Below are 176,434 nucleotides of genomic sequence, written 5' to 3'. Positions count from 1 at the left end.
CTTGAATCCGTGGGCCGCCGCGACGGGCCATCCATGGCCCAACACGGCTAACCCGGCGTCCTGCCGGGTTACCCACGGATTCAAGCCTGCGTTCGGCCAGCGTGGTTGACGGGGCCTGTCAGATCAAAGTCAAAAGCAGATCAAAAGCAGAGCACGGCGGCCTGGTAGCCGACCTGAGTGGTTGAAGCAAAAGCACAGCAACACACCTCTATCTGATGCACTGCGATCCAAATGTGGGAGCGGGCTTGCTCGCGAAGGCGGTGTGTCAGCTACACATGAGTTGACTGACCCACCGCCTTCGCGAGCAAGCCCGCTCCCACAAGTTGACCGAGTGCAGCTGCCAGCATCGCAGTGCTTGGCTTTTCTGTGGGAGCTGGCTTGCCTGCGATGCAGACAACTCGGTGTGTCAGGCACACCGGGTTGATGCCATCGCAGGCAAGCCAGCTCCCACATTTGTTTGAGTCCCAGCTTCCAAAATCAGGTCGCCTCGCTTTCGCTTTTGATCTAACCACAAGGCCGCCGTAAGAGCGGAATCCCTATCCGCCATTACCAAAAAGCCGGATATCCCCCGACCTCAAAAAACCATAACAAGCCTAAATCCCCCACCGCCTGGTGCGTCTCCAGAACATGAAATCCGCGCGCGCGCGGATCGCCAGTTTGGTCACCCCACCCGCGTATTGAGGGATCGAGAGATGTCAGTCGCTACCAGCCGTATCGAAGACGCCCCCGTGCACGCCAGCCCGGCGTCCGCAGAAACACTCTACCAATTCGAAGAAACCCCGATACTGGCCCGGCAACGCCAGCAGGAATCCAACGCCCGCAGCTACCCTCGGCGTATCCCGCTGGCGCTCAAGCGCGCCAAGGGCATCTATGTGGAAGATGTCGAAGGCCGCAGTTTTATCGACTGCCTGGCCGGCGCTGGCACCCTGGCGTTGGGCCACAACCACCCGGTGGTGATCGACGCCATTCAGCAGGTACTGAGCGACGAACTGCCGCTGCACACCCTCGACCTGACCACTCCGGTGAAAGACCAGTTCGTGCAAGACCTGTTCGGCCTGCTACCCACCGAACTGGCACGTGAAGCAAAAATTCAGTTCTGCGGCCCCACCGGTACCGATGCCGTCGAAGCCGCACTGAAGCTGGTGCGCACCGCCACCGGGCGCAGCACCGTATTGTCTTTCCAGGGCGGTTATCACGGCATGAGCCAGGGCGCGCTGAGCCTGATGGGCAGCCTGGGGCCGAAAAAGCCCTTGGGCGCTTTGCTCGGCAATGGCGTGCAATTTCTGCCTTATCCTTACGACTACCGTTGCCCCTTCGGCCTGGGCGGCGCCGAAGGCGTGCGGGTCAACCTGCATTATCTGCAAAACCTGCTCACCGACCCGGAAGGCGGCGTGTTGTTGCCGGCGGCAGTGATTGTCGAAGTGGTGCAGGGTGAAGGCGGCGTGATTCCGGCCGATCTCGACTGGCTGCGCGGCCTGCGCCGCATCACCGAGCAAGCCGGTGTGGCGCTGATCGTCGATGAAATCCAGAGCGGCTTCGGGCGCACCGGCAAGATGTTTGCCTTCGAGCACGCCGGCATCATCCCGGATGTGGTGGTGATGTCCAAAGCCATCGGCGGCAGCTTGCCACTGGCGGTGGTGGTGTATCGCGACTGGCTCGACACTTGGTTGCCGGGCGCACACGCCGGAACATTCCGTGGCAACCAGATGGCGATGGCGGCGGGCTCGGCGGTGATGCGCTACCTCAAGCAACACGACCTGGCCGGCCACGCCGCCGCCATGGGCGAACGCCTGGGCGAGCACCTGCGCATTCTGCAGCGCGACTTCCCGCAGTTGGGGGATATTCGTGGGCGTGGGCTGATGCTCGGCGTGGAACTGGTAGACCCGAGCGGCGCAGTCGATATCCAGGGCCATCCGCCTGTGCATCGCCAACTGGCGCCGCTGGTGCAGCGCGAATGCCTCAAGCGTGGCCTGATTCTGGAGCTGGGCGGCCGGCACGGCAGTGTGGTGCGCTTCCTGCCGCCGCTGGTGATTACCGCCGCCGAAATCGACCGCGTTGCCGAGATCTTCGGCCGCGCCCTGGCGGCAGCGGTCGCCACCCTCTAATTTTTCGCACGCTTGGTACGTTTCTACAGATATCAGCGCTGCGCGTGGTGCGCAGCCAGTTCTATGAGCGATGGAGAACAGCAATGACCTCAGTATTTGACCGCGACGACATCCTGTTTCAGGTAGTGGTCAACCACGAAGAGCAGTATTCCATCTGGCCCGACTACAAGGCCGTGCCGGAAGGCTGGCGCACCGTGGGCAAGAGCGGCATGAAGAAAGAGTGCCTGGCTTACATCGAGGAAGTCTGGACCGACATGCGCCCGCTGAGCCTGCGCCAGAAGATGGATGGCGCTGCGCTGGCAGGCTGACCCGCTGCAAATCCAATGTGGGAGCGGGCTTGCTCGCGAATGCGGTGTATCAGCTGGCCCATTCGGTGACTGGCCTGCCGCATTCGCGAGCAAGCCCGCTCCCACATAAAGCGTTATTGCGGTGGGTTGGTGTACAGGTAATCCGTCGCCAACGACGCCAACGTCCGTACCCCCACCACCAGCGCCGACTCATCCACAAAGAAGCCCGGATTATGATTCGGCGCCGCTTTGCTCATGTCCTGATCCCTCGGCGTCACCCCCAGAAACACAAACAGCCCCGGCGCTTGCTTGGCATAAAACGAAAAGTCCTCCGCGCCGCCCACCAATGGGGCCTGCACCACATCATCCCTGGCCGCCCAGCGCAGGCTTGGCAGCATGCGCTCGGTCAGCGCCGGGTTATTGATGGTCGGGTCGTACTTCTCGATGATCGTGACTTCGGCCTTGGCGCCGCCACTCTCGGCGATTTTCTCTACCGTCTGGCGCACGTCGGCGTGCAGCTTCTGACGAATGCCGTAGTCGTAGGAGCGAATGGTGCCGCTCATGTCCACCGACTCGGGAATGATGTTGTAGCGCGTGCCGCCGTTGATGGTGCCAATGCTCACCACCGATGGAAATGACGAGATGTCGGTGCGACGGCTGACCACGGTTTGCAGGCCGACAATGGTCTGCGCGCCGACGGTGATCGGGTCGATGCCGTCCCACGGGCGGCCGGCGTGGGTCTGTTTGCCGAGGATCTTGATGCGCAGGTCATCGGAGCTGGCCAGGGTCGGGCCCGGGCGGTAGGCGATTTGCCCGGCAGGCACGCCGGCCCACACATGCAGGCCGAACACGGCGTCGGGCTTGGGCGCTTGCATCACGCCTTCCTGCACCATCATCTTCGCGCCCCAGGTGTTTTTGCCATCGGGGATAAAGTCGCTTGGGCCTTCTTCGGCCGGCTGGAAGTAAAACACCACCGTGCCCGGCAGACGGTCGCGCATGCCAGTGAGAATCTTCGCCGTGCTCAGCAGGATTGCGGTGTGGGCGTCGTGGCCGCAGGCGTGCATCACGTCGACTTCCTTGCCCAGGTAGGTGCCCTTGGCTGTGGAGGCGAAGGGCAGGTCGGCGACCTCCTTGACCGGCAGCGCGTCCATGTCGGCGCGCAGGGCGACGGTGGGGCCGGGCAGTGCACCTTTGAGGACGGCGACGACGCCGGTGCGGGCCACGCCGGTTTTTACCTCAAGGCCCAAGTCGCGCAGTTGCTTGGCAACCAATTGGGCCGTGCGCGTTTCGGTGTTGCCCAATTCGGGGTGGGCGTGGATATCGCGGCGCGTTTCCAGCAGGGCCGGTTCGAGGATTTTGGCCTGGGCGGCGATTTCCTCCCGGGCACTGTCCTGGCCGCTGCTGGCGGCAATCACGGCGCTGCTGGCGACCGCGCACAGTGCACCGAAAACCCAGGGGTGTGTCAGACCATTCAAACGCATAAGCAGCTCTTCCTTTTTATTGTTGTGGATCTTTCTCCTGCACGGAGCCTGCGGTCACCACCTGCACGCTCAAGCGCGGCGTGGCCAGATCCAGCCCGGCCTCGTCCAGATGGCGCTTGAGCGACAGGTTGAAGGCCCGCGAGACTTCCCACTGCTTGATCGGCGCAGTCTTGAAGCGCGCCCGCAGGATCGCGCTGCCGGATTCAAAGCTTTCCACGCCTTGAATCTCCAGCGGCGACCAGATGTTGCGGCGTTGCAGTGGGTCGTTGCGCATTTTTTGGCCGACATCGCGCATCAACTTGATCGCGTCGTCGATTTCCATGTTGTAGGGGATCGCCACGCGGAAGATCGCGTAGCCGAATTCACGCGAGTAGTTCTTGATGCTCTTGATTTCGCTGAACGGGATGGTGTGCACGATGCCGTCGATGTCGCGCAGGCGCACGGTGCGGATGGTCAGGCCTTCGACCGTGCCGAGGTGGCCGCCGACGTCCACGTAGTCATCAATCGCCAGGGAGTCCTCGATGATGATGAACAGGCCGGTGATCAAGTCCGCCACCAGCGACTGCGCACCGAAACCGATGGCCAGGCCGATCACACCGGCACCGGCCAGCAAGGGCGTGACGTTCATGCCCATGTTCGCCAGCGCGACGATGGCGGCAATGATAAAGATGGTCACGAACAGCACGTTGCGGATCAGCGGCATCATGGTCTGCGCGCGAGCGTTGGCCAGGCCTTTTCGCGAACGGGTCAGGGCGTGGTGGATGGCGGTGTCGCTGAGGATCCAGATCAGCCAGGCAAACAGCAGCGTGCCGCCGAGGCCGAACAGCTTGACGCTGATTTCATGGCCGTCACCTTCGGTAAACCGGATCAGCGACAAGCCCCATACGCGCAGGCCCAGTTCGATAAACACCAGCCACACCACCAGATGGGCCAGGGTATAAACGAAGCTTTTCAGGCGCTCGGAGTACAGCGCATGGCGCTTGTGCCCACGCTGCGGCTTGAGCGCGTGACGACGCACCAGGCCGTTGATCACCATGCACAACACCAGCAACACCGTGCACAACAATGACTGACGCAGGGCCGTGCTGGTGTCGCCGGCGGACAGGAAGGTGGCAAACAGCGAGATGCCCACCAGCAGCAGCGCCGGCAAATACCAGAAGCTGCCGATGATCGAGAGTGTGTCGGTGAGGGCACGACGCGTCAGGCGGCGCGACAATGGCTGGTTGCGGATCAGGTGCGCGATGGGCCGGCGGAACCGCAGGATAAACACGCCGGTGGACAGCGCGGCCATCACATTGGCGATGGTCGCCGCCGTGTGGGCGAGATGCTGACCGAGGGCCTGCATCATCCGCGGGTCGCTCAGCGCCTCGCCAAAAGCGGCAAAGCTGCCGATCAGCCACAGCGGGCGGAAGGCCTGATGACGCAGGATGTACAGCGCGCGGTGGCGGTGCGGGCCGTCGAGTACCGAAAAGGCAATCACGCAGATGGCCGAGAAGCAGGTACCGACCACCAACGCGTAAGCCAGCACCATCGCCAAGGATTTACCCAGCGAAGAAGGCAGGGCGTAACTCAGGTACACCGTGATCACCAGCGCGATCAACCACGGCCCCAGTTTGCGCAGGGCGAAGCGCAGCATGTCCCAGGTGCGCGGGTGTTGCGGCAGTTCCTCGGGCAGCCCGAAGCGCTCGCGCACACGGTGGCTGAGCCAGATCAGCGCCGCGGCCAACAGGCTCCACACCGCCAGGATCACGGCAAAACCGAAAATGATTGGTAGCCATTCACTGGCGGGCAGCATCAGGGCGCCGAGTTCATCCTTGGCCAGGTCGACCTCGTTGGACCATCGTTGCACCGGGCTGTCGGCGCCGGAGAACTGCTGCTCGAGGCCGGACAGCGTGCTGCCGATCAACCCGAGCACGCCTTGTTCGGCGGCGGGTTGGGCTTTTTGCGTGGCTTCGCGCAGTTTCTTCAGGTCGCTCAACAGCTGGGTGCGCTGCTGGTCGTTTTCGAGGGTCTTGATCACTTCGTCCAGCGACTGCCCCAGCGGCACATCGGCCTGGGGTGGAGTCTTGTTGGCGCTGCCAAGCAGGCCGGGCAAGCCCACGGCTTGGGCAGGCGCTATTGGCAGCAACATCAGCAGGGCGATCAGGCAGTAAGAGGGCAGAGCAAAAAGACGCGAGAGCACGAGGCGGTCAACCTTGAAAACGACGAATTGACGGAGTGTACGAGGCCGTTATGCCCAATGCGAGTGCATTTGTCATTCCGCCAGTTTGGCGAGGATCTTGTACACCACGGTGCCGAGGATCAGCAGCATGCCAATCCACATGCCAAACACGCCGACCGGCTTGTCGCGAAAGTTGAAGCCGACGGTCAGCAGGATCATGCCGATGATGATCGGGATGAGCATGGCGTGGAAGGAGGACATGGAGATCATGGGGCGACGGCCTTGTCAGAGTGGGAATACTGACAAGTCTAGGTCGGATTGCTAGAAGTGGGCGTGATATGGGTCAGGTTTGTGCCTGACCAAATGTGGGAGTGGGCTTGCGCGCGAATGCGCAGCGTCAGTCACTGAATCTGTTGACTGATGTACCGCATTCGCGAGCAAGCCTGCTCCCACATTTTTGACTGCGTTCAGCCTTTCAGATCAGGGCAGATCGCGGCTCGCATAGAACGCGCCCAGCACCTTCACCAGGTGCGCCAGGTCGTGGCTGCCGCACAGTTCACGGATCGAGTGCATGGCAAACGTCGGCAGGCCGATGTCTACAGTGCGCACGCCCAGGTGGCTGGCGGTGATCGGGCCGATGGTCGAGCCGCAGCCCATGTCGCTGCGCACCACGAAGCTCTGCACCGGGACTTCCTGGGCCATGCACAGGTGGCGGAAGAAGCCGGCGGTTTCGCTGTTGGTGGCGTAACGCTGGTTGCTGTTGACCTTGATCACCGGACCCGCGTTGAGTTTCGGGCCGTGGTTGGCGTCGTGTTTCTCGGCGTAGTTGGGGTGTACACCGTGAGCATTGTCCGCTGACACCAATAGTGATTTCTGAATGGTGCGTACGAATTCATCACCCTCAGGCAACAGGCGGCGCAATGTCTGTTCCAGCATCGGGCCATCGGCACCGCACGCCGAGCAGGAGCCGACTTCTTCGTGGTCGTTGCACACCAGCACGCAGGTTTCGTCGGTTTCGCTGGTGAGCAAGGCTTGCAGGCCGGCGTAGCACGACAGCAGGTTGTCCAGGCGCGCACCGGCGATGAAGTCACCATTGAGGCCAATCACCGCGGCGCTCTGGGTGTCGTAGAAGCTCAGCTCGTAGTCGAGCACCACGTCGGCGTTCAAACCATGTTCACGCGCCAGTTGCTCGGTGAGCACGGCGCGAAAGTCCACGCGTTCGTCACCGGCAAATTGCGCGAGGATCGGTGGCAGCTCGGTCTGCGCATTGATCGCCCAGCCCTGGTTGGCTTCACGGTTCAGGTGAATGGCCAGGTTGGGGATGATGGCAATGGGCAGCTTGAAGTCGATCAGTTGGCTTTCGACTTTGCCGTCACGGCGGAAGGTCACGCGGCCGGCCAGCGACAGGTCGCGGTCGAACCACGGCGCCAGCAGCGCGCCGCCGTAGACTTCCACGCCCAATTGCCAGAAGCCTTGGCGTTGCAGCTCCGGCTGGGGCTTGACGCGCAGGCACGGGCTGTCGGTGTGGGCGCCGACCAGGCGAATCCCGCCTTGCAGCGGCGAATGACGACCGAGCTTGAAGGCGATGATCGACGAATCGTTACGGGTCACGTAGTAACGGCCGTTGGCCTCGGTGGTCCAGGTTTCGCGCTCGTCGAGACGCTGATAACCGGCCGCTTCCAGGCGCTGGGCGAGGGCGGCAGTGGCATGAAAAGGAGTAGGGGAGGCCTTGAGGAAGTCGATCAGGCCTTGATTCAACGCTTCGCGCATAAATAGCTCCAGACAGCAATGCGCGGAGTTTACCGTTCGATGGCGAGAACTGCACATAACAAATGTGGCAGCGGGCGTGCTCGCGAATGCGGTGTGTCAGTCACTGAATGTGTATCTGATACACCGCATTCGCGAGCAAGCCCGCTCCCACATTTAATGCATTGCCGACTTTAGAACGGTGCAGGGCACTCGAAGCGCAAACGCTCGCCGCTCTGTGGATGGGTAAAGCTCAACATGCTCGCATGCAGGCACAAGCGCGGCCAGGCGGCCAGGGCTTGCTCATGGGCGTACAGGCCATCACCCAGCAGCGGGTGGCCGATCGACAGCATGTGCACGCGCAACTGATGCGAACGCCCGGTGATCGGCGTCAGCTCGACGCGGCACCAGTCGCCGCAACGCTCCAATACCTTCCAGAAGGTCAGCGCGTGTTTACCGAACTCGTGGTCGACCACATGGCGGGGTTTGGTCGGCGGGTCGTAGCGCAGGGGCAGGTCGATGCTGCCGCTGTCCAGTGCCGGCTGGCCCCACGCCAGGGCGGTGTAGGCCTTTTCGGTTTCGCGGTCGTGAAACTGGCGCGACAGTTCGCGGTGGCTATCGGCGTCCCGCGCGAGCAGGATGATCCCCGAGGTTTCCCAGTCCAGGCGATGGACAATACGGGCTTCGGGGTAGCCGTTTTCCTGCAGCCGGGTGATCAGGCAGTCCTTGTTGTCATCGGCACGGCCGGGCACCGAGAGCAGCAGGGTCGGCTTGTTCACCACCAGGACAGCGTCGTCCTGGTGCAGGATATGGATAGTGGACAGCGGCATTAAACAGCCTCGTAACAAACGCCAACGGCGGCTCGCCCACCCGGCTCCCCAACAGGGATCAAGGTGACCGAGCCGCCGTGGCGGCCGCCTGTTCGATTAACGATCAGGCAGGGTGATATTGAGTTCCAGAATCGAGCAGCTGCCGTCGTTTTCCAGGGCGACATGCACGTCATCGTTGCCGATATTGACGTACTTGCGGATCACCTCGACCAGTTCCTTCTGCAAGGCTGGCAGGTAGTCCGGGGTGCTGCGTTGGCCGCGTTCGTGCGCCACGATGATCTGTAGACGCTCTTTCGCTACCGACGCGGTACTTGGCTTTTTGTTGGCGCGAAAGAAGTCGAGAAATTTCATTGTTTAGTTGCCTCCAAAGATACGCTCGAAGAATCCCTTCTTCTTAACATCGAGGAAGCGATGTTCCACGGTCTTGCCCAGCAAGCGATCAACGGCATCGCTGTACGCCTGGCCGGCGTCGCTCTGGTCGTCAAGAATCACCGGAACGCCCTGGTTGGAAGCCTTCAGGACGGCCTGGGATTCCGGGATCACGCCCAGCAGGGTCACTGCGAGGATTTCCTTCACGTCTTCAACGCCAAGCATTTCGCCGTTACTGACGCGCTCAGGGTTGTAGCGGGTGAGCAGCAAGTGCTCCTTGATCGGGTCCTGGCCTTCTTCGGCGCGCTTGGACTTGCTGGCCAACAGGCCCAGCATGCGGTCCGAGTCACGTACCGAGGAGACTTCCGGGTTGGTCACCACGATGGCTTCATCGGCAAAGTACATCGCCAGGTGAGCACCGGTTTCGATACCGGCCGGCGAGTCACATACCACGTATTCGAAAGTTTCTTTGAGTTCGGCGAGTACTTTGCCTACGCCTTCTTTGGTCAGCGCGTCTTTGTCGCGGGTCTGGCTGGCGGCCAGTACGTACAGGTTCTCAAGGCGCTTGTCCTTGATCAAAGCCTGTTGCAGGTTGGCTTCGCCGTTCACCACGTTGACGAAGTCGTACACCACGCGGCGTTCGCAGCCCATGATCAGGTCGAGGTTACGCAAACCGACGTCGAAGTCGACGATGACTGTCTTGTGGCCGCGCAGAGCGAGGCCGGTACCGATAGCGGCGCTGGTGGTGGTCTTACCCACACCACCCTTGCCGGATGTAACCACGAGAATCTTGGCCAAGGTGTTTCACCCCTAAGGAAAAAGGACTTTTCAGCCCCTGAAAAACATCTCTTGGAACTCGCTGCAGGCGGACAGCCTTTGTAGGAAAAGATGTGGTTTCCCAAGGGGAAACGCCAACTTCGAATATTCCTACGCAAATCTTGCCGGTTTCGCTGTGCTATCAGAGTCTAGAGATGCTTGGAAAATGCGGCAGTATCCGTTAAAGACGGATGATGTTCAACACATCGCCCGACAGGCTGACTTGTACCCCGGCCCCCCACAGCGGATCACGGCGCAAATCTTCTGAAACCTTGTACTGGCCTGCGATGGACACTAGCTCAGCGGTCAACTGCTGGCAAAAAATACGCGCCTTGGTATCACCCTTGATGCCGGCGAGGGCACGTCCGCGCATCGGGCCGTATACATGGATGTTGCCATCGGCGAGAAGTTCCGCGCCCGGACTGACAGGCGCGATCACCACCAGGTCGCCGCCCTGGGCGTAAATCTGCTGCCCGCCGCGTACGGGAGAGGTGATGATCTTTGTAGGCTTGACGGTGGGCTCCGGCGGTTTCTCCGGTTTTTTCTTCACTTCACCTTCGCTCGGGTCCAGCGGTCGCTCGCGGGCACCCGACGGCGGCAGTACTGGCAGTTCAATAGCGATTGCCGCAGCGATGTCTTCAATACGGCTGGCGCGAATCGCCAGGGTGCGCAAACCATGCGAGCGGCAAACGCGCATCAGCCCGGGCAAATCAATCGCGCCCTGGCCGGCCGGGAGTTTGTCCAGGGCCAATACCAGCGGGGCATTGTTGAAGAAGTTCGGCGCCAGGGCGACCTTGGCGGCCAGTTGGCGGTCCAGGGCATTGAGGTCATTGCGGGCCAGTTCCAGCACGGTAATGGCGAGCATGCTGCCTTTCAGCTGGAACACGGGATCTTGGTCTAGCGGTTCGGTTTGGCTCATGGTCGGCAAAAGCGGCTTGTCACGAAAAGTGTCGAGACTTATAACGAGAACATCCACGGGCCGCAAGCCGAGTCGAACGTTGTAGAATGCGCGGCCCTGTCTTTACCGGAATCTGTAATGGATCGCCCGCGTTTTCGAGCTGTATTTTTTCACCCGCGTTTTTGGCTGCTATGGCTGGGGCTCGGCCTGCTGTGGCTGATCACCCAGTTGCCATACCGCGCGTTGTTGACCATTGGTCGTTTATTAGGCGCGGGCATGTACCGCGTGGCTGGCGAACGCCGCCGCATCGCCGCGCGCAACCTGGAACTGTGCTTTCCGGAAAAATCCGCCAAAGAGCGCAAGAAGCTGCTCAAGGAAAATTTCGCCTCCACCGGCATCGCGTTTTTCGAGATGGCCATGAGCTGGTGGTGGTCACGTCAGCGCCTGGCACGCCTGGCCCATGTCGAAGGGCTGGAGCACCTCAAGCAGGCGCAGCTGGATGGCAAGGGTGTGATTCTTATGGCCCTGCACTTCACCACGTTGGAAATCGGCGCAGCGCTGCTCGGCCAGAAACACACCATTGATGGCATGTACCGCGAGCACGGCAACCCGCTGTTCGACTTCATTCAGCGCCGTGGCCGCGAGCGGCATAACCTCGATTCCCTGGCGGTAGAACGCGAAGACGTGCGCGGCATGCTCAAGTTGCTGCGCGCCGGCCGCGCCATCTGGTACGCACCGGACCAGGACTACGGCGCCAAGCAAAGTATCTTTGTGCCGCTGTTCGGCATTCAGGCCGCCACCGTCACCGCCACCAGCAAATTTGCCCGCCTGGGCAAGGCGCTGGTGGTGCCGTTCACCCAGGAACGCCTGGCCGATGGCAGTGGTTACCGCCTGGTGATCCACCCGCCGTTGACCGACTTCCCGGGCGAAACCGATCAGATCGACTGCCTGCGCATCAACCAGTGGGTCGAGGCGTCGGTTCGCGAATGCCCTGAGCAATACCTGTGGACCCATCGGCGCTTCAAGAGCCGGCCACCGGGTGAACCCAAGCTGTACGAAAAACGCCGTCGATAACGCTTTCTGCCCCACATGGAGTGATGCAATGCGCCCAACTGAACCGGTCACAGGCTTGATTCTTTCCGGCGGCGGGGCGCGAGCGGCGTATCAGGTGGGGGTTCTGGCAGCGATTGCCGAATTGCTGCCGCCAGGGGCGCCCAATCCCTTTCCGGTGATCGTCGGCACGTCAGCAGGGGCGATCAATGCGGTGAGTCTTGCCAGCGGCGCGACTGATTTCACCGCTGCCATCGAGCGTCTCACGGCCTTCTGGCAGGGCTTTCGCAGCCATCGGGTGTTGCGCAGCGACTGGCCCGGGGTTATCCGCCAGGCCAGTCGTTTCTTGATCCACAGCTTGCTCGGCCTGGGGGCTCAGGTGCCGGTCGCGTTGCTCGACAGCACGCCGTTGCGCGCATTGCTCAAAGACAAACTGCACCTGGACGGCATCGATGCGGCCATCCGTAACAACCACCTGCGCGCGGTCGCGGTCGCGGCTTTCGGCTATGAGTCCGGGCAGGCAGTGACGTTCTATCAGGGCGGCGGCACTATCGATGCGTGGCTGCGCCATCGGCGTATCGGCATGCCCACCCAACTCACGGTTGAACACTTGCTGGCCAGTTCGGCGATCCCTTTGCTGTTTGCTCCGGTCAAACTCGATCAGGAGTATTTCGGCGATGGCGCGGTGCGCCAATCCGCGCCGATCAGCCCGGCCTTGCACCTGGGCGCCAGTCGGGTGCTGGTGGTGGGCGTGAGTGGCAATCCGCGCGGCAATGAGCCTTCCACGCAACGCACCTACACCGGCCAGGAACCGACCCTGGCGCAGATCGGTGGGCACATGCTCAACAGCACGTTCATTGACAGCCTGGAGAGCGATATCGAATTGCTCGAGCGTCTGAACCAGTTCAGCCACGTGTTGCCGGTGGATGCGGCGATCCAGGGCCTGGCCCCGGTGGAGGTGTTGGTGATTGCGCCGAGCCAGCCGATCGACGAGATCGCCGCGCGGCATCGCCAGGAATTGCCGGCGGCGTTGCGCCTGTTCCTGCGCGGGCCGGGTGCGACCAAAACCAGCGGGGCAGGGGTGCTGAGTTACCTGTTGTTCGAGGCGGGGTATTGCAGCGAGTTGATCGAGTTGGGCAGGAAGGATGCGTTGGCCAAGCGCGCGGAACTGTCGAGGTTCTTGGGCCTGTCGCCGCTATAAAGGTGGGAGCGGGCTTGCTCGCGAAGGCAGTGGATCAGCCCGCAGATTGGGTGACTGACACACCGCTTTCGCGAGCAGGCCCGCTCCCACCTTGGTTTTGCCGTGTTATTTAGAAGTGGTACTTGACCAGGAAGCTTGCGGTGTCCTGGTTGGTCTTGAACGCGCCGGAATCTTCAATCCCGTACTTGTTCTTCCAGTAGTCGTATTCAAAACCCACATACAACTGTTTCTCGCCCCAGTGCAGCGCCTTACCCAGGTCGTATTTAACCTGTGGGTTGAAGTGCAGGTTGGCGTGGTAAGTGCCACGGGCGTTCTTGTCGTTGTCCACGACCCAGTCCATGAAGCCGTCGATCAACACGTTGGAGTTGCCCACTGGAAGGGTGTACGACCAGACCGGAGTGATCTGCCAGACGCCATCACCCGGGCGATTGCCTTCGGTTTGACGTTGATAGAAGTTCAACTGGAAGTAGTCGAAACCCGGGATGTTCAAGTCAAAACCCGGGCCCAACAGGTACGACTCGTTATCGCCTTCGCCGAACTCGTAAGTGAAGGCCAGCAATACATCTTTGATCGGGCCGAATGACAAATCCTTGTCGAAAATCTTGCCGAACGACAAACGCGGGCTGAACTCGCCGTAGTAGGTACTTGGGCCGACGTTGCCGTCTTCCTTGCCGTTGTAAAAGATGCGGTCGACGAACAAGAAGTTGTCGCCGTACTTCCAGGCATCGGCATGTTCAAACGTCACGGTCTGCTGAATCTGCGGGTTGACGGTGAAGTTCTTGCCCCATAGATACGTCAGGCTGTTGTTTTGCCACTGCAACAGATCGCCCGCCACGGCTTGGCCACCGGCCAGCAGGGATCCTGCCAGCATCAGGCCTTTCAACATAGGTTTCATTCGGTTGCTCCCGAGTCAAAGTTTTATGGTTGTTTTTCTACGCAGGCGCTCTGGTGTGGCGCCTTTTGGTTCGCTGCAAAAATCGTCTGTCTGGTCAGCTTTAATGCTTTTAGCAAGAGCTGCGCCAAGGTGTTTAAAAAGCCAAAAAATCCCCGTCGGCTGCAGAAACTGCAGTCGAATTCCGGGGACTTTTGCGCACTTTGGCAGCCACTGCGGGGCCGGGATAAGTTGGCCCTGCAGTCAGCTTTTACATTCGCTGTTTTTTTTTGAGTCGATTCGAGCGGGCGCGGAGAATACTGGCTCCCAGGCCTTGGCTCAAGTGCGCTGTTAGAGAGCGCGTGGGGCAAGAATAGGGCGCGGCGTGTGGCCGCCCCCGGGTGGATGGCGTGCATGTGCGTGGTTCCTGTTGTTTATTATTTTTGTTGTTTTTAAAAACAGGTGGAATCAATGCGTGTGGGCGACAACGGGGCGTTCAGCACCTCCCAGAATGTTGAACAGTACATTCAGCGACAGCGCGCTGAGGGTGGCCATGGCAATTCCGCTGTGGGTAATCGGGCTCATCCATAAGGGCAATTGCGCGAAGAACTCCGGACGCACCACCGGAATCAGGCCCATGCCGATACTCACCGCCACCAGCAACTGGTTACGCCGGTCGGTGATATCGGCTTCCTGCAGGATTTTGATCCCGGTCGCCGCGACCATGCCGAACATGGCAATTGCCGCGCCGCCGAGGACCGCCGGTGGAATCGAGGCCACCAGAAAGGCGGCTTTGGGCAACAGGCTGAGCACAATCAAAAACGCGCCGGCCATGATCGTCACCGAGCGGCAACGCACGCCCGTCATCTGCACCAGGCCAATGTTCTGCGCGAACGAGGAATGGGTAAACGTATTGAAGAAGCCGGCAAAAAACGAGGCGCCGGCATCACACAGCAGGCCACGGCGCAGCATTTTTGGGGTGACGTCCTGACCGGTGATTTTGCCCAGGGCGAGGAACATGCCGGTGGACTCGACAAAGATGATGACCACCACCAGGCACATCGACAGGATCGGCGCCAGCTCGAACCGGGGCATGCCGAAATGCAACGGCGTCACCACCTGCACCCACGGCGCCTGGGCCAGGCCGCTGAGGTCAACCATGCCGATCATGCCGCACAGGCCATAGCCGAGCGCCATGCCGATCAGCACCGAGATGTTCACCCAGAAGCCGCGCATGAAACGGTTGATCAGCAGGATGGTGCCCAATACCAGCGCGGCAATCGCCAGGTAGACCGGCGAGCCGAACGTGGCGGCGGCGCTGCCTCCGCCGGCCCAGTTCACGGCCACTGGAAACAGCGACAGGCCGATGGCGGTGATCACGGTGCCGGTCACCAACGGCGGGAAAAAACGCACCACCTTGGACATGAACGGCGCGATCAACAGGCCGAAGAACCCGGCGGCGATGGTTGCGCCGAAGATCCCCTGCAAGCCGATACCGGGCATGCCCGCCATCGCCACCATGCTGCCGACGGCGGCAAAACTGGCGCCCATCATCACCGGCATGCGGATGCCCACCGGGCCGATGCCGAACGACTGCACCAGGGTGGCGATACCGGCAACCAGCAGGTCGGCGTTGATCAGAAAGGCGATTTCTTCACGGCTCAAACCGGCGGCTTGGCCAATGATCAGGGGCACGGCGACGGCGCCGCCGTACATCAGCAAGACGTGTTGCAGGCCTACCAGAATCAGTTGCAAGAGGGGCAGCCGCACCATGGCGGGCGCGGCAGGAGTCTGCGGTTCTAACTGGGACATGCAACACCTCGAATCTTTTTATTTTTGTGTTGTTTGGCATTCAATTGCCATTTGGAACGCGATCGGTAAATCGGCGCAGATCCCCTGTGGGAGCGGGCTTGCTCGCGAAAGCGGTGTGTCATTCAACTCATATGTGACTGAACGATCGCATTCGCGAGCAAGCCCGCTCCCCCATTTGGATCTGCATCAGGCTGTCAGTTTGTGCGCGCCCCCTGATTGATCCAGGTGCCGATCAGGTCGCGCTCCTGCTGAGTCATCTGGGTGATGTTGCCCAGCGGCATGATCTGGCTGGCGACGGCTTGCGCCTGAATGCGCGGGGCCAATTGCTGGATCTGCTGCGGCGTATCAAACATCACGCCCGCCGGCGCGGTACTGAACAAGGGGCTGGTCGGCTTGGCCGAATGGCACACGGCGCAGCGTTCCTGAATCACTCCATGCACCTTGTCAAAATCAATCGATGCCTGGGCCGGTGCTGCTTCGGCGGGGGCCGGTGCGGGTGCCGCTGGCGCAGCCGGTTTGAGCCCGCCACCCACTGCCGTTTCCGGCAGCGGCTGGTACTCGATGGCCGCCGGAGCCTTGGCCACTTCCGGAGCAGTCGACACCGGTTTTGGGCCGGTCACGTACGCCAGGCAAATCATCGCCAATGCGCCAACCGGCAAGGTCCACGCGTACTTCTGGCTGTTATGACGGGTGTTGAAGTAGTGCCGCACCAACACCGCCGCCACCGCGATACCCGCGAGGATCAGCCAGTTGTATTGGCTGCCGTAGGTGCTCGGGAAGTGGTTGCTGATCATGATGAACAGCACCGGCAGGGTGAAGTAGTTGTTGTGCCGTGAGCGCAGCAAGCCTTTGGCGGGCAGCGCCGGGTCCGGCGTGCGGTTTTCCGCAATCGCCGCTACCAGCGCACGCTGGGCCGGCATGATGATGCGGAACACGTTGCCGACCATGATGGTGCCGATCACGGCGCCCACGTGCAGGTACGCACCACGGCCGCTGAACACTTTGCTGAAGCCGTATGCAGCGCCAATCAACAGCACGAACAGGATCAGGCCGAGCAGGGCAGGGCGCTTGCCCAGGGCCGAGTCGCACAGAAAGGAGTAGATGAACCAGCCCGCCAGCAGCGAGCCGAGGCCCAGCAACACACCTTCCGGACCGCTGAGGCTGCTGCCCGGGGCCAGCAGGTACAAGGTCGGGTTGGCGTAGAACACCACGCACAGCAGCGCGATGCCGGACATCCAGGTGAAATAGGCTTCCCATTTGAACCAGTGCAGGTTGTCCGGCATGGTTGGCGGGGCCAGTTTGTATTTTTCCAGGTGGTAGATACCGCCACCGTGGATCGCCCACAAGTCACCGGCGAGGCCGTCCTTGGGGTTGACGCGATTGAGGTTGTTTTCCAGCCAGACGAAGTAGAACGAAGCGCCGATCCAGGCGACGCCGGTGATCATGTGAACCCAGCGCACGCTCAGGTTCAGCCATTCCATCAAATGTGCTTCCACAGTCTTTACCTCTCGCCTGTCACTCTGTTGTCGAGTGATCAGACCTTCTCTTATTGGTGGGGGGCGAGGATCAACCGCTCATCCTCTTTGAAAAAATGCTCATCGCAGTTATTGCCGGTGCCACTGCGATCAACCACCAGGAAGTCATCCCGCTTTTCGATCGTCAGCACCGGGTGGTGCCAGACGCCGCGATGGTAATTAATGCCCTGCCTGCCGTTGGTGACGAAGGCGCGGACCAAGCCCGATACAGGTGCATCGCCAAGTGGCGCGACCACGATCAGAAAGGGGTTGCCGAGCAGCGGAATGAAAGCCTGGCTGCCCAGCGGGTGTCTCTCCAGCATGCACACGGTCAGCGGCATGTCCTGCGCGTCGGCGCGGAAGATGCTGATGATCGCGTTGTCTTCAGGCTGCGCGGTTTCTACCGTTGCCAGCCTGTGAAAGCGCATGGTCGACCCGTTGTTGATCATGAAGTGATCGCTGCCATCGGTTTCGATAACGTCTCCGAAAGGGGCGAAGGCTTCTTTGGTCAGGGGTTCGATCACTAGTGTGCGCATGGCTGTCTTCTTATCCGGATTCTGTGTTGTGTGTTCTGGCGCCTTCGCGAGCAAGCCCGCTCCCACCTGTTGATGTGCGAATACATTCAGATGTGGGAGCTGGCTTGCCTGCGATGGGCTCACCGCTTATTTAGCTACTTTGCCCAAAACCCGCAGGCGGCTCACACCACCATCCGGGAACACATTCAGGCGAATGTGAGTGATCGGGCCCAGCGCCTTGATCTGCTCGGCGAAGGTGTGTTCAGCGTGCATTTCCAGTTTCTGCGCCGGCAGCAGTTCGCGCCAGAACAGCGATTGGGTTTCGATCTGGCTGTCGGTGCCGCCCTTCACGAATGCGCCCTGGATAGAGCACGTGTCCGGGTAGTTGCCCTTGAAGTGCAGGGTGTCGACGATGATTTTTTCGATCTCGCCCGGGTGACCCAGCGCGACGATCACCCAGTCATTGCCTGGCGTGCGACGACGTGCGGTTTCCCAGCCGTCGCCCATGTTGATGCCACGCCCAGGGTTGAGGATGTTGCTCATGCGGCCGAAGTGTTCATCGGAGCAGGCCAGCGCACGACCACCGTTCAAGGCAGCGGCCAGGTCGACTTGTTCGTTGTCGCCCACCGACGACCAGTCGCGGAACGGCACGCCGTAGACGCGCAGACGGGCTACGCCGCCATCCGGGTAGATGTTGAAGCGCAGGTGGCTGAACGCTTTGTCGTTGTTGATCTCGTGGTAGTGGTGGCTGTTGCCTTGCAGCTCGACGGCCGACAGCACTTCCACCCACTGAGTGTTTTCATCAGGATCGCCCGAGGCCAGGAAGCACGCCTCCAGGGACGCCGACGGTGGGAAGTTGCCGGTGAAGAATGAAGTGTCGATGTCCACGCCTTTGATCGAGCCGGGCACGCCCAGTCGGATCACCGCGCTGTCGTAGCCTTCGAAGCGCTTGCGGCGCGACTCCCAGCCGTCCATCCACTTGCCGTTATCATCGAAAACGCCCTCCTTCCACACAGCCGGGGTCGGCTGGAACAGGCGGTTGGCGTCAGCGAACCAGTCATCGGTCACCGAAAGGATCTTGGTGCCCAGACGGGCGTCGGCCAAGTTGACGAACTTCTCGAAAGGTACGGCGTAAGCTTTCATTCTTCTTGTCTGCCTTAAATAGAGTGGCTTGGGATGCTCGCCAGGCCCTGGGCGTCATGAGCGCTCGGGCCAGGTCTGCTAAAGGGTCAGTAATCGGAACAACGCGATTTTGTTGATCTCGGCCAGGGCGCATTTGAATTCGGCGTCTACCGAGTTGTGAATGCGCGTTTCGAACGCGGCGAGGATCTGGTGCCGGTTGCTGCCTTTTACCGCCATGATGAAGGGAAACTTGAACTTGGCCTTGTAGGCATCGTTCAGCTCGGTGAAGCGAGAAAACTCCTCGCTCGAGCATTGGTGAATACCGGCGCCAGCCTGTTCATGGGTGCTGGCTTCGGTCAGTTGGCCCTGGACGGCAGCTTTGCCGGCCAGGTCCGGGTGAGCGTTGATCAGGGCCAACTGGCTGGCATGATCGGCGCTCAACAGGATGTCGCTCATGCGCTGGTGCAGGGTTTCGATCTGGTCGATCGACGCGTCCTGGCCCAGGTCGAAGGCCTTTTCGGCCACCCATGGCGAATGTTCGTAGATGTCGGCGAAGGCTGTCACGAATGCCTCGCGGCTCAGGCTCGACGGTTTCAAGGTTTGGAACGCAGTCATTTCGCCGCTCCCGTGTACGGGTGGGTGTCGTGCCAGTGGCGGGCAATGTCGACGCGGCGGGTGAACCAGACGTGCTCATGGCCCTTGGCGTATTCGAGAAACCGCTTGAGGGCGGCGAGGCGCGCCGGGCGGCCGATCAGGCGGCAATGCAGGCCGATGGAAAGCATTTTCGGTGCGTCGGCGCCTTCGGCATACAGCACGTCGAAGGCATCCTTGAGGTACTCGAAAAAGTCATCGCCCTTGTTGAAACCCTGCACCTGGGTGAAGCGCATGTCGTTGGTGTCCAGGGTGTAGGGGATCACCAGGTGCGGCTTGCCGGTGGGGTTGTTTGGTTCCCAGTAGGGCAGGTCATCGTCATAGGTGTCGCAGTCGTACAGAAAGCCGCCTTCCTCCATTACCAGTCGGCGCGTATTGGGGCCGGTGCGACCGGTGTACCAGCCCAATGGGCGCTCGCCGGTCAGCTCGGTGAGGATGCGGATGGCTTCGAGCATGTGCTCGCGCTCCTGGGCCTCGTCCATGTACTGGTAGTCGATCCAGCGATAACCGTGGCTGCAGATCTCATGGCCGGCGGCGACCATCGCGCGGATCACATCCGGGTGGCGCTGGGCGGCCATGGCCACGGCGAAGATGGTCAGCGGGATGTCGAATTCTTTGAACAATTTGAGGATGCGCCACACGCCGGCACGGCTGCCGTATTCATACAGCGACTCCATGCTCATGTTGCGCTCGCCTTGCAGCGGCTGGGCCGAGACCATCTCCGAAAGGAATGCCTCGGACTCTTTGTCGCCGTGCAAAATGTTGCGCTCACCGCCTTCTTCGTAGTTGAGTACGAAAGACAGCGCGATGCGTGCCTTGCCCGGCCAGTGGGGGTGAGGAGGGTTACTGCCGTAACCGATCAGGTCGCGTGGGTAGTCAGCGCTCACTGCAGTCTTCCTTCTTGTTCGTCGTAGTAGCGATGAGTGATTGTATACAACTTATCGCCGACTTTGTAAGCCCGCATTTCTGCATTTTTTCTGAACGGCTTGCGTTCAAGTTACTGCAAGAAACCTGCCTGACTGGTCAGCTAAACGCTAAAAAGATTTTCTCGGATGCGCAGCGGTGGGCGCTGGCTGGCCGGCGATCGTCTGAATTGGTTTTATCGGCTGCAACGCTGTGGTCGGCGAGCCGGCGGCAGCGAGGCGCGGGATATTTGTTGAATTTATTGTGTACAATTTTTTTAGAAAGTGTCTTAATCAGCCGTCACCGGCTTTTTCACTGCCCTGAAAAAGTGCGGATCACTTTTCTACTGCCTACGGGAGGCGCAAAGACGCCATGGGACGCTTGACCACACACGTTTTGGACGCCGCACATGGCTGCCCCGGCAGCGCAATCAAGGTCGAACTGTACCGCGTCGAGGGCGCGCAGCTGGAACTGGTCGCCACCGCCGTGACCAACAGCGACGGCCGTTGCGACGCGCCTTTGCTGCAAGGTGACGACTACCGCAGCGGTGTGTACCAGGTGCAATTCAGCGCCGGCGATTATTACCGGGCCCGCGGTATGCAGCTTCCCGAGCCGGCTTTTCTGGATGTGGTGGTACTGCGTTTTGGCATCAGCGCCGAACAGGACCATTACCATGTGCCCCTGCTGATTTCGCCTTACAGCTATTCCACCTATCGCGGTAGCTGAGCGTCACCTCGCTTCACACCCCCAAAGCTCTTCGTTGGTTTTTCGCCCGCCCACACTGCGGGCTTTTTTTTGCCTGTTGCGCGTTCAACTATCTAGCCCCTCTGAATGTCGGTGATGCCTAGGCTGGCGTTTTCCTCAGAAGAAAACACAAATGGCCTCGTCCCCAGATCACCCAGGCGTTTTGCCCTCTTTCAGTTCCGTGCCCGATGACGTTGACGCTGTCGTCGCCGCCGAAGCCCAATTGCAGGCCATTCGAGATCAACTGACCCGGCGGATCAACCGGTTTACCCATCCCAGCCGTCTGATCAATCAGCTCGCTCTTGCCGATTGGCGCTTAAGCGAATCGGTGCGCGCACTGGCACAGCTGATAGGGCGCTCGCCCAAAATCCTGCGCGTGATCCGTGCTCAACTGCTCAAAGCATTTGAGATTGAGCCGGACACTCTGCTGTTTACCGAGCCCCAGCGCCCGGGCGCACCGCAGATCATCAACAGCTTGACCGAGCGGGCCCTATCACTGCTGGCGCGGCCCTCGGTGCCTATCAATGTCAATCAGTTCACCACGCTCAGCATAAAAGGGCAGCCAAGCCGTCGGTTGCCCTATACCCCTTTGCAAGCGTTGCAGCGAGTCATCGCGATGCGGCTTTTTGAGCGGCTGGCGCAGGCGGCAGACCACTATTGGGACACATTGGCGCAAGGCTCCTGGCTCACACGCCGCGAGCGCTGGGTTGAGCTGCACGCAGAACTGTTCGCTGACCGGGCCTTCATGGCGCGGCAACTGGATGAGCTATCACCGGCGGGCATGCGCCTGGTGCAGGCGGTGATCGATGCCCCGACCGCGCCTGCACGCCAACGTGCAGGCGGGGATTGGGCCAGCGTACGGGTAGGGCAACTGATGTGGCCCGGCACGCCTGCGGTGGTAATCCCTGGCGTATTGCACCTTTATCGTGAGGGTGATCCCGCACAGTCGCCGCAGGTGGTGTACCTGCCGGGTGTGGCCCGCACGTTCTACGAGTACCCGTCTTTCGCCGCCCTGCAGGAGGGCCTGTTGCGGTTGGACCGTGCGCAGTTGCATGTCCTCTGGCAGTGCTTGGCGTCAGGTCGTCACACGGGGTTATGCCAGCCCGCGCAGTTGTCTGCGGCGAACGGTTTTGTGCGCGGCCTGGAGGTGCTCGACGATGCGTTGGCGCTGGGCGCGCAAGCGTTGTTGCGCGGGCAATGGAACAACGAATTGGCGTGTGCCGTGAGCATCGATCCCCCCTTTGTTTTATCGGCACAACCGCCTCGGCCGGTGGCTGTCGCAGCGTTACTCGCGCAGGTGGAAGGGGAGCGAAAACAATGGGTCGGCAGCACCCGGCTTGGCGCTCTTGCCGAGCCGTTACTCAAATGGGACCAGCAACGACGCAGCGCGGAAATAATTTTTGCCAGTACCTCATCCGGCTTGGCCTTGCGCACCGCGCAGCAGCAGGTCAAGCGTTACGAAAAAGGTCTGCTGGCCTTGCTGGATCCGTATGAACCCGGCACCGAGACCCTCGCTTATCAGCAATTCATCACGCTGAAAGGGCAGCTCGCGGTGCATGCCCAGGCGCTGAATTCGTTGCTGCAGGGTGCAGAGCACCGACTGCTCGACCTGAAATTCTGGGCCGCGCGCCCCGGCGGCGCGCAGACGCCCAGGCGTGCCTGGTTGTTCATGCATGCTCAAACCGAGGCGCTGCGCTGCGAGGTTCAGGTGCAACACCGTCTCAAGCTGCTGGGCACCGCCCACCGCGACCTGATGATCGACGTGCTGGACCCGCCTTCGCCCACGGCGCGCCCGGGCAGTCAAACCCAGGTGCTTTCAATCGCCGTGGGCAGTGAGCCCGATGCTTTTTATCCACTGCATAATGTGTGGCTGGTGACCACAGCGGCCGCGCTGAGGGTGCCGACCCGCCAGCTTCCGGTGGTGCTCTACGCCTTCGGGGAGGAGGGCGGGGTACTCGGTTTTGCCGGGCTGGAGGCCTTGACCCGAAGCGTCAAGGCGAGCCTCGGCAGCCGGGACGGCTCGGTGCTGTGGCGCTGTGTCGAACATGACAAGCGCAGCGATTTGCGCGCACATGCGCTGCGTGAAACCTTGGCTGTGCGCTACGTCCCCATCGACGGCAAGCCTGCACTGGCGGCGTTGAAAAAATTGCTGGGTTGCTACGATCGCCTGCACAAAAACACTGAAGACATCACGCGTATTTTCAGCGAAGTGACGGAGGTCGGGTTCAGTCGCGCGCTGCTGCTGGCGGCGCTGGCGCAACAGCTCAAGGTCCCGGCCAATAATGCCCTGAGCCAGGCCCAGGCGAACATCGAATTACTGCGCAAGGCCGCATCTGACGCGCAAAAATTGCCGGCGGGGTGGGTGGGTGCCACGCGTGCCCAGCGCAAAGACTTCAAACGTTCACAGCGTCTTTACCTCAGCAGTGCGTTGGCCTTCCAGACGCGGCTTGAGCAGCACCTGCCCGATTTGGACACGTTTGCCCGCCGTGCCTTGACCGCCCGTTTGCAGCAGGACGGTGTCCCTGCGTCGTGGCTGATTGACCAGCCTTTTATTGAAATGCCCGACGATGTTCATGGCCGCTTTTGTGGATGGGCAAGCGGCTGCACGGTCGGCAATCGCGGCATTGTCCTCACTGCCACCTCGACGCGTACCTCCTTCAGTCTGCTGCAATTGGCGCTGCACAACCTCGACCCACTGGCACCCTGGACGCAATGGCGATTGAACCGCGCCCGCTTTCTGCGACCTGAATGGCGACACCGGCTCAATGCCGGCTATTTGATCCAGATGGTCGCTTCGCTGGATATCGGCGGGCAGTACGACGTATTGATCAACCGCGCTTTTTATCCGCCTGCCGGCAGCGACCGCGCGCTCAGCGAAGGACGCATCCCGCCCTTATTGAATCGCGCGTTGCACGCAGGCGTTGACCATCACCTGTTCCTGGCGCGGCAAGGCGGGCTGTCGGCGAACGCGCAAAGTGTGTTTAGCACCGCCATGGCGGCCCGCATGCCGCCAGACTTGCTGAAAAACCAGCATGAGTTGCAACTGCACGTGGTGCATCTGGTGGGCCATACGATGCAGCACGACCGCTATGTCGCAGGCATTGTGGTGGTGCAGGACCAGCGTTCCGAATGTTGCGTGGTCTACTGGCCCGATGCCCCGCAAGCCTGGGCCCTCACCGAGTACAGCGACCTGCAACAGGCCCAAGCCGCATTGAACCGTGTCGGCGCATCGGCGGATAACGCCAAAGTGCTCGCGCGACAGGTCGCACCTGGCTGGGCATTTGAGGCAATCACCCATCATCCGGACCGCGCCGATAGCCCAGGCCGCCTGTTCAGCACACTTGATCTGCCGCCTGCATTTTTTATGGTGAAGGGGATTTGGCGGGGGCTCGGCTTTATTCGCTCCTTCAGCATCAAGCATCTGGAGCCGACGGCGTTGCTGGATGAGATTGAAGCCCAGGCCCGTGAGCAGATTGCCAGTGACCCGCAGGGCTGGCTGGCGATTGTCGCCACCTCTCACAGCGACGCTCGCGCATTGCTCTACCACGCCAGCGTGCTTGACCTGCAGCGCCGCACGCAAGCCGCCAGCCATTCTGGCAAGGCGCTGCAGGCTTATCGGGCCCGTCGCCTTGGTGAGCAAAGCGAGTCACGTACGCGGGCGCTGGTGGGTTTTTTCTGCCCGCTGTACGGGATCTTTAATCAATTCCATGAGCTGCTGCTTATGGCGCGGCGCTATCACCGCTTTGGCGACGCCCACGCTGCGGTCGATGTGGGCTTTATGAGCACGTTTCTGGCGATCGATGTGTTGCTTAACTTTATTCCCGGCCCCAAGAGGACGCCGGTGGCGGCGGCCCGAATGGTGCGGCCGGCCACACGGGCTGTGCTGGGGCGTATCCACCGGCTGCGCATGACGGCCCGCGGACTTGAGCGCCTGGCGCCGCCACCGGTGGCTCAACTCAAGGGGCTGGAGCGTTTCAAGATCAACGGGGTGCCTCAAGGGGCCGTGGCATTGAAAGGTGTTGGTGAAAAAGGCGTGTATGTACTGGATGGCGAGCTGTTCGTGGCGGATGACACACACCATTACCCGCTTTACCGGCGTGGCGACGAACACGCGTTGCGCCTGAAAAACCGGCAGGCGCCAGGGCAAGACGAACTGATTGTGCACGTGCACCAGCCCAGGGAATGGCTACTGGGTGCGGATGCGCCTCAGCCGGTGGCGGGGTCGAGCTCGACGGTGCTCAGCCCGTGGCGTGCGCCCGTGCAGGCGCCACCGGACTGGCAGCCACCCACGGTGCGCGCCGCCACGCAAAACCGCATTTATCGGTCACCGGCGCCCAACCCCTATTGGTTCGAGTGGCGTGTTCAGGATGCGACGGGGCACGTGTCCGGCCTCTCGGCGTTCGGCACGTTTCATGTGCACAGGGAGCCGCCGGGCTTTCCCTACGACGCGGTCTACATCGGGCCCCAATATGACAGCCTCGCCGCATCGGGGGCGGGTTATTACAGGGTGCTTCATCAGGGCGACAATGCGCCCTGGAATGGCATCGCGTTCATCACCCGCAATGAGCCGCTGGTTTCGCTGGCCCGTGTTGATATTGAACGTTGGACCAGCACTGCGATGGGCGAACAGCCCATTCCGGTATCACGCAGCGTATCGGGTGAGTGGCAGGTGCATGCCCCATTGTTTGACCGGCCGCTGGAGCAGTCAGTGGGGCAGGCGTTTCCCAGCATGACCCGCCGCAGCCAGACATTGGCCGCCGCAAGGCTGATTGAACTGACCGACTCTTCGCGCTCGGCGACGGCCACGCACCTGCTCAATATCCGCTCGACGCTGGACAATTGGCTGGTTTCGACCCCCAACGGGCCGGGTCAGACCGATGATTTACTGAGAATGTTACGGCCCACCGAAAGGACGGGCAGGTCGCTGCACATCGGTTACGAAGGCAAGGCCCCGGGCTTCACGCGGGTCGACTTCCGGGCCGCGGGGTTGGACGCTGCGTTGCAATCCGGCGGTCGTGAGGTCAAGCCTCGGCGAGTCTTGGCGCAGCGCGCCGCAGTCAAGCGCGCGCTGGAGCAGCAGGGGTTCAACGTGCAGGAGCTGCAACTCAGGCACGGGCGCAAGCCGACGCATGAGTTGATCGCGACCCATCCTTCCTCGCCTTCGAACACGCTGTACTACGTGTCCATCCACTGGATCGAGAAAGGCTCGGTGAGGCTGGAAACCAGGCTGACGGACCGTTGGTTTGACGCCGCAATCAACGCACATCCCCGGTCGGTTGCCTTGATGGGCGTCAAGAGCGCCATGAACGAAAATCGCCTGGCTCGGATCGTTGCCGGCATTCAATGGCCCACCACGCCCGCGGCCCGCCCGAGCGTCTACTTTGTCAAAGTGAGCCCGTCCTCGCCTTGATCAGCGACACCATGCCAGCGGCGCCGAACAGTGCGGCGCTGACGCGGTTGAACCAGCTCTGGCCACTGCCGCTGCGCAGGTAGCGCGCTGCCCCATGGGCGCCCAGGCCATAGGCCAGCTTGCACAGCAAGTCGAGTACGGTCCAGGTGGCAATCATGATCAGCAACTGCGGCAGGAACGCGTGCTCGCTGCTGAGAAACTGCGGCAAGAAGGCGGCAAAGAACAGGATGTCCTTGGGGTTGCTGGCGCCCAGCACAAATGCGCGACCGAACAAGGCGCGAAAACGCGGTGTGGCCACGGCCTGGGGCACCACGGCGCCCTGGGCCGGTTGGCGCGATTGCTGCCAGCTCTGCCAGGCGAGGTAAAACAGGTACAGCGCACCGACAACCTTCAGGGCGCTGAACAACTGCTCCGAGGCCAACAGCAACGCACCCAGCCCCAATGCCGAGGCACTCAACAGGCAGATCGAGGCGAACACGCCGCCCAGAAACGCCGGGTAGGAACGGCGCAGGCCGTAGTTCAGGCTGTTGCTGATCATCAACAGCGACAGCGGGCCGGGGATCAGGATCACGATCAATGCAGCGCCACTGAACAGCAGCCAGGTTTCCAGGGTCATTTACAGTCCTCCATTCGTACAAAAGCCCCACCCGAAGGTGAGGCGGTTTTCGGCCGTTTCCTGCGAACTACAGGAAGATAAACTTCGCGATGAAAATCGCGCACAGCACCCACAGGCTGATGGAAATCTCGCGGTACTTGCCGGTGCCGGCCTTGAGCGCCACATACGTGATGAAGCCCAGTGCGATACCGTCGGCAACCGAGAACGTCAGCGGCATCATGATCGCGGTCACGATGGCGGGGATGCTGTCGGTAGCTTCGTCCCAATTGATATGGGCCATGCTCGCCATCATCAGCATGGCGACGTAAATCAGCGCACCGGCGGTGGCATAGGCGGGAATCATGCCCGCCAAGGGCGCGAAAAACATTGCCGCCACAAACAGCACGCCCACGGTCACGGCGGTCAACCCGGTGCGACCGCCCGCGGCCACACCGGCAGCACTTTCCACATAGCTGGTCACCGGCGGCACGCCGACCATGGCGCCAAACACGCTGGAGGCACTGTCGGCCTTCAGCGCGCGGGACAGGTTGTGAATCTTGCCATCGGCGCCCACCAGCCCGGCGCGTTGCGCAACGCCCATCAGTGTACCGGCAGTGTCGAACATGTGTACAAAAAGAAATGCAAACACGACGCTGATCATGCTGACATTGAATACACCTTTGACGTCCATGGCCATCCACGTCGGCGCCAGGCTGGGCGGGGTAGAGAGGATGCCGTTGTAGTGCACCAGGTCCAGGCCCCAACCGGCCAGGGTGACCGCGATGATGCTGATGAGGATTGCGCCGAACACCCGGTGGTAGCTGAGGATCGCGATCAGCAAAAAGCACACCGCCGCCAGCAGTGGCGCGGGCTGGTGCAGCGACCCCAGCTTGATCAGCGTGGCCGGGCTGTCGACGATGATGCCGGCGGTTTTCAGGCCGATCACCCCCAGAAACAGACCGACACCGGCGCCCATGGCGTGGCGCAGGCTGACGGGAATACTGTTGAGCAGCCACTCACGCACACGGGACAGGGTCAGGCCCATGAACAACACCCCGGAAACAAACACCGCGCCCAGCGCCGTTTCCCAGTGATAGCCCATGGTGCCGACCACGGTGTAGGTGAAAAACGCGTTCAAACCCATGCCCGGCGCCAGGCCCACGGGCCAGTTGGCGTAAAGGCCCATCAACAGGCAACCGAGCGCAGCGGCGATGCACGTGGCCACAAACGCCGCACCGTGGTCGATGCCGGCATCGGCCATGATGTTCGGGTTGACGAAGATAATGTAGGCCATGGTTATGAACGTGGTGAGGCCGGCGATCAGTTCGGTCTTCACTGTGGTGCCATGCAAACGCAGTTTGAACAGGCGTTCGAGCCAGCCGCCGTGCGGCGGGGAGAGGTCCAGCGTTGGGGCTTCGGATTTGCGGCTTTCCACAGCGAGTACTCCTCAAGAGTTTTATTGTTATTTCCAGCGCCGGTCACAGGTGTGGGCAACAGCGCTTTGAGGTACTGGCGGGTTTTTGTTGACCAATAGGTCAGGAACTCGCACGAAGCGAATTATGCTTTTGTATACAAATAAAGCAAATAATGTTTTCGGTTGTGTGTGCGAAACAAGATGAAAGGCTAATTCGCGGCACTCAGCGCCTGATTCACCGCCAGCCATCCCGCCACCGCGTCTTCGCCGGCTTCGCTGAAGGCGCGCTGCAACAATTTCACCTGTTCACGGCGCAAGGACTGCTCGAAGCGCTGGCCTTCCTCGCTCAATTCCAACAGGCGTTTACGCTTGTCAGCCTCGGAGGCCACGCTGTTTACCAAGTGCATTTCCTGCAGCTGTCGCAACGGCATGTTCAACGCCTGCTTGCTCACGCCGAGCAACTCCAGCAGTTGCTTCACGCTCAAGGCAGGGTAGCGCGCGATAAAAAACACGATGCGCTGGTGCACACGGCTCAAGCCTCGGCGCTCGAGCATCTCGTCGGCCTTGGCGGTAAAAGCCTGGTAGCCGAAAAAGAACGCTTCCATGGCTTGTTGCTGGCTGTTCTGGGTTTTAAGGTCAAGCATATTGACGTATCTACTCAAGTCGTCGTAATTTCGGTCAAGCAGTTTGACGTATTTTTCATGCGCTTTGCCACCGGTGACCTTATGGCCTTCTCTGAACGTGTTACACGCCTCAAAAGCTCCTTGATCCGTGAAATCCTTGCCGCGGCCCAGCGCCCGGAAGTGATGTCGTTCGCCGGTGGCCTGCCGGCCGAAGCCATGCTGCCCGCACTGAACTGGGACAGCATGCCGCTCACCATCGGCCAATATGGCATGAGCGAAGGCGAACCGCAGTTGCGCGAACTGCTCGCCGCCCAGGCCCGCGCGTTGGGCGTACCGTGCCAGGCGAGCCAGGTGCTGGTGGTCAGCGGTTCCCAGCAAACCCTGGACCTGGCCGCCAAACTGTATATCGACAAAGGCACCAAGGTTCTGCTGGAAGGCCCGACTTACCTGGCGGCGTTGCAGATCTTCCAACTGTTCGGCGCCGATTGCCTGACCGTGCAACTGGAGGCCGACGGTCCCCACCTGGGCACCTTGCGCACCCTCCTTGAACGCCATCGCCCGGCGTTCATCTATTTGATTCCGACGTTCCAGAACCCTTCGGCCGTACGCTACAGCGAGGCCAAGCGCGCTGCCGTCGCCGCGTTGCTCGATGAGTTCGGCGTCACCCTGATCGAAGACGAACCCTACCGTGAACTGACCTTTGACGGCGCCAGTGCGCAGCCCATCGCCGGGCGCCTGAAAAAAGCCAGCTGGATCTACACCGGCACCGTTTCCAAGACCCTGCTGCCGGGCCTGCGCGTCGGCTACCTGATCGCCAGCCAGGATCTGTTCCCGCATCTGCTCAAGCTCAAGCAATCGGCCGACCTGCACACCAACCGCGTCGGCCAGTGGCAGGCCATGCAGTGGATCGGCACCCAGAAGTACCAGCAGCACCTGGCGGAACTGCGCCGCTTTTACCGCGAGCGCCGCGATGCATTCCAGGCCGCGCTGGAGCGTCATTTTGGCGATCTGGCTGACTGGCAGACGCCTCAGGGCGGATTATTCTTCTGGCTGACCTTGAAACAACCGCTCGACACCCGCACCTTGTTGGCGCAAGCATTGGATCAGGACGTCGCGTTCATGCCTGGTGAACCGTTCTTTTCCGAGCCCGATCAACACTTCGGCTCGTTGCGCCTCAATTTCAGCCATATCGACCCGGCCCGTCTGGACGAAGGTCTCAAGCGCCTGGCCGCGGTGGTCCGTCAAGCACAGCACGCGCAAGCGGCATAAGGGGAGCCCCATGTACAAGGTTTATGGCGATTACAAGTCGGGCAACTGCTACAAGGTCAAGTTGATGCTCAATCTGTTGGGCATCGAGTACCAATGGATTGATGTCGATATTCTCAAGGGCGACACCCAGACCGCTGAATTCCTGGCCAAGAACCCCAATGGCAAGATCCCGGTGCCGGAACTGGAAGATGGCACCTGCCTGTGGGAATCCAACGCGATCCTCAACTTCCTGGCGGACGGCAGCGAGTTTCTGCCGGCTGAGCCGCGCCTGCGTACCCAAGTGCTGCAATGGCAGTTTTTCGAGCAATACAGCCATGAGCCGTATATCGCGGTGGCGCGGTTTATCCAGTTCTACCTGAACATGCCGGAAGACCGGCTGGAGGAATACAAAACCACCCATAAGGGCGGCTACAAGGCCTTGAGGGTGATGGAGCGTCAGTTGCAAGCCACGCCCTACCTGGTGGGCGAGCGATATTCGATTGCCGATATCGCGCTGTATGCCTACACCCACGTGGCCCACGAAGGGGGTTTTGACCTGACGCCATACCCGGCGGTGCAGGCGTGGCTCAAGCGTGTGGCCAGCCATCCAAAACATGTGGCGATGCTGGACTGAACACAGGTCCACAGGTGGGAGCGGGCTTGCTCGCGAAGGGAGGGCAGTCACTGATGATTGGACTGATCCACCGTTTTCGCGAACAAGCCCGCCCCCACCTTTAGCTGTCCCTTGTGGCAGACAGTTGATCCTTCAGCAAGTCAAAACAGCGCTGCGCCGCCGGGCTCAAGCCCATGCCGCTGCGCCTGATCAAGCCGATCTCCCGGTTCACCCCGGGATGATCGATGGTGATGCGCTTTAACCCCTCCAGGCTGTCCGCCGCCGACTCCGGCAACACACTGATGCCCAGCCCTTGGCGCACCAGCGCCAGCACTGTGGACATATAGTTGGCCTCCATGCCGGCGTTCATACTCAGGCGCGTCTCGTCGAACAACGCATCCACCTGCTCACGCACACTGCTGTCGCGTCCAGTAAGAATGATCGGTTGATCCGCCAATTGCTCCAGGGTCAACTGAGGATGGCGGGCGAGGGGATGATCCAGCGGTACAAACGCACACAGCCGATCATTCAACACCGGCTCGAACGCCAGGCCATGGCTTAACCGTGCGCGCACACCGATACCGAAATCCACCTCGCCGGCGCGAACTTCGGCATGAATACGGTGAGCCACCAGGTCATGCAGGCGCACCTCGATGCCGGCGAAGTGCTCGCGAAACTGGCGCAAGGCCGGGGGCAGGGCACCGGCGCACACCGAGGGCAGGGCGGCGATAGTCACTACACCACGGCGCAACGCGGCGAGGTCGCGCGAGCCGGTGACGATGTTGTCCAGGTCCAGCAGCAGTTTTTCCATGGGCCCGCGCGCTTCCTGGCCGGCGGCGGTGATGCTCACGTGGCGCGGGCTGCGGTCGAGCAGGGCGACGCCGAGCCAGTCCTCCAACTGCTGAACTTGTACGGTCAGTGCTGACGCAGACAGATGCAGTTCATTGGCGGCCTTGGTGAAGCTGCCGGTGCGCGCCACGGCCAGGAAAGCCTGAATATGCTGGATGCTGTTTTTCATGGGAGTAGCTTCATTTTGTTTTTCCGAACGTGAGCGGCTGAATATTCCAATTTACAAAGACTAACCCGCTTCCAATACTCCGGGGAAAACAATAACCGGCCATCAAGGCCGCTCTGGAGTAACCCATGCTCGCTACCCTGGGTGTCATTACCATCCTGTGCCTGCTCGCCGCCGTCATGAGCAAACGCCTCTCGCCACTGGTGGCGCTGATCGCCTTGCCGATCATTGCCGCCTTGCTCGGCGGGTTCGGCCTGCAAACCAGCGTCTTCATCATTACCGGTATCAAGAACGTCGCCCCCGTGGTGGGCATGTTTGTGTTCGCGATCCTGTTTTTCGGGATCATGACCGACGCCGGCATGCTCGATCCCATCATCGACCGTATCCTGCGCACAGTCGGGACGCGCCCTACGCGCATTGTCGTCGGCACCGCGACGCTGGCGCTGCTGGTGCACCTGGACGGCTCGGGGGCGGTGACGTTTCTGGTGACCGTGCCGGCGATGCTGCCGCTGTATACACGGCTGGGCATCGACAAACGTATCCTCGCCTGTGTGTGCGCGATGGCCGCCGGGGTCAACTTCCTGCCCTGGACCGGCCCCGTGCTGCGCTCATCGGCCGCCTTGCACGTGCCGGTGGCCGACCTGTTCCAGCCGCTGATCCCGGTGCAGATCGTCGGGCTGATGTTTGTGTTCGCCTGTGCCTGGTGGCTGGGCCGCCGCGAAGAAAAACGCCTGGGCCTGGGTGCCGGTTCCACGGTCGATGCGGTGCCGCAACGCGTGCTCAGCGACGCTGACAGCCTGTTGCGTCGCCCGCGCCTGTTCTGGGTCAACCTGATGCTCACCGTGCTGGTGATGGTGGTGATGATTGCCGGCTGGGTCGACCCGGTGGTGATGTTCATGCTCGGCACCGTGGTGGCACTGTGCATCAACTACCCGAACGTGGACGCCCAGCGCGCACGCATCGATGCGCATGCCAAGACCGCCCTGACCATGGCCAGCATCCTGCTTGCCGCCGGGGTGTTCACCGGCATCATGCAAGGCACAGGCATGCTCAAGGCCATGGCCGAAGTGGCGGTGGCGCAGATTCCAGCCGGCCACGGCAAGTTGATCCCGGCGGTGGTGGGCTTCATTTCCATGCCGCTGAGCCTGCTGTTCGACCCCGATTCCTACTATTTCGGCGTGATGCCGGTGATCGCCGAAGTCGGCAAGGCCCTGGGCGTCGACCCGTTGCAAGTGGCCCAGGCCTCATTGCTGGGCGTGCACACCACCGGCTTTCCGGTCAGCCCGCTGACCCCCGCGACGTTTTTGTTGGTGGGCCTGTGCAAGGTCGAACTGGCCGACCACCAGCGCTTCACCATTCCTTTTCTGTTTGCCGCGTCGGTGTTGATGACCCTGACCGCGTTGCTCCTGGGAGTGATTTGAGATGAAAACCTTGCGCATCGGTTCCGGCGCCGGCTATTCCGGCGACCGTATCGAACCTGCCGTGGAGTTGGCCAGCCGGGGCGACCTGGATTATCTGGTCTTCGAATGCCTGGCCGAGCGCACCATCGCGCTCGCGCAGCAGGTACGTATCAGCGATCCACAGGGCGGTTATGACCCGTTGCTGAGTGAACGCATGCGCCGCGTGCTGCCGTTTGTGGGCCGGCGTGATGGCCAGCGTCGGCTGCGGGTGATCACCAACATGGGCGCCGCCAACCCGGTGTCAGCGGCCATCGAAGTGCGGCGGATTGCCGATGAATTGGGCCTGCACCTCAACGTCGTGGCGGCGGTGGGCGATGACGTGCTGCAGGTTTTGCAGCCCGAGCTAATGCTGGACAACGGCCAGACCCTCGGCTCGTTGGGCGAGCGGCTGATTTCGGCGAATGCCTACTTGGGCGTCGACGCCATACTGGAGGCGCTGCACGCCGATGCCGATGTGGTGATCACCGGACGCGTGGCCGACCCCTCGCTGTTCCTGGCGCCGCAGATGTTCGAGTTCGGCTGGGCCGCGCACGATTGGCAACGCCTGGGCCGCGGTACGCTGGTGGGGCATTTGCTCGAATGCGCGGGTCAGGTCAGCGGCGGTTATTTTGCCGACCCAGGTTTCAAGGACGTGGATGACCTGGCGCGCCTGGGCTTCCCGTTGGCCGAGATCAACGCCGACGGCGAAGCGGTGATCACCAAAGTGGCGGGTTCTGGTGGGCGGGTCAGCCGCGCTACCTGTACTGAGCAACTGATCTATGAAGTGCATGACCCGGCGGCCTACCTGACGCCGGACGTCACTGCCGACTTTTCTCACGTGAGTTTTGTCGAGGAAGGCCTCGACCGCGTGCGCGCCCTGGGCGCCGATGGCCGTGCGCGGCCTGAGCAATTGAAGGTCAGCGTCGGCTATTTGGACGGTTGGATCGGCGAGGGACAGATGTCCTACGGCGGTCCGGGAGCTGTCGCACGGGCGCAGTTGGCGCGGGATATCGTGCTCAAGCGGCTGGAGTTGATGGGCGTCAACATGCAGGAGGTGCGCGCCGAGTTGATCGGCATGGATTCACTGCACGGCCCACGCAGCAACGTCGAACCCTGGGAAGTGCGCCTGCGCGTGGCCGCGCGCTGTGAAGCACGCAGCGACGCGGTGCGGGTCGGCAATGAAGTGGAAACCCTTTACACCAACGGCCCGTCGGGCGGCGGCGGCGCGAGCAAAAGCGTGCGGCAAGTGGTAGCGGTGGCGTCGTTATTGCTGGCGCGAAGCGCGGTCAACCCGAGGATCGAAGCATGAAACTGCACACCCTGGCCCATTCCCGCACCGGCGATAAGGGCGACACCTCGAACATCTCGATCATTGCCTATCGCGCTGAGGATTATCCGCTGCTGTGCGAGCAGCTCACGGCGGAGCGCGTCGCCGAGTTTTTTGCCGGTTTGCGCGAACCCGGCGCGGCGCCGGTGCGGCGTTATGAACTGCCGAATGTGCAGGCGCTGAACTTTGTGTTGCCGGGCATCTTGCGCGGCGGCGTTACCCGCTCGCTGGCGCTGGATGCCCACGGCAAGTGCCTGGGCTCGGCCTTGTTGGCTATCGAATTGGCGATGCCGAACTAATGTGGGCGCTGGCTTGCCTGCGATAGCGTCACCTCGGTATCACTGATAAATCGAGGTGTCTGCATCGCAGGCAAGCCAGCTCCCACATTGACCGCGGTGTTTATCAGACCGCGGCGAACCGCTTGTCGAGGTAGTCAATGATCACTTTGGAGTCATACATCCAAGTGGTCTGGCCATTTTCTTCAATGCGCAGGCACGGCACTTTGATCTTGCCGCCTTGCTCCAGCAGGGTCTGGCGATCTTGCGCATTGTTCTTCGCATCCTTCAACGCCACCGGCACATTCAGGCGGTGCAACGTACGACGGGTCTTCACGCAGAACGGGCAGGCGTGGAACTGATACAGGGTCAGGTTCTTGGCCGCAGCGTTCACCTGCGCCTGTTGTTCGGCGGGGCGCTGCTTTTTGCGTGGGCGGGTAATGAAGTCGCCCGCGATGATGACGTGGCCGAGGCCCACTCGAAGTGCTTTGACGAACATGGCTGAAAACCTCTTGCCCATGAAGAAGGGGCCGCAGCTTACCTGAAATTTGCAGGCGAAAAAAAACCGGCGATGAACGCCGGCTTTTTCCTACGCAGCCTGTTACTTGATCAGGCTGAGAAACTCGCTGCGCGTGGCCGCGTTTTCGCGGAACTCACCCAGCATCACCGAGGTGATCATCGAGGAATTCTGTTTCTCTACACCGCGCATCATCATGCACATGTGCTTGGCTTCGATCACTACGGCCACGCCCAGCGCGCCGGTGACTTGCATCACGGCATCGGCGATCTGACGGCTGAGGTTCTCCTGGATTTGCAGGCGGCGCGCATACATGTCGACAATCCGCGCTACTTTCGACAGGCCCAGCACTTTGCCGCTCGGGATATACGCAACATGCGCTTTACCGATAAACGGCAGCAGGTGGTGTTCGCACAGCGAGTACAGCTCGATGTCCTTGACCAGCACCATTTCGCTGTTGTCGGAGCTGAACAAGGCACCGTTGGTGACTTCTTCGAGTGTCTGTTCATAGCCGCGGCAAAGGTACTGCATCGCCTTGGCGGCACGCTTTGGCGTGTCGAGCAGGCCCTCGCGGGAAACGTCCTCGCCGAGTTGGCCGAGGATCGCGGTGTAATTCTGTTCCAGGGACATGAAACTACCTGTGGGATTTTCGCAAAGCGCAAGGTTACGGTGGCGGACACATCGCTGCAAGCCTGACGATGGCACTTGTTACTCGTCGCGCCCCTCCATCATGGTGCGCTTGAGCATCACATACACCGCGCCCGCGCCGCCGTGGCGGGCCTGGCAGGAGGTAAAACCGAGCACTTGGGAATGCTGGCGCAGCCAGGTGTTCACGTGGCTCTTGATCATCGGCCGCTTGCCATCCAACCGCACGGCCTTGCCATGGGTGACGCGCACGCAGCGGATTTCGAATTTGGTCGCTTCGGCCAGGAAGGCCCAGAGGGTTTCACGGGCTTTTTCGACGTTCATGCCGTGCAGGTCAAGGCTGCCCTCGAACGGGATCTGGCCGGCCTTGAGCTTGCGCATCTGGCTTTCCTGCACGCCGTCGCGGGCCCACATCAACTCGTCTTCGGGGCCTACGTCGATTACGAACTGGTCCGACAGGCCATCCACGGTGGTGGCATCGGTGCGCACGGTCGCAGCCTGGCGCAGCTTGGCGATCTGCGCCCGGTCGGTCTTGGGTTTGCCAGTGTCGGCACGGTCGTGCTTGATCGGCTTGACGCCGCGCAGCTCGTTTTTGAACAGGGAAAAATCGTCGTCTTGCATGTCAGCCTCCGCGAAGGGCGGGCAGTTTACCTAAATCGCGGCGGCCGGGGCGCAGGAAACGCTATCCAAGCGCCATCAGTCGTGCTTTTTCATCAGGTGTGAGGCGATGTTCAGCGACAGCGGCTGACGCATCCGCCGACGGCTGCGACGCCATAACCAGACGCCCAGCCAGAGTACCAACAGGCCGATCACCAACAAAATTGCCGAGCCGCCCGGGCTGGCATTCAGTTCGCCGAGTGCTGGCGAATGACCAAAAAAACCGGCGCCGCCGGCACCTGCCAGCAGCAAACCTACAATGGCCAGCAGCGCGGCAAAGCCCGCCACCAGGCGCAGACGCCAGTTGCTCGGGCCCTTGGGGCGCAAGCGACGAGCGTCAAAACCATCGGATATCTTCATTCCGACCTTTCCTCCAGGGTATCGGCCCTTCGACCGGAAGATACACAGGTTGTTCCTGTACCAGAGGCAATTGCAGAAAATGAAAAGGTTTTGCGGATGAGCGGGGCAATAAACACGCCGCGCCGCTCATCAGAAGGTCGATCAGATCAGATCTTTGGTCAACGCGAGGGTCGCGAAGTTATCGGCCATGATGGCCATCTCGGTCTGTTGCACATGTTCAGCGCTCAGGATGCCGCCTTTGTAAGGCAGGTCGCGCGTGGCGCAGGCGTCTTCCACCAGGGTGCAGCGAAAGCCCAGGTTCTTGGCGGCGCGCACGGTCGTGCTGACGCTGGAGTGGCTCATGAAGCCGCAGACGATGAGGTCCAGGGAACCGAGGTCCTGCAGGTGTTTTTCCAGCCCTGTGCCGTGAAATGCGCTCGGCAGCAGTTTGCCGATGATGGTTTCGTCACCGAGCGGTTCCAGGCCGGGAATGAATTCGCCGCGCTCGCCCTGCGGGTCGAACAGGCCACCGACGGTGCCAAGGTGGCGTACATGCACGATCGGACGCCCGGCATTGCGCGCGGCGGCAACCAACTGCTTGATGTTTTCGACCGCCGCGTCCATGCCCGAGAGGGCGAGTGGACCGCTGAGGTATTCCTTTTGGGCGTCGATGATCACGAGGGTCGCATGGTTCAGGTTGGCTGCTGCGTAACCGCGACCGCTGAGTTGAAACATCGTCTTTGGAACGGACATTCTGGGGCTCCTGTGAGGGGGGCTTTTGCGACATTGTCCACTGGCTGAGCGGTTCTGTGAATCGCTACCATCGTAAGGTACGCCGTTGTTGGCGTGCAGCCATGTCAAGTGGGCGGCTTGTTTAAGCCTGCGATGGCAAATTGGATGAAAACCGACGGATGGCGAAGGGGTTTCGTACATCGTCGGTACAGGCGAAGGCTGTTAGAATCGCCAGTCGTTTTTTCCAGGAGCTTGCCCCCGTGATCACATCCCGCCTGCGCACACTGCGCGACCATATCCGTTGGGCTGTCAGCCGTTTCCATGGGGAAGACCTGTTTTTCGGCCATGGTACCGACAATGCCTGGGACGAAGCCCGGCAATTGGTGCTCGGCGCCTTGCACCTGCCTTGGGAAATTGCCGACAGCTACCTGGACTGCAATCTGGAAGAAGAGGAAATTTCCCACGTGCAGCGCTTGCTGCACCGCCGTATCCATGAGCGCGTACCCACCGCTTACCTGTTGAAGGAAGCCTGGTTCTGCGGGATGTCGTTCATTGTCGACGAGCGTGTGCTGATCCCGCGTTCACCGATTGGCGAACTGATCGAAAACCGCTTCGAACCCTGGCTGGCTCAGCCGCCGGCGCGCATCCTCGACCTGTGCACCGGCTCCGGTTGCATTGGCATCGCGTGCGCCTACGAGTTCCAGGACGCCGAAGTGGTGCTGGGCGACCTGTCCTTCGAGGCGCTGGAGGTGGCCAACCAGAACATCGAGCGCCATGGCGTCGACGAGCGCGTCTACACCGTGCAGGGCGACGGCTTCGACGGTTTGCCGGGTCAGCGGTTTGATCTGATCGTGTCTAACCCGCCGTACGTGGATGCCGAAGACTTCGCCGATATGCCCGACGAATACCAGCACGAGCCGGAGTTGGGCCTGGCCTGCGGCGATGATGGCTTGAACCTGGTGCGACGGATGTTGGCTGAGGCTGCGGACCACCTCACCGAGAAAGGCTTGTTGATTGTCGAGGTTGGCAACAGCCAGGTGCACGTTGAGGCGTTGTACCCGGAAGTCGACTTTGCCTGGCTGGAGTTCCAGCGCGGTGGGCACGGTGTGTTCATGTTGACGGCCGAGCAGTGCCGCGCGCATCAAGCGGTATTTGCTGCTCGGGTGTAAACCGACCCACCTGTAGAAACTGACCCTGAATGTGGGAGCGGGCTTGCCCGCGAATGCGGTATGACAGTCAACTTATCAGTGACTGATACACCGCTTTCGCGAGCAAGCCCGCTTCCACATTTTCATTGCGTTCCAACGGGCTAGCGGTGCGTGGCAATCCAGATCAACAACCCTGCCTGAAACACCGTAAACGCCACCAAACAGGTGATGGTAAAGCGCAGCCCGCTGTCCTCACGCTTGAACTTGGTGACCTTTTCCTCTTCCTTGCGCAGTTTCACTTCCTGCTCGGCCAGGTTCTGCTCGGCCTGTTGCAGCATCTGCGCGGCTTCGAGGATTTCCACGAACTGCACCTTCTCGGTGTTCCAGCTGTCCAGCACTGCGCTGACTTTGCACGGCTGCACGTTGCCTTTGAGGTGTTGCACATCGGCATAGGCCACATCAAAACCCTGGATGCGCAGGAAGTGATCGCGACGCAAGCGCGTGGCTTCGTTCAGCGCGTCTTTATTGGCCAGGTCCACGCCGTCGACGCGGTAGTGTGACCACTTCTTTTTCGCCCACGCCGCGCCTTGAGCGACGAGGAAGCGACCGATTCCCCGGTTGGCCGGTTCGATTTCCAGGCTGTTGCCCGGGCCGAAGTGCACACGGTGCTTATCGTGATCGACCCAGATATCCAAGTGGTTCTGCTCGCGGCGCACCCGCTGGCCCGGCAACTGGATGACCATGCGCAACAGGCTGTGGTGTTTGTCATTGCGTTCGGCATAGCCGAACTGCACGAACCGCAACGGCCGCGCACCGGTGGCACGGTCGGTGGCCAGGGGCGCGAGGCGTAGCATCTTGAAATGTTCGGCCTGCACGTCCGCCCACGGCAGGGCCGCTGCTTCGACGGCCTCGGTTTTTTCAGCCGGGGTGTCGGCAATAGGTTCTGGTGTAGCTTCTGTGGTTGTCATGCGGCGCGATCCTGTCCAAGCCCTGCGGGTCGACAGTCTTTTTACTGTCGACCCTGGGCTTATCGGCCGTTTTTCTCAGGACTGGAGGTAGATAGTCGCTTAACGGGGTTGAAGTCCGTCGATAAAGCGCACGATGCGCTCACCCAGCTCGGCGGCAAGCGGCAGTTTCGGGTCGTTGTAGGAGGCCAGTTGCTCTTTCACGTCCTTGGGCACGATGCGCATGACGTGGTTCATGCCTTCGATCACGGTCAAGTGCGCGTCGGGCTTGGCGTTTTTCAGTTGCCGTGCATCTGCGACGCCGACCTGAATATCGTTGGTGCCCTGGATGATCAGGGCCGGCATGTTCAGCTTGGCGAACGCGGCTGACGGGTCGGCGCGAAACAGGCTGATCAGATAAGGCTGCACGCTGGGTCGGAAAATACCTTCCAGCGGGCCCGGCACATCGGCATCCACTTGGCCGGCCTTGAGGTGGTCGAGGATCTCGTTGCTGCGCAGCAACAGGGCAGGGGGCAGGTGGTCGGCCAACTGCTGGCGGATCACCTGATCCACCGGTCGCGCACTGCCAGACAAAGAAATGACGCCGGCCGGATTCAGTTGCGGTGCGGCGAGCGCGGCAACCAGCGCGCCTTCGCTGTGGCCCAGGACGATCAGCGGACCCATGCGGCTGTCGGCCTTGAGCAGCTTGCCCCAGGCCACGGCATCGGATACGTAGGCGTCCAGGGTCAGGTTGCGTTCATCCGGCGTGGCCGCCAGGCTGGCGGCCACGCCGCGCTTGTCGTAGCGCACGCTGGCAATGTTGTGTCGGGCAAGCACCCAGGCCAGCCGCTTGAGGCTGTCGTTGCGTGCACCGTCGGCGCTGTTGCCGTTACGGTCGGTAGGCCCGGAGCCGGCAATGATCAACACCACCGGCACCGGCTTGTCGGATTGGGGCAGTAAAAGCGAGCCAAACAGCTCGCCGTTGCCGGTGTCCAGGCTGATCGGCCGTTGCAGCACGACAGGGGAGGCGGCGAAGCCCAGGCTGGAAAACAGGGTGAGGGTTAAAAGCAGAACTCGCAGCATCATCGCGCCATCATCAGGAAGGTGCCGGTTGGACCAACGTCTACCGGTAAGGTTTCGAGGATGAACTAGTCGGTTAGCCTGCGTATACTGGCCGCCTTAAGTTATTACGGTTGACTTGATTCAACTGATTTCACGGAGCGCCCTGCATGTCCGGCAATACCTTCGGCAAGCTGTTCACTGTCACCACCGCGGGCGAAAGCCATGGCCCGGCGTTGGTCGCCATTGTCGACGGCTGCCCGCCAGGCCTCGAGCTGTCTGTGGAAGACCTGCAGCGCGACCTCGACCGCCGCAAGCCCGGCACCAGCCGCCACACCACCCAGCGCCAGGAGCCCGATGAAGTCGAAATCCTCTCCGGCGTGTTCGAAGGCCGCACCACCGGTTGCGCCATCGGCCTGCTGATTCGCAATACCGACCAGAAGTCCAAGGACTACTCGGCGATCAAGGACCTGTTCCGCCCGGCACACGCCGACTACACCTACCATCACAAATACGGCGAACGCGACTACCGTGGCGGTGGCCGCAGCTCGGCGCGCGAAACCGCGATGCGTGTGGCCGCCGGTGCCATCGCCAAGAAATATCTGGCCACCCAGGGCATCGTGATCCGCGGCTACATGAGCCAGCTGGGTCCGATCGAGATCCCGTTCAAGACCTGGGACAGCGTCGACGACAACGCTTTCTTCAGCCCCGACCCGGACAAAGTGCCGGAACTGGAAGCCTACATGGACCAGTTGCGCCGCGACCAGGACTCCGTCGGCGCGAAGATTACCGTGGTTGCAGAAGGCGTCAAACCTGGCTTGGGCGAGCCGATCTTCGACCGCCTCGATGCCGAGCTGGCCCATGCGCTGATGAGCATCAACGCGGTGAAGGGCGTGGAAATCGGCGCCGGTTTCGCCTGTGTGTCCCAGCGCGGCACCGAGCACCGCGATGAACTGACCCCGCAGGGTTTCCTCAGCAACAACGCGGGCGGCATCCTGGGCGGTATTTCCTCGGGCCAACCGATCGTTGCGCACCTGGCCCTCAAGGCCACGTCGAGCATCACCACGCCAGGCCGCTCGATTGATGTGCACGGCAATCCGGTGGATGTGATCACCAAGGGCCGTCATGACCCGTGTGTCGGCATCCGTGCCACGCCGATTGCCGAAGCCATGATGGCCATCGTGTTGATGGACCACCTGCTGCGCAACCGCGGGCAAAATGCCGAGGTACGCGTGAATACGCCGGTGCTGGGCCAGCTGTGACAGCCTGTGGCGGGCGGGCGTGCTCAGGCAGGGCCGCGAAGCGGCCCCGTCCATGGTGAGCCCGACCCTCCCGTACTGGCGCCTGTCCAGCTTCTACCTGTTCTACTTCGCCCTGCTCGGGGCGACGGCGCCGTTCCTGGCGCTGTACTTCGATCATCTCGGGTTCTCCAGCGCACGCATTGGTGAGTTGGTGGCTATCCCCATGCTGATGCGCTGCGTGGCGCCCAACCTGTGGGGCTGGCTCGGCGATTACACCGGGCGGCGCCTGGCCATCGTCCGGTTTGGCGCAGTGTGTACGCTGGCCAGCTTTTCACTGATTTTCTTCAGCAAGACCTACGCCTGGCTCGCGCTGGTGATGGCCCTGCATGCGTTCTTCTGGCACGCCGTGTTGCCGCAGTTTGAAGTGATCACCCTGGCCCACCTGCAAAAGCAAACCTCGCGCTACAGCCAGATCCGCCTGTGGGGCTCGATTGGTTTCATCCTCACCGTGGTGATCATGGGCCGCCTGTTCGACTGGCTGAGCCTGGACATTTACCCGGTGGTGGTCGTGGTGATCATGGCCGGCATCATCGGTGCCAGCCTGTGGGTACCGAATGCGCAACCCGCGACCCACGACAATCGCCTGGCCGGTGACGGTTTTCTCAGGCAATTGCGCAGCCCTGGGGTACTGGCGTTTTATGCCTGCGTGGCGCTGATGCAAATGAGCCACGGCCCGTATTACACCTTCCTCACCCTGCACCTCGAACATCTGGGCTACAGCCGTGGCGTGATCGGCATGCTCTGGGCCTTGGGCGTGGTCGCAGAAGTGCTGATGTTTCTGGCCATGAGCCGCATCCTCACGCGCTTTTCGGTGCGACGGGTGCTGCTGGCAAGTTTCCTGTTGGCCGCCGTGCGCTGGTTGCTGCTGGGCTCATTCGCCGAATTTTTCTGGGTGCTGCTGCTGGCGCAGGTGATGCACGCGGCCACCTTTGGCAGTTTTCATGCGGCGGCGATTGCCTTTGTGCAACGCAGCTTCGGCGCCCGCCAGCAAGGCCAGGGCCAGGCGCTGTATGCCGCACTGGCCGGCACTGGCGGCGCATTGGGCGCGCTGTATGCCGGTTATAGCTGGAATCTGTTGGGGCCGACCCTGACCTTCAGCATCGCCAGTGTCGCGGCCCTGGCCGCCGCCCTCATCATTGGCTTTCGATTGCAAGAGCCGAATAAAGGAACCGTGCAATGAGTTATGTCGCTGTTTATCCGCTCGCCACACCCGATACCCCGAACAAGGTGTTGACCCATTTCGACGACATCGTCTCGACCCTGGTTGAGCACGGCGTGGGTTTTGACCGCTGGCAGCCCAGCCCGATTGAAAAAGGCGCCAGTGACGCAGAGATGATCGCCGCGTACCAGTCGCAGATCGATGCCCTCGGCTACGGCTCTGCTCATGTATTGAGCGTAACGGGCGACCATCCGCAGCGCGCCGAGTTGCGCGCTGAAGGCCTCAAGGCGCGTCGCTACAGCGCCGACAACGTGCATTTCTTCATCGCGGGCCAAGGCTTGTTCTGCCTGCTCGTGGGCGAATATGTCTACGCCGTGCGTTGTGAGAAGAATGACGTGCTGGTGGTTCCGGCCGGAATGCCGCATTGGCTCGACGTGGGCGAGAATCCGCACTGTGTGGCGCTACGTTTATTCCATACAGCCGAAGGCTGTGTGCCTCAGTTCACTGACCAGGACAGTGCCGCTGGCTTTCCAGGCTTGGACGATTAAGCGCGAATAGTTAAAGGTTCAATCCCGGCAGGTTGGAAGTTGTTGTGGGAAGGAACTCAATTAAATGTAAGACGTAGCTGTTTATGCGGCGCCTTATGCTTTCAATCCATTCGTTATGTAACTCTCTGCCGACTCAATGTTTATATCACCTGTCAATCGCAGGAATCCGAAAGGTGGTATGGCATCCACTGATACAGGAGAGAGATTGATGAGTGGCCCAGAGCAGCCGTGTCGCGCGCTTGCCGTGCCGAGCGCCGTTGGAAAACGCCTGAGCCTGTGCGGCAAACCCCTGACGCCGACAGAGCTGGAAATCCTGCGCTGGGCCTCGGAAGGCAAGACCGTCTGGGAAATCAGCCAGATTCGCTCCACTTCCCAAGCCACGGTTAAATTCCATCTGCGCAACATCTACCTCAAGCTGCAAGTCACCAACCGCGTGCAGGCGATGAATGCAGCAGCCCGACAGGGGCTTTGTTGAAGGCACAAAAAAAGGCCGCGACGCTCAACGGCGTCGCGGCCTTTTTTGCTCAGATTACTCAGGCCGAATGGTAGGTCGGCAGGGCAAAGCGATTCTGGCTTTGCAGCATCGAGATCTGTGGCAGTTCGCTGGCTTGTTCGGCCAGGTCGCGGCGAATGGCGCTGATGACCCAGGTCAGCTGGTCAGCGGTGTGCAGTTGTTGGTACGAAATCGAACGCTTGACCTGTTTGCCTTCGCTGTTGCGCAGGGTCAACAGGATCCCGCCGTCTGGGCGTGGCTGAGTGGTGACGTCGTATTGGGAGAATACAGAAGCGAATTTATCTTGGATCAGGCTCATGTCTATCAGCTCCGTTGGCTCAAGTTGGCAAGCATGGAGTGATAGGTGCAGTGATTGTGCCAGTATTGGATTGTCTAAAAAATCGTTATAAATCAGGCACTTAAAATTTTTCAGTTTTTTCACTTTCGTGCAATTTGCATGAAAGGCCATCGTGCATCCTGCATTTTGCGCTATCGAGGCCGGGCATTTCGCTCCCTCGTTACAGTTAATGACCGCGTCGGCGCCGCGCAATTCCCTTTTTGATGCTGGGCGGCATGGGATACAAAACTTTTCAAATCCCACATGTACAGCTGAAGAATGGCAGGCGTATTTTCCTGCAAAGCATCCGTCCTCTTCCTACAGGGCCGATGCGGTGTCTGGATCATATGAAGAATAAGAAAAAGGACGTTCCGCCATGAGCCATCCGCACGACGACATGATTACTTGGGGCAAGCTACTGCGTAAGGTGCCGGCGATAGTTCGGGCCCTGCCACGCGTGGTGCGCGGCATGCGCGCCGCGAACGTCACCGATCCCAGCCAGCCCTGCGGCCTGGGGTGGCAATTCGAACAGGCCACCTCTCGTAACCCAGATGGCGCGGCGCTGTTGTATGGCGATAGTGTGCTCAGCTACGCCCAAGCCAACCAGCGTGCCAACCGCATCGCCCATCACCTGCACCAGCAGGGCATCGGCAAGGGGGATGTGGTCGCGTTGTTCATCGAAAACCGCCCCGAACTGCTGTTGAGCGTGCTGGCCGTGGCCAAGCTGGGTGGTATCTGTGCAATGCTCAATACGTCGCAAACCCAGGCGGCGCTGGTGCACAGCCTGAATCTGGTGAGTCCGGTGGCAATCGTGGTGGGCGCAGAGTTGGTAGCGGCCTACACGAGCGTGCGTGAGCACGTGACAATCGCGGCGCACAGGACCTGGTTTGTCGCCGATCAGCAGTCAAGCACGCTGCCTGAAGGCTATACCGACCTGATGGCCGCCAGTGCCGACGGCTCGGTGGACAACCCCGCCAGTACCGGACAAGTGTTCTTCAACGACCCCTGCTTCTATATCTACACCTCCGGCACCACCGGCTTGCCCAAGGCCGGCATCATGAAGCACGGGCGCTGGACCAAAACCGCCGTCAGCTTCGGCAGCATTGCGCTGGACATGGGTCCGGATGACGTCCTCTATTGCACGTTGCCGCTGTACCACGCCACCGGCCTGTGCGTGTGCTGGGGCTCGGCGATTGTCGGGGCTTCGGGCTTTGCCATCCGGCGTAAATTCAGCGCCAGCCAGTTCTGGGACGATGCGCGCAAATTCAACGCAACCACCCTGGGCTATGTCGGCGAGTTGTGCCGCTACCTGCTCGATCAGCCCGCCAGCGCTCAGGATCTCGATAACCGCGTGACCAAGATGGTCGGTAATGGCCTGCGTCCCGGCGTGTGGGCGCAGTTCAAGCAACGTTATGGCGTTGAGCATATCTGCGAACTGTATGCCGCCAGTGACGGCAACATCGGGTTCACCAACGTACTGAATTTCGACAACACCATCGGCTTTTGCCTGCAGCATTGGGCATTGGTGGACTACAACAACGACAGCGGTGAACCGGTGCGCGGCAGCGACGGTTTCATGCGCAAGGTGCAAACAGGCGGGCAGGGGTTGTTACTGGCCAGGATCGATGAAAAGTCACCGTTCGACGGCTACACCGACCCGGAAAAGAACCGCAAAGTGGTGCTGACCGACGTGTTCGAAAAGGGCGACCGCTATTTCAATACCGGCGACTTGTTGCGCAGCATCGGCTTCGGCCATGCGCAATTTGTCGATCGCCTGGGCGATACCTATCGCTGGAAGGGCGAAAACGTGTCGACCACCGAAGTGGAGAACGTGCTGCTGCAACATCCGCAGATTGCCGAAGTGGTGGCCTACGGTGTCGAGATCGAAAACACCAACGGCCGGGCTGGCATGGTCGCCATCACCCCAAGTGAATCCCTGGCCTCGCTGGACATGCGTGAATTGCTGCAATTCGCCCATGGCCAGTTGCCGCATTACGCGGTGCCGTTGTTCCTGCGGATCAAGGTGAAGATGGAAACCACCGGCACCTTCAAGTATCAGAAAGTGCGCCTCAAAGAGGAGGCCTTCGACCCGGGCAAGGCCGGCAATGACCCGGTGTATGCCTGGCTGCCGGGGTCGGATTGCTACGTGCCGGTCACCGGCCACTTGTTGGCGCAGATTCAGGGCGGACATTTCCGCTATTAAAAGCAGCGCTATTGATTCTGCCTATGACCGCTTTCGGCAAAAAAGCCATGACAGTGGGGAACTCCATCGCGACACTGGGCGCCTATAAAGCAACCAGACAAGGAGCCCCACATGTCAGACCAGCCTAAACAAATGACCGAAGACGAAGCCGCTGAATTTGCCGAGCAGGTCTTCGACGTGGCCCGCAAAGGCGATGCCGCCATGCTCGCCGCACTGCTGGCCAAAGGCTTGCCGCCTAACCTGCGCAATCACAATGGCGACACTTTGCTCATGCTCGCGGCCTATCACGGTCACGCCGACGCAGTAAAAGTGCTGCTGGAATTCAAGGCTGACCCGCTGATCGCCAACGACAAGAACCAGCTGCCGATGGCCGGTGCGGCGTTCAAGGGCAACCTGCCCGTGGTCAAGGCGCTGATCGAGGGCGGCGCGCCGGTGGACGGCGCCTCCTCGGACGGCCGCACGGCGTTGATGATGGCCGCGATGTTCAACCGTGTCGAAATGCTCGACTACCTGCTCGGCCAGGGTGCCAACCCCAAAGCCACCGATGCCCAGGGTGCGACCGCACTGGCGGCGGCGCACACCATGGGCGCGGCGGATACGGCGGCGCAGTTGCAAAAACTGGTGTAGGCTACGCGCCCTCAAAAACCAGCTCGCCACAGGACTTTCCCATGCAAACCGCCCTCGTTGAACTCATCAGCAAAATCAGCGCCGGCGTCATGGGCGAGGACGAAGTGGCACGCATCGCCGAGGAAGCGGCCCAGGCCTACGCGGACCCGGCTGCTTTTCTGGCGGCCAACCCGGATATCAACTACGACGACACTTTCCCGATTCCTCTGGGTGAGTGGGTCGTGGTCGGTAGCCTGCCGGACACGGTGCTGTTTCAAGCCGACACCTACGGCGACCTGTTTGCACAGATCGTCGCGTCGTTCGGCCCGGGCGTGGCGTTCACGCTCAAGCCCAAGCAGTTGGCCAAGACTGAAGACCTGACGGCGCTGAACCGCATCCAGATCCAGATGAGCGCGCTGAGCCCGCAAGACGGTGGCTATGTGCTGCTCAACTTCAGTCAGTTGCTGGATGACGAGATTCAGGCGGTGCTGGTCTACGGCAACGACCTGCCGCGCGTGCTGGAACTGTGCGCTGAAGTCGGCATCAAGGCCGAGCCGTCCCTGGAAGCCCTGCGCGTTGCCGTCCACGTCTGAAATAAAACGGAACCCCTGCCAGGGCTGACTATCCTACAAGTGCATGCCCTCACTTAGGAGCGACACCATGGGTTCCACCTTTAATGGCTTGATTGGCCTGATCATCCTGGCGCTGGATATCTGGGCGATCATCAACGTGTTCAAAAGCGGCGCCAGCACCGGTGCCAAAGTGCTGTGGATTTTGCTGATCCTGTTGCTGCCTGTCTTGGGCCTGATCATCTGGGCAATCGCCGGGCCACGCGGTAACGTGCGGATCTGACGACGCCTGGGCCCGCTCTAATCCTGAGTGGGCACGGTAAATGTGGGAGCGGGCTTGCCCGCGATAACGGTTTATCAGCCACAGTTGTGCGGGCTGATACATCGCTGTCGTGGGCAAGCCCGCTCCCACATTCGTTTCCAGGGTATTTAGCGTTTTGTGTGTCGAAAGTATTCGCTGCACGAAATTTTCACATCTTTTCCAAGACAATCCGCCGGCTTTATCACGCTGCCAAGGCTCTATCTCGAGTGCCGTTAAAGGTACAAGCGCGGCGCACGTTCAGTAATTAATGGCGTTGATGCCATTGATCGGGCACCATTTGCGCCACCGCGTTAACCGCCTACCCCAGCCAGCCTGGGCGAGGGACGGACGCCACTGCATTTTTTCGCAACTTAAACTTCCAATGGGTCCTGAAACGACATGGCAAACCCGGACGCCCTGAGTCAGCAGCGAGCTTCAAATCGCCTGCTGCAACCGACCGTCAAATCCCATCTGGCGTACACGCTGCTCTGCGCATTGGTCATGATGGTGATGTTCTCCCTGCTGCGCCTGGCGCTGCTGGTCTACAACCGCGAGATGATCCTCGACACGCCGGCCTCGACGTTCCTGGAAGCGTTCGCCAACGGGCTGCGTTTTGACATACGCCTGGTGATGTACGTGCTGGTCCCGCTGCTGCTGGCCTTGTTCAGCGTACGGGCGATGGCGGCACGCGGGTTCTTCCGTTTGTGGTTGACCGTCGCGTCCAGCATTGCCCTGTTCCTGGGCCTGATGGAAATGGACTTCTACCGCGAATTCCACCAGCGCCTCAACGGCCTGGTCTTCCAGTATGTAAAGGAAGACCCGAAAACCGTGATGAGCATGCTCTGGTACGGTTTCCCGGTTGTGCGTTACCTGCTGGCCTGGGCTGTGGGCACGCTGATCCTGAGCATGGCCTTCAAAGGTGCCGACCGTGCAACGCGCCCCCGCGGCCCGTTCAGCGGCGGCAGCATCGGTACCCGCCAAGTGGCGCCGTGGTACAGCCGCATCGCCGTGTTTGTGGTCTGCCTGTTGATCGCCGTGGTCGCCATCCGCGGCACCTTGCGCCAAGGCCCGCCGCTGCGTTGGGGTGATGTCTACACCACCGAATCGAACTTCGCCAACCAGTTGGGCCTCAACGGCACGCTGTCGCTGATCGCTGCAGCCAAGGCGCGCTTCTCCGAGGAACGCTCTAATATCTGGAAGGCCACCCTGGACCAGCCGCTGGCCACCCAGACCGTGCGTGACATGTTGGTGCTGCCGCAAGAGAAACTGGTGGATACCGACACCGCCGCCGTGCGCCGTGACTATACGCCACCGGCCGAGAAGACCCTGCCGATCAAGAACGTCGTGGTCATCCTGATGGAAAGCTTCGCCGGTCACTCGGTGGGCGCCCTGGGCCGCCCGGGCAATATCACGCCGTACTTCGACAAGTTGTCCAAGGAAGGCTTGCTGTTCGACCGCTTCTTCTCCAACGGCACGCACACCCACCAGGGCATGTTCGCCACCATGGCGTGCTTCCCGAACCTGCCAGGCTTCGAATACCTGATGCAGACCCCGGAAGGCAGCCACAAGCTGTCGGGCCTGCCGCAGTTGCTCAGCGCGCGCAAGTTTGACGACGTGTATGTCTACAACGGCGATTTCGCCTGGGACAACCAGTCGGGCTTCTTCAGCAACCAGGGCATGACCAACTTCATCGGGCGTAATGACTTCGTCAACCCGGTGTTCTCCGACCCGACGTGGGGCGTGTCCGACCAGGACATGTTCAACCGTGGCCTGGAAGAGTTGAAAGCCCGCGAAGGCGGCAAGCCGTTCTACGCACTGCTGCAAACCCTGTCCAACCACACGCCGTACGCGTTGCCGACGCCATTGCCGGTCGAGAAAGTCACCGACCGTGGCAGCCTCAACGAGCATTTGACGGCCATGCGTTACTCCGACTGGGCCTTGGGCCAGTTCTTTGAAAAGGCCCGTAAAGAGCCGTACTTCAAGGAAACCCTGTTCGTGATTGTGGGCGACCATGGTTTTGGCAACGAGCAGCAGATCACCGAAATGGACCTGGGCCGCTTCAACGTGCCGATGCTGATGATTGCGCCGGGCATGCAGGAGAAGTTCGGCGAGCGTGACCACACCGTGGGCACTCAGATCGACATCGTGCCGACCATCATGGGCCGCCTCGGTGGCGACACCCTGCACCAGTGCTGGGGCCGTGACCTGCTGAACCTGCCGGAAGGCGACAAGGGCTTTGGCGTGATCAAGCCGTCGGGTAGCGATCAGACGGTGGCGCTGGTTACCGCAGACCGCATTCTGGTACTGCCCAAGGAGATGCCACCCAAGCTGTGGGAATATGAACTGGGCGCGAACCCGACCGGTAAAGTGATTCCCGAGTCACCGGACGAGGCGGCGCTGAAGCAGAAACTCGAGTCGTTCCTGCAGACGGCCACCAAGAGCCTGTTGGATAACACTGCCGGCGTGATTGACGGCAAGCCGGATTAATTAACCGGGCATAAAAAAAGAGGCCTCAATGAGGCCTCTTTTTTTGTGCGGAATTTATATCCGACCGAGCAGCAACAATACCACCAGCACTACCAGGACAACGCCCAGGATACCCGACGGGCCATAGCCCCAGTTACGCGAGTGCGGGAACACCGGCAGGCCGCCGACCAACAACAGGATCAAGATAATGATCAGAATGAGGCTCATGGTTTTTTTCCTTATAGGGCCTTCTGAAAAGACCGGTTATTAACGACAGGCCCGTGAGTTTAAGTACGGACGCCTTAATAACTCCGACTCTGTCACTTCGAAGAAAATTCCCTGCTTTTTTAAAGCATTTTGCAAAGTTGCTTATTTCTTTTAATGCGTTCGCAATTACGTGCGCTTAGTTGAAAATTATTGAACTTACGCTATACGCCATCCCTCGCACCGGGCCTCAGGTTTTCCCGAGGTATTCATCAATTGGATGGTGCGTGGGTGTCGGAAAAACCTTCGCTACACTGCCGATCACTTCCTACGTGAACCACAAGGCTTATTTCCTATGCAAAATCGCATGATGATCACCGGCGCCGGGTCCGGCCTGGGCCGCGAAATCGCGCTGCGCTGGGCCCGTGAGGGTTGGCAGTTGGCCTTGTCGGATGTCAGCGAGCCGGGCCTGCAGGAAACGCTCAAACTGGTGCGCGAGGCAGGTGGCGATGGGTTTGTGCAGCGCTGCGATGTGCGTGATTACAGCCAGCTCACCGCCTTTGCACAGGCGTGCGAGGTGAAATTGGGCGGTATCGATGTGATCGTCAACAACGCCGGCGTAGCGTCGGGAGGCTTCTTTGCCGAGTTGTCGCTGGAAGATTGGGACTGGCAGATCGCGATTAACCTGATGGGCGTGGTCAAGGGCTGCAAGGCGTTCCTGCCGTTGTTGGAGAAGAGCAGGGGCCGGATCATCAATATTGCCTCGATGGCGGCATTGATGCAGGGGCCGGCCATGAGTAATTACAACGTGGCAAAGGCTGGGGTGGTGGCGTTGTCGGAGAGCTTGCTGGTCGAGCTCAAGCATCAGGAAATTGGCGTGCACGTGGTGTGCCCGTCGTTTTTCCAGACCAACTTGCTGGATTCGTTTCGCGGGCCGACCCCGGCGATGAAGGCGCAGGTGGGCAAGTTGCTGGAGAGTTCGCCCATTTCGGCGGCTGACATTGCCGACTATATCTACCAGCGTGTGGCACAGGGCGAATTCATGATTTTGCCCCACGAGCAGGGGCGCATGGCCTGGGCGTTGAAGCAGAAAAATCCGCAAGTGCTGTATGACGAGATGACCAGCATGGCAGACAAGATGCGGGCCAAGGCTCAGGCGGTTAAGGCTTGAAGTGTTGGGCGTGTACCTAGGCGTTATGCCGGTAGCGGCGCCGCTGGATGGCGCTTCACCCGGCGTCAACCCGGTAACGGATAGGTACCCGGCCAGCCCGATGCAGCTGATGTCTGTCAGGCAAATTACCAGCCCGCGTAGGCCTCGCCTGATTTAGTGGCAAGCCATTGTCGCCCCCCCTCCGAGCGCGCATGGTCAAGGTCCTGTCACTCCAAAAGGACAACCGCCATGCTGGTCTTAAGCCGCGCCGTAGGCGAAATCATTTCCATCGGCGATGACATCGCCTTGCATATCCTCGAGCTGAACGGAACCCAGGTGAAATTCGGCATCCAGGCACCGGTAGGGGTCAATGTGCACCGCGCCGAGGTGTATCAGAAAATCCTCGAGCGCCAAGTCACGCAACCTGAAACCAACCCCTAGAGCTTTCTCAATCGAACAGATGCTTGGGCACATCGTGCTTGAGCATCAACTGGCATTGCTCGCTTTCAGGGTCGAACACAATCAGCGCCTGCCCTTTGGTCAGCGCCTGGCGCACGCGCAGCACGCGGGTCTCCAAGGGCGTTTCATCGCCATTGTCAGTGCCGTCGCGGGTGACGAAGTCTTCGATGAGCCGGGTCAGGGTGTCGACTTCAAGTGCGTCGTAGGGAATCAGCATAAAAGCCTCAGAGGTGGAATCCCGGCGATGCTACTGCGCCGGGACCCGTCTTGCCAGTATCAGGTTGCCAGCCTCAGGACTTCTGACCTACCAGACTGTCCACTGAGGGCACTCGTGTATCGCTCTCCATCTGTGTTTCGTGCTCGATCTGATGACTGAAGCGGTCCAGCGAACCCTGCGCCGGTTGCGCATCGCTGGCAAAGACCGGCGGGCTGAGGATGTACGCGCTCAGCAGGCGACTCAATGCCGCCAGGCTGTCGATGTGCGTGCGCTCGTAGCCGTGGGTTGCATCGCAACCGAACGCCAGCAGGGCGGTGCGAATGTCGTGCCCGGCGGTGACCGCCGAATGCGCATCGCTGAAGTAATAGCGGAACAGGTCGCGACGCACGGGCAGGTCGTTGTCCGAGGCCAGGCGCAACAAATGCCGGGACAGGTGATAGTCGTACGGCCCGCCGGAATCCTGCATCGCCACACTCACTGCGTGTTCGCTCGAATGCTGACCGGGCGCGACCGGAGCGATGTCGATGCCGACAAACTCACTCACGTCCCAAGGCAATGCCGCGGCGGCGCCGCTGCCGGTCTCTTCGGTGATGGTAAACAGCGGGTGACAGTCGATCAGCAACGGTTCGCCGCTGTCGATGATCGCCTTGAGCGCGGCGAGCAGTGCAGCCACGCCGGCTTTATCGTCCAGATGGCGCGCGCTGATGTGGCCGCTGTCGGTGAACTCGGGCAGCGGGTCAAACGCCACGTAGTCACCAATACTGATGCCCAGCGAATCGCAGTCGGCGCGGGTGGCACAGTAGGCGTCCAGGCGCAGTTCGACATGGTCCCAACTCACCGGCATTTCATCCACGGCGGTGTTGAAGGCATGCCCTGAGGCCATCAGCGGCAGCACACTGCCACGGATCACGCCGTTGTCGGTGAACAGGCTGACGCGACTGCCTTCGGCAAAACGGCTGGACCAGCAACCGACGGGCGCCAGGGTCAGGCGGCCGTTGTCCTTGATCGCACGCACGGCGGCGCCGATGGTGTCCAAGTGGGCCGAGACGGCACGGTCGGGGCTGTTTTTCTGGCCCTTGAGGGTGGCGCGAATCGTGCCGCGCCGGGTCATCTCAAAGGGGATCCCCAGTTCTTCCAGGCGCTCGGCGACGTAGCGCACGATGGTGTCGGTGAAGCCGGTAGGGCTGGGAATGGCGAGCATTTCCAGCAGCACCTTCTGCAGGTAGGTGAGATCCGGTTCTGGGATGGTTCGGCTCATAAAGACTCCTGATGAATGGGGGCGAGCGGATTTGTGTGGCGAGCGGGCCTGTTGTGGCGGACGGCTCGTGGCGGCAGCGGGCCTGTCGTGTGGCGGGCGGGCTTGATGTGGCGAGCGGGCTTGCCCTACGAGATCTGCTCGCCACAGGTTATTGGGCGGTCGGCTGACTGTGCGGAAACAGCAAATCCACAAACTTCTCCGCCGTCGGTTGCGGCTCATGGTTGGCCAGCCCGGCCCGTTCGTTGGCTTCGATAAACACATACTCGGGTTGATCGGCGGCAGGCACCATCAGGTCCAGGCCCACCATGGGAATGTCCAGCGCACGCGCCGCACGCACGGCAGCGTCCACCAATGTGGGATGCAAAATCGCCGTGACGTCTTCCAGGCAGCCGCCGGTGTGCAGGTTGGCGGTGCGGCGCACGGCCAGGGTCTGGCCACGCGGCAGGATGCTGCTGTAGTCAAAACCGGCGGCGTGCAGGGTGCGTTGGGTTTCGGCGTCCAGTGGGATCTTGCTTTCACCGTCGGTGGCCGCTTGGCGACGACGGCTTTGGGCTTCGATCAAGGCGCCGATGGAGTGCTGGCCGTCGCCGGTCACCTCGGCCGGGCGCCGAATCGCAGCGGCAACCACTTCAAAACCGATCACCAGAATGCGCAGGTCGAGGCCTTCATGGAAGCTCTCGAGCAACACGCGGCTGTCGAACTGGCGCGCTGTTTCAATGGCTTTCTGCACGTCCTCGATGGTCTGCAGATCCACCGCCACGCCCTGGCCTTGCTCGCCATCCAGCGGCTTGACCACGATGCGCTGATGTTCGTCGAGAAACTCCAGGTTGTCGTCGGCACTGCCCGCCAATTGCTGCGACGGCAGGTTCAAACCAGCGGCTTTGAGCACTTTGTGGGTCAGGCTCTTGTCCTGGCACAAGGTCATGCTGATGGCGCTGGTCAGGTCGCTCAGCGATTCACGGCAACGCACGCGGCGCCCGCCATGGCTGAGGGTGAACAGGCCGGCATCGGCGTCATCCACGTGCACATCGATACCGCGTCGGTGGGCTTCCTCGACAATGATGCGCGCATAGGGATTGAAGCCGGCCTGCGGGCCCGGGCCAAGAAACAGTGGCTGGTTGATGCCGTTTTTGCGTTTGATCGCAAAGGTGGTCAGCGCGCGAAAACCCAGCTTGGCGTAGAGGCTCTTGGCCTGACGGTTATCGTGCAGCACCGACAGGTCGAGATAGCTCAAGCCGCGGCTCATGAAGTGCTCCACCAAGTGGCGCACCAGCACTTCACCCACGCCAGGGCGCGTGCACTGCGGATCAACCGCCAGGCACCAGAGGCTGCAGCCGTTTTCCGGGTCGTGAAAAGCCTTCTGATGGTTCAGGCCCATCACGCTGCCGATCACCGCGCCGCTGTCTTCGTCTTCGGCCAGCCAATACACCGGGCCGCCTTGATGGCGCGGGGTCAGACGTTCAGCGTCGACCGGCAACATGCCGCGCCCCTGGTAGAGCACGTTGACCGCCGCCCAATCAGCTTCGGTCTGCACCCGGCGAATCCGAAAACCGCGAAACACGCGGGTAGCGGGGCGATAGTCGCTGAACCACAGGCGCAGGGTGTCGGAGGGGTCGAGGAACAGCTGCTGCGGGTCGATCCCCAGAATCTGCTGGGGCGCTGCCACGTACAGGGCGATGTCACGCTCGCCAGGCTGTTCCTTGAGCAGTTCCTGGGCCAGGCTTGCCGGGTCCGGGAAGGTATGGCCGATCAACAACCGGCCCCATCCGCAATGCACGGCAATCGGTTCGGCGCCCAACGGGCTGCCATCTTCAGCCAGGCGGGCCTGCAGGCGCTCGTAGGTCGGCGCCTGGCCCTTCAGCAAGCGTTGGCTGTAAGCCGCTGCAAGAGGTTTCATCAATCAGATTCCTTGTTCGCTGAGCCACAGGTTCAGCGCCGCCAGTTGCCACAGCTTTGAACCGCGCAGCGGCGTCAGTTGACCTTGTGGGTCAGTCAGCAGGCGATCCAGCATGGCCGGGTTGAACAGGCCGCGATCCTGGCTTGGGTCCAGCAGCAGTTCACGCACCCAGTTCAAGGTGTCACCCTGCAAGTGCTTGAGGCCCGGCACCGGGAAGTAGCCTTTTTTGCGGTCGATGACTTCACTCGGGATCACGCGGCGCGCGGCTTCTTTCAAGACTTGCTTGCCACCGTCGGGCAATTTGAATTTGCCGGGCACACGGGCTGACAATTCGACAAGGCGGTAGTCCAGAAACGGCGTGCGTGCTTCCAGGCCCCAGGCCATGGTCATGTTGTCGACGCGTTTGACCGGGTCGTCCACCAGCATCACCGTACTGTCCAGGCGCAGGGCCTTGTCCACGGCGGCGTCGGCGCCCGGCATGGCGAAATGCTCGCGCACGAAGTCACCGGCAGCGTCGTTGGCGGTCAGCCATTTGGGGGCGACGGTGGCCGCGTAGTCGTCATAGCTGCGGTCAAAAAAGGCATCGCGGTAGGCGGCATAGGGATCGCTGGCGCCATCCACTTGCGGGTACCAGTGGTAACCGGCGAAGAGCTCATCGGCGCCCTGACCGCTTTGCACCACTTTGCAATGCTTGGCCACTTCCCGCGACAGCAGGTAGAAGGCGATGCAGTCGTGGCTGACCATCGGCTCGCTCATGGCACGAAACGCGGCGGGCAGTTGCTCGATGATCTCGCTTTCGGCGATGCGCAGTTGATGGTGACGGGTGCCGTAGTGCTTGGCGATCAGATCCGAATACTGGAATTCGTCGCCGCGCTCGCCGCCGGCGTCTTCAAAGCCGATGGAGAAGGTCGACAGGTCCTGCACGCCGACTTCACGCAGCAGGCCCACGAGCATGCTCGAATCGACACCGCCGGAGAGCAGCACGCCGACATCCACGGCGGCGCGTTGGCGAATGGCCACGGCTTCGCGGGTGCTGTCGAGCACGCGGTCGGTCCAGTCTTCCAGGGTCAGGTTTTTTTCATCGTCATGGGGACCGTAGGGCAGCGTCCACCAGGTTTTCTGTTCGATCTTGCCGTTGGCGTCAATGCGCATCCAGCTGGCCGGCGGCAGTTTTTCAATGCCTGCCAGCAACGTGCGCGGTGCCGGTACCACAGCGTGGAAGTTCAGGTAGTGATTCAGCGCGACCGGATCAAGCATCGGGTTGATGTCACCGCCCTTGAGCAATGCCGGCAGTGCCGAGGCAAAGCGCAGGCGCTGGCCGGTGCGCGACAGGTACAAAGGCTTAACACCCAGGCGGTCACGGGCGATGAACAGGCGCTGGGCGTCGCGCTCCCAGATGGCAAACGCAAACATGCCATTGAGCTTGGGCAGCAGTGCTTCGCCCCACGCGTGGTAGCCCTTGAGCAGCACTTCGGTGTCGCCACCGGAATAGAAGGCGTAGCCGAGGGCTTCCAGCTCTTCACGCAATTCCGGGAAGTTGTAGATCGCGCCATTGAAGGCCAGGGACAGCCCCAGTTGGGCGTCGACCATCGGTTGGGCCGAGCCGTCCGACAGGTCCATGATTTTCAGGCGTCGATGGCCCAGGGCAATCGGCCCTTGGGCGTGGAAGCCCCACGCGTCAGGACCGCGTGGTGCCAAATGATGGGTGATCCGCTCTACCGCTGCCAAGTCGGCAGGTTGGTGATCAAAACGTAACTCGCCAGCTAATCCGCACATATATTCCTTACCGGTTTTTCCGTTGGGGACAGACAAAAAAGGCACCGCACCAAAAGGGTGGGCACCCAGAGACTGACCCGAGCAGATTCACGGAGTTTTAGAACAATACGTTATAAGGCAAAGAGCCTTGAGTGGCCGCAAGCCACGTCGCGCGCCACGGGGGCGCCCGTCAATGGTCGGTAGATAGGTCAATCACGGATGCAAAAAGTGGGGGAATGCGCCGCGATATCGAGCGCCTATTTGAACCTTTCATTGCCGGCGTGAGGGTTATTGTCCGGGTCATTATCCAACGCAATAAGGACTGTTGCCGATGACCCAACAACCGGCTGTAAGCCAGGCCGCCGCGCCTGTCTCTCAGGAGAAAATCACCGCTGCACTGCTGGAAATCACCGGCGACCTGGACAAGGCCAGGGTGCTGCAGCATACGCTGCCCCCATGGCTGGTAAGTGCCGCCGCCTCAACGCGCCAGGCGCTGGAAGCGGCGCATGCCAGCAGTCAGCAACCCCGCGAGCGGGCCGCGAGCCTGTTGCGCCGTATAACGCCGCTCAGGTCATTTTGTGCCGAGCGACTTAAGGCGCTCCTGGCGGCCAAGGGGCATGCCGGGCTGGATGTCGAACGTGACTGGCTGGAGTTGCCCAATCGGCACTTCGCCGCGTTGACCGTCGGCCGTGGTGTACGGCTGCAGACGATGTCCATGGACAAGCACCACCTGCTGCAGGCGGCCATGCAGAATTTTACCCTGGACCAGGCCGAGGCAGGGGGGCTGCCCGCAGGCGCGGTGATTCGAACGGGCGCGGCAGGCCAAAAGGTGTCAACGCTCAGCGCTGGAGCCTTTGCGCGGTACTGCCGCGAACTGGACCTGGGCGCGGCCTATCAGCGGCACCTGCGTGAGGTGTTCAACCTCGCGGGGAGCGACGACGATGGCGGCGCTGAACGGGCCTACAACCCGGTGGTCGGCGAGGTCGGCCAGTGCAAGATCAAGGACATGCAAATCGACTTGCAGATTGCCCATGGCAAGGGCGATATCAGCGAGTCCGGCTATACCGCGTTGCAAGCCCTGCTCAATGCTCGCTTGCCCGCGCGGAACCTGCAGCATGTGTTGTTCCATGAAAAGCCGCTGATCTGGCAAGGGATGAATGTGCATGGCGCCTGCCTGTGGAGCGTGCTGGTGTTCGGCCATGCCTCCACGCACGGCTTTGCTGAGGGGCCCTTGCTGGTGTACATGCCAGGCGAGCCCGGGCGCCCGTGGTACGAATACCCCACGCTGGGGGACCTGATCGCCTACCTGACGCTCAAGCTTCAGGTGCCGGCCTATCGCAGCTTCTTCACGCGCTACCTGGATGAGGCCGAGCGGTTCGGTTTTTTCCAGCGTTTTGACCAACGCAGGACACTCGAACGCGTGGAGCCCGTGGCGGTGGACACCGGCCTGGAACCGTTCTTTTTCGGCGCCTTGACCCGCAAGATCCAGCTGGACGCCGTTGCATTGGCCGTGCCGACGGCGCAAGTCGATGAGGAGGCGCGGCAGAAACGCCTACAAGGCTATCTGGAGGCGGGCCTGAATATGCTGAACATCGCCGGCCTGATGGTGCCGGTGCTCGGGCAATTAATGTTGGGCGTCGCCGTCGGCCAGATGCTCGCCGAGGTCTTCGAAGGGGTGGATGAATGGACTCACAGCGACCAGGCCGAGGGCCTGGAACATTTGGTCAATGTGGCTGAAAACCTGGCGGCCATGGCCGTGTTCGCGGACGGTGTGAAGGTGGCAGGCAAGGTGTTCAGGGGGGTCAAGTCCAACCCCGCAGAGTTCTTCGAGGCAGTCGAAGCGGTGCAGCTGCCGGATGCCGGTCCTCGCTTGTGGCGTCGGCGGCTCAAGCCTTACGGCCGGACGCTGGATGTCGACGCCCTGACGGTGGCCAATAGCCGTGGGATCTACCAGGTCGGCGGCCATTCCTATGTCAGGATTATGGGAGTGGTGTACGCGGTGGCCTACGATGCGCGGTCGGGTTACTGGCACGCCCTTCACCCGACGCGGACCACGGCCTATCGTCCGCGTCTGCTGCACAACCGCCAGGGCGGTTGGCGGTTTGCGTTCGAACACCCCCAGGAGTGGGGCTCCCCGTCCTACATTCTCACTCGGCTTAACCCGCGCCTGGCCGCGCTGCCCACCGAGCAATTGAAATACGTGGCGAGCATTGTCGACATGCGGCCCTCCCGCCTGCACGCCCTGGCCCTGCAAAACAGGCCGCTGCCGGAGCGCTTCAACGACTGCGTGGCGCGTTTCGCCTTGAACCAGCAAGTTCGCGATCTGATCTGGCAGCTGGAACATCAGCCACGGCCGGATGCAAGCACCGCGCGCGTTCAGTTGCTGGCGTTGCCGCTGATGCCAGGTTGGCCGCCGGGACGGTTTTTCGAGGTGCTGGACCGCCAAGGGGCGCGGCTCGAACGCTTTCCCGGCAGCGCCACATTCGAGCATGGACACTTGAGCATCCACATCACTGAACAGGCGCTCAAAGACGGCGCAGTGATGGCGACGCTGCTCGACGTCCTGCCGCCGGACGAGATCGACACCTTGCTGGGGGGCACGGTAGCGCCAGATGAGCAGGGCGCGGTGCTTGCGCGCCAGTTACTGGCCTCGCTCAAACGCACCCACCGAGAGGTCTTCCAGCAGCTGTATCAGGACGCGGATGGCATTACCCATTCAGATCACGGGTTGCTCAAGGCGCATTTCCCAAACGTGCCCAATCGCATCGCCTGGGAGTTGCTGTCCAAGACGTCAACCGTGCATCGCTGGCAACTGCGCAGTACCCGGCGCGTGCCGCTGTTGCTCGCACAACGGGCACGCGAAGCGTTGGCGGTGCAGGAAGAAGACCAGGCGCTGATCGGCCTTTACCTGCCGGAGCTGGCCAGCGCCCCCTCGCGACGGCTGGCCGTGCACCTGCTGGCGAAGGTCGCGGGATGGCCGCAGGATTTGCACGTGCAGGTACGCCGGGACAGTTTGATCGGCGAGCTGGTAGGCACCTCCGGCAGCCAGCATGCACGGTGGCGGCGCACACTGGTCGAGACCGGCGATGGGGTGCAGGCGTTCGACGATAAAGGTGCGCCGCTGGGCGAAAAGGCGTCAGGCCCTGAAGGGTTTTACCAGGCTCTGCTCGCCACCTTGTCGCCTGCGCAATTGGCAGCACTGAACCTCTCGGGGGCAGAGCGTGCCAGTCGATTGCGCGACGCGCTCCAGGCGTGTGCCGAGCAAGAGCGCCACGTGCTGTCACGCCATCTGTGGCCCGAGCGTGCACTCCCTGAGGCGGCGCCGGAACTATGCGCGCAGGCCATGGTGCGTTCGACGCGGCACCCGGTGGCGCTGGTGCGCAAGGTCAACAGGCTGTATCCCGGTTTTGACGAACGGCAGGTGGCGACGTTCCTGGACGGGCAAGGCCCCGATCACCTGGCGCGCGCCCAGGCCGTGGAGGCGCTGGAGCGACAGTTCGAGGCCCTGCATCGGGCGCTCAAGGCGTGGCGCAATGACGAGACATCCCTCGCCGGTTTACCTCATCCCCAGGCGGATTACCGCCTGGCCCGTCATCAGGCGATGCAGGCCATCGAGGACGGCTGGCGACAGCGGCTCGTGTTGCCCGATGCCAGTGGGGTAAAGGTCCCAAGCCTGGTACTCGATGGCCTGGCCGTGGGCCGACTGCCGACCTTGCCGGCGCCGGTCAGCTTTGCCCATATCCGGCAGTTGTCGTTGAACAGAATGGGGCTCGACGATGACGTGGCGTATTTTCTCAAACACTTCAAGCAGCTCGAGGCGTTGGAACTGCGCAGCAACGAGGTGACACGCCTGCCGGAAGTACTGTCACAGATGCCCGCGCTCAAACGCCTGTACCTCAACGACAACCACCTGCAACTCACCGAACACACCCACGCCAAGCTGGCTGACCTGCGAGGCTTGCAGGTATTGAACCTGAGCAACAACCCGTTGATTGATCCGCCTGCCGTTGGCCATATGTTCGAGTTGCGTGAGCTGATGTTGCGTCATTGTCGCCTGCGCGCGTTTCCTGCTGGGGTACCGCGCTTGCCTTACCTGCATTACCTCGACCTGCGCGACAACGATATCCTCGCTTTGCCTGGCTGGTTGCCCACCGCGCCACGCCCTGTGGCTGAAGCCATCAACCTGCGCCACAACCCGCTGGATGAAGCCAGCCGAAAGACACTGGCCGACTATCGGAGCCAAACCGGCATAGGCATGGGCTTTTTGGAAGATGACATCACTCGCCTCAACGAGCAGAAAGCCCGGGAGTTATGGCTGGCCGATAGCGCGGTTGCGCGCTACACGCAAAAAGAGACTGTTTGGACGGGACTCAAGCATGAGCCAGAGTCCGAGAGCCTGTTCAGGTTATTGGCCGAACTGGGCGGCACCGGCGATGCTCAACTGGTGCGTGAGGACCTGGAACGACGCGTTTGGCGGGTGCTGGAGGCGGCCGGAAATGACGCGCAGCTGCGCGATGAGATTTTTGACCGGGCCGCCACGCCGGTCAATTGCGATGACAGCGCGGCGCTGAACTTCAGCAACCTTGAGGTGCTGGTGGAGATCCACGAAGCTGCCAAAGGCGTCGAAGGGGGCAAGCTGACCGCCAAGCCGCTGCTGAAGTTGGCCAAGGGCCTGTTTCGTCTGGATCAGTTGGACAGCTACGCACGCACGCACAGTCAGCAGCACCCGGAGGCTGACCCGCTGGAGGTCAGCCTGGCCTACCGAACAGGGCTGGCCAGCAAGTTTCATTTGCCCGGTCAGCCCCTGCACATGCGCTTTGCCCGCCTGGGCGGCGTCACGGTAGAAGCGCTGAACACTGCCGAAGAACAACTCCGGGCGGCAGAGCGATCAACCAAGCTCTTGAACTACCTGGTGGAGCTGCCGTTATGGGACAGTCACTTGAAAGTCGCCTTCAGCCAATCGTTCGAGGCGTTGAGCGAGCCCTATGACCAGCGACTGCAGGCGGTCTTTGAAAAAAGCACCGCGCTCAACGACGCCGACTACCTTGACCAGATGAACCAGATCCTGCGCGAACAGCAGGCGGCGCATAAGGGCGAAGCTGAGCGCCTGACCAAGGAGGCGCTGAAATTCGGCGACCTGTCGCCCTGTCTGATGCCGTGATTCAGCCAGGTCTAAGGCTTGGCGGCGTTGCTGCGAATCAGCGCGCGCACGGCAAAACGGTTGGGGTGGCAAGCCTCGGCCACGCTGCTGGGCAAGGGCAAGGGTTCGGCGTCCAGCCAGGCCGTCAGCAGCTCGGCACACAGCGGCGCGGTCACCAGGCCACGTGAGCCGTGGCCGCTGTTGATGTACACGCCGTCCAGCCACGGGCAAGGTGTGGGCGGCACGTGGCGGGCGTCCTTGCGCAGGGCCGCGTAGGCCTGGTCGAACGCCTCGCGTTCGGCCAGCGGCCCGACAATCGGCAGGTAGTCGGGGCTGGTGCAGCGGAATGCGGCGCGGCCTTCAAGCTGCTCGGGAGAGCAGGCATCGGCGCCGAGACGGTCGGCCAGGTCGAGGGAGATTTCCCGCAGCATCGCCAGATTGCCGGCGTGCTCGGCGGCGGTGGGCGTCAGGTCGTCGCTCTTGAAGTCGAAGCTGGCGCCCAGGGTGTGTTCACCCAGGCGCGCAGGGGCGACATAGCCTTCGGCGCACACCACGGTGGCCAGCGCCTGGCTCGCCGTCGTTTCTGCTAGCCGTGTGATCTGCCCGCGAATGCGTTTGAGCGGCAGGTCGGCACTGAACGCAAACCGCTTGATCTCGGCGGCACCTGCCAGCACCACCACGCTCGCGCTCGCCAGCAGGGTGTCGCCGGCCAGGGCTTGCCATTGACCGTCAACGCGCTGCAACTCAAGGGCTTCGTGATGAGGCAGCACGTCGATCAACGGGTGCTGCGCTTGCCATTGGCATAATGCCGGCGGGTGCACCCAGCCGCCCTCGGGGTAAAACAGCCCGCCGTGTTCGAGCGCCACGCCGGCGCGCGCCTGAGCTTGAGCCTGATCAACCAGGTGCAGCAGGCCCGGCGCAAACGCGGCGGCCAACTGGGCCTGGCGCTCGGTTTCCTTGGCATTGAAGGCCAGTTGCAGCACGCCGCAACCGTCCCAATCGACGCCGCGGTGCAGGTGCTCAAGCAAGCGCCGCGTGTGACCGAAGCCGCTGAGGATCAGCTGCGAAAGCGCCGTGCCATGAGCCGAGAGCTTGAGGTAAAGCACGCCTTGCGGGTTGCCCGAGGCTTCCTGTGCCAGGGCGCCGTGGCGCTCCAGCAGGCTCACACGCCAGCCACGTGCCGCCAGGCTGGCCGCCGTGGCACACCCGGCCAGGCCGCCGCCGATCACCAGGGCGCTGCGCTCACCGGGCACCGGCGCCGGGCGGGCGAACCACGGTTTGCTGTGGGCAGGTGGCGGCGTTTCGGCCGGCCAACCGAGGAATTCACCGCGCAGGATCTCCCACTTATGCCCAATGCCTGGCGTGCGTTTCATCTTGAACCCGGCGGCGTTGATCAACCGGCGTACCCAGCCGGTGCTGGTGAAGGTGCTGATGGTCGAGCCGGGTGCCGCCAGGCGGGCCAGTTCGGCAAACAGTTCGGCGGTCCACATGTCGGGATTTTTTGCCGGGGCGAAGCCGTCGAGAAACCACGCATCGACCTGGGCATCCAGTTGTGGCAACTGCTCCAGGGCATCGCCGATCAACAGGGTCAGCGTCACGCGGCCGTTATCCAGCACCAGCCGCTGGAAGCCTGGGTGGATGGCAATGTAGTGCGCCAGCAGTTGCTCGGCGAAGGGCGCAAGCTCTGGCCAGAGGGCGAGGGCGCGTTGCAGGTCGGCGTGGCTCAGCGGGTACTTTTCCACGCTGACAAAATGCAGGCGCGCGCCCGCCACCGCATGCTGTTCGAAGAGCTGCCAGGCGCACAGAAAGTTCAAGCCGGTGCCAAACCCCGTTTCGCCAATCACCAGCCGCCCATTCACCGGCAGGGCGGCAAAGCGCGCCTGCAGACGGTTCTGTTCGAGGAACACGTAGCGGGTTTCTTCAAGGCCCGACTGGTCGGAAAAATACACATCGTCGAACACCCGCGAGTGCGGGCGACCTTGGTCGTCCCAGTCGAGCTGGGCGTGGGTGATGGGGTTCATGGGCGGCTCATAAAATAACAGCAGGCAAAAGCAAGGCGGCCATTCTAGCCGATCAATGGGCTTTGAATTGACCCACGGCACGTTGGTGTGGAATTTCCTCCCGCGCGTTGTTGCCCAATCCGCTAGTCTTGATCCAACTTGAAACGGAGCTGCCCATGTTCGAATCCGCCGAAATCGGTCACGCCATCGACAAAGACACCTATGAAGCCGAAGTGCCGGCCCTGCGCGAAGCGTTGCTGGAAGTGCAGTACGAGCTGCAGCAGCAGAAGCGCTTCCCGGTGATTATCTTGATCAACGGCATTGAGGGCGCCGGCAAGGGCGAGACCGTCAAGCTGCTTAACGAATGGATGGACCCGCGCCTGATCGAAGTGCGTACCTTTGACCAGCAGACCGACGAAGAACTGGCGCGCCCACCGGCCTGGCGCTACTGGCGGCAATTGCCGGCCAAAGGCCGCATGGGCATTTTTTTCGGCAATTGGTACAGCCAGATGCTGCAAAGCCGCGTGCACGGCGAGATCAAGGATGCACGCCTGGACCAGGCCATCGCCGGTGCCGAACGCCTGGAAAAAATGCTCTGCGACGAAGGCGCGCTGATCTTCAAGTTCTGGTTTCACCTGTCCAAGAAACAGATGAAAGCGCGGCTCAAGGCGTTGGCCGATGACCCGCTACACAGCTGGCGCATCAGCCCGCTGGACTGGCAGCAGTCCGAGACCTACGACAAATTTGTGCATTTTGGTGAGCGCATCCTGCGCCGCACCAGCCGCGACTACGCGCCGTGGCATGTGATCGAAGGGGTCGATGCGCACTACCGCAGCCTCACCGTGGGCAAGATCCTGCTCGAGGGCCTGCAAAATGCACTGAAGTTGCCCAAGGGCAAGGCCAGCGGCATGAACCCGGCGCCGTTGTTGGCCTCGGTGGATCAGAAGAGCCTGCTCGACAGCCTCGACATGACCTTGAGCCTGGACAAGGACGATTACGAAGAACAGCTGATCACCGAGCAGGCGCGTTTCTCCGGCCTGATGCGTGACAAACGCATGCGCAAACACGCGCTGGTCACCGTGTTCGAAGGCAACGATGCGGCGGGCAAGGGCGGGGCGATCCGGCGTGTGGCGGCGGCGCTGGACCCGCGTCAGTACCACATCGTGCCGATTGCCGCGCCGAGTGAAGACGAGCGTGCCCAACCGTACCTGTGGCGGTTCTGGCAGAAGATTCCGGCGCGCGGCATGTTCACGGTGTTCGACCGCTCGTGGTACGGGCGCGTGCTGGTGGAGCGCATCGAAGGTTTCTGCACCCCGGCGGACTGGATGCGCGCCTACGGCGAGATCAATGACTTTGAAGAGCAGTTGCGCGATGCCGGTGTGATCGTGGTCAAGTTCTGGCTGGCGATTGACAAGGACACCCAGCTGGAGCGCTTCCAGGCCCGCGAGAACATCCCGTTCAAGCGCTTCAAAATTACCGAAGACGACTGGCGCAATCGCGACAAGTGGGATGACTACCGTGCCGCCGTGGGCGATATGGTCGACCGTACCAGCACTGAAATCTCGCCCTGGACGCTGGTCGAAGCCAACGACAAGCGCTGGGCGCGGGTCAAGGTGCTGCGCACCATCAACCGCGCGCTGGAAGAGGCGTTCGACAAGACCGACAAGCACGACAAGAAGAAAAAGAAAAAATAGCGTTGGCGGGCGCTGGCCTGTGGCGAGGCAGCTTGTCGTGGCGAGCCGGCTTGCCCTGCGTTGGGCTGCGAAGCGGCCCCATAGTCGGTCAATGCGTTCTAAATGAAAGTACGCGGCGTCTGGATCAGGGCCGCTTCGCGCCCCAACGCAGGGCAAGCCTGCTCGCCACAGTGAGCGTGTCCGCCCCAACATCCCACTTGGCAGAACCAGCCTGCTCATCGCCATGCTTTTGTATAGGCGGGGTGAATGATCATCGCGGTGGGGAGGGCGTGGATTTATCCTCGGTTGATCTCCCAACAACGACAAGATCGAGGTAGCCCATGCGTGAAGTAGTGATCGTCGACAGTGTGCGAACCGGCCTGGCCAAATCCTTTCGTGGCAAGTTCAACCAGACCCGTCCCGACGACATGGCGGCCCATTGCGTGAATGCACTGCTGAGCCGCAATGGCATCGACCCGGCGACGGTCGAGGATTGCATCGTCGGTGCCGGTTCCAACGAAGGCGCGCAGGGCTACAACATCGGGCGCAATGTGGCAGTGCTCTCGCAATTGGGCACGGGCACGGCAGGCATGACCCTCAACCGGTTCTGCTCCTCGGGCTTGCAGGCGATCGCGATCGCGGCCAACCAGATCGCCTCGGGTTGCAGCGACATCATCGTCGCCGGTGGCGTTGAATCGATCAGCCTGACCCTCAAAAGCGTCAACACCGACAACCTGATCAACCCGCTGCTGAAAGAGCAGGTGCCGGGCATCTACTTCCCGATGGGCCAGACCGCCGAAATCGTCGCGCGGCGCTATAACATCAGCCGCGAAGTGCAGGACCGTTACGCCCTGCAGAGCCAGCAGCGCACCGCGCAGGCCCAGGCCGACGGGTTGTTCGACGATGAAATCGTGCCGATGACGGTCACGTACAAGGTCGAGGACAAGCACACCGGCGCGGTGCAGATCCTTGAAGGCGTGGTAGATCGCGATGACTGCAACCGCCCGGACACCACGCTTGCCAGCCTGCAAGGGCTCAAACCGGTGTTTGCCGAAGACGGTTCGGTGACGGCTGGCAATTCCTCGCAGCTGTCCGATGGCGCGTCGATGACACTGGTGATGAGCCTGGAAAAAGCCCTGGCGCTGGGGCTCAAGCCCAAGGCGTTTTTCCGCGGGTTTACCGTGGCCGGTTGCGAGCCGGACGAGATGGGCATTGGCCCGGTGTTCTCGGTGCCCAAGTTGCTCAAGGCCAAGGGCTTGCAGGTAGCGGATATCGACCTGTGGGAACTCAACGAGGCGTTTGCCTCGCAGTGCCTGTATGCGCGCGACCGCCTGGCGATCGACAACGCTAAATACAACGTCAATGGCGGCTCGATTTCCATCGGGCACCCGTTCGGCATGACCGGTTCGCGACAAGTCGGGCATTTGGTGCGCGAGCTGCAACGGCGCAACCTGCGTTACGGCGTGGTCACCATGTGCGTGGGCGGCGGCATGGGCGCCACTGGGCTCTTCGAAGCCGTACGCTAGGTCCCACTGAAGAAACCCGGCTTAAAAATGTGGGAGCGGGCTTGCCCGCTCCCACATTTGAATTGTGTCGTATCCCAATTCGTGCGCTTGCCCCTAGAATGCTGCCTCCACTTCCTCAGGCATTCGGGGCACTCATGCACATCTCTTCCGGCCGCTGGGTTTATGGCTTTGGCTTGACCCTGCTGACCGCGTTCCTGTGGGGCATCCTGCCGATCAAACTCAAACAAGTGTTGCTGGTGATGGACCCGGTCACCGTCACCTGGTTTCGCCTGGTTGTCGCCGGTAGCTGCTTGTTTATCTACTTGGCCCTCACCCAACGCCTGCCCAGCCGCAAAGTGCTCGGCCCAAAAGGCGGTTGGCTGGTAGCCATGGCGGTGTGCGGGCTGGTGGGCAATTACGTGTTGTACCTGGTAGGCCTGAAAATGCTCAGCCCCGGCACGGCCCAGTTGGTGGTGCAGATGGGGCCGATCTTTCTGATGGTCGCCAGCGTGTTTGTGTTCAAGGAGCGTTTCAGCCTGGGCCAGGGTGTTGGCTTGGTGGTGTTGATCATCGGCTTCGGGCTGTTCTTCAATCAACGCCTGGTGGAAATGCTCACGTCCCTGGGCACCTACACCGCCGGGGTGCTGACGATTCTGCTCGCCACCACCATCTGGGTGTTTTACGCCTTGGGCCAGAAGCAGTTGCTGACGGTGTGGAATTCGCTGCAGGTGATGATGGTGATCTACCTGTCGTGCGCCGCGTTGCTCACGCCGTGGGCGCATCCGCTGGAGGCGCTGCAGTTGAGCCCGCTGCAAGGCTGGCTGTTGCTGGCGTGCTGCATGAATACGCTGGTGGCTTACGGTGCGTTTGCCGAAGCGTTGGCGCATTGGGAGGCCTCGCGGGTCAGTGCGACGTTGGCGCTGACGCCCTTGGTGACGTTTGTGGCGGTGGCGTTGGCGGCGTGGCTATGGCCGGCGTTTGTGCAGGCCGAAGAGATCAACGCCTTGGGCTACGTCGGGGCGCTGGTGGTGGTGCTGGGGTCGGCGACGGTGGCGCTGGCGCCGTCGTTGCTGGCGGGGCTCAGGGCTCGGCGGCTGCGGCTGGCGTCTTGATGCCTGGCGTGGCGGCCGAGTCGTCGCCGCGGCTTTAGGGTGGTAAACCGGTTTAAATGTGGGCGCTGGCTTGCCTGCGATGGCGGTATGTCAGTTGACTGGGATATTGGTCGGCGTACCTATCCATTTCTGCGGTAACGGCTGCTATTGGTTGCGCGCTTACAGCGGCTCACTGTTGGAAGGGCCCAAAAGTAAGCAAAAGGGCCTCGCCTCACCACTCGGCACCTCGCCTAGGCTCGGTGTGCCCGCACGCAGGCTTGAATCCGTGGGCCGCCGCGCTGGGCCATCCTCGGCCCAGCGTGGCTAACCCGGCGTCCTGCCGGGTTAGCCACGGATTCAAGCCTGCGTGCGGCCAGCGTGGTTAATGGCGCGACTTGGATCAAAAGCAGATCAAAAGCGAGTCAAAAGCCCGAGGTTAGTGGCCGGCCTCGAGCATGTTTTCCGGGCGTACCCACTGGTCGAACTCTTCATCAGTCAAGAAGCCCAGCGCCAGCGCGGCTTCACGCAGCGTCAGGCCCTCGGCATACGCCTTCTTGGCGATCTGCGCCGACTTGTCGTAGCCAATGTGCGGGTTGAGCGCGGTCACCAGCATCAGGCCGCGTTCCAGGTGTTCGGCCATTTGCTCGGCATCCGGCTCAAGACCGGCAATGCAGTGTTCCTGGAAGTTGTTGCAACCGTCGGCCAGCAGGCGGATCGATTCCAGCAGGTTGTGGATGATCACCGGCTTGTACACGTTCAACTGCAAGTGGCCCTGGCTGGCGGCAATGCCGATGGTCACGTCATTGCCCAGCACTTGGCAGGCCAGCATCGACAGCGCTTCGCATTGAGTCGGGTTGACCTTGCCCGGCATGATCGAGCTGCCCGGCTCGTTGGCTGGCAACTTGACCTCGGCCAACCCGGCGCGCGGGCCGGAACCCAGCAGGCGCAGGTCGTTGGCGATTTTCATCAGCGCCACCGCGAGGGTTTTCAGCGCGCCGTGCAAGGTTACCAGCGGCTCGTGGCCGGAGAGGGCGGCGAATTTGTTCGGGGCAGTCACAAAGGGCAGCCCCGACAAGGCGGCCAACTCGGCAGCAATCGCCTCGCCAAAGCCGTGGGGCGAGTTGAGCCCGGTGCCGACGGCGGTGCCGCCCTGGGCCAGTTCGCACACCGGTGGCAGGGCGCTGCGGATCGCGCGTTCGGCGTAGTCGAGCTGGGCGATAAACGCCGAGACTTCCTGGCCAAAGGTGATCGGCGTGGCGTCCATCATGTGGGTGCGGCCGGTCTTGACCAGCTTCATGTGCCGCGCCGACAGCTCCGCCAGCCCACCCGACAGGTTGGTGATCGCCGGCAGCAGTTGCTTGTTGATCGCCTGCACCGTCGCGATACTCATGGCGGTGGGGAAACAGTCGTTGGAGCTTTGGGAGCGGTTGACATGATCGTTCGGGTGCACCGGGCTTTTGCCACCGCGGGGCTGGCCCGACAGCTCGTTGGCGCGGCCGGCGATCACTTCGTTGGCGTTCATGTTGCTCTGGGTGCCGCTGCCGGTCTGCCAGACCACCAGTGGGAACTGGTCGTCATGCTGACCGTCGAGCACTTCATCGGCGGCCTGTTCGATCAGGCGGGCGATATCGGCAGGCAAGTCGCCATTGCGGTCGTTGACCCGCGCCGCTGCCTTCTTGATCAGGGCCAGGGCGTGCAGCACGGCCAATGGCATGCGTTGTTCGCCGATGGCGAAATTCACCAGCGAGCGTTGGGTCTGCGCGCCCCAGTAAGCGTCATCCGGGACATGCACTTCTCCCAGGCTGTCGGTTTCGATACGGCTCATCGGGCACACTCCTTCAGGTTCGTTTGCGCAGTTTAGGCCGTGATGGGCCTTGGGGGTTCCATAAAAGACTTTTCATCGCAGGCAAGCCCTGCAAATCCAGGCCGAACAAGGCCTGGGGTTGAGCCGCGAGGTTTTTTAGGCGCAGAATGGTCGCCCTTGGGGTCTTACCTCGCCTGCTAGAAAAGGAAACTCGATGACTCGTCTTCGTGCCATCTGTACCGCGGTTGCTCTGGTTTGCGCCAGCGGCCAAGTCTTTGCCGATACCGCCAGCCATAACGCCAGTGCCGAAGCCTTCCTTACCCTGGCCCACGCTGACAAGCTGGGTACCCCGGTGTACATGCAAGTGCAGCAAATGTTCGCCCAGCGTTTCGAACAGACCAAGGCGCCTGCCGCCAAGCAGTCCGTACTGGACAGCTACCAGGCCAAGGCCAACGCCGCGCTGGACCAGGCCATCGGCTGGCCGAAGCTGAAACCGGACATGGTCAAGCTTTACACCACCAACTTCAGCGAATCCGAACTCAAGGACCTGGTTGCCTTCTACCAGTCGCCACTGGGCAAGAAAGTCCTGGAAAAAATGCCGCAGCTGACCCAGCAGTCGGCACAGATGACCCAGGCCAAGCTGGAAAGCGCTGTGCCGGTAGTCAACAAGCTGTTGGAAGACATGACCAACGAGCTGACGCCAAAAGCCGCCGCACCGGCCAAGAAGAAGTAAGCAGGAATGAACATGCAACAGCGTATCGAAACGGCGCTCGCCGCCCTGAGCCCGCAACACGTGAGCGTGCTGGACGAAAGCCATATGCACAGCCGTGGGTTGCAGACCCACTTCAAGGCCGTGCTGGTCAGCCAGCAGTTCGAGGGGCTTAACCGCGTCAAGCGCCATCAGACGGTCTACGCCACGCTGGGTGACCTGATGAGCGAGTTTCATGCGTTGGCGCTGCATACCTACACGCCTGAAGAATGGGCGAAAATCGACGCAGCCCCGGCCTCGCCGACCTGCGCCGGAGGGCATTGAAGCAGCCACACGTTGTCAGCTGCCAGCGACAAGATTAGAGCCCTCGCAGCTGCCTTCTTGCTACAATCCCCAACGCGCCGCCCAGTCGGCGCGTTTTTTTTGCTTTTACTTGCAGCTTGCGGCTAAAAACTCGCAGCTGCCGTTATCCGGTTCACCCCTTACGAGGGTAGCCACCTGGAGAGAACACCCATGACTCAACCGATTGTCGTGGCGGCACTGTATAAGTTCGTCACCCTCGAAGATTACGTCGCCCTGCGCGAGCCACTGCTGCAGGCGATGGTCGATAACGGCATCAAAGGCACGTTGCTGATCGCCGAAGAAGGCATCAACGGCACCGTTTCCGGCAGCCGCGAAGGCATTGATGGCCTGATGGCCTGGCTGAAGAACGACCCACGCATGGACGACATCGACCACAAAGAGTCGTACTGCGATGACCAGCCGTTCTACCGCACCAAGGTCAAGCTCAAGAAAGAGATCGTGACCCTGGGCGTCGAAGGCGTCGACCCGAACAAAAAAGTCGGCACCTACGTCGACCCCAAAGACTGGAACGCGCTGATCAGCGACCCGCAAGTGCTGTTGATCGACACCCGTAACGATTACGAAGTGTCCATTGGCACCTTTGAAGGCGCGATTGACCCGAAGACCACCAGTTTTCGCGAATTTCCCGACTACATCAAAGCCAACTTCGACCCGGCCAAGCACAAGAAAGTCGCCATGTTCTGCACCGGCGGCATTCGCTGCGAAAAGGCGTCGAGCTACATGCTCAGCGAAGGCTTTGAAGAGGTTTACCACCTCAAGGGCGGCATTCTGAAGTACCTCGAAGAGGTGCCGCAGGAAGAGACCAAATGGCAGGGCGACTGCTTTGTGTTCGACAACCGCGTGACTGTGCGCCACGACTTGAGCGAAGGCGACTACGATCAATGTCATGCCTGCCGTACACCGGTCAGCGTCGAAGACCGCGCGTCCGAGCACTATGTGGCTGGCATCAGCTGCCCGCATTGCTGGGATAAGCTGCCGGAGAAGACCCGTCGCAGCGCGATTGACCGGCAAAAGCAGATCGAGCTGGCCAAGGCCCGCAATATGCCGCACCCGATTGGCTTCAACTATAAGCAAACCCCTTCCGAGGCCTGACCCATGCCCGCGCGCCTGCTCTATGTGATGGACCCGATGTGTTCCTGGTGCTGGGGCTTTGCCCCGGTGGCCGAGGCGTTGGTCGAGCAGGCCCAGGCTGCGGGCGTGGAGCTGCACCTTGTGGTGGGCGGTTTGCGCACCGGCAGTGGCGCGGCGTTGGAGCCGACCACCCGGCGCTACATCCTTGAGCACTGGCAGGCGGTCACCGAGGCCACCGGTCAGCCGTTCACGCGTGAAGGCGCGCTGCCCGATGGTTTTGTCTATGACACCGAGCCCGCGTGCCGCGCCATCGTCACGGCGCGCAGCCTGGCGCCGGATTGCGCGTGGAAGCTGCTGGGGCTGATCCAGCGCGCGTTTTACGTCGAGGGCCGCGATGTGACCCTGGCCAGCGTGCTGGTAGAACTGGCCGAGGAGGCGGGCATCCCGCGTATCGAGTTTGCCGGCGCGTTCGACCGCGCCGAGCAGCACGCCGCGACGGCCGCTGATTTCACCTGGGTGCAGGATCTGGGCATTGCCGGTTTCCCGACCCTGCTGGCTGAGCGGAACGGTCAGTTGGCCTTGTTGACCAACGGCTACCAGCCGCTGTCCGAGCTGTCGCCATTGCTCGCCCGCTGGTTGGAGCGAGCCACCTGTGCATGACCAGCCCGACCGTACCGACCGACTGACCTGGGCGGAGATTCGCCGCCTGGCCCTGCGCCACAAAAAATCGCTGTGGATTGCCAACGGCATCGCTGTGCTGGCGACCTTGTGCAGCGTGCCGATTCCATTGCTGTTGCCTCTGCTGGTAGACGAAGTGTTGCTTGGCCGTGGCGATGCCGCGCTCAAGGTGATGAACAACGTGTTGCCCCTGGGCTGGCAGAAGGCTGCCGGTTATATCGGCCTGATGCTGTTGCTGACGCTGTGCCTGCGTTGCGGCGCACTGGTATTCAACGTGGTGCAGGCGCGGCTGTTTGCGCGGCTGGCGAAGGACATTGTCTACCGCATTCGCGTGCGCCTGATCGAGCGGCTCAAGCGCATTTCCCTTGGCGAATACGAAAGCCTGGGCAGCGGCACGGTTACCACGCACCTGGTCACCGACCTGGATACGCTGGACAAGTTTGTCGGCGAGACCCTCAGCCGCTTCCTGGTGGCCATGCTCACGCTGGTCGGCACTTCGGCGATTCTGGTGTGGATGCACTGGCAGTTGGCGCTGCTGATCCTGCTGTTCAATCCGTTGGTGATCTACGCCACGGTACAGCTGGGCAAACGCGTCAAACACTTGAAGAAGCTTGAAAACGACAGCACGTCGCGCTTTACCCAGGCATTGACCGAAACCCTCGACGCGATCCAGGAAGTGCGTGCGGGCAACCGCCAGGGCTTTTTTCTCGGACGCCTCGGCCAGCGCGCCCAGGAAGTGCGCGACTACGCGATCCACTCTCAATGGAAAACCGACGCCTCCAGCCGTGCCAGTGGCCTGTTGTTTCAGTTTGGCATCGACATCTTCCGCGCTGCGGCGATGCTCACGGTGCTGTTTTCCGACTTGTCCATCGGCCAGATGCTCGCGGTGTTCAGCTACCTGTGGTTCATGATCGGGCCGGTGGAGCAGCTGTTGAACCTGCAATACGCTTACTACGCGGCGGGCGGGGCGCTGACGCGGATCAACGAGCTGCTGGCGCGCGCCGACGAGCCGCAGTATGCCGGCGGCGCAGACCCGTTCACCGGGCGTGAGACTGTCGGCATCGAGGTGCGCGGCCTGGATTTCGGCTACGGCGACGAGCTGGTGCTCGATCAGTTGAACCTGGCCATTGCGCCGGGTGAGAAGGTCGCGATTGTCGGCGCCAGCGGCGGCGGCAAAAGTACCCTGGTGCAACTGCTGCTGGGGCTGTATACGCCGCAAGCCGGCAGCATTCGCTTCGGCGGCGCCACCCAGCAGGAAATCGGGCTTGCGACTATCCGCGAAAACGTCGCCGTGGTGCTGCAACATCCGGCGTTGTTAAACGACACCGTGCGCGCCAACCTGACCATGGGTCGCACCCGCAGCGACCAGGCCTGTTGGCAGGCACTGGAAATCGCCCAGCTGGATGCTACCGTCAAGGCACTGCCGCTGGGGCTGGACAGCGTAGTGGGGCGCTCCGGCGTACGGTTTTCCGGCGGTCAGCGTCAACGCCTGGCCATCGCGCGAATGGTGTTGGCCGAGCCCAAAGTGGTGATTCTGGATGAGGCCACGTCCGCCCTGGACGCCGCCACCGAATACAACCTGCACCAGGCGCTGGCGCGGTTTCTCAGTGGGCGTACTACACTGATCATCGCGCACCGGCTTTCAGCGGTGAAACAGGCTGACCGGGTACTGGTGTTTGATGGTGGGCACATCGCTGAGGATGGCGATCATCAGCAGTTGATCGCCGACGGTGGCCTGTACGCCAAGCTCTACGGGCATTTGCAGCAAGTTCGGTAACGTTGGGTTTGCAATGATTGACTCTGGCAGGTACGAGAGTCTCCCCAGGAAATAGCGGCTTTCCTGCGCCGTTCGAGGTTCAGGCGCTGAATCGGCCCGACGCCCTTGAGCGGATCGAGCGAATTTAGCCAAGATTGTGCTGTCAGGAGCGTTAATCACTCGCCTGTTTTTGGTGGTGCTTGTGCAAGGGACCTCATGAAGCAAAAGCGCACTCTCGGAACGACGCTAAGTACGCCTCGGTTGTTGGGCATCGTCTGGCCGTTTATCGCGGTAGTACTGTTCCAGGCATTGCTGGGTTGCGTCAGCCTGTACATGCTCTCGGCAGTACGCGGTTATGTGGCCGGTGAAAGCCTGTGGTCCAAGGGTCAGAAAGATGCGATCTACTACCTGACCCTTTACGCCGACAACCGCGATCCGGCCACTTACCTCAAATACCAGCAAGCCATCGCCGTGCCCCAGGGTGGGCATGAATTGCGCATTGCCCTTGACCGACCCACGCCCGACCTGACGGCCGCGCGCCTGGGTATCCTCAAGGGCGGCAACCACCCTGATGACGTTTCCAGCCTGATCTGGTTGTACCTCAACTTCCGCCATTTCAGTTATCTGGAAAAAGCCATCGAGCTGTGGACCGTGGGCGATGGTTACCTGGTGCAACTGGATGACCTGGCGCGCACGATGCATCGGGCGATCAGCGCTGACCAGGCCAGCAGCACCGACGTGAAGGCCTGGAAAACGCGCATCAACGCCATCAACGACGGGGTCACGCCGGCTGCCAAAGCCTTCAGTGATGCCCTGGGCGAGGGCTCGCGGGTCATCCTGCGCCTGCTGTTGATCACTAACCTGGCCACCGCACTGGGCCTGATCGCGTTGGCCCTGCTGCGCACCCACAAGTTGCTGACCCAGCGTCATGCCTTCGCCGACGCCTTGCAGGTGGAGAAGGAGCGAGCGCAGATCACCCTCGAGTCAATCGGCGACGGCGTGATCACCACCGACGTCGATGGCGCCATTGCGTACATGAACCCCGCGGCGGAGGCACTGACCCACTGGCGCTCATCGCAGGCCCAAGGGCTGCCCCTGGCGGCGCTGTTCAAGCTGCTGGACGAAAACGCCGAGCCGGACGGCTTTACGCTGCTGGAACACATCATCAAGGGCCGGCTCAGTGGCGGCAGCGAACATTCGAAGCTGATCCAGCGCCTGGACGGCAGTACCGTGTCGGTGACGCTGGTGGGCGCGCCGATCCGCAGTGCAGGCAAGGTCAGCGGTGCGGTGCTGGTGCTGCACGACATGACTCAGGAGCGTCAATACATTGCCAACCTCTCCTGGCAGGCGACCCACGATGCATTGACCGGCCTGGCCAACCGCCGCGAATTCGAGTATCGCCTTGAGCAAGTGCTGCACCCGGCAGGGCGCCAGCAAAGCGGGCGGCATGCGTTGATGTTCCTCGACCTTGACCAGTTCAAGCTGGTCAACGACACCTGCGGTCATGCGGCGGGCGACGAATTGCTGCGCCACATCTGCGCACTGCTGCAATCGGACCTGCGTGAGGGCGACACGCTGGCGCGGCTGGGCGGAGACGAGTTCGGCATTCTGCTGGAGAACTGCCCGGCACCTGTGGCGGAAAAGATCGCCGAAAGCCTGCGCCATACCGTGCAAAGCCTGCATTTTGTGTGGAAGGGGCGGCCCTTCATGACCACCGTCAGTATTGGTCTGGTGCACATTTCGCAAACCCCGACCACACTGGAAGCCTCGTTGCGAGCCGCCGACATGGCGTGCTACATGGCCAAGGAAAAGGGCCGCAACCGCGTGCAGGTCTACCACGCGGATGACTCGGAGTTGTCCCTGCGTTTTGGCGAGATGGCTTGGGTGCAGCGCTTGCACATGGCGTTGGAGGAGAATCGCTTTTGCCTCTACGCCCAGGAAATCTCCCCGCTTGGCCAAACCGATGGCGGCAATGGCCATATTGAAATCCTGCTGCGTCTGCACGACGAGGCCGGCCGGATCATCCTTCCCGACAGCTTTATCCCGGCCGCCGAACGTTACGGTTTAATGACTTCACTGGACCGCTGGGTGGTAGAAAACGTATTCAAGATCATCGCCCGTTGCATGCACGAGCGTGCAGGCCGACCTATGGCCATGTGTGCGATAAATCTGTCAGGGATAACTATTGGAGATGACGATTTTCTTGGGTTTTTACGTGAAAAATTCGAGGCTTACAGCATTCCGCCTGAAATGATTTGTTTTGAAATAACCGAAACCAGCGCTATAGCGAATTTGGGCAGTGCAATTCGCTTTATTAATGAACTCAAAGCCTTAGGTTGCCATTTTTCGCTCGACGATTTTTGTGCCGGAATGTCCTCATTCGCCTATCTGAAACATTTACCTGTAGACTTCCTGAAGATCGATGGAAGTTTCGTAAAGGATATGCTGGACGACCCGATTAACCGCGCTATGGTCGAAGTGATCAACCACATCGGCCATGTCATGGGTAAGCGCACAATTGCCGAGTTTGTTGAAACACCGCAAATCGAACAGGCGTTACTGGAGATAGGTGTGGATTACGCTCAGGGCTACCTGATTGAACGCCCGCAATTGTTTACCTTTGATAGCTTGCAGTGTCGACCTGTGCGGCCGCAGCCTCTGTTGTTCAAGGCGCCCGGCACATTCCGCTGAAACTTTGCTGGTCTGTACAATCACACTTAAAAAGGAGCCTTACAGTGATCGACACATTCAACAGAACCGGCCCGCTTATGGAAGCCTCGAGTTACCCCGCCTGGGCGCAGCAATTGATCCAGGACTGTAGCGAGAGCAAGCGCCGAGTTGTCGAACACGAACTGTATCAGCGCATGCGTGACAACACGCTCAGCGCCAAGACCATGCGCCATTACCTTATCGGTGGCTGGCCAGTGGTTGAACAGTTTGCCTTGTACATGGCACAAAACCTGACCAAGACCAAGTTTGCCCGTCATCCTGGGGAGGATATGGCGCGCCGGTGGTTGATGCGCAATATTCGCGTGGAGCTCAACCACGCCGACTATTGGGTGCATTGGGCCCGCGCCCACGGCGTCAGCCTCGAAGAGCTGCAAGCGCAGAACGTACCGCCTGAACTGCACGCACTGAGCCATTGGTGCTGGCATACCAGCTCGGCCGATTCGTTGATTGTCGCGATTGCCGCAACCAACTATGCGATCGAAGGTGCAACCGGGGAGTGGTCAGCGGTGGTGTGCTCGACCGGTGTGTACGCGGCAGCCTTCCCTGAGGAAGACCGCAAGCGCGCCATGAAGTGGTTGAAGATGCACGCGCAGTATGACGACGCCCACCCATGGGAAGCGCTGGAAATCATCTGCACCCTGGCCGGGATGAACCCCAGCAAAGCCCTGCAGGTAGAGCTGCGCCAAGCGGTATGCAAGAGCTACGACTACATGTATCTGTTCTTGGAAAGCTGCATGCGGTTGGAGAACGAAAAAGCAAAGGCCCCTGCGGCCGCTCGCGAGCGTCAGGTTCGCGTCGCCAGCGAGGCGTGATGTAAGCGTGATGGCGGGGTGTTTACCCCGCCATTGCCAGGCGGTTGCGGCCTTCGCGCTTGGCCACGTACAAAGCGTTGTCGGCACGGCGCAACAGGCTTTCGGCAGACTCTGCGCCCAACAGCGTCGAGCACCCCAGGCTCACGGTCAGCTCCACCCGTGTGGTATCCGCCCAATAGTCCTGAGCTTGTGCCGCCTTGCGCAGGCGCTCGCCGACCATACCTGCCGCGTCCCGGCCGGTGTTGGAGAGCAGGATCAAAAACTCTTCCCCGCCAAATCGAAACACCATGTCGACATTGCGCAGCTGGCTTTTGATCGCCCCGGCCACAGCGCGCAGTACGGTGTCGCCGGTTGCGTGGCCGTGAGTGTCGTTGATCTTCTTGAAGTGATCGATATCCAGCATCAGTAGAGACAACGGGTTCATGTGCCGCCGGGCCATGTCGATCTCGCGTTGCAGGGTCTGGTCCATGGCGACGCGATTACCGGTTTCGGTCAACGGGTCACGCAGAGCGCTGCGAGTGGCGGCGCGGTAGAGCAGGGCGTTGCGCATCGGATAAAGCAACGTCGCCAGCAGCGCTTCAAGCTGGACCAGTTCGTCTTCCAGCAGGCGTTGATTGCGTCGAAATATCAGCTCGCCCAAGTGCTCACCTTCATGGCTCAAGGCATAGCTCACCGAGTGGTGGCCGCGATGGCCAAATTCCAGGCGCAGGTCGCTGGCTTCGTGGCGATACTGCAACGCATCCAAAGGAACCAGGCGCTGAATCTCGCGAAAGAACAGCCCAAGGATCCGCTGGGGCTCCAGGCTGACTTGCAATTGTTGGCTCAATTGCTGACGAAGTTGGGCGAACGACGCTGGTCGACGGGGTGGCAGGAGAGACGGCTGACCAAAGCCCAGGCGTTGCAATTTGGCACTGTCGAAGTCAATTGCGTGAGTCTGGGTCGGTGTTTTCATAAGCTATCTGCCTCTAAGCACTTAACTGTCTTACAGGCTGCGTGAGAGTGGCGAGTGCCAAGCGTCTTACTGTTCCTTCAGTTCCGTAAAACATTGGTAACAGTTTAAACCGCTTTACCAGGGGTTATAACCCCTGGGTACTGCCGCACGTCTTGTCATCGCTTAACCTGCTTGAAAGGGATTAGAGCGAGATTCATGCCATTTCGTTTAACTTAATAAAACTCCTTATAAATCAACGACCGTTTTACAGAGTACAAACAGTCGTTGGGTACTGACGTCAGTTATTTGGCTGATTGAACCAGCGTAGTGCTGTCAATCTGATCAATCGACGTCACGCCGGTCAGTGTCATGGCCACGCGCATTTCCTTGGCGAAGATGTCCAGCAGGTTTTCAACGCCGTGCTGGCCATCGGCAGCCAGCGCATAGGCCGTCGCGCGTCCCAGCAGGCAGGCCTTGGCACCCAGTGCGAGCATGCGCACCACATCCAGCCCGGAACGGATGCCCGAGTCGACCAGTACCGTCAGGTCATCGCCAACCCCATCGGCAATCGGCGGCAAGGCTCTGGCGGTAGAGAGCACGCCATCAAGCTGACGGCCGCCGTGGTTGGAGACCACGATACCGTCGGCGCCGAAACTCACCGCATCCTTGGCGTCCTGTGGGTCGAGAATGCCTTTGATGATCATCGGGCCTTTCCAGAATTCACGGATCCACTCCAGGTCCTTCCAGCTGATCGACGGGTCGAAGTTGTTGGCCAGCCAGCCGATGTAATCTTCCAGATGAGTCGGCTTGCCGAGGTATTTTGAGATGTTGCCCAGATCGTGCGGGCGGCCCATCAGGCCTACGTCAAAGGCCCATTGCGGTTTGGTGACCGCCTGCAGCATGCGTCGCGACGCCGCGAACGGCCCGGACATGCCGGAGTGGGCATCGCGGTAACGCGCGCCAGGCGTCGGCATGTCCACGGTGAATACCAGTGTGGTGACCCCGGCAGCCTGCGCGCGCTCCAGCGCATTGCGCATAAATCCACGGTCCTTGAGCACATAGAGCTGGAACCAGATCGACTGCGGGCTCTGCGATGCCACTTCTTCAATCGAGCACACCGACACCGTCGACAGGCAAAACGGAATGCCCTGGTTCGCCGCTGCCTTTGCCGCTTGCACCTCACCACGCCGCGCGTACATGCCGGTAAGCCCCACCGGGCTCAGAATCACGGGCATGGCCAGTTCCTGGCCGAACAGGTGGGTCTTGAGGCTCAGGTTGTCGACGTTGCGCAGGATACGCTGGCGCAGGCTAATCTCGGCCAGGTCCGAACTGTTGGCGCGCATCGTGTGCTCGGCGTAGGCGCCGCCGTCGATGTAGTCGAACAGAAAGCGCGGCAGCTTGCGCTTGGCGGCGGCGCGGTAATCGGAAGCGGACGAGATGATCATCAACAGTGTCTCCACAAGGCAAGGTGGGTTCAGCATAAGGAAATATCTGGCATGATAAAAACAACTTTTATCGCTAGTAGCCAGTCGCTAAAGGAATACCGATGAACCTCAGAACGCTGCGCGCCTTTGTCGAAGTGGTGCGCCAGGGCGGTTTCTCCCAGGCGGCCCAAGTGGTGTCCCTGACACAGTCCACCGTGAGCAAGGCGGTCAAGACGCTGGAAGATGAATTGGGTACGCCGTTGCTCAATCGCCTGGGCCACAGGAACGAACTGACCGCCGCTGGCGAAATTGCCTACCGCCGCGCGCTGGTGTTGCTCGCTGAACGCAACGATTTGGTGGCCGAGATCAACGACCTGCGCGGGCTCAAGCGCGGCGTATTGCGCATTGGCTTGCCGCCCGTGGGCTGCGGCGTGTTGTTTGCCGCGATGTTCGCCGCTTACCGCAGGCTGCACCCGGATATCGATATCGAGCTTACCGAGTATGGCAGCAAGAAATTGCGTGAATGCCTGGAAGCCGGGGAGGTCGATCTAGCGGCGCTGCTGTTGCCCATGGATGAAGATTTCGACTATCAGTCAGTGCGCAACGAACCCTTGATGGCCGTGCTGCCCATGAGCCATCCACTCGCCCAACGCACACGCATTGATTTCAACGACTTGGCGGATTCGCCGTTTATCCTGTTCGAAGCGGGTTTTGCCCTGAATGCCAAGATCCTTGCCGCCTGTGAACGCAAAGGCGTGACGCCGAGGGTGACGGCCCGCAGCGGCCAGATCGACTTTATCGTCGACCTGGTGGCGGCGGGGCTAGGCGTCGCTTTCCTGCCGCGCATGCTTGCGCACAAGCATCAACAACCCGGCATCGCCTTGATTGCCCTGGACGAGGCGCACACTGATTGGCACATCGCCCTGGCGTGGCGCGCCAGTGCGCACCTGCCGCCCGCCGCCCGCGCCTGGCTGGACCTGGCCAAGGAAATGGCCAGCCCGGTATAGACGTTCACAGCGGTTGACCGAAGTAATTCTGGAAAATATGCCTCAGTGCTTGACTTCTTCTTTTTAATCAGTAACATACGGCGCATTCCGCGATAGCTCAGTTGGTAGAGCAAATGACTGTTAATCATTGGGTCCCTGGTTCGAGTCCAGGTCGTGGAGCCAGATAGAGAAAAGCCTGCAGAGATGCAGGCTTTTTTTTGCCTTGGATTTGACTAATGGCAGCCACCCCAACCCCTATACAACGCCCTCCCCAAAGCCATAAGATGAGAAGCATTATCATTTAATGCGGATCTGACATGCACGACGACAGCATCGCCTCGCCGGTCGCCAAGCTGTATGCGAATCACCATGGCTGGCTTCGGGGTTGGTTGCATCGGCGGCTGGGGCACAGTGCCGATGCCGAAGACCTGGCACACGACACGTTTATCCGCGTGTTGCGCTCCAAGGAGGATGTGCGCGAGTTGCGCCAACCCATGGCGTTTTTGGCCACCATCGCCAATGGCTTGCTGATCAATCGCTGGCGTCGCCAAGCGATCGAGCGGGCGTACTTGGAAGCACTGGCGGCGCGGCCGCTGGCTGAGGAGCCTTCGCCGGAGGAGCGCCACCTGATGATCGAGACCTTGTTGCAGTTGGATTCGCTGCTGGTCGGGTTGTCGGCGCGGGTTCGGCAGATTTTCTTTTTGTCCCAGCTCGATGGCCTGACCTATCCGCAAATCGCTGCGCAGTTGAGCCTGACGGTGGCCCAGGTGCAGCGGGCCATGGGCAAAGCATTCAGTGTGTGCTACGCGAGTCGCTTTGAATGAGGGGCGCTGCAGTTGACCCGCGCGTGCGCGACCGTGCAATCGATTGGCTGGTGCGGATCCAGTCCGGGTTGATGAGCGCCGGTGATCATCAAGCGCTGCGGCAGTGGCGTGAGGCGAGTGCCGAGCATGAGCATGCGTGGCAGCGGGTAAGCAGCTTGCCGTTGATGCTTCAGCCGGGCGCCGATCTATTAGCCGATGCCACGGCGCGCCGGGCGTTGCAGGCGGCCGGGGCTGACCCGCAACGTCGTCGCCAGGTGCTCAAGTGTTTGCTGGCGTTGGGGCTGCTGGGTGGGATCTCCTGGCAAACGGCGGATTCCACCTTGGTGCGTTCGGCATTGGCGAGCTATCGCACGCGTGTGGGGGAGCGGCGGCACTGGGCCCTGGCGGATGGCTATTCGCTGTGGCTAAACACCGCCAGTGCGGTAAACCTGGACTTGGGCGCAGGGCAACGCAGCGTGGAGCTGGTCGAGGGCGAACTGGCCCTGGATACCCCGGCCGGGTCTGCGTCGCTGGAACTGCTGACCCCCAACGCGGTGCTCTACAGCCATGGCGCCCACCTGCTGGTGCGTCATGATCGCCAAGGCACCCAGGTGACGGTGTTGCGCGGGCTGGCGCAAGTGAGCACGCGGCATCAGCCGACGCCGGTGCCGTTGCAGGCAGGCTGGCAGATGCAGGTGGACGAGCGTGGGGCAGGGCGCCCGAGCCCCATTGATCGGGTGCTGGCCCAGGCCTGGATGCGCGGCATCCTGCCTGCCGAGCGCATGCGCCTGGACCACCTGTTGGCTGAGCTGTCGCGCTATCGCCCAGGCTTACTGCGTTGCAGCGAGGCGGTGGCCGCCCTGCGCATCACTGGCAGTTTCCAGCTGGACGATACCGATGCAGCGCTCGCGTTGGTCGCCAACACGTTGCCGGTGCGTATCGAGCGAAGAACGCGTTACTGGGTGACGGTGGTGCCTGCGTGAATTTTTTTTTCGCGGCGCGATAGTTTTTTCGATCTGGCTTGGCCTTTAGGTATTACCCACCGGCACAGGTGGGTTTCAACCCCTAGGAGCCTTGCATGATTTCCCCCGCTCGTGTCTTGCGTACCCATACATTCAGCTTGCTGTTTTTGAGTTTACAGCCGCTCTACGGTGAGCTGGTTTTTGCCGCCGGCGAACGCCCTTACCGAATTAGCGCCGGCCCGCTGGATCAAGTGCTGTCGCGCTTTGGTGCCGAGGCGGGCATCAGCATGGCGGGCAGTGCGCTGCTTACGGCCGACAAGACCAGCCACGGGCTGCAGGGGGAGTACAACATTGAGTCGGGCTTGACCCAACTGCTCTCAGGCACTGGCCTGGGCTATCAGCGCCAGGCCGACGGCGGCTATGTCTTGCGTGCGCATCAAGGTGCAGTCCTGCTGCCGACGCAAAAGGTCACGGGCGAAAATTTCGACGAGGAAGACGTCTACCGCGCGCCGCGCTCATCGGTGTACATCTCCGGCGAAGACATGCAGCGCTTTGGCGTGGTCTCTGTGGGCGACGTGCTCAAGGGCCAGCCGGGCGTGCAGGTCGGCGACAGCCGCAATGGTGGCGGGCTGGATGTGAATATCCGCGGCATCCAGGGCCAGAGCCGGGTGGCGGTCACGGTGGATGGGTCGCAGCAGGCGCTGGATGTCTATCGCGGTTATGCCGGTACCCAGCAGCGCAGTTACATCGACCCGGACATGATCAGCGACATCACGATCGACAAGGGCCCCAGCCTGACCTCCAGTGCCATCGGCGGCACGGTGAAAATGCGCACCCTCACGGTCGACGACATCCTCAAGGACGGCCAGACCCTCGGCCTGCGCCTCAAGGGCGACCTGTGGAACAACGGCGTCGCTCCAGCCTCCCGAGACCCGCATTCCAAGACCGAAGACCTGTACTCGGAACCGCACCAGAGTCGCGGTGGGCTGCTCGGCTCAGAGGCGCAGGCCGGCAGCGTGGCATTTGCCTATACCCATGACTTTTTCGACGTCGTGGCGGCCTATGCCAAGCGCAACCAGGGCAATTATTTCGCCGGCAAAAAGGGCCAGGACCGCTACCGCACCTACGACCGTTGGGGCGATGAAGAAACCAGCGTGGCAACCACCTACAACGCTGGCGAAGAAGTGCTGAACTCCTCGTCGAGGACCGAATCCTTGCTGCTCAAGACCACCCTGCGTCCGGCGGACGGCCATACTTTCGACCTGGGTTACCGCCGCTATGACGGGCGCATCGGCGAGATCATGCCTTCGGATATCTTCCGCTTCGGCACCGGCGGCATCTATCAGTACCCCTTGGGCCACACCACAATCGACACCTACACCGCGCGTTACAACTACTTGCCTGCGGGTAACCCGTTGGTGGACCTGACTGCCGACCTGTGGCTCACCGATGCGCAAACCAGCCAGCTCACCTCGGTACGCGCGCCGGCGTCCCAGGCGTATCGCTCGGACCGCGCCTGGAGTCGTCAGGCTAACCAGCGTATTGGCGGCGGCCTGGCCAACACCTCGAACTGGGCGACCGACTACGGCGACTTGAAACTGGACCTGGGCGGCTCGTTCCAGCTCGAAGAGCTGCGCCCGCAAAAAGGCGTGGTCACCAACCAGGACGATATCAACGCCAACCGCATGCTGCGCGAAGGCTCGCGGCAAGAGTTCAGCTTCAATGGCAAGCTGGAGTACAAACCGGTGGACCGCCTCACGTTATGGGGCGGCGGGCGTTACACCCACTATCGCAGCAAAGACCACATCGCCAATGCCACGGCGCGCGAGGAGGAGCGTAACTTGCGCTACCTGCGGGTCTACAACGGCGGCGACTCCGGCAACATGATGTGGTTCCCGGATCAGAACGGCCAGTACACCGACGCCACCGATCCGCGGCTGACCAATGGGATTGTCTTCCAGAACACCAACTACCCCTTTGAGGGCGTTCGCTACAACGACTTTGGCGCGGTCGATTCGACGGTCTATCCGTCCCAGGTCGGCAGCGTGGTTACCGGCTATGAGTATTCGGGCAAGGCGAGCAACAGCGGAGGCGCTTTCGCTCCGGCCGTGGGCATCAATATCGAAGTGCTGCCAGACACCTTCGTCTATGCCTCCTACACCCAGGGCTTTCGTATGCCTTCGCTGTTTGAAACCAGCCAGGGCGTGTTGCAGACCATGCCCGGCAAGGGCCTGAAGCCTGAGCGTTCAAGTAACTGGGAGGTCGGCGCGAGCACGCTGCAAAAGGGGTTGTTGTTCGATGACGACTCGGCGGCGATCAAGCTGGCCTATTTCAACAACACCATCAAACACTACATCACCCGCTACTACGACCCAAGCCCGGGCTTGTGGGGCTTGATGCGCTTCAGCAACACCGACAGCTACAAGACCAGCGGCCTGGAATGGCAAACCCGCTACGATGCCGGGCGTGTATTTGCCGACCTGTCGTCCACCTACTACCTGAAGACCGAAACCTGCGATGCGGCGTTCGCGGCCACACTGCGCGCTACCAGTGACAGCTACCAGAAAACCAGTAATACGCCGAACTGCACGCCGGGCAGCTTCATGGGTTCTTATACCAACACCCAGAACCCGCCACGGTTCGCAGGCAACCTCACCACTGGCCTGCGCTTCTTCGACCAGAGCCTTACGCTCGGTACGCGCATCACCTACACCTCAGGCCCCACCGTCACCGCCGACAAACCCTGGCAGACCGGCGCCACCACGCCGCAATTGAATTACCGCGAAGTGGCCTTGGTCGATCTGTTCCTTAACTACAAGTTGCAGGAAGACGCCAGCCTCAACGTGTCGCTGCAAAACCTGACCGATCGCTACTACCTGGATCCACTGGCGCAGAGTTTCATGCCGGCGCCGGGGCGTACGCTGCGGGTGGGAGTGCAGGCGAAGTTCTAGAGGCAACGGTTGTGATCCTCGCGCGGCGGTGCAACAGCCCATCACGCGAGGTTCGGCAAGGCAGGGTTACAACGTCTGCACGATAATCTGGCTTTTCAGGTCGTTGACCATGCCTTCAATCGCCGGTTTCATGGCGACAAACTCCTGCGGGCTGCACAGCGCGTCGGGGTGGCTGAACGCATAGCTGCGGGTGATGAGTACGCTGTTGCCTTCCTTGACGTAAGTGGTCTGGTAGTTGAATCCAGCGGTGTCGAGCGTTACAGCCTTGGGCACCGCGAGGATATTCAATTGTTTGGGGAAGTCGAAGCGCGCTTTTTCTTCAATCGTGCCAGAGGTACAGATGAAGGCCTGCGTGCGGTCTTGTTCCGCCATGAGGCTGAACACGTTCTGGCCGATGCCGCCCGCGAGGCTGCTGAGCGTCGGTACGCCCGTGGGGCCGGGCAGGTTGACCAGGTTCTCGGTACGCCCTTTGACCGTGGACGTGAAGGTGGCGGCATTGCCTTCCAAGGGGTCGGTTTCGATCTTGCCGCTGCCGGTTTGCCCATACATGCTGAGGACTTTCTGGGTCAGTTGATCACGGTCGGCAGGCATGATGGATTTGAACAGGAAACGATTGAGTTCCGTGGCCCAGCCTTCCACCGTGGTGCCGTTGGTGAAGTCCGCCGCGCCGCTCGGGTCGATCTTGAAGTGCAGCGTGCCGTCCACCTTGCCCAATTGGTGTGAAGGTGTACGCGCCAGTTCGCCGCTCTGGGTCAGTAACACGGGTTTACCCAGTTCCGGAATCATCAAGTAGCCGGCGGCGATGGGGGTGGCGGTGGAGTCCAGATAAAGGTCGAGGGTCGGGACGTAAGTGATCGCATGGTTAAGCAAACCCAGGGTCGGCACCTTCGGCAGTAGGTAGGCGTCGCCGAGGTTGATCAGCGCGGGCGAGCTTTCGATGGCCACCGCCTTGAGCAGCGCTTCGAGCAAGGCAACATGGTCCTTGCAGTCGCCATAACGGTTATCCAGCACCGCCTGCGCCGCGTGCGGCACCACGCCGCCATTGCCGACGTAAACCGCGACGTAGCGAATGTTCTTGCGCACCCAGTCACTCAGCACCAGTGCTTTGCTGCGCGGGGAGTCCAGGTTGGCGGTGAGTTCCCTGGCCAGTTGGGTAATGGCGGGCGTCACCTCAACCTGCGCCCGGCATACGCCTGGGCAAACTGTTTGTAATCAGTGAAGGTCGACACGGCGAGGCGTTGCCCGTAATCGGTGTAGGCGACGGAGCCGACTTCAACGCGGTTTTTCTCCGTGGGTTGCAGGTCCCAGCGATAGATTTTTCGCCCGTTGGCGGTGGTGGGCTCGGCGGCATTGAAACCCCTTACGTCAGCGAACAAGGGCATGTCGGCTGGCATGTCGTAGGTGAAGTGGATCTGTTGGTTCTCGTAGAAGTCCGGCGCGTAGAGGTCTTCAAACTGTCCGGGGAACATCGCGGTGGTGCGATGGCGCTGGTAGCGCAAGACCATGCGGTCACCGACGGCTACGTCAGGGAAGATCACCACTTTGACGCGTGAGTCCTGGAACATCGGCGCTTCGGCTGAGGCCTGCTCCTGCTGTTCCTTGATCTGGTCGGCAGCCACCGGCACTTTGCGTCCGTCGGCTTTCTGGGTGTAGGCCTCCACGATGTCCACGGTTTCCAGCGAGCGGTTGAAGCTCACCGAGCGTTGCGCGTTGGGCTTGATCGCGCGTTCCTCATTGATGCGCGAGACCAGCTCGAAGTCGAGCACAAAACTGCCGTCGGCATTGACTACGTAGGCCTGGCTATTTTTTCGACGGTCAGGGAACGGTCGGTGTAATCGGCATTTGCCTGTGCGCTGAATAGCCCGCAGACGACCACCACCGCTGCACCGAACAGGCGCGCCGGGAAGAGCGTAACGCTTTGCATAAAGATCCTTCTAAACGATGACGCGCGCCGTCTGGGCGAGGGCGCGCGTTCCTTGGGTAAACCGCCAAATGCGAAGCGTTACTATATAGAGGTGGCAGTGAGCCTGGCTATTTTTGTTGCTTAGCGTCGTGTGGGAAGCGTCTGGGTATCGCTCGACAGCCGTGAAGACCTGATGGGCGAAGAGATTCATGGGCGAACGATGGGACTGGTCGGCCTGGGGGAAATCGGTCGGCGTGTGGCGCGGATTGCCCAAGGTTTTGGCCTGGATGTTTTGGCCTACGACCCGCATCTGAGCAACCAACAGATACTCGCTCACGGCGCCACACCCGTGACCTTGCCGGAACTGCTGAGGCGCAGTGATTTCGTGTCGTTGCACTGCCCGTTGGACGCCAGCACTCGGCACCTGATGGGCGCGCACGAGTTCGCGGCGATGAAGCCCGGCGCGGTGTTCTTGTCCACCGCCCGCGGCGGCATTCATGATGAAACGGCGTTGTACGAAGCCTTGCAAAAAGGCCACCTCAGCGGCGCCGGGCTCGACGTGTGGGCGTGCGAGCCGCCTGCGCAGAACGCACCGCTGATGAGCTTGCCCAATGTGGTTGCGACCTTTCACACGGCGGGCGTCACCCACGGCGGGCGGCGCAATGTGGCACGCTCTTCGGCGGCGCAAATTGCCGCGATCCTGCGCGGCAAACGGCCGCCGCACTTGCTCAATCCTGAAGCCTGGGAGGTGGTCTGCGAGCGCGTGCGCCTCAGCCGTTGAGCCAGGCGTTAATGCTTGCTCGGGGAACAGAGGCGCGTGAACAGTCTTTGAGGATTTGCACCCGCGTGTTGGCGGCACGTGCGTGGCGATGGCAAAGTCGGGCAGACACGAATCACAGCGTCGTAGCCTTCTTAACCCGCGTGGCGCGGTCAAAAGCCTCGCGCTGCGCGTGCGTGATGCGACCTATCGGTCTTCTTTCAGCCGCGATGCGGACGAGGTGCGGGTGCTGATCACCTACACGCAGCAGGTGTGGCAGCTGTATTTATGCGGCGCAGCCTGATAAACAGCTCGGTAACCGTTCTAGCTGGTACCGGGTGTCATTGATCATGAAACGCCATTTCGAAGATGTGCAGCTGGGCAGCATCGAGCTGTTTTGCCTGGCCGCCGAAGCCAATAGCTTCACCGCTGCCGCACAGATTGCCGGGGTCACCCCGGCCGCTGTGAGCCGCAGCATTTCGCGTCTGGAAGAACGCCTGGGTACGCAGTTGTTTGTGCGCACCACGCGCAGCATTCGCCTGACCGACAGCGGCCGTACATTCTTCGGGCAATGCCGCCAGGCGCTGACGCAATTGGTGGAGGCGCAGCAGGAAGTCATGGGTGCGCAGTCGGTGCCGTCCGGCCAGTTGCGCATCAGCGTGCCGACCACTTACGCCCATCATCGGCTGTTGCCGTTGCTGCCCGCGTTTCGCGCGCTGTACCCGCAAGTGACCGTGGACATCCATATCAGCAACCGCAATATCGACTTCGTTGCCGAAGGCTATGACCTAGCCATTCGCGTGCGCGCCCAGCCCGATTCATCGCTGATCGCACGGCTGCTGGAAGACGCTGAATTGGTGGTGGTGGCAGCGCCGGCCTACCTGCAGCGCGCCGGCACGCCGCAGACGTTGGAGGATCTGCCGTCGCACGAGTGCATTCAGTTTGAATTGCCCAGCAATGGCCGACGCATTCCCTGGTTGTTCCAGGTGCAAGGCCAGGAACAGGCGTTTGCCGGGGAGGCGGGTTACAGCGTTTCTCATGACGTGCTGGGCGGCGTGACCTTGGCCAAGCATGGCGCGGGGCTGTTTCAGACCTACAAGTTCATCGTCGAACACGAACTGGCTGACGGCACGCTCCTGGAGGTGTTGAAGCCGTTTGGCGGGCGCACGCGACCGTTTACGTTGCTGTACCCCCACGGGCGCTATGTGCCGCACCGGGTGCGGGCGTTTGTGGATTTTTTGCTGGCGTATCGGGACGTGTGGGCGGCGCCGTAGACGCGGCGATGTCCCATGTCAGCAGGAGTTGGCTGATCGCTGCATTGAGGGTTTCAAACGACGCATTGTCACGCGCCAGAATGGAAACACCCTGCAGAAAGCTGTCATACACCGTCGCCATTGCCGTCACATTGATTGTGTCCGGCAACTGCCCGGCACTCACACCTCGCGCCACGCACGCCACAATCCCTGCCCGAGTCCGTGCGCGTGAGTGGGTCAATGCGTCGGTGACCCGAGCATTTTCCGGGCTCGGCGCACTCATCACCCCCAGCGTGACCATGCAGCCCTTGGGGTGGGCGTTGTCACACTGCATGCGCGCCGATTGGCGCAGCGCCGTTTCGAGGGCTTGGCGTGGCGGTAGGGTTTCGTCCCACAGGCATTCGGTGACCTGGGCGTAGGTGGTCAGGTAGCGTTGCACGCACTCATCGAACAGCGCCTCTTTGGAGCCGAACGCCGCATAAAAACTCGGCGCGGAGATGCCGCCACCCAGGCCGGCCTTGAGCTGGGCGAGGGAAGTGGCGTCGTAGCCGTGCTGCCAGAACAGATGCATGGCCTGTTCCACGGCCTGGTCACGGTCGAAGTTACGCGGGCGGCCCATTTGTGCCATTTCGTTTCTCCTGTGCAGATCGATATAAATACTAGTCGATACATAAGTCATTGACAACGCGCTCGCGCAGCACGCAACATCTGTATCGATCAGTATTTAAATCGCCTCAGTTTTAAGGAGTTGCCTGTGACACCCTCACTCAGCGTATCCGCCTCGTCCGAACGCCTGCCCATCGGCGCATTGCTCGCGCTGGCCATGACCGGCTTCATCTGCATCGTTACCGAAACCCTGCCCGCCGGCCTGCTGCCGTTGATCAGCGAGGGCCTGGCGATTTCGCCGTCGCTGGCCGGGCAGATGGTCACCGCCTACGCGCTGGGTTCGGTGCTGGCGGTGATCCCCATGACCATTGCCACCCGCGGCTGGCGCCGGCGCAATGTGCTGTTGCTGACCATCGTCGGGTTTTTGCTGTTCAATTCCATCACTGCGCTGTCGTCGCACTATGGCGTGACCCTGGTGGCGCGCTTCTTCGCCGGCGTGGCGGCAGGGTTGGCCTGGAGCCTGCTGGCCGGTTACGCCCGCCGCATGGTCGCGCCGCATCAACAGGGCAGGGCGCTGGCCTTGGCGATGGTCGGCACGCCGATTGCGCTGTCGTTGGGCGTACCGCTGGGCACGTGGCTGGGCGGGCTGGTGGGCTGGCGTACCACGTTCGGCCTCATGTCGGCGCTGACGCTGATGTTGATTGTGTGGGTGCTGGTAAAAGTCCCGGACTATCCGCCCCAGGCCGCGCACCAGCGTGTGTCGCTGGCCAAGGTGCTGACCACGCCCGGTGTGCGGCCCGTGCTGGCGGTGGTGATCAGTTGGATGCTGGCGCACAACATTCTGTACACCTATATCGCCCCGTTCGTGGCGCCCGCCGGCTTGGGCGACCGCGTGGATGTGGTGCTGCTGGTGTTCGGAAGTGCTGCATTGGCGGGGATCTGGCTGACGGCCAAGTTGGTCGAGCCGCTGTTGCGCCGTACCGTGCTGGTCAGCCTGGCGACGTTTGCGGCCGTGAGCGTGGTGTTCGGTTTTGTGGGCAATATGCCGCAGGTGATTTACCTCGGCGTGGCGGTGTGGGGTTTGAGTTTTGGCGGCGCGGCGACCTTGCTGCAAACAGCCCTCGCGGACGCGGCGGGTGACGGCGCAGACGTGGCGCTGTCGCTGAACGTGGTGGCATGGAACAGCGCGATTGCCGGCAGTGGCGTGGTGGGCGGCGTACTGCTCGATACCTGGGGCGTAGCCTCATTTCCCTGGGCAATGGCGCTGTTGATAGCGCTGTCGTTTGCGATTGCCTGGCGCGCACGCACCCATGCGTTCAAGCCTGGCGCGCGCGGGGCGGGCAAGCCCGCCGTGGCGGGGCATTGACATGGTTGCTGAGTGACGCTCATTAATCTTGCTGAGTAACGGGGTAAACTCCGGCCAGTCGTCACTACCGCCCAGGACCTCGCCATGCAGATCAGCCGCGCCAACCTTGCCGACTTCGTGCTCTTCCTGGCCATTGCCCGGCACCAGAGTTTCAGCCGCGCGGGCCTGGAGGTGGGCATCAGTGCGTCGGCGCTGAGCCATGCCATCAAAGGTCTGGAAACCCGCCTCGGCGTGCGCCTGTTGAACCGCACCACCCGCAGCGTCACGTTGACCGCTGCGGGCGAGGAGTTGCACAGCGTCATCAGTCAGCCCATGGACGACATCAGCCAGGCGGTCGAAGCGCTCAATCGTTTTCGTGACGAGCCCACCGGGCGCATCCGCCTGAACCTGCTCAGCGATGCCGCCGACCTGCTACTGGGCCCGGTGTTGCCATTGTTTAACGCGCGCTATCCGGACATCCAGATCGACCTGACCGTGACCAACCAGCTCGTCGACGTCATTGGCGCAGGGCATGATGCGGGCATCCGCTACGGCGGGACGGTGCCGGAAGACATGATCGCTCAGCGGTTGTCCGCGGATATCCGTTGGGTGGTGGCCGGTTCGGCGAGTTATCTGCAGCAGTTTGGCGTGCCTCGCCATCCCCATGACTTGCTCGACCATCGCTGCCTGCGCATCCGTCTGGGCAACGGTTGCCTGTACGACTGGGAGTTCGAAAAAGGCGGCGAGCACCTGGCGATTGCAGTGCCAGGCGCCATCACCCTGGATGAAACGCGCGTCGGCCTGTCGCTGATGCGCCAGGGCGCTGGCCTGATGTATGCGCCGGAACCGGCCATGGCCCCTTTGGTGGCGCGCGGGGAGGCGGTGCGCGTGCTCGACGATTGGGCCAGCATGGGCCCCGGGTTTCATATGTATTACGCCAGCCATCGGCAATTGCCGATGGGGCTGAGGCTTTTGATCGACCTGATCCGGGAAGTGCAGCCGCTCGGTGATTGCTGAGCAGCGCTCATCAGTACATCCCGATTTCACCCGGTATTCATCCTCTGCTGCGTCACTTAGCGTGACGCTACGTTTGAGCGAGGAGATACCCATGAGTTTTTCATTCCAGCATCAGGTTGCGCTGGTCACCGGCGCGGCGTCCGGCATTGGTCTGGCGACCGCCAACGCATTCGCGCACGCCGGTGCAGCCGTGGCGATTGTCGACGTCAACGCGCAGGCTGCACGCGCGGCCGCCGAGGCGTTGGTGGCCGCCGGTTATCAAGCGATTGGTCTTGGCTGCGACGTCTGCGACATTGACCAAGTACAGGCCATGGTCAAGGAAACCGTCGCGACGTTTGGCCGACTTGATGCGGCATTCAATAACGCCGGCATCCAGAACGTACTGGCAGAAACCGCCGATGCGAGCGTTGAGGATTACGACCGGGTCATGTCGGTCAACCTGCGAGGCGTCTGGAGCTGCATGAAGTTCGAGCTTGAGCACATGCGTCGCCAGGGCAGCGGCACCATCGTCAACTGTTCCTCTCTGGGCGGTCTGGTCGGCGGGGCGCAGCGCGCCAATTACCACGCGGCCAAGCATGGCGTGATCGGGCTGACCAAAAGTGCGGCGCTTGAATACGCCACCCGAAACATCCGCATCAACGCGGTATGCCCCGGATTGATCTGGACGCCAATGGCTGACCAGATGGTTGCCGCCGGCCAGGGCGACGCGCTGGCGGGCATGGTCAAAAGCATACCGATGGGGCGTCACGGTCGCCCGGAAGAAATCGCCGACGCCGTGCTCTGGCTCAGCAGCTCGACCTCCAGCTATGTCACAGGCCAGTCCATTTCGGTGGACGGGGGTTTTGTCATGCGCTAGCACCGGCGTTACGCCACGCAAGCCGCGCCCGACATTACCCACAAGGAGTACCGAGCCGATGCCGCCATCAGCCTCTTCCAAAACAGCTGCGCTCATGCTCATCGGGCTCGGCCTCATGCTCGCGCTGGCAGGTGCGTGCCTGTTGGGCGGTGGCGGCTATCTGATCGCCCTCGGGGGTTCCTGGTACTTCGCGCTCGCGGGCCTTGGCCTGTCTGCCAGCGGGGTGTTGTTGATGCGCCGCCGCCTGCAAGGCGTGGTGATTTACCTGGGCGTATCAGCCGCCACCGTCGCGTGGTCATTGTGGGAGGTTGGCCTGGATTTCTGGCCGCTGTTTTCCCGCTTGATGGCGTTTGGGGTGCTGGCGGTGCCGGTGCTGCTTGCCACTGCGCAGCTGCGCGTCAAGGCTCGACCGGCCGCCTACGCGGGGGCTGCGCTCGTGAGCCTCTGCCTGGCGGCCACGCTCTACCTGGCCCTGCAGCCACAGCCTATTCAAACGGCTACGGGCGCGCCGGCGCCGGTAGCCGGAAAGGCCGTCGGCAACGTGGAGCCGGCGACCGACTGGCGCTACTTCGGCCAAAGCCCCTCGGGAACCCGACATGCGCGGCTCGAAGCAATCACCCCGCAAAATGTTGCCGGGCTGCAAGTGGCCTGGACCTACCGCACCGGCGAAATTCCCCGCGGCAGCCAGGGGCATGTGGTCACGCCGCTGCATGTGGACGGCGTGCTGTATGGCTGCACACAGTCCAGCCAATTGTTCGCGCTGGATGCCGACACTGGTCAGGAAATCTGGCACCACGACCCACACGTGCAGGCGAACAATGTCTACCCGCGCTGCCGAGGCGTGGGGTATTACGCCGCGCCTGAGGCTTCAACCTCAACGGGCCAAGCGTGCACGCGGCGGATCATTGCAACCACCGTGGATGCGCGCTTGATTGCCGTGGACGCGCACACGGGGCAAGCGTGCGCAGGGTTCGGCGACGCGGGCAGCGTCAGCTTGCACAGCGGCATGGGCAGCGCCGATCAGGCGCTTTATTTCCCCACCGCCGCGCCCACCGTGGTGCGTGATCTTGTCGTTGTCGGCGGGCTGGTCTGGGACAACCAGAAGACTGGCGAGCCCTCCGGTGTGGTGCGCGCCTTCAACGTGCGTACGGGCGCACTGGTGTGGGCCTGGGACTTGGGCAACCCGGCGATTACCCGTGAGCCACCCGAGGGCCACACCTACACGGCGGGCACGCCGAACGTGTGGTCGACGCCTGCGTTCGATGAGGCACTGGGCTTGATTTATCTTCCCACGGGCAACGCCACGCCAGACTTTTGGGGCGGCCATCGCACCGACGCCGACGACCGCTATTCCTCCTCTATCGTTGCCCTCGACATTGCCACCGGCCGAGAACGCTGGCATTTCCAGACGGTGCACCACGACGTGTGGGATTACGACGTCCCGTCGCAGCCCGCGCTGTACGACGTGCCGGATGGCAACGGCGGAACGCTCCCGGCGTTGATCCAGACCACCAAGCGCGGGCAGATCTTCATGCTTGACCGACGCACGGGTCGCCCGATTGCGCAGGTGCAGGAACAACCCGTCCCGCAAGGTGGTGTGGCTGATGACCGGACGTCGCCGACCCAGCCGTACTCGGTCGGCATGCCTTCGATTGGCACGCAGCCGTTGAGCGAAAAACGCATGTGGGGGCTCACGCCGTTGGATCAGTTGATGTGCCGCATTCAATTTCGCCGGGCGCGTTACGAGGGTGAGTTCACACCGCCCAGCGAGCGCCTGACCCTGCAATACCCGAGTTGGCTGGGCGGCATGAACTGGGGCTCTGTGTCGATTGCCGAAAACCTCGGCTACCTGATCGTCAACGACACGCGCGTGGCGACCTGGAGCCGGATGATCCCGCGTGCCGTCTACGATCAAAAAGCGCTCAGCGGCGGCGGGCACGAAGGCAATGCACCCCAGGCGGGTACGCCGTGGGGCATTGAGCAAGGACGCTTTCTGTCACCGCTGGGCATCCCATGCCAGGCGCCGCCTTACGGAACCCTCAGCGCGGTCGACCTGGCCACGCGCAAAGTGCTCTGGTCAATGCCCCTGGGCACCACCGAGCAAACCGGGCCGCTGGGGCTCGCCACCCATCTGCCCATGCCCATCGGCATGCCAACGCGCGGCGGCCCGGTGACGACCGCCACTGGCCTGGTCTTCATGGCCGGCACCCAGGACTTCTACCTGCGCGCCTTTGATGTACGCACCGGCCATGAACTGTGGAAAGGTCGTTTGCCGGTGGGCGCAGAAGCAACACCCATGACGTATAGTTCGCCGAAGACCGGCCGCCAGTTCCTGGTCATCAGCGCCGGTGGCAACTCGGCCACCACGCTCAAAGGCGACTACGTGGTGGCCTTCGCATTACCTGTACCGATGATTCAACATTGACGCGATAAAGCGCGTGAAGCGGCCGCACTAAAATGCCTTTCGAGGGTCAATAAACCTCGCAAGATCATCCACTTGGCTCCGCCAGCGGAGCCTGCCGCCTTACTCCCTTTCAAAGAAGTCATGCATGCACCTGCGCAAAATTGCAGTCGGGCTGTCAGCCCTTGTTTTGCTTTCCACCGGGGCAGATGCCCGTGGTTTGCTCGACCTTATCAAGCCACCCGCCCAGGAACACACCTCACGCGCAGGCTCGACCAGCCAGCGCGCGGCCCTCGACCTTTATTCCAGCAAGCAACAGCAGCCCTCGTTCGCCAGCTGCGCCGATCTGTTCCCTGGTGCCACACCGATCAACACCGCCACCGTGCCCAGCACCATGAAACCCATGGCGTTGTGTTCCGATAGCTTTGCGGTGCTCTACTCGCAAACGAGCAAGACGCCGCTGGTGGTGGTCGAGCGCTTGAACGCCGCCCAGCTCAAGGACGCCAAAGGCGAGGAACGCACCAACCAGTTCTACGCAGACCCGCGCATCCCCAAAGGCGCTCGCGCCGAGTTGAGCGACTACCGCAGCCAGCACCCGGCCGTGGACCGTGGTCATCAGTCTCCGGCGGCCGACGCGCCGAGCGCGAATGCCATGGCGCAATCCTTCGCGCTGTCGAACATGGTGCCGCAAGACCCCACCAACAACCGCAAGATCTGGAGCAAGGTCGAGGCGGATGTGCGCAAGTTTGCCGTGCGTGCCGGCGGCGATGTGTTTGTGTTCACCGGCCCGTTGTTCGACGCGGGCTACAGCACCATCGGCGACAACAAGGTCTGGGTGCCGACGCGCCTGTTCAAGTTGGTGTACGACGCCTCGTCGAAACGCGCCTGGGCCTATGTGCTGCCCAACGCTGAAACGCGCATCCAGAAGCCGATGGACTACGAAACGTTTGTGAAGAGTACCGGGCTGAAGCTGCTGGGCAATCTGCCGGTCACGGGGTCGGTGGGCCGGACGTGATCACCTGCGGCCGATCCAGCTGGCGCTTGATTGTGTAGAGCGCCACGCCCACCGCCAGGATGCCTGACACCGCGCCGACCACCAGCGCCCAGCGCGGGCCCAAGTGGTCGGCGACCCAACCGACGATGGGCGCGCCAATTGGCGTGCCGCCCAGGGCGACGGCGACGCGCAGTGCGATCACCCGGCCGCGCATCGCGGGTTCGGTGGTGAGTTGCATCAAGCTGTTGGTGGTGTTGCTGAAGGTCATGGCGCCCACGCCGATGACCACCAGCGCAATCGCAAACGTCCAGTAATTGGGCGCCAGGGCTGCCAGCACGCAGCCAAATCCAAACACTGCCGCACCGGTCAGCAAAGACTTGAACCGGGGGCGTTCGCTGCCCGCGGCAATCAGCGCACCGGCGATGGTGCCGATGGCCAGGGTCGAGGTCAGCAGCCCGTAGCCGCGCGCGTCAGCGTGGAACACCGTGACGGCCATGGTCGAGATGAAAATCGGGAAGTTCATGCCGAAGGTGCCGATCAGAAACAGCATCAGCAGGATGGCTTTCAAGTCCGGCCGCGCCCACACGTAACGCATGCCTTCGGTAAGGCTGCCTTTGGTACGCAGCGCGCGCACCTTGGTGTGTTGACTTGAGACGCGCAGGAAAAACAGCGACGCCAGCACCGCAAAAAAGCTCGAGCCATTGAGCAGGAACGCCCAGCCGGTGCCCACCGACGCGATGGTCACGCCGGCCACGGCCGGGCCGATCATGCGCGCCATGTTGAACGAGGTGGAGTTGAGCGCGATGGCATTCGACAAGTCCTTCTCGCCCACCAGTTCTGCGACGAAAATCTGCCGCACCGGCGCATCGAATGCCGAGGCGCAGCCGGATAAAAACGCGAACACGTACACATGCCACAGCTGCACGAAGCCTGTGATGGTGAACACGCCCAGCGTCAGCGCCAGCAAGCCCATCACCGCCTGAGTGAAGATCAACAGCTTGCGCTGGTCGTAGTGATCGGCAGCAAACCCGGTCCACGGCAGCAACAACAACTGCGGCCCGAACTGCAGCGCCATCACGATACCCACCGCGGCGGCGTTGTGCGGCGTGAGCTGAGTCAGCACCAGCCAGTCCTGGGCGGTGCGTTGCATCCAGGTGCCGACGTTGGACACCAGCGCGCCGGCGGCCCAGATGCGGTAGTTGGGGCTGCGCAGGGAACGGAACGTGCCGAGGAAACTCATGACGGCTTCAGTTCCCCCGGTTGTCGAGCAACTCGATGATGGCTTGCGCCGTGCCCGATTCGCCCAGCTTGGGGAACACGTGCTGCAGGCTGTAGGCATGGGCCTCGGGGCTGACGTCGGTCATGGCATCGATGGCCAGGGTCACGTTGAAGCCGAATTCGTAGGCCTGCCGCGCGGTGGCTTCGACGCCGGTGCCGGTGACGACACCTGTGATCACCACTTGGGTGACATTGAGCGCCTTCAACTGCGCCTCAAGGTCCGTGTTGGCGAAGGCGCCCCAGCTGCGTTTGGTCACCAGAATGTCGCTGGGCTGGTGGCCGAGTTGCGCAATCAGATCAGCCCAATCGGGTGGCAGGTCAGTGATGCGACGCGGCCGCTCGGTGCGTCCCGGCGCAAAGCCGCTGACATTCACCAGCACCACCGGCAGCCCGCGTTCGCGAAAGGCGTCGAGCAGTGCACGCGACCGCTCTATCACCTCGCCAATGGGATGGATAAAAGGGTAGCCAACGATGCCGTGTTGCAGGTCCACGATGATCAGGGCGGTTGTTGCATCCAGCGAGGTGACAGCCATGCTATTTCCTCAATCGGGTGATTCAAAAGTCGGCTAGGCGCTCCAGCAGTTTCACCGCAGCGGCGAGTTCGTGTTGTTCCTGGGGCGACAGTTGTTCCTGCAGCGCGTGCAGCAGCCAATCGTCTTTGGCGGCGCGGCTTTGGGTCAGGTGTTTGCGCAAGGCGGGCGTCAGTTCGATCAGCGTCTGCCGGCCATCGGATGGGTCCGGCTTGCCGCTGACGGCTTGCATTGCCTCAAGCCCGGCCACGGTGATGCGCATCGACTGCGGCCGCACACTTTCAGCGCGGGCGAGGGCGGACACGGTCGTCGGGCCATCACGGTCCAGGCGCAGCAACACCGACTTTTGCGCGGTGGTGAAATCATCGGGGTGAGTCTGTTCGCGCAGGCGGCGGATCAGCTTGCCCAGTGAGATGCGCAGTTCGGCGGCCAGGGTGGCGCAGGAGTGGGTGCTGGAGATAGGAGAGTATTTGCTCATCTCAGAACGGTAGCATGCCCACAGCAAAGCTTTACAGTTTTGCTGTATTGATTTTAGGCGATGAATAATTCCCTGCTCAGTGTTCCTTGAATAGTGGCAAAATGATATTTTTGCGTCTTGAAATATTTACCCAGCCAATAGGAAAAGGAGCCAGTGATGGCCTACAGAGACGATAGCGACCTTGAGTTTCTTTCAAAACTTGACTCGGAGTCGATGAACGATTTGGTCTATTGCCTCGTCCACGATAAAGACGGGAGTGTCAGGCTGACGGAAGAGCTGACGACCAATGACATGTACAAAGCCTGGTTCCCGGATCACCGACGTTATTGGGAATCGGTCGCTGCCGAAATTCAGTGCTTTGGCGGTAATACATTCGCAACGATGCTTAGGGGTGGGAAAGGCGTCCTTTATAAAGAGGTGCTCCAAGACGTTTGCGACAAAATGAGGGTTAACTACAACAGTAGTTCTAGTGTTGAGAAAATCGAGCAAAACCTGCTGATGAAAATCCTCACGGATGCGGTTGAAAAAATGACGCCGGCCGAATTGAAAGAGTTGGCAGACGCAGTAGGCGTGAAGAACGTTGGATTACTCACTTCCGAAGCGATGCTTGGGGTATTCCAGGCTGTCTTCAAAGCAGGAGGATTTAAATCCTATCAATTAACGCTGATTATCGTTAACGCGATTCTCAAAGCGTTGATCGGGCGTGGGCTGAGTTTGGCGGGCAACGTTGCCTTGACCCGGACTATGGCCGTGTTGACAGGCCCTATTGGATGGGTTATCACCGGTGCATGGACGGCCATCGATATCGCCAGCCCCGCCTATAGAGTGACCATCCCCGCTGTTATTCAGGTCGCTGCGTTGCGTCAGAAATACCTTTATGAAACGCAAGCGTCACAGGTCGAATTTAGCTAAATATTCAGGGAGGATTATTGATCACGGTGAGAGGCTAGGGGGCATTTGATTTCTTTCCTCTTTCCTCTTTCCTGTAGCGTAACGGTGAGTGATTCAAGTGCATCCTTTATCTCGGTGAGCGCGGGGTATCAGCCCCATTGGTTATCTGGGTATATGGACCGTCCCGTTCGTATAAAGGACTCGCATATTCTGGTACAGATTGAGCGAAAGGAAGCGTGAACTATGAATTCAAAAAGCAAGATAACTTCGGCAGGCAGTGTGTCGCCCTTTGCAAGCTTTATTGTCGCGCGTTTGGCGGGGCGACGAACAAAAATAGCTGAAATCGAAAACGCGGTGTTGGAGGTTATTAAGCCCGTCGGAGGCTGGCGTGATTCAAAAAAGCTGACAATAAAAGCCAATAGCAATTTGCTGAAGGCGAGTGCATTTCATTTAATTGAAAAGCGGCAGGTAAATTGGGCGGGTGGGAATAGAGTCGAAGACGAGCTTAATCATTTTTTTGCTGTTTTTCTTGTCGAGGATTATGTGGCACTTTATGTAAGTGATAGTGACCTTAAGTCCACCGTGCATGAGGCGCTCATGCTCGATGAAATTCCTTCACTCAAGCCCGTGGATGAGGCTGTATTGATTAACGCTTATATTAACGGGAAATCATTGCGTACCCTGTGGTTGGGAGGCATTCATCGGAATGTGTCAGTGAAACCAAACAGCAAGGTGCTCAGCGGAGAGTCCTTGGGGGATGCGATAGATACGTTCGGGGATAATACCTTTATCGCCGGGGCCGTTCGATCCAATATCGCCGGTGTGAGTTTGAAAAGAAGTGGTGTTTGGTTCGGTCCGAAAAAAACTGGTCAGACTTTTCAGATGCTGCCTATGGCTTGTTAACTACATTAAATGCTTCCGATCAGCAGAAACCAAAAAGTACTTCTGTTCATTCTGGGCTGGCGAGCAGTGCGCCTGATTTTAGCCGGGTCGGCCGAGCCTATTTGATTGAATGGGCCGATCCAGAAACTATAAAGGGACGAACGAAGGGGAAAAGAATAGTTGAGTTACGCGACACCTATGAAATGAACTTGACATCCACGCAGCCGTTGGCAAAGGATGTGCAAGTTGAAGTCACCGCAACGGCTACAGGTACGTCTCAGGTTTTTGACCTGGCACTCGGTATGAAAAATCGTAAAGTTACTTTCAAGGCGTCACCGCGCCAGGTATCTTCAGAGTTTATCGATTGGATAGCGGGAGTGGAGCACGATGCTGAAGTGATGCGACTGCTTTATGACTGCGGGCACTCAGTGGTGTGCGCCACGTTATGTCTGCCCGCCGTAGTTCATAGAAAGTTCGGAATAGAGTTTTTAGATTTTGCCCCTCTTGGGTTTAATTATAATGTGAAAATGGAAAAGCCTCCGGGCGCGCCACCCCCACTCGACAATATTTACGATTTGAACGATGTCAGCTTGTTCAAATGGGTGGCTAAAGAAGGACTGGGGCTTATGAAGCTGGAGCAGCCAACGCCCGGTTGTTGCTGGTTGTATTGTGATGACAGGTCTAAAGAAGTAGCAGACTTCATTCATGTGTATAAGCCGGCTTCCGGCACGCCTAAAGTATCAATTATCCATGTCAAGGGGGCGAATAATGACTCCCTTACTCGCTTGATCTCACCGGGTGCCTATGAACTTGTCACAGCGCAAGCGATTAAAAATCTGAAAAGGATCTCTGCGGGCTCTATCGTTGATAGTATCAAGTCTGTTTTGATCGCCTCTACGAATCGCGTTTGGGACGAGGCTTGGCGCGTAGGTCTGAGGAGTAACGGTTCAGTAAAGACAGACTTTTATAACGCTCTTAGTGGTATTAAGCAGGATTGTGATTATCAAGTTGTTATTGTTCAGCCACATGCGTTGAAGAGTAAGTTTAATCCTACGGGCACGCCCACCATAGGTGAGCTTCAATTGCATACGTTGTTGCTGGGGGCTGAAGCTCTGGCGCACTCGGTATCTGCAGAATTTCGCGTTATCTCTGATAATCGATAATTTTGGGTTCGCATGCGTATGCTCCGCGCTCTTTGTTCTTGGTTCTTTGCGTGTCAGGGCCGCGTAGGATCTGGACAGGTCCAGTGCTGAAGGAAACCCGAGGGCACGCTTTGAGCTAATGGCTGGAGCGGGGTCAAATATTGGGTAGCGCTGGGCTTATACTCGTCCACTGGCGATTGCACACTCTCAAACAAACCGAGATACCCCATGAGCACCTCTGTTTCCCTCACGCCTGCGCGCAAGCCTATCGCGCCGCTGGTGGCTTTTATCATCCTGTTGGCGGGCGCCGTGTTCCTGCAAAGCAGTGTCGGCTCACGCCAGGTGCTGTTGCTGGTGGTCGGCGCGGCACTGGGTTTGACCCTGTATCACGCCGCCTTTGGCTTTACCTCCGCCTGGCGCGTGTTCATCAATGATCGGCGTGGAGCCGGCTTGCGAGCGCAGATGGTGATGCTGGCGGTGGCGGTCGTGCTGTTTTTCCCGGCGCTTGGGGCAGGCACGCTGTTGGGTCAGCCGGTGGTCGGGCTGGTGGCGCCGGCCGGCGTGTCGGTGGTGTTTGGCGCGTTCATCTTCGGCATCGGCATGCAGCTGGGCGGCGGTTGTGCCTCGGGCACGTTGTTCACTGTGGGCGGCGGCAATGCGCGCATGTTGGTGACGTTGTTCTTCTTCATTTGCGGTTCGTTGATCGCCACCCACCATGTCGATTGGTGGTTTGCACTGCCGGCATTCCCGGCGGTGTCCATCGTCAAAAGCTTCGGCGTTGTACCGGCGCTGCTCTTGAGCCTGGCGGTGTTCGCGATCATTGCAGCCGTCACCGTGCGCCTGGAGAAGGGCCGTCATGGCCAACTGGAAGAGGGCGTGACCAGCGAACACACCGGCCTGCGCCGTTTCCTGCGCGGGCCGTGGCCCTTGGTATGGGGCGCGATAGGCCTGGCGCTGCTCAATTACGCCACCCTGGCGCTGGCTGGGCGGCCGTGGGGCATTACCTCGGCGTTCGCGCTGTGGGGCGCCAAGGTCGCCAGCGGTTTGGGTGTAGACGTGGCCAGCTGGGCGTTCTGGCAGGTACCGGGCAATGCCAAGGCCCTGGCCGCACCGGTGTGGGAAGACATCACCAGCGTGATGGACATCGGTATTGTTCTCGGCGCTTTGTTGGCGGCCGGCCTGGCCGGGCGTTTTGCGCCCAGCCTGAAAATCCCCGCGCGGTCACTGGTGGCGGCGGTGATCGGTGGCTTGCTGCTGGGTTACGGTTCGCGTCTGGCGTACGGTTGTAATATCGGCGCGTACTTCAGCGGTATCGCTTCGGGCAGCCTGCATGGCTGGGTATGGTTGGTGGCGGCGTTTATCGGTAACAGCGTGGGCGTGCGGTTGCGTCCCTTCTTCTTTGCGGGCGAGCGGCCGCAGGTGGCGTTAAGCGGCTGCTGAGCGAACCAGTGAGGTATGCGGCATGATTCGAGAACTGAGGACTTTCGTCAGCGCCGCGCGGCGCGGCACTTTTGCCGCTGCCGGTCAGCAGGTGGGGCTGACGCAATCGGCCGTGAGCGCGCAGATCAAGCACCTTGAAGACGCGCTGGGGGTGAAGCTGTTCGACCGCACCGGCCGCTCGGCCACCCTCAACTCGGCCGGGCAGCGCGCGGTGCCGCTGGCGGAGGAAATCCTCGATATTTTCTCGCGCATGGGCACCCCCGACAGGGCCAACAACTTCCACGGTTCGTTGCGCATCGGCGCCATCGGCAGTGTGCAGACCGGCATCCTGCCCAAGGCGCTGGTGGCCCTCAAACAGCGGGCGCCGTTTATTGAAGTCAAACTGGTGCCCGGGGTTTCGCTGAACCTGCTCAGCCAGGTCGATGCCGGTGAACTGGACCTGGCGATCATGATTCACCCGCCGTTCAACCTGCCAAAGGACCTGAATGTCGAGGTCATCGCCCGCGAGCCTTTTGTGCTCATCACCGCCAAGGACGTGCCGGGCGATGACCCGCTGCAGATCCTGCGCGAGCAGCCGTTTGTGCGATACGACCGGGGCTCGTTCGGTGGCCGCCAGGTCACGCAGTTTCTCAAGGAACAAAAGATCCAGACGCAGCAGGCGCTTGAGCTTGATGAGTTGGACGCCATCGTCAAGATGGTCCGCAGCGGCCTCGGCGTGTCCCTGGTGCCACTGGCCGGCTTGTGGCTGGAACACGGCAGCGACGTGCGGGTTTTGCGATTGGACGGCCTGACCTTCCATCGCGAAATCGTCTTGCTCACCAAGTACACCCAGCGCCAACTGCCGCTCTTCGCGTTATTCAGGGCGTGCATCATGGAAGTGCTCGGTGCGCCGAAGTAGGGCGCGAGCATCGAAAAAACTGAGGCTCAGGACGAAAGATATGCGCTTTATCGCTCGGTCTTTCTGGTGAAGAATCGAGTTCTGAATAACAGAACCCGCAGGTAGCCACCGTGAGCCTTTCGCCCTTTCATCTTGCTATTCCCGTCTACGACCTCGCCGCCGCCCGCCACTTCTACGGCGACGTGTTTGGCCTTCGCGAAGGTCGCTCCAGCGCGCAATGGGTCGATTTCGACTTTTACGGGCACCAGTTGGTCATCCACGAACACCCCAAGACGGAATCCCAGGCATCGGTGCACTCCAACCCTGTCGATGGTCATGACGTACCGGTCCCGCATTTCGGCATCATCCTGCACTGGGACCAATGGGAAGCCCTGGCCGATCGGCTCAGAGCGCGTGAAACCCGGTTTGTGATCGAACCCTACATCCGCTTTCAGGGCCAGGTCGGCGAGCAAGCCACCATGTTCCTGTTTGACCCGTGCGGCAACGCGCTGGAGTTCAAGGCGTTCAAGGACATGAGCCAGTTGTTCGCCAAGTAGTTGCCATCCGCGCGACCGTCGCCACCCGAGCGACGGCGTTAATAAGACGTGAAGCTGCATGCCTGCCGCATGAGAGAAGTGACGTGATGTCTGACGTTGACTGTGATTTTCGGCCTGTGCGTGCCGAACAGCGCTGGCAGTTCGAGCCGTGTGGCGACAGCTGCATCGTGGTGGTGTTTGCAACGCTGTTCAGCGCGCAGGCCAACCGCCGTGCCGTGGCGTTCAGTGCCACGCTGCATGACCTGTTGGCGCGTGGGCTGCTTGGCGGCGTGACCGATGTGATCCCGGCGATGGTGTCCGTGGGCGTGCATTATGCCCCGCCTATCATCGCCAGGCTGTACCCCGAATTGTTGCCCTACGACGCGATTGCCCAGGTGTTGGAAAACGCCCTGACTCAACAGCACAACCTGGCGCGCGTCACACCCAAACGCCTGGAAATCCCGGTGTGCTACGAGGGCGACTACGCGCCGGATCTGCTGGACATCGCCAACGCCTGCGCCATCACGCCCAACGAAGTCATCGCCGCACACAGCGGGCAGTGGGTCGACGTATTGATGGTCGGTTTCGCACCGGGCCATCCCTATATCGGCATGCACGAGCCTGCGTTGAAACTGACGCGCCGCGCCGTACCGCGCACGCTGGTCACGCGCGGCAGCGTCGGCCTGGCCAATTGTCAGAGCGTGATTTACCCCACTGATTTGCCAGGTGGCTGGAACATCGTAGGCCGCACACCGTTGTCGATGTTTTCGCCGGCCAATCAGCCGCCGTGCCTGTTGAGCGGTGGCGATCAGGTGCGCTTCGTGCCCATCACCGCCCGTGAATTTGAACAACTGGCCGGAGCGCAGCGATGACCATCAAAGTGATCAGGCCCGGTCTGTTTTCCACCTTTCAAGACATCGGCCGCGTGGGCTTCCAGCATTGGGGCGTGCCGGTCAACGGCGCCATGGACCAGGACGCGCATGCGCTGGCCAACCTGTTGGTGGGCAACCCGACCACCGCTGCGACCCTGGAAATCACCCTTCAAGGCCCGGTCTTGTGCTTTCAGGCACAGGCGCTGATCGCCCTGGCCGGGGCTGACCTGGGCGCGCGACTGGACGGCGTTGCGCTGCAACCCGGGCGCGCCGTGCGTATCAAACCGGGCGCGATGCTTCGCTTCGAGACGCGTGAGTACGGCGCGCGGGCCTATCTGGCCGTGGCCGGCGGTTATCTGCTCACGCCGGTGATGAACAGCGCCAGCACGTATAGCCGGGGAGGGTTTGGCGGGCTGTCGGGGCGCGCACTGCAAGCCGGCGATGTGATCCCCATTTGCTCATCGTTCGCAAACCCCGTGCGGTTGAATATTCCTGCGGGCTGGCGGCTTGGCGCGCCGACACGTCCCGCGTCCATTCGGGTGCTGCCGGGGCGCGAATGGGCCGACTTCACCGAAACGGCTCGCCATGACTTCCTGCATGAGCCCTATCAGCTGACCGCTGCCTCGGATCGCATGGGTTATCGATTGGACGGCGCCGCGCTGGACCTGACGCAGCCCCGCCAGCTGCTGTCCGAAAGCGTGGCCTTCGGCACCGTTCAAGTGCCCGCCGGTGGTCAGCCGATTGTGCTGATGGCCGACCGGCAAACCACTGGTGGCTACCCGCGCATCGCCCAGGTGGCCAGTGTGGATTTACCCAGGCTTGCGCAACTGTTGCCCGGCGATGAGATTCGATTTTCGCTGATTGATTTACCCACGGCTCAAGCGTTGTTCGTGGCGCGTGCACACGCGCTGGAACGACTGGAGGCCGCCCACTGAGCAATAGCCGTCGCTACCGATAATAAAAACAGGAGCGCTAGATGATTAAGCCCACGTTCACATTTCTTACTGTCGAGCATTAAAACCCCTCGCAACCTGACGGGTTTACTTCTGGGTGGAACTGTCCACCTCAATAACTCAAATGACCAACGGTCAGAGTGGAAGGTGTTTATGTCTCGCGTGATCGCTACTCCCATCCCATCGCCGCGTTTGGGCGAGTTCGACAAGACCGCTGGCAGCAGCGCCACCAGGATCGCCAAGCGGGCAGCCATCGCTGCCGCGACGGGCACTGCAGTGGAGTATTACGAGTTTGGTGTGTACGGCTTTATGGCGACGATTATCGCGCCGTTGTTTTTTCCCAGCGATAACGCCGCCGCATTGCTGGCCACGTTGGCGGTGTTTGGCAGCGCATTCTTGATCCGGCCGTTGGGCGGCATTCTGCTCGGGCGGCTGGCGGACCGCATCGGTCGGCGCAAAGTGTTGCTGAGCACCGTCATCGGAATGGGCACCGCTACCGCGATGATCGGGCTGTTGCCGACGGCCGCCCACGTGGGGATTGCCGCGCCGATCCTGCTGGTGCTGATCCGGCTGGCGCAGGGCTTTTTCGCCGGCGGCGAGGTGATTGGGGCTGCGGCTTTTCTGGCCGAGTCTTCACCCAAGGGCCGCCGTGGCTTCTACGGTGCGTTCACGCCGGTGGGTGTTGCGATTGGCGGGTCGATGGCAGCGATCATCTGCGGCATCACCACTGGCCTTGTCGATGCGCAGCAGCTGCAAGCCTGGGCCTGGCGTATCCCGTTTTTCCTGGCGATTCCGTTGGTGATCTTTTCGTGCATCATGCGCCACAACGTCGAGGAGACGCCTGAGTTCAAAGCCTTTCTTGCCGTGGAAAAGCCGCCCACCGCGCCGGTCAAGGAGGTGCTCACGCAGAACCTGCCGGCGGTGCTGCGTGTGGTGGTGTTCGCCTTTGCACAGAACGCCGGCTACTACATCGGCCTGGTGTTCATGAACATCTACCTGACCACCTACCTGCATTTCGAGAAGTCCAAGATCTACTGGGTCATCGCCGGCGTCAGCCTGTGCATGGCCGCGCTGATGCCGTTCTGGGGCGGGCTGTCGGATCGCATCGGGCGCAAGAAAGCCCTGGCCATCGGCTTTGTCGGTTATGCGGTACTGGTGATTCCGATGATGGTGTTGATGAACAACAGCAGCCTGTTCATCGCGGTCCTGGCGTTTTTTGTGGCGACGCTGCCGATGCCGGTGATCCAGTCGGTGGGCTACCCGACCTATGCCGAGCAGTTTCCCACTCGGGTCCGTTACACCGGCATGGCCATCAGCATCAATCTGGGCGCCATCCTGGGCGGCGGGATCACGCCTTACATCGTCACATCACTGATCGGCTCGACCGGCAATTTACTGATCCCGGGGTTTTTCATGGCAGGCGCGGCGGTCTGTGCGTTGATTGCCTTGACCACCTTGCGTGAAACCTCCCAAGGCGCTTTGCGCCGCTGAGAATGAATGTCCGAATACGTCCGCATGTGGTCCGTCATGTGCCTGTCGCTCGCGTGCCGCACTGCCTAGTATGGCTTGCATCACTCACTGAACTGCACGCCAACAGGACACCTCATGAGCCGCAAAGCCCTTATTGTTATCGATGCCCAGCATTCGTTCCGCCATTCAAGCTACTGGTCCGAAAATGACCTGCCGGGTTACCTGGAAAAGCAACAGGCCCTCATTGATGGGTGTGTTCAACAGGGCATCCCGGTGATACAAGTCTTCCATGTGGAAGACCAGGGGCATTTTTCGCTGGCCTCGGGCAATGTTCGGGCATTGAGCGAGTTGTCGATCAACCCTGACCAGGTCATTCACAAGCGCTTTCACAGCGCGTTCGCCGGCACGCCCTTGGCGGCGCGGCTCACGGAAATGGGAGTGACCACAGTGATCATCAGCGGCATCCGCACCGAACAGTGCTGTGAAACCACCACGCGGCAGGCGTCGGACAGTGGCCTCAGTGTGGAGTTTGTCAGCGAAGCGACGTTGACCTTCCCGATGACCCACGCGCGCAGCGGCCGGGTCTATACCGCAGCCGAAATACGCGAGCGTACGGAGCTGGTGCTGGAAGGCCGCTTTGCGCGCATCGTCACGGTCGCCCAGGCATTGGAGGATTGACCCCGTGAGCGTGCCGGTGCTGTTTGTACTGCTGCCCAACGTGCTGATGCTGGACCTTGCCGGTCCCGCCGAAGTGCTGCGCCTGGCCGCTCAGGTCGAGGACTCGACGGCCGTTGAGTTCGACTTGCAATACGTCAGCCCGGTTGAAACGCTGCAAACGTCCATCGGCTTGCCCCTGACCGGGTTGGCGCCGCTTCCGCCAACCCTGGCGCCGGGCACGCTGGTGGTATTGGTGGGCTCTACATCGAAGGTCAGCAAGGCGGGGCAGCAGGCATTTGAAGCGGCCAGCAGCGTGCTGACCCAGTGGCTGCAGGCGGTGTTCGCGCCGTCTGGCGAGAAGCTGGTTTGCGTCTGTGCGGGGGCCTTGAGCGCCGCCCGCGCCGGGCTGTTGGACGGACGCCAATGCACCACGCACCACGCGCTGTGCGCCGCTTTGCAAACCCTGGCGCCCAAGGCTCGAGTACTGGAAAACCGCTTGTACGTCACCGATGGCAACATCAGTTGCAGTGCCGGCGTCACTGCTGGCATCGACCTGATGCTGCATTGGGTTGCCGAGCTGGCCGGGCCGCGACTGGCCTGCGCGGTTGCACGGGACATGGTGGTGTACATGCGCCGCAGCGGCGCCGATCCACAGCTGTCGGCCTGGATCGCCGGGCGCAACCACCTGCATCCCGCCGTGCATCGGGTGCAGGACGCCGTCGCCGCAGACCCGTGTGAGCCGTGGACCGTCGCGCGTATGGCCAGCCTGGCCTGCACCAGCACCCGGCACCTGGCGCGACTGTTTCACGAACACGTCGGCATCAGTCCGCTGGATTATCTGCACACCCTGCGTTTAACCGTGGCGCGTGAATTACTGGTTGAATCGACCCTGGGCATTGAAACCGTCGCCGAGCGCGCGGGCTTTGGTTCGGCGCGACATCTGCGGCGTATCTGGGGCAAATATGAAGCGGGGACGCCGTCAGCTGGGCGTGTCGGTGGTGGTTAACGCTTGATCGTCCTGGGCTTCGAGTTTGGCGCGGTCGGCTTTGCTGATGTATTTATCTTTGCTCTTGGGGGCCAATTTGGCGCTGGCTTTTTTTGCTTTGGCCTTGAAGAGCTGCTGCAGTTTTTTCTGGCGGTTCATGGTGTGCTACTCAACGGGTAAGTGTTCGCATGATATCAGCTTGAGGCAGTGCGTCAGGCCTCGGCCTTGTGGAGTCAACCTATGCTCAGGTTCATCGTTGGGGTTGCCGGTCTGGTTTTGTTAGCGGTGCTACCGGCTGCGCAAGCCGGCGACGCCTTCTACGTCAATCCTGAATCGACCGCTGCTCAGTGGGTAAAACACAACCCGCAGGCGGCCGATGCGGCAATCATCCGTGTGGCCATTGCGCAGGTGCCGAGTGCCCTGTGGCTGACCGGCAGCAGCCAGGGCAGCGATCAGCTTGAGGCGCGTGTGGAGCGCTACGTATCCGCCGCCGCCACGGCCCGCGCCACACCGATTCTGGTCGCCTACAACCTGCCGCACCGTGACTGCAGCGGCGGCGCCTCTGCAGGCGGCGCGGCCGATGCGACGGCGTATCGCGCCTGGATCGACCACCTGATCAACGGCGTTGGCCGCAAACCGGCGATCATCATCCTGGAGCCCGATGCCTTGCCAGACATGCAGTGCCTCAGCCCGTCTCAGCGAGACGAGCGCCTGGCGCTGTTCAACTACACAGTCGCAGCTTTCAAGCAACGCGCGCCCCAGGCCGACGTGTACCTGGACGCCGGTAACGCGCGCTGGAAGCCCGCCGCGCAGATGGCCGATACCCTGCATGCGGCCGGGATAAAAAACGCACGCGGTTTTGCGCTGAACGTCTCCAATTTCTACACGCTCGATCAATCCCGTGACTACGCCGACCGGATCAACGCCAGGCTCTTTGCTGATCACGCCTACACAAAGGCGGTGGTCGTCGACACCAGCCGCAACGGCAACGGCGCCGTTCCTGGCGACTGGTGCAACCCGCCTGCACGCAAGCTGGGCATGCTGCCGCACGCCGTCACGCCCAACCTGCTGGCGCTGTGGATCAAGCTGCCGGGCAACTCGGACGGCGCCTCTTCGCCCATCGCCGACTGCCATGGTGGGCCGGCGGCTGGCACGTTCAGCGCGCCGTTGGCGCTGCGGTTGATCGAGGGCAAATAAACCCCTCTGCGTGACCCCGGTGCTGTTGGCGAACGCGCAACGGCCCTCGCCACAACGGAACGTCTTGGCATCTGGGTCGCTTTTCAGCGCCGATCTGTGCATTGAATCACCGGCTGTTTTGCCAATAATCAGGCCGGGTATTCAGCGCAAACGGAAGGCATTTGATGAGCACCCATACCCGCACCCAACGCATCACCGTCCCGCAACTGGTCGCGATGAAAGGCCAGCAGAAAATCGTCTCCCTGACGGCGTATTCCAGCGCCATCGCCACGCTGATCGACCCGTTGGTCGACTTCATTCTGGTGGGGGATTCCACGGCCATGGTCGGCTATGGCCGGCCTTCAACCTTGAGCATGCAGCTCGAAGAAATCATCGGCCACACTCGCGCAGTGGTCGATAGCACGCGCCTGGCCTGTGTCATCGCCGACATGCCGTTTGGCAGCTACCAGGAATCCCACGAGCAGGCGTTTCGCAATTGCGCCCAGGTGTTGGCGCGCACCGGGTGCGACGCCGTCAAGCTGGAAGCCAACCAGGCCTTGGCCAGCACGGTTGAGTTTCTGGTGGCGCGCGGCATTCCGGTGATGGCCCATGTGGGGCTGATGCCGCAGTTTGTGAATGTGATGGGCGGTTTCAAGGCGCAGGGCCTCACGATTCAAACCGCTGCGGTGATCGTTGACGATGCGCGTGCCAACCTGGAGGCGGGCGCTTTCAGCCTGCTGCTGGAAGGCGTGGCCGAAGGTGTGGCCCGGCAGATTACCCAGGACGCGAAAATGCCGACGATCGGCATCGGCGCCTCGCCTGCCTGCGATGGCCAGGTGTTGGTCACCGAAGACGTGCTGGGCCTGAGCGGTGAGCACCTGCCACGTTTCGTCAAACAGTACGCCGATGTCGGCGCGGTGATTCGCGATGCCTGCGAGCGCTTTGCCGATGACGTACGCCACGGGCGTTTCCCCGAGGCGCGGCATTGCTACGGGCTTTGACGCATCGCCTGGGCCAGCAGGTTTACGGCCTGGGCGATATCCTTGCCCCAGTCGAGGGTGTAGCTCAGGCGTAGGTGATGGCGCCAGGCGCCTTGCTGACTGAACAGCTCGCCGGGCGCAATGACGATGCGCTCGGCCCGCAGACGCTCGAATACCTTGCGCATGTCGACGGCGGGCGAAGCCTCAAGCCAGAAACTCGCGCCGCCATGGGGGCGGTGTACCTGCCACTGATCGTGTTCGCTCAGCAGCGCGTCGAGTTGGGTCATGCGCTTGAGCAACAGCGCTCGCAGCGCTTTCAAATGTGGGTCGATACGCTTGGACGTGAACAGTTTGGCGATCGCCTTCTGACGGATAGGCGACAGGCGGAACCCGCGCTTGAGAAACTCTCGCTGCAACTGCGAGCCATGCCCGCGACTCAGTACGTACCCATAAGGCGCTTCCGCGCCGATGACTTTGTCGAAGGTCGAAAACACCAACAGCTTCTGCGGGTCGGCAAAGTCGCGATAGCGCGCAGGTGGCGGCTCGAAATACAACTCGCCGTAGGTGTCGTTTTCGAACAGCCAGATATCCCGCTCTGCCAGCCAGCGGCAAATTTGCTGTTTATCCTGCGCGGGCATCACGCCACCCTGGGGGATATTCACCGTCGACGACAGCACCGCCAATCGAATCGGCGCCCGCTTCAGTACTCCTTCCAGCGCGGCCAGGTCGAACCGCCCGTGCGCGTCGAGGGGCAATTCGATCACCCGGATCTTCGCTGCCTGCAGCTGACGCAGGATCGCCCACGAACACGGCGACTCCACCAACGCCACCGTGCCGGCGAGGTCCAGCGCGTTGAGCGCTGCGTCCAACACCGCGTGCAAGTCCGAGCCGATAAACACATGGTCGGCCTGCCAGTAATGGTCGGTGGATTGGGTGTAGCGCTCGGCCAATGCGGTGCGCAACTCGGGCTCGCCGAACGGCAGGTACAACGGCGCCAGCGAGCGCGGGTGTTGGCGAGTGAGTTCGCGTTCGAGCATCAGCAGCGGGTGTTCCAGCGACAGCAGCATCGCCGGGGCATCGCTGCTCAGCGCCAGCATCCCGGGCTGGCGGGCCGTGGCAAACACCTGGTCGAGCAGGCTTGATGTGCCTTCAGTCAATAACGGCGCCGTTAGCGATCGGGTGAAGTAGCCGAACTTGGCTTTGGCGTAGATCCGCCCTTGATCTTCAAGCAGCGCGTAGGCGTACTTGGTGGTCGACACTGACACACCCAGGCGCTCGGCCAGTTGGCGCAGAGACGGCAATTTGCGTTCGCCGTCTGGCGGGCCGGCGTCGATCAACTCGACCAGGTAGCGGTACACCGCCTGATAGGCGAACGCGCTGTGTTTAGTTCTATCCATGACTATTCGCGCTACTCGACCAGGTTACACGGGGAATACATCGGGGTTGGGGCCGGGCGAGTATTACTCAAGGCGATGTGATACGGAACTCAACGGCAGCCCTCCATGATCAAGCCGTGCACCCTTAACATTCCTGACGAGCGCGCGTGCCGCTGTGCTTATCGGATTGGCAGATTTGAGCCGAAGCAGGAAATCATGGATGCTGCTGTCGATTCGTTCACGGGCCGTACGATGCGTTGGGGCCTGATACTTTCATGTCGACCAGGAAAACCACACCATGCAAACCTCGCCGCCCGATGGATTACCTGTTTACCGGCTACTGACGGGCAAGGATGACGCCGCGTTTTGTCACCGCGTCTCTGAAGCCCTTGCGCTGGGTTATCAGTTATATGGCTCGCCAGCGGCCACCTTCAACGGCGAGTACGTTGTGGTGGCTCAGGCCATTGTTTGGGGGCCTGGTAAGTAGGCCCGTTTGCCTTGTCAGGTCAGCCCCTCGGCGACGTCCTTGGCCAGCGCCAAAAACGCCCGCGCCGCCGCAGGCTGATAACCCCCTTTGCGCTGCATCAACACGGCGGTGCGCTGTAACCGCTGCGGGCCCAGCTCAATGGCCACCAACTCTGGATGCGCCCGCGCAATCGCGGCGGGCAGCAGCGTCGACAGCGTAGTCCGGCGCACCACCTCAATCAGCGCGCCAATCACATTGGCCTCCATCACCACGCGTGGGCGAATGCCGTGCGTGCTGCAATAGCGGTCAATCTGCTCGCGGGTGGCGAATTCCTTGCCCAGCAAAATCAGTGATTCACCGTCCAGCGCCTCCAGCCCAATAACCCGCTCCTCAGCCCGCGGGTGCTGCTTGCCGACTACCAGTGCAAGGGTTTCGACCAGCAGGGGAGTGGCGTCAATGTCGGGCGCATGCACCTCATCAAACGCAATCCCCACGTCCAGTTCGTCCGCCAGCAGGAGGTTTTCCATCTGTTCCTGGGCAACCTCACGCACGTTCAGCGAGATGTTTGGATAGCGGCCGTGAAAGGCCTCCACCAGCGGCCCCACCAGGTAGGTGGTGAACGTCGGCGTGACGGCAATCCGCAGCGTGCCCCGGCTCAGATCGCCCACGTCATGAATCGCGCGCTTGCCTTGCTGCAGCTCCTGCGCCGCCCGCAGCGCATAGCGCAGGTACACCTCACCGGCATCGGTCAGGCGCGTCTGGCGACCGGATCGATCAAACAACTGGGCACCGAGGCTCTCCTCCAACTGCCGCACTTGCTGGGACAGTGCAGGCTGCGAGACATGCAGGGCCGCCGCCGCTTTGGTAAAGCCTTGGTGTTCTGCAACGGCCAGGAAGTAGTGGATATGGCGTGCCAGCATATTTGTACTCATAAGATTATCTAATGTGCCGGATCATATATGAGACTTTTACCTTATTGCACGGGCTCCGTAACCTTTGCTCCATCGCATCGCGATTCAAAGGAGTTACCCATGCAAGACATCATCGACGGTTTCCTGAAATTCCAGCGCAGTGCCTTCCCTGAGCGCGCCGGCTTGTTCAAAGACCTGGCCAACCAGCAGAGCCCACGGGCGCTGTTCATCTCCTGCTCCGACAGCCGTCTGGTGCCCGAGCTGGTCACGCAGCGTGAGCCGGGCGACCTGTTCGTCATCCGCAACGCCGGCAATATCGTGCCGTCCTACGGCCCGGAGCCGGGCGGCGTGTCGGCGTCAGTGGAGTACGCCGTTGCGGCCTTGCAGGTTCGCGACATCGTGATCTGCGGGCATTCCGACTGCGGCGCCATGACCGCCATCGCCACCTGCAAATGCCTGGACCACATGCCCGCCGTGGCCAGCTGGCTGCGCTACGCCGACTCCGGCCGGGTGGTCAACGAGGCTCGCCAGCATGTCGATCAGTCCGCCAAAGTCGCCTCCATGGTCCGCGAAAATGTGATCGCGCAATTGGCCAATATCCAGACGCACCCCTCGGTACGGCTGGCACTCGAAGAGAAGCGCGTGACCCTGCATGGCTGGGTCTACGACATCGAAAGCGGCTGTATCCAGGCCTTCGATAGCCGCACCGGCACCTTCGTGCCGCTGGCCGATTACCCTGCCTGATGCACCGAGGTGTCTGCATCGCAGCGGTGCGGCGATCCGACAAGCCAGCTCCCACAGTTGATAGTTGGCGCTTTCCCCATCAACCGTTTTACCCATTGTTTTTACTCACGGAGATAACCCCATGATCCAGTCACACATCAGCCAGAACACTCGCCTTGCCCTGACCGACGTCATCCTGCTGGCCAAGGCCCGCAAAGACCTGTCGTTCGCCCAGATCGCCGAGGGCACTGGCCTGCACGAAGCCTTCGTCACCGCTGCGTTGCTCGGCCAACACCCGCTGCCGGCCGACGCCGCCCAAACCGTTGCCGACACCCTGGGCCTCGACGCGGACGCTGTGCTGCTGCTGCAAACCATCCCCGTGCGCGGCAGCATCGGCAACGGCATCCCGACCGACCCGACCATCTACCGTTTCTACGAAATGATTCAGGTCTACGGCACCACGCTCAAGGCACTGGTTCACGAGAAGTTTGGCGACGGCATTATCAGCGCGATCAACTTCAAGCTCGACGTCAAGAAGGTTGAAGACCCGGACGGCGGCTCGCGCGCGGTGATCACCCTGGATGGCAAATACCTGCCGACCAAACCGTTCTGATCACGTCCGCAAAGGGCCCGGCGGCGCCTGGTCGCCGGGCTCCACTCTCCTCACGATGTCGAAGAGGTTATCTGAGCATGAAAGCGTTACTTGCACTGGTGGTTGGGGTTTTTTGCAGCGCGGCGATGGCCGACCAGCTACTTCCGGTTGAGCAATACAGCTATGCCCAGCACCTGGACATCGCCCACGTCATTTCCATCAGCGACATTGCAGACGTCTGCGCTGTGGTGCCTGTGCGCATGACCTATGAAGACTCGAAGGGCCAGCAGCACATTCTTGAATACCACGTGATGGGTAACGGCTGTTCCAACGGTTAAGCCACCCATTGTTTGTGTTTTTACCGCTGCGCCCGGTGCGCCTGAGGGCAGCAACTTGAGGGCCATACCCATGGATTTAATCTTTCGCAACGTACGCGTCGACGACGCACAACCGCTGATGGACGTGGCGGTGCACGACGGCAAAATCATTGAAATTGCGCCGCGCATTTCAGCGCATGCCCAGCAGGAAATTCAGGGTCACGGCAACGTGCTGATACCCGGTTTTGTCGAAGGCCACCTGCACCTGGAAAAAGCCCATGTCATGCACCGCAAGGCCAATCGCTCCGGCACGTTGAAAGAGGCGATTGCGGTGACCGCCGAACTCAAACCCAGCTTGACCCGCGACGACATTCTGGAGCGCTCCACCCAGGTCTTACGTGCGCTGGTGCAAGCCGGCACTACTCATGTGCGTGCCCACGCCGAGTTCGACCCGGTACAAGGCTTCACCGGGTTTGATGCGGTGCTGGAACTGCGGGAGAAATTTCGCGACGTCATCGATATTCAGGTGGTCGCCTTTCCTCAGGAAGGCATCCTGAAGCTGCCCGGCATGCAGGAAATGATGGTCGAGGCCATGGAAAAAGGCGCCGATGTGGTGGGCGGCATCCCCTACAACGATGACTCGGCGCATGAACATATCGACTTTGTGTTCGCCCTGGCCAAGCGCTACGGCAAGGACATCGATTTGCACCAGGACTTCGCCGACCACGCCGAACACATGACCATTGAGTACCTCGCGCGCAAAACCCTTCAGGAAGGCTACCAAGGCCGCGTGTGTGTCGGCCACCTGACAAGCCTGGGCGCCGTGCCCCCGCACAAACAGCACGAGATCATTGCGCTGATCCGCGAGGCTGGCATCAGCGTCATGTGCCTGCCTGCCACCGACCTGCACCTCGGTGCGCGCGGCGACAGTCATAACGTGCGCCGCACGCTGACACCGGTGCGGGCCCTGCGTGATGGCGGCGTGAATGTGTGCCTGGCCACCAACAATATTCGCAACGCCTTTACCCCGTTTGGCACCGGCGACTTGCTCAATATTGCGCAACTGGCGATTCCTGCCTGCCACCTGGGCGGGGCGGACGACCAGGCCACGGTGTTGTCGATGCTTACCACAAGCCCGGCCAAAGCACTGGGCTTGAAGCACTACGGGTTGGCAGTGGGTAAGGCTGCTGACCTGGTGTTGTTGGATACGCGGGCAGTCAGTGATGTGATTCTCGATTTACCGACGCGGTTGATGGTGCTCAAACGCGGGAAGATCGTGGCGACATCGGCCTGTCAGCGTTCGGTGGTTTTTTGACCCGGCGTGCTTGCCCTGGCCAGAAACCCGCTGATCAGCGCCACCACTTGCTGCTGAATCACCGCCCGTGGCCGCGCGCCTTCGCCATCCCGGCAAATCATGCCATCGCCCGGCGAGCTTTCTTCAATCAATGCCATGCCACCCGGCTTGCAGATCGGCATAAAGCTGAAGTGCGTGGCGTCGCTGATCTCCACGTACTGCGTGGAGGATGTTGGCATGCGCTTGACCATGTCGGCGGACTCCAATTCGGGCGACATGTCCTCGGTTGGCACGCCCCCGGCGATCACCAGCGCCGGCACCGGCAGTGCGGCCAGGCTGGCGCTGGTGAAGCCTCGCGACAAGCCCAGGTCCAGTGACACAACTGCGGTGATGCGTTTGTCGCTCAAGTCAGCGGCCAACTGGGCCTTGCCGGCGGGCGTGGCGGCGGGGTTCATCTGCTGGTAGCCGATGCAGCCGCCCAGCTTCGGGTGTTCGGCGCAGTCGCGGCTGAACAGGTCGGGGTCGAAGCGTGCACCGGCGATTTCCATCACGGTCCAGCCGCCGAGGGAGTGGCCCACCGCAGCAATCCGGGTAGGCGCGACCGCGCCAAATTGCTGCGGCTGAGCCAGGACCGCGTCGATAGCGCGGCTCAGGTCGGCCGGGCGCAGCCACAGTTGCGCGGCGGCTTGGGGGCTGCGGTCTTTGGTGGTGGTGCCGGGGTGATTGACCGCAGCCACGATATAACCCTGGTGCGCCAAGGCACTGGCCAGCCACACCTGTTTACCCCAATTGCCGCCGTAGCCGTGGGACAGCACCACCAACGGATGCTCGCCGGCAGCCGGTGGCGCGTCGGGCACGGCGAGGGCGCCGATGAACACCGCGTTGTCGGCGATCAGCTTGGGTTGGGCTGTGGAGGTAGCGGGGTACCAGACCACCAGTTCCAGCGGGCGCTGGTGTGTGGCATCGGGCAGCGTGGCGGTCTTGAAACCCACCGGGCTTTCGGCCGCGAAGGCGGGCGTAGACAGGCACAGCAGCAACAGGGCGCGCAGCGCGGTTTTCATTGTTTTTATCGTCCTTGATGTGGGGGGCGCATCATTACCTGAAATGCCCTCGCAATGCATCCCCTGCCGGGTCACCTGCAACGCTTGAAACGCGCTTCTACGGTGCTTCGAAACCCTCGTAATCCAGGGAGATCTCATCGTCTTTCGGGTAGCTGACGTACACCACCACCGCGTCACTGCTGTCGACCAACGCGTAAGGCCATTTACCGTTGGCCTTGCGCATGTGCTCATACAACGGCAGGAAAAAATCCTTGGTCTGACCGCGTGGGTCGTAGGGCGCTTGCACCTGGAAAATAGGGTAATGGCTGCCGTTGCACAGCTGGATGCGTTCGAGCTGGAAGTTGTTCTTCTCCAGTAACGTGCGGGTGGGGTGCTGCCAGGTGGCCAGGTTGACGTCCACGCAGTCGTGGGCGGTGGTGGTGTAGAGCGTGGTGTCTTTCAGGGCGGGGAGGGCGTGGGCCAGGCTGGGTAGAAGCAAGAGCAGAAGGGGGAGAAGGCGCGGCATGGCGAGGTTCCGAGAAAGATGGGGCTTGGTTGGTGTGTTTTTACCAGCTTTATAGGTGTGAAGCGTTTGGTATCTGGTCGAGGTGCTTTGGCTTCACGGGGGGCTGTTGGCTTATGGTGGTATGCGCTGCGAGATAGGCCGCTCTCACCCTAAGCTGACCTTTATGGAGGGCAGCAATCGGCCAATAGCGGGCTCTCAGAAAATCAAGCCGTCGTTCGCTCATCCCGTCTCGGAAGCTGAGCTATAGTGATTAGCCGTGCTGATGCACAGCCGGACAATATTCCGTGATATCTCTACAGTGCCTGCTCAGCAAAATCTGTCACCGCAAAAATGATCGTAACGCGTGCTTGGTGTACTGCGGGTACTCGCCAGCATCTACGGAATGGCACGTTGGAATACTTGCACCGACTTGCAATGCTGAATGCGAGCAATCACTGATAGAGACATAGCAGATGGACATGCCATGACCGACAGAAGCGCCGTTGACACTATCCGAGGTTATTTTTACCAGTTCGATCTGTCTATCTTTAGCGTTTTGCAACTGGCTTCGCCGGACGATTCTATTGAGATTGAGTGCACCGAGGACATCGATATCCGCACCGCAAGCGAAATCACCGCCACGCAGTGCAAGTACTACGCGAAGACCGAATATAACCACTCCGTGATCAAAGATGCGATTAAGCACATGGTGTCCCACTTCAAGGAAAGCTTGGGCGGAACGAAACCTAAGTTTACTTGGATCAATGTCCGCTTTTGGCCGATTTCCGCCACTCACGACAGGCAGAAATCGACCCAAAGCGGGCATTTGACAGAAAGCACGCGTTAACTAACTTTTCAGTGCGGCTCCAATTCTGACCATAAGCAGCTGTGTCCAATATCGGCCATTAACGTTCCGTAGTCTTCAAAATCACAGACATTCACCTCAGCCTGGCTCGTCCACGTTGCTTCACATTCTTCGCACACCCACAGCAAAATTTTTGTAGAGCGAACTCTCATTGCTCGAACGTAACCTTGGCCGCACCTTCGGCACTCAATCAGCATGCAAATGATCTCTGACAGGACTTCGGAGTAGTCTAATCCGATCGGCCGCTTCTGGCCGTTTTCTACCTATCACCACAAGCAGAAATCAAGCCGCGAAGAACAGTCTCCACCGATGGCCAGGCCAGCTGAGTACCCTGAAAACAAACCGGCTAGAAAAGGCTAAAGGTTCACTTTCCGTCGACTTGAGAGCCCAATCGTCCACCACCATAGTAATTCAAGAACTCCCACATAACCGGTGTAACAACCTCCTGCGATGCAATCTTCCAGAAATTTTTCTCCCCCAAAACCGGCTCCAACCGCTTGATAAGTTCCTGCGCCGTATTGTGCTGGCCCGTACGCAGCCAGTGCCTGAACATATCCTCGTTTTCTTGCCGAGGTAGCTGCGCAGCCTGGAGCAGTTTGAGTGTGTATCGGTAGTTCAGTGGCCACAGTTGCTTTAGAAAATCGAGTCTCTCAGCGATGGGAAGCCTCACTAACCAGTGCCTCACATCCTTATCCACCTGAGCAATGCCAGATCGAGAGGCCACCTGTTCAGGTGTGAAATGAATGTCGTCCATGGTGTGCGAGGCCGAACTGTTTAGGGGAGATGTCATTCTGTCCCAAGCACAGGAATAACGGGCAGTTTTATTTTGTCGCTCGCACGACTCTCAATTCGCAGCCCATCCAAAAAAAAGAAAAAAAAGGGGTCAGACCACAGTTAAAGTAATTGTGGTCTGACCCCGTTTTTCTCTGCACAAGCGCCGTTCGGAGCGAATGCCATAGCAATAGCCCACGACTAGCATGCGGATCATCAGTTCAGGATCAATCGAAGGGCGCCCAATCGGGCTATAGAAATCGGCGAGGTAGTGGCGCAGGTCGCTCAGATTGAGACACCGATCAATGCTACGCAGGAGATGATTTTTTGGGATGTGTTCTTCAAGATTGAACGAATAAAACAGCCGATCCTGCTTACTCGATAACTGTCCCATCATGCTGCGTACTCTCCCGCTGGCCGACGGGCAGATTTTGCCTTAGACCAATCAGGAGAGCGACTTTTGCAAAAGGACAGTTCATCATCTGCTGATGTAAAAGGCAGTTCGCCGAGAGAGGGTTCGTGTGCCTTGATTCCCGAATGTAGATGAAGAAGACTCCATCCATTATCTGAGGTCGAACCAACGACCGTAGTTGTCGAAGTGGGATTACTTTTGGGCATGGGGCCGACGATGCAGGGAAAAACGTTCGAAATAGTGCGAATAGATCAAATCCACGAAATTGTTTCGCCAACCGTAGAATCACTTTTACAGCCGTTAGGGTTCGAAGTTCAGGGCCCGCTGTCCTGGCTTCGTAGCGTCAATGCTCCCATTCGCCAACTCTTTCGCCTTGAGCAGTGCAAAGGCGGCGCGCTAGCGCCGTCATGGGCTCTGTCACTGGACTTCGTTCCCCATCTTTCCGGCAATGAAATCAAATGGCACAGGACGTCAAAATCAGCACGACCTGATCTGACTTTCGATGTGCGAGATCGAGCGTTTGATATCTCATGCAGCTACGGACCTGATGTCATAGCAACCCGCGCACCCAATATCCTCCGGGCTGCAATTCCAAAAGCTGAATCGTTTTGGAACGAGGCTCGTTCGATAGCCGACCTGCCTGATGCTTTCGAGCGGGTCAAGCAGCATTTGTCGACTGGTGGCCTGGGTTTCTACAACTACATACAACATCCTCTTGCATACGCATTTGTATTGGCCATGAACGGCAAGCCCGACACAGCCGAAGAAGAGTTTCAACGCTATTCACCGCGTCTTTCAGAGGCGGCTCGAAAAAAACTCCGCAAGCTATTCATTGATGCAGGCGGTCACCTTGGCTAAGCGAGTACGACTTTTTCAACAGAATCGGCCAAAAACAGCCCTTCAACGCGGCTACAAAACCAGCTGCGGTTTACTCACAACGCAGACGCGGCCAACCCCAACTTCAACAGTTCCTTGCGTAGCAGCGCGGGCTCCAGCACCGCCATTGCGGCCTGCCATTCGATCGACAGTAAATGGCTCAACTTTTGTTGGCTGACCAAGGGCTCAGCCAGAAAGTAGCTTTTGCACTCGCGGATGCTGATGACGTTCAACAGCCAGTCTTCACCCTGCGCCGCCAGCCAGTGTCCCATCGTTGCACGATGGGTTCGGATGAGCGCACTGGCATCCCATACCGCCAGCTGCGCGAAAACCTGCGGCAGGTTGCTCTCGGCTTTCAGCCGCTTCATATCAACCGCCAACGCGCCAATCAGGTCTGATTCGACAGTGGCCTGACACTCGGAGAAATACCGCTCGGGCCAATCGGCCTCCAGTTTCGCCCGCTCTGCGAGGACTTCATACGCCCGGATATCCGCTTGGGTGGTCAACTGCCCGGTGAAATTCAGGGTATTGTCCAGAATGGCCGTGGCCAGCAACGCGGCACTTTTTTCGCTGATCAGCGGCAACAACTCTGCCGCTTCCCAGCGTAGAAAAATCAGCGTTGCCGCTGCGCCGATCGGCAGGATGTGGGCCGCAGGTCCGAGCTTCTGCGCCCAATGGTTTTCAAAGCCTGGGTGATGGTCAATGACTTCCACCACCTGTTCAAGCACCACCAGCGGGTCGAAATGGTGGTAGTCGGAGACATCCACCAACACGAACTCATCACCCGCTCTCGGCCGATAATCGTCCAGCGATGATTGCCATCCGAGCACGGTCCTGGAGATGCTGACATTGAGCGGGGCGCTACTGACGGCACGAGCATCAACGCCCTGGTGATTCAACAGCTCGGCGTACGCAATGCAACAGGCATACGCGTCGATGTCCAGGTACGCCGAGCCTGAGGTCACTACCCTCATGACGCATGGGTCACAGCGTGAGCTGCCGGGACAGTCGAAGACAGCTTCAGCGCTTGGGCGATACCCGCCAGAATCCGCTCATACGCCAATTGACACTGCGCTTCGGCGATGGAAATGCGCACCGTGGCCCCGGCGATCCGGTCGGGATATCCCAGTTGTATAACCGTGTTGGACAGGCTCCGTTGCTTGTCCGAGCATGCCGACCCACCGGTGATGTAGATCGACTGCGTGTTCAAGGCCCACTGCAGTTTTTTTGTATTGACCCCTGGCAATGCAACAAAACTCACACAAGGCACACGCGGCGCTTGCTGACCGATCACGACCACTTCGCCCAGCATCGCTTGCAGCGTACGTTCAAACGTTTCCCGGCTCTGTTGTACCGCGACTTTGCCGGTGCCGTAGGTGTGTTGTTTCTCTTGCAACGCGGTTTCAATCGAAAGAATGCCCGGATAGTTCTGAGTACCACCGCGCAACCCACCTTCCTGGCCGCCGCCAACAATCAATGGCGACAACCCGTAGCGGCTTCTGGCGTACAGAAAACCGGCACCGGGCAACGCCCCGAACTTGTGTCCTGACGCAATGGCGAAATCAACGCCGGATGCGTGCAGGTCCACAGGGATTTTGCCGATGGCCTGGGTCATGTCCGAAAACAGCCAACCACCTCCAGCCTTCACGTGTCGGGCGATGTCTTCGATCGGTTGAATCACGCCGGTTTCGTTATGCACGGCCATAACGCAAACCAACGTCGGGCGACCTGCATGGGCGCGCAGCAACTGCTCCAATTGTTCGGTGTCGAGCAGACCGTTCATTTGATGCCCGATTGCTATGGCCTGCAGGCCTTCCAGGCTGTAGCGGTTTATGTTCTGCAGGGTGCAGGCGTGTTCGATCGCTGAGTACAACACCAAGGGTTGCTCATGTTTGTAGCGTTCGAAAAAACCATGAAACACCTGGGCACAGCCCTCACTGGAGCCGCTGTTGAAAATCAGGCAGTCGGCGTCCACGTTCAAAAGGCTGGCGATGCTGCCACGCGCCCGTTCGACGCGTTCGAGCAACTGAACGCCCAGGGCGTGATTGGCATTGGGGTTGGCGCATTGGCGGGTCGAAAACAACGCCTGAAGCATGTTGCTGACACCCATTGAAACCGGAGCCGACCCACAGACGTCGGCATAAACTGCATCCACAGCAATATCCATATCAAACACTTCCAGGTTTTCTTTTTATGTCATTCAGGATGCTGCTCGCACATGCGAACAGAGGCTCACAGGTCAAATAAGCACGCGCAGCATGAGCTGGAGCGAGCACAGCAAAACGAAAGCATTCAGCGCCTGCTTCAGATGCCTCGAATCCAGCCGATGAGAAAGCATGGCGCCGAGCAACCCCCCCACCAATATCCCCAGTACCAACTCACCGGTGTAGCCGAGAAAATCCATGGTTGAGCCCACTCTGCCGAATAACGCCCCACTTGCTCCGATGATACCGATCAGCGCCGAGGTCGAAATGGCCTGCTTTATCTGCAGACCAAACAAGCTGATCAGTACAGGCAGGTAGATGAACCCGCCGCCCTGTCCAACCAGCCCGCACAGTACGCCAAGCACCAGCCCTATCAGTGGCAACGACAGCGATTGATGGTTGCACAACACGGCCACCGGTTTACGGAACAGGTACGTGACCAACAACGACATCAGCCCCAGCAGGCCGAAGACGAACAGGATGAAGTTTTCGCTGAAGGCATCAGCATGGAGCGAGGCAAAAAAGTTGGCGACAGCCATCGGTACGGCAAAGCTTCTGATCACTCGCCAATCCGGCTGAAACTTGATGCGGTGCAACGCGAACGACACGAGGGACGAAAAGAAGCCCTGTGCAGAGGACAACCCCGTCACGACTTCAATTGGCAGTTTCTGACCGGACAATATCGGGTAAACCAGCACCAACAGGGGCGTCACGATGATGCCTCCACCGATACCGAACAGGCCTGACATGAAACCCGCCATCACGCCCACACCGACCATAACCGGGTAGATTGTCATGGCTACCATCTCAGCAGACCTTGATCTTGCCGGTCCCTTGCGTCATCCGACCGATAACAATCAGATCAGGGCAAAGCGCCTGCCACGTCCGACGGTTCGTTTCAAACCCTTCGGCACTCACAGTGAACAGCAACCCGCCATTCGTTTGCGGGTCATGCAACAGAAACTTTCTAGCCAAGGGAATATCAGCCAGGTACTCCACGTGCTGCGCGTACTTTTTAATGTTAGAAAAAATACCGCTGTCGGCCGACGTCACCGCCACTGCCAATGACTCTGTACCGTCATAAAAAACCAGACCGCTTGTATCGAGGTCAACATCCAGTTGCCCCAGCCCGACCATCTCACTGATATGGCCGATCAGGCCGAACCCGGTGATATCAGTCAAACTGCTGACTTCAGGGCTTTCGCTCAGCGTGCGCCCAAACGCGTTGTCGCCGGTGATCTGGGCAAGCGTCGACGCAGCAATGTCCTCTTGTTCAATCACGCCGGTCTTCAGGGCATTGGCGAGGATGCCGACACCAATCGGACGCGTCATGACCAGCCAATCACCGGCCTTGGCCGTGTTGTTTTTCTTCAAGCGGTGCTTTTCCACCTCACCAATGATCGAGAAGCCATACAAGGGCTGGCTGTTCTTGATCGTGTGGCCACCGACGATGCTGACGTTGAACTTGTTCATCACCGACTGGGCGCCCAGGATCATCTGCGTTACTTGCTCGGCCGAGACCAGTTCCGGGTCGAACGCCATGATCGAGTTGGCAATCAGTGGACTTCCGCCCGAAGCAAAGATATCGCTCACAGCATTGCTGGCTGCCAATTGGCCGAAGACATAAGGGTCGTTGACTATCGGGGAGAAAAAGTCGGTGGTGAATAAAAGGTATTTTTCACCTGCGTCATAGACGGCGCAATCGTCAGAAGACTCAAAGCCCAATACCACTTTGTCATCCGACACCGTATTGGCCGCTGCAGTTTGCGACAGAATCTTCGTTAACACGCTGGATGGGATCTTGCACCCGCACCCACCACTCTCAGATTTATCCATAATCTGACAAAACATCGACATCGACTTTCCTTAAAATCCATTTTCCATAATAAAAACAGCGGTTTAGCGTGCTAAAACTGGCTGTTATGTCCTATTTCCGCCGACAAAAATCGCATGGTTTCATTGCAGAAATATGACGCCATGGCGGCATTTTGAAGTCATGCGGATGTCAGCGCGCAGCGGTGTATGAACCATTGCCTCACGGCTGCGCAGCGCTGTGCGGCCATTTTGCTGGCCGGGAGTTTTATCAGTGAGGCGAGCGCAACCCGACGTTCACCCTTGCTATTGCCCAGCACAGCCCCATAACTATCCCAGTACTCATTCAGCACAAGGGCAGACCATGACCAACCAAACCGAAACCGCGATCCTCGCCGGCGGCTGCTTCTGGGGCATGCAGGACCTGTTGCGGCGCTACCCCGGCGTCCTCAGTACGCGAGTCGGCTACACCGGCGGCGATGTGCCGAACGCCACTTATCGCAACCACGGCAATCATGCTGAAGCGATTGAGATCGTGTTTGATCCTGCGGTGATCACGTACCGGCAGATTCTCGAGTTCTTTTTCCAGATCCACGACCCCAGCACGCCTAACCGCCAGGGCAATGACCTTGGGCCCAGCTATCGTTCAGCGATTTACTACCTGAGCGAACAGCAACGCGACATCGCCGAAGACACTGCTGCCGACGTGGATGCCTCCACGTTGTGGCCAGGCCGTGTGGTGACTGAAATAGAGCCCGCAGGGCCGTTTTGGGAAGCGGAGCCGGAGCATCAGGATTATCTGGAGCGCATACCCAATGGCTACACCTGCCACTTCATCCGGCCGAACTGGAAGTTGCCCAAGCGCGCCTGAGCCTGAGTTGCGCTCGAAAAACAACGTAGACCACGCTCTAGGAAACCTGTGAACGTGGTCTTACTCCTGCGCCTAAGTAGAGTGCAACGTCATGCCCATCACACGCGATCAAAACACCCCAGTGAAGTTAGTCCTCGCTCAACCCGGCGACGTGGACGATTTGGTTGCCATTCGAATCGAGGCGATGCGCGACAGTCTGGAGCGTGTCGGGCGATTTGATCCGGTGCGGGCGCGTGAGCGGTTCGTCAGCGGCTTCGAAGCCCATAGCACCCGTTACATTGAGGTCGCTGGAGACCGGGTCGGCTTTGTCGTGGTCAAGCACCATCCCGATCAACTCGTGCTCGACCACCTGTACGTGAGGCCGAGTGCGCAAGGGGCAGGGGTAGGTGCTGCGGTGCTTGCTCAGGTTTTCAAAGAAGCGGATGCCGCTGCACTGCCGATCAAAGTAGGTGCTCTCAAAGAAAGCGCCTCGAACCGGTTTTATACCCGCCATGGTTTCCAATTCGTCGAAAGCAGTGAGTTCGACAATTATTATGTCCGTCAGCACCTTACGACGCGCGGCGTAACTGGCCCGTCGGGTGAAATGGTGTGAGCCCTATGCATTGCTTCTCGCGAATCGCCGTCTTTACGCCTTCTTCCGTTTGCGCAGACAGTCATAAACCAGACTGATCGCGGTGATTTGTGCGGCACTCATGCTGAATCAACCGATCGCCCTGGGCGGATCTCCATATTCAAGTGCTGAGTGGCCCACCAGAGTCAGTCCGCTTTAAATAGAAAAGCGCGCTACACGACTACTCCTTCATCAGCCATTCTGCCTTGTTCAGGGTTGCTTCATAGGCCTGCTTCTCGAAGGTATAGGGACCAACGCCATCGATGATGACTGGCTCTTCATACCCGTTCTCGTAGGCAAAGGCGTGCCACGTAAAGCGGTTATCGGTTTGACTGACATGCACTGAATAGCCGCCACAACTGATGTCGCCGCACTCGGGGCACGCGTACAGGAGGACACGTCCACTTTCCGTTCCGGCGGGTTCGCGCAACAGCAGGCGAGCGCTGGACCGGCTGTTTGCCTCGCAGAAGCCTTTGACGAAACAGCTCATATAGTCTGCGTGGTCACCGCCCGCGGTGACGAGCGTATCGAGCAACGAACGCTGATTAATCAGAAAATCAATTGAACAACGCTCGGCCACCGTGCAACCTTTTAAGTCGCTTCCAGGGCGAAGCATTTGTTGGAACGTGAGGCAGCTGATGTCCATGTTCGCGACCCCGTATGCCGTGCAAATACGTGAGGTTACCTAAATAGTCCGGGGATGGAAGACATCAGTGAATAGCCATTCACTTGCGGTCCAACCTCAGTATCGGCCCGAATGGCTGAATCGCTACGCCAGTAGCCGTCGAAGATGCAGGCGATGACGTTGTCCCTTTATTTCCCCGCACTCATAAGGTGCCTGACACCTCAGACCATAGAAAATTTAACAACATCACAAAATCGTAATTGAGGCCGGCTTACCCTGACCACTTGATAGCCGAACAAGGAACGCTTCGATGATTCGTCACGCCTCACCCGCAGACGCCAGGGCGATTGCCCAGGTGCACATCAGCAGTTGGCAGGACGCCTATCGCGAGCTGATGCCCGCCGACTACTTGGGTGCGTTGAGCTCGACATTGGCCAGGCGCGAGTCATTTTGGATGGCCTCGATTGAATCGGGCGAATCAAAAGTCTGGGTGGCGCAGGTGAACAAGCAGGTAGTCGGCTGGGTGTCCGTCGGCGCCAGCCGTGATGAGGATGCTGCTGCGCAGAACGTAGGTGAAGTGATGGCCATCTACGTTGTCGCCGAGCACTGGCACACGGGCGTCGGGCTGGCGTTGTGGAACGCGGGCTTACAGTATTTGGCTGAACAGGGGTTTGAACAGTTAACGCTGTGGGTGTTGGCCCGTAATGAACGAGCTATCCGCTTTTATCGCCGGGTAGGCTGTGTTGAGGAGGCGGGCAGTGAGCGCACGCTTGAGAGGGGCGGTGTGCAGCTGGTCGAGGTGAGGTATCGGTTGCCGTGTATTCGGTTGAGTTAGAGAGAGCAGGCGCCAGGCCACGCCTTTAAGGGTGGCCTGTTCCCCACTACCAATCAGTGAAGCGCCGATCCCCCTGTGGGAGCGGGCTTGCCCGCGAAAGCGGTGGGTCAGTCGACCTCATGTTTGCCGGCCCGACGTGTTCGCGAGTAAACCCGGTTGTTTATTCGGGTCATGCAGTTGAAAGCTCAGCGACCCACTACAGCAGCCTCCCGCTCCATCAGCCTGTCCATCAACAAAACCCCCAGCTCACTCAGCTGGTGAATCGCCAGCGCCACGTCGCGCTGTTTCCCGGTCAGGTCCTCCGACAGGTCAAGCAGCAAGGCGGTTACCGAGGAAAAGGTTTCATAGCTGTTGGTGATCAGGGTTTCGTTGCTGGCGTCGGCGGCAACGCTGAACAGGCCCGGCGGCGATGGTGAGTCAGCTTCCGGGCTGAGATAGCGATCAATCGCGCGATGCGCCGCCTGGTTCAGCTTCAGGTCCGGCTCGTTTGGAGGGTTGGGTGTGACTTTGAACATGTGTGTTGTACCTGATTAGGGCCAACACCTCTTCGCTACTAAACGATGGGGTGGCAGCTGTGCGCAGGTTAGTAGACCGGGGAAACACACAAAGCCGGCGCGCCCGAGGGCGCCCTGCACACAGCCACCATCAAGCACAGACAAGAACATCTGACAGATGAGGCTCATGCACTTTATGTTATCGCTCGGGCTACTAAACCCGATCACTGAGTATTCAGCGACCGAGCAACCTTAGAGACGCCCACCCAAGCGCACAAGCCGGCGGATTCTGACGCAAGCGTAGGCAACGGAGCAAGGCGCCGTCGCCTCGGACTTTGCTGTTTCAGGGCTTGGTGTAGGACATGTACTCATTCTGCAAAACAATATGGTCGGCCACGTACTTCGCGTCGTGCCAAACCCCGTAGATAAACGACGACGCGCGGTTCACCAGATTCGGCAGGCCGAGGAAGTAAATCCCGCTTTGCGCCGAGATGCCGCGCTTGTGGAATGGCTCGCCTTTTTCGTCAAACGCATCGACTTTCAACCAGCTGAAATCGAATTTAAAACCAGTCGCCCAAAGGACAGTGGTCACGCCGGCCTCGGCCAGGTCCAGGCTGAGGGTCGGGTTAACCAGGCATTCCGGGTCGGGCAGCAATTTCCAGGCGTCGGGCTCCAATGGGAATGGCAAGCCGTTGGCTTCGATGTAGGCGTCGGCGTCGCGCAGTACATCAAAGTAGGCACGGTCACCTTCGGCCACGTTGTCGGCCAGGCCCGGTTCGAAAGTCATGACGCCCTCGTTCCACTCGCGGGTGACGCCGACCAGGTGGATGCCCTGGTGCGCCAGGCGGCGGAAGTCCACGGTCTTGCCGCCTTCATAGCCGCTGACGGCAAAAGCCACGTGCTTTTTCTTCGGCTGAATTTTGACTTCGTCCCACAGGCCCAGCGCGCCGAGCCACCAGCAGTAGTCGCGGCCGCGGTAGGCGCGGGGCGGGCGGTAGTGTTCGCCCACCGAGAGGTACACGGTTTTGCCGGCCTTTTGCAGTTCTTCGGCGATTTGCGAGCCGGACGCGCCGGCGCCCACCACCAGCACGGCGCCTTCGGGCAATTGCGCGGGGTTCTTGTAGGTGGAGGAGTGCAGTTGGTGCACGGGCGCGGTGGCCGGGACGATGGTGGGGATCGATGGGCGCTGGAACGGGCCGGTGGCCGCCACCACATTCGCGGCTTCGATGATGCCCGCGGAGGTGGTGACTTTGAAGCCGGGGCGGCCCACGTGGCGTTCCACGCGCTGGACTTCCACGCCGGTGCGCACGGGGGCCTGTAACTTCTCGACGTAGGCTTCGAAGTAGTCGGCCATGCGCTCTTTCGGCGGGAAGGCTTCGGGGGAAATGCCCTCGAATTTCAGCCCGGGAAAGCGGTCATGCCAGGCCGGGCCGTTGGCGACCAGCGAGTCCCAGCGCTCCGAGCGCCAGCGTTCGGCGATGCGGCTGCGCTCCAGCACGAGGTGCGGCACACCCATCAGGGAAAGGTGCTCGCTCATGGCGACGCCGGCCTGGCCTGCGCCCACTACCAGGGTGTTGATTGTTTCCACTGACATGTGCGTTTCCTAAAAGTGAACGACCTCGGTCGGTTTGGGCGACGCGCAAGCATCGACAGCCTCAGTGTGATCACGCAGTGGAAGGAGCGAAATTATGCTTTTTGAAGGCAGAGGTTAGGAAAATCCAAACCCCATGGGGCAGTCGCCAGCCGCGTCATTATTGATGCATCACTGATGCACTCTAGATAAGCAAGTGTATGAGCTGACCCTGGATGACTTTCGTCATTTTGGTGCCTGGTTCTTTCCCATGGACGAGTCTGCAGAGGACGAGCTGACGGTGCGTCCACTGGTAGATAAAGAAGTGTGTTCGGACTACCCGATCATCGTAAGCACTGTTTTTTCAATGATCTTTTCGAGAAATGCGCCGTCCGCGCTGGTTCATCAGGTTGAACAGTATCCCTTCGCCGCCTCGCTAAAGCTCGACAGCTCCCACCGTTGATCTGCGGTGAGGCGGCTCATTGGGTTTTCAACAACGTGGCCACCGCCGTAAGCGCCAGCTCGTAACCCAGCGCCCCAAGCCCTGCGATGACGCCGGTAGCCGCCTTGGACACGTAGGAGTGATGCCGAAAGCTCTCACGCTTCCAGATGTTGCTCATGTGCGCTTCGATGATCGGGCCGTCGAAGGCCAGCAGCGCGTCGAGGATCGGTACCGAGCTGTAGGTGAGCCCGGCGGCATTGATCACTATGGCGTCGGCGTTCAGTCGCGCTTCCTGTATCCAGTCCACCAGCACGCCTTCGTGGTTGCTCTGGCGAAAGTCCAGGGTCAGGCCCAGCTCAGCGGCGTGGCGTTGGCAGCGTGCTTCGATGCTGGCGAAGCTTTCGCTGCCATAGGTGCCGTTTTTGTCGAGGCCGTACAGGTTGGCGTTAGGGCCATTGAGGAAAAACACGCGGTGGGACATGGCTTGCACTCCAGTTATTGCGCGACGGTCAGCACGACTTTGCCGACGTTGGCGTTGGCCTCCAGCAGCCGATGGGCCTCGGCGGCTTGAAGCAGTGGCAGCTGTGTGTGGATTTGCGGACGCACCAGGCCGGAGGCGAGCCAAGGTAAAAAACGCGAGCGAATACACACCGCCAAACGGGCTTTTTCGGCGTGACTTTTGGGGCGCAAGGTGGAGGAGGTGAGGCTGAGGTTTTTGCGCATCAAGACCTGTAAATCCAGTTCGATTTTTGCGCCTTGCAGGAAGGACAAACTCACATGCCGCCCGCCCATTGCCATGGCGGCGAGGTTGCGTGCGACATAAGGGCCGCCGACGTTATCCAGCACCACGTCCACGCCGCGCCCTTCGGTGCAGTCGTTCACCACCTCGACAAAATCTTCAGTGTGTCTATCCACCGCGCGCCACACGCCGAGCGCTTGCAGCATCGCGACTTTCTGCGCGCCGCCGGCGGTGGCGATTACCCGCGCCCCGGCGGCGTGCGCGCACTGCACGGCAAAACTGCCGACGCCACTGGCGGCGCCGTGGATCAGCACGCTGTCGCCGCTGCGCAGGCGGCCCAGCTCAAACAGGTTGTGCCACACGGTGAACGCCGCTTCCGGCACGCCTGCGGCCTCCTGAAGTGATAACCCCGCCGGCACCGGCAGGCAGTGCGCGGCCTGGGCCACGCAGTACTCGGCGTAGCCGCCGCCGTTGAGCAACGCCATCACGCGGTCGCCAGGGGCAAACTCGTCTACGCCAGGGCCTGTGGCGACCACAATGCCCGCCGCTTCCAGGCCGAGCACGTCGGTGACGCCAGGCGCAATCGGTGCGCCGCTGCGTTGCATCAGGTCCGGGCGATTGACGCCTGCGGCGGCCACGCGGATCAACACCTCGCCTGCCTCGGGCGTTGGCACCGGGCGCTCCACGCCGTGCAGCACCTCAGGCCCGCCCGGCTCACGGGCAATCACCGCCTTCATACGGTCCAGTCATCCGGCACAACGGCGATCACGTCGATTTCCATCAACCATTCCGGCTGGCCCAGGCCGGAAATCACCAGCCCGGTGGAGATCGGGAACACGCCTTTGAGCCACTTGCCCACCTCCTGATACACCGGCTCGCGGTAACGCGGGTCGGTCAGGTAAGTGGTGGTTTTCACGATGTGCGACAGGTCAGAGCCCGCTTCCTCAAGCAGTTGCTTGACGTTTTTCATCGCTTGTTCGGCCTGGGCGCGTGGGTCGCCGAGGCCGACCAGGTTGCCGTCGAAATCGGTGCCGATCTGGCCGCGCACATAGAGGGTGTTGCCGGCGCGCACGGCCTGGCACAAGTCGTTGTCCAGCGCCTGGTTGGGGTAGGTCTGTTTGGTGTTGAACATGCGGATGCGGGTGTGGGTGGGCATGGCGGGCAACTCATCGGAAGCGGGATGGGTTGAGCTTCACATTGCCCAGACGCCTGCGAAACCAGCATTTGCGCGCGGTAGTGCTTAGGAAAAACCGAAGCCCGTGCAGGTCATCGGCTCGCGCCTGACCCGGCACGAACCCTGCAACACCTCGCGTACAGTCATTGTTGAGGGGCAGGCGTAATGCTCAGTCGTATTACTCAGCGTCAACTGGAGTATTTCGTGGCGTCGGGAGAGGCGGGCAGCATCAGTGCTGCGGCTGAACGCATTCATGTGTCGTCGCCGTCGATCTCGGCCGCCATCACCCATATGGAAGCCGAGCTGGGCATCCAGCTGTTTATCCGCCATCACGCCCAGGGCATTTCGCTCACGGCGGTGGGGCGCCAGGTGATGCAGGAAGCCAAGCTGATTCTGGAGCAGATGACCAACCTTTACACCATCGCCTCGGAGTCGTTGAACTCTGTGCGCGGGCCGTTGCGAGTGGGTTGCCTGGAGTCGCTGGCGCCGATGATCACCCCCGAACTGGTGTTTGGTTTTGGCCGCGCATTCCCCGGCGTGCGGCTGACCCAGGCCGAAGGCAACCACGAGGAATTGCTGGAAAAACTGCGCAGCGGCGAGCTGGATATCGCCCTGACCTACGACCTGGTGACCAGCCCCGACATCGACTTCCAAGCCCTGGCGCACCTGCCGCCGTATGTGATGGTCGGCGAGTATCACCCGCTGGCGAGCTCTCCTGCGGTGAGCATGCAAGACCTTGAAGCCTACCCGGTGGTGCTGCTCGACACGCCCTGGAGCCGCGACTATTTCCTCAGCCTGTTCATGCAGGCGGGCACCACGCCCAACATCATCATGCGCTCCACTAACCTCGAAACGGTGCGCGCGATGGTCGGCAATGGCATTGGCTATTCCTTCGCGAATGCGCGGCCCAAATCCAATGTGTCCCAGGATGGCAAGCGCGTGATTCGCCTGCGCCTGGCGGGCTCGCACCGGCCGATGCGGCTGGGCTACGCCACGGCGAGCAACACTCAGCTGTCGCGTGTGGTGTCGGCGTTCGCCGAGCGCTGCCGCATGTTTGTGTCCGACCAGTACATCCCCGGCATGGCCCCGCCGAGCTTTTTTGACCCGCATGCGGTGCGGGTCTTGAGTGGTGTGAGCTGAGATTGCACCAAAAGGTGGCGCGGGCTGCGCCACTTGCTCGGCGGTGCACCCTTTTGGCCGGAGCCAACAATCCCGGAAACACCAAAGGCCCCATGTGGGAGCGGGCTTGCTCGCGAAGGCGGTATGTCAGCTAAACATGGGTTGACTGACACACCGCCTTCGCGAGCCAGCCCGCTCCCACATTTGATCTTCATGGTTTCCCCTGGCCGGTTATCACTGCATAGGTTCTGCCTACCCAGTGGGCCGGGTTTTACGAATTGACCCTGAACCCCCGTCCCCACGACTCTCATCCCATCGATGCAGATCAATTTCTTTTCAGCAAGGCACCGCGACGATGACATTCGACTGGCACTACATGTTTGGTTTGCTCGCCGATCCCGAGTTCTGGCGGGCGACGTGGACGGTAATCAAGCTCAGCACCCTGACCTGGGTCCTGAGCATCGCCCTGGGCTTTCTGCTGGCGCTGGCCAAACAATCCAAACATGGACTGCTCAGCGTCCCGGCCCGTGGCTATATCTGGTTGTTCCGCAGCCTGCCGCTGCTGGTGCTGCTGATCTTTATCTACAACCTGCCCCAGGCGCTGCCCGGCACCTCGGCCGTGCTGGCCGACCCGTTCTGGTCCGGCCTGCTGGCGTTGGTGATCTGCGAGACGGCGTACGTGGCCGAAATCCACCGTGGTGGTTTGCTCTCGATTCCCAAAGGCCAGGGCGAAGCGGCGCGGGCGTTGGGCTTGAGGTTCTTTGGCACCCAGTGGCGCGTGGTGATTCCCCAGGCGTTGCGCGTGGCCCTGCCGTCGCTGGCCAACGAGTACATCTCCATCGTCAAGCTCACCTCGCTGGTGTCGGTGATCTCGCTGACCGAGATTTTGATGGTTGGCCAACGCCTGTATTCGCAGAACTTCCTGGTGATCGAGACCATGGCGGCGGTGGCGTTTTTCTACGTGTTTATCGTCACCGTGTTCGACTTTCTGCTCAAACGCCTGGAGCGCTTTCTCGACGTCAACCAACGCAATGTGTCCCGCGTACCGGACGCGGCGGTGCTGGCCCTGGCCACCCAACAACGCACGGCGCCGGCGCGCCCGGCCAACACCGGCGTCGCCGCGCTGCAAGCTGCCCGGTTGCATAAGGCTTACAACGACATTGAAGTGCTGGGCTCGGTCAACCTGCAGGTGCAGCCGGGTGAAGTGGTGTCGGTGATCGGGCCGTCCGGATCGGGTAAAACCACGCTGATCCGCCTGCTCAACGGCCTGGAGCAACTGGACAACGGCGAGATTCATATCAACGGCTTGCCGTTCATTCATTTGCATAAGGTCGGCGCGCAGAAACCTCAATTTATTGAGCACGCCGAGCACCGCCTGAACATCGGCATGGTGTTCCAGAGCTTCAACCTGTTCCCGCACTTGAGCGTGCTCGACAACCTGCTGATGGCGCCGAAATACCATCGCCTGGGGCGCACCGATGAGCTCAAGCAACAGGCTTACGCGCTGCTGCACAAGGTCGGGATGCTCGACCACGCCTGGAAGTACCCGCACCAGCTGTCCGGCGGCCAGCAGCAACGTGTGGCCATCGCCCGCGCCTTGATGATGCGCCCGCAGATCATGCTGTTCGACGAGCCCACCTCGGCGCTCGACCCCGAGAAAGTCAACGAAGTGCTGCAGGTCATCGAAGCCCTGGCCGGGGAGGGCATCACCATGGTGATCGTCACCCACGAGATGAACTTCGCCTTCAAGGTCTCCGACCGCATCGTGTTCATGGAAAAGGGCCGCGTGGTTTGCGACGACACGCCCCAGGCCCTGCGCAGCGGCCACAACCCACGCGTGGAGGCGTTCCTCAAGGACGTCTCGCTGGCGTGATCTCTTCAATGTTCAGGACTCACTAAAAATGATCGAGCAAGCTCAAATCGAACAATTCCAGCGCGACGGCTTCCTGGTGGTGGAGGGCGTGTTGTCGCTGGACGAAGTGGCGGCGTTGCAACATGACTTCGACCAGTGGGTGGAGGAGAGCCGCAGCCACGACCAGGGCTGGGGTGCCACCGTGGATGGCCGCGCGCGTTTCGACCTGGAAGGCGACCACCGCGCCGATCACCCGTCGTTGCGGCGGGTGAGTTCGCCCACCGAGATTTCCCCGGCGTATGAGCGCGTGGCGCTGCACTCGCGGATGGCGGCGATTTCCGCGCAGTTGGTGGGCGCTGGCGGCGCGCGTTTTCATCACAGCAAGATCAACTCCAAACTGCCGCACACCGCGACGCAGGTGAAGTGGCACCAGGACTTTCTGTTCACGCCGCACAGCAACGACGACATCGTCACTGCCTTGCTGATGGTCAGCGAAGTGACCCCGCAAAACGGCCCACTGAATGTGATCCCCGGCAGCCACAAAGGCCCGTTGTGGTCGCACTGGCAGGACCAGCGTTTTACCGGTTCGGTGGACGATGCCGTGGTTCAAGAACATTGCCGGCAACCGGTCGCCTGCTACGGCCCGGCCGGCTCCGTGTGCTTTATGCACACGCGCCTTTTACATGCTTCCAGCCCTAACGAGACCGAACTGCCGCGCACCCTGTTCATCAGCGTCTACGCCGCTGAAGACGCGCTGCCATTCGGCGAAAACCCGCTGCCCAGTGCACACGCCGGCCTGCTGGTGGCCGGTGAAGAAAGTGGCTTGGTGCGTTCCACCGACAACCACCTGCGCTTGCCGCAGAAACCCCGTGGCGCCTCGTTCTTTGTGCAACAGGCCGGCCAAGACTCCGCGACTGCCTAACCCCCTAAAACCCTTGCAGGTAATGACCATGACAGCGTCTCAAAAAAGTCTTCGCCCTCTTGCCGTGTGCCTGTTGGGCGCCGCGGTTGCACTGACCTCGTTGGCGGCTTCGGCGTTCCAGCAGGAAGGCAAGATCATCGCCGGTTCCGACGTGACCTTCTTCCCGTACGAGTACATGGATAACAACACGCCGGCAGGCTTTGATATCGAATTCATGGACGGCCTGGGCAAGGTCATGGGGCGCAAGGTCGAAACCCTCGACACGCGCTTTCCCAACCTGATCACCGGCCTGCAGGCCGGGCGGTTCGATGTGACCAACTCGTCGATGTACATCACGGCGGAGCGGGTCAAAGTCATCGACATGATCCCTTACCTGAAAAGCGGCGAGTCGATCCTGACCCTCAAGGACAGTGCGTTCCAACCCAAGAAACCGGAAGAGTTCTGCGGCCACAAGATCGGCTCCATGGGCGCCACGTCCTGGCTGGCACAGATGCACAAACTGTCGGATGAGTACTGCGTGGCCAAGGGCTTGAAACCGATTGCGATCAGTGAATACAGCACCGACCCGCAAACCACTCAGGCCTTGCTGGCCCACGCCGTTGAAGCGCAGATCACCGATGCCGCCGTGGCGCGGGGTGTGGTCGACAAGCTCGGCAGCCGCGTGGTGATTTCGTCCGACTCGCTGATCTACCCGGTACTCAACGGCTTCGGCGTGAAAAAGGGCAACGACGAGGTGAAAAAAGCCCTGCTCGACGGGTTGGACAAGTACCGCGCGACCCCGGAATACGCGGCCTTGCTCAAGAAGTACAACTTTGAAGCGCCGACCGATGCCGACATCGCCGCGCTGATGCCCAAGTAAGCCTATTGCGCGACCGCAGCCCTGCGGTCGCGCCTTGCGGAGACAGATTCATGGCGTTATCCCTTGAAGAACAGGCGCGCATCGACCTGGCGGCAACCTTTCGCATCATTGCCCACTTGGGCATGCACGAGGCGGTAGCCAACCATTTCAGCGCGGCGGTATCGGCCGACGGCAAACAGTTTTTGCTTAACCCGAAGTGGAAGCATTTTTCGCGCATTCGCGCCAGCGACCTGTTGCTGTTGAACGCCGACGACCCGGCCTGCGCCGACCACCCGCATGTGGACGCCACCGCCTGGTCGATCCACGGGCAGATCCACCGACTGCTGCCGCAAACCCGCGCCGTGCTGCACCTGCACCCGGTCTACACCACGGCGGTAGCGTGCCTGGCCAAACCGTACATTCCGGCGATTGACCAGAACACCGCGCGCTATTTCAACCGCGTGGCCGTGGACGAACTGTACGGCGGCATGGCTGACACCGAAGCCGAAGGCGCGCGCCTGGCCGCGCTGCTCGACGGCAAGAGTCGCCTGCTGATGGGCAACCATGGCGTGATGGTCACGGCGGCGTCCATTGGTGAGGCCTTTGACGATATCTGGACCCTGGAGCGTGCCTGCCAGATCCTGGTGACGGCGTGGTCCACCGGGCAGCCGCTGCGGGTGTTGTCGGATGACGTGGCGGAGAAAACCGCACGCGGCTGGGAAGGTATCGCGGACTTTTCGCGGCAGCACTTTGAAGAAATGAAGCAGTTGATGATCGACGCCGACCCTTCGGTGCTCGACTGAGGGCTTTTTATGACGTTTTCCGTTGTCGCTCGCTGCGCCGAGACCGGCCAGCTGGGCATTGCAATCAGCTCTTCAAGCATTGCCGTCGGTGCGCGCTGCCCATGGCTGCGACCCGGTGTGGGCGCGGTGGCGTCGCAGAACATCACCTTGCCGAGTTTGGGGCCGCACATCCTGGACAGCTTAGGGCACGGCTTGGCGCCGAATGAGGCGCTGGAAACGGTGCTGGCCGGCCAGGATCACAGCCAGTATCGCCAGGTGACGGTGATCGATAACCAAGGCCGCACGGCGCATTTCAGCGGCGCGCAGACCCTTGGCATTCATGCGGCGTTGAGTGGTGAGCAATGCGTGGCGGCGGGGAATATGCTCGCCCATCCCGGCGTGATCGCGGCCATGGTGCGGGCGTTCGAAAATGCCTCCGGGCACCTGGCCGACCGATTGCTTACCGCGATGCAGGCGGGCCAGGCTAAAGGCGGTGAAGCCGGCCCGGTGCATTCGGCCGCCCTCGTGGTGGTCGATGACCTGCTGTGGCCCATCGTCAATTTGCGCGTGGACTGGGCCGATGACGACCCGATCGGCGCTCTCGACCAATTGTGGCAGGCCTATCGCAGCCAACTGCAGGACTACATTGACCGCGCCATCAACCCTCAGCATGCACCGGGCTATGCGGTACCGGGAGATGACCGATGAGCAACAGCCGCGACCTGCTGGCGCAACTGGTGCGTTTTGACACCACCAGCCGTGAATCCAACCTGGCCTTGATCGACTTTGTGCGCACGTATTTGCAAGGCCACGGCGTGGTCTGCGAGTTGGTGTTCAACGCGCAAAAAAGCAAGGCCAACCTGCTGGCAACCCTTGGCCCGGCCGGCGTGCCGGGGATTGTGTTGTCCGGGCACACCGATGTGGTGCCGGTGGACGGTCAGCGCTGGACGGTGGCGCCGTTTGACCTGACAGAAAAAGACGGCAAGTTGTACGGGCGTGGCACGGCGGACATGAAGGGCTACATCGCCTGTGTGTTGGCCTGTGTGCCGGCACTGGTGCAGGCGCCGCTGCGCATGCCGGTGCATATCGCGCTGTCCTATGACGAAGAGGTCGGCTGCCTGGGTGTGCGCTCGTTGATCGAAAGGTTTCACGCGCAACCGGTCAAGCCGCTGCTGTGCGTGATTGGCGAGCCCACCGAGCTCAAGCCGGTGCTGGGCCACAAGGGCAAGCTGGGCATGCGCTGCCAGATCCATGGTGCGGCGTGCCATTCGGCCTATGCGCCGTCGGGCGTAAACGCTATCGAATACGCTGCGCGGTTGATCAGTGAGCTGGTGCGGCTCGGTGAAACGCTCAAGGCTGAGCAGCACCTTGATGCGCGATTTGACCCGCCATTTTCCACCGTACAAACCGGCGTGATAAGCGGCGGGAAGGCCTTGAACATCGTGCCGCAGGATTGCAGTTTTGACTTTGAAGTTCGCGCGTTGCCGAACCAGAACCCCTGGCAGGTTGCGGACCAGTTACGCGGCTACGCCGAACACACGCTGCTGCCGGCAATGCAGGCAGTGAGCGCGCAGTGTGCGATCAGCTTCAGCGAGTTATCCAGCTACCCGGGCCTGGCGACGTCGCTTCAGAGCCAGGCGGCTGAGTGGATTGCGCAATTTTGCGGCTCACGCGACTACGGCACTGTGGCTTTTGGGACTGAGGGCGGGCTGTTTGACCAGGCAGGGATTCCCACCGTGGTCTGCGGGCCGGGGAGCATGGAGCAGGGCCACAAGCCCGACGAGTTCATCAGCCTGGAACAATTGGCGGCGTGTGACCGGATGTTAGAGCGGGTGGTGGCGTTTGTGAGCCAGTAAGGCCACCCCTATCCAATGTGGGAGCGGGCTTGCCCGCGATGCAGGCGCCCCGGTCTTGCAGTTAAACCGAGGTGATGCCTTCGCAGGCAAGCCAGCTCCCACACAAGCCAGCTCCCACATTTGCTCTGTGTTGTTTGCTCAGGCGTTGGCCACACCTACCCGCCACTGCGCCGGCGGCAGCGCACCGTTCACCAGGTAGTTGCCCACAATGCGCGATTTGTAGACCCGCGGATTATGATTTGCCAACGTGCGCGCATTGCGCCACAGCCGGTCCAGCGCTTTGTTGCTGGCCGTGGCACTGGCGCCCAGCGCGTCAAACAGTGCGGTGGTCGCCGCGAGTGTCGCGTCCACCACCGGGTTGACGGCCAGGCACACTTCCAGCTCCGCCAATGCCACGTGCGGGTCATCGTCGTGCAGCGCCTGCTTGTGGGCGATCACAGACTGCGCCGTCTGCTCCAGGCGCTGCGCCGCTTGCTGGGTGATGGCGTGCGCGGCGTAGGCCTGGCTGGCAACTTCGCCGATGACTTGCAGCAACTGCACGTCTTGCGCTGCGGTGTCGGCGTTGCCGGTGGTGAAGGTTCTGGCGCGCTGGCTGAGTTCTTGTGCACCGCTCAGCGCCGCGCGGCGAGCAATGCCGGCGAGGGTGCTGAGGTGGTAGATCTGGTAGAACGACTGGCCGTAGCCGAAGCGTTGGTGGGTAGGGCGCAGGTCGTCCTCCACCGGGGCATTGTCGAAGATACAGGTGCCGCTGGCGGTGAGGCGTTGGCCGAAGCCATTCCAGTCATCGACAATGTGCACGCCAGGAGCCTTGAGGTCGACGACGACCGAATACACCGTGCCATCCTCACCCGTGGCGACGGTGTTGATCAGGTCGCTGTAGAGCGCGCCGGTGGTGTAGAACTTTTTGCCGCTGATGCGCAGGGTGCCGTCGGCATCGCGGTGCAGACGGGTTTCGAAGTCGCCGCGGGTCTGGTTGCCCACCTCGGTGCTGCCCGGAGAGAGCAGCGCGCCCTGGCCGAGCCGGTCCAGCCATTTGGCGCGCCAGTCGAGGTCTTTGGCACAGAGGACGTCCTCGCAAAAACCAAAATGCCCGCGCAGGGCCTGGGTGATGTTGGAGTCGGCGGCGGACAGTTCGGTGAGCAGCGCAAGCAGTTCGGCAAAGGTCGCGCCCTGGCCACCGTGGCTCACAGGCAAGCGCCAGCGGGGCAGTCCCAGTTCGTTGAGCTGGCGGATAACAATCGCCAGGCTGGCGCGTGTCTGATCTGCCTCTGCGGCTTGCGCAAGGATCTGCGCAAAGAGCGGGCGAAAGGGAGCCGCCAGTTGTTCGTAACGGGAGGAGGGCGCAGCGCCCCAGATATTCAACGCGCAAATCGACATGCAATGGACCTTGCAGAAAGTGGCTCAGGTGCTGGGGTCCAGTGGTCTGGTGCCGCCACCCTAACCCACAGTTCGCAAAGTTTTTAATACGAAAAATAGCTATGGAGCTGCGCGGCGGTTCTATCGATAGTGCGCAACAGTATTAAACCCCGTGCTTTTATTGCGTTAGCTTCTACGGGCGCCGTTCTTGGCGACCTTCTAAACCCTTTTCTCATCACCAGACTGCACGCCCACAGATGGTTGAGTCAGCCCTCACGTGTGTGGAGTGCATTCATGATCAATCGTCGACACTTGCTTGCCCTGCTCGGCCTGGCCGCGCTTACGCTGCACGGTCCTTCGGTCGAGGCGGCAGAGCCGCTGACGCTCACCGTGGGCGATCAGTTTTTCTCCAACCGCATTGTTCTGGAGCTGTCAGGCGAGTTGAAGGACTTGCCCTACAAAATCGACTTCAAGCGCTTTAATACTGGCTCCCCAGTGGCTTCGGCGGTTGCCAGCGGCGCGCTGGACGTGGGGATTGTCGGCGACACGCCGGTGATCAGCCTGGCCGCCAACGGCGCGCCGGTGAAAGTGGTCGCCAGCACCCAGACCAGCCTTGACGGCGTCGGCATCGTGGCGCGCAAAGGCATCCAGTCGGTGGCCGATCTGAAAGGCAAAACCATCGCGATCTGGAACGGTTCGTGGAGCCAGCAACTGGCCTACAAAGCCCTCGACGAAGCCGGCGTGCCGCGCAACAGCGTGACCTTCAAATACCTGCTGCCGGCCGAGGCCAGCCTGGCGCTGACCCAGGGCGACATCGATGCGTTCGGCACCTGGGAACCCTACGTGTCGCTGCAGGAGAAAGAGGGCAGCCGCCTGATCCGCAACGCCAAGGGCTTGATGAGTGCGCCGACCTACATCGTCGCGTATGAGCCGGCGCTGGCGCAGAAAGGCGCGATCATCAAAGACTTTGTCGCGCGCCTTACCCGCGCACGGGTGTGGAGCAACAGCCATATCGATGAGTACGCCGAGGCGTGGTCGAAGGCCAACCAGTCGGCGCCGGAGATTGCCAAAGTGTGGTTCAAGCGTGATGCGATCAAGGTACTGCCGATCTCGCCGACGATTGTCAGCGAAGCCCAGGCCACGGCGGATTTCCTGGTGGATGCGCAGATGCTGAAGCAGCGGTATGACGTGACGCCACTGTTTGATCGGGCGCTTTAAACGTAAAGGAAATAAGCGCTAATAGTATCGACAAGCTGATTATGCCTGGGCTGGGCTAGGTTTTTTATTCCGGTGCGCATCGGGACAAAAAATTAACTAGCATCAGCGAGGAGTAGCCAGTAGGCTACATGTGAATCTGTGACCAACTTGATCGGCAGGACGCCGCAGTTCGATACATGGCTCGACGGCATGAAGGATGTCTGGGGAAGAACGGCTGTTCTGACGCGCCTGGACCGCGCCGAAGAACACAATTTTGGCGATTGCGAGCCAGTCGGTGAAGGCCTGAGCGAAATGCGTGTTTTCGTCGGGCCGGGCTACAGAATTTACTTTGTACGGACGGGCATTACCGCTTACCTGATGTTATGGGGCAGCGATAAAACCGACCAGAAGCGGGGAATCACACGGGCAAAAGAGATCCTCGATGCCCTTAGAGGTTAATGAAATGAGCGAATCGAAATTCAAACCCGAGGACATGCCGATCCTCGATCTTGATACGTCCGGCACCCGTGTTTATGAGGCTTCGCGCTTTCTCGACAGCCCGGAAGTTATCAGTGCCTATCTTGCGCAAAGCATGAAGGCGCAAGATCCGCAAATATTCATGAAGGCGCTTGCCGAGGTTGCCAAAGCCCAAGGCGTAAACAAGGTGGCTGAGGCGGCAGGGGTCAACCGGGAGAGTCTGTACAAAACCCTCAAAGGCGGCTCAAAGACTCGCTATGAGACGATTCAGAAGCTGATGCTGGCGTTAGGCGTTGAGCTCACTGTGCAACCGATTGCTGTCAATCAGGCGACAAGGGCTAAGCCGGTGGCAGCCGGTAAGCCCTGATATCGAATCACGACGATCAAATGTGGGAGCGGTCGAGCTTTCGTAGCCTCGCTGAAGCTCGACAGCTCCCACCTCGATCGCCGTTGTCCTTAAGTCTTAGCGCACCAGGCAAGGCTGCTTGTTATTAAAGCGCCAGCCCGGAATCAAGAACTGCATCGCCACACTGTCATCCCGCGCTCCAAGGCCCATGCCTTTGTACAGCTCATGGGCCTTGGCCACTGCATCCATGTCGATCTCCACGCCCAGGCCAGGCTGGGTGGGCACTTTTACGTAGCCGCCTTCGATTTTCAGTGGCGCCTTGGTCAGGTGCTGGCCGTCCTGCCAGATCCAGTGGGTGTCGATGGCGGTGATGTCTCCCGGTGCGGCGGCGGCCACCTGGGTAAACATCGCCAGGGAAATATCGAAGTGGTTGTTGGAATGCGAACCCCAGGTCAGGCCCCATTCATTGCACATCTGCGCCACACGCACCGAGCCTTGCATCGTCCAGAAGTGTGGGTCGGCCAGCGGAATGTCGACCGATTGCAGCTGGATCGCGTGGCCCATTTCGCGCCAGTCGGTGGCGATCATGTTGGTCGCGGTTTTCAGCCCGGTGGCACGGCGGAATTCAGCCATGACTTCGCGACCCGAGTAGCCATTTTCTGCACCGCAGGGGTCCTCGGCGTAGGCGAGCACGTGGTGTTGGTCGCGGCACAGGCGGATGGCTTCTTTGAGTGACCACGCGCCGTTGGGGTCAAGGGTGATGCGTGCATCTGGAAAGCGTTCGGCCAGGGCAGTGACGGCTTCGATTTCTTCATCGCCACTCAGCACGCCGCCTTTGAGCTTGAAGTCGTTGAAGCCGTATTTGGCCTTGGCGGCTTCGGCCAGGCGCACCACGGCCTCGGCGGTCATGGCTTGCTCATGACGCAGGCGCAACCAATCATCATCGGCGTCGGCCTCGTTGCGGTAGGCCAGAGAGGTGGCCGTGCGGTCGCCGACATAAAACAGGTAGCCGAGCATTTTTACCGCATCACGTTGCTGCCCTTCACCCAGCAGCGCCGCCACCGGTACTTCCAGAAACTGACCCAACAGGTCGAGCAGGGCAGCTTCCATGGCGGTGACGGCGTGAATGGTGATGCGCAGGTCAAAGGTCTGCAGGCCGCGACCGGCGGCGTCGCGAGCGGCAAAGGTGCTGCGCATCTGGTTAAGGACGCGTTGGTATTGGCCAATCGGCTGGCCGACCACCAGGCTGCGCGCATCTTCAAGGGTTTCACGGATGCGCTCGCCACCGGGCACCTCGCCCACGCCCGTGTTGCCGGCGCTGTCCTTGAGAATCACGATATTGCGGGTAAAAAATGGCCCGTGGGCGCCGCTCAGATTGAGCAGCATGCTGTCGTGGCCTGCCACCGGGATGACTTGCAAATGGGTGACTACAGGAGTGTTCATGGCAATGTCCTAATTAAGCTCAAAGAGGTTTGCTGATGGCGGCGCCCGTTGGCACAGCGCTGGCAGAGGTCAGTACGGCCGAGGGTGACGTCTTGGCAAAAAACACCAGGATCGCGGCAAGCACCGACGTGCCGGCCAGGCCGTAGAGGCCGCCCTGGATCGAGCCGGTGGTTTGTTCCAGGAAGCCAAACGTGGTCGGGGCCACGAAGCCGCCCAAGTTGCCGATGGAGTTGATCAACGCGATCACGGCCGCGGCGATGCGCACATCCAGATAACCCTGGGGAATGGGCCAGAACAGCGACGAGGCGGACTTGAATCCGATTGCCGCGAAGCAGATCGCCACGAAGGCGAAGATTGGCCCGCCGGTGGTGGACATGAACATGCCCGCAGCGGCAATCAACAGCGCGGCGGCGACCCAGGCTTGTTGGAACTTGAACTTGCCCGACAGCGAGGCGAAGGCGTACATGGCGATGATCGAGATCAGCCACGGGATCGAGTTGAAGAACCCGACCTGTATGTCGCTCAGGTCACCCATTTTCTTGATGATGCTCGGCAGCCAGAAGGTCGCCGCGTAGATCGTCAGCTGGATGCAGAAGTACAGGGCGCAGAACAGCAGGATCTGGCGGTCCTTGAGCAGTTTGCCAATGGTCGGTTTGACCGTGGTCAGTGCTTCTCGCTCACGTTGTTCCTGGTCGATGGCGCCGACCAGTGTGTCCTGCTCTTCGCGGGTCAGCCATTTGGCGTCGTGGGGTTTGGAGTCCAGCCAGAACCACACGAAGAACCCCAGCGCCACCGAGGCCAGGCCTTCAATGGCGAACATCCATTGCCAACCGTGAAAGCCCACACCTTCGATTTGCAACAGTGCGCCCGACAACGGGCCGGAAATCAGCGAGGCGACCGCCGAACCGCTGAGGAAGATTGCGATGGCTTTGCCGCGCTCCACACCCGGCAACCAACGAGTGAAGTAGTAGATCACCCCAGGGAAAAACCCGGCTTCGGCCACGCCCAGCAGAAAGCGCAGGATGTAGAACTGTGTTTCGTTCTGGATGAACGCCATCAGCGTGGCAACGATGCCCCAGGTGAACATGATGCGCGTCAGCCAGATCCGCGCACCGACCTTTTGCAGCAGCATGTTGGAGGGCACTTCAAACAGCGCATAGCCAATAAAGAACAACCCGGCGCCCAGGCCATAGGCGGCCGCGCCGATGCCCAGGTCATGCTCCATGTGCGTGCGCACGAAGCCGATATTGACCCGGTCGATGTAGTTGAGGATGAACATGATCACGAACAGTGGGAGCACATGGCCCTTCACTTTGCTCACGGCGCGCGTGAGTACTGAGTCGCTGGGTGAAGCGGCAGATGCATGGTTTGAATTGGTCACAATTCAAAACTCCCCTGATTTATTTTTATGCGGGTTTGCGTGTTTTGTTGATAGACATCATACAAGTGCCTTTCTTTTTTTCGCAATGCGCCGTGGGGTGTATTTGTTCTTATAAGCGAGAGAATTTAATAGGTGTTTTGGTTATTTGCTCAGCGTTTATTGGGTTTTTACGCCGTTTAGGGTATGTCGAGAAGGCGTGAGCGTCACCCGCCAAGCGACACCGACGCCCTTTGGGCTAAGGGCTAGCGAGTTTGGTTGTCATACAAGTTAGGCATTTTTTGAATCAACTCAGCGCTGCCGCCAAGCGGGGTGTTAAGCTCCGTCCAGCCCAACCCCGTGGACCCTAGCGATGCCCATTGAAAACGCAACCCTGGTCCGTAGACGTTCCAATAACCTGGCCCAGGGCGTGGTTGATGCGCTGACCCAGCGCATCCTGCTCGGCCAGCTCAAGCCCGGTGAAAAACTGCCGTCCGAATCCACCATCGTGCTTGAGCATGGGGTGAGTCGCACGGTGGTGCGCGAAGCGATTTCCAAGTTGCAGGCGTCAGGTCTGGTAGAAACTCGCCACGGCATCGGCACCTTTGTACTGGAGCAACCTGCGCAACAGGGCTTGCGCCTGCATGTGGACACCGTCGCCAGCGTGCGCAATATGCTCGAGCTGCGCCTGGGCCTGGAGGTGCAAGCGGTGGCGCTGGCCGCTGTGCGCAGAAGTGACGAGCAACTCGTGCGCATGCGCGAAGCGCTGGATGACTACCAGGCTTCGCTGGCGAACAACGACAGTTGCGTGGAGGAGGACAAGCGCTTTCACCAACTGATCGCCGAGGCCACCGGCAATACCTTCTTCACTGAAATCATGCTGCACCTGGGCAATGCGATGATCCCGCGCACGCAGGTCAAGGGCGCCGAGCGCGGCGGCGCCGATTTTGCCAAGCTCGGTCAGTTGGCAAACCTGGAGCACGAAGCGATCTTCAATGCCATCAAGCGCCAGGACCCGGACGCCGCGCGCGCGGCCATGGTGCTGCACCTGACCAACAGCCGGGATCGGTTTTCAGGTGTGTAATGTTGTGCTGATAAGGAACAACCGTTGAACGAACACACATTGTCCATGCGCCTGGAGCGCGTGGCGGCAAACGTGCCGGCGGGTGCGCGCCTGGCCGATATTGGCTCGGACCACGGCTACCTGCCGGTAGCCTTGATGCGTCGCGGCGCGATCGCAGCGGCGGTGGCGGGTGAGGTGGCGGCCACGCCCTTTCACGCGGCCGAACGCACGGTACGCGACAACGCTCTGGAGCAGCACATCAGCGTGCGGCTGGCTGATGGCTTGGCGGCCATTGAACCGGCGGACGCAATCACCGCGATCAGCCTGTGCGGCATGGGCGGCGAAACCATCCGCGACATCCTCGACAGCGGCAGGGCGCACCTGAGCGGTCAAGAACGGCTGATCCTGCAACCCAATGGCGGCGAACAACCCTTGCGCCAATGGCTGATGGACAACGGCTACCGGATCGTGCGCGAGGAGCTGTTGCAGGAAAACCGGTTTTACTACGAAATCATCGTCGCCGAACGCGCTGAGCCGCTGGTCTACACGGCGCAACAGCTGTACTTCGGCCCGCTGCAGATGCAGGCGCGCAGCCCGCAGTTCCTGGGCAAGTGGCAACGCATGTTGCGTCAGAAGCACAAGACCCTGGCCAGCTTCGAGCAGGCCCGGCAGGCGGTGCCCCAGCATAAGGTGCAGGAGATTGAACAGCAGGCGCGCTGGATCACCCAGCTGCTGGCTTGAACTGGCAACAGTGAACAGGGTCACACATCCCAGACCGGCGCTTTACCCGGTCTCTTGCGCCGCCCATGATGGACGGCTCGCACTCATGGAGGACGCTGCGTATGTTTGGCTCCCTGCTCGACAAACTTTTCAATCGCCCGCTGACTGAAGACGCGTTCGCCGAGAAAGTCATCAAGGCAGCTCGCGAAGCGGGTTTCAGCGAACCTCTTGAGTACGTGCCCAAAGAGTTCCGCCTCAAGCATGGCGACGGTAGCTACTTCAATTTGCATAACGCATTCAATGACTATCAGAACGCCGAAAAAGCGCACAAATCTGACGTATTGAAAGGGTATGTATCGACCCTGCTCGGCTACAAAAAGCCAGCCCCGCCAACCTTCGAAGGCGTCAGGCCGCTGTTGCGGCCGGTGATTCGTAACCTGGCGATGCTCGAAGAAGTGCGCCTTCATCACGTCCGCAGCAAGGGCTGGGATGCGCCGTACACCGCCGTCCACCAGGCGCTGGGCACCGACTGCGTGACCCTGCTGGCGGTGGACTACCCCGAGACCACCTCCACCCTGACCGAGGGGCCTGATCCACAGTGGGGCGTGAGCCTGGACGAGGCATTGGCGGTGGCGGTGAGCAATCTGCGTGAAGCGACCCAGGACGCGTTTGACGAAATCGTGCCCGGCCTCTACCTCGGCCGCTGGAATGACGGCTATGACACCAGCCGCGTGCTGCTGCCGGATGTGCTGCAGCGTGCGGCCATCAAGGGCCGCCCCGTGTTCATGATCCCGACCCGCGACATCCTGATGGTGACCGGTGACAAGGATGAAGCGGGCATTCGGCACATGGTCGAGGTCAGCTTCAAGGCCATGGAAAGCGGGCGCGCGGTGTCCAGCCAGGTCTACACCTATGACGATCAACGGATCGTGCCTTTCATCAGCCAGGATGAAGCGCTCACGGCGCGCATGGCGAGCCTCGAACACATGCTGCTGCAGGGCAACTACCACGCGCAGAAAGAGCAGCTCGACATCCTTCACGATGAGCAGAAGATCGACGTGTTTGTCGCGACCTACACGTTGTTCGAGTTAAAGGACAGTCACGGCAAGACCTTCTCGATCTGTAGCTGGACAGAAACCGTCGACACCTTGCTGCCCAAGACCGACCGCGTGGCGCTGGTGCAGATCCAGCCCGATGGCACCGCCCAGACCCAAGTGGTCGAATGGGCTGAGCTTGAGGCCAAGTTGGGCGACCTGCTGGCGCCGGCGAGCTTGTACCCGGCGCGCTATCGCACGCTGGGTTTTCCAACGCCTGCGCAATTGAGTCAGTTGACGCCGCTGGTTTAACGCCGGCTTGTCACGCGTCGCCCACCTGTGCAAGGATCGCCCATGACCGAATTTTCGCAAAGCAACCGCCATCACCCCCACGGACCTTGCCCAAGGTGCCGCGGTTGCTTGCGCTCACTGATTGACCAGAACCTCTGATCACTCGATGAACCACCACCCAAGGCGCCGATGGCGCCTTTTTTATTGCTTGTAAAAAGGGAGATTCAACAGATGACAATGCTACGGGGTACCCGAATAGTGACGGGCAAAGAAGCCGCGACAATGCGAGAGATCGAGGCGCGTTTTCGGAGCTATCTTCATCGACGCGGGCGCTGAAGAAGTCATCGTGCCGGCCCTGTGGGGCCAGGACACGTTTATCGAAAAAGCCGGCGGCAGTGAAATCATTGGGCAGATGTGGGCCTTTGATGACAAGGCCGGACGTCAGTGTTGCCTGATCCCGGAAGCCACCGCGCTGTTCCAGGAACGCAACACGCAATTGCTTGGCGCGCGCGCGGAGGCGATGTTTTTCTACGTGGCGCGGTGTTACCGGTATGAGCGGCCGCAAGCTGGGCGCTACCGGGAGTTCACTCAGTTGGGGCTGGAAATTCTCAGCCCTGAGCCCGCGCTGGCGTTGCAGCGCAGCCAAGCGCTGTGCACCGGTTTTCTCGACACGCTGGACCTTGACTATGAGCTTAACCTGGCCGTCAAACGCGGGTTGAGTTACTACCTGCAAGGCAATGGCTTCGAGGTGCGTTGCCCCGCGTTGGGTGCTCAGCAGCAAGTGGTGGGCGGCGGTGCATACCGCGAAGGCGCCGGGTTCGGCATCGGGCTTGAGCGTCTGGTGCTTGCGTTGGCGTGATGTGCAAGGACGCCTCCACCCGGAGGCGTCTCCTATCCGGCCGCCGGATATGCTCCAATAGCCGCCATCATTTGCTCATCCGGGACCCCCGCCATGGCCGACACCACTGATCAAGCCTTCTACGACCGTGCAGACGCACACATCGAACTGTCGAACGAACAACTCAAAACCTGTGAAAACCTCGGCGAGGTAAGTGCCTCGATGATGTTCGGCACCACGCGCTTCAACGCTTGGGCCAGTGCACGCAACTTCAAGTCCGGCGCCGAAATGGCCGAGGCGCGGGAAGCGATGCTGAAGTATTTCTGTGACCAGTACCGGATGATGCTTGAGGACAATCTGGATGATCACATCAATAATTTCAGTCAGTACATGTTGGTCAAATAGCTCGTCGGCACCGATTCCACTTGCTCTTGTACGTTGAGTTGTCCTTTCTTCAGCAGCCGATGGATATCCATGGCTGTTTCAGATGCCCTTGCACGCCAGGTCGGGCAGGTCAGGACCGAGAGCACTTCAGGGCAAGCCAGCCTCCCTGGAAAGCCGGGTTACCGTTCCACTCTGCGCACTGAGTGCTTTTGCCCCATTTTCGCGCATGCCCCAGCGCCGTCACCTCGCCAAGCCGCCTATTTCGCGACCCGCCACCAACGGCCCGTATCTTGCTAGTACCTTCCCAATCAATGACATGGCATTTTGCTTCTAGTCATATCCAGGTTGTTTGGGGGAGTGGGTCGGCCATGCACAGTCTTTTATCACCGGGTATCCGCCTGCTTGGCCGTTTCGGTTTTGCGCGCAAGTTCCAGATCCTGTTTTTCCTGTTCATGCTGCCCCTGGCCGGAAGCCTGTGGCTGATCGGCCAGGACTATCGCGACAAATTAGCGGTGATTTCTAGCGAGCAGTCCGGCGTGCGCCAACTGCTGGCCCTGGACACCCTGGATGGGCAGTTGACCGCACAACGCAACCTGGCTGCCCGCTGGAAAGCGCTGGATATTCTGCACACCCCAACCCCCGCCGCGCAGGCCGCGATGGACAACGTCGATGCCGGCAACCCGGCCATTGTGCAAAGCCTGCAAGCCTTGGGCGATGCGCTCAAGACCCACAACGCCAGCGCCGACACCCTGGCCCGTTTTGAGGCGTTGCAGGCGACGGTCAAGGGCATGGACACCCAATCGCTGCGCACCGTGGGCTGGTGGCCGGACGGTTATGACCGCTTCACCGCCGCCCTGACTGCGATGCAAACCTTGCGCGAGCAGATCACCCTGGACGCCGGCCTGATCCTCGACCCGTGGCTGGAAACCTACTTGCTGATGCAGATTTCCACCCAGCACACGCCGGACCTGATCGAGCGTGTCGGCCGCACCGCGAGCGTCGGCCAGTCCTCGATTGCCTCCGGGCAATTCACCTTGCAAAGCCGCTTGCAGATGCGCGACCTGCGCGGCCGAATCGGCGATGCACGTGACCAGTTGGTCAAGGCCGCTGCGTCACTCAAAGCCAAGCAATACGCCGGGATGGAACCGTGGACGGCGCAATACGACACCAGCCTGCAATTGCTCGATAACGAACTCAAAGGCCTGGACGACGGCGTGTTTGGCGGCACCATCAAGCTCGACACTGCAGGCTTTGATCGCAGTGTCGACAGCATCCTCGGCGCGTTGGGCGCACTGCGCAGCCAGTCGCTGCACTCGCTGGATGAGCGTTTGAGCTATTACCGTGACCGCTCGCTCAGGGAGTTCATTCCGGTGGTGGCCACGTTCAGCCTGCTGGCGTTGGCGGCGTTGTACCTGTTTATTTGCCTGCAGGCTTCGATTCGTCGCAGTGCCAGTGGCATCACCACGCTCGCCGAGTCCCTGCGTGACGGCAACCTGTGCGTCGAAGTGGCGGTGGAAGGTCGCGATGAACTGGCGGCAATCAGCACCGCGCTCAACGTCGCCGTGGTGCAGCTGCGCACCAGCCTGCTGGGCGTCAACCACGAGACCCAGCAACTGGGCTCGGCGGTGCTCACCCTCAACGCGCAATCGGGCAGCACCCTGACCGAAGTCGAAGACCAGCAACACCAGATCAGCCAGATCGCCGCCGCCGCCACGCAACTGGCGGCCACCTCGATGGGCGTCGCCAAAAGCTGCGAACAGGCTTCCGGCAGCGCTCAGCAAACCCGGCGTATCGCCGAAGACAGCAGCCGTGACAGCCAGCGCACCACGGCGAGTATCCAGCAACTCAACCAGCGCCTGACCGACACGGCCAATGCCCTGGAGCAAGTCAGCCAGCAGGGCCAGCAGATTCAGTCGGTGGTCGACACCATTCGCGGCATTGCCGAACAGACCAACCTGCTCGCACTCAACGCCGCCATCGAAGCCGCCCGCGCAGGCGAGCAGGGCCGCGGGTTCGCCGTGGTAGCGGATGAGGTGCGCAGCCTGTCGCAACGCACCCAGGCTTCGACGGCGCAGATCGCCGGCACGGTGGACAGCCTGCGCGCGACGGTGAGCCAGGCGGTCACGCTGATGGGCGCCGCGTGTGACCAGGCGCTGACTGACGCCGAGTCCGTCACCGGCCTGGGCACACGCCTGGGCGAAATTGCCGGCGCGGTGCAAAACGTCACCGACACCCTGGCGCAGATTGCGGCGGCGGTGGAAGAACAGGCGACGACGGCGGATGAAGTCAGCGGCAATATCCAGCAGGTCGATCAGGCCGCAGGGCGCTTGCTCGACGGCGCGCGCGCGGTGAACCAGGCGGCCGACACCTTGAGCAAAGGCAGCCGCGCCCTGAGTGAAAACACCGCGCGCTTTCGCCTGGACTGATGATCCCCCCCTGTGGCGAGCGGGCTTGCCCCGCGTTGGGCCGCGAAGCGGCCCCAAACCCAGACAACGAGGACTATCAGAAAAACCCCATCGCTCTAATTGGGCCTGCTGAGCCCCCCAACGCGGTGCGCTCTGAATGAAAGCACCGCGCGTTAGATGAACCTTCAGCGCCAACAGGGCTCACTTATCAAGACGCCCTGTCCGGTTGCCGAAAGGAATCTGCATGCCTTCAACCCCGCCATCACCCGACCTGACCGCCCCCGTGGAACGCGAACTCAGCCTGCGCGCGGTGATTACCGGGGTCGTGCTGGGCATCCTGCTCACGCCCTCGAATGTGTACGCGGGGCTCAAGATCGGCTGGTCGTTCAACATGTCGATCATCGCCTTGCTGGTTGGCTACGCCATCTGGCAGGGCCTGGCCAGGCGCAGCCCCGGGCAACTGCCGTGGACACTGCACGAAAGCAACATCAACCAGACCGTTGCCTCGGCCGCCGCCTCGATTATCTCCGGCGGTCTGGTGGCGCCGATCCCGGCCTACACCTTGCTGACCGGCCACACGCTGGACGCCTTGCCGATGATCGCCTGGGTGTTCTCAGTGAGCTTTCTCGGGATCTGGATTGCCTGGTACCTGCGGCCCTCGCTGCTCAATGACAACGCGCTGAAATTCCCCGAGGGCATGGCCACCCTGGAAACCCTGCTGCACATCTACAACCACGGCCGTGAAGCCGCCACGCGCTTGAAGGTGCTGCTCGGCGCCGCGTTGCTGTCCGGGCTGGTCAAGTGGGTGGATACGTTTATGTGGGCCTTGCCGCGCTGGTCGCCCAGCGCGGCGTTGGAGCGCCTGACGTTTACCGCCGACCCTTCGCTGCTGTTGCTGGGCTTTGGCGGCATCATTGGGATTCGCGTAGGCCTGACCCTGCTGCTTGGCGCCTTGCTCGCCTGGGGCGGGTTGGGGCCGTGGCTGTTGGCGCAAGGCCTGGTCAGCCTGCCGGCAGGCAGCAGCGGCCCCCAATTTGCCGCGTTGGTGGAATGGTTGCTGTGGCCCGGCGTGAGCCTGATGGTGTGTTCGACGCTGGCCTCGCTGGCGATCCGTCTGTGGGCCTTGCACACGTCCACCAAAGCCGGCGGCGGCACGCCATGGGCGGTGCCCAAGGTTGGGCCTGCCGCCGGTTTTGCGCTGGCGATTGTGCTGGTGGTGAGCCTGCAGGCGCTGTTGTTCGGCATCAACCTGTGGATGGCCTTACTGACCATTCCCCTGGCGATTTGCCTAGCCGCCGTGGCGGCGCGCGTGGTGGGTGCCACCGGCATTCCGCCGATTGGCGCCATCGGGCAATTGTCCCAGCTGAGCTTCGGCATCGTTGCGCCGGGGCAAGTGCCGATCAACTTGATGAGTGCCAACACCGCCGGCGGCTCGGCCGGGCAATGCACGGACTTGATGAACGATTTCAAGGTTGGCAAGGCGATTGGCGCCACGCCGCGCAAGCAAGTGATCGCGCAGATTCTGGGGATTTTTGTGGGCAGCATCGTCGGCGTATTTGCCTACCTGGCATTGATCCCCGACCCGCAAAGCATGCTGCTCACCGAAGAGTGGCCGGCACCTGCGGTCGCCACCTGGAAGGCCGTGGCGCAAACCCTGACCCATGGCCTGGATTCATTGTCGGTGAGCATTCGTTGGGCGATTGGCCTGGCGGGTGCGGTCGGCGTGTTGCTGGGCGTTCTCGACAGCACTTTGTCGGCCCGACGCGCCCGGTATCTGCCCAGCGCCGCGGCCTTGGGCCTGGCCTTCGTGCTGCCGGCTTCGGTGTCGCTGATGATGGCCCTCGGCGCGGTGCTGACGTGGTTGGCGAGCTGCCGCTGGCCGAGTCTCACCGAACGTTTTGCGATTACCGCGGCGGCCGGATTGATCGCCGGGGAGAGCATCACCGGGGTCGGCGCGTCGTTGTGGGCGATGGTTGCGAATTAATCCATGGCACTCCCCCGCGACAGCGTAGTCTCTTACCTGGATACCCACTCTCGTTCAGCGGAGCCCTTATGATCACTGTCCACCACCTCAACAACTCGCGTTCGCAACGCATTCTGTGGCTGCTCGAAGAACTCGGCCTGCCTTACCAGATCAAGCGCTACCAGCGCGACCCGAAAACCAACCTAGCTCCGCCCGAACTCAAGGCGATCAACCCGCTGGGCAAATCCCCGGTGATCGAAGACGGCGACCTTGTGCTGATCGAGTCCGCCGCGATCATCGACTACCTGATCCGCCGTCATGGCCAAGGCCGCCTGCAGCCCGATCCGGCCACGGCCACCTACGACAAGTACGTGCAATGGCTGCACTTCGCCGAAGGCTCGGCAATGCTGCCGCTGATGCTCAACCTCTACGTCGGCCGCCTGGGTGAAGCGGGCGCACCGTTGCATCCGCGCATCGAGTCGGAGTTGGCCAACTACCTGGGCTACCTGAACGACGTGCTGGCGGATACGCCATACCTGGTGGGTGATGAACTGAGCGGCGCGGATATCCAGATGAGCTTCATCGGCGAAATCGCCAAGGCCCAAGGCAAGCTGCAGGCCTACCCGAACCTGGCCGCGTGGGTGCAACGCTTCCAGGCGCGCCCGGCCTACCGCAAGGCAGTGGAGCAGGGCGGCGAGTACGCCTTCGCCAAATAAAAGCGCAGGCGTTACCCCTGTGACGAGCGGGCCTGGTGTGGCAAACGGGCTTGATGTGGCGAGCGGGCCCGGTGTGGCAAACGGGCTTGATGTGGCGAGCGGGCCCGGTGTGGCAAACGGGCCTGATGTGACGAGTGGGCTTGATGTGGCGAGCGGGCTTGCCCCGCGTTGGGCTGCGAAGCAGCCCCAAGCCAGCCGCCGAGTACCGCCTGACACACCGCGTTCTGCTCCATTGGGGCCGCTGCGCAGCCCAACGCGGGGCAAGCCCGCTCGCCACACCAGGCCCGTTCGCCGCAAGAGGCCCGCGCTTCACAACGCCTTAGCCCCTAAAGCCCACCGAGAGCGGCCTCTAGCTGTTCGCAAACCGCTTCAACGAAAACGACGACAAATCCAGCTCACTCGACCCCCGCATACACCACTGCGCAAACGCCTCCCCCAACGCCGCCGAATGTTTGAAGCCATGCCCCGAACACGGCGACACCACCAGTGTGTGCTGCAGCGATGGGTGCTCGTCGATGATGAAATGGTGGTCCGGCGTCACCGTGTAGGCACACACCGCTGACTTCACCACCTCGGCCGTCACCCCGGCGATACGGCCCTGCACCTGCTGCTCATACATCTCGCGCGCTTGCGCCTCCGAGACCGTGCGGTCCAGCGTCTCAGGCGTGGCAGCGGTGTGATACTGCGCCGTGGCAAGTTTCAGGCTGCCCTCGCCGGGCAATGCGGGGAAGCCATAGTGGGTTTGATCCTGGCCATGCGTGAGGATATACGTGGGCGATTTGCCGACCAGATCGGCACCCGGTTCAAGCGCGAACCAGAACAGTTGCTGGCGATAAACGCTGAGCAACCGATCAAACGGCGCCCCGAGCAAACCGCCCGCCCAATTGCCCGCGCTCACCACCAGTTTGTCGGCCTGCAACGTGCGCTTGTCGGTGGTCACCGTCACGCCGTGCGCGTCCGAGCTGATCTGGGTGACGGTCTCGCCCTTGTACAGCGTGGCGCCGTGCTGCTCGGCCAGCTTGAGCTGCACATCGATACACCGCTCCGGGCGCACAAAGCCGCCGCCGGGTTCGTAGTAGCCAATGGCGCTGTCCGCCACCTGGGAAAATTGCGCGAAGCGCTGGCGAATCTGCGTCGCATCCAGCAACTCGTGTTCGATGCCATAAGTTTGCGCAAGGCCAATGGTGCGCCGGGTGAAGTCGGTTTCATCGCTGGGGTCGAAGTCATCGCGGGAGGTCAGCACCAACAGCCCCGACTGCTCGAACAACGCCTCCCCGGACAACGCCTCCAGCTCACGCCAGATACGGTGCGAGTTGCGCACAATGGGCACGTACTGCGCGCCTTCACCCACCGACAGCCGCGTGATACGCGTATCGCCGTGGCTTGAGCCGAACGAGTGGGGCGGGTGATGGCGATCGATACCGGCAACGTTTACACCGGCTTTGGCCAGTTGGTACACCGTGGCGGCACCCATGGCGCCGAGGCCGATGACCAGCGATTCATAGCGTTCCAAGGTTGATACTCGCGTCTGAGGGCAGGGCAGTAGTTGAGGCCAAGACGGCAGAAAAAACAATGGGCATCAGGCACGGGGGCCTCGCTTGGCAGCGTTGGGCCACGCGTTCTGCATATGCCAATTACAAAGCCCTTTGCAATTTTTTATTCTTTCCTAACCTATACCGCCTTCATGCAAAGTCCGCCTTTCCAGCGATGGATCTCCATCGTTCCTCGACAGCAAGGCTGAATGGCCGTTATCCGCACGGAGCATGCAATGGGTGTTAATCAGAACCTGCATTTCGGTCTGATTGGTCAGATGTTCAAGAGCGATTACAGCTGGCTGTGCGCGCGCGTTGGCCGGGCGATGGGATGCCCGCACGGGGCGCAGGATATTGCCTCGGAAACCTTTTTGCGGGTGCTGGCGTTGCCGGACCCGGCGGCCATTCGAGAGCCACGCGCATTGTTGACCACCATTGCGCGGCGCCTGATGTATGAGGGCTGGCGCCGCCAGGACCTGGAACGTGCGTATCTGGAAGCACTGGCCCTGGCGCCGGAGTTGGTGCATCCGTCGCCTGAAGAGCGCTTGTTGCTGATCGAGACATTGCTTGAAGTCGACCGCTTGCTCAACGGCTTGTCGGCCAAGGCCAAGGCAGCGTTTTTGTATCACCAACTGGATGGGCTGACCTACGCGCAAATTGCCGAACGGCTGCAGGTGTCGGTGAGCCGGGTGCAGCAGTACATGGCCGATGCATTCAAGCGTTGCTACCTGGCGATGGAGCAGCCATGAGCACCAACCCGCCCGATGAGGCGATGATCGATGAGGCGGCGCAATGGATGGCGTTGCTGCAATCGGGGCATGCCAGTGCCCAGGAGCACCACGCGTTCCGCCGTTGGCGCGAGGGCGACCCACGGCGGGCCGAGGTCTTCAATATGATGGGCAGTGGCGTGTCGGCGCTGGGCAACGACGACCTGCGGCGCATGCCGCGCGAGAGCCTGTTGCACACCTTGAATGCGCCCTCGGGCCGTCGCCGCTTTTTGCGCAATACCCTGGCGTTGGTGGGCTTCGTTTCCTGTGCGAGCCTGGTCACGCGGCTGTCCGACACCTGGCTGCCGTCCGACGGCCTGCGCACCGGCACGGGCGAGCGCTTGAACCTGACGTTGGAAGACGGCAGCGCGTTGAGCCTGGATGCGCGCAGCAAGGTGATCACGCATTTCGACGCTCGGCAACGGCTGCTGGCGTTGCTCGACGGCAAACTGTTGGTGGACGTGGTCAAGGACCCGCTGCGCCCGTTTATTGTCGAGACCGAGCAGGGCCGCATGCGCGCTTTGGGCACGCGTTTTCAGGTGCAGCAGGGCGACGGCCAGACACAAATCACCATGCTGCATTCCCAAGTGGAAATCACCACGCGCAGCGGCGCCGTGCAGGTGATCAACGCCGGCCAGAAAGCCACGTTCAACGCGCAGGGCCTGTTGAAACTCGAAGCCGCCAGCGGTGGCGAGGCCGCGTGGACGCAAGGCCTGCTGGAAGTGCGTGACCGCTCACTGGGTGAAGTGGTGGACGCATTGCGCGACTACCGGCGCGGCATTATCCGCATCAGCCCCGCGGCAGCCAGCCTGCGCTTGAGCGGGATTTTCCCGCTGGACGACAGCCAGCGTGCCCTGCAATTGCTGGCCCAGTCGTTGCCGGTGCAGGTCGACTACCACAGCCCGTACTGGGTCAGTATCGAGCGCCGATAAATCATTGCACGGCGCCCTATAAAAATCCCATGGCAGTTGCACAACCCAGTGCAGGCAGAGGTTTATCTGCCCGCGTACAGCCGTTTTCGCCGTTATAAACCCATGCCTTTTTAGCCTAACGCCCGTCTATAAAAACCGCTGATTGGTTGTTCAACCCATCAACTGCATAACACTGATGGGGACGCTCAACCATGCACTTCAAACACCTTAATCGCTCATCGCTGGCGGCGCTGTCTTTGGCCCTTGGCGTGACCCTGGCCGGGCATGGCGCCCTGGCGTTCGGCCAGTCGCCGTCGCCGGCAGCGGCCACGCACGCCCAGACCTATGACTTCGATATCGCCAGCGGTCCCCTCGACCAGGCGTTGCTGAACCTGTCGCGCAACAGCGGGCAGACCATCGCCTTCCAGCAAGACCTGGTGCAAGGCCTTACCAGTGCCGCGGTGCGGGGTCGCCTGACCACCGAGCAAGCGCTGCAACAGGCGCTGCGTGGTTCGGCCCTGGACGCGGTGCCAAGCGGCGACGGCGGCTGGGTGCTGCGCCGCGCGGCCAAGGCGCCTGCCGCCAGCATCAAGGCGGCACCTGCTGCGGCCGTCGCCCTCGCACCAGTGCCTGGCGATGTGGCCCTGGAAAAAGTCGTGGTCACCGGCTCGCGCATTGCCCGCGCCCAGGTCGAAGGGCCGTCGCCGGTCACGGTAATCAGCGGCGAAGAAATCACCAGCCGTGGCTACAAGAACGTCTACGACGCCATCGCTTCGCAAACCCAGAACACCGGCATGACCCAGGGCGAAGACTACGGCAACACCTTCCAGCCCGCCGCCAGCGCCCTCAACCTGCGAGGGTTGGGGCCCAACCACACACTGGTGCTGATCAACGGCCGGCGCGTGGCCGACTACCCCACGGCGTACGACGGCGCGGTCAACTTCACTAACCTGGCGAATATCCCGGCGGTGATGATCGAGCGCATCGAAATCCTCAGCAGCGGTGCGTCGGCCGTGTACGGCTCCGACGCCATTGCCGGGGTGGTGAACATCATCCTCAAGGACAAAATCAGCGGCGTAGACGTTAACCTGCGCGGCGGTTACGCCGAGCGCGGCGGCGGCGACAACCAGCGCCTGCAGATCAGCGGCGGCGACAGTTGGGGCGATTTCGACGGTGTGTTCGGCCTTGAACTGACCAACCGCCAGCCGATCTGGAGCAACCAGCGCGGCTTCATGACCGACGGCCCGGCGGTCAACGTCGGCTACCGGCGCAACCTCGACAGCGGCGCCTACCTGGGGCCCGGCTGCGCCGCCTATGGCGGTATCTACAACGGCAAGCTGGGCAACACCGGCAATCGCTGCACCACCAACCAGTACTACAACGATTACTCGACCCTCCAGGCCGAGAAGGAGAACTACGACGGCTACACCCGGGGCACCTGGCATTTCAGCGACAGCGGCAAAGTATTTGCCGACCTGATGTTTGGCTTTGATCACACCCAGAACAACACGCGCGGCCCGAGCTTTACCTCGCCGGACTTCATCAACCAGAACACCGGCAACCTGGAGCGCTGGTCGCGTAACTTCGCCAGTGAGGAAATCGGCGGCAAGACCTCCAACAACAGCAAATGGCGCGAGCTGTCCTGGACCGGCACCCTGGGCCTGGAAGACAAGTTCGCCAACAGCGACTGGGGTTACCAGATCGCCGCCAACCGCTCCGAGTACACCAGCGACCGCAACACCCGCTACACACCGTTGAGCGGCATCCGCGATTACTACCTGGGGCTGCAACTGGGCACCCAGGACGGCCACCCGGTATTTGCCCCGGACCCGTCGCGGCTCGACCAGCCCTTGACCGAAGCGCAGTGGCGGCAGTTTCGCGGCAACCTGGTGCAGAAGAGCAAGTCGGTGTCCCAAACCTTCAGCGCCAACATCAACGGTGACCTGTTCGACTTGCCGGCCGGGCCGGTGGGGTTTGCCGGCGTGACTGAAGTCGGGCGCCAGTCCTACAGCGTGCATGTCGATGACCAGCTCAATGACGGCACCTTCTACAACACCACGCCGGCGTCCAATTCCGGCGGCTCGCGCGACCGTTATGCTGCTGGCGGCGAGTTCAGCATTCCGCTCACCGACACGCTGCTGGCCTCGGCCGCCGGGCGTTGGGACCAGTACACATTCAGTGGCCGCTCTGAGCAACAGAAAACCTACAACCTGGGGCTCGAATGGCGGCCGATCACCAGCCTGCTGTTTCGCGGCAGCTACGGCACCAGCTTTCGCGCGCCGGACCTTAATTACCTCTATCAGGCCGACAGCAAAGGCTACAAACCGGACCAGATCGACTACTACGGTTGCAGCAAAGGCCTTGAAGGCGCCTGTGATCGCGGGCGCGTTGACTACACCCAGAGCGGCACGCCGAACCTTGAGTCGGAGCGCGGTAAATCCTGGACTTATGGGGTTGTCTGGTCGCCCTCGCATCAGTTCGATGTGTCCGCTGACTTCTGGCGCGTGCAGATCAAGGACCTGCTGACCACCGTTGACATCAACCGCCTGCTGCAACAGGAAGACCAGTGCCGTAATGGCCTGCTCGACGCCGCCACCTGCGCCGATGTGCTGGCGCGTGTGCAGCGTAATGCCGGCAACGCGGCGGTCGATCCGAATAAGTTGCAACAGGTGTATGTCAATGCCATCAACGCCGCCAGCGAACGCGCCAGCGGCCTGGACCTCAAGAGCAATATCCGCTGGGGCGCAGGCGAGTACGGCGCGTTCAGTTCGGTGATCGGCTACAGCCTGGTGCTGTCCCACTACCTCAAGGAATCGGATGAGGCGCAAACCCAGAACCTGCGCAGCAGCACCAACAACTACGACTGGCGCAGCAAGGTCAACGCCAGCTTGACCTGGGATTACCAGCGCTTTACCACCACCCTGACCGGCATCCGTTACGGCAGCGTGACCAATGGCGCCGGCGACGGGCGCCTGTCGCCCTGGGCCACCTTCAACGCCAGCGCGCGTTATCAGGTCAATGACCAGGCCAGTGTTGGCCTGACCGTCAACAACCTGCTCAACACCTACAAGCATGATGATTCCGCCTGGCCGTATTACCCGGTGGGCAACTACGACCCCTATGGTCGGCAAGTCTGGCTGGACGTGAGTTACCACTTCGGCAAGTGAGGTGTCGCTAACGCATAAGGACATGCGTTAACGGTCTAAACGGCGCTCTATAAAAAAACCGGCATCGACGCACAACCCTGCATACCCAGACAAAGGACAGGGAGCCCTCGACGCATGCTTACGCCAAACCCCACACGTTTTTTACTCAGCCTCGCCGCCACGCTGGTCGCCGGTAGCGCGGCGGCCAGCCCGTTGGACATTCCCGCCGGGTCGCTCGACAAAACGCTGCTGAGTATTTCCCAGCAAAGCGGCAAGCCGATCGCGTTCGAACAACGCCTGGTCAGTGGCCTGAATGCACCGGCGATCAAGGGTGACCTCAGCGTCGGTGAAGCCCTGCAAATCGCCCTGCAGGGCACCGACCTGCAAGACAGCGAAAGCGCCAGCGGCATTGTGCTGAGCGCCGCACCGCGCGAGGCAACTATTGCGCCGGTCACCGCCGGGGTAGAAAGCCCGTCGGTGATCCCGCAATTGCAGCGCATCGAAGTCACCGGCAGCGCGATCCGCCGGGTTGATGCGGAAACCGCCGTGCCGGTGACCATCCTGCGCACCGAAGAGCTGAAAAAACAGGGCGTCACCACCACCGAGCAATTGATCAGCCGTATTTCCGCCAACCAGTCCTCGGTAGGCTCCGGCCGCTCGATCGGTTCCAGCAGCGGGGGGGCGGCCTATGCCGACTTGCGTGGAATCGGCCCGAACAAAACCCTCGTGCTGCTCAACGGCAGGCGCCTGGCCAACAACGCCACCAGTGCAATCAACGGCTCGGGTGTAGACCTTAATACCATCCCGTTTGCCGCCATCGACCGCGTGGAAGTGCTGCGCGACGGCGCGTCGGCGTTGTATGGCACGGACGCCATCGGCGGGGTGATCAACTTCATCACCAAAAAAAGCGTGACCGATGGCCAACTGACCCTGGGCGGCAGCACGCCAACCCGCTCCGGTGGCGGTGAAACCAATAACTTCAGTGGCAGCTGGGGTTTTGGCGACCTGGAAGAAGACCGCTTCAACGTGTTCGGCGTGGTCAGCCACGACAAACAGCAAAGCCTCAAGGCCAAAGACCGCGACTACACCTACAACTACCAGCCGGGCCGCGGCCTGGATTATTCATCGGGCATCGCCTCACCGGCCAACTACAGCCAGGGCGCGAACGCGAGCAACCCGTTGGCGGCGTCCGGCTGTAATGCACCGGGGCTGATTTCCCGCAGCGGCATCTGCCGCCAATCGCTGTGGAGCTACCTGGACCTGGTGCCAGAAACCGAAAAGACTTCGTTCTTCGGCAAAGCCAGCGGCAAGTTGGCGGACGAGCATACCGTCAGCCTCGAGTACTTCTGGGCACGCAACCTCAACCGTACCCAGATCGGCCCCGGCTTGCTGCAAGGGCTGCAAGTGCAACCGGGCACGCCGTTCTACCCAGGCAACGGCATCACACCGGGCCCGACCCAGTTTGCCCTCGACCCGACGCAGCCGGTCGATGTGAACTGGCGCGAAAGTGAAGTGGGCCCACGCAAGCATGAAGACGATAACGTCGGCCAGCGCCTGCTGCTGACCTTCGAAGGCACGCTGGCGGGCTGGGATTACAACGTCGGCGCGGCCTACAACCAGAACAAAGTCACCAACACGATCAAAAGCGGTTATGTGGACGACCGTGTGGTTGCCAGCGGCATCAACACCGGCGTGATCAACCCGTTCGGTCCGCAGACGGCGGCCGGCAGTGCGTTGCTCGGCGCCAGCGGGGTAGACGGCGACTACGGCTCTGCCGTCGGCCGTGTCAAAAGCATCGATGGCCGTATCAGCCGCGACATCGGCGACTGGTTCGGCGCAGGCCCGTCGGCCCTGGCGCTGGGCGGTGAATACCGCAAGGAAGACTTCCACCAGGACTTCGCCGACTTTGCCGCCAACGTGCAAAGCCTGGGCGTCGACCCGGCCGCGACGGTGGCGGGGGATCGCACAGTGTCGGCGCAATACGCCGAGGTCAACGTGCCGGTGATCGACAGCCTCGAGCTGTCGGCAGCGCTGCGTCACGACAAATACAGTGACTTTGGCAACACCACCAACCCCAAATACTCGTTCCGCTTCCAGCCGTTCCGCGAACTGGTGGTGCGTGGCGCCTACAGCGAAGGCTTCCGTGCGCCGTCCCTGTATGAACTCTACAACCCCAACTTCACCAGCTTTACCGTGGCCAACTACAACGACCCGCGCCTGTGCGCTGGCGGCTCGCCGAGCAACGGTGGCCTGGCTAACCGCGATTGTGCGCAGCAGTTTTTCAGCCGCAGTGGCGGTAACACCAGCCTGAGCCCCGAAACTGCGCGCAACGTGACCTTGGGCTTTGTCTATCAGCCGATCACCAACTTGTCGGTGGGCCTGGATTTCTGGTGGATCAAGATCGCCAATCAGATCGCCGAGTTCCCGGAGTCGGCGGTCTTCGAACAGCCTGACCTGTACTCGGACCGCATCGTGCGCAAGGCCGATGGCTCCATCGACCACATCGTCACCGGGCTCGCCAACCTGGGCAAGGTCAAGACCAACGGCGTCGACGTCAGCCTCGACTACCGCTTTCCCGAGTCCCGGCTGGGCCAGTTCGGCACCAATCTGCAAGGCACTTACGTGGATCGCTACGTGTACCAGCAGCAGCTCAAGGGCGATTACATCGACAAGGCCGGTGACTTTCGCGGCGGCGATTTTGCCTCGGCCGGCGCCGTCGCCCGCTGGCGTCACAGCCTGACCGGCACCTGGAACAAAGGCCCGCTCGGCGCCTCGCTGACCAACCGCTACACCAGTGGCTACAACGACTACAACCGCGCCTTCCACGACAAGGTCGGCGCCTGGAGCGTGTGGGACCTGGCCGGCACCTACACCTGGCGTGACACCGCGCAGGTCACGGTGGGCGTGCAGAACGTGTTTGACCGCGAACCACCGTTCAGCAACCAGACCTCGACCTTTCAGAGTGGCTACGACCCGCGTTACTCCGACCCGTTTGGCCGCACGTTGTATAGCCGGGTTTCCTACAACTTCTGAGGGTGAGGTACTGCCTCAGGAACAAAGCACGTCAACGGTGGGCGCTGGCTTGCCGGCGATAGCGGTGGATCAGTCGATGAAATACTGACTGACAGGGCCTCATCGCAGGCAAGCCAGCGCCCACACGTGATCTTCAGTGTTTTCAAAAAAGGAGCCGCGTTTGTGATCCTGTGTCGTTTCATCCTGGCAGCGCTGCTGCTGGGACTTTGGGCGCCGTCACTGCTGGCGCAACCGGTGCATGCATTAACGGTTTACGGCGATGCCCCCAAGTACCCGGCAAACTTCAAGCACCTGGACTACGTCAACCCGAACGCCCCCAAGGGCGGCAGTTTTCGCCGCTCGTCCATGGAAGGCGGCGCGTTCGATCACCTGATCCCGTATGTCGACAAAGGCACCGGCATCACGCAGATCCAGGGCTGGCTGTACAGTCCGCTGGCGTACCGCTCACAGGATGAGCCCTACACTGTGTATGGATTGGTGGCGCAGACCCTGGAGCTGGCCGACGACCATTCGTGGATACGTTTCTACCTCAACCCCAAGGCACGTTTTGCCGATGGCACGCCCATCACCGCCCAAGACGTGGCCTACACCTTCAAGCTGTTCACCACCCAGGGCAGCCTCGCGTACCGCCAAACCTTTGCCGACGTGGATGAGGTGCAGGTGGAATCACCGACCCAGGTGCGCTTCACCTTCAAAAGCGCCGACAACCGCACCTTGCCGCTGGATATCGCCTCGTTGCCGGTGCTGCCGGAGCATTGGTGGCGCGGGCGTAACTTTGCCAACGGCGGCGGCTTTGAACCGCCGCTGGGCAGCGGCCCGTACCGCATCAGCGCAGTGGACAACGGCCGCAGCGTTACCTTCGAGCGGGTCAAGGACTGGTGGGGGCAAGACCTGCCAGTGGCCCAAGGGCAGTACAACTTCGACAGCCTGCGCCTGGAATTTTTCGCCGACACCGACGTGTCGCGCCAGATCCTGCAAGCCCAAGGCTATGACTTCAACCGCGAGTTTTCGGCCACCAGTTACTCGGTGGGCTATGACGGTGAAGCCTTGCGCGACGGGCGCCTGCAACGCGAACAGCTGGCGCCGAATGCGGTGCAGGGCACCCAGGGGTTTGTGTTCAACATGCAAAAACCGCAGTTCCAGGACCGCCGCGTGCGTGAGGCGCTGAGCTTGCTGTGGGATTTCGACTGGAGCAACCGCCAGATCATGCACGGCATGTACCTGCGCCAGCGCAGCTTTTTTTCGCGCAGCCCGCTGGCGGCCAGTGAGCTGCCCGACGCCCAGGAGCGGGCGATCCTCGAACCCTGGCGCGGCCAGGTGCCGGATGCGGTGTTCGATCAGGTGTATCAACCGCCGCACACCGACGGCAGCGGCCGCATTCGGCCCCAGCAGGCGCAAGCCTTGAAGTTGCTCGAGGCGGCGGGCTGGACACCCAAGGGCGACCAACTGGTGAATGCCGAAGGCACGCCGTTGCAATTCACCTTCCTCAACAGCCAGAAAGGTTTCGAGCGTTTGCTGCTGCCGTACAAACGCAACCTGGCGCAGATCGGCATCGGCTTCAACATTCGCATGATCGACTCGGCCCAGTACACCAACCGCGTGCGCGCCCGGGACTACGACATGATTGTTGTGGGCTACCCGGTCAGCCCATCGCCGGGCCGCGAATTGATCAACTATTTTGGCTCCGAAAGCGCCGACGACCCGGGCTCCAACAATTACATGGCGCTGCGCAGCCCCGCAGTAGACGCATTGATCGATGGCCTGGTGCGCGCCAACGACCGTCCGAGCATGGTGCGCTACGCCCACGCGCTCGATCGTGTTTTGCAGTGGGGCTTCTATTGGATTCCCAACTACTATCCGCCAGGCTCGTCGTCGCTGTGGTGGAACCGTTTCGGCCGCCCGCGCACGGCGCCGCTCAATGAGGTGGGCATCGACACCTGGTGGGAGCTGAGCCCGACGCCGCTGACCACTGCGCAAATGCGTGAACTGACCGAGGTGAGCCAACATGCTGGCCTATAGCGCGCGCCGTTTGTTGCTGATCGTACCGACCCTGCTGTGCATTTTGCTGGTGAATTTTTTTATCGTGCAGGCCGCACCCGGTGGTCCGGTGGAGCAAGCCATCGCGCGCCTGCAAGGCATCGGCACCCAGGCCTCCGCGGCGGGCACCCGCGTGGAAACGGGCAGCACTGAATCACGCACCACCCGTGGCCTGGACCCGGCGCTGGTAGCCGATATCGAGCGCCAATACGGCTTTGACAAACCCTTGGGCGCACGCCTGTGGCTGATGCTCAGCAGCTACGCGCGACTGGATTTCGGCGACAGCTTCTTTCGTGGCGCCAAGGTCACCGACCTGATCCTGCAAAAACTGCCGGTGACCTTGTCGCTGGGCTTTTGGGCCACGCTGATCAGTTACCTAGTGTCGATCCCGCTGGGCATTCGCAAGGCCGTGCGTCATGGCAGCCGCTTTGATGTGTGGAGCAGCGCGGCGGTGATCATCGGCCATGCCATGCCGGCGTTTCTGTTTGCGTTGCTGCTGATCGTGGTGTTCGGCGGCGGCAGCTTGTTGAACTGGTTTCCGGTGCGCGGGCTGGTCTCGGAAAACTTCGCCGAGCTGTCCTGGGCGGGCAAGGTGGTCGACTACTTCTGGCACCTGGTACTGCCGGTGTCGGCGCTGGTGATCGGCGGCTTTGCCACCCTGACCATCCTCACCAAAAACAGCTTTCTCGATGAAATCAGCCGCCAGTACGTGGTGACCGCACGGGCCAAGGGCTTCAGCGAAAAGCAGGTGTTGTACAAGCACGTGTTTCGTAACGCCATGCTGTTGATCGTGGTCGGGCTGCCCCAGGCGCTTACGGCCATGCTGTTCGGTGGCTCGCTGCTGATTGAAGTGATTTTCTCCCTCGACGGCCTCGGCCGCTTGAGCTACGAAGCGGCGGTGGCGCGGGATTATCCCGTGGTGTTCGGCACGCTGTTTATCTTCACCTTGGTGGGGCTGGTGATCAAATTGCTCGGTGATGTGTGTTACCGGCTGCTGGACCCGCGTCTGGATTTTTCTGCGAGGGCGCATTGATGCAGGCTTTTTCCCCGACCACACGCCGCCGCTGGCTGCACTTCAAACGTAATCGCCGGGGCTGGTGGTCGCTGTGGCTGTTTGTGGCGCTGTTTGTTGCCTGCCTGGGCGGTGAGCTGTTGGCCAACGACAAACCCTTGCTGGTGGCCTATCAGGGCGCGTTGTATTTTCCGGCATTGGAGCGCTATACCGAGCAGGACTTCGGCGGCACGCTGCCGTTTCAACCGGACTACCGCGACCCTTACGTGCGCGAGCTGATCGAAGGGCAGGGCGGCTGGATGCTGTTCGCGCCGGTGCCGTTCAGCTACGACACGGTCAATTACGACCTCACCGCGCCATCGCCCACGCCGCCCAGCGCGCAGAACTGGCTGGGCACCGACGACCAGGCGCGGGATGTGCTGGCGCGGGTGATTTTCGGCACCCGCGTGTCGCTGTTGTTTGCGTTGGCATTGACCGTGGTGAGCGCCTTGATCGGTGTCGCCGCCGGCGCGCTGCAAGGCTATTACGCCGGCTGGGTCGACCTGTTGGGGCAGCGCTTGATCGAGATTTGGTCCGGGCTGCCGGTGCTGTATTTGCTGATTATCCTGTCCGGTTTTGTCGAGCCGAGCTTCTGGTGGTTGCTGGGGATCATGGCGCTGTTTTCCTGGCTGACCCTGGTAGACGTGGTGCGCGCCGAGTTCCTGCGCGGGCGCAACCTGGAATACGTGAAGGCAGCCCGCGCCCTCGGTGTGGGCGATTTTGCGGTGATGCTGCGGCACATCCTGCCCAATGCCGTGACGGCGACTTTGACCTACCTGCCGTTCATCCTCACCGGCGCGATATCCACGCTCACCGCGCTGGATTTTCTCGGCTTCGGCATGCCCACCGGCAGCGCCTCGCTGGGTGAGTTGATCGGGCAGGGAAAAAATAACCTGCAAGCCCCATGGCTGGCGCTGACGGCGTTTTTTGCGCTGGCGCTGATCCTGTCCCTGTTGGTGTTTATCGGCGAAGCCTGCCGCGATGCCTTTGACCCTCGATCCTGATAAGCGAGCCGTGCCGTGACTGATGCGTTGATTGAAATCCGAAACCTGCAGGTGGCGTTCGAGGGGCACAAGGCGGTGCGCGGTATTGACCTGGATATTCGCGCCGGCGAATGCCTGGCGCTGGTGGGCGAGTCGGGCTCCGGCAAGTCGGTGACCGCGCATTCGATCCTGCAATTGCTGCCGGCGCACACCACGCGCACCCAAGGCAGCATTCGCTACCTGGGCGAAGAACTGCTCGGCGCGCCGCCTGCGCGCCTGCGCCAGATTCGTGGCGACCGCATCGCCATGATCTTTCAAGAGCCGATGACCTCGCTCAACCCGCTGTACAGCATCGAGCGCCAACTGTCCGAAACCCTGCTGCTGCACAAAGGCCTGGGCGGTGCGGCCGCACGCGCGCGCGTCCTGGAATTGCTCGAACTGGTGGGCATCCAGCAGCCGCGCCAGCGCCTGAATGCCTACCCGCATCAACTCTCCGGCGGGCAACGCCAGCGGGTAATGATCGCCATGGCGCTGGCGTGTGAGCCGCTTCTTTTGATCGCCGATGAACCTACTACCGCGCTGGACGTGACCGTGCAGCGGCGCATTCTCACGCTGCTCAAAGACCTGCAACACCGCCTGGGCATGGCGCTGTTGCTGATCAGCCACGACCTCAACGTGGTGCGCAGCATTGCCCAGCGCGTGGCGGTAATGCGCGCGGGGCAGATCGTCGAACAGGCCGAGTGCCAGACCCTGTTTGCTGCGCCGCAGCACGCCTACACTCGCCAGTTGCTGCAAGCCGAGCCGGACGGGCGTGCGCTCGAACGTGCGCCGGCCGGCAACCTGCTGGAAGTGGACGGCCTGAGAGTCTGGTTCGCCCAAGGCGGCCTGCTGCGGCGTAAGCCGCCGATCAAGGCGGTGGACGGCATCGACCTGCGTTTGCAGCGCGGCAAAACCCTGGGCATTGTCGGCGAGTCCGGCTCGGGCAAGTCCACGCTGGGCCAGGCGATCCTGCGCCTGGTGGATGCCCAGGGCAGTATCCGCTTCGAGGGCCAGGCCCTCGACGCCCTTAAAGGCAAGGCGCTGCGTCCATGGCGGCGCAAGCTGCAAGTGGTGTTCCAGGACCCGTTCGGCAGCCTCAGCCCACGCATGAGCGTGCAGCAAATCATTGAAGAAGGCCTGCGCGTGCACACCGACCTCACTGCCGCCCAGCGTGAAGCCGACGTCATCAGCGCACTGCGCGACGTCGGCCTCGACCCCGACACCCGCCACCGTTTCCCCCACGAGTTTTCCGGCGGGCAACGCCAACGCATCGCCATCGCCCGCGCGCTGGTGATCAAACCCGACCTGATCCTGCTCGACGAACCCACGTCCGCGCTGGACCGCACCGTACAAAAACAAGTGGTGAGCCTGTTGCGTCGGTTGCAGGAGGAGCACGGCCTGACTTACCTGTTTATCAGCCATGACCTGGCCGTGGTACGCGCGTTGGCGCACGACTTGATGGTGGTCAAGGACGGCGTGGTGGTGGAGGCGGGGAGTACGCAGCAGCTGTTTGAGGCGCCGCAGCATGCGTATACGCGGGATTTGCTGGTGGCCTCGGCATTGCGGCCACTGGAATGATCAGCGCCACCAGCGCTTCGGCTGGCAACAACGATCAACTGTGGGAGCTGGCTTGCCTGCGATGACGGTGTGTCAGCGTAAGCCTATGCCGCTGATCCACCGCTATCGCAGCATAGAGTGGGCTGTTGTGGCGAGCAGGCTTGCCCTGCGTTGGGCTGTGAAGCGGCCCCAAATCCAGACGCTGAGTTCTTTCAGGAAAATTGCAGTGCCTTTACTGGGGCTGCTTCGCAGCCCAACGCAGGGCAAGCCTGCTCGCCACGGGGAGAAATGGGCTGCCTTCAAAATTTGTGTAGATATCCAGGGCTATCGCAGGCAAGCCAGCGCCCACAGTAGAGCCGCGTCAGGCCAGGCGTGCCCGCCAATCACCGCCATGCTGGAGGTTGCAGGCTTCTTCGCAATCAAAGCGCACACAGCGCTCGATTTTCACGGGGGCCACCTCGGCGTCGTGCAACGCCGCAGCCGTCAGTTCGCGCATACGTTGGTCCGCGCCGTTTGCCAGGGCCTGCTCCTTGTTGGCCCGCGTATCGAACACCCAAATCACCCGCAGGCTTTGCGGGAACGCGGCGTAATCAACCGTGTGAGTCAGCCACTCGAAGCCCGGGATTTCAGCCTTGGCGGTTTCGCAGGCTTCGGTCAGCGTGGCGACCAGGCGGCGTTCGAGGCGGGCGGTGTCGCGTTTGGTTAGGGGCATCAAAGGTCCTGAGATTCAAAAAAAGTCATCACATCATCCGGCCCGTATTCGCGGATTAGCCAGGTGTTTCCATCAGCTCAAAGTGAAACGCCTTAGACCTGAATGTCACACCACGCCTCATCGGCGTGCAGCCGCAAGGTCAGCCCCGATGCGAAGCACACGACCACGTGATGGTCGGCGGGGAAGGTGTCGCAGAGGTAGAACGTATCCGTCTCGGCGTCGGCCGCCACAATGCCGATGGCGTGAAGCACTGTGTCGTCCTCAATCGGGCTGTCATGGCGCCCTTCGGCCGAAAAATAACTCACGCCATGGAAGGTGATGGTGATTTCCCGTGGCTCTTCGGGCGGCACCCAGTCCTCGGTTCGTCGTGTAAACCTGAGCGACAGCGTGCGCTCAGACAGCGCGTAATGGATGTTGCTGGCGACATAGAAATTGTGCAGGTCACAGGCGCGTCCTTCGACCTCAACCTCTATATGCCCGAGTACAAAACCGTGAAATTTCATCGCGCCTGCCTATCGTTGCTGAAAGGCGACCTTGAGTCCCAGCCCCATAAACAGCGTGCCGATGATTTTGCCTTCCCAGCGACGCAACGTTGACAGCCCCTTGATCCCGCGACTCAACGGGCGAATCGAGATCGCCAGCAAGCTCGTGTAAATCGCGCTGAGCACCGAAAAAATCAAACCCAGCACCGCAAATTGCACCAGCGACGAGCCGGATTCTGGATGAACAAATTGCGGCAAAAAGGCCAGGAAAAAGATCGCGGTTTTCGGGTTCAGCACCTCGGCCCCGATCGCCTGGAAAAACGCCTGACGCGGCGTCACCGCCGGTAACTCAAGGCGCGCATGCGTGCCGGTTTTAGCCATGAAGGCCCGCACGCCCAGGTAGATCAGATACGCCGCACCAGCCCACTTCACCGCATTGAACGCCGCCGCCGAGGTCATCAAAATCGCTGACAGGCCCAGTGCCGCGCACAGTGTGTGAATCAAATCGCCGCAAGCCACCCCCAGCCCGGTGGCGATGCCCACCTTGCGCCCGCCTTGGATCGTACGCGTGAGCACCAACAACACCGAAGGGCCGGGGATCAGGAAAAGACCGATCACCACGGCGACGTAGGTGACGAGGGAGGCGAGTTCAAACATGGCGGCGATCTCTGAGTCAGGCACGGCCTACAGTAATCCTCATGTAGAGGGGTAATGCAACGCCGCTCAAGCAAACGCCGCCAGCATAAATGCCTGCAAGCCTTTTTCTTCCAGAATCTCGATGGAGAAATGCCCAAAGCGCTTGGGCAACCAAATGATGCGCGTGCCGGATGGCGACTGCAGATCCTCCAGGGCCAATGGCCGGCCGTTTTCATCCTCCGGTTGCACGCCCTTGGCGACCAACTCGGCATAGGCCACCTCGATGTCCGGGGTGGTGTAGCAGTGCCGGTAAATCATCCCTTCGCCGTGTGCGTCCAACAGCTCGCGCAAATTACCCGCCAGCGGCTGCACCAGCATGAAACGCTCCTGGCCCATCCGCACAACCGCATACCGCACATGAAAGCCGCCGCGATTCCAGACTTGAGTGGTGGAAATGTTGGCGTTGAAAATGTTGGCGTAATACGCGCACGCCTGTTCGAGGTCCTCGACCAATACATCGACGTGGCTGAATGTCAGCTCCATTTTGCATGCCCTCTGGCGGATGTGTGTTCAGGCGACACTAGCCGATTTACAACTGTTTACGTATTCACAGAAACGTTCGATATAGGCTTTGAACAGCCCCGACCCACTGTTCGCTGAGCCTGCCGCCATGAAACTGCCTGCCATCGCTGTCACGTTTTTTGCCCTCGCCACCGTGCAGTCGCCATGGGCGCAAGGCGCGACGCCCATCACCCATGTCGCCCTCTACCGTGGCCCGGCGGGGTGTGATGACTGTTCCGAGAACGTCAAAAACGCCTTGCTACGGCTCAGCCCGAACTACCAGATCGACTTTGTCGGCGCGGACGAAGCCATCGACATCACCCCGCAAAACCTTGCGCGTTACGACCTCTATATTCAGCCGGGCGGCGGGAAAGATATTCCCGCTGCACTCGACAGCTTCGGTGATGCACGCGTGGACGCCATTCGTGAATACGTGGCCAAGGGCGGGCGCTACCTGGGGTTATGCATGGGCGCTTATCTGGCGGACAACAGCAACTTTGGGTTGATACCGCAGGACTTGGACTCCGAAGCCGGGCGGCCAGGGTTTGAAGTGCGCGGGATTGAAGATGCGGCGGTGCGGGTGGTGTGGGATGGCAAGCTGGACAGTGTGTTCTATCAGGACGGGCCGTATTTTCCCGAGGTTGATGGGCACGCGCCGTATACGGTGATTGCGACTTATCGCAATGGGGATGTGGCGGCGGCGCGGTATCGGTATGAGAAGGGCGTGGTGGTGCTGAGCGGGCCGCATCCGGAGGCGGGGAAGGCGTGGTTTGAGAATGCGGGGATTGCGGTGAGTGAGATGCCGCGGGGGGAGTTGTTTGGGGTGTTGGTGGGGAG

At 61.1% G+C, this 176,434-nt stretch carries 160 protein-coding genes, 1 tRNA gene and 3 pseudogenes; 98 read left to right on the top strand and 66 right to left on the bottom strand.

The features are described from left to right. Positions 1-692 precede the first annotated feature (692 nt). Together AACW30_RS11215 and AACW30_RS11210 are read left to right on the top strand one after the other, a co-directional pair. Positions 693-2,105, top strand: coding sequence for an aspartate aminotransferase family protein (locus AACW30_RS11215; protein WP_200625027.1), 1,413 nt, complete (start codon positions 693-695; stop codon positions 2,103-2,105). A gap of 83 nt (positions 2,106-2,188) precedes the next feature. Next, complete coding sequence (locus AACW30_RS11210) at positions 2,189-2,413, top strand: MbtH family protein (RefSeq protein ID WP_028617283.1); 225 nt, start codon at positions 2,189-2,191, stop codon at positions 2,411-2,413. Between the two features lie 113 nt (positions 2,414-2,526). Here AACW30_RS11210 and AACW30_RS11205 read toward each other — a convergent pair whose 3' ends face one another. From AACW30_RS11205 to minC, 8 genes are all read right to left on the bottom strand, one after another. Further along, the gene (locus tag AACW30_RS11205; RefSeq protein ID WP_200625026.1) at positions 2,527-3,873 is read right to left on the bottom strand and encodes an amidohydrolase; all 1,347 of its coding nucleotides are present in this window, start codon (positions 3,871-3,873) and stop codon (positions 2,527-2,529) included. Between the two features lie 16 nt (positions 3,874-3,889). Beyond that, positions 3,890-6,055, bottom strand: coding sequence for a mechanosensitive ion channel family protein (locus AACW30_RS11200; RefSeq protein WP_200625025.1), 2,166 nt, complete (start codon positions 6,053-6,055; stop codon positions 3,890-3,892). Positions 6,056-6,127: 72 nt separating this feature from the next. After that, positions 6,128-6,304, bottom strand: a complete 177-nt coding sequence (locus AACW30_RS11195; RefSeq protein ID WP_164487957.1) for a hypothetical protein — start codon at positions 6,302-6,304, stop codon at positions 6,128-6,130. 210 nt (positions 6,305-6,514) lie between these two features. After that, complete coding sequence (locus AACW30_RS11190; RefSeq protein WP_094951467.1) at positions 6,515-7,804, bottom strand: M18 family aminopeptidase; 1,290 nt, start codon at positions 7,802-7,804, stop codon at positions 6,515-6,517. A gap of 170 nt (positions 7,805-7,974) precedes the next feature. Next, positions 7,975-8,610 carry an RluA family pseudouridine synthase gene (locus tag AACW30_RS11185; protein ID WP_106576508.1) on the bottom strand — a complete coding sequence of 212 codons (636 nt, stop codon included), beginning with the start codon at positions 8,608-8,610 and terminating at the stop codon, positions 7,975-7,977. Positions 8,611-8,706: 96 nt separating this feature from the next. Then, a complete protein-coding gene (gene minE, locus AACW30_RS11180; RefSeq protein ID WP_003175252.1) occupies positions 8,707-8,961 on the bottom strand; it encodes a cell division topological specificity factor MinE in 255 nt (84 codons plus the stop codon). A gap of 3 nt (positions 8,962-8,964) precedes the next feature. Then, entirely contained in the window at positions 8,965-9,777 is an 813-nt protein-coding gene (minD, locus tag AACW30_RS11175) for a septum site-determining protein MinD (protein WP_003175251.1), read from the bottom strand. Between the two features lie 199 nt (positions 9,778-9,976). After that, positions 9,977-10,714: a septum site-determining protein MinC gene (minC, locus tag AACW30_RS11170; protein ID WP_200625024.1), complete on the bottom strand. Its 738-nt coding sequence runs from the start codon at positions 10,712-10,714 to the stop codon at positions 9,977-9,979. A gap of 117 nt (positions 10,715-10,831) precedes the next feature. Here minC and AACW30_RS11165 point away from each other — a divergent pair, with 117 nt between their 5' ends. Both AACW30_RS11165 and AACW30_RS11160 read left to right on the top strand, forming a co-directional pair. Next, a complete protein-coding gene (locus AACW30_RS11165) occupies positions 10,832-11,767 on the top strand; it encodes a lipid A biosynthesis lauroyl acyltransferase (protein ID WP_200625023.1) in 936 nt (311 codons plus the stop codon). Positions 11,768-11,795: 28 nt separating this feature from the next. Continuing rightward, the gene (locus tag AACW30_RS11160; RefSeq protein WP_200625022.1) at positions 11,796-12,944 is read left to right on the top strand and encodes a patatin-like phospholipase family protein; all 1,149 of its coding nucleotides are present in this window, start codon (positions 11,796-11,798) and stop codon (positions 12,942-12,944) included. Positions 12,945-13,053: 109 nt separating this feature from the next. Here the strand turns inward: AACW30_RS11160 and AACW30_RS11155 are convergent, their stop codons facing one another. The 7 genes from AACW30_RS11155 to puuE form a co-directional block, all read right to left on the bottom strand. Continuing rightward, positions 13,054-13,839, bottom strand: a complete 786-nt coding sequence (locus tag AACW30_RS11155; protein WP_119742358.1) for an outer membrane protein OmpK — start codon at positions 13,837-13,839, stop codon at positions 13,054-13,056. Positions 13,840-14,283: 444 nt separating this feature from the next. Continuing rightward, entirely contained in the window at positions 14,284-15,627 is a 1,344-nt protein-coding gene (locus AACW30_RS11150) for a nucleobase:cation symporter-2 family protein (protein WP_106576513.1), read from the bottom strand. Between the two features lie 194 nt (positions 15,628-15,821). After that, entirely contained in the window at positions 15,822-17,123 is a 1,302-nt protein-coding gene (locus tag AACW30_RS11145; RefSeq protein ID WP_200625021.1) for a urate hydroxylase PuuD, read from the bottom strand. Positions 17,124-17,173: 50 nt separating this feature from the next. Next, positions 17,174-17,677, bottom strand: coding sequence for an ureidoglycolate lyase (locus tag AACW30_RS11140; RefSeq protein WP_200625031.1), 504 nt, complete (start codon positions 17,675-17,677; stop codon positions 17,174-17,176). 126 nt (positions 17,678-17,803) lie between these two features. Further along, positions 17,804-18,799, bottom strand: a complete 996-nt coding sequence (gene alc, locus AACW30_RS11135; RefSeq protein ID WP_119742360.1) for an allantoicase — start codon at positions 18,797-18,799, stop codon at positions 17,804-17,806. A 78-nt stretch (positions 18,800-18,877) separates the two neighbouring features. Further along, positions 18,878-19,393: a 2-oxo-4-hydroxy-4-carboxy-5-ureidoimidazoline decarboxylase gene (gene uraD, locus AACW30_RS11130; RefSeq protein ID WP_106576517.1), complete on the bottom strand. Its 516-nt coding sequence runs from the start codon at positions 19,391-19,393 to the stop codon at positions 18,878-18,880. Continuing rightward, positions 19,390-20,316 (bottom strand): allantoinase PuuE, encoded by a 927-nt coding sequence (gene puuE / locus AACW30_RS11125; RefSeq protein ID WP_106576518.1) that lies wholly within the window; start codon positions 20,314-20,316, stop codon positions 19,390-19,392. The genes uraD and puuE overlap by 4 nt, the downstream gene beginning before the upstream one ends. Positions 20,317-20,704: 388 nt before the next feature. Here puuE and uraH point away from each other — a divergent pair, with 388 nt between their 5' ends. Both uraH and AACW30_RS11115 read left to right on the top strand, forming a co-directional pair. Next, positions 20,705-21,058: a hydroxyisourate hydrolase gene (uraH, locus tag AACW30_RS11120; protein ID WP_200625020.1), complete on the top strand. Its 354-nt coding sequence runs from the start codon at positions 20,705-20,707 to the stop codon at positions 21,056-21,058. Positions 21,059-21,209: 151 nt separating this feature from the next. Continuing rightward, positions 21,210-26,486: a dermonecrotic toxin domain-containing protein gene (locus AACW30_RS11115; protein ID WP_200625019.1), complete on the top strand. Its 5,277-nt coding sequence runs from the start codon at positions 21,210-21,212 to the stop codon at positions 26,484-26,486. On the opposite strand, the gene AACW30_RS11110 is transcribed toward AACW30_RS11115, so the two are convergent. The 3 genes from AACW30_RS11110 to AACW30_RS11100 all read right to left on the bottom strand — a co-directional run bounded on the left by AACW30_RS11110 (position 26,461) and on the right by AACW30_RS11100 (position 29,139). After that, entirely contained in the window at positions 26,461-27,102 is a 642-nt protein-coding gene (locus AACW30_RS11110) for a LysE family translocator (protein WP_169367315.1), read from the bottom strand. The two genes, AACW30_RS11115 and AACW30_RS11110, sit on opposite strands and share 26 nt — an antisense overlap. Positions 27,103-27,169: 67 nt before the next feature. Further along, positions 27,170-28,516 carry an NCS2 family permease gene (locus AACW30_RS11105; protein WP_106576522.1) on the bottom strand — a complete coding sequence of 449 codons (1,347 nt, stop codon included), beginning with the start codon at positions 28,514-28,516 and terminating at the stop codon, positions 27,170-27,172. A 188-nt stretch (positions 28,517-28,704) separates the two neighbouring features. Beyond that, positions 28,705-29,139, bottom strand: coding sequence for a MarR family winged helix-turn-helix transcriptional regulator (locus AACW30_RS11100; protein ID WP_106576523.1), 435 nt, complete (start codon positions 29,137-29,139; stop codon positions 28,705-28,707). Positions 29,140-29,220: 81 nt separating this feature from the next. Between AACW30_RS11100 and AACW30_RS11095 the strand changes: the two genes are divergently transcribed. Together AACW30_RS11095 and AACW30_RS11090 are read left to right on the top strand one after the other, a co-directional pair. Then, a complete protein-coding gene (locus AACW30_RS11095) occupies positions 29,221-30,387 on the top strand; it encodes an aminotransferase-like domain-containing protein (RefSeq protein ID WP_200625018.1) in 1,167 nt (388 codons plus the stop codon). 10 nt (positions 30,388-30,397) lie between these two features. Beyond that, on the top strand, positions 30,398-31,000 hold the full coding sequence (locus tag AACW30_RS11090; RefSeq protein WP_200625017.1) for a glutathione S-transferase family protein: 603 nt from the start codon (positions 30,398-30,400) through the stop codon (positions 30,998-31,000). A 100-nt stretch (positions 31,001-31,100) separates the two neighbouring features. Here the strand turns inward: AACW30_RS11090 and AACW30_RS11085 are convergent, their stop codons facing one another. After that, positions 31,101-31,997, bottom strand: a complete 897-nt coding sequence (locus AACW30_RS11085) for a LysR family transcriptional regulator (RefSeq protein WP_200625016.1) — start codon at positions 31,995-31,997, stop codon at positions 31,101-31,103. Between the two features lie 125 nt (positions 31,998-32,122). Here AACW30_RS11085 and AACW30_RS11080 point away from each other — a divergent pair, with 125 nt between their 5' ends. From AACW30_RS11080 to AACW30_RS11070, 3 genes are read left to right on the top strand one after another with little or no spacing between them, the layout of a single operon-like run. Then, complete coding sequence (locus tag AACW30_RS11080) at positions 32,123-33,415, top strand: CitMHS family transporter (RefSeq protein ID WP_200625015.1); 1,293 nt, start codon at positions 32,123-32,125, stop codon at positions 33,413-33,415. Between the two features lies 1 nt (position 33,416). Continuing rightward, complete coding sequence (locus AACW30_RS11075; protein WP_179609266.1) at positions 33,417-34,742, top strand: acyclic terpene utilization AtuA family protein; 1,326 nt, start codon at positions 33,417-33,419, stop codon at positions 34,740-34,742. After that, positions 34,739-35,059, top strand: coding sequence for an AtuA-related protein (locus AACW30_RS11070; protein WP_106576528.1), 321 nt, complete (start codon positions 34,739-34,741; stop codon positions 35,057-35,059). The genes AACW30_RS11075 and AACW30_RS11070 overlap by 4 nt, the downstream gene beginning before the upstream one ends. Positions 35,060-35,162: 103 nt before the next feature. Here AACW30_RS11070 and AACW30_RS11065 read toward each other — a convergent pair whose 3' ends face one another. The 5 genes from AACW30_RS11065 to AACW30_RS11045 form a co-directional block, all read right to left on the bottom strand. Then, entirely contained in the window at positions 35,163-35,534 is a 372-nt protein-coding gene (locus tag AACW30_RS11065; RefSeq protein ID WP_200625014.1) for a glutathione S-transferase N-terminal domain-containing protein, read from the bottom strand. 102 nt (positions 35,535-35,636) lie between these two features. Beyond that, a complete protein-coding gene (gene folE / locus AACW30_RS11060) occupies positions 35,637-36,182 on the bottom strand; it encodes a GTP cyclohydrolase I FolE (protein ID WP_003442011.1) in 546 nt (181 codons plus the stop codon). A gap of 78 nt (positions 36,183-36,260) precedes the next feature. Continuing rightward, on the bottom strand, positions 36,261-36,818 hold the full coding sequence (locus tag AACW30_RS11055; protein ID WP_106576530.1) for a Smr/MutS family protein: 558 nt from the start codon (positions 36,816-36,818) through the stop codon (positions 36,261-36,263). 75 nt (positions 36,819-36,893) lie between these two features. Beyond that, a complete protein-coding gene (locus tag AACW30_RS11050) occupies positions 36,894-37,214 on the bottom strand; it encodes a hypothetical protein (protein WP_106576531.1) in 321 nt (106 codons plus the stop codon). 141 nt (positions 37,215-37,355) lie between these two features. Further along, a complete protein-coding gene (locus AACW30_RS11045; RefSeq protein WP_106576532.1) occupies positions 37,356-37,946 on the bottom strand; it encodes a cysteine hydrolase family protein in 591 nt (196 codons plus the stop codon). A gap of 239 nt (positions 37,947-38,185) precedes the next feature. Between AACW30_RS11045 and prmB the strand changes: the two genes are divergently transcribed. Continuing rightward, complete coding sequence (gene prmB, locus AACW30_RS11040) at positions 38,186-39,094, top strand: 50S ribosomal protein L3 N(5)-glutamine methyltransferase (protein WP_106576533.1); 909 nt, start codon at positions 38,186-38,188, stop codon at positions 39,092-39,094. 140 nt (positions 39,095-39,234) lie between these two features. Here prmB and AACW30_RS11035 read toward each other — a convergent pair whose 3' ends face one another. Together AACW30_RS11035 and AACW30_RS11030 are read right to left on the bottom strand one after the other, a co-directional pair. After that, a complete protein-coding gene (locus AACW30_RS11035) occupies positions 39,235-40,041 on the bottom strand; it encodes a hypothetical protein (RefSeq protein WP_200625013.1) in 807 nt (268 codons plus the stop codon). A 99-nt stretch (positions 40,042-40,140) separates the two neighbouring features. Then, positions 40,141-41,103, bottom strand: a complete 963-nt coding sequence (locus AACW30_RS11030; RefSeq protein WP_106576535.1) for an alpha/beta hydrolase — start codon at positions 41,101-41,103, stop codon at positions 40,141-40,143. A 143-nt stretch (positions 41,104-41,246) separates the two neighbouring features. Between AACW30_RS11030 and aroC the strand changes: the two genes are divergently transcribed. From aroC to AACW30_RS11010, 4 genes are all read left to right on the top strand, one after another. Continuing rightward, positions 41,247-42,338: a chorismate synthase gene (aroC, locus tag AACW30_RS11025; protein WP_106576536.1), complete on the top strand. Its 1,092-nt coding sequence runs from the start codon at positions 41,247-41,249 to the stop codon at positions 42,336-42,338. Between the two features lie 52 nt (positions 42,339-42,390). Next, positions 42,391-43,557, top strand: a complete 1,167-nt coding sequence (locus tag AACW30_RS11020) for an MFS transporter (protein WP_234452690.1) — start codon at positions 42,391-42,393, stop codon at positions 43,555-43,557. Further along, positions 43,554-44,084 (top strand): acireductone dioxygenase, encoded by a 531-nt coding sequence (locus AACW30_RS11015; RefSeq protein WP_200625012.1) that lies wholly within the window; start codon positions 43,554-43,556, stop codon positions 44,082-44,084. Before AACW30_RS11020 ends, AACW30_RS11015 begins: the two co-directional genes overlap by 4 nt. A gap of 208 nt (positions 44,085-44,292) precedes the next feature. Continuing rightward, entirely contained in the window at positions 44,293-44,559 is a 267-nt protein-coding gene (locus AACW30_RS11010; protein ID WP_200625011.1) for a response regulator transcription factor, read from the top strand. Positions 44,560-44,617: 58 nt separating this feature from the next. Here AACW30_RS11010 and AACW30_RS11005 read toward each other — a convergent pair whose 3' ends face one another. Further along, positions 44,618-44,896 (bottom strand): DUF3509 domain-containing protein, encoded by a 279-nt coding sequence (locus tag AACW30_RS11005; protein WP_016970113.1) that lies wholly within the window; start codon positions 44,894-44,896, stop codon positions 44,618-44,620. Between the two features lie 394 nt (positions 44,897-45,290). Between AACW30_RS11005 and AACW30_RS11000 the strand changes: the two genes are divergently transcribed. The 5 genes from AACW30_RS11000 to AACW30_RS10980 all read left to right on the top strand — a co-directional run bounded on the left by AACW30_RS11000 (position 45,291) and on the right by AACW30_RS10980 (position 51,080). Further along, the gene (locus tag AACW30_RS11000; protein ID WP_200625010.1) at positions 45,291-47,117 is read left to right on the top strand and encodes a long-chain-acyl-CoA synthetase; all 1,827 of its coding nucleotides are present in this window, start codon (positions 45,291-45,293) and stop codon (positions 47,115-47,117) included. A 111-nt stretch (positions 47,118-47,228) separates the two neighbouring features. Next, the gene (locus AACW30_RS10995; protein WP_169367304.1) at positions 47,229-47,744 is read left to right on the top strand and encodes an ankyrin repeat domain-containing protein; all 516 of its coding nucleotides are present in this window, start codon (positions 47,229-47,231) and stop codon (positions 47,742-47,744) included. A gap of 41 nt (positions 47,745-47,785) precedes the next feature. Beyond that, a complete protein-coding gene (locus AACW30_RS10990) occupies positions 47,786-48,316 on the top strand; it encodes a hypothetical protein (RefSeq protein ID WP_119742386.1) in 531 nt (176 codons plus the stop codon). Between the two features lie 67 nt (positions 48,317-48,383). Beyond that, positions 48,384-48,575 carry a PLDc N-terminal domain-containing protein gene (locus tag AACW30_RS10985; protein WP_003172956.1) on the top strand — a complete coding sequence of 64 codons (192 nt, stop codon included), beginning with the start codon at positions 48,384-48,386 and terminating at the stop codon, positions 48,573-48,575. Positions 48,576-48,992: 417 nt separating this feature from the next. Continuing rightward, on the top strand, positions 48,993-51,080 hold the full coding sequence (locus AACW30_RS10980) for an LTA synthase family protein (RefSeq protein WP_106576543.1): 2,088 nt from the start codon (positions 48,993-48,995) through the stop codon (positions 51,078-51,080). A gap of 54 nt (positions 51,081-51,134) precedes the next feature. Here the strand turns inward: AACW30_RS10980 and AACW30_RS10975 are convergent, their stop codons facing one another. Then, the gene (locus AACW30_RS10975; RefSeq protein ID WP_003236711.1) at positions 51,135-51,287 is read right to left on the bottom strand and encodes a DUF3309 family protein; all 153 of its coding nucleotides are present in this window, start codon (positions 51,285-51,287) and stop codon (positions 51,135-51,137) included. 331 nt (positions 51,288-51,618) lie between these two features. Here AACW30_RS10975 and AACW30_RS10970 point away from each other — a divergent pair, with 331 nt between their 5' ends. Together AACW30_RS10970 and csrA are read left to right on the top strand one after the other, a co-directional pair. Next, positions 51,619-52,434 (top strand): SDR family oxidoreductase, encoded by an 816-nt coding sequence (locus tag AACW30_RS10970; protein WP_106576544.1) that lies wholly within the window; start codon positions 51,619-51,621, stop codon positions 52,432-52,434. 228 nt (positions 52,435-52,662) lie between these two features. After that, positions 52,663-52,854, top strand: coding sequence for a carbon storage regulator CsrA (gene csrA, locus AACW30_RS10965; protein WP_124418124.1), 192 nt, complete (start codon positions 52,663-52,665; stop codon positions 52,852-52,854). A 7-nt stretch (positions 52,855-52,861) separates the two neighbouring features. On the opposite strand, the gene AACW30_RS10960 is transcribed toward csrA, so the two are convergent. The 4 genes from AACW30_RS10960 to AACW30_RS10945 form a co-directional block, all read right to left on the bottom strand. Continuing rightward, entirely contained in the window at positions 52,862-53,089 is a 228-nt protein-coding gene (locus AACW30_RS10960) for a YheU family protein (RefSeq protein WP_064453367.1), read from the bottom strand. A gap of 73 nt (positions 53,090-53,162) precedes the next feature. Then, complete coding sequence (locus AACW30_RS10955; protein WP_106576546.1) at positions 53,163-54,347, bottom strand: osmoprotectant NAGGN system M42 family peptidase; 1,185 nt, start codon at positions 54,345-54,347, stop codon at positions 53,163-53,165. 148 nt (positions 54,348-54,495) lie between these two features. Beyond that, positions 54,496-56,244, bottom strand: a complete 1,749-nt coding sequence (ngg, locus tag AACW30_RS10950) for an N-acetylglutaminylglutamine synthetase (protein ID WP_106576547.1) — start codon at positions 56,242-56,244, stop codon at positions 54,496-54,498. Positions 56,245-56,247: 3 nt separating this feature from the next. Beyond that, complete coding sequence (locus AACW30_RS10945; protein ID WP_119742388.1) at positions 56,248-58,020, bottom strand: N-acetylglutaminylglutamine amidotransferase; 1,773 nt, start codon at positions 58,018-58,020, stop codon at positions 56,248-56,250. A 310-nt stretch (positions 58,021-58,330) separates the two neighbouring features. On the opposite strand from AACW30_RS10945, the gene AACW30_RS10940 reads away from it, so the two are divergent. Further along, complete coding sequence (locus AACW30_RS10940) at positions 58,331-63,160, top strand: NEL-type E3 ubiquitin ligase domain-containing protein (RefSeq protein ID WP_200625009.1); 4,830 nt, start codon at positions 58,331-58,333, stop codon at positions 63,158-63,160. 11 nt (positions 63,161-63,171) lie between these two features. On the opposite strand, the gene mnmC is transcribed toward AACW30_RS10940, so the two are convergent. Then, positions 63,172-65,160: a bifunctional tRNA (5-methylaminomethyl-2-thiouridine)(34)-methyltransferase MnmD/FAD-dependent 5-carboxymethylaminomethyl-2-thiouridine(34) oxidoreductase MnmC gene (mnmC, locus tag AACW30_RS10935; protein WP_200625008.1), complete on the bottom strand. Its 1,989-nt coding sequence runs from the start codon at positions 65,158-65,160 to the stop codon at positions 63,172-63,174. A gap of 155 nt (positions 65,161-65,315) precedes the next feature. On the opposite strand from mnmC, the gene pap reads away from it, so the two are divergent. The 3 genes from pap (at position 65,316) to AACW30_RS10920 (ending at position 69,429) form a co-directional block, all read left to right on the top strand. Further along, positions 65,316-66,833: a polyphosphate:AMP phosphotransferase gene (pap, locus tag AACW30_RS10930; RefSeq protein WP_119742394.1), complete on the top strand. Its 1,518-nt coding sequence runs from the start codon at positions 65,316-65,318 to the stop codon at positions 66,831-66,833. A 320-nt stretch (positions 66,834-67,153) separates the two neighbouring features. Continuing rightward, a complete protein-coding gene (locus AACW30_RS10925; RefSeq protein WP_200625007.1) occupies positions 67,154-68,338 on the top strand; it encodes a thiolase family protein in 1,185 nt (394 codons plus the stop codon). 134 nt (positions 68,339-68,472) lie between these two features. Then, positions 68,473-69,429, top strand: a complete 957-nt coding sequence (locus AACW30_RS10920; RefSeq protein ID WP_124418120.1) for a DMT family transporter — start codon at positions 68,473-68,475, stop codon at positions 69,427-69,429. Positions 69,430-69,844: 415 nt separating this feature from the next. Here the strand turns inward: AACW30_RS10920 and AACW30_RS10915 are convergent, their stop codons facing one another. After that, positions 69,845-71,233: a class II fumarate hydratase gene (locus tag AACW30_RS10915; RefSeq protein WP_124418118.1), complete on the bottom strand. Its 1,389-nt coding sequence runs from the start codon at positions 71,231-71,233 to the stop codon at positions 69,845-69,847. Between the two features lie 193 nt (positions 71,234-71,426). On the opposite strand from AACW30_RS10915, the gene AACW30_RS10910 reads away from it, so the two are divergent. From AACW30_RS10910 to AACW30_RS10880, 7 genes are all read left to right on the top strand, one after another. Next, positions 71,427-71,945 carry a DUF2059 domain-containing protein gene (locus tag AACW30_RS10910; RefSeq protein WP_003236690.1) on the top strand — a complete coding sequence of 173 codons (519 nt, stop codon included), beginning with the start codon at positions 71,427-71,429 and terminating at the stop codon, positions 71,943-71,945. Between the two features lie 6 nt (positions 71,946-71,951). Further along, positions 71,952-72,245: a BolA family protein gene (locus tag AACW30_RS10905; protein WP_106576556.1), complete on the top strand. Its 294-nt coding sequence runs from the start codon at positions 71,952-71,954 to the stop codon at positions 72,243-72,245. A 189-nt stretch (positions 72,246-72,434) separates the two neighbouring features. Further along, entirely contained in the window at positions 72,435-73,376 is a 942-nt protein-coding gene (trhO, locus tag AACW30_RS10900) for an oxygen-dependent tRNA uridine(34) hydroxylase TrhO (protein ID WP_200625006.1), read from the top strand. Between the two features lie 36 nt (positions 73,377-73,412). Beyond that, positions 73,413-74,015, top strand: coding sequence for a DsbA family protein (locus tag AACW30_RS10895; RefSeq protein WP_177410076.1), 603 nt, complete (start codon positions 73,413-73,415; stop codon positions 74,013-74,015). Continuing rightward, positions 74,008-75,810 (top strand): ABC transporter ATP-binding protein, encoded by a 1,803-nt coding sequence (locus AACW30_RS10890; protein ID WP_200625005.1) that lies wholly within the window; start codon positions 74,008-74,010, stop codon positions 75,808-75,810. The genes AACW30_RS10895 and AACW30_RS10890 overlap by 8 nt, the downstream gene beginning before the upstream one ends. 195 nt (positions 75,811-76,005) lie before the next feature. Next, positions 76,006-78,480, top strand: a complete 2,475-nt coding sequence (locus AACW30_RS10885; protein WP_106576560.1) for an EAL domain-containing protein — start codon at positions 76,006-76,008, stop codon at positions 78,478-78,480. Between the two features lie 77 nt (positions 78,481-78,557). Further along, a complete protein-coding gene (locus AACW30_RS10880) occupies positions 78,558-79,331 on the top strand; it encodes a TenA family transcriptional regulator (protein ID WP_234452688.1) in 774 nt (257 codons plus the stop codon). Between the two features lie 22 nt (positions 79,332-79,353). Here AACW30_RS10880 and AACW30_RS10875 read toward each other — a convergent pair whose 3' ends face one another. Together AACW30_RS10875 and lldD are read right to left on the bottom strand one after the other, a co-directional pair. Continuing rightward, positions 79,354-80,283, bottom strand: coding sequence for a GGDEF domain-containing protein (locus tag AACW30_RS10875; protein ID WP_200625004.1), 930 nt, complete (start codon positions 80,281-80,283; stop codon positions 79,354-79,356). A 281-nt stretch (positions 80,284-80,564) separates the two neighbouring features. Beyond that, positions 80,565-81,707: an FMN-dependent L-lactate dehydrogenase LldD gene (lldD, locus tag AACW30_RS10870; protein ID WP_106576563.1), complete on the bottom strand. Its 1,143-nt coding sequence runs from the start codon at positions 81,705-81,707 to the stop codon at positions 80,565-80,567. Positions 81,708-81,808: 101 nt separating this feature from the next. On the opposite strand from lldD, the gene AACW30_RS10865 reads away from it, so the two are divergent. The 5 genes from AACW30_RS10865 to AACW30_RS10845 all read left to right on the top strand — a co-directional run bounded on the left by AACW30_RS10865 (position 81,809) and on the right by AACW30_RS10845 (position 87,388). Continuing rightward, on the top strand, positions 81,809-82,693 hold the full coding sequence (locus AACW30_RS10865) for a LysR family transcriptional regulator (RefSeq protein ID WP_200625003.1): 885 nt from the start codon (positions 81,809-81,811) through the stop codon (positions 82,691-82,693). An 86-nt stretch (positions 82,694-82,779) separates the two neighbouring features. Beyond that, positions 82,780-82,855 (top strand) — tRNA-Asn (locus tag AACW30_RS10860). 134 nt (positions 82,856-82,989) lie between these two features. Further along, complete coding sequence (locus AACW30_RS10855; protein ID WP_200625002.1) at positions 82,990-83,496, top strand: sigma-70 family RNA polymerase sigma factor; 507 nt, start codon at positions 82,990-82,992, stop codon at positions 83,494-83,496. Next, on the top strand, positions 83,493-84,458 hold the full coding sequence (locus tag AACW30_RS10850; RefSeq protein WP_200625001.1) for a FecR domain-containing protein: 966 nt from the start codon (positions 83,493-83,495) through the stop codon (positions 84,456-84,458). The genes AACW30_RS10855 and AACW30_RS10850 overlap by 4 nt, the downstream gene beginning before the upstream one ends. Positions 84,459-84,553: 95 nt before the next feature. Next, the gene (locus AACW30_RS10845; protein WP_200625000.1) at positions 84,554-87,388 is read left to right on the top strand and encodes a TonB-dependent receptor; all 2,835 of its coding nucleotides are present in this window, start codon (positions 84,554-84,556) and stop codon (positions 87,386-87,388) included. 66 nt (positions 87,389-87,454) lie between these two features. Here the strand turns inward: AACW30_RS10845 and AACW30_RS10840 are convergent. Beyond that, a pseudogene (locus AACW30_RS10840) lies at positions 87,455-89,312 on the bottom strand (DUF3857 domain-containing transglutaminase family protein). A gap of 130 nt (positions 89,313-89,442) precedes the next feature. Between AACW30_RS10840 and AACW30_RS10835 the strand changes: the two are divergent. The 3 genes from AACW30_RS10835 (at position 89,443) to AACW30_RS10825 (ending at position 91,322) form a co-directional block, all read left to right on the top strand. After that, positions 89,443-90,072 (top strand): NAD(P)-dependent oxidoreductase, encoded by a 630-nt coding sequence (locus AACW30_RS10835; RefSeq protein ID WP_325167580.1) that lies wholly within the window; start codon positions 89,443-89,445, stop codon positions 90,070-90,072. An 88-nt stretch (positions 90,073-90,160) separates the two neighbouring features. Further along, positions 90,161-90,352: a hypothetical protein gene (locus AACW30_RS10830; protein WP_200624999.1), complete on the top strand. Its 192-nt coding sequence runs from the start codon at positions 90,161-90,163 to the stop codon at positions 90,350-90,352. 46 nt (positions 90,353-90,398) lie between these two features. Beyond that, on the top strand, positions 90,399-91,322 hold the full coding sequence (locus AACW30_RS10825) for a LysR family transcriptional regulator (RefSeq protein ID WP_200624998.1): 924 nt from the start codon (positions 90,399-90,401) through the stop codon (positions 91,320-91,322). Here the strand turns inward: AACW30_RS10825 and AACW30_RS10820 are convergent. After that, on the bottom strand, positions 91,225-91,929 hold the full coding sequence (locus AACW30_RS10820) for a TetR/AcrR family transcriptional regulator (RefSeq protein ID WP_200624997.1): 705 nt from the start codon (positions 91,927-91,929) through the stop codon (positions 91,225-91,227). The genes AACW30_RS10825 and AACW30_RS10820 overlap by 98 nt on opposite strands. A gap of 126 nt (positions 91,930-92,055) precedes the next feature. On the opposite strand from AACW30_RS10820, the gene AACW30_RS10815 reads away from it, so the two are divergent. The 5 genes from AACW30_RS10815 to AACW30_RS10795 all read left to right on the top strand — a co-directional run bounded on the left by AACW30_RS10815 (position 92,056) and on the right by AACW30_RS10795 (position 98,541). After that, entirely contained in the window at positions 92,056-93,273 is a 1,218-nt protein-coding gene (locus AACW30_RS10815) for an MFS transporter (protein WP_169367294.1), read from the top strand. A gap of 84 nt (positions 93,274-93,357) precedes the next feature. Next, entirely contained in the window at positions 93,358-94,269 is a 912-nt protein-coding gene (locus AACW30_RS10810) for a LysR family transcriptional regulator (protein WP_124418106.1), read from the top strand. Positions 94,270-94,360: 91 nt separating this feature from the next. After that, on the top strand, positions 94,361-95,125 hold the full coding sequence (locus tag AACW30_RS10805) for an SDR family NAD(P)-dependent oxidoreductase (protein ID WP_106576573.1): 765 nt from the start codon (positions 94,361-94,363) through the stop codon (positions 95,123-95,125). Positions 95,126-95,183: 58 nt separating this feature from the next. Further along, positions 95,184-97,550: a membrane-bound PQQ-dependent dehydrogenase, glucose/quinate/shikimate family gene (locus AACW30_RS10800; RefSeq protein WP_200624996.1), complete on the top strand. Its 2,367-nt coding sequence runs from the start codon at positions 95,184-95,186 to the stop codon at positions 97,548-97,550. Between the two features lie 124 nt (positions 97,551-97,674). Continuing rightward, positions 97,675-98,541, top strand: coding sequence for a DNA/RNA non-specific endonuclease (locus AACW30_RS10795; RefSeq protein WP_106576574.1), 867 nt, complete (start codon positions 97,675-97,677; stop codon positions 98,539-98,541). Here AACW30_RS10795 and AACW30_RS10790 read toward each other — a convergent pair. Genes AACW30_RS10790 through AACW30_RS10780 form a run of 3 tightly spaced genes read right to left on the bottom strand, consistent with a single transcriptional unit; the run spans position 98,516 to position 100,806 of the window. After that, a complete protein-coding gene (locus AACW30_RS10790; protein WP_169367291.1) occupies positions 98,516-99,760 on the bottom strand; it encodes an MFS transporter in 1,245 nt (414 codons plus the stop codon). The two genes, AACW30_RS10795 and AACW30_RS10790, sit on opposite strands and share 26 nt — an antisense overlap. Positions 99,761-99,767: 7 nt before the next feature. Beyond that, positions 99,768-100,331 (bottom strand): isochorismatase family protein, encoded by a 564-nt coding sequence (locus AACW30_RS10785; protein WP_200624995.1) that lies wholly within the window; start codon positions 100,329-100,331, stop codon positions 99,768-99,770. A 22-nt stretch (positions 100,332-100,353) separates the two neighbouring features. Continuing rightward, on the bottom strand, positions 100,354-100,806 hold the full coding sequence (locus AACW30_RS10780) for a MarR family winged helix-turn-helix transcriptional regulator (protein WP_200624994.1): 453 nt from the start codon (positions 100,804-100,806) through the stop codon (positions 100,354-100,356). Positions 100,807-100,962: 156 nt separating this feature from the next. Here AACW30_RS10780 and AACW30_RS10775 point away from each other — a divergent pair, with 156 nt between their 5' ends. The 11 genes from AACW30_RS10775 to AACW30_RS10725 all read left to right on the top strand — a co-directional run bounded on the left by AACW30_RS10775 (position 100,963) and on the right by AACW30_RS10725 (position 111,532). After that, positions 100,963-101,718, top strand: coding sequence for a DUF3944 domain-containing protein (locus tag AACW30_RS10775; RefSeq protein WP_200624993.1), 756 nt, complete (start codon positions 100,963-100,965; stop codon positions 101,716-101,718). Between the two features lie 222 nt (positions 101,719-101,940). Further along, complete coding sequence (locus tag AACW30_RS10770) at positions 101,941-102,600, top strand: hypothetical protein (protein WP_200624992.1); 660 nt, start codon at positions 101,941-101,943, stop codon at positions 102,598-102,600. After that, positions 102,543-103,742: a hypothetical protein gene (locus AACW30_RS10765; protein ID WP_200624991.1), complete on the top strand. Its 1,200-nt coding sequence runs from the start codon at positions 102,543-102,545 to the stop codon at positions 103,740-103,742. The genes AACW30_RS10770 and AACW30_RS10765 overlap by 58 nt, the downstream gene beginning before the upstream one ends. Before the next feature lie 207 nt (positions 103,743-103,949). Then, a complete protein-coding gene (locus AACW30_RS10760) occupies positions 103,950-105,161 on the top strand; it encodes a YeeE/YedE family protein (RefSeq protein ID WP_119742434.1) in 1,212 nt (403 codons plus the stop codon). Positions 105,162-105,183: 22 nt separating this feature from the next. Continuing rightward, the gene (locus tag AACW30_RS10755) at positions 105,184-106,059 is read left to right on the top strand and encodes a LysR family transcriptional regulator (RefSeq protein ID WP_200624990.1); all 876 of its coding nucleotides are present in this window, start codon (positions 105,184-105,186) and stop codon (positions 106,057-106,059) included. A 110-nt stretch (positions 106,060-106,169) separates the two neighbouring features. Further along, complete coding sequence (locus AACW30_RS10750) at positions 106,170-106,595, top strand: VOC family protein (RefSeq protein ID WP_119742438.1); 426 nt, start codon at positions 106,170-106,172, stop codon at positions 106,593-106,595. Between the two features lie 86 nt (positions 106,596-106,681). Further along, entirely contained in the window at positions 106,682-107,446 is a 765-nt protein-coding gene (gene pxpB, locus AACW30_RS10745) for a 5-oxoprolinase subunit PxpB (RefSeq protein ID WP_119742440.1), read from the top strand. Next, positions 107,443-108,381: a 5-oxoprolinase subunit C family protein gene (locus AACW30_RS10740; protein ID WP_124418099.1), complete on the top strand. Its 939-nt coding sequence runs from the start codon at positions 107,443-107,445 to the stop codon at positions 108,379-108,381. Before pxpB ends, AACW30_RS10740 begins: the two co-directional genes overlap by 4 nt. A 171-nt stretch (positions 108,382-108,552) precedes the next feature. After that, entirely contained in the window at positions 108,553-109,890 is a 1,338-nt protein-coding gene (locus AACW30_RS10735) for an MFS transporter (protein WP_200624989.1), read from the top strand. A gap of 114 nt (positions 109,891-110,004) precedes the next feature. Continuing rightward, a complete protein-coding gene (locus tag AACW30_RS10730) occupies positions 110,005-110,547 on the top strand; it encodes a cysteine hydrolase family protein (protein ID WP_124418098.1) in 543 nt (180 codons plus the stop codon). A gap of 4 nt (positions 110,548-110,551) precedes the next feature. Then, positions 110,552-111,532, top strand: a complete 981-nt coding sequence (locus AACW30_RS10725) for a GlxA family transcriptional regulator (RefSeq protein WP_200624988.1) — start codon at positions 110,552-110,554, stop codon at positions 111,530-111,532. Here AACW30_RS10725 and AACW30_RS10720 read toward each other — a convergent pair. After that, positions 111,506-111,670, bottom strand: a complete 165-nt coding sequence (locus AACW30_RS10720) for a DUF2986 domain-containing protein (RefSeq protein ID WP_119742450.1) — start codon at positions 111,668-111,670, stop codon at positions 111,506-111,508. The genes AACW30_RS10725 and AACW30_RS10720 overlap by 27 nt on opposite strands. Before the next feature lie 81 nt (positions 111,671-111,751). Between AACW30_RS10720 and AACW30_RS10715 the strand changes: the two genes are divergently transcribed. Both AACW30_RS10715 and panB read left to right on the top strand, forming a co-directional pair. After that, a complete protein-coding gene (locus AACW30_RS10715) occupies positions 111,752-112,708 on the top strand; it encodes a glycoside hydrolase family 6 protein (RefSeq protein WP_200624987.1) in 957 nt (318 codons plus the stop codon). Positions 112,709-112,872: 164 nt separating this feature from the next. Beyond that, positions 112,873-113,688: a 3-methyl-2-oxobutanoate hydroxymethyltransferase gene (panB, locus tag AACW30_RS10710; protein ID WP_200624986.1), complete on the top strand. Its 816-nt coding sequence runs from the start codon at positions 112,873-112,875 to the stop codon at positions 113,686-113,688. Here panB and AACW30_RS10705 read toward each other — a convergent pair. After that, positions 113,676-115,064: an aminotransferase-like domain-containing protein gene (locus AACW30_RS10705; RefSeq protein WP_200624985.1), complete on the bottom strand. Its 1,389-nt coding sequence runs from the start codon at positions 115,062-115,064 to the stop codon at positions 113,676-113,678. The genes panB and AACW30_RS10705 overlap by 13 nt on opposite strands. A gap of 277 nt (positions 115,065-115,341) precedes the next feature. Between AACW30_RS10705 and AACW30_RS10700 the strand changes: the two genes are divergently transcribed. Continuing rightward, entirely contained in the window at positions 115,342-115,530 is a 189-nt protein-coding gene (locus tag AACW30_RS10700) for a DUF1737 domain-containing protein (RefSeq protein ID WP_106576590.1), read from the top strand. Between the two features lie 14 nt (positions 115,531-115,544). Here the strand turns inward: AACW30_RS10700 and cynR are convergent, their stop codons facing one another. Next, positions 115,545-116,429 carry a transcriptional regulator CynR gene (gene cynR / locus AACW30_RS10695; RefSeq protein WP_200625029.1) on the bottom strand — a complete coding sequence of 295 codons (885 nt, stop codon included), beginning with the start codon at positions 116,427-116,429 and terminating at the stop codon, positions 115,545-115,547. 111 nt (positions 116,430-116,540) lie between these two features. Between cynR and AACW30_RS10690 the strand changes: the two genes are divergently transcribed. The 4 genes from AACW30_RS10690 to AACW30_RS10675 all read left to right on the top strand — a co-directional run bounded on the left by AACW30_RS10690 (position 116,541) and on the right by AACW30_RS10675 (position 119,367). Continuing rightward, a complete protein-coding gene (locus AACW30_RS10690) occupies positions 116,541-117,164 on the top strand; it encodes a carbonic anhydrase (RefSeq protein WP_200624984.1) in 624 nt (207 codons plus the stop codon). Positions 117,165-117,285: 121 nt separating this feature from the next. After that, positions 117,286-117,756 carry a cyanase gene (cynS, locus tag AACW30_RS10685; protein WP_119742460.1) on the top strand — a complete coding sequence of 157 codons (471 nt, stop codon included), beginning with the start codon at positions 117,286-117,288 and terminating at the stop codon, positions 117,754-117,756. Between the two features lie 77 nt (positions 117,757-117,833). Continuing rightward, positions 117,834-118,073, top strand: coding sequence for a DUF2790 domain-containing protein (locus tag AACW30_RS10680; protein ID WP_106576594.1), 240 nt, complete (start codon positions 117,834-117,836; stop codon positions 118,071-118,073). A gap of 70 nt (positions 118,074-118,143) precedes the next feature. Further along, complete coding sequence (locus tag AACW30_RS10675) at positions 118,144-119,367, top strand: amidohydrolase family protein (RefSeq protein WP_200624983.1); 1,224 nt, start codon at positions 118,144-118,146, stop codon at positions 119,365-119,367. Here AACW30_RS10675 and AACW30_RS10670 read toward each other — a convergent pair. Further along, positions 119,346-120,407: an alpha/beta hydrolase family protein gene (locus AACW30_RS10670; protein ID WP_200624982.1), complete on the bottom strand. Its 1,062-nt coding sequence runs from the start codon at positions 120,405-120,407 to the stop codon at positions 119,346-119,348. The two genes, AACW30_RS10675 and AACW30_RS10670, sit on opposite strands and share 22 nt — an antisense overlap. Before the next feature lie 97 nt (positions 120,408-120,504). Continuing rightward, positions 120,505-120,912, bottom strand: coding sequence for a hypothetical protein (locus tag AACW30_RS10665; protein ID WP_200624981.1), 408 nt, complete (start codon positions 120,910-120,912; stop codon positions 120,505-120,507). A 463-nt stretch (positions 120,913-121,375) separates the two neighbouring features. Between AACW30_RS10665 and AACW30_RS10660 the strand changes: the two genes are divergently transcribed. Further along, positions 121,376-121,738, top strand: coding sequence for a hypothetical protein (locus tag AACW30_RS10660; RefSeq protein ID WP_234452679.1), 363 nt, complete (start codon positions 121,376-121,378; stop codon positions 121,736-121,738). A 382-nt stretch (positions 121,739-122,120) separates the two neighbouring features. On the opposite strand, the gene AACW30_RS10655 is transcribed toward AACW30_RS10660, so the two are convergent. Then, positions 122,121-122,510, bottom strand: a complete 390-nt coding sequence (locus AACW30_RS10655) for a hypothetical protein (RefSeq protein ID WP_200624980.1) — start codon at positions 122,508-122,510, stop codon at positions 122,121-122,123. 168 nt (positions 122,511-122,678) lie between these two features. Then, positions 122,679-122,924 (bottom strand): annotated as a pseudogene (locus AACW30_RS10650) (transposase); the annotation flags it as partial. A gap of 231 nt (positions 122,925-123,155) precedes the next feature. On the opposite strand from AACW30_RS10650, the gene AACW30_RS10645 reads away from it, so the two are divergent. Continuing rightward, positions 123,156-123,797 carry a hypothetical protein gene (locus tag AACW30_RS10645; protein ID WP_234427157.1) on the top strand — a complete coding sequence of 214 codons (642 nt, stop codon included), beginning with the start codon at positions 123,156-123,158 and terminating at the stop codon, positions 123,795-123,797. A gap of 74 nt (positions 123,798-123,871) precedes the next feature. Here AACW30_RS10645 and AACW30_RS10640 read toward each other — a convergent pair whose 3' ends face one another. From AACW30_RS10640 to selD, 4 genes are all read right to left on the bottom strand, one after another. Beyond that, positions 123,872-124,789, bottom strand: a complete 918-nt coding sequence (locus AACW30_RS10640) for a DHH family phosphoesterase (protein WP_200624979.1) — start codon at positions 124,787-124,789, stop codon at positions 123,872-123,874. Continuing rightward, positions 124,786-125,982, bottom strand: a complete 1,197-nt coding sequence (locus tag AACW30_RS10635) for a cysteine desulfurase family protein (protein ID WP_200624978.1) — start codon at positions 125,980-125,982, stop codon at positions 124,786-124,788. The genes AACW30_RS10640 and AACW30_RS10635 overlap by 4 nt, the downstream gene beginning before the upstream one ends. Before the next feature lie 72 nt (positions 125,983-126,054). Further along, entirely contained in the window at positions 126,055-126,816 is a 762-nt protein-coding gene (locus AACW30_RS10630; protein WP_234452677.1) for a sulfite exporter TauE/SafE family protein, read from the bottom strand. Between the two features lie 10 nt (positions 126,817-126,826). Next, positions 126,827-127,876: a selenide, water dikinase SelD gene (selD, locus tag AACW30_RS10625; RefSeq protein WP_200624976.1), complete on the bottom strand. Its 1,050-nt coding sequence runs from the start codon at positions 127,874-127,876 to the stop codon at positions 126,827-126,829. 319 nt (positions 127,877-128,195) lie between these two features. On the opposite strand from selD, the gene msrA reads away from it, so the two are divergent. Continuing rightward, a complete protein-coding gene (gene msrA, locus AACW30_RS10620) occupies positions 128,196-128,702 on the top strand; it encodes a peptide-methionine (S)-S-oxide reductase MsrA (RefSeq protein ID WP_119742485.1) in 507 nt (168 codons plus the stop codon). A gap of 91 nt (positions 128,703-128,793) precedes the next feature. Continuing rightward, positions 128,794-129,294 (top strand): GNAT family N-acetyltransferase, encoded by a 501-nt coding sequence (locus AACW30_RS10615; RefSeq protein WP_200624975.1) that lies wholly within the window; start codon positions 128,794-128,796, stop codon positions 129,292-129,294. Between the two features lie 199 nt (positions 129,295-129,493). Here AACW30_RS10615 and AACW30_RS10610 read toward each other — a convergent pair whose 3' ends face one another. Then, the gene (locus tag AACW30_RS10610) at positions 129,494-129,958 is read right to left on the bottom strand and encodes a hypothetical protein (RefSeq protein WP_200624974.1); all 465 of its coding nucleotides are present in this window, start codon (positions 129,956-129,958) and stop codon (positions 129,494-129,496) included. A 289-nt stretch (positions 129,959-130,247) separates the two neighbouring features. Here AACW30_RS10610 and AACW30_RS10605 point away from each other — a divergent pair, with 289 nt between their 5' ends. Further along, on the top strand, positions 130,248-130,772 hold the full coding sequence (locus tag AACW30_RS10605; protein ID WP_119742492.1) for a GNAT family N-acetyltransferase: 525 nt from the start codon (positions 130,248-130,250) through the stop codon (positions 130,770-130,772). Positions 130,773-130,957: 185 nt separating this feature from the next. On the opposite strand, the gene AACW30_RS10600 is transcribed toward AACW30_RS10605, so the two are convergent. After that, positions 130,958-131,287, bottom strand: a complete 330-nt coding sequence (locus AACW30_RS10600; RefSeq protein ID WP_200624973.1) for a DUF6124 family protein — start codon at positions 131,285-131,287, stop codon at positions 130,958-130,960. Positions 131,288-131,609: 322 nt separating this feature from the next. After that, the gene (locus AACW30_RS10595; RefSeq protein WP_124418082.1) at positions 131,610-132,860 is read right to left on the bottom strand and encodes a flavin-containing monooxygenase; all 1,251 of its coding nucleotides are present in this window, start codon (positions 132,858-132,860) and stop codon (positions 131,610-131,612) included. 193 nt (positions 132,861-133,053) lie between these two features. On the opposite strand from AACW30_RS10595, the gene AACW30_RS10590 reads away from it, so the two are divergent. After that, a complete protein-coding gene (locus tag AACW30_RS10590; RefSeq protein ID WP_200624972.1) occupies positions 133,054-133,299 on the top strand; it encodes a hypothetical protein in 246 nt (81 codons plus the stop codon). Between the two features lie 16 nt (positions 133,300-133,315). On the opposite strand, the gene AACW30_RS10585 is transcribed toward AACW30_RS10590, so the two are convergent. Genes AACW30_RS10585 through AACW30_RS10575 form a run of 3 tightly spaced genes read right to left on the bottom strand, consistent with a single transcriptional unit; the run spans position 133,316 to position 135,173 of the window. Next, a complete protein-coding gene (locus AACW30_RS10585; protein WP_200624971.1) occupies positions 133,316-133,759 on the bottom strand; it encodes a type II 3-dehydroquinate dehydratase in 444 nt (147 codons plus the stop codon). A 14-nt stretch (positions 133,760-133,773) separates the two neighbouring features. Continuing rightward, positions 133,774-134,754, bottom strand: a complete 981-nt coding sequence (locus AACW30_RS10580; protein ID WP_200624970.1) for an NAD(P)H-quinone oxidoreductase — start codon at positions 134,752-134,754, stop codon at positions 133,774-133,776. Continuing rightward, positions 134,751-135,173, bottom strand: a complete 423-nt coding sequence (locus AACW30_RS10575; protein WP_124418079.1) for a RidA family protein — start codon at positions 135,171-135,173, stop codon at positions 134,751-134,753. Before AACW30_RS10575 ends, AACW30_RS10580 begins: the two co-directional genes overlap by 4 nt. A gap of 183 nt (positions 135,174-135,356) precedes the next feature. On the opposite strand from AACW30_RS10575, the gene AACW30_RS10570 reads away from it, so the two are divergent. The 7 genes from AACW30_RS10570 (at position 135,357) to argE (ending at position 142,560) form a co-directional block, all read left to right on the top strand. Beyond that, positions 135,357-136,331, top strand: a complete 975-nt coding sequence (locus AACW30_RS10570; RefSeq protein WP_119742506.1) for a LysR family transcriptional regulator — start codon at positions 135,357-135,359, stop codon at positions 136,329-136,331. 334 nt (positions 136,332-136,665) lie between these two features. Further along, positions 136,666-138,183 carry an amino acid ABC transporter permease/ATP-binding protein gene (locus AACW30_RS10565; RefSeq protein WP_106576616.1) on the top strand — a complete coding sequence of 506 codons (1,518 nt, stop codon included), beginning with the start codon at positions 136,666-136,668 and terminating at the stop codon, positions 138,181-138,183. Between the two features lie 28 nt (positions 138,184-138,211). Then, positions 138,212-139,084 (top strand): phytanoyl-CoA dioxygenase family protein, encoded by an 873-nt coding sequence (locus tag AACW30_RS10560; protein WP_106576617.1) that lies wholly within the window; start codon positions 138,212-138,214, stop codon positions 139,082-139,084. Between the two features lie 28 nt (positions 139,085-139,112). Beyond that, complete coding sequence (locus AACW30_RS10555; RefSeq protein ID WP_119742508.1) at positions 139,113-139,943, top strand: ABC transporter substrate-binding protein; 831 nt, start codon at positions 139,113-139,115, stop codon at positions 139,941-139,943. A gap of 50 nt (positions 139,944-139,993) precedes the next feature. Next, on the top strand, positions 139,994-140,725 hold the full coding sequence (locus tag AACW30_RS10550; protein WP_200624969.1) for a class II aldolase and adducin N-terminal domain-containing protein: 732 nt from the start codon (positions 139,994-139,996) through the stop codon (positions 140,723-140,725). A gap of 9 nt (positions 140,726-140,734) precedes the next feature. Then, entirely contained in the window at positions 140,735-141,412 is a 678-nt protein-coding gene (locus tag AACW30_RS10545; RefSeq protein WP_200624968.1) for a DUF1028 domain-containing protein, read from the top strand. Continuing rightward, positions 141,409-142,560: an acetylornithine deacetylase gene (gene argE / locus AACW30_RS10540; protein ID WP_200624967.1), complete on the top strand. Its 1,152-nt coding sequence runs from the start codon at positions 141,409-141,411 to the stop codon at positions 142,558-142,560. Before AACW30_RS10545 ends, argE begins: the two co-directional genes overlap by 4 nt. 138 nt (positions 142,561-142,698) lie before the next feature. Here the strand turns inward: argE and AACW30_RS10535 are convergent, their stop codons facing one another. Beyond that, complete coding sequence (locus AACW30_RS10535; protein WP_200624966.1) at positions 142,699-143,937, bottom strand: acyl-CoA dehydrogenase family protein; 1,239 nt, start codon at positions 143,935-143,937, stop codon at positions 142,699-142,701. 273 nt (positions 143,938-144,210) lie between these two features. On the opposite strand from AACW30_RS10535, the gene AACW30_RS10530 reads away from it, so the two are divergent. The 3 genes from AACW30_RS10530 (at position 144,211) to AACW30_RS10520 (ending at position 145,957) form a co-directional block, all read left to right on the top strand. Continuing rightward, positions 144,211-145,134: an ABC transporter substrate-binding protein gene (locus AACW30_RS10530; RefSeq protein WP_106576623.1), complete on the top strand. Its 924-nt coding sequence runs from the start codon at positions 144,211-144,213 to the stop codon at positions 145,132-145,134. Positions 145,135-145,272: 138 nt separating this feature from the next. Then, complete coding sequence (locus AACW30_RS10525; protein WP_106576624.1) at positions 145,273-145,572, top strand: type II toxin-antitoxin system RelE/ParE family toxin; 300 nt, start codon at positions 145,273-145,275, stop codon at positions 145,570-145,572. Between the two features lie 4 nt (positions 145,573-145,576). After that, positions 145,577-145,957, top strand: a complete 381-nt coding sequence (locus AACW30_RS10520; RefSeq protein WP_106576718.1) for an addiction module antidote protein — start codon at positions 145,577-145,579, stop codon at positions 145,955-145,957. A gap of 96 nt (positions 145,958-146,053) precedes the next feature. Here AACW30_RS10520 and gudD read toward each other — a convergent pair whose 3' ends face one another. Both gudD and AACW30_RS10510 read right to left on the bottom strand, forming a co-directional pair. Further along, on the bottom strand, positions 146,054-147,379 hold the full coding sequence (gene gudD, locus AACW30_RS10515) for a glucarate dehydratase (protein WP_106576625.1): 1,326 nt from the start codon (positions 147,377-147,379) through the stop codon (positions 146,054-146,056). A gap of 19 nt (positions 147,380-147,398) precedes the next feature. Beyond that, positions 147,399-148,760 carry an MFS transporter gene (locus AACW30_RS10510; protein ID WP_200624965.1) on the bottom strand — a complete coding sequence of 454 codons (1,362 nt, stop codon included), beginning with the start codon at positions 148,758-148,760 and terminating at the stop codon, positions 147,399-147,401. A gap of 349 nt (positions 148,761-149,109) precedes the next feature. On the opposite strand from AACW30_RS10510, the gene AACW30_RS10505 reads away from it, so the two are divergent. From AACW30_RS10505 to AACW30_RS10470, 8 genes and pseudogenes are all read left to right on the top strand, one after another. Then, positions 149,110-149,820: a FadR/GntR family transcriptional regulator gene (locus AACW30_RS10505; RefSeq protein ID WP_106576627.1), complete on the top strand. Its 711-nt coding sequence runs from the start codon at positions 149,110-149,112 to the stop codon at positions 149,818-149,820. 24 nt (positions 149,821-149,844) lie between these two features. Then, positions 149,845-150,540: a tRNA (adenine(22)-N(1))-methyltransferase gene (locus AACW30_RS10500; protein ID WP_106576628.1), complete on the top strand. Its 696-nt coding sequence runs from the start codon at positions 149,845-149,847 to the stop codon at positions 150,538-150,540. Between the two features lie 101 nt (positions 150,541-150,641). Beyond that, positions 150,642-151,865 carry a DUF1444 family protein gene (locus AACW30_RS10495; RefSeq protein ID WP_200624964.1) on the top strand — a complete coding sequence of 408 codons (1,224 nt, stop codon included), beginning with the start codon at positions 150,642-150,644 and terminating at the stop codon, positions 151,863-151,865. 268 nt (positions 151,866-152,133) lie between these two features. After that, positions 152,134-152,703: pseudogene (locus AACW30_RS10490) on the top strand (ATP phosphoribosyltransferase regulatory subunit); the annotation flags it as partial. A 93-nt stretch (positions 152,704-152,796) separates the two neighbouring features. Continuing rightward, complete coding sequence (locus AACW30_RS10485; protein ID WP_119742530.1) at positions 152,797-153,087, top strand: DUF3144 domain-containing protein; 291 nt, start codon at positions 152,797-152,799, stop codon at positions 153,085-153,087. 347 nt (positions 153,088-153,434) lie between these two features. Then, entirely contained in the window at positions 153,435-155,492 is a 2,058-nt protein-coding gene (locus tag AACW30_RS10480) for a methyl-accepting chemotaxis protein (RefSeq protein WP_200624963.1), read from the top strand. Positions 155,493-155,715: 223 nt separating this feature from the next. Next, the gene (locus tag AACW30_RS10475) at positions 155,716-157,455 is read left to right on the top strand and encodes an OPT family oligopeptide transporter (RefSeq protein WP_200624962.1); all 1,740 of its coding nucleotides are present in this window, start codon (positions 155,716-155,718) and stop codon (positions 157,453-157,455) included. A gap of 68 nt (positions 157,456-157,523) precedes the next feature. Beyond that, positions 157,524-158,150: a glutathione S-transferase family protein gene (locus AACW30_RS10470; protein ID WP_200624961.1), complete on the top strand. Its 627-nt coding sequence runs from the start codon at positions 157,524-157,526 to the stop codon at positions 158,148-158,150. 349 nt (positions 158,151-158,499) lie between these two features. Here AACW30_RS10470 and solA read toward each other — a convergent pair whose 3' ends face one another. Beyond that, positions 158,500-159,663, bottom strand: a complete 1,164-nt coding sequence (gene solA, locus AACW30_RS10465; protein ID WP_200624960.1) for an N-methyl-L-tryptophan oxidase — start codon at positions 159,661-159,663, stop codon at positions 158,500-158,502. A gap of 255 nt (positions 159,664-159,918) precedes the next feature. Between solA and AACW30_RS10460 the strand changes: the two genes are divergently transcribed. The 8 genes from AACW30_RS10460 to AACW30_RS10425 all read left to right on the top strand — a co-directional run bounded on the left by AACW30_RS10460 (position 159,919) and on the right by AACW30_RS10425 (position 173,227). Continuing rightward, positions 159,919-160,431: a sigma-70 family RNA polymerase sigma factor gene (locus AACW30_RS10460; protein WP_119742542.1), complete on the top strand. Its 513-nt coding sequence runs from the start codon at positions 159,919-159,921 to the stop codon at positions 160,429-160,431. Next, the gene (locus AACW30_RS10455) at positions 160,428-161,381 is read left to right on the top strand and encodes a FecR domain-containing protein (RefSeq protein WP_169367254.1); all 954 of its coding nucleotides are present in this window, start codon (positions 160,428-160,430) and stop codon (positions 161,379-161,381) included. Before AACW30_RS10460 ends, AACW30_RS10455 begins: the two co-directional genes overlap by 4 nt. Positions 161,382-161,572: 191 nt before the next feature. Continuing rightward, on the top strand, positions 161,573-164,527 hold the full coding sequence (locus AACW30_RS10450) for a TonB-dependent receptor (protein WP_200624959.1): 2,955 nt from the start codon (positions 161,573-161,575) through the stop codon (positions 164,525-164,527). Positions 164,528-164,641: 114 nt separating this feature from the next. Beyond that, positions 164,642-167,539, top strand: a complete 2,898-nt coding sequence (locus AACW30_RS10445; RefSeq protein ID WP_234452676.1) for a TonB-dependent receptor — start codon at positions 164,642-164,644, stop codon at positions 167,537-167,539. Between the two features lie 162 nt (positions 167,540-167,701). After that, positions 167,702-169,558: an extracellular solute-binding protein gene (locus AACW30_RS10440; RefSeq protein ID WP_200624958.1), complete on the top strand. Its 1,857-nt coding sequence runs from the start codon at positions 167,702-167,704 to the stop codon at positions 169,556-169,558. Then, the gene (locus AACW30_RS10435; RefSeq protein ID WP_106576640.1) at positions 169,545-170,609 is read left to right on the top strand and encodes a microcin C ABC transporter permease YejB; all 1,065 of its coding nucleotides are present in this window, start codon (positions 169,545-169,547) and stop codon (positions 170,607-170,609) included. The genes AACW30_RS10440 and AACW30_RS10435 overlap by 14 nt, the downstream gene beginning before the upstream one ends. Beyond that, positions 170,609-171,631 (top strand): ABC transporter permease, encoded by a 1,023-nt coding sequence (locus tag AACW30_RS10430; protein WP_164487956.1) that lies wholly within the window; start codon positions 170,609-170,611, stop codon positions 171,629-171,631. The genes AACW30_RS10435 and AACW30_RS10430 overlap by 1 nt, the downstream gene beginning before the upstream one ends. Before the next feature lie 15 nt (positions 171,632-171,646). After that, positions 171,647-173,227 (top strand): ABC transporter ATP-binding protein, encoded by a 1,581-nt coding sequence (locus AACW30_RS10425; RefSeq protein ID WP_119742550.1) that lies wholly within the window; start codon positions 171,647-171,649, stop codon positions 173,225-173,227. A gap of 340 nt (positions 173,228-173,567) precedes the next feature. Here the strand turns inward: AACW30_RS10425 and AACW30_RS10420 are convergent, their stop codons facing one another. From AACW30_RS10420 to AACW30_RS10405, 4 genes are all read right to left on the bottom strand, one after another. Next, positions 173,568-173,918, bottom strand: coding sequence for a hypothetical protein (locus tag AACW30_RS10420; protein ID WP_200624957.1), 351 nt, complete (start codon positions 173,916-173,918; stop codon positions 173,568-173,570). A 92-nt stretch (positions 173,919-174,010) separates the two neighbouring features. Further along, positions 174,011-174,421 (bottom strand): hypothetical protein, encoded by a 411-nt coding sequence (locus tag AACW30_RS10415; RefSeq protein WP_200624956.1) that lies wholly within the window; start codon positions 174,419-174,421, stop codon positions 174,011-174,013. A gap of 9 nt (positions 174,422-174,430) precedes the next feature. Beyond that, positions 174,431-175,057 (bottom strand): LysE family translocator, encoded by a 627-nt coding sequence (locus tag AACW30_RS10410; RefSeq protein WP_124418055.1) that lies wholly within the window; start codon positions 175,055-175,057, stop codon positions 174,431-174,433. A 66-nt stretch (positions 175,058-175,123) separates the two neighbouring features. Beyond that, entirely contained in the window at positions 175,124-175,579 is a 456-nt protein-coding gene (locus AACW30_RS10405; RefSeq protein ID WP_179677030.1) for a VOC family protein, read from the bottom strand. A gap of 127 nt (positions 175,580-175,706) precedes the next feature. On the opposite strand from AACW30_RS10405, the gene AACW30_RS10400 reads away from it, so the two are divergent. Next, positions 175,707-176,434: BPL-N domain-containing protein (locus AACW30_RS10400; RefSeq protein ID WP_200624955.1), on the top strand; the 728-nt coding region annotated here is incomplete at its 3' end.

Source organism: Pseudomonas sp. MF6747 (assembly GCF_963890955.1).
Classification (GTDB): Bacteria; Pseudomonadota; Gammaproteobacteria; order Pseudomonadales; family Pseudomonadaceae; genus Aquipseudomonas.
The sequence above is the reverse complement of the archived record's forward strand: the minus strand, read 5'-3'. Positions and strand labels throughout refer to the sequence as shown.

Bases quoted from the DNA above. Each gene is read 5' to 3' on its own strand.
- AACW30_RS10915 (WP_124418118.1), bottom strand. From the start codon at position 71,233: ATGAGCCGTATCGAAACCGACAGCCTGGGAGAAGTGCATGTCCCGGAT.
- AACW30_RS10850 (WP_200625001.1), top strand. From the start codon at position 83,493: ATGAGGGGCGCTGCAGTTGACCCGCGCGTGCGCGACCGTGCAATCGAT.
- uraH (WP_200625020.1), top strand. From the start codon at position 20,705: ATGGGACGCTTGACCACACACGTTTTGGACGCCGCACATGGCTGCCCC.
- AACW30_RS11185 (WP_106576508.1), bottom strand. From the start codon at position 8,610: ATGCCGCTGTCCACTATCCATATCCTGCACCAGGACGACGCTGTCCTG.
- AACW30_RS11015 (WP_200625012.1), top strand. From the start codon at position 43,554: ATGAGTTATGTCGCTGTTTATCCGCTCGCCACACCCGATACCCCGAAC.
- AACW30_RS10480 (WP_200624963.1), top strand. From the start codon at position 153,435: ATGCACAGTCTTTTATCACCGGGTATCCGCCTGCTTGGCCGTTTCGGT.
- AACW30_RS11210 (WP_028617283.1), top strand. From the start codon at position 2,189: ATGACCTCAGTATTTGACCGCGACGACATCCTGTTTCAGGTAGTGGTC.
- AACW30_RS10910 (WP_003236690.1), top strand. From the start codon at position 71,427: ATGACTCGTCTTCGTGCCATCTGTACCGCGGTTGCTCTGGTTTGCGCC.
- AACW30_RS10470 (WP_200624961.1), top strand. From the start codon at position 157,524: ATGATCACTGTCCACCACCTCAACAACTCGCGTTCGCAACGCATTCTG.
- AACW30_RS10485 (WP_119742530.1), top strand. From the start codon at position 152,797: ATGGCCGACACCACTGATCAAGCCTTCTACGACCGTGCAGACGCACAC.
- AACW30_RS10945 (WP_119742388.1), bottom strand. From the start codon at position 58,020: ATGTGCGGATTAGCTGGCGAGTTACGTTTTGATCACCAACCTGCCGAC.
- AACW30_RS10645 (WP_234427157.1), top strand. From the start codon at position 123,156: ATGCAGGGAAAAACGTTCGAAATAGTGCGAATAGATCAAATCCACGAA.
- AACW30_RS10605 (WP_119742492.1), top strand. From the start codon at position 130,248: ATGATTCGTCACGCCTCACCCGCAGACGCCAGGGCGATTGCCCAGGTG.
- AACW30_RS10655 (WP_200624980.1), bottom strand. From the start codon at position 122,510: ATGGACGACATTCATTTCACACCTGAACAGGTGGCCTCTCGATCTGGC.
- AACW30_RS11045 (WP_106576532.1), bottom strand. From the start codon at position 37,946: ATGTCCGTTCCAAAGACGATGTTTCAACTCAGCGGTCGCGGTTACGCA.
- AACW30_RS10995 (WP_169367304.1), top strand. From the start codon at position 47,229: ATGTCAGACCAGCCTAAACAAATGACCGAAGACGAAGCCGCTGAATTT.
- AACW30_RS10445 (WP_234452676.1), top strand. From the start codon at position 164,642: ATGCTTACGCCAAACCCCACACGTTTTTTACTCAGCCTCGCCGCCACG.
- AACW30_RS10575 (WP_124418079.1), bottom strand. From the start codon at position 135,173: ATGCCCACCCACACCCGCATCCGCATGTTCAACACCAAACAGACCTAC.
- AACW30_RS10545 (WP_200624968.1), top strand. From the start codon at position 140,735: ATGACGTTTTCCGTTGTCGCTCGCTGCGCCGAGACCGGCCAGCTGGGC.
- AACW30_RS10530 (WP_106576623.1), top strand. From the start codon at position 144,211: ATGATCAATCGTCGACACTTGCTTGCCCTGCTCGGCCTGGCCGCGCTT.
- AACW30_RS10885 (WP_106576560.1), top strand. From the start codon at position 76,006: ATGAAGCAAAAGCGCACTCTCGGAACGACGCTAAGTACGCCTCGGTTG.
- AACW30_RS10705 (WP_200624985.1), bottom strand. From the start codon at position 115,064: ATGGATAGAACTAAACACAGCGCGTTCGCCTATCAGGCGGTGTACCGC.
- trhO (WP_200625006.1), top strand. From the start codon at position 72,435: ATGACTCAACCGATTGTCGTGGCGGCACTGTATAAGTTCGTCACCCTC.
- selD (WP_200624976.1), bottom strand. From the start codon at position 127,876: ATGTCGATGTTTTGTCAGATTATGGATAAATCTGAGAGTGGTGGGTGC.
- AACW30_RS11055 (WP_106576530.1), bottom strand. From the start codon at position 36,818: ATGCAAGACGACGATTTTTCCCTGTTCAAAAACGAGCTGCGCGGCGTC.
- AACW30_RS10420 (WP_200624957.1), bottom strand. From the start codon at position 173,918: ATGCCCCTAACCAAACGCGACACCGCCCGCCTCGAACGCCGCCTGGTC.
- AACW30_RS10665 (WP_200624981.1), bottom strand. From the start codon at position 120,912: ATGCCGCGCCTTCTCCCCCTTCTGCTCTTGCTTCTACCCAGCCTGGCC.
- AACW30_RS10430 (WP_164487956.1), top strand. From the start codon at position 170,609: ATGCAGGCTTTTTCCCCGACCACACGCCGCCGCTGGCTGCACTTCAAA.
- AACW30_RS10975 (WP_003236711.1), bottom strand. From the start codon at position 51,287: ATGAGCCTCATTCTGATCATTATCTTGATCCTGTTGTTGGTCGGCGGC.
- AACW30_RS10450 (WP_200624959.1), top strand. From the start codon at position 161,573: ATGCACTTCAAACACCTTAATCGCTCATCGCTGGCGGCGCTGTCTTTG.
- AACW30_RS10775 (WP_200624993.1), top strand. From the start codon at position 100,963: ATGGCCTACAGAGACGATAGCGACCTTGAGTTTCTTTCAAAACTTGAC.
- AACW30_RS10550 (WP_200624969.1), top strand. From the start codon at position 139,994: ATGGCGTTATCCCTTGAAGAACAGGCGCGCATCGACCTGGCGGCAACC.
- AACW30_RS10970 (WP_106576544.1), top strand. From the start codon at position 51,619: ATGCAAAATCGCATGATGATCACCGGCGCCGGGTCCGGCCTGGGCCGC.
- AACW30_RS10800 (WP_200624996.1), top strand. From the start codon at position 95,184: ATGCCGCCATCAGCCTCTTCCAAAACAGCTGCGCTCATGCTCATCGGG.
- AACW30_RS10565 (WP_106576616.1), top strand. From the start codon at position 136,666: ATGACATTCGACTGGCACTACATGTTTGGTTTGCTCGCCGATCCCGAG.
- AACW30_RS11115 (WP_200625019.1), top strand. From the start codon at position 21,210: ATGGCCTCGTCCCCAGATCACCCAGGCGTTTTGCCCTCTTTCAGTTCC.
- AACW30_RS10555 (WP_119742508.1), top strand. From the start codon at position 139,113: ATGACAGCGTCTCAAAAAAGTCTTCGCCCTCTTGCCGTGTGCCTGTTG.
- AACW30_RS10600 (WP_200624973.1), bottom strand. From the start codon at position 131,287: ATGTTCAAAGTCACACCCAACCCTCCAAACGAGCCGGACCTGAAGCTG.
- AACW30_RS10630 (WP_234452677.1), bottom strand. From the start codon at position 126,816: ATGACAATCTACCCGGTTATGGTCGGTGTGGGCGTGATGGCGGGTTTC.
- AACW30_RS10405 (WP_179677030.1), bottom strand. From the start codon at position 175,579: ATGGAGCTGACATTCAGCCACGTCGATGTATTGGTCGAGGACCTCGAA.
- ngg (WP_106576547.1), bottom strand. From the start codon at position 56,244: ATGAAACCTCTTGCAGCGGCTTACAGCCAACGCTTGCTGAAGGGCCAG.
- AACW30_RS10845 (WP_200625000.1), top strand. From the start codon at position 84,554: ATGATTTCCCCCGCTCGTGTCTTGCGTACCCATACATTCAGCTTGCTG.
- AACW30_RS11165 (WP_200625023.1), top strand. From the start codon at position 10,832: ATGGATCGCCCGCGTTTTCGAGCTGTATTTTTTCACCCGCGTTTTTGG.
- AACW30_RS11005 (WP_016970113.1), bottom strand. From the start codon at position 44,896: ATGAGCCTGATCCAAGATAAATTCGCTTCTGTATTCTCCCAATACGAC.
- cynR (WP_200625029.1), bottom strand. From the start codon at position 116,429: ATGCTGGCACGCCATATCCACTACTTCCTGGCCGTTGCAGAACACCAA.
- AACW30_RS10795 (WP_106576574.1), top strand. From the start codon at position 97,675: ATGCACCTGCGCAAAATTGCAGTCGGGCTGTCAGCCCTTGTTTTGCTT.
- AACW30_RS11065 (WP_200625014.1), bottom strand. From the start codon at position 35,534: ATGTTCGTCAAAGCACTTCGAGTGGGCCTCGGCCACGTCATCATCGCG.
- AACW30_RS10595 (WP_124418082.1), bottom strand. From the start codon at position 132,860: ATGTCAGTGGAAACAATCAACACCCTGGTAGTGGGCGCAGGCCAGGCC.
- AACW30_RS10805 (WP_106576573.1), top strand. From the start codon at position 94,361: ATGAGTTTTTCATTCCAGCATCAGGTTGCGCTGGTCACCGGCGCGGCG.
- AACW30_RS10785 (WP_200624995.1), bottom strand. From the start codon at position 100,331: ATGGCTGTCACCTCGCTGGATGCAACAACCGCCCTGATCATCGTGGAC.
- AACW30_RS10640 (WP_200624979.1), bottom strand. From the start codon at position 124,789: ATGAGGGTAGTGACCTCAGGCTCGGCGTACCTGGACATCGACGCGTAT.
- AACW30_RS10955 (WP_106576546.1), bottom strand. From the start codon at position 54,347: ATGAGCCGAACCATCCCAGAACCGGATCTCACCTACCTGCAGAAGGTG.
- AACW30_RS11155 (WP_119742358.1), bottom strand. From the start codon at position 13,839: ATGAAACCTATGTTGAAAGGCCTGATGCTGGCAGGATCCCTGCTGGCC.
- AACW30_RS10990 (WP_119742386.1), top strand. From the start codon at position 47,786: ATGCAAACCGCCCTCGTTGAACTCATCAGCAAAATCAGCGCCGGCGTC.
- AACW30_RS11010 (WP_200625011.1), top strand. From the start codon at position 44,293: ATGAGTGGCCCAGAGCAGCCGTGTCGCGCGCTTGCCGTGCCGAGCGCC.
- AACW30_RS10580 (WP_200624970.1), bottom strand. From the start codon at position 134,754: ATGAAGGCGGTGATTGCCCGTGAGCCGGGCGGGCCTGAGGTGCTGCAC.
- AACW30_RS11110 (WP_169367315.1), bottom strand. From the start codon at position 27,102: ATGACCCTGGAAACCTGGCTGCTGTTCAGTGGCGCTGCATTGATCGTG.
- AACW30_RS10690 (WP_200624984.1), top strand. From the start codon at position 116,541: ATGCAAGACATCATCGACGGTTTCCTGAAATTCCAGCGCAGTGCCTTC.
- AACW30_RS10880 (WP_234452688.1), top strand. From the start codon at position 78,558: ATGGAAGCCTCGAGTTACCCCGCCTGGGCGCAGCAATTGATCCAGGAC.
- AACW30_RS10780 (WP_200624994.1), bottom strand. From the start codon at position 100,806: ATGAGCAAATACTCTCCTATCTCCAGCACCCACTCCTGCGCCACCCTG.
- panB (WP_200624986.1), top strand. From the start codon at position 112,873: ATGAGCACCCATACCCGCACCCAACGCATCACCGTCCCGCAACTGGTC.
- minC (WP_200625024.1), bottom strand. From the start codon at position 10,714: ATGAGCCAAACCGAACCGCTAGACCAAGATCCCGTGTTCCAGCTGAAA.
- AACW30_RS10735 (WP_200624989.1), top strand. From the start codon at position 108,553: ATGTCTCGCGTGATCGCTACTCCCATCCCATCGCCGCGTTTGGGCGAG.
- AACW30_RS10660 (WP_234452679.1), top strand. From the start codon at position 121,376: ATGACCGACAGAAGCGCCGTTGACACTATCCGAGGTTATTTTTACCAG.
- AACW30_RS10505 (WP_106576627.1), top strand. From the start codon at position 149,110: ATGCCCATTGAAAACGCAACCCTGGTCCGTAGACGTTCCAATAACCTG.
- AACW30_RS11000 (WP_200625010.1), top strand. From the start codon at position 45,291: ATGAGCCATCCGCACGACGACATGATTACTTGGGGCAAGCTACTGCGT.
- argE (WP_200624967.1), top strand. From the start codon at position 141,409: ATGAGCAACAGCCGCGACCTGCTGGCGCAACTGGTGCGTTTTGACACC.
- AACW30_RS10875 (WP_200625004.1), bottom strand. From the start codon at position 80,283: ATGAAAACACCGACCCAGACTCACGCAATTGACTTCGACAGTGCCAAA.
- AACW30_RS10715 (WP_200624987.1), top strand. From the start codon at position 111,752: ATGCTCAGGTTCATCGTTGGGGTTGCCGGTCTGGTTTTGTTAGCGGTG.
- AACW30_RS10980 (WP_106576543.1), top strand. From the start codon at position 48,993: ATGGCAAACCCGGACGCCCTGAGTCAGCAGCGAGCTTCAAATCGCCTG.
- AACW30_RS10760 (WP_119742434.1), top strand. From the start codon at position 103,950: ATGAGCACCTCTGTTTCCCTCACGCCTGCGCGCAAGCCTATCGCGCCG.
- AACW30_RS11020 (WP_234452690.1), top strand. From the start codon at position 42,391: ATGGTGAGCCCGACCCTCCCGTACTGGCGCCTGTCCAGCTTCTACCTG.
- AACW30_RS11085 (WP_200625016.1), bottom strand. From the start codon at position 31,997: ATGAAAAACAGCATCCAGCATATTCAGGCTTTCCTGGCCGTGGCGCGC.
- AACW30_RS10570 (WP_119742506.1), top strand. From the start codon at position 135,357: ATGCTCAGTCGTATTACTCAGCGTCAACTGGAGTATTTCGTGGCGTCG.
- AACW30_RS10520 (WP_106576718.1), top strand. From the start codon at position 145,577: ATGAGCGAATCGAAATTCAAACCCGAGGACATGCCGATCCTCGATCTT.
- AACW30_RS10855 (WP_200625002.1), top strand. From the start codon at position 82,990: ATGCACGACGACAGCATCGCCTCGCCGGTCGCCAAGCTGTATGCGAAT.
- AACW30_RS10435 (WP_106576640.1), top strand. From the start codon at position 169,545: ATGCTGGCCTATAGCGCGCGCCGTTTGTTGCTGATCGTACCGACCCTG.
- AACW30_RS10560 (WP_106576617.1), top strand. From the start codon at position 138,212: ATGATCGAGCAAGCTCAAATCGAACAATTCCAGCGCGACGGCTTCCTG.
- AACW30_RS11190 (WP_094951467.1), bottom strand. From the start codon at position 7,804: ATGCGCGAAGCGTTGAATCAAGGCCTGATCGACTTCCTCAAGGCCTCC.
- AACW30_RS10825 (WP_200624998.1), top strand. From the start codon at position 90,399: ATGAAACGCCATTTCGAAGATGTGCAGCTGGGCAGCATCGAGCTGTTT.
- AACW30_RS10720 (WP_119742450.1), bottom strand. From the start codon at position 111,670: ATGAACCGCCAGAAAAAACTGCAGCAGCTCTTCAAGGCCAAAGCAAAA.
- AACW30_RS11035 (WP_200625013.1), bottom strand. From the start codon at position 40,041: ATGACAACCACAGAAGCTACACCAGAACCTATTGCCGACACCCCGGCT.
- AACW30_RS10700 (WP_106576590.1), top strand. From the start codon at position 115,342: ATGCAAACCTCGCCGCCCGATGGATTACCTGTTTACCGGCTACTGACG.
- AACW30_RS10610 (WP_200624974.1), bottom strand. From the start codon at position 129,958: ATGGACATCAGCTGCCTCACGTTCCAACAAATGCTTCGCCCTGGAAGC.
- pap (WP_119742394.1), top strand. From the start codon at position 65,316: ATGTTCGAATCCGCCGAAATCGGTCACGCCATCGACAAAGACACCTAT.
- AACW30_RS11150 (WP_106576513.1), bottom strand. From the start codon at position 15,627: ATGTCCCAGTTAGAACCGCAGACTCCTGCCGCGCCCGCCATGGTGCGG.
- pxpB (WP_119742440.1), top strand. From the start codon at position 106,682: ATGTCTGACGTTGACTGTGATTTTCGGCCTGTGCGTGCCGAACAGCGC.
- AACW30_RS10820 (WP_200624997.1), bottom strand. From the start codon at position 91,929: ATGGCACAAATGGGCCGCCCGCGTAACTTCGACCGTGACCAGGCCGTG.
- gudD (WP_106576625.1), bottom strand. From the start codon at position 147,379: ATGAACACTCCTGTAGTCACCCATTTGCAAGTCATCCCGGTGGCAGGC.
- minE (WP_003175252.1), bottom strand. From the start codon at position 8,961: ATGAAATTTCTCGACTTCTTTCGCGCCAACAAAAAGCCAAGTACCGCG.
- csrA (WP_124418124.1), top strand. From the start codon at position 52,663: ATGCTGGTCTTAAGCCGCGCCGTAGGCGAAATCATTTCCATCGGCGAT.
- alc (WP_119742360.1), bottom strand. From the start codon at position 18,799: ATGAAAGCTTACGCCGTACCTTTCGAGAAGTTCGTCAACTTGGCCGAC.
- AACW30_RS11195 (WP_164487957.1), bottom strand. From the start codon at position 6,304: ATGATCTCCATGTCCTCCTTCCACGCCATGCTCATCCCGATCATCATC.
- AACW30_RS10830 (WP_200624999.1), top strand. From the start codon at position 90,161: ATGGCAAAGTCGGGCAGACACGAATCACAGCGTCGTAGCCTTCTTAAC.
- AACW30_RS10535 (WP_200624966.1), bottom strand. From the start codon at position 143,937: ATGTCGATTTGCGCGTTGAATATCTGGGGCGCTGCGCCCTCCTCCCGT.
- AACW30_RS11070 (WP_106576528.1), top strand. From the start codon at position 34,739: ATGAAACTGCACACCCTGGCCCATTCCCGCACCGGCGATAAGGGCGAC.
- AACW30_RS10810 (WP_124418106.1), top strand. From the start codon at position 93,358: ATGCAGATCAGCCGCGCCAACCTTGCCGACTTCGTGCTCTTCCTGGCC.
- lldD (WP_106576563.1), bottom strand. From the start codon at position 81,707: ATGATCATCTCGTCCGCTTCCGATTACCGCGCCGCCGCCAAGCGCAAG.
- AACW30_RS10940 (WP_200625009.1), top strand. From the start codon at position 58,331: ATGACCCAACAACCGGCTGTAAGCCAGGCCGCCGCGCCTGTCTCTCAG.
- AACW30_RS11095 (WP_200625018.1), top strand. From the start codon at position 29,221: ATGGCCTTCTCTGAACGTGTTACACGCCTCAAAAGCTCCTTGATCCGT.
- AACW30_RS10730 (WP_124418098.1), top strand. From the start codon at position 110,005: ATGAGCCGCAAAGCCCTTATTGTTATCGATGCCCAGCATTCGTTCCGC.
- AACW30_RS10740 (WP_124418099.1), top strand. From the start codon at position 107,443: ATGACCATCAAAGTGATCAGGCCCGGTCTGTTTTCCACCTTTCAAGAC.
- AACW30_RS10455 (WP_169367254.1), top strand. From the start codon at position 160,428: ATGAGCACCAACCCGCCCGATGAGGCGATGATCGATGAGGCGGCGCAA.
- AACW30_RS11075 (WP_179609266.1), top strand. From the start codon at position 33,417: ATGAAAACCTTGCGCATCGGTTCCGGCGCCGGCTATTCCGGCGACCGT.
- AACW30_RS11100 (WP_106576523.1), bottom strand. From the start codon at position 29,139: ATGCTTGACCTTAAAACCCAGAACAGCCAGCAACAAGCCATGGAAGCG.
- AACW30_RS10680 (WP_106576594.1), top strand. From the start codon at position 117,834: ATGAAAGCGTTACTTGCACTGGTGGTTGGGGTTTTTTGCAGCGCGGCG.
- uraD (WP_106576517.1), bottom strand. From the start codon at position 19,393: ATGACTGCGTTCCAAACCTTGAAACCGTCGAGCCTGAGCCGCGAGGCA.
- AACW30_RS10585 (WP_200624971.1), bottom strand. From the start codon at position 133,759: ATGTCCCACCGCGTGTTTTTCCTCAATGGCCCTAACGCCAACCTGTAC.
- msrA (WP_119742485.1), top strand. From the start codon at position 128,196: ATGACCAACCAAACCGAAACCGCGATCCTCGCCGGCGGCTGCTTCTGG.
- AACW30_RS10895 (WP_177410076.1), top strand. From the start codon at position 73,413: ATGTGTTCCTGGTGCTGGGGCTTTGCCCCGGTGGCCGAGGCGTTGGTC.
- AACW30_RS10905 (WP_106576556.1), top strand. From the start codon at position 71,952: ATGAACATGCAACAGCGTATCGAAACGGCGCTCGCCGCCCTGAGCCCG.
- AACW30_RS10475 (WP_200624962.1), top strand. From the start codon at position 155,716: ATGCCTTCAACCCCGCCATCACCCGACCTGACCGCCCCCGTGGAACGC.
- AACW30_RS10790 (WP_169367291.1), bottom strand. From the start codon at position 99,760: ATGAGTTTCCTCGGCACGTTCCGTTCCCTGCGCAGCCCCAACTACCGC.
- AACW30_RS10770 (WP_200624992.1), top strand. From the start codon at position 101,941: ATGAATTCAAAAAGCAAGATAACTTCGGCAGGCAGTGTGTCGCCCTTT.
- AACW30_RS10615 (WP_200624975.1), top strand. From the start codon at position 128,794: ATGCCCATCACACGCGATCAAAACACCCCAGTGAAGTTAGTCCTCGCT.
- aroC (WP_106576536.1), top strand. From the start codon at position 41,247: ATGTCCGGCAATACCTTCGGCAAGCTGTTCACTGTCACCACCGCGGGC.
- cynS (WP_119742460.1), top strand. From the start codon at position 117,286: ATGATCCAGTCACACATCAGCCAGAACACTCGCCTTGCCCTGACCGAC.
- AACW30_RS11205 (WP_200625026.1), bottom strand. From the start codon at position 3,873: ATGCGTTTGAATGGTCTGACACACCCCTGGGTTTTCGGTGCACTGTGC.
- AACW30_RS11140 (WP_200625031.1), bottom strand. From the start codon at position 17,677: ATGCGCACACTAGTGATCGAACCCCTGACCAAAGAAGCCTTCGCCCCT.
- AACW30_RS10495 (WP_200624964.1), top strand. From the start codon at position 150,642: ATGTTTGGCTCCCTGCTCGACAAACTTTTCAATCGCCCGCTGACTGAA.
- AACW30_RS10670 (WP_200624982.1), bottom strand. From the start codon at position 120,407: ATGAAAACCGCGCTGCGCGCCCTGTTGCTGCTGTGCCTGTCTACGCCC.
- AACW30_RS10635 (WP_200624978.1), bottom strand. From the start codon at position 125,982: ATGGATATTGCTGTGGATGCAGTTTATGCCGACGTCTGTGGGTCGGCT.
- AACW30_RS10675 (WP_200624983.1), top strand. From the start codon at position 118,144: ATGGATTTAATCTTTCGCAACGTACGCGTCGACGACGCACAACCGCTG.
- AACW30_RS10460 (WP_119742542.1), top strand. From the start codon at position 159,919: ATGGGTGTTAATCAGAACCTGCATTTCGGTCTGATTGGTCAGATGTTC.
- AACW30_RS10755 (WP_200624990.1), top strand. From the start codon at position 105,184: ATGATTCGAGAACTGAGGACTTTCGTCAGCGCCGCGCGGCGCGGCACT.
- AACW30_RS10920 (WP_124418120.1), top strand. From the start codon at position 68,473: ATGCACATCTCTTCCGGCCGCTGGGTTTATGGCTTTGGCTTGACCCTG.
- AACW30_RS10985 (WP_003172956.1), top strand. From the start codon at position 48,384: ATGGGTTCCACCTTTAATGGCTTGATTGGCCTGATCATCCTGGCGCTG.
- AACW30_RS11080 (WP_200625015.1), top strand. From the start codon at position 32,123: ATGCTCGCTACCCTGGGTGTCATTACCATCCTGTGCCTGCTCGCCGCC.
- AACW30_RS11050 (WP_106576531.1), bottom strand. From the start codon at position 37,214: ATGAAGATATCCGATGGTTTTGACGCTCGTCGCTTGCGCCCCAAGGGC.
- AACW30_RS10925 (WP_200625007.1), top strand. From the start codon at position 67,154: ATGCGTGAAGTAGTGATCGTCGACAGTGTGCGAACCGGCCTGGCCAAA.
- AACW30_RS10415 (WP_200624956.1), bottom strand. From the start codon at position 174,421: ATGAAATTTCACGGTTTTGTACTCGGGCATATAGAGGTTGAGGTCGAA.
- AACW30_RS10960 (WP_064453367.1), bottom strand. From the start codon at position 53,089: ATGCTGATTCCCTACGACGCACTTGAAGTCGACACCCTGACCCGGCTC.
- AACW30_RS11090 (WP_200625017.1), top strand. From the start codon at position 30,398: ATGTACAAGGTTTATGGCGATTACAAGTCGGGCAACTGCTACAAGGTC.
- AACW30_RS11215 (WP_200625027.1), top strand. From the start codon at position 693: ATGTCAGTCGCTACCAGCCGTATCGAAGACGCCCCCGTGCACGCCAGC.
- mnmC (WP_200625008.1), bottom strand. From the start codon at position 65,160: ATGAACCCCATCACCCACGCCCAGCTCGACTGGGACGACCAAGGTCGC.
- AACW30_RS11160 (WP_200625022.1), top strand. From the start codon at position 11,796: ATGCGCCCAACTGAACCGGTCACAGGCTTGATTCTTTCCGGCGGCGGG.
- AACW30_RS10410 (WP_124418055.1), bottom strand. From the start codon at position 175,057: ATGTTTGAACTCGCCTCCCTCGTCACCTACGTCGCCGTGGTGATCGGT.
- AACW30_RS11030 (WP_106576535.1), bottom strand. From the start codon at position 41,103: ATGATGCTGCGAGTTCTGCTTTTAACCCTCACCCTGTTTTCCAGCCTG.
- folE (WP_003442011.1), bottom strand. From the start codon at position 36,182: ATGTCCCTGGAACAGAATTACACCGCGATCCTCGGCCAACTCGGCGAG.
- AACW30_RS10865 (WP_200625003.1), top strand. From the start codon at position 81,809: ATGAACCTCAGAACGCTGCGCGCCTTTGTCGAAGTGGTGCGCCAGGGC.